The following is a 170,746-nucleotide window of genomic DNA, read 5'->3' as shown; positions in this document are numbered from 1 at the left end:
TTCGCCGGGGTGGGCGCAGGCCTGGCGCTCGGCCGGTCCGAGCGGGTGTTCGCCTACCTCGACCCGGCCTTCCAGTTCGCGCGGGCGATCCCGCCGCCGACGCTGGTCCCGGTGTTCATCGTCTTGTTCAAGCTGGGCACGCAGATGCAGCTCGCCTCGATCGTCTTCAGCGCGATCTGGCCCATCCTGCTGAACGCCGTGGACGGCGCGCGCTCGGTCGACCCGCTCCAGATGGAGACCGCGCGGGTGTACAAGCTGACCGCGGCCGACCGGGTGCGGAAGATCATTTTTCCCTCGGCACTGCCCAAGATCTTCGCCGGCGTACGGCTCAGCCTGTCGCTGTCGCTCATCCTCATGGTCTTCTCCGAGCTGCTGCCCGGGACGGCCAACGGCATCGGCTTCGAGCTCACCGACGCGCAGAGCCGGTCGGACCTGCCGACCATGTGGGCGACGATCGTCCTGCTGGGCGTCCTCGGGTACGTGCTCAACGTCCTCCTGCTCGCGGTGGAGGGGCGGGTGCTCGCCTGGCACCGCGGGGCCCGTGCCACGGACGCCTGAGAAGGCCCGTTCCGGGCGGTCCCGAAGAGCGGAACAGCTTTCTGGAGGCCGGGGCCCGGCGCGGCTAGTGTTCCGCTCGATCGCGCCGGAACCCGCGAGAACCAGGTCGCGCCGCCGGCGCGCCCTCCCGCGCAGACCCTCGGGGATGAGAGTCCTTGACCGACGAATTCAAGCCCAAGACCACCGCGGAACACCTCCTCTGGCTGCTCAACGAGCACGGCGTGGAGCACCTGTTCCTCAACCCCGGCACCGACTCCGCACCGGTGCAGGAGGCCGTGGCCGCCCTCACCGAGGCGGGGGTGCCGATCCCGCGGATCGTCCCGTCCACCTTCGAGTCGGTGGCGCTGGCGGCGGCCCACGGGTACTGGCAGGTCAGCGGACGTCCGCAGTGCGTCTTCGTCCACGTCGACGTCGGCACCCAGAACCTCGGCGCGATGATGCACAACGCCTTCCGCGACCACGCCGGCGTCATCGTGATCGCCGGCCGGACCCCGTACGGGGAGGACCCCGAGTCGGCGGGCGGGCGCTCCCACGTCATCCACTGGCAGCAGGACGTCCCCGACCAGCCCGGCATCGTGCGCGGCTACACCAAGCTGGCCATCGAGATCACCCGCTCCGAGACGCTCGCGCGCGGCGTCGGCCGCGCCGTGCAGGTCGCCCGCGGAGGCCGCCCCGGGCCCGCATACCTCATGATCTCCCGTGACGTCCTGATGGACCCGCCCGCCGGGGCACCGGGGCGTACCTCCGGATACGCGGTGCCCGCGTCGCCGAGGGCCGGCCGGGAGACCGCGCTCAGGATCGCCGGCCTGCTCGCCGAGGCCCGGCGCCCACTGCTCATCACCGCCAAGACCGGGCGGCGCGCGGGAGGGTTCGAGGCGGTCACGCGCCTGGCCGACCGTACGGGCATCCGGGTGGTCGAACTGCTCGAGAGCGGATGCCTCAACATCTCCACGGCCCATCCGATGCGCGTACGAACCCACGAGGCCGGCCGGCGTCACGTCGCCGAGGCGGACCTGCTCATCGTGGCCGACTGCGACGTGCCGTGGATCCCGAAGTTCGTCCACCCGCACGAGGACGCCGTCGTCGTGCAGATCGACGCCGACCCGCTGCGGACCGACATGCCGCTGTGGTCCTTCCCGGCCGACGTGTCCGTGACCGGCGACGGCGCGGCGATCCTGGACGAGGTGACGGCGCTGCTGCCCGACCTGGACCCGGCGGCGGCGTGGCGGGGGCACGCCCGGGACGACGCCGCTCCCCCGGCCGTGACCGAGGGTCCCATCACGGCGCGCGAGGTGGCCGAGGCGCTGAACGCCGTCCTGCGAGAGGAGGACATCCTCGTCGCGGAGGCGGTCACGAACGCCGGGACGCTGCGGGAGTTCGTCCACCGGACCCGGCCGGGGACGCTCGCCGGCACCGGCAGCCCCGGGCTGGGCTGGGCGCTCGGCGGGGCGGTCGGCGTCAAGCTCGCCGCCCCGGACCGGCGGGTGGTCGCGGTCGTCGGCGACGGCAGCTTCATGTTCTCCGTGCCGACCGCGGCGCTGTGCCTGTCCGCCGAGGCCGACGCGCCCTTCCTGACCGTCGTGCTCAACAACGACGGCTACCGCGCCAGCAGGCGGCCGGTCTTCGAGCTGTTCCCCGACGGCGTCTCGGCCGGGCGGGGCGAGGCGGTCGGCACGCGATTCCGGTATCCGCCGGATCTGGCCGCGCTCGCCCGCGCGTGTCATGCTCACGGTGAGTCAGTGGACGACCGTGCCGAGCTGATACCGGCTCTGCGGCGCGGGCTCGCCGCGGTCGGGACGGGACGATCCGCCGTCGTCGACGTGCGGATCGAGCGATACTGAGTGAGACCGGAACGGACCTTACTGTCGTCGTAAAGTCATTGGTCGATTCCATATTGTTACATTGATGCTACTTTTACCGCAATCTGCACCACCCATGTCGCGTCTGCCGGTGCTGGGTTATTATCGGTGCTTTCCGATCCGCGGAGCTGTGGGGTTCTTAATCGTGCTTGAAGTGCTGAAACTCACTCACATGTACGGCGAACAGACGGCTCTCGACGACGTTTCGTTCGAGGTCGGCGGAAATGAGCTCGTGAGCATCGTCGGCAAGTCCGGCTGCGGAAAGTCGACACTGCTGCGTGCCATCGCCGGGTTGGTCGCACCGACCACCGGCGAGATCCGGCTCTCCGGCCGGACCGTCGACGGCGTCCCCGACGATCTCGCCGTCGTCTTCCAGGACTACTCCCGGTCACTGCTGCCCTGGATGTCGGTCCGCGACAACGTGAAGTTCCCGCTGAAGCGTCGCGGGCTCGACAAGGCCGCCCGGCAGAAGGCCGCCGAGACCGCTCTGGAGGCGGTCGGGCTCTCGGGCGCCGCGGGCAAGTTCCCCTGGCAGTTGTCCGGTGGCATGCAGCAGCGGGTGGCGATCGCCCGCGCGCTGGCGTACCGGCCGACACTGCTGCTCATGGACGAGCCCTTCGGGTCGGTCGACGCGCAGACGCGCGAGGACCTGGAGGACCTCCTGCTGCGGGTCCGCGCGACCAGCGACATGATGATCCTGCTCGTCACCCACGACATCGACGAGAGCGTCTACGTCAGCGACCGCATCCTGGTGATGGGCCGCTCGCCCGGCCGGGTGCTCGCCGACCTGAATGTGGGCCTGCCCTCCCAGCGCGACCGGATCGAGACCCGCGAGCTGCCCGCGTTCGTCCACCTGCGCTCGGAGGTCGGCCGTCTCGTACGGGACAACGCCGAGGTCCCGGCCTTCTAGATCGGACGGATGACAGCGGTGAAGGTCCTCGTCGTAGGCGCGGGCGTCGGCGGTCTCACCACGGCATTAAGCCTGCACGCCGCGGGTGCCGAGGTGGTCGTCGTCGACGCCGCGCGGACGCTGCTTCCGCTCGGCGTCGGCATCAACCTGCAGCCGCACGCCGTACGCGAGCTCACCGAGCTCGGCCTCGGCGACGCGCTGGAGGCCACCGGCGTCCAGACCCGGGAGATGCTCCGGCTCGACCGCCACGCGAACCACATCATCGGCCACGACCGGGGACTGTTCGCCGGCTACTCCTGGCCGCAGTACTCCATCCACCGGGGCGAGCTGCAGATGCTGCTCCTGGACGCGGTGGTCGAGCGCCTCGGGCCCGAGGCCGTACGCACCGGGCTGATCTTCGAGTCCTACGCCGAGGACGAGGAGGGGGTGGAGGTCGCCCTGCACGCCCGTACGGGCGGGGCGCCGGTCCGAATGCGCGCCGACGTGCTCGTCGGCGCGGACGGCATCTCCTCGGCCGTACGCCGTCAGCTGCATCCGGGCGAGGGCGCCCCGCTGTGGAACGGCATCCGGATGTGGCGCGGAATCGCCGAGACCGATCCGTTTCTCACCGGCCGTTCGATGATCGTCGCCGGCTCCCACGCGCACGGCCGTCTCGTGTTCTACCCGATCTCCAAGACCGCCGAGAGCCGCAGCCGCGCCCTGGTCAACTGGGTGGCCGAGGTGCGGGTGACACCGGAGACACGGCTGGAGACCGAGACCGCCGACTGGACGCGCGAGGGCCGGCTGGAGGACGTGCTGCCGTACTACGCCGACTGGGACTTCGGGTGGATGGACGTGCCGCGGCTCATCGCGGACTCGCCGCAGATCCTGGAGTACCCCATGGTGGACCGGGACCCGCTGCCGTACTGGAGTCGCGGGCGGGTGACGCTGGTCGGCGACGCGGCCCACCCGATGTACCCGATCGGCGCGAACGGCGGGTCGCTGGCCATCATCGACGCGCGGGTGCTGGCGTGGGAGCTGTCGCGCACGGACGACCCGGTCGACGCGCTCAAGGCGTACGAGGCGGCCCGGCTCGACGAGGCGAACGCCGTGGTGCTGGCCTGCCGTGACATGGCCGCGGACCGGTTGCTGGACACGGTCGCCGAACGCGCCCCGGACGGTTTCGCCGCCATCTCCGACGTCCTGACCGCCGCCGAACTCACCGACATGAACGACGCCTGGCGCCGTACGACGGACATGGACACCGAATCCCTGAACTCCCGCCCGTCGTGGACCCCTCGCCGCTGAGTCATTTCGCGTCGGCGTAGCAGGCGACGGCGGTGGTCTCCATGGGAAAGCGGACCGGGGTGTCGCCGAAGATCAGGCGGCGGGCCTCGGCGGCGGAGTCCTTGATCGCCTCGGAGACCGCCCCGGCGAGCGCCTCGGGCGCGTGGACGATCACTTCGTCGTGCTGGAAGAAGACGAGCCTCGGCGGGTGTTCCTCGGACCTGCCCAGCGCCGCGAGGCGGAGGCGCAGCGTCGCGAGCAGGGCCGTCGCCCAGTCGGCCGCGCTTGCCTGGACGACGAAGTTGCGGGTGAACCGGCCCCGGCTGCGTACGGCCGAGCCGCCGCCGTCCTGGACGGCGAGCGCGCGCCACGCCTCCGACGGCGGCGGGCAGGTGCGGCCCAGGACCGAGCGGACCAGCCGGCCGGCCTCGCCCGTACGGGCCGCGGCCTCGACGTATTCGTAGGCGACCGGGAAGCGGCGGCGCATGACGGCCAGCAGCTGCGGCGCTTCTCCGCTCATGCCGCCGTACATCGCGGACAGCAGTGCGATCTTGGCCTTGTCGCGCACGCCGCCGAACGCGCCGGACAGCGCGGAGTAGAGGTCGGTCTCGCCCGCCGCGGCGGCGAAGGCACGGTCACCGGCGAGCGCCGCGAGGACGCGCGGCTCGAGCTGGGCGGCGTCGGCGACCACGAGGGTCCAGCCGGGGTCGGCGACGACCGCGCGGCGCAGGACCTTGGGGATCTGCAGGGCGCCGCCGCCGTTGGTGGCCCAGCGGCCGGAGACCACGCCGCCGACGACGTACTCCGGGCGGAAGCGCCCGTCGCGTACCCAGGAGTCGAGCCAGGACCAGCCGTGCGCGCCGTGGAGGCGGGCGAGCTCCTTGTACGCGAGGAGCAGCGGCGCGGCCGGGTGGTCGACCTCCTTCAGCACCCGTGACCGGGTGGAGGAGACGGTGATGCCCGCCGCCGCGAACGCCTTGATCACCTGGGCCGGGGAGTCGGGGTTGATGCGGTGGCCGAACGCCTCGCCGATCTGGTCGGCCAGCTCCTGCAGCCGCCGGGGCCGCATCCCGGGCGCCGGGCGCGGGCCCATGAGCTCGCTCAGCAGGGAGTCGTGCACGTCGGGCCGCCACGGAAGGCCGTCGTGGCCCATCTCGGCCGCCGCGAGCCCGGCCGCCGACTCGGCCGCGACGAGCAGCCGCAGCCCGGCGTCGGCGGCGCGGCGCTGCTGGTCCTCGTGGACGGCGGCGACGGAGCCGATGTCGTCGGCGGGCCGGTCGTCGAAGAGCGTGGGCGGCCCGTCACCGGCGACGACGTCGTCGGGAACGTCGAGCCCGTTGAGCCGCGCGTGGGCCGCCTGGAGGGAGCGCGGCTCGCCGTAGCGGCCGGCGTGGTTGAGCAGGAGGGTCTCGGCGAGCCCGATGTCGTGACAGCGCGAGAGCCGTACGCCGGTCTGGAGGAGTCTGGGGTAGACGCGCGAGGTCGCTCCCCAGACCCAGCGGACGTCGTCGCGTTCGGATTCGCGGGCGGCGATCGCGGCAACGAGATCGGGGACGGGCCGGGCGGATTCGAGGGGCTTTCCGTCGTCGGCGACGGGCAGCAGGACTCCCCCGCCATCCGATGCCTGGGCCACCACGATCCGCACGCTCCGATTGTGCCCGCCACGTCTGACAACGCGCGTACGGGCCTCCCGGTCGGATCACGCCGAGCCGGGCCGGTAGGGGGAAGGCGCGGTTTCGTTCGCGGACCGGTCGGTGGCGTCACTTCGCCGCCCGCGCCGGTGGCCGACGACGAGGCGTCGGTGGAGGCAGGGAGCGGTGGACGGCTGCCGTACCCCGGCGCGAAGGCCCGCGCGGGCGGGCCGGTGCGGGGACGGCCGGGCTACGCCGATGGCCGGGGAGCGATCCTCATTTCAACGGCCGTTCGCTGGCGGGGAGGGCCGGTGCGGGGGACCGGCCTCTGCCGAGGCCGGTCGCCGGCTCTCGTCTCCGTCAGGCGGCGAGGGGGACCTGGGTCCCGGCGGGCGTGTCGCCGTACTGCTTGACGACCTTGTTCAGCTCCACCTGGTAGTACAGGACGCCGAAGCCGAGGATCCCGAGAAGGAAGCCCAGGCCACCGCTGCACGAAGGCTGCAGGCCTGCGACTCGCTGGGCCTCGCGGATGTGGCCCGCGAGCTTGACCCACATGATGAGCGGCCAGATGCCCAGGGTGATCCAGCCGAACAGCATCGAGCACAGGGCCATGCCCGCGCTGACCGGGCGGCGGCGGTCGAAGGCCGCCAGCTCGCTGTGGACCAGGTAGTACCAGACGAGTCCGTAGATGCCGAGCGTGATGATCGGCAGGCCCAGCCAGGCGCCGACCGGGTTGCGGCGCTTCATCTGGGCGCCCATCGGCGCACCTGGAGCGGCGGTGGGCCGAGCGGCTTCCTGCGGATAGGACTGACTCACAGATGTCTCCAGAAATTTAGGGGCGGTCGGGTCGGCCTGGATGGCCGAACATGAGCGCCAATCCTGGAGGGACATCAACCCATAAATACGGAATACCTACTGATTGTTATCAGGTAAACGAAATCGTTACCTCGTCCTCGATCGGCGGGGCGATCTCGTGCTCCAGGCAGCCGGACGCGGCGAAACAGCGGATCCGCAGGCCCGCCGGCGTCACGTCGACGCGCATGAAGCTCTTGAACAGCGGCGGCGTGTACGAGGCGGAGGCCGGCGACAGGAATCTCTGGTAGACCCGCCGTACCGGCAGCCGGAAGCGCGAGCCGCCGTGCGGGCGGCCCGGGACGCCCAGCAGCGACGCCACCAGCCGCGTACGGAAGGTCACGGCCGCGTTCGTCCCCCGTTTCGGCGGGACGCCGAGGCGCTTGGAGATCACCGCGGCCGCCTGGTCCTCGGTCAGCTCGAACAGCCGGCGCATTCGCAGCCGGCGGCCGTACAGCCGGCCGTAGAACGCCAGGCAGTCGCCGCGCAGCGGATAGCACCGGAACGACTCCTCGTCGACGCCGCCGACGTCCACGCGCGGGATCGTGTGCGTGGCGTGCATGAACGCGCCGCCGCCTCCAGAGACGATGTACTCGATGGTCCGGTCGCCGACTCGTACGGGATAGTGCTGGTAGTTGTGGATGTCGCCGCCGACCGCGGCCACGTAGTTGCACGCCGGATCCCGGACGATCTCATCGACCGTGCCGCCGCCCTCGATCGCGCCGGGGTGGTACGCGCCGTCGACGTAGATCGGCTTCCCGGTCACGAGGATCTTCGGCTTGGGCCCCTGGGAGACGCGGCGCAGCCACTCCCCCTGGTCCCGGTCGATATCGCCGACGATGCCCGTGTCGATGCCGACGATCCGTATCGGGCCCGCGTCGATCGCCCAGTACGGTCCCGGCTGCGCCGCCCGCTGCGCGGGCCGCGACCGCAGGCTCTCGGCCTCCGCGAGACGGCGCTCGTCGGGCACGTCGGGGTTCTTCCAGAACAGCCGCCGCAGCCAGGCGCCGGACAGCGGCGACGGGCGGCCCTCGGCCGGGAGCTCCGGCGCGCCGCAGAAGACGCGCATGAAACCGCCGAGGCCGTCGTACCAGTCGTGGTTGCCCGGTACGGCGTAGATCGGCGCGTCATAGTCCTTGTACGGCCGGAAGAACTTGGTGCCGTACTCGTTGACGCTGCCGGTCGGGTAGATCACGTCGCTCGCGATGACCGCGAAGCGCGTCCCCTCGCTCATCCTCAGGAAGCCCGGCACCACCGCGTACTGCGGCGCGTCTCCCTCGCCGGTGTCGCCCATGAGCATGAACGAGAACGACGGCGGGTCCTCGCGCGCGATGGTGAAGTCGGGCGACGCGCCCGCGCCGAGCTGGCGGGCCACCCAGCGCCGCCGCTCGTCGTCGGTCGGGTCGCCGAACCACCGGGCCAGTACGTCGTTGCGGGACCGCCAGAGGACGGCCGGGTTCAGCCACGAGAGGTTCTGGACCTGCTCGGGCATCAGGTCGGTGTAGGTCCCCGGCTGCGAGCACCGCCAACCGGCACCGGCGGACGACTCGCGGGAGGACGCAGCTGGTGTGGGGGCCACGGGCGCACGGTAACAGCCGCAATGGCGGCGACGCACCGTGTTCGCCCCATTCCACCCGAAGAGGCCGTCTTCGGCCGTCTAGGGCTGGGTGTGATACTCGCCCGTACGGAAGATCTCCGGGCGGGTCACCGGCGCGGCGTGCGGTGGTGAGGTGCTGAGGAACGCCTCGACGAACGCCGACGCCTGTTCGCCCGGCAGCTGGAAGGTGGCCTGGCAGACGCCGCCGCTCCAGATGCTCAGCACGACGACGCCGGCGTCCGAGTGGCGGCTGAGCCGCAGCGAGCGGTCCGGTCGGGTGTGGTCGAAGAACACATCGCCCTGCTTGGGCAACGGCGTGGCCCCTGGCATGGGGGCAATCTTGGCCCGGACACCGCCCGCTGTCGAGCCCGGCGGAAAGAGATGTAGATCTCCGGTCAGGCCAGGTGGAACGCTCGCGGGTCCTCGGAGGGGACGATCTCCACGCCCAGCGGCCGCAGCGAGATCGGGATCAGCTTGAAGTTGGCCAGCCCCAGCGGGATGCCGATGATCGTGATGCAGAGCGCGATGCCGCTGACCAGGTGCCCGATGGCGAGCCAGATCCCCGCGACGACGAGCCAGATCACGTTGGCGATCAGGGTCAGCGCCCCGGCGTCGTCACGCCGTACGGCGGTCTGGCCGAACGGCCACAGCGCGTAGACGCCGATGCGGAACGCCGCGATGCCGAACGGGATCGTGACGATGAGCACGCAGCAGATGATCCCGGCGAGAAAGTAGCCGAGGGCGAGCCAGAACCCGGCGAAGATCAGCCAGATGAGGTTGAGCAGCGTACGCATGCTCCCTGCCTTCCCGTGTCGTGGTCGTCACCAAGTGAGACGAGGCACGGGGGTCCTTCGGTTCCGTACTTACCGGACGCGTGTGGCGGTCCGGGCAGCGTTCTCCGGTGTGCGCGGGACGCGGGCGCCGGCGATGGAGGCGATGCGGCTGCGCGCGACCAGGTCGCCGTGGGCCGTGCGCCGGACCCGTACGGCGAACCGGGCGGTGGCGGACCGGCCCGGCTGGAGCCGCGGCAGAACGAGCGTGGTGTCCCGGCCGTCCGCGTACCCGCCGGCGCCGCCCGGCAGCGACGTGGCGGTCCGCTCGACGCCCGGCGGCAGCGTGTTGCGTACGGTGATCTCGCCCGGCGTGCCCGGCCCCCGGTTGGCGAGCCTGATCCGGTAGGTGTAGGTGCCGCCCGGGCGCACGGTGCGCGGGGCGTCGATGGAGACGCGCAGCCCGGTGGCGGGCGGGGCGTGCCGCAGCGCGCGCGGAGGCGGCTGTGGCGGGCCCACGTGACGCGCCGGCGGCGACGGCGTGGAGAGCGGCGTGGAGACCAGCAGGTGCGTCCGCTCGACCGTCGTGGGCTTGGGCGCGCTCACCGGCGTCCTGATCGCCGCGTACCCGGTGTGGAGGTGGTGCTGCGCCCACGGCACGTACCGGTCGGGCAGGCCGCCCGCGGTGTGCCCGTTCGCCGACGCGAGTGCCGCCATCACCGGCAGGCCGACGGCGATGCCGGCCAGCACGGCGAGCGCGTGTTTCACAGTGGACGCCCCCGAATCACCGATCACTCGCAACGTACCCGGCGGCGTCCCAGCGACAGGCAAAGCACCGGGCAAGCTTCAGGACGCGATCACCCGGAGGGCGCCGGGCAGTACCCGGAGCGTGGCCGGCAGCGTGCCGAGCAGCTCGCCGTCGCCGCCGAACGGCAGCTCGCGGTCCGCCTCGATCCGCACCTCGCGCCCGCGGAGCACCTCGATCTCCGGCCGGCGTACGTGCGTGCCGTGCGGGAGCTCGCGCATGACGGAGAAGAACAACCGCTTGGGCGCGTGCCGGATGATGACGACGTCGAGCAGCCCGTCGTCGACCTCGGCGTCCGGCGCGACGTGCAGCCCGTAGCCGTAGTAGCCGGAGTTGGCCGCGACGACGGTGTAGCCGCGCTCCTCGCGCGTCTCGCCGTCGACGGTGATGGTGTACGCCACCGGCCGCCAGGTCGCGATGGCGCGCAGCGGGCCGAGGTAGTACGCGAGCGAGCCGGGCAGCCGGGTCAGCCGGTTGATGTGCACGTTGGCCACCGAGTCGACGCCGCCGTACACGCTGCCGACCACGATGTGCCTGCCGTCTCCGGCGTCGACCTCGATCGCGTCGATCGCCCGCGGCTCGGCGGACAGCAGCAGGTCGGCCAGGCGCTCCGGGTCGTCGGGGAGGGCGAGCTGGCGGGCGAAGTCGTTGCCGCGCCCGGCCGGCAGGATGCCGAGCACGCCGTCGGTGCCCGCGAGCGCGCCGGCGAGGCCGCCGACCATGCCGTCGCCGCCCGCGGCGATGACGACGTGGCCCTTCTTCGCGGCGTCGCGGGCCAGGTCTCCGGCGTGTTCGAGGCTGCGGCTGTACTCCACGGCGACCTCGGCGCCGGCCTCGCGCAGCCGTCGCGCGACCGGGATCAGACGGGCGGCCGGGTCACTGCCGGCGGCCGGGTTCACCACGGCGGTGAACGATCGCATGTTGAGCTCCTGTCCGGGGCCCGCGCCCCTCTGCGCGGGATCGTACGGGGTCCGGCTCTACGCCGGGGGAATCAGGATGCCCGGATTCATGACGCCCGCGGGGTCGAGGCGGTCCTTGACCGCGCGCAGGGCGGCGACGCCGAGCGGGCCGGCCTCGCGGGCGTACTGGTCGCGGTGGTCGACGCCGACGCCGTGGTGGTGGGTGATGGTGCCGCCCGCCTCGACGATCGCGTCGCCGACCGCCGTCTTCGCGCGGCCCCAGCTCTCCAGGGGTTCCTCGCCCTGGGCGGTGACGACGGTGAAGTACAGCGAGGCGCCCGCCGGATAGACGTGGGACACGTGGCACATGACCACCGACGAGGACAGCTCGCGGGAGAGCGTGAGCCGTACCGCGTCGTACAGGCGGGACAGGTTCGACCAGAATGCGGCCGTCTCCAGCGTCTCGGCGAGCACGCCGGCGTCGAGCAGGGCGTCGCGAAGGTACGGCGCGGCGAACCGGCCCCGCGCCCAGCTCTCCCCCGGCTCCTCCCCCTGGTACTCCCCGCCGAGCGACTCCAGCCGGGTGCGGACCCTGGCGCGCCGCTCGGCGACCTCGGCGGCCGTGCCGTCGTAGCCGCAGACCGCGAGGCAGCCGCCCGTCCCGCCGCTTTGGCCGAGCTCCTCGGGACGGGCCAGCCCGATCATGGTCTCGGTCTCGTCGGACAGCCGCAGCACGGTGGGCAGCGGGCCGTCCTGGGCGAGCGCGCGCAGGGCCGTGACGCCCTCGGACAGCGACCGGAACAGCCAGCCCTCGTACGCCTGCGTCTCCGGCAGCGGGCGGATCCGTACGGTCACCTCGGTGATCACGCCGAACGCGCCCTCGGAGCCGAGGACGAGCTGGCGCAGGTCCGGCCCTGCCGCCGACCGCGGCGAGCGGCCGGCCTCGATGGTGCCGCTCGGCGTGGCCAGGGTGAGGGCGAGGACCATCTCGTCGAACCGGCCGTACCCGGCCGACGCCTGCCCTGAGGACCGGGCGGCGGCGAACCCGCCGATGCTCGCCCACTCGAAGGACTGCGGGAAGTGGCCGAGGGTGTACCCCTGCTCGTTCAGCAGCTCCTCGGCGCGCGGCGCCCGCAGACCCGGCTGCAGTGTGGCCGTACGGGAGACCGTGTCGACGCCGACGAGCCGGTCGAGGCGGCGCAGGTCGAGCGCGACCACCCCGGCGAAGGCGCCCGCCTCCGGGGTGAGCCCGCCGACGACCGAGGTGCCTCCGCCGAACGGCACGACGGCGATCCGGTTCTCCGCGCACCGGGCCAGGACCGCGGCGACCTCGTCGTGGGAGCCGGGCAGCACGACCGCGTCGGGCGCGGTGCGCACGTCGCCGGCCCGGATGCGCAGCAGGTCGGCCGTCGACTTGCCGCGGGTGTGCCGGACGCGCGTCTCGTCGTCGGTGCGCACGTTCTCCTCGCCCACGATGTCGGCGAGCGGAACCGGCCGGGCGGCGGGCGGCTCGATCTCGGCGAGCTTCACCGGCTGGGCCGGCTCGTCGTGCACGCCGAGCAGCTCGCGCAGCAGCCCGGTCACCGACTCCGGCAGGCGCTCGGCGCGCTCCGGATCACCCCAGCCACTCCACAACATGTCCACGATCGGCATGGCTACCCCCTCCTGACCCAGTTACACTGTGACATATGGCGTCGATTCGTCACAAGAAGGATGCGGTCCTCGACGCGACGCGCGACTGCGTGCTCGCGGTCGGCGTCCGGCGTACGACGCTGACCGACGTGGCACGCCGCGCCGGAGTATCCCGGATGACCATCTACCGGCGGTGGCCCGACGTGCAGACGCTGGTCGCCGACCTGATGACGCGCGAGTGGGCCGAGGTCGTCTCCCGCGTCGTCCCGCCCTCCGACGGCTCGTCCGTACGACCCCAGGCCGTGTCCGCGCTGGTCGCCGGGGTCGCCGCGCTCCGTGCGCACCCGCTCTTCCACAAGATCCTTGAGGTCGATCCCGAGGTCCTGCTCCCCTACATGCTCGAACGGCGGGGTACGAGCCAGGACGCCATGCTGCGCGCCTTCGAGGCCACCCTCCGGGCCGGCCACCGCGACAGCAGCGTACGCGCGGGCCATCCGGCACGGCAGGCCCGCGCGGTGCTGCTCGTCCTCCAGTCCTTCGCCATGTCCGGCCACATCATGACCGGCGACGGCCCGGCACTGTCGGCGGCCGCGTTCGACGACGAGCTGCGGCAGATTCTCGAGAGGTACCTCGCCCCATGAACTCCTCCCTCAACGCCGCGCGGCGCGCCCGCGAGCTGGCCGACCTTTCCAGCGGAACCTCGGTCGACGTCCTGGTGGTCGGGCTCGGCGCGACCGGCGCCGGCGTCGCCCTGGACGCCGCGACGCGCGGCCTGTCCGTGGCCGCGATCGACGCCCACGACCTCGCCTTCGGCACGTCCCGGTGGAGCTCCAAGCTGATCCACGGCGGGCTGCGCTACCTCGCGTCCGGGCAGTTCGGCATCGCGTACGAGAGCGCGGTCGAGCGCGGTGTCCTCATGGAGCACACCGCGCCGCACCTCGTACGGGCACTGCCGTTCATATTGCCGCTGAACGACCAGGTCACCGGCTCGGGCGTGGCGCTCGCGCGGGCCGGGATCCGGGCCGGCGACATGCTGCGGATGTCCGCGCGCACCCACCGGGCGGCGCTGCCCCGCCCGCGCCGCCTCACCGCGGTGGAGACCCTGCGGCTGGCGCCCGCGCTGCGCTCGTACGGGCTGCGGGGCGGGCTGCTGTCCTGGGACGGCCAGCTCGTGGACGACGCGCGCCTGGTGACCGCGATCGCGCGTACGGCGGCGGCGCACGGGGCGCGCGTCCTGACCCGCTGCCGCGCGCTGGCGCTGACCGGCGACGGGGCGGAGGTGCGCGACGAGCTGACGGGGGCCTCCTTCTCCATCCGGGCCCGCGCGGTGGTCAACGCGACCGGGGTGTGGGCGGGCGGCCTCGCCGAGGGCGTACGGCTGCGGCCCTCGCGCGGCACGCACCTCGTCCTGCGCGCCTCCAGCCTCGCCGGGCTGTCGAGCGGGCTGCACCTGCCGGTCCCCGGCTCGCCGGGCCACTTCGCGCTCGTGCTGCCGCAGGAGGACGGCCGGATCTACGTCGGGCTGACCGATGAGCCCGCCGACGGCCCGATCCCGGACGTGCCCGAGCCGTCGGAGGCCGAGATCGGCTTCCTCCTGGACCTGCTGGACTCCGCCCTCGACGTGCCCGTACGCCGCACGGACGTGGCCGGGGCGTACGCGGGGCTGCGGCCGCTGCTGGACGGGGCGGGGGGCGCCACGGCCGACCTGTCGCGGCGGCACGCGGTGCTCACGGCGCCGAACGGTGTGGTGACGATCGTGGGCGGGAAGCTGACGACCTACCGGCGCATGGCCCAGGACGCGGTCGACGCGGTGGTCGAGGGCCGGGGGCTGACGGCGGGCCGGTGCCGCACGTCACGGCTGCCGCTCGTGGGCGCGGGCCCCGTGCAGGAGCTGGCCCGGCTGGTCGCGCCGGCGCACCTCGTCCGCCGGTACGGCGCGGAGGCGCGCGAGGTGCTGGCCTTGGCGGCGGGTGACCCGGCGCTGCTGGAACCGGTGGCACCGGGCTCGGCCACGATCGGCGCAGAACTGGCCTGGGCGGTACGCCACGAGGGCGCCCTGGACGAGGGCGACCTGCTCGACCGCCGCACCCGCGTCGGCCTGATCCCCGAAGACCGCGAAGCCGCCCTCCCCGCCGCCCACCGGGCCCTCGCCCCGGCCGCCTCCACCCTCTGACGCTCACGGGATCCAGGTTCCGTCGAGGGCGACACCGGCGTCCGTGGCGATGCGGGCCCGGGAGCTCAGAGCGCGTTCTCGCAGGTGGTCGAGGTCGACGCCGACCAGGGCTCCGCCGCGTTTGACGACCCTTCCGGCGACGAGCACGGTGTCCACGAGGCCCGGGTGCGCGGCGGACACGAGCGCGCCCACCGGGTGGTTGGCGGGGAACAGCGTCAGGTCGTCGGCGCGCAGCAGCACCAGGTCGGCCTGCTTGCCCGGCGTGATGCTGCCGATCCGGTCGCCGAGGCCCAGGGCGCGGGCGCCGTCGATGGTCGCGAACTCCAGCACGTCACGGCTCGTCAGTGCGGGAGACCTGCCCTGCGCGGTGTCCAGGCCGCGTTGCACGCTCAGCGTCGTGCGCATGGTCGAGAACATGTCGCCGCCGGCCGTCGGACAGTCGTCGATGGACAGGGTCGGCCGGATGCCCGCGGCGAGCATGCGTCCCGTCTCCGGCCAGCCGAATCCCATCTTCAGCTCCACGTCGGGGCTGATCGACACCGAACAGCCCGCGTCGGCCAGCATCGTGAGCTCGTCGTCGTCCAGGCGTCGGGGGTGCCGATGCCCGCGCCGTAACAGAAGACGCTCCGCCCGGGTGCCTCGCGGAGGGCGTCGAGCGCCGCGTCGCCGTGTTCGATGGTGTCGGTGCAGTGACACCAGTCCAGCAGCGTGGTGACGCCCGAGTGGAGGGCCTCGATCCGGCCGAGCAGCGTCCCGACGTGCACGTCCTCCGGCCGGTACCGCGGGCGCACGGTGCCGTGCATCGCGTCGCGGTACTGGGCGAACGTCCAGTCCGCCCCGATCCCGCGGAACACCGCCTGCCAGGTGTGCCGGTGGGTGTCGACCAAGCCGGGCAGTACCAGCGTTCCCGCCGCGTCGAGCACCTCCGCGCCGGGCGCGTCGATCCGTTCCGCGACCGCGCCGATCCGGCCGTCCTCGATCAGCACGTCACCGCGCGGCAGGTCGGCGATCTCCGGGTCAACGCTGATCACCGTGCCGCCGCGTACCAGAGTCCTCACGGCTGACCAGTCCCTTCCTAAGTTGATCCATCAACTCTACACATCAGGAGTTGACGGATCAACTTCGCGGTCCGGCGATAGGATCCCCGGCATGGCGCCTGCGTTGACACCCGAGGAATGGGAGCTCTGGGACGTCTGGATGCGGGCGCAGCGCGTGCTCGCCCAGGAGGTCGACCGCGGCCTGCAGCGCGACCACGGCATCTCGAAGGCCGAGTTCAGCGTGCTCGTGACGCTGCGGGACGCCCCCGGCCGGCAGATGCGCGTCGGTGACCTCGCCGAGTCGCTCGCCTGGGAGAAGAGCCGCGTCTCACACCAGCTGACCCGCATGGAGAACCGCGGATTCGTCGAACGGACCGAGAGCGGGGCCAGCGGCCGCCGTACGGGCATCGGCCTGACCGCGAAGGGACACCACGCCGCGGAGGAGGCCATCCGCGGGCACGCCCGCAACATCCGCCGCCTTTTCCTGGATCCGCTGACGCCCGAGCAGACCGAGGCCATCCGCGCCTGGAGCGAGCAGATGGTCGGCCGCACCGAACCACCCGACGGCGACGCCTAGCCCGCAGGGCTCTCGCTTCGCCGAGCCGCCTGCGTGATCTGGTGCCAGGCGGCGGGGGTGAGGGAGTAGGCCTCGACGCTGCCGGAGGTGAAGTGCCGCCACGCGCCCGGGTGGACGAGGGTCGCCAGTGCCGCGGCCGCGACGGGGACGGCGGTGCGGGCGTCGTGGCGCAGCGGCGTCAGTTCTCAGGTACGGGCGGAGCCGCCGGTCAGGGCGGTCAGCAGCTCCCGGGCGATCGCACGGCGGCGGCCGTCGTGCTCGGCCGCGCCGAGAATCGCCAGCGGCAGCTGGTGGCACCCGTACGCCGTGGCACCATTCACCGCGACCGCCCGAGCAGCCCCCGAGATACCGCCGTTCTCCCGATCCGGTGCCTCGAAGAACCTCGCCTTCAGGACCTCAAAATCCATGATCCCCGCAACTCCCTGAAGATCAAGGCGTTGCGGGGATCATCAGAACCCGCCGAACGGGCGGGGCCATCGTCACGTACGGAGGGTCAGGACGCGGGCGCCCCGGTCTTCGGGTCGAGGATCAGTTGACGTGCCTTCGGGCGGTGGAAGTCGAGCAGCCCGCCGACTCCGCCCGCGCGGGTGTCCATGGACGTGTCGCCGATGCGGCCCGCCCGCCAGTTGTCCTCGATGAACCGCAGCACCGAGGTCTGCTCGGCGTACGCGTGGTCGACGTGGTTCACCTTGGAGTACGGGGAGATCGCCAGCAGCGGCAGCCGCTGGCTCGGGCCGCAGCGGTCCTGGTAGCCGCCGGCCGCGTGCACCTTGGTGCAGAGCGGCGTGTCCTGCGCGGCGTCCGACGAGCCGTTGGTGACCTTCGGCGGGACGTGGTCGTACCAGCCGTCGGAGTCGTCGTAGGCGATGAAGACCGCGGTGGACCGCCACTCGGGCGACTGCTGGATCTTGTTGATCGTGCTGACCAGGAACTGCTGCTCGTCCAGCGGGTCGGAGTAGCCGGCGTGGCCGTCCTGGCTCATCGGCGCCTTCAGGAAGCTCACCGCGGGCATGCTGCCCGCCTTGAGCGACGCGTCGAAGTCGGTCAGGTCGTAGTTGTGGTTGGCCTGGTCCGTACGGCCGATCGCGGCGACCGAGGACGGCGGCAGGTGCTTGGGGTTGGCCGTCGACTCGTAGTACTGGAACGGCTCGTGGTGCGGGCTGTAGTCCGGGGTCGCGATGCCACCGACGTTCGGGTGGGTCGCGCCGCAGACGGCGTACCCGTTCGCCGAGCCGGTCGGCTTGAAGCCGCCCTCGAACCAGCCCCAGGTGACCCTGCGGGCGTTCAGCAGGTCGCCGATGTTCTTACCGGTCATCACGCCCAGGTTGTTCTTGGACGTGTGGTTGTTGTCCGAGCAGTCGTCGTACGCCGGATCCGGGTCGTTGATCATCGTGCCGACGCCGTTCGCGTCCGGGGACTGGACGACGGCGGGGTCGGTGACCTTCTCGTGCGTGACGGGGTCGACGGCGTAGATGCCGTGGGTGTTGCCCGAGATGAGGTCGATCGCGCCCGGAGTGGACGGGCCGAAGACCGTGTCCCAGTTGTTGTCGCTCATCGCGTAGTTCTGGGCGTAGTTCCACAGGCCCGTGACGGTGTTGCCGTCGTAGTAGTCCATGACCAGGCCGGGCTCACCGAACAGGATCGGCTGGCCGGTGCACGTGTCCTTCTCGGTGTTCTCGACGAACTTGTCCATCTTGCCGCCGTTGACGGCCAGTTGCTCCTTCCCGTACGTGTGGTCCTGGTCGCAGGTCAGCGCCTGCTCGTGGGTCAGCCGTACAGGGTCGTACTGGTTCGGGTTGTCCGTGAGCAGCTTCTTGGTCAGCCCGTTCACGCGCGGCGTGTGCCGCTTGGCCTTGAACTTCGTCCCGTCGGTGTTCGCCGCCTTCGGGTACGTGCCGAAGTAGTGGTCGAAGGAGATGTTCTCGTCGAACAGCACCACGACGTGCTGGATCGGCGTCGCCGTGCGGACCGGCGAGTCGGCGGCGGTGAGCGCGGTCGCTCCCGTCCCCCCGCTCCCGCAGCTCGCCAGGGTGAGCGACCCGGCCGCCACGACCGAGGCCGCCATCGCCGTAGTGCGCCGTCTCTTCCACTTGCGGGGACCCATCGCGCCTCCAGGTGAATACGAAGCGACGATCATGTTGCCGGAAGTCGACCCCCGCGTAAACAGCCTGTGGAATAAGAAAGGCGCCCCCGCCCGGCCGAAGCCGGACGGAGGCGCCCCGATGGCGTTCGCTCAGCCGTACTGGCGGGCGCCGGTCTTCGGGTTGAGGAAGAGCGACCCCGCCTTCGGGCGGCGGAAGTCGAACATGTGGTCCAGGTCGCCCGCACGGGCGTCGAACGACGCGTCGCCGATCTGGCCGACGCCCCAGTTCTCCTCGACGAACTTCGTGATCGAGGCCTGCTCGGTGTAGTGGTGGTCGACGTAGTTGACCTTGGAGTACGGCGAGATGACCAGCAGCGGCAGCCGCTGGCTCGGGCCGCAGCGGTCCTGGTAGCCACCGGCCGCCTTGGCCTTGCCGCACAGCGCGGAGTCGTCGGCCGCCGCGTCGGAGGAGCCGTTGGTGATCTTCGGCGCGACGTGGTCGTACCACCCGTCGGAGTCGTCGTAGGCGACGACGACCGCGGTGGACTTCCAGTCCGGGGACTTCTGCAGCTTGTTGATGGTGTTCACGACGAACTGCTGCTCATCCAGCGGGTCGGAGTAGGCCGCGTGGCCGTCCTGGTACTCCGCCGCCTTCAGGAAGCTCACGGCCGGCAGGTCGCCCGCCTTGAGCGCCTTGTCGAAGTCGGTCAGGTCGTAGTTGTGGTTGGCCTGGTCGGTGTGGCCGATCGCGGCGACCGAGGACGGCGGCAGGTGCTTGGGGTTGGAGGTCGACTGGTAGTACTGGAACGGCGAGTGGTGCGGGCTGTAGTCCACCGCCGAGACGCCGCCGACGTTGGCGTGCGAGGCGCCGCAGACCGCGTAGCCGTTCGCCGACCCGGTCGGCTTGAAGCCGCCCTGGAACCAGCCCCAGGTGACCTTCTTCTTGTTGAGCAGGTCGCCGATGTTCTTGCCCGTCATCACGGCCAGGTTGTTCTTGGACGTGTGGTTGTTGTCCGAGCAGTCGTCGTAGGCCGGGTCCGGGTCGTTGATGACCGTGCCGACGCCCTTGGCGTCCGGGGAGGACACGACGTAGGAGTCGCTGACCTTCGCGTGCGTCACCGGGTCGACGGCGTAGCCGCCGTGCGTCTGGCCGGAGACCAGGTCGAGCGCGCCCGGGGTGGACGGGCCGAAGACCGTGTCCCAGGAGTTGTCGCTCATCGCGTAGTTCTGCGCGTAGTTCCACAGACCCGTGACGGTGTTGCCGTCGTAGTAGTCCATGACCAGGCCCGGCTCACCGAACAGGGGCGGCATGCCCGTGCAGGTGTCGTGACCGGTGTTCTCCACGAACTTGTCGACCTTGCCCGCGTCGACGGCCTTCTCCTCGTGGCCGTAGCCGTGGTCCTGGTCGCAGGTCAGCGCCTCGTCGTGGGTGAGGCGGGTGGGGTTGTACTCATTCGGGTTCTTGGTGAGCAGCTTCTTGCTCAGCCCGTTCGCCTTGGGCGTGTGCCGCTTGGCGGTGAACTTCGTCCCGTCGGTGTTCGCGGCCTTGGGGTACGTGCCGAAGTAGTGGTCGAAGGAGATGTTCTCGTCGAACAGCACCACTATGTGCTTGATCGGGGTTGTCGTGCGGACGGGAGACTCCGCCGCGGTGAGGGACGTCGCCCCGCCTCCGCCGGTCCCGCAGGCCGCCAGGGCCAGCGACCCGGCGGCCACCAGCGAGGCGGCGATCACCACCGGTCTCCGTCTCTTCCACTTACCGGGACCCATCTTTGCCTCCTGCAGGGATATGAAGCTCCGGGTCCTGAAGGTGCAAGATCCCGGGGGGCCACGTCGGTCCAGCGGGGATCACATCGAACCGGGACGACGAGCCCGGTGATGGGAGATGACGTACGGGTGAACAAGGCCCCATGTGGGATTAAAGGATCTTTACCCGGCTTTCACGGCGCCGTTGTTCACCCGCCGTCCACCTAGGCGAGCAGTGCCCGGCCCAGAAAATCCTTCGAGTCGCGTACGCCGGGCAGCGCGAAGAAGTAGCCGCCGCCGAAGGGCGTGATGTAGTCCACGAGCGGCTCGTCCGCCAGCCGCGTCTGGACGGCCTCGAACTGGCGCTTCAGGTCCTGCTGGAAACAGGTGAAGAGGAGGCCCATGTCGAGGTCGCCGACCTCGTCCACGCCGCGGTCGTAGTTGAAGCTGCGGCGCAGGATCCGGCTGTCCTGGGTCTGCGGGGTCCGCGGGTTGGCCACCCGGATGTGGCTCGTCAGCGGGATGACCTTGCCGATCGGGTCCTGGGCGTACTTGGGCTCGTCGAGCTCGTGCGCGCCGTCGAGCGGCGCGCCCGTGTCGCGGTTGCGGCCGAACATCTGCTCCTGCTCGTTGATCCCCACCCGGTCCCAGAACTCCACGAGCATGCGGATCAGCCGGATCACGACGTACGAGCCGCCGGCCGCCCAGGCGGGCTCGGAGCGTGCCGCCCAGACCAGGCGGTCCATGTCCGCGGCGCTCGTGATGTCCGGGTTGGCGATGCCGTCCTTGAAGCCCATGAGGTTGCGGGGTGTGCCGCTCGGCCGGGGCGGGCTGGTGAAGCCGTTCATCCGCCAGCGGATCTGCGCCGCGCCGCGCGTGTGCCGGGCGATGTCGCGCAGCGCGTGCACGACCGTGTCGTCGTCGTCGGCCGACAGCTGCAGGCTGAGGTCCCCGTGGCACCAGGCCGGGTCGAGGTCGTCGTTCGGGAACGTCCGCATCGGCCGCAGGCCGGCCGGCTTGCGGCTCGCCAGTCCGTACCGGTCATCGAACAGGGACGCGCCGACGCCGACCGTGACCGTCAGGCCGCCGGCGGGCATGCCGGGCCCCAGCACGCCGGAGTCGGACGGCGGCGCGCTGATGCCGCTGCCGGCCGGGGCGACCCCGGCGGTCAGCGCGCGCGCCCGGTCGGTGAGCGTACGGAAGAACTCGGTCAGCTCACTGCGGTTCGCCGCGACGGCGTCGAGGGAGACGGCGATGGTCCGCTGCCGCGGCGCGTCCAGGACGCCCGCCTGGTGCGCGCCGTGGAAGGGCGGCGCGGGCGCGGGCGTGCTCGCCACGGGCGCCCCGCCGGCCGAGCTCGCGGAGGCGCCGGCCAGCGAACCGGCGACCCCGGCCACCAGCGCGCCGCGCAGGAACGACCGGCGATCTCCGCCGTGCTCACTTCGCTCGCTCATGAGGCCTCTTTCGGGGCACCGCGCTTGCCGACTCGTTCGCTCATGAGGTCCGCCTCGGCTCGCCGATGGTGGCGACCGGCGCGAGGAGCTCCAGGAGCTGCCCGGCGGCGCCGTTCAGGCCCTCGCGCTCGGTGGTGGACAGCTTCTCGACCGACGAACGGCCCTTGAGCAGGCCGTCCATCCGGTCCAGCCACGTGTCGATCTCGGGGAGCCGTGCGTAGCGCGGGCGGATGACCGGGCGGAGCACGCCCAGGACCTCACGGGTGCCCTCGATGTTGGCGGCGGCCGTCTTCAGCGTGGTGCCGCTGCCCTGGTCGGCATGGCCGGTGAGCTGGAACTGCAGGGTGTTCTCCAAGATCTCGTGGGCTCGCAGCGGCAGGTCGGCGGGGTCCATGCGCTCCTTGGGGAAGTCGTCCTTGAGCGCGTGGACGTCGTGGTCGAGCCGGTCCGCCACCGGGCGCAGGGAAGAGGCGGACTGCCCGTGCCACAGGCCGTACTCCAGGCGGTGGAAACCGGTGAAGTCAGGGTCGTGCACGCCCTTGGGCAGGCCGGCGGGCCCGCCGTTGATGGCGCCGTCGAAGTCGCCGAACGTGCCGTACGCCGCCCCGAGCCGCTCGTAGGACACGTGCGCCGGGGTCCAGGCGGACCGCGCGGCGTCCAGGTCGCCGCCGTCGACGGCCTTCCGCAGCGTCTTGGTCCTGGCGATGAGGCGGTCGAGGCCCGCGGAGACGTACGTGGTGTAGGACTTCGCGGGCGCGTACAGGTCCTCGCTGGTCACGGGTACGACCCCCGCGCTGCCGCCGGGCGGGCCGCTGATCCGTGTCGGCGGCCCGGTCACCGGGTCGCCGCCGCCGTCGTCGCCGCAGCGGAAGACGTAGGTGCCGCCGCCGAGGGCGAGCCGCGCCTGGCGTGTGACGCCCGGGCCCATCCCCTCGAACTCGGCGAACACCGCGCCCGTCGCGGGATCGATCAGCATCACGTCGGCGGCGGTCGCGCCGTCGTTGCGCAGTGACAGGACCTGCGTGCCCGCGTGGGGGTGGCTCCAGCCGGTGCCGCAGCCCGTGACGGACGCCTCGATGGCGGCCGGCAGCGACGCGCCGGCGGTCTTCGGGCGCGCGTCACCCGCGGCGGCCAGCAGCAACGCCGCACCGATGATCAGGAACGGCGCGCGCATGAGGCTCCCGTTTTGGACCGGTTTCGACCTGAGGGGGACCAGGACACTCTAGAACGTGCCATCCCGCCGGTGTCGACGCCTTCGTACAACTCTGAGCCTGCTGTTCATGGCGCGTTCACCAGGGTCCCTTGATTTCCCGTACGGCGACTATTGGTTAGGTTAGTCTTACCTAATTCTCTGATGAGGGGGGATCGTTGCCGGACAAGAGCTGCACGCACTGCTCCGGGTGTCACACGGGGCGGCGTCCGTGCCTGGCCAGCGCGACCGCGGGTTCGCGCGGGTGGCTGCTCATCGAGCATCCCGGCCCGTGGGACGAGGAGATCGACGCGATGGTGCTGCCCGAGCCCATCGCCGACGCGATCGCCCGCGCCCGGCGGCACGGCGTACGGCCGCAGCTCATCCGCGCCCCGCGCCGGCGGCGGGCCACCCCTCCCCTACGGGTGTACACCGGCTTCTCCGGGCCGGGCGCGTGGCTGGAGGGCCGCGAGATCGAGGACACCGACGAACTGGCCGGCCTCGACCTCGCTTCCGTGGCGGCCGGACGGCGCCCGAACTTCGGCGTCCCGGTCACCGGCCCGGTCCTGCTCGTGTGCACGCACGGCAAGCACAACGCGTGCTGCGCGCGGTTCGGGGCACCGCTGGCGCGTTTCCTTCACGAGCGGTTCGGCGACGTGTGGGAGACCACTCACGTGGGCGGCGACCGGTACGCCGCGAACCTCGTCTGCCTGCCGCACGGTCTTTACTACGGCGACCTCGACGAACAGCGGGCGATGACGGCCGCGGAGGAGTACCGTCGCGGACGAGTCGTTCTGGCGGGCTATCGCGGCCGGGTCGGCTTGCCGGAGCCGGTTCAGGCGGCCGAGCATTTCGTACGCTCCCGCAGCGGGGTGCTCGACGTCGAGGAGGTCACGGTCGAATCCATGGTCGGTGACACCGCGATCGTGCGCGCCCGCCAGGCGCGATACCGAGTTCGGGTGACGCAGGAGTCCTTGGGCGCCTGTGGTCCCGGATGCGGCGAGAACATCGGAACCTATATTGAACGGGACCTGACTCTTCTCAACGAGACGGCCCTCGTGTAATCTCTCCGAGGCCCTGTACGCCGTTTCCGAGAGACTCGGCGGTTCTCCGGGGAACATCACGGCGCTTCACGACGTTGCAAGTTTTTGGCGCGTACTCACCGTTGCGGCGTCCGTGACCGAAATTTTCTGCTCACCAGCAAGCTACGAGGTGGTAGTTCTATGGCTCAGGTACGTCGGCAGGCAAACCTCCCCCGTCCCAGCTGGGGCTGGCAGGACGCTGCCGAGTGCCGGGGGGAGGACCTCATCCTGTTCTTCGGCCCGGACGGTGAACGTCAGCCGGAGCGGGAGATCCGCGAGCGCAAGGCCAAGTCGGTCTGCATGCGCTGCCCCGTGCGAGGAGAATGCCTTGACTACGCCGTGTCCCGGCCGGAGAAGTACGGCACGTGGGGCGGCCTGAACGAAGACGAGCGTGCCTCCGAGCGCCGTCGCCGCATGCGTCGCGCCAACGCCGCCTGAGCGGCTGCGCAGCATGCGGCCCCGCAGTCGCGGGGCCGTTTCCATAGAGCCGGACCGTCAGGTGTACGGGCCCGGCTCTTGTCCTTCTGAAGGACCACCCATGAGGTCACGGATCCGGCCGTCACGGCCGGATCCGTGGATGCGACCCTCCTCACAGGAGGGCGAGGACGTCGGCGTCGGAGAGCTGCTCGAAGTGCTGGTACCACTGCCCCACCGCGCGGAACACCGCCGGTGCGGCGAGCACGACCACGTCGTCGGCGTCACCGGAAAGCTCCAGAACGGTCTGCGCCGCGCCCACGGGCACGGCGAGCACGACGCGTGAGGCGCCCTCGGCTCGCACCGCGGCCAGCGCCGCGCGTGCGGTGCCTCCGGTCGCCAGTCCGTCGTCGACCACGACGACGTCACGACCCTTGATCGCCGGAAGCGCGCGGTCGCCGCGATAGGCGGCGACGCGGCGGGCCAGCTCGGCCCGCTCGCGGCGGGTGGTGGGGTGCAGGTCGCGTTCGGTCAGGGCGAGCCGCCGCAGCAGCTCCGCGTCGAAGACCGGTTCGCCGCCCTCGGCGATCGCTCCGACGCCGAGCTCGGGCTGGCCCGGGCAGCCGATCTTGCGGGTCACCAGCACGTCGAACGGCACCTGCAGGCGCCGCGCGACCTCGTCCGCCACGGGCACCCCGCCGCGCGGAAGCGCCAGCACGAGCGGATCGATGAGTCCCAGGGCCGCCACCCGCCCGGCGAGCACACGCCCGGCCTCGGCCCGGTCGGTGAACGGCAGACGTACGCCATGACCGCTCGAACCCACGGTGACCACCTCGAAAAGCCGGTTGACGATGCACCTACCCACCGGCGGCGTCTCCGAACAGGTCCTGCCTGGGAGCCGTCCGGGGACACCTGGCGACGGGTGCGATCCCCGGGCGGACTCTCGATCAGGCGACGAAGACCTGCGAGGCGATTTCCCCGCACCGGTATTACCCGGAACAGGTTGATCGAGCTCGCCGTGCGTTCCGGCTCCCTCGCTCGTCTCGCAGGCCTGATTTCAGCCTCGCACCGTTCCTGCCGCAGGCCAGGGCCGAAGGTCCCGTCGTCGCGGGACCTTCGGCGGGCCGGGCCGGCGCGCTGACCTTCGCCCGGTGAGCGGGGACCAATGGACGTACTCCGTGCCGGCCCGCGGCCACCAGAGTGAAGGCGGAACCCATGTCGAGGAGGCGGCGATGAAGCAGAGTCTCCGGCTGGGCCGTGTCGCGGGCATCCCGGTGGGGGTCAACTGGTCGGTACTCGTGATCCTCGTGCTGATCACCGACATCGTCGCCGGGAACGTGCTGCCGCGCGCCGACGCCGGCCGGTCCGCGAGCGTTTACTGGGCCATCGCGATCCCGACCGCCGTGCTCTTCCTCGCCTCGCTGCTGGCCCACGAGGGCGCGCACGCCGCCGTCGCGCGCCGGAAGGGCCTCGGGGTGCGCTCGATCACGCTGTGGATGCTGGGCGGCGTGGCCCAGCTCGACGGCGAGCCGTCGAACGCCCGCGCGGACCTGGCCATCTCCGCGGCCGGGCCGGTGACGAGCCTGGCCATCGGCGTGGTGCTGTTCGCCTGCGCGGAGGCCTCCGCGCTGTTCGGCGCGCCGGCCACGGTCGTGGCCGCGCTGGCCTGGACCGGGGCGACCAACGCGTTCCTGGCCGTCTTCAACCTGCTGCCCGGCGCCCCGCTCGACGGCGGCCGGATCCTGCGGGCGCTGGTGTGGATGCGGTCCGGCGACCGGTCCCGCGGCGACCGCGTCGCGACCGGCGCGGGCCAGATCATGGGCGCGGGCCTGGCCGGGGCGGGCGTCGCCCAGCTCATCTTCCTCGGGCAGTCGGGCGGGCTGTGGCTGATGCTCATCGGCTGGTTCCTCGTGTGGGCGGCCGGCGCGGAGGCCAAGGCGCGGGCCGTACGGGAGGCCGCCTCGGACGTGCACATACGGGAGCTGATGGTGCCCGAGCCCGAGTGCGCCGCCGCCTGGCGCCCGGTCGGCGAGTTCATCGCGTCGGTCGCGGCGCACTCCCGGCGGTCCGTGTTCCCGGTGACCGGGTTCGACGGGCGGCCGTGCGGCGTCGTCACCCTCGCCCGCCTGTCCCGCGTACCGGCCACACGGGCCGCGGAACGCGTCGACTCGGTGGCCGTCGCCCTCCCTCCGGACTACACGGCCGGTCCGGACGACCCGGTCTCCTCGCTGGTCGGCCGGGCGCCGCTGGCGAACGCGCTGCTCGCGGTCGTGGTCGCGGACGGCCGGGTGGTCGGCATGGTCACCACCGAGGACGTCGACCGGCTGGTGCAGCAGAGCATGCTGCGCGCGGGCGGGCCGCCACTGGCCGAGCCGCGGCGTCCTACGGCCGGTGGGGCTTCCCGTTGACGGACGGCTCGGCGAGCTTGGGCGGCGTCAGGCGGGTGAGCAGCTTCAGGACCTGCTCGCCGACCTCGCGCGGGCGTTCGAGGACCAGCAGGTGCCCGGCGCCCGGAACCCGCACCAGCTCGGCGCACGGGATGGCCACCACGAGCGCCTCGGCGTGCGCGATGGGCGTGATGAGATCGCGGTCGCCGACCATGACCAGCACCGGGATCCGGCCGAGCGCCGGCAGGACGGCGTGCAGGTCGTACCGTACGAGCTCGGCGTAGAACTCCGCGATCACCTGGATGGGCACGGAGGCCATCAGTTGCGTGGTGAGCCGGGCCACCGGGCGCGACACCCGCGAGCCGTACAGGTAGGGCCAGGTGATGAGGTACGTCGCGCCGCCCGCCGACCGGCGTGCGCCGTCGACGATGCGCGCGTGCCGGCCCAGCCGGGTGAGGGTGGCCGGCACCAGGCGGTGGACGAACCGCGCGGTGATCGCGGGCAGGCCGGCGGTGATCGAGGACAGGCCGCCTGCGGAGGTGGAGCAGAGCACGGCGCCGGCGATCCGGCCGCCGAACATCTCCGGATGCGACTGCGCGAGCGCGAGGACGGCCATGCCGCCCATCGAGTGGCCGACCAGGACGATGCGCCCGCGGGGCGCGGCCGCCCGGATGACCGCGAACAGGTCGCGGCCCACCTGGTCGATGGTGGCGTTCGGCGGGGTGCCCCAGCCGGACCGGCCGTGGCCGCGGTGGTCCCACAAGACGACGCGCGCCCGGCCGGCCAGCATGGTCCGCTGGACGTCCCAGCTCGCGGAGTTCAGCAGATAGCCGTGGCAGAAGACGACGGTCAGGGAGGTGCCGGGGGCGTCCTGCACCTCGACGTGCAGTTCGACGCCGTCGTCGGCGGTGACGGTCATCGGCCGGGACGCCGGGAGGTCCTCGTGCGCTTCGTGGGCGACGCCGGACAGGGGTAGCAGGCGCCCGCTCTGATGCGCCAGCGTACTGGCGAGGCTCGAGAACGACATGACCACCTCCGCCGGGCGATGCCGCTCTGCCTCAGGCAGGCCGCCACCGTCACACTCACCATTGAGTCTTCCGGCCGAGGTTCGGAGTGCCCCGGCCCGTTCCCAACGTGCGGCCGAACCCCCCTTCCTCTCGGTTACACCGTGCGCCACAGAGACCACCCTCATCAAGAGGCGAAGGTCCTGAAGCGTGTGGCAGGGAGCTCACGCCGGCCACAGCGCCGGTAGATCTTCTTCACGTGTGACGGCTACCGATGCGCATACTTCGCAAGTTAGGCATTTTCAGTGTATGCCGCATGTGCGACGAACTGGATTGATGGGTATCGAGCCGAATAGGTTCACATAAGCCCCCTTCGTTATTGATCCCCCATCGATCGGGCAGCTCGGCGCTGCGGACAGAGGGGGACGGATTGGCCACACGGAGAGGGCTCGGCGACGGCCCGCGATCAGGTGGGGTGGCCGAACGCGGCGGGATCACACAGGGGCTGGCCGACGTCCTGGTGCACCGGCTGTTCGCGGTCGGGCTCGACCTGCACGCCGCGCTCACCTACATCGAGGCGAACATCGCCGGCGACGTGACGGTCGAGAAGATCCACAAGGCCATCGGCGGGCTGGACGGCGCGATCCGGGACTTCCGCGGCGCGGTCTTCGACCTGCACCCAGAGGGCTCGGCGACGCACCCCGGCCTGCGTTCCCTGATCGTGGAAGCGGTCGAGCGGGCCTGCGAGCCGGGCCGCGGCTGCCCCGTCCTCACCCTCGGCCACGGGATGGAGCGCGTCATCGAGCGGCCCGCGTGGCAGCAGGTGGCCCGGCTGGTGCACCGCACGCTCACGCTGGTGCCCGGCGAGCACCTGTGCGACACCCACGTGGTCGTCACCGCCGACCCCCGGCCGCCGACGCGGCTGGTCATGCACATCGATGGGCCCGTGGGCGACCTGGCCGGGCGGCTCCGCGCCGTGGACGGACGGGTCTCCCGTCAGGATGACGCGCACTGGCACGACTTCTCCTGCCAGGAACTGCCAAGATGCCCCGAACGCTCCCGCATCCGCCTCGAATGGAGCATGGCACCCCGCTGATCGGCGCTTTCGCGTGGCGCTCCCGCCGAGAGCGGGCGGCCCGGCCTACCGTGAACTGTGATCACCACGGATCCCGTTCGCGCATGGTGCCTGGTCAACGGCGAATGGGTGGAACGCGAGGACCCGGTGATGGCGGCCTGCGACCCGTACGGCGGCGACGTACGCGCGGCGATGGCCGGCCTGGGCTTCGAGGCGTGGTGCCAGATCGGGGTGGGCGACCTGCCGCCGGTACCGGTGTCGCTGGCGCTGTACTCCCGCGAGGCGCCTCCGCTGCAGTTCCTGCTCCAGCTGGAGGGCAACGCCGGGGACGTCGTGGAACACGTTTTCGCCGAGACCCTGCCGGACGCGATGGACCTCCTGGCCCGCTGGTCCCCGATCGCCCGCGCCGGCGTACCCGCCCCGCGGAACAGGGCCGACGGCCTGCCGGGAGACGACTCTCTCGCGGGCCGCCTGAGAGAAAGCCGCACCGACCGGCGCGGGCCGCCGTTGCCGTTCCCCACCGGCCCGGCGCTCCGCCGCTCCCCGAACGCCTGACCGGCCCGGGCCCGGCCTGCTCAACCCGCCACGCACCCCGCCCTCGGCCCCTGCCGCTCGGCGCGGCGGGTCTCGCGACGACATTGGCCCCTGCGGGGATCGCCGGGCGGACCGGTGCGGGGCGTAGGGCGGCTGAGCGGGCCGTTTGCTCAATGGGAGCGGTCGCGGCGGGCCTGGCGGTGGATGAGTTTGCGTTCGCGCAGGCGTTCGGACCGTAGTCGCGCGTCGGTCCTGGAGGCGATCCACTCGGCCTCGCGGCGTAGTCTGCGCCAGCCTGTCAGGCGGCGTTCCGGAAGGTCGCCGGACTCGACCGCCAGCAGGACGGCGCAGCCCGGTTCGGTCTCGTGGGCGCAGTCGGAGAACCGGCACTCCGCGGCCAGGTCCTCGACGTCGGAGAACGCCTGGGCCAGGCCCTCGTCCACGTCGTACAGGCCGACCCGCCGTACGCCGGGTGTGTCTATGATCAGTCCGCCCGGTACGGCCACGAGCTCGCGATGCGTCGTCGTGTGCCGGCCGCGGCCGTCGGAGGCGCGGATCTCCTGCGTGCGCATGACCTGCTGCCCCGCGAGCGCGTTGACCAGCGTGGACTTGCCCGCTCCGGACGGCCCGAGCAGGACCGAGGTGCCCGTCGCCAGCGCGCGTACGGCGTCGAGGCCGTCCCCGGTCATGGCGGAGACGGCGTGAACGTCGACGCCGGGTGCCGCCGCCTTGACCGCCTCGATCAGGTAGGGCAGGTCGTTGGCGAGGTCCGCCTTGGTGATGACGACGTACGGCGTCGCGCCGCTCTGCCAGGCCAGGGCGAGCAGCCGCTCGATCCGGCCTTGGCTGGCGTCGGGGACGGCGGGCTCGACGATGAAGGCCACGTCGACGTTGGCGGCGAGTACCTGGCTCTGGGAGTCGCCGGACAGCCCTCCCCGCGACTGTCGCGCGACGCCACCGCGGACGAAGGAGGTACGACGGGGCAGGATCGCCCCGACCCGGCCGCCGCGAAGCGCCACCCAGTCGCCGGCGCAGGGCGGGTCGCCGCGCCAGGCGGCCTGGACCTCTCCGTGCCGGGTGAGGACGTCGCAGCGCCCCCGGTCGACGCGGGCCACCCGGCCCGGGACCATTCCGTCGTACGGCGCGAACGCCTCGGCCCAGGAGTCGTCCCAGCCGAGGGAGGAAAGAGATGGAGAAGACAACGCGAGCACCCTTCAGGTGCGGATGCCGCGCGGCTCAGGCGGGCACCCGGAGGAACAGGGACGAGGGCAGGGCGAAGACGAAGACGGCCATGCTCGGCTCACCCCTTCCAGTGCTCCTCCGGCCGCGACGAGTCTCGCGACGGGCCGATCATAAGCTCGGCCCCCCGCGCCCCGGCAACCGGTTTTCCCGTCCCCACGCCCGCCGTGTACGGCAGCCGAGGCAGGCAGAGGGTAGGCAGGCCAGAGCACGTGGGCCGGACCCCGCAGGCGTGGCAGGCGGGGTACGCGTGGCAGAAGGGTCCTTGTGCGAAGCGCTGGTGGGGAGGGCGGCAGGACGGGCGGTCAGAACGTGAAGACGTTCCCTGGGCCGTCGGTGGGACGGGGCTACGCGCTGCGGGTCTCGGCTTCGGTCTCGTCCTCGTCCTCGGCGGCGGGCTCGGCCTCGGACGATTCCTCTTCCCGCTCCTCCGAGGCGGCGGCCTCCGCCGCCTCGGCGCGTTCGGCCGCCGCGTGGAGGTGTTTCTCCGCCGCCTTGGCCTGGGCCTCCGCGGCCTCGGCGCGGGCGCGGGCGGTGTATTCGCCCGGCCACAGCTTGTCGATCTCGGCGTTCAACGCGGCGCCGATCAGGACCGCGAGCGCCGTCACGTACAGCCAGGCCAGGACCGCGATCGCGGCGCCCAGTGAGCCGTACACCGTCACGCCCGAAGCGGAGCCGTCGAGGTACAGCCGCAGGATGAGGCTGCCCAGCGCCCAGATGGCGAGGGCCACCCCGCCGCCGGGTACGCCGCGCCACCACGCCGTACGGACCGGGACGCTCAAGTAATAAAGGAGCGCGAGGAAGACCACCGAGACGACGATCAGCACCGGCCAGTAGAGCAGGTGCAGCACCCGGGCGCCCTCGGGCAGCCAGTGGAGGACCAGCGTCGGGCCGGCGACCAGCACCGGGATGATGACCAGGCCTACGCCGAGTCCCCCGACGTAGAGAAAGAACGCGCGCAGCCGGGTGCGGACCACTCCGCGGACGCCCGACAGGCCGTACGCGATCGTGATCGTGTCCACGTAGACGTTCAGCGCCCGGGAGCCGGCCCACAGGGAGACCAGGAAGCTCAGCGAGACGAGCTCCACCCGGCCACCCCGGAGCACGTCGTCCAGCAGCGGCTTCACGACGGTGTCCACCGACTGCTGCGTGAGGACCGTCTGCGCCTTCTCGATCACCCACGTGCGGATGTCGGCCACCGTGTCGGCGCCGAGCATCGAGCGGAAGTGCCCGAGCGTGCCGATCAGGCCCAGGACCAGCGGCGGCAGCGACAGCAGCGTGAAGAAGGCCGCCTCGGCGGCCAGCCCGGTCACCCGGTAGCGGAACGCCGACAGGCTCGTGCCGCGGACGACCTGCCAGAGGGCGGCACGGAACCGCGCGCGGGCCGACACCTCGGCGACGCCCGCCGAAGCATCGGAGAGGGTGGTCACGAGCGACTACCGTAGCCGCGACACGTCCGGTACGTGCAGCAACGACCACTTCGTGGCTCGTTGCCTACCGGCCGTGACGAAGATCGGGAGGATTCTCGGCAGTCCGTTTCCCGACGTAACGGTGCGCCGGAGACACTCCGCGCGAGTTCCGCCCATATACCAACCTTCTTCCGTCGCCGCGCCGGTCAGGCGAACTGACCGGGCCGGCGTCCGACGCCGGGCGGGCCCGCGAAGGCCTGGGCGATCCCGATCCATTCTCTCGCCACTGGGCCCGACACCGCCAGGTTCACGTCCGCCGGATGCCGCCGCTGCGTCACGACCAGGCAGAAATCCAGCGCCGGACCGCGTACGACGTCGGCCGCGTCCTCCGGCCCGGCGGCCCACCGCTCACCGCCCGGCAGGCTCAGCTCGACCCGTACGGGCTCCTCCGGCACCGGGCGACCGTGCACCGTGAAACTCCACGGCCGCGCCCGTACGCCGATCTCGGCCACGTGCCTCAGCCGCGCGGTCGGCTCGCGCACCGCACTCAGCCCGTCGACGACGTCCTGGCCGTGCGCCCACGTCTCCATGAGCCGCGCCGTGGTGAAGGACACCATGCCCATGTCGGGGCCGTACCAGGGGACGCGGACCTTCGGGTCGGCGGCGGCCAGGACCTCGGCCAGCCGGCGGCGCGCCCCGTGGAACCACGCTCCGGCCTCCTCCCCCGGGATGGACCGCCGGCTCTCCACGAGCGCGTCCGGGTCCACGCCCCGCGTGCTCCGCACCTCCTCGCGGAACTCCTCCGGGGTGGTCACGGCGCGTACCGCCGCGTCGTCGAACCAGGCCAGGTGGACGATCTGGTCCCGTACGGTCCAGCCCTCCGCCGGGGTCGGCGCGTCCCAGACACCCGGGTCGAGGAACCGTTCGAGGTCGGCGGTCTCGTCACGCAGGTCGCTGATCAGTACATCCATCGCCACAGCCACAGCAGACAGCGTACAGAACGGTATTCGGTGCGCTTCGAGGTAAAACTTTCGGCTCACGAACGACGCATAGGGGGACAATGAGGACATGATCTGCGAGGCCTGCCGGGACCGCCGGCACGGCGACTGCCGCGGCGGCACGTGGTGCGACTGCCAGCACAGACCGCCCGAGTGCGAGGACCCGCCGGAGGGCGCGCGAGAAGAACCCGAGCCGAAGGTCAACTGGCTCCGGCAGGGCTGACCCGCCCGCCGATCCACGGCAAGACGCCGCTAGCCTGGTCGAACGCCGACTGGCGGGACAGAAGTCCGCATACCGGACAAGGTTGGACACCCATCGAACGACGTGTCATCATCGGTGTATGGCTGCTGCGAATCCGTTGCTGGTAATGCGCCGGCACGTTGACTTTCTCCGTGTGGGCAGCGCCATCTGTCGTTGACACTGATCAACCGCCACTGCCTCATGGGCGCGCGGTATGTCGGTGTCAGTTCCATCGCTCAGCGTTGAGCCAGCAGTGCGATCTGCCGGCGTGCCGCACGTCCCCATCCACAACGGAGGACGCGCAAAATGCCACCCCGTCAGCGGAGGCGAGGCGAGGGTCAGTGGGCCCTCGGCTATCGCGAACCGCTCAACAAGAACGAAGAGAACAAGAAGAACGATGACGGGCTGAACGTCCGTGATCGGATCGTCGACGTCTACTCCAAGGCCGGCTTCGACTCGATCGACCCCGCAGACCTCCGGGGCCGTTTCCGCTGGTACGGCCTGTACACGCAGCGTCGTCCCGGCATCGACGGCGGCAAGACCGCGATCCTCGAGGACGAGGACCTGGACGACCGCTACTTCATGCTGCGCGTCCGCATCGACGGCGGCCAGCTCGACCCGGACCAGCTCCGCGCGATCGCCGACGTGTCCACCAAGTACGCGCGCGGCACCGCCGACCTCACCGACCGGCAGAACATCCAGCTGCACTGGATCGAGATCGAGTCGGTGCCGGCGATCTGGGAGACCCTCGAGGCGGTCGGGCTGTCCACGACCGAGGCCTGCGGCGACACCCCACGTGTCATCCTCGGCTGCCCGCTCGCCGGGATCGACGCCGACGAAGTGATCGACGCCACACCGCAGATCAACGACATCAACGAGCGCTACATCGGCAGCCCGGAGTTCTCCAACCTGCCGCGCAAGTTCAAGTCGGCTCTGTCCGGCTGCACGGCGCAGTGCACGGTCCACGAGATCAACGACATCGCGTTCGTCGGCGTCGTGAACGACGCGGGCGAGGCGGGCTACGACATCTGGGTCGGCGGAGGGCTGTCCACCAACCCGATGTTCGCCAAGCGGCTCGGGGCGTTCGTCCGGCCGGACCAGGCCCACGAGGTGTGGGCCGGGGTCGCCGGGATCTTCCGCGACTACGGCTACCGGCGGCTGCGGCACCGCGCCCGCATCAAGTTCCTGATGAACGACTGGGGACCCGAGCGCTTCCGCGAGGTGCTGGAGAAGGACTACCTCGGCTACACCCTGGCCGACGGCCCGGAGCCCGGCGCGCCCGCGGGCGCCCGCCGCGACCACGTCGGCATCCGGCCGCAGCGTGACGGCAACTACTACGTCGGGTTCGCGCCCAAGGTCGGCCGGGTCAACGGCGACCTGCTGCACGTGATCGCCGACCTGGCCGAGGAGTACGGTTCGGGCCGCGTCCGCACCACCACCGAGCAGAAGATGGTCATCCTCGACGTCCCGCAGGACCGTACCGAGGCCCTCGCCGCCGAGCTGGAGGCCAACGACCTGCGCGTACGGCCCTCGACGTTCCGGCGGCAGACGATGGCCTGCACCGGCATCGAATACTGCAAGCTGGCGATCGTCGAGACCAAGCAGCGCGGCATGGACCTGATCGCCGAGCTGGAGGAGCGCCTCCCGGACTTCGAGGAGCCGCTGACGATCAACATCAACGGCTGCCCGAACTCCTGCGCGCGCATCCAGGTCGCCGACATCGGGCTGAAGGGCCAGCTCGTCACGGACGCCGACGGCAACCAGGTGGAGGGCTTCCAGATCCACCTCGGCGGCTCGATCGGCGGCGCCTTCGGCAAGAAGGTCCGCGGGTTGAAGACCACCGCCGACGACCTGCCCGACTATGTCGAGCGGGTGCTGCGGAGGTTCCAGAAGCAGAAGAATGACGATGAGTCCTTCGCCGGCTGGGTGCAGCGCGCCGAGCAGGAGGACCTCACGTGAGCGAGCGAGCCGTCCCCTTCTACTGCCCGTACTGCGGGGACGAGGACCTTGAGCCGTACGAGACCGACGGCGGATGGCACTGCCGCGCCTGTACCCGGGCCTTCCGGCTCCGGTACGTCGGGATGGGCGCGCTGAGCGCGGCCGCCGATCCCGGCCCGCCTCCCGCCGCGCGGAAGGAGTCCTCGAGATGACCCTCGTCTTCGAACGTGAGACCGCCGCGCTCGACCTCACCGACATCGTCGAATCGGCCGCCGACGCCCTTGAGGAGGCACCGGCCGAGGAGATCATCCGCTGGGCCATCGCGACCTTCGGCGACCGCATCTGCGTGACGTCCTCGATGAAGGACGCCGTGCTGGTCGACATCGCCGCCAAGATCCGGCCCGGCATCGACGTGCTCTTCGTCGACACCGGCTACCACTTCGCCGAGACCATCGGCACGCGCGACGCGGTCGAGACCGTCTACCCGATCAACGTCGTGAACGTCACGGCCTCGCGTACGGTCGCCGAGCAGGAGCGCGACCTGGGGCCCCGGCTCAACGGCCGTAACCCGGACCTCTGCTGCTACCTGCGCAAGGTCGAGCCGCTGAACCGCGCACTCGGGCCGTACCTCGCGTGGATCACCGGCATCCGGCGTGAGGAGACCTCACACCGGCGCGGCGCGCGGGTCGTGGAGTGGAACGCCGCTCGCGGAAAGGTCAAGGTCAACCCGCTGGCCCGGTGGACCCACGAGCAGCTCCTGACCTACATCGAGGACAACGGCATCCTCGTGAACCCGCTGCAGTACGACGGGTACCCCTCGATCGGCTGCGAGCCGTGCACTCAGCGGGTCGCGCCCGGCGAGGACCCTCGCAGCGGGCGGTGGGCCGGCACTGGAAAGTCCGAATGCGGCATCAACATCTGACCGGCGTCCCGCTGGTCGCGGTGGCGCACGGCAGCCGGGACCCCCGCGCGGCGGCGACGGTCGAGGACCTTCTCGACCTCGTACGCCGCCGGTCCGGGCTGCGGGTCGTGACGTCCTACCTCGACCACGCCGCGCCGACGCCCGCCCAGGCGTTCGGCGCGCTCACCGGTGAGGAGATCACGTCCGCGGTCGTCCTCCCCCTCCTGCTCACCGCGGCGTACCACAGCAAGACCGACATCCCCGGCGCGCTCGCCGACGCGCGCCGGGCGCACCCCCGGCTGCGGCTGCGATACGGCGCCACGCTCGGCCCGCACCCGCTGATGACGGCGGCGCTGGAGCGCCGGCTGGCCGAGGCGGGCGTGACGCCCGACCCGGACACCGCCGTCGTGCTGGCCGCGGCCGGCTCCAGCGACCCCGCCGCGAACGCGACGATCAGCGCCATGGCGCGGCGCTGGCGCGGCTGGCGGCGCGTCGTCCCCGCCTACGCCTCCGCGGCGCGGCCCACCCCGGCCGAGGCCGTACGCGCGCTGCGCGCGGCCGGGGCGCCGAGGGTCGCGGTCGCCTCCTACTTCCTCGCGCCGGGGTACTTCGCCGACAAGGTCCGCGAGGAGTCGCTCGCGGCGGGCGCCGTGGCCGTCTCGCCGGCGCTGGGCGCCGCACCCGAGCTGGCGGAGATCATCACGGAGCGTTACACCGAGATCATCACGCTCGGTGATCAAGCCCAGGTCGGCTGAAACCCCTTTACCCGCCGGGGATTCCACCACTCGGACGCCGCACGGGCGATCTTCTTGCAGGTCAGAGGCGGTGCATGTCCGAATTCAGGCTTTACGACCGGATATATGTTTGCTATGTTCGGTTGACCGGCGGCGCCCCCCATGCGCCGACCTTCATCCGCCGGCCAGGGCCTGCCCACCAGCACGCGAGACGTGCGGCACGCGACGAAGCGTGACAAGGGCCCCCCTTTTCGGGCCGCGACGGTTCATAACCAAGGCAAGCGCCGCTCCCGCGCATCTCTTGGGATCCCCCCTGAAGGATCGCATCCGATGCCGGGGTGGCACGCCGAACCCGTCCGACGCGACGGGACCGGGACCCTCCTGTGTCTCCTGAGGTGAATCGGCACGCCCCCAGCGTGCCCGTAGGGCGATTTTCCCGCCCGAACCCGCCAGCCGTCCCGGTAGGCGCCTGAATCCAGGGAGTGCAACCAGACCAGTCCGGATTTCCCCTAGACCTGAATAACGGCCGCCACGTGCGGCCCACCATCCCCCCTGTCTCTTAGAGCCGTCCGAGTCCCGGACGGCTCCCGCTGAATCCGCGTCATCGCGGAACCGGGGACCCACCGCACCACTGGGGTGAATCGACGTATCCCCAAATGCGTCGTAGGGCAGCTTCCACGCCCGAACCCGTCAGCTAACCCGGTAAGCGGCATGGAAGCGAAGGAGTATCGATCGTGTCAGGTCGACACACGAAGACATGCCGAGTTCTTCACAGTGCGAAGCTCGGCGGCGCCCTCGCCGGCGTCGCGGTGGCCGGAGCGACCGCGGTCAGCCTGATCGCAGCCGGTCCCGCCAGCTCGTCCCAGAAGGTCAACGCCATTTCGGCCGGAGCACTCGCCGCGGCGCCCCGCGCGGCGGCAGTGCAGAAGGAAGCGGCTCACCCTCTCGCCGCGATACCTCTGCCCGGTAAGGGTATTGCGGACGCCAACAAGAACAGCCGTACCTGGCTGCCCACCGCGAGCGACGCTCTCAAGCTCGCCGAAGCCCAGGTGGGCGTCACCGAGGACTCCGCCGGCGGCGGCACCAAATTCCAGAAGTGGTTCGTCTCCTCCCCCTGGGCCGAGCGCGGCGTCCAGCGCGACGGCGGTTCGGTCTCGGACTACGCCAACGCCAACTGGTGCGACATGTTCGTGTCCTGGGTCGGCGCCCAGCTGGGCGTCAAGGGCATGGGAGCGGACGCCTTCACCCGTACACACGCCGAGTGGTTCAAGGACCAGGGCCGCTGGGGCGACACCCCTAAGCCCGGCGCCGTCGTCTTCTACTCCTGGAGCGGGAGCAAGTCGATCGGCGACATCGACCACGTCGGCATGGTCATCAAGGACAACCACAACGGCACCATCCAGACCATTGAGGGCAACACGGATAACGCCGTCAAGGTCCGCACGCGGGATGTTTCGTCGGTGGTCGGCTACGGCTACCCCGAGTACGGCCCCGACACCGCCTGACCTCCGCCTCCCCATGGCCCCATCAGCGGCCGCGGCGGTCAACCCTGCGTGCTTTTCCCTTCCCCTGTGCTGAGAGGCATTCCCCCGCATGATCCGATTTCGCAGTGACTACCTTGACCGGTTCTCCACGAAGGCGATTCTCACGGGTGTCGCCGTAGTGGGAGCCGGATTCACGGTCGCCCTCGCCCATGTCGAGGCACCCCAGGCCGGAGCGGCCCGCGACACCACCGTGCAGGTCGCCCAGCAAGAGTCCGGCATGGCGCCGGGCGAAGAGGCGCACGCGGCCAAGCTGCCGCAGCGTATGCAGGCCGCGGAGAAGAAGGCCGTCCTGCCGGGCGGCGTCTCCACCGGAACCTCGTTCTGGGACGCGCAGACCGCGTCCGGCAAGCCGATGTCGTACCACACGCTGGCCAGCCCGTACTGGCCGCTGGGCACCAAGGTCAAGGTCACGATCGGCAAGAAGAGCGCCGTCGGCGTGGTCGAGGACTTCGGCCCGGCCGAGTGGGCGGTCGCACAGCACAACCCGCCGGCGATCATCGACCTCTCCGAGGAGATGATGCAGTACCTCACCGGCACCCGGTCCAACTCGGTGCCGATCAAATTCCAGGTGCTCCAGATGGGTCACGGCCCGGTGTACCGCCACGACGGCACCGGCTATGACATGGCCACCGGAGCCTCTGAGAAGTAGACCCGAGAAGTAGTCCCCCGGCCTTACCTCCGCCCCCCTTCCCCCCTGGGGGGCGTTCGGGGCCCCTCGCTCGCCGAGGGGCCCCGAACCATGTCCGGGGTTGCGCGCAAGAAGTGAACTGAGGTTCAATTCTTGTGTGCCGTACCGCCGTACGCCCCGGGTCGAGGCGCGTCTCAGCGCCTCGCGGGAGCGCATCCTGTCCGCCGCGCTGGCGATCGTCGCCGAGCACGGCTACGCGGGCTGCTCCGTGGCCGCCGTCGCCCGGCGGGCCGGAGTCGCCACCGGCAGCGTCTACCGCCATTTCCCGGCAAAGGCCGACCTGGTCGCCGAGGTGTTCCGTACGGCCTCACAGCGCGAGGTGGACGCCGTGGCGCGAGCGGCCTCCCTGGAGCTGACGCCGGCCGAGGCGGTCGCCGCGGTGATCGAGACGTTCACGGGCCGCGCGCTGCGCTCGCCCCGGATGGCGTACGCGCTGCTCGCCGAGCCGGTCGACCCGGCCGTCGACGCCGAACGCCTGGTCTTCCGCCGCGCGTACGCCGAGGCCATCGCGGGCCTCGTCAGGCGGGGCATCGCCACCGGCGAGCTGCCCGACCAAAACGTCGAGGTCAGCGCCGCCGCTCTCGTCGGGGCCATCGGCGAGGCCCTGGTCGGGCAGCTCGCCGACGGCACGGCACACGACGCCACCCCCGACCTCATCACCTTCGCCCAGCGCAGCATCGGAGCGGTCACATGACGACGCATGACGTGTTCAACCAGGTCCCCCCGCTCGTCGGCCACGACACGGCCGACGACCCGGCGCTGCTGGACGGCCTGTTCCGCGAGGGCGGCGGCTGGGCGGCCGAGGAGATCCACGAGCTCGGCCGGATGAGCGGCTCGGAGGAGGCGCAGGAGTGGGGCCGGCTCGCCAACGAGAACCGCCCGGTGCTGCGCACCCACGACCGGTACGGCCACCGCGTCGACGAGGTGGAGTTCCACCCGGCGTGGCACGACCTGATGCGCGTCGCCGTGGGCCACGGCCTGCACGCCCGCGCGTGGACCGAGCGGACGGGCACACACGTGGCCCGCGCCGCCAAGTTCTACGTCTGGCGGCCCGACGCCGGGCACGGCTGCCCGATCTCGATGACGTACGCGGCCGTGCCGGCGCTGCGGCACGCCCCCGACCTGGCCCGGCAGTATGAACCACTGCTGACCTCCGACACGTACGACTTCGGTCTCCGCCCGCCGCTGTCCAAGGGCGGCATCCTGGCCGGCATGTCGATGACGGAGAAGCAGGGCGGCTCCGACGTCCGCGCCAACACGACGCGCGCCGTGCCGCGGCCCGACGGGACGTACCTGCTGACCGGGCACAAGTGGTTCACCAGCGCGCCGATGTGCGACGTCTTCCTGGTGCTGGCCCAGGCGCCGGAGGGCCTGACCTGCTTCCTGCTCCCCCGCGTCCTGCCGGACGGCACGCTGAACGCCATGCGCCTGCAGCGTCTGAAGGACAAGCTCGGCAACCACTCCAACGCCTCGGCCGAGGTGGAGTACGAGCAGGCGGTGGCCTGGCGCGTCGGCGACGAGGGCCGCGGCGTCCGTACGATCATCGAGATGGTCAACATGACGCGGCTGGACTGCGTCATCGGCGGCGCCGCGGGCATGCGCCAGGGCCTCATCCAGGCGGCCCACCACGCCGCCCACCGGCAGGCGTTCGGCACGTACCTCATCGACCAGCCCCTGATGCGCAACGTGCTGGCGGACCTGGCCGTCGAGTCGGAGGCCGCGACGGTACTGATGCTGCGCCTGGCCGGCGCGACGGACCGGGGCGAGACCGCCTTCAAGCGGCTCGGCCTGGCGGTCAGCAAGTACTGGGTGTCCAAGCGCTGGCCGTCGCACAGCGCCGAGGCCCTCGAATGCCTGGGCGGCAACGGATACGTGGAGGAGTCGGGCATGCCCCGGCTGTTCCGGGAGTCCCCGCTGAACTCGATCTGGGAGGGCTCGGGAAACGTCGCCGCGCTCGACGTGCTGCGCGCCATGCTGAAGGAGCCGGAGACCCTGGAGGTGTTCTTCGCCGAGGTGGAGTCGGCCTCGGGCGCGGACACCCGGCTGGACGCGGCCGTCCAGCAGGTCAAGGACTCACTCGCCGACACCGCGACGATCGAACTCCGCGCCCGCCGGATCGTGGAGCGGCTCGCGCTCGTACTCCAGGGATCCTTGCTGGTCAGGTACGGTCATCCGGCCGTCGCGGACGCCTTCTGCGCCTCACGTCTGGACCGCGACTGGGGCCAGGCCTTCGGCACGCTGCCGTCGGGCGTGGACTTCGGCTCCATCATTTCTCGCGCGACGCCGAAGACCGACTAGACCGCCTGGCCGCTCCACGTAGTGGTGGAGCGGCCACGCGAACCGCTCAGCGTTCGTGCGCGAGGAGTTTCGTGTACAGGTCGTCGTTCAGGACGTCCTGGTCGCCGGGGAACACGCCGGTGTCGGACCACTGCCAGATGGCGTACGTGCGCCAGCCCGCCGGCATCGGGCCGGGTGTGTCGCCGTGGTTGTTGATCCACAGCGGGTGGTGGGCGGCGAACTCGGTGGAGCCGCCGGTGCAGTCGTTCCACCATTGGGTGAAGGTGTTGATGACCGCGTTCCAGCCCGTACGCGCGTGGTACTCGCTGAGGAAGTCGCTGATCCAGTTCACCATCTGGGCGGGCGCGAGGCCGTAGCACTCGTCCGTGCCGTCGGTCGCCGTGTAGGGGTCGTCTTCGATGTCGAGGACGCCGGGCAGCGTCTGGCCGTCGCCGGTCTGCCCGCCACCGTTGTCGACGAAGTAGTCGGCCTGGGCGGCGCCGCTCGCCTTGTTGGGGACGGCGTAGTGGTAGGCGCCGCGCACGATGCCCACGTCGTGGGCTCCGTTGAACTGCTGGGGGAAGAACGAGCTGTGGTACGTCGTGCTCTCGGTCGCCTTCACGTAGGCGAACTTCGCGCCGTCGGCCTTGACCGAGTCCCAGTCGACGTCGCCCTGCCAACCGCTGACATCCAGGCCCTGGATCCCGGCCGGGGCGGACGCCGGACGGGCCGGCTCCGTGCGCCGCGCGGCCGCCGACCCGGCGTGGTCCTGGTCTGGGTGGGTGAGACCGCCGCCGGGCGTGGGGGTGGCCGCCGAGGCCGCACCCGCGGTCAGGGCACCGCACGCGAGCGAGGTCGCGGCGGCGAGGGTGATGACGAAACGGCGGGTTCGCCGAGATGAACGCACAGAAGAGCTCCTTGTCGAATAGATCATCGTCATGCCTGCCGCCGGCTGCCTCAGCCGGAAAGGGGGCTGAGGCGGCCGGAGGGTCTCAATCGGGGCGGTGGTTCACCGTTGGCCTGGCTTGTCGACGACCTTGGCGACGACGTAGGTGAGGGTGTCGGCGAAGACGCCCTTGTCAACGTTGAACCTTGGGTCCATTCCCTTGGTCTTCGAGATCGGCGCATTGTGGCGGTCGTACATTCCTCGCTGCGCGACCATCTGGTAGGTGGCCGGGGTGATGAGGAATTGATCGCCGAAACCACCCCAGTGCACCGCGATGGCGGGACGGCCGAGACCGTCCTTGGCGTTCTGGTCAACGGCGATGTGGGGAATCGTGGCCAGCGCGCGGTACAAGGTGGCCTGCAACGTGGGCGGAATGGTGACGGGGTTGCTCCACATCCACTCCACGATCGTGTGGAACGCCTGGGATTCGCGGGTACGGCCCTCCCAGTCACTGCGCGGCTCAGCATCAATGATCTTGTAAACCTGCGTTCGCACGGACTGAGGGTCCCGCGGCAGTGAAAGGATCGCCTTGGTGACCTTCTGGCCTCCGCGGCCCCCATCCGGGCTACGGCGGATCATCAGCTTCCCGTTCTGAAACCAGGCGTCCTGCGACCTGTCGACGCGAATCCAGGACTCATCCGAGGTGGGACGGCCGCCCGCGGCACCATCGCCGACCGCCTTCGTGTACACCCACTGGTTCGGGCGGGGTTCGGTCCACCGGCGCGAGGCCGTGGCCTGCGCGGCCTTGTTCAGTACTTCCGCCGCACTCACCAGGCGCACGACGGGCGGCCGCGACGTGACCGCACCGCCACCCACGGTGATCACACTCGCGGTGACGGCGGCCGCGGCGACCGCGGCGACCGCCGAAGCGGCGCCCACGCGATTACGCAAGCGCCGCCGGCGTCCCCGCGCGATGCCTCCGCTCACCAACTCGGTGACCCGAGGCTCGATCGTTCCGGCCGTACGGCGCATCGCCTCAGCCAGCTGGTCTTCCACGCTCATCGTCGCCTTCCCTCGGTTTCGTGTCACGGGATCAGGGCCTGGAGCTCGTCACCGAGCGCTTCGCGGAGCCGGCCCAAAGCGCGCATGCTCCGGTTACGCACCGCTCCGCGGCTCAGCCGCAAAGCCGCAGCGACGTCCTCGACGCTTTGGTCCTCCCAGTACCGCAGGACCAACACGGCACGGTCCTGGGCGGACAGTTCCGCCAAGGCGTTCAACAACGTCATCCGAAGTGCCTGATCGGACTCGTCGGCCGCGGTCTCCGGCAGTTCCCCTCTGGACGACTCTCCGCTGCTGTGTTTCCGCACGTGGGACAGGTACGTCCGCATCAGCACGGTGCGGGCGTACGCTCCCGGGTTGTCCGCCCGCTGGACCCGCCGCCAGGACACGTACAACTTGCCCAGCGTCGTCTGCACCAGGTCCTCGGCCAGATGCCAGTCGTCGCACAACAGGCGGGCGGTGCGAAACAACGAGGCGCTGCGCGCGGCAGCGAACTCCTGAAACCCATTCGGATCTTTGGCCATCGGGCCTTCCCAGCGTCGTCCGGCGGTCTTCTCTACTCCCCAGACGCCGCGACGACCCCGTTACGTCACGACCGCACTGACCTGAACCGCCATAGCGGCCAGATCGTCCACCAGCCGCCACGGTGGCCCCTCGGGCGGCAGGTCCACCGTGCCCAGCCCCACACCCGAGATCTCTTCCGCCCGCGCCGTCTCCAGATTCCGCCCCGAAGGCACCGACGGGCCCACACCGTGAACTCGGCCTCCGCCTCGGAAGACTCCCGAAGACCGACGGGATAACGGCGCGATCAGGTCACTGACAATCGCTCGGCCGGCTTGTCGGTTGTGCGAAGGCCCGCGCGATCGCCGCGCGGGTCCTCGACTTCCGCGTGATCTCCGTCCGCGGCTGCGGTGGCGACTCAGCCGACGAGCAGGTACATGGTGGCGACGCCGCTGGTGGTGCAGGCGTTGATGTCGTCCGCCGGGGCCCTGAGGTGGAACATCGTGGCGACACCGCTCTTGGCGCAGGCGGACGTGACGGTGACGTCGTCGTAGGTGAAACCGGCCGGCCTGGTGCAGGCGTTGAGGTTGTCCACGGGCAGCCGCAGGTGATACTGCGTGCCGACGCCGCTGGTGGCGCAGGCGGAGCTGGTGGTGACGGCGTCGAAGGTGTAGCCGGCCGGCACCGAGCAGGCCCAGGTACCGTCCAGAGACGTCGGCGGGCCACCGCCGCCGAGGAGAGGCCTCCGATGGCGAGAACCAGTCCGACGGCTGATGCGGTTCCCTGTCAGGCGCAGGCCGCCGGTCAGCGTCGCACGCTCGACGCGGTCAGGCGGGCAGGTGCTCCTGCGCCCATTCGCCGAAGGTCGTGAGGGGGATGCCGAGAGCTCGTGCGTACTCCGGGCGGGCCGGTTGGGCGACCGCGTTCAGCCACTCGTGGGAGGCGCCCATCGGCGGCATTCCGGCCGCCAGGGCCTCCTCCACCGTCATGTCCGGGGCGGGTAGCCGTACGCCCAAAGCCTGGGAGAGGACCTCGGCGATCTCCGTCATCGACAGGTGGTCGCTCGCCAGTTCCAGCTCGACCCCGTCGAACCGCTCGGGGTCGGCGATGGCGGCGGCGGCCGCCCGGCCGATGTCCTCGACCGCGACCAGAGAGAGCCGGGTCCCGGGATTCAGGACGCTCACCAGGCCGCCCTCCACGCCGCGCGGGAACAGGAACGCCATGGACGGGAGGAAGTTCTCCATGAAGAAGCCCGGCTTGAGGATCGTCCAGCGCTCGAAGCCTGCCTCGCGTACCCGGTCCTGAATCTCGCTCTTCGCGCCCAGAGTCGGCTCCATCGAGGCCCAGCGGCCCTCGGACCAGCCAGGAGCCTCGGTGTGCTCGCCCGCGCCGGTGACCGAGGTGTGCACGAACTGCGGCACTCCGGCGGCCCTCGCGCCCTCGACGAGGTTGGTGCCCTGGGTCACCTCGCCCGCGAAGTCGAAGGTGTCCCCCTTCAGGGCCGGCATCTGCACGGAGAACACCGCGCGGGCGCCCTCGGCGGCCCGGGTCACGGAGTCGCGGTCGAGTAGGTCGCCGGCCACGATCTCGGCTCCTAGCGCCTCGACCGCCTTGGCCCTGTCCGGGTCGCGTACCAGGACGCGTACGGGGACGCCCGCCGCGAGCAGGGCTCGGGCGGTGGCGCCGCCCTGCCTGCCGGTGGCGCCGGTGACCAGGACGGGCGCGGGCTCTGTGGGCATGGTGCTCCTCCAGGACAATAAACGGCGGGGCCCGCCGCTTTCTCCGCGATACGATACGGCGGGGCCCGCCACTTAACAACCTCGGAGATGACCGCCATGCCCGACCACCGCCGCGCGGACGCCCGGCGCAACTACGCGCGCATCCTGGCCGTGGCCGAGGAGGAGGTCGCCGCGCACGGCGCCGACGCCTCCCTGGAACAGATCGCCCGCGTCACGGGGGTCGGCTCGGCGACCGTACGCCGGCACTTCCCCACCCGCCGCGCCCTGCTGGAGGCGGTGTCCCACAAGCGGATCGCGGCCCTGCGCGCCCGGGCCGAAGAGCTGACCGGCGAGGGCGCGCTGCTGGAGTGGCTGGACGACGTCGTCGCCTACTGCGCCTCCGCCCGGGGCCTGGCCGCCGCGCTGGTCTACGACGGGGCCGAACCCGACCCGGTGCACGACAACAGCTGCGCGGCACTGCTGGAAGAGGCGGGAGACCCGCTGCTGCACCGCGCCGTACGGGACGGCACGGTGGCCGAAGGCGTCACCATGATCGACCTGATCACCCTGATCGTCGGCATCGTCCTCGCGACGGAACACCACCCGGACCCGGCCGCCGCGTCGGCCCACCTGTTCCGCCTGGCCGTTACTGGACTGAGCCCGCAGCACTGAACCCGGCCATGTTAGTCTCACTCTGGATATATCCACTGTGAGACTAAAAGCGACGAGATGACTGCCGACACCGAGCACCCGCTGACTCCCGCGGTCTTCGCGTTGCTCCTCGCGCTGCACGCCGGGGAGCGGCACGGCTACGCCCTGATGGGCGACGTCAGCGAGCTGACCGGGGGGTCCATCGTCCTCGGGCCCGCGACGCTCTACCGCTCCCTGCAGCGCATGCGCGTCGACGGGCTCGTCGAGGAGCTGGACGACGGCAGGGCCGAGGCCGCCCGTGCCGATCGGCGGGCGGAGCGGCGCCGGTCCTACCGGATCACTCCGGCGGGCCGGGCCTCCGCGCGGGCCGAGGCCCGGCGGCTGGCCCGGCTGGTCGAGGCGGCGGCCGGCCTCGGCGTGCTCAACGAACGAGAGGGATGAGACCGTGACCGATTTGCCGACCGAGTTTCCCGGCCCTACACCGCAGATCGTCGTGCACGACGCGGATGCGGCCGTCCGTTTCTACGACACGGCCTTCGCCGCCGACGAGCTCGTGCGCAACCACGCGCCCGACGGCCGGGTCATGCATTGTGAGCTGCTGATGTTCGGCGGACGCATCCTCGTCGTCGACGACTTCGACGACGATCCCATCCGCTCGCCCCAGGCGCTGGGCGGCAGCACCGTACGGCTGCACCTCTACGTTCCCGACGTCGACGCCGTGCACGAACGGGCGACCGGCGCCGGCGCGACCTCCCTCATGGCGCCGCACGACGCCTTCTGGGGTGACCGCTACGCGATCGTGCGCGACCCGTACGGCCACCACTGGTCGATCGCCACGCCGAAGGACGACCTCTCCGTCTCCGAACTCCAAGAGCGCGGCGACGCCTGGGCCAAGGAGCGAACCTGAGCCCCGCCGTGGACGCGTCGCCGCCGACGCCGACTAGACGAACCCACCGATCTGGAGGAAGCGACGTGTTCGGGTACGAGATACCGAAGGCCGGCCGGCCGACCCCGGCCCGTGCGGGGGCCGTGGGGGGCGGAGCCGCCCACATCGGGGGGCTCGGGGGGTCGTCTCCCCGATGAGCACTGGCATGACGCGGGCCTGGTGGTGGCACCGGCAGGGGCTGGACGGGACGCTGGACGGCGCCGATCCGGCGGCGGTGCTGGCCACGGCCGGATGGGCGCGTTCGGTCGGTGGCGCGAACCCCTACCTGACGCTGTTCTCCCGGGCCGGCACCACGCGGGCGGTGGCCGACGCGGCGGTGGCCGGGCTGGAGATCTGCGAGCTGCCCGCCGCACGCGGCTGCACCTACGTCGTTCCGGCGGCCGACTTCGCGCTCGCGCTGCAGGTCGGGCGGCATGCCGCGGAGGCCGAGGCGGCCACCGCGCACCGGCTCGGCGTGCCCCGCCAGGAGATCGACGACCTCTGCGACGCGGTCCTGGGCGCGCTCGACGGCGGGCCGCTGGACCCGGCCGGGCTCAAGGCCCGGCTCGGCCCGGCCGTGCGCAACCTCGGCGAGGCGGGCCGCAAGAAAGGCCTGACGACGACCCTGCCGGTCGCGCTCGGGCTGTTGCAGGGCGCCGGCGAGATACGCCGGATCCCGGCGAACGGGCGGCTGGACCAGCAGCGCTTCGCCTACGCCCGCTGGACACCGCCGCGCACCCGGCTGACGGACGACGAGGCCCGCGCCGAGCTGGCCCGGCGCTACTTCGGCTGGACCGGCGGTGCGTCACTCGCCGAGCTGCGGTGGTTCACCGCGTTCTCCGCGCGGGACGCCAAGGCCGCCGTCGCCGGGCTCGACCTGACCGAGATCGGCGGCGGGCGGCTGGCGCTGCGGCCGGACGCCGAAGCCCTGGCCGGCTACGAGCCGCCCGCCGCGCCCGCGTACGCCCTGCTCGCCGGGATCGACGCGCTCGTCCTCCTACGGCGCGACGTGCCGAGCCTGCTCACCGGCGCCGATCCGAGCCGTCCCGTACCCGGCCACCGGGCCGGAAAGAACCTCGCCGACCTTCCCGACCTGCCCGGCCACGCGATCGTCGATCGCGGCCGGCTGATCGGGCTGTGGGAGTACGACGTGGAGACCGAGCGGATCGTGTGGTGGGTCTTCGACGCCGGCGCCGCGGCCGACCCAGGCCTGCGGTCCGCGGTCGAGCGCACCGAGACCTTCGTACGGGACCAGCTCGGCGACGCCCGCGCCATGAGCCTCGACTCCCCCAAGTCCCGCAGGCCCAGGATCGCCGCGCTGCGCGCCGCCACTCAGGAGGACTTCACCTAGGTTTACCGATTCCGACGGATACTGTTAATACACCTGGATAGCGCATTTAAGTCTTTTGGAACCCTTCGCGCCAATTTGGTACCTTCTGCCATGAATATTGGCACTGAGGGGAAATTAATGGCTGATTGGCGAAGGCGCGGAACCGTACTAATGGCCACTACCAGCCTGCTCGGCGCGGGAGTCGGCCATCTGGGCACCGGCGAGGCCAGTGCGGCGTTCGCGCCCCGGTCAGGGCCGCTTTTCAACGACCCCGAGAGCACCCACAGCCGCCAGTACGCGATCGTGCAGCAGATCGAGGACAACATCGCCGCCGCGCCCAAGGGGTCGGTGATCCGCGTCGCGGTCTACAGCATGGACCTGGACGCCGTCGCCGACGCGCTGATCGCCGCCCACCGGCGCGGGGTGTACGTCAAGGTGCTGATGGACCAGCATGCCGAGAACGACCTGTGGCACCGCCTGGTGGCCGAACTCGGTGGCAAGGTCAGCACCAAGAGCGCGAGCAGCTACGCCGTCCTGTGTTACGGCGGATGCGTGGCCCACCACTACTCCGGCGGCGCGCCGGCGGCGTGGCTGCACGCGAAGTACTACCTCTTCTCCGGCGGCGGAAAGCCGACGGTGACCCTGACCAGCGCCAATCCCACCGCCGTCCAGGCCGAGGTGACCTGGAACAACAGCTACACCGTCGTCGGCAACAGCGGCCTGTACAACGCGTACGTGAAGCACTTCACCGACATGTCCAAGGGCGCGGCCGGCACGCACAAGGCCGGTTACTACTGGACGTACGGGTCGAACCCGAAGGCGTACTACTGGCCGAAGGCCTCGGGCGCGAGCGACACGATCGACGGCATGCTGAAGCTGATCACCTGCTCGACGGCCTATCCGACCCAGGTGCGCATCGCGATGTACCAGTGGAGCGACAACCGGCTCACGCTCGCCAAGCGGCTCAAGACCATGGCCTCCAAAGGGTGCAAGATCACGGTGATCTACACCAAGGACGAGGTCTCCTCGGGCGTGCGGACGACGCTGGCCGGCTCGAAGATCGACGTCCGCGACTCGACCCACGGGACGACCGCCGACGGGTACGCGGCGTACTACACGCACGACAAATATCTGCTCATCAACGGCCGGTACAACGGCGCGAGCGGCCAGAAGATCGTGATGACCGGCTCGGCGAATTACACCGCCAACGCGCTTTACCACAATGACGAGACGGACATGAAGCTCACCGGTTCGAGCGCCTACGACGCCTACCTGGCGAACTTCGACGACCAGCTCGCCACCGCCTCGGCCGCCACGGCGAAAGAACGTGCCCTGGACCACCTGCCGACCATTCCGATCGACCCCGAACAGGCCGAGGACAGCTGACGCGTTCTAGCCTTCGCCTGGTTTTCCGCCCTTCACCGGGTCCGTGGGCGTCGGGGTGGGCTTCCGCAGGGCGGCGCGGCGTGTGGGCTTCGGCGAGTTCGTCACCGACGGTTCCTTCACCGGGATCGGCGGGGCCGAAGGGGGAACGGCGGGCGACTCCGCGGGCGGGGTCGGGGCGAAGTCCTTCACCGCGCCGGCCAGGACCGGCGCCGGGAACGGTTCGGGTGGCCGGCCCGACTCGGCGCTCGTCATGAACTCCCGCCACACGGCGGCCGGTACGGCCGCGCTCTTCTTGTGCGGGGCGTCCCCGATGTTGACCAGCGGCCGGTTGCTCGGCCGGTACACCACGACCGCCGTGGCGAGCGACGGCGTGTAGCCGCTGAACCAGCCCGCCTCGTTGTGCCCCGTGGTGCCGATCTTGCCCGCCGCAGGCCGGTCCGGGAGGGCGGCGCGCCGGCCGGCTCCTCTCCTCATCGCGCCCTGGAGCGCGAAGGTGACGTCCGCCCGTACCGCCGGGGAGAACGCGTCGCGGGTCTTGGGCCGGGCGGTGTACAGCACGTTGCCCGACCGGTCCGTCACCTTGGCGAGGATGTGCGGCGCCGCGTACCTGCCGTCGGCGAGGGCCGCGTACGCCGCCGCCTCGTCGACCACCCGTACGTTCTTCGGCGGAAGTCCTCCGGGAAGGCCCGCTCGCGAGGCCGCGGACGCGCCGACCTTCGCGCCGAGCCGCGCGAACACCGTGTTGTACGAGCTGGCGGTCGCGGTGAACAGGTCGGATGAGGCGGCCTCGGCGTCGTCGTCGTTGACCACCTTGCCGAACGGCGACGCGTCGAAGGTGCTCCGCAGCCCGATCCCGTCGCGCAGCGCCGTGGCCAGCACGAACGGGTCGAAAGACGAGCCCGGCGGCAGCGCCGCGAGGAGGGCGTTGTCGTACTGGTGGGTCAGGTAGTTCCTGCCCCCGTACGAGGCGAGGATCTCACCGGTGCCGGGCCGTACGGCGGCCAGGCCGGCCTCGATGTCCTTGTCGTGGCCGGTCGCGTGCCGTACCGCCTCCGGCGCCGCCGCCTGCATCCGCGGGTCGATCGTGCTGGTCACCCGCAGGCCGCGCCGGTAGATCTGGTCGTCGTCGAACCCGTGGGCGTGCAGTTCGGCGGTGACGCGCTCGATGAGGTAGCCCCGCTGCCCGGCGTACGTCGGCTCGGTGTGGGCGGGCGCGACCGCGGGGAACTCCGGGAGCGCTCCCCCGCCCAGCGCGCCGGTGCTCCTCATCCCGTTGATCACGTACGTCCAGCGGGCCCGGGTCTGCGCGGTGTGGCCCATCGCGGGGTCGAGGTAGGAGGGCGCCTGGATCACCCCGGCCAGCAGCGCGCCCTCCGACGGGGTGAGCGCGCCGACGTCCTTACGGAAGTACGCCTGCGCCGCGGCCTGGATGCCGTACGCGCCGCGGCCGAAGTAGACGGTGTTGAGGTACTGCTCGAAGATCCAGTCCTTGGGGCGCGAACGGCTCAGCTTGACCGCGATGAACAGCTCCTTGACCTTGCGGGACATGGTCTGCTCGGGGCTGAGGTAGGCGACCTTGACGTACTGCTGGGCGATGCCCGAGCCGCCCTGGCGGGCTCCCCCGGACACCGCGGCCCAGCTCGCGCGCGCCAGCCCGGCCGGCGAGACCACGGGGTCGTGGTAGAACCCCCGGTCCTCGGCGGCGAGCACCGCTCCGCGTACCGGCGCGGGCACGTCTCCCAGCCGTACGGCGACGCGGTTCAGCCGCCCGACCTGGGCCAGCGTGCTGCCGTCGCGGTAGGTGAACGTGCTCGCCTGGGCCCGCGCGGCGGCGTTGACCGGCGGCACCTCGGTCCGCTCGTACATGACGCCCACCGCGACGCACAGGCCCACGACGGCGATGCCGAGGCCGTACAGCACGCGCCGGATGATCCGCCATCGCCTCTTCCGGTGTCCGTCCATGTCGGTCAAGCCTCGGCGGGGCAGGTTCCGCTGGCGTCGGGACCGCGTCACACTTCGCGGAAAATGTCCGGGTTCTGTAACGGAGATCCCGGAGCGCAGGCGACCGCTCGATAATGGGGCGATGGTCGCGATTCTGCTCGTCGAGGACGATCCCTCTGTCCGTACGGGCCTGGACCTCGCGCTCACCCGCCAGGGACACTCCGTCACCGCGTGCGCGACCGGCGAGGACGGGCTGGAGCACGTACGCAGCCGGCGGCCGGAGATCGTCATCCTGGACGTGATGCTGCCCGGCATCGACGGGTTCGAGGTCTGCCGTCGCGTCCGGCGGACCGACCAGATGCCGATCATCCTGCTGACCGCTCGCAGCGAGAACCTGGACGTGGTCATCGGCCTGGAGGCCGGCGCGGACGACTATGTGATTAAACCGGTCGAACCGGCCGTCCTGGACGCCCGGATCCGCGCGGTGCTGCGCCGGGTCGACAAGGGCCAGGCGAACCGCTCGACCTACGGCGACCTCGTCATCGACCGCGGCGCGCTGCGCGTCATCAGGGCCGGCACCGACGTCCACCTGACCCCGACCGAGCTGCGGCTGCTGCTGGAGCTCACCCGCCATCCCGGGCAGGTGCTCAGCCGCAGCCACCTGCTGCGCGCGGTCTGGGACCACGGCTACGCCGGCGACTCCCGGCTGGTCGACGCCTCGGTGCAGCGGCTGCGGGCCAAGGTCGAGCCGGACGCCTCGGCGCCCACGCTGATCCAGACCGTACGCGGCTTCGGCTACCGTTTCGCGGCCCCGTGATCGGGCTGCGCGGGCGGATGTTCGCCTCGTTCATCGTCGCGTGTCTCGCCTCGACCGCCCTGGTGGCCGGCATCGGATACGTCCTGGTACGCCGGGCCGTCCTTCAGCGCGCCCAGGACTCGGTGCTCGTCGAGACCCGGGACACGCTGGCCCGCGTCGTGCCCGGCACACTGAGCGGGCCCGTGCCCGAGTCGACCCTGAACGACGTGGCGCGCTCGCTCGCCCGGCCCGACCGCGTCGTGGTGGTCACGGACGGGACCACCACGGTCAGCACCGGCGGCTTCGGGATCTCCGACGTGCCGACCGGGCTGGCCGCCCGCGCGCCGGACGGGCTGTTCTTCCAGCGCGTCGTCCTGAACGGCGAGCCGTGGCTGGTGGCGGCCACCCGCGTGAGTACCGGCGAGGAGGAGACGTCGCTGAGCGTGTACGTGTTCGCCTCGCTGGCGAAGGAGCGCACCGACCTCGACGGCATCGAGCGCGCGCTCGTCCGCGCGGGCGGCCTGACGCTCCTGCTGGCCTTCGTCCTCGCGTTCCTCCTGGGGCGCAGCGTGCTCCGGCCGCTGCGCCGCCTCGGCCGGGCCGCCCGCTCACTCGGCGCCGGCGACCTCGGCGCGCGGGTCGACGTCCGCGGCCGGGACGAGCTCGCCGACGTCGCCCGCGCGTTCAACGAGAGCGCCGCCTCCCTGGAGTACACCGTGCGCGAGCTGCGCCGGATGGAGGCCAACGCGCGGCGGTTCGCCGCCGACGTGTCGCACGAGCTGCGCACCCCGATCGCGGCGATGACCGCCGTCACGGACGTGCTGGAGGAGGACTCCGCCGGGCTGCCGGCCGACACAGGGACGGCCGCGCGGCTCATCGCCGGCCAGACGCGGCGGCTGAACACCCTGGTCGAGGACCTGCTGGAGATCAGCCGGATGGACGCCGGAACCGCCGATCTCATCCTGGACGAGGTGCCGCTCGCCGACCTCGTACGAGAGTGCGTGACGACGCGCGGCTGGGCGGACCACGTCGTCGTCGAGGTGCCGCCGGGCCTGCGGGTCCGGCTGGACCCGCGGCGGTTCGACCTCATCATCGCCAACCTGGTGGGCAACGCGCTGCTCCACGGCGCGCCGCCGGTCCGGGTCACGGGCCGGCCGGGACTGGAGGTACGCGTGATCGACCAGGGGCCGGGGATCCCGGACGAGCTGCTGCCACAGGTGTTCGACCGGTTCTTCAAGGCCGATCCCTCCCGCCCGGCGGGGCAGGGCAGCGGCCTCGGGCTCGCCATCGCCCAGGCCAACGCGGAGCTGCACGGCGGCCGGATCTCGGTCGCCAACGCTCCCGGCGGCGGGGCCGTCTTCACCGTACGGATCCCCGCGTGATCCGCGCCGTCGCGCTCGTACTCGCGCTCCTGCTGCTCTGCGGGTGCGGGGTCCGCCCGACCGGCGTGGTGTACGCGGGCGACCCTCCGGTCGCGACCGCCACGGCGTCGCCGCAGTCTCAGGTGTTCTTCCTGCTGAACGGGGTGCCGACACCCGTGCAGCGCACCGCGGGACCGGCCGACCCGCAGCTGGTGTTCGACGCGCTGCTGGACGGCCCGACGCGGGAGGAGCGCGCCAAGGGGCTGACCACGGAGCTGGGCGAGATCCAATACATCACGGTCCACGAGCTCGACGGACGGGCACTCCTCATCGAGACCTCTCCCCCGGCCCCGAAGCTGCTCCCGGAGGCGTTCGCGCAGATCTACTGCACCGGCCTCCTGCTGTCCGGCCAGACCGCGCTGAAGATCTCCTATCTGGACACCGGCACACCCGCGTACGCCCCGGCCGACTGCACGGGCACGAAACCGATCGTGCCTCCCAGCGAGGCCGTACCCACGGCCACCCCGGCGCGCGGCAAGCCCGGGGGACCTCTCAGGAGCCCCTGACGTGCTGCCACTCGACAAGCAGGGCAAATACCGCAAGCCTGGCGGGGTGTCCGACGTACTGAGGGCGGTCTCGCTCGGCCTGCGATCGCACGTGTTCCCGGCACGGGGCGTACGACCTGCGTGGATGCCCGTGTGGTCGGCCGCGGCCGCCTTCCGGGCCGTGCGGACGACGCTGGTCGTCCCCGGGCTGTTCGCGCTCACCTACAAGGTGATCGGCGACCTGCAGATGGCGACGTTCGCCGCCTTCGGGGGGTTCGCCACGCTCGTCATGGCCGCGTTCGGCGGGACGCGGCGCGACAAGCTGGTCGCCCATCTCGGGCTGGCGGTCGCCGGCAGCGTCCTGCTCACGCTCGGGACCGCCGTCAGCTCGTCCGCCGTGCTCACCGTGATCGTCACCCTGCCGGCGGTCTTCGCGGTGATCTTCGCCGGGGTCGCCGGGCCGAACGCCGCGTCGGGGACCACCGCCGCGCTACTGGCGTACGTGCTGCCCGCGGCGACGCCCGGCACGATCGACATGATCCCCTCCCGGCTGGCCGGCTGGTGGCTGGCCTCCGCCGTCGGCACCGCCGCCGTGCTCCTGCTGTCGCCCCGCCCGCCGGGCGACCGGCTCCGCGCCGCCGCCGCGACCTGCGGGGACGCGCTCGCGGACCAGCTCGACGCGGCGTTGCACGGCGAGCTCACCCCGGCGTACGGCGAGGCGTCGGTCCGGGCGAAGCGGGACCTGCTCTCGGAGTTCACCTCCACCCCCTACCGCCCCACCGGCCTCGCGACGAACGACCAGGCGCTCGACAACCTGGTCGGGCTGCTGGAGTGGTGCACCGCGGTGGTCTGCGAGAGCCTCGCGGAGTACCGCGACCTGAGCACGATCCCGCAGGTCGAGCGCGACCTGCTCACCGCCACCGCCCGCACGCTGCGGGCGCTCGCCGCCGTACTGGCCGGGGAGAAGGCCGCTCCGGACCTAAAGGATCTCCGGTGCCGCCTCGGCGACAGCGTCGCGCACCTGCGCGGACTGGGCGTGGTCGAGGACCGGTACCGCGACGCCGTCCACCTGTCCTTCCACGCCCGTACGCTCGCGCTCGCGACGCACCAGGCCGCGGAGGACGCGCTGATCGCGATGCGGCGGGCCGATCCGGACGTGATCGTGGGACGGCGCCGGCGGTGGTACGGGCTGGGCGGTGACCCGTCGCCGACCGAGCCGCGCACGGCCGCCCTGACCGCCGCGGCCAAGGTCACGCTGCGGCACGTCAGCGTGCGGTCGGCGTCGTTCCTCGGCAGCGTACGCGGGGCGGTCGCCCTCGCCGCGGCGATCGCGGTGGCCGACGTGACGGGTGTGCAGCACGGGTTCTGGGTCGTGCTCGGGACGCTGTCGGTGCTCCGTACGAGCGCGGCCTCGACCGGCGCGACGGCGCTGCGAGCGCTGGCCGGCACGGTCGCCGGGTTCGTGATCGGCGCGCTGCTCCTGCTGACGATCGGCACCGGCCCGGCGGCGCTGTGGGTCGCACTGCCCGTCGCCGTCCTCGTGGCGTCGTACGCGCCGGGGACGGCACCGTTCGCGGTCGGGCAGGCGGCGTTCACCGTCACGGTGTCGGTGCTGTACAACCTGCTCGCGCCCGCCGGCTGGCGGGTCGGCGCGGTGCGCATCGAGGACGTGGCGATCGGCTGCGCGGTGAGCCTGGTGGTCGGCGTCCTGCTGTGGCCGCGCGGCGCCAGCGCGGTGGTCGGCGACGCGCTCGCGGACGCGTTCCGGCGGGGCGGCGCCTACCTGGGCCAGTCGGTCGCCTGGGCGCTCGGCGTACGCGACTCCCCGCCGGACGCGGCGCCGGCCGCCACGGCAGGGCTGCGGCTGGACGACGCGCTGCGCGGGTTCCTGGCCGAACAGGGCACCAAGTCGGTCCCGAAGGAGGACCTGTGGCGGCTGGTCGCGGGGACGATCCGTCTGCGTCTGACCGGCGTCTCCCTCGCGGGGCTGCCCAGCCCCGATGCCGAGCCCGATCCGGCCAGCCGGGCGCTCAGCGCCCAGGCCGAACGGCTGACCGGCTGGTTCGACGAGGTCGCGGACCACGTGGGGCCGCCGGACGGCACGGCGTTCACCCCGCTCCACGCCCCCTCGCCGCAGTCCCTCGAACTGGCCAGGTCCGCGCTCGACGCCTCCAGCGAGAATCTCGCCTGCACGCTGTGGGTCGAACAGCATCTCGGGCACATCGTGCCGTACATGGACGGTCTGGCCGGGCCCGCCGATCTGATCGCCCAACGCCGCCGTACGCGTTGGTGGCACTGATCTCACGTTGATTTTTGCCGGAGTGTCACCGTTCGGTCGCTAAGATCACCAGAACGCGTCAGGAAGGGGTGTGCATGGCCGACCATCCAGATGAGCGTCCCAGCGCCGTCGACCTGAGCGTGCCCAACATCGCGCGCATGAACGACTACCTCCTCGGCGGCAAGGACAACTTCGCCGCCGACCGTGAGGCCGCCGAGGCGCTGCTCGCCATCGCGCCCGAGGTCAAGAAGATGGCCGTGGAGAACCGCGGCTTCCTTGGCCGCGTGGTGCGCTACCTGGGCGAACAGGGCGTCCGTCAGTTCATCGACGTCGCCGCCGGGCTGCCGACCCAGCGCAACACCCACGAGGTCGCCCGCTCCCAGGTCGCCGACGCCCACGTCGTCTACGTCGACAGCGACCCCGTCGTGCTGTCACACGCGCGGGCCATCCTCGTCGACAGCCCGGCGACGGCCGTGCTCGACGGCGACATCCTGCATCCCGAGCACATCGTCGAGGAGTGCAAGGCGAACGGCTGGCTCGACTTCGACCGCCCGATCGCCGTCGTGATCTTCGCGGCGCTGCAGTTCATCCCGCACTCCGACGACCCTTTCAAGAGCATCGCCTGCCTGCGGGACGCCCTGCCGAGCGGCAGTTACCTCGGGCTGTCCCACGTCGTCTTCGACGACCGCCCCGACACCATCGACCCGATCGAGGACATCTACCGGGCGATGCTCGACCGCCCCGGCGAACACGCCGCGCGGACGCGCGACCAGGTGCTCCCCTTCTTCGACGGCTTCGAGCTCGTCGAGCCGGGGCTGGTGCACATCCGCGACTGGCGTCCGGACGGGCCGATCGGCACGCGCGCACGGGACGGGATCTGGATGGCGGGCGGCGTCGGCCGCAAGCCGTGACCCGCTCAGCGCAGCGGGCGTAGTTTCGCCGCCACGGCGGACCGCTGCTTGACGCCGAATTTCGCGAGGATTCGTGAGACGTGCGTCTTCACCGTCAATTCGGTGATGTGCAGCTGACCGGCGATCTCGGTGTTGCTCATTCCCTCTGCCATGAGCAGGGCGATCTCCCGTTCGCGATGCGTGAGTTTGCGCAGCAGGTCGTTGCCGTCCACGGCCGGTCGGGTCAGCATTTCCATGACCTCCGTCTGGATCTCCTCACACTCGTGCTCGAGCAGCGCCATGCGTTCCTCGGCCGCGGTGGCCTCCTCCGGCATCACCTCTCTGACCGCGTCGATGCCCTTCTTCAACGACCTCAGCCGCATCGAAATGGTGTCGATCATCTCGGCGATCGTCGCGGGCGTTTCCAGATTTCCGTCCAGGTTTCCTCCGAGGCCCTCGCGGTTGGCGTCGTCCTCGTACTCACGGGCCAGCACGGTCGCGATCGACCTGGCGGTCCACTCGAAGGCCCGTACGTGCTCGTCCTGGTAGGTGCCGGCCGCGTAGCTCTGGATGGACGCGAGCCCGACGACCTCGCCGTCCTGCAGGATCGGCACCGCGACGCTGTCGGCGGAGATGCTGGTCTCGTCCCCGTACGACACGCCCCGGTGGAGGAGCTCGCCCTGGTCGTCGGCGTACCGGTAGGGGCGTTTCTGGGTGAGGATGTAGGTGGCGAGGGTGTTCTCACCGTAGGTGTGCATGTCCGGATAGACGTATTCGTGGCCGTCGAAGTTGTACGGGAAGACGATCGTGCGATTCTCCTTGTAGAAGCCGACATAAAAGGAGTCGACCGGGCAGATCTTGGCCATCGTCACGCGCCAGTAGCTGTACAGCGCGTGGTGGCTGCCCCCGACACGGGCTCTGATCTTCCGGTCGGCATCCCGCAGGACGGCCGCGGTCTTAGCCGAAAATACGAATTCGGACATCATCACTCTCGGTAAAGCCATTCCTGGCCGGGGCGGCGGTGGGGAGTCGTGTCAATGATCCCGACTCAGCCCTTGACCGACAAGCGATTCCGTTGAACCACGTACTACTTTGTTGTACGCCGAGGCCACCAAAGATCGATCGATCGACGGACGCCCCTGGCAGGGCATCGCCGATAGCGTCACGAATGGGGCATTGACCAAGAGGGGGGGCCAATGCCCCAACAACGATTTCCGGCGGGAAACGGGCACTTCGGGGGTGCTGTGCCCGTCCAGCCGGACGAAGAGGCCGCAGAGCATGGACGTCGCCGTCGCCGACGGGGTGATCGGCTGCGACGGCGTCCACTCGGTGGTCCCACCTCGTCCTCGGACGGACCGCGCCACTCCGGCGCCGGCCTGTGGCGCGGCAAGCGCCGGCTCACCTTGTCGCGACGAGTCGGAATACTCACCTCGGGCCTCGTACCGGGTGGCAGGGCCCGTTCGAGATCGATCAGCACGCCTACATCCGGAAGCGGCGCGTCGGGAGTGATGATCAATGACAGTTCGCGCTCGGCCGCGGTCAGTCCGGACGTCCGCGTTAGTCGTATGCGCGGACGTCCGGGGCCTCTCTGGGCTCAGTCCTCCCGGGCTGCGCGGTGGCGGTCCTCGCCGCCGTCGTAGTCCGTGTAGGTGTAGGGGTTCGGGATGCGCTCGGCCGGGGGGAGTTCCGGGGTCATGCCCTCGCGCCAGGCCTCCTCGCCCATCGTCGTCCGGGCGTAGTCGACCGTGCGGCCCACGGCCGCCTTCGCCGCCGCCAGGTCGACGCCGGTCAGGCGGTGGTCGTGTTTGGCCACGCGGCCGTTGACCAGCACCGTGTGCACGTCGGCCCGGCCCGCCTGGTAGACCACGCTGCCGTACGGATGCAGCAGCGGGTACATCGCCGGGGACTCCTCGTTCTTGATGAGGACGAGGTCGGCCTTCTTCCCCGGCGTCAGGCTGCCGGTCACCGCGTCCAGACCCAGCGCCGTGGCACCGCCGATCGTGGCCCAGCGGACCACGTCCTCGGCGCGGAGCCGGTTGTGCACGACGGTCTCGCCGCGGACGTGGGCCTCCAGATGCTCGCGGGAGCGGTCGGCGGACAACGTCGCGCGCATCGCCGAGAACAGGTCCGCGCTCCACCACACGCTGGTGTCCATCGACAGGGACACCGGGATGCCGTGCCGGCGAAGTTCCCAGGTGGGCGGGTAGCCCTGGCCGGCACTCTGCTCGCTCTCGGTCGAGACCGACGCCGTGCCGCCGCTGGCCGCGATGCGCTGGTAGGAGTCCTCGCTCAGGGTGGCCGCGTGGACGTAGGTGACGTCCGGCGTCATGAAGCCGTTGTCCCACATCAGCGCGATGCTCTGATCGTTCGTCGCGCCCCACACGCCGGCGTGGGTGGTGACCCGCAGGCCGAGGTCACGTGCGGCCTCGAAGGCCGCGCGCTCCGGGAACTCCGGGTCGCCGGTGACGTCGAAGGCGAGCTGCAGGCCGAGCATGTCGTCGGACGCGCCGAAGCGCTCGACGAAGGCGCGGAACTCCGGGGTGGCCGTCCACTCCCACGGGCCGGCGAAGATGTTGCCGTACGCGAGGACGAAGCGGCCGGGCGACGAGCGCAGCGCGTCGAGGGCGGCGTCGCCGTGCTCGACGGTGCGCAGGCCGTGCGACCAGTCGAGCGTCGTGGTGACACCGGCGTCGACCGCCTCGATGGCGGACAGCACGTTGCCGGCGTGGACGTCCTCCGGGCGGAAGATCTTTCCCCAGTTCAGGTAGTAGAAGACGAAGTACTGGGTGAGCGTCCAGTCCGCGCCGTACCCGCGCAGCGCCGTCTGCCACATGTGCCGGTGGGTGTCGACCATGCCGGGCATCAGGATGCCGCCGGACGCGTCGACCTCCACGGCGTCGTCCGGTACGGCCAGGCCGCGTCCGACCTCGGCGATGGTGTCGCCGATGACGAGCACGTCGCCGCCGTCGATGACGCCGGCGTCGTCCATGGTGACCAAGGTGGCGCCGCGGAACACGACGGGCCGGCCGCCGTCGACCTCGGCGATCTGGTCGCCGTTCACGTCGTGATGTCCGGGTAGGGCAGGCTCATATGCGCGAGCTTGGCGGCGTAGTCGAGTTGCATGCCGAGGGGTTCGGTGAAGTCACGTTCGAACATCGCGATCCAGAGGGTCAGGGTGAGGAAGCAGTGCGCGCCCATCGCGAACAGCGCGACGTGGTCGTGCGTGCGGAGCGCCTCCCGCTCCTCATCGGTGAAGGACAGCCAGGTGGTGTGCTCGCCGCTCGGCAGGTTGAGGATCTCCCCTGCCTTTTCGGCCTCCCACCAGGCGACGGTGCCGGCCGGGTCCTCCCGGTAGCGCTCGACGAGGGCGGGATCGCGGTCGATCGTGTAGAGAAACTTGTTGATCAGATACTTGCTCACGCGTCCACCCCGTTCGGGTACCAGGTGAAGTACGCCTCCATGGTGTGGAACAGGTCCAGGTTGTCGGCGTAGTCGGCCTTCTGCCCGCCGGCCAGGCCCATCATCAGCATGAAGTCCATGAAGCCGTGCGTGGCGTTGCCGGGCGCGTGCAGGCTGTCGAGCGTCACCTCCGAGAGGCAGCCCTCGATGTCGCCCGAGGCGATCCACTCGACCGCCTTCGCGTCGAACTCCGGGTCGGGACCGTGCGGCCCGAACTGCCGGGGGCCGCCGAGCTCCAGCGACAGGTGCCCGGTGCCGATCACCGCGACGCGCAGGTCGCTGGGCCACGACTCGACCAGGTCCCGGATCGTACGGCCGAGCTGGACGAACCGCTCCGGGCGCGGCAGCGGCGGCGCGAAGATGTTGGTGTAGATCGGCACGATCGGCAGGTCGTTGTCCGGCCGTACGGTGAAGATCGGGCACGTGATGGAGTGGTCCACCCGCAGCTCGTTGCTGAACGCCAGGTCGAAGCCGGCGTCGATGCCCTCGCGCAGGATGTACGCCGACAGCTCCTCGTGCCCCTTGAGCAGCAGTTTCGGCAGGCCGAACTCTCGCTCCTCGTTGTAGTAGTTCGCGTCGTAGAACGGCGCCTTGCCCACCAGGAACTGCGGCATGTTGTCCAGCCAGAGCTGGTGGAAGTGGTCCGACCCGACCATGACCAGGACGTCCGGCCGGGCCCGCGTCAGCGTCTCCCGGTAGGCCGCGACCTTGCGTATCCACTCCGCGGCGAACGGCGGCGCCTCTTCGGCGGGCAGCTTGCTCGTGCGGTAGTAGAACGGATGATGCGTCGTAGCCAGAATCGCGACGAGCTTCGCCATCGTGACGATCCCTTCTTCTCGCCCAGTGCGGACATCTGTCCGCTAGGCGGCGCTTATCGGAAAGATGTCGTCTATATTGGGCCTCTGTCAAGGGCTCGGGCCGATGTTCTCAACGGCGGCGCGGGCGGTCAGCCGCCGGCCGCTCCACAGGAGGTGTGCGATGGCTGGGCGGGGTACCGGTCCCGACTTCGTGGAGGCACTCGCGCGCGGGCTGGACGTCCTGTCCTGCTTCGACGAGAGGCGCCGCAGGATGACGCTGACCGAGGTCGCCGCGGCGGCGGGCCTGGCCCGCCCGACCGCGCGCCGGCTCCTGCTCACCCTGCAGGAGCTGGGCTACATACGCGCCGACGACGGCCTGTTCGCGCTCACGCCCCAGGTGCTCCGCCTGGGCATGTCCTACGTCGGCGCGCTCGGGCTGTGGGACATCGCCCGGCCGCACCTGGAGGACCTGGTCGCGCGGACCGGCGAGTCCTCCTCGATGTCGCAGCTCGACGGCTCCGACATCGTCTACGTGGCCCGCGTCTCGGTGCCGAAGATCATCACGCTGCGGGTGGAGATCGGCACGCGGTTCCCGGCGCTGCCCACCTCACAGGGCAAGGTCCTGCTGGGCGCGCTCGACCCCGAGTCGCTGCGCCGCGTGCTCGCCGAGCCGAGCCGCTCGGGACTGCCGCCGTTCCTGCCCCGCGACCACGCGCGGGTCGAGGAGGAGCTGCTCGCCGTACGGGCGCGGGGGTGGGCCCTCGCGGACGAGGAGCTGGCGCCGGGCATCCGCTCGGTCGCGGCCCCCGTACGCGACGGGTCCGGCGCGGTCCGCGCGGCGATGAACGTCACCGTGCACGCGGCCGAGACCAGCGTCGACGTCCTCCTCGGCGAGCACCTGCCGCGGCTTCTGCGCACCGCCGGGGAGGTCTCGGCGGAGTGGGCGCTGTGGCAGTCGCGCCCGCACGCCGAGGTCGCCGTGGACCGGGGCGCCTCGGCGGGCGAGGTTTGACAGAAGGCGCCCGGCGCGGCGACAGTTACGGACAGTCGTCCGTATAGCGGTTGGAAGGTCATGCCAGCACTAGACTCAGCGAACTCCGGGCCACTGTCGGGCATTGTGGTGGCCGACTTCTCCCGCGTGCTCGCCGGCCCGTACTGCACGATGCTGCTCGCCGATCTGGGCGCCGAGGTGATCAAGGTCGAGGGCCCGGCCGGCGACGACACGCGGCACTGGGTGCCGCCCCGGCGCGACGGCGTGGGCACCTACTACCTCGCGGTCAACCGCAACAAGCGCTCCATCGTGCTCGACCTGGCCGACCCCTCCGACGCCGAGGTCGCGCACGCCCTGTCCGCGCGGGCCGACGTGTTCATCCACAACTTCAAGCCGGGCGGGCTCAGCAGGTTCGGCCTCGACCACGACGCGGTCTCCGCCCGCAACCCGCACGTCATCTACTGCTCGATCAGCGGCTTCGGCTCCGACTCGAAGCTGCCCGGCTACGACCTGCTCGTCCAGGGCATGTCCGGGCTGATGAGCCTGACCGGCGGCCCGGACGGCCCGCCGTACCGCTCGGGCATCTCGGTCTTCGACGTCATGACCGGCCTGCACTCCGCGATCGGCGTCCTCGCCGCCCTGCACCACCGCGATGTCACCGGCGAGGGCCAGCACATCGAGACGAACCTGCTGTCCACGGCGCTGTCGACCATGGTCAACCAGGTGTCGGCCTACGTCGCCGGCGACGTCGTGCCCCGGCGGATGGGCAACGCGCACCTCAGCCTCTTCCCGTACGAGCCGCTGGCCACCGGCGACGGTGAGCTGATCGTGGTGGCGGGCAACGACGGGCAGTTCCGGCGGCTCTGCGCCGCCCTGGAGATCCCCGGCGTGGCCGATGACGAACGGTTCGCGACCGTCGGCGCCCGCAACGACAACCGCGAGGAGCTGCGCCCGCTGCTGCTCGAACGGCTGGCCACCCGGTCGGCGCAGGAGTGGTTCGGCGTGCTGTCCGCCGCGGGCATCCCGTGCGGGCCGATCAACGACGTGCGCGGCGGGGTCGAGCTCGCCGGCGAACTCGGCCTGGAGCCGGTCGTACGGGCCGGAGACGTCCCGACCGTACGCAACCCGATCCGCATGTCCGCCACTCCCCCGCGCTACGACCTCGCCCCGCCGGCCCTCGACGCCGACGGTGACGACGTACGCGCCTGGCTCGGCCTGTCTCCCCGTACGGAAGGACCCTCCGCGTGACCGCTTTCCCGACCTCGATCGGCACCTCGGACCCGGACGCCATCTCCCTGCTCGGCCACGACCTCGCCGGCGAGCTGATGGGCCGGGTGGGCTTCGGCGAGCTGGCGTACTGGCTGCTCACCCAGCGCCGGCCGACTCCGCAGGAGTCGCGGATGTTCGAGACGGTGCTGCTCGCCCTGGCCGACCACGGCTTCACGCCGACCGCGATCGCCGCGCGCCTGACGTACCTCAGCGCCCCCGACGCCATCCAGGGCGCGCTGGCCGCGGGGCTGCTGGGCGGCGGGTCCCGCTACCTGGGCGTCACCGAGGACACGGGCCGTTTCCTCGCGGACGTCCTGGCCGGAGTGGACGAGACGCCGGACGACGAGGCGGGCTGGGACGCGCTGGCCGAGAGCGCGGTCGCGCGCCAGAAGGACGCGGGCCGGTTCGTCCCCGGCCTGGGCCACCCGGTGCACAAGACCGGCGATCCGCGTACGCCGGTCATCGTCCGCATCGCCCATGAGGAGGGCGTGTACGGCCCGCACCTCGCGCTGTTCGAGGCGATCGGCCGCGTCCACCCGCGCGTCCTCGGCCGGACGCTGCCCCTCAACGGCGCCGGCGTCAGCGGCGCCGCCCTCGCCGACCTCGGCCTGCCGGTCGAGCTGCTCCGCGGCGTGGCCCTCCTCGCCCGCTGCGCCGGTCTGCTCGGCCACATCGCCGAAGAGGTACGCCGCCCGGTGGCCGGCGCGATCTACGAGGCCGTCGACCGCAACGCCGAATACGTCCCTTTTGACGGTCCAGAGGGTCCGGCGTCCTGATTCGTCCGTACTCCGATGTCATCGCGCCGAACGTGATTCGGCCGAGAGGAACGGGCGTCGGCGGGTCCGGAACGCGACACGTCGGTTCTTTCGACGGGCATTGGTGATCTGCACGTAAGGCGGGAGTTTGACCGCTACTCTTCGACCCCAGGAGAGCGCTTACAGACTCTCCTGGAGAGGTGACAGCAAAATGTCGGACGCTCGTGCCTCTGCGGAATTCCACCCGCAGACACCGAATGAGGCGCGCGTGCTCGACTATCTGCTGGGCGGCAAGGACAACTTCGCCGCCGACCGCCAGGCCGCCGAGGAGGCCATCGCCGTCGCCCCCGAGCTGCCGATGATGGCCATCGAGGGCCGCAAGTTCCTCGGCCGGGCCGTGCGCTTCCTGATCGACCAGGGCATCCGGCAGTTCATCGACATCGGGTGCGGCCTGCCGACCCAGAACAACGCGCACGAGGTCGCCCAGGCCGCGGCGGAGGACGCGCGCGTGCTCTACGTCGACTACGACCCGGTCGTGGTCACCCACGCCCGCGCGATCCTGGCCGAGCGCGCCCGTACGGGAGTGATCCAGGCCGACATGCGCGAGCCCGAGGTGATCCTCGCCCACCCCGACCTGCGCCGGCTCATCGACCTCGACCAGCCCGTCGCGGTCCTGCTGATGTCGGCGTTCAGCGCCATCCCCGAGGACGAGGTGGCGCAGGACATCGTCGACCGGCTGCGCGAGGCCATCGTCCCGGGCAGCTGGATGGCGATCTCCCACCCGATCTCCGACGACCGCGCCGCGGCCACCGAGAAGCTCGCCTCGCTGTTCCAGGACACGCAGATCGTCACCGGCTCACGGCGGCGGAACGACATCCGCCGGCGTGCCGACGTCGAGCCGTACTTCGAGGGGCTGGAGCTGGCCGAGCCGGGTGTCGTACGCCTGCCGGCGTGGCGGCCGGACCCGGGCGAGCCGAGCGTCGACCCGGAGTCGGTCTGGGTGATCGCGGGCGTCGGCCGCAAGGCCGTGTCGTAGGGTTTTTCGATGACGTTCACCGTGCGCATCGTCGTCCGTGGTTACGAGCTCGACGTCCAGGGCCACCTCAACTCCGCCGTCTACCATCAGTACGGCGAGCACGCCCGGTGGGAGTGCCTGCGCGCGGCCGGCATCCCGACGGACAAGCTGCTGGCGGCCGGCACGGGCCCGGTGCAGCTCGAGGCGACGATCAAGTTCTTCCACGAGCTGCGCGGAGGCGACGAGGTCGACGTGTCGTGCGCGTTCGTGTGGGGGCCGGGAAAGACGTTCCGCATCAACCAGGAGTACGTACGCTCGGACGGCACGGTCTGCGCGTCGCTGACCGGGGTCGGCGGCATGCTCGACCTGGAAAAACGCCGCATGATCCCGGACCCGGGCGGCCACCTGCGCAGCCTCGCCGACGACCCGTCGATCTTGAATCTCTAGGGCCCGTACCGCTGGAGCAGGGCGCCGAGCTGACGGTCCGTACGGGACCGTGCGAGTGACCACAGGCCCGGGCAGCCCCGGAGGGCGCCGTGGTGGGCGCAGAGCAGGACGTCGGCGGCGGAGACCGCCTCGGCGAGCCGCCGGCGGGTGATCGCCTCGCGGTCGCCGCGGTGCCAGAGGAGCTGCCCGACGATCCGGCCGAACAGCGCCGCGCCGGGCACCGGCACCCCGGCGCCGGTCGCGGCGCCCTGGACGGCGAGGTCGACGAGCGGGCTGAGCGCGTCGCCGTCGTGCAGCCCGGCGAGCACGTGCCCGAACCGGTGGACGTAGGTGGCGTCGTCGCTGTCGGGCTGGAGCCTGCTCCACAGCAGCGCCATCCCGTCGCCCGTGGGCTCGGCGGCCACGACATCGCGCACGCCCTCGTACGCCCGCAGGCCGCGGTCCTCGATCAGCGACCAGGACGGCGTCTCCCACCCCAGGGCGCGCGCCCGCCCGGTCCACATGTTCTCGACGATGACCTCGTGCGGGGATCGGCCGAGGCCGAGGACGCCGAGCTCGCGGGCCTCCAGCAGCAGCTCGCGGAGCCTGGGGGTGTTCGACCAGGTCAGCTCCTCGGGCGAACCGGCGGCACCCTGGCCCGTGTGTCTCTCGTGCGTTCCCGCCGACTCCAGCGGGAACACCACGCGTACGCCGAAGGACGCCGGGACGCCCGCCGGGGCGGCGTCGTCCTCGGCCGACACGCCGTCGCCCTGCCCGCGCGAGACGTTCTCGTCCTCGGCGAAGAGCTCCGCGAGGCCGCTCGCCGGCGGTAGCCGCCCGGCCGGCAGGCCGTCGGGCCCGGGGCCGTTCTCCATCGCGCCGTCGCCGGCTCGGTCGGGGGAGCCTCCCACTCCGTCAAACGCGCCCATGGCCCGAGCATGCGCGCGGAGAAGGCCGGATGCAACGGTCAGATAGCTCCATAGGTCACCTATATAGGCATGTGATATTTTTCCCGTCATGAGTGATGACGACACGAGGTCGACGGTGGCGGCCGCGCTGGACGAGCTCACCCGGCTCGGCATGCGGCGGGGCGGGGCCCCGCGGGACATCAGCTTCACCACCGCCTCCACGCTCTCCCGCCTCCACCACGAAGGACCCCGCCGGCTCACCTCACTCGCCGCCGACGAGGGCGTCGCCCAGCCCTCGATGACCCAGCTCGTACAGCGCCTGGAACGGCAGGGGTACGTCGAGCGCGAGCGCGACCCCGGCGACAAGCGCGTGGTCTGGGTCGGGATCACCGAGGCCGGCCGGCTGCTGCTCGCCGAACGCCGGGCGCGCCGCGCTCAGGAGATGGCAGACCTGCTCGCCGCCCTTCCCCCCGACGAGGAGGCGGCGCTCGCCGCGGCCGTACTCGCCGCCCTCCCCGTCATCCGCCGGCTCACCGACACCGCACCACAGCCCATCGCTTCAGGACAGGACCGCTGAGCACCGTGAACGATCCCTCCATGTCGGCCAGGACGACGAATCCGTTCCGGCAGCCCCGCGCCGTATGGGCCGTGGCGTTCGCCTGCGTCATCTCCTTCATGGGGATCGGGCTGGTCGACCCGATCCTGCCCGCGCTGTCCACGAAGCTGCACGCCGGCCCGAGTCAGGTCGAGCTCCTCTTCACCAGCTACCTGGTCGTCACCGCGGTCGCCATGCTCGTCACCGGTTTCGTCTCCAGCCGCATCGGCGCCAAGCGCACCCTCGTCGCCGGGCTGATCCTGATCGTCGTGTTCAGCGCGCTGGCGGGCTCGGCCGGCTCGATCTCGGGCATCGTCGGGTTCCGCGCCGGCTGGGGGCTGGGCAACGCGCTGTTCATCGCCACGTCCCTGGCGGTGATCGTCAGCTCGGCCAGTCCATCGCGGCCCCGATCAAGGCCCTGCGCCACCGCGGCCTGCTCACGATGGGCCTCACCGCCCTCTGCTACAACTGGGGCTTCTTCACGGTCCTCGGGTACGCGCCGTTCCCGATGAAACTGGGCGCGCACGAGCTCGGCTACGTCTTCACCGGCTGGGGCGTGCTCGTCGCGGTCTTCGCCATCTTCGGGGCGCCCCGGCTGCAGGCCCGCCTCGGCATCGCCCGCGCCCTGTACCTCAACCTCGCCCTGTTCGCCGTGGACGTCCTCGCCATCGCGATCTTCACCGACTCGCGTACGGTCCTGATCGTCGCGGTCATCGTGGCCGGGATCTTCATCGGCGTGAACAACACCATCACGACCCAGGCCGTCATGACCGTCTCCCCGGTCGAACGCCCGGTGGCCTCGGCGTCGTACGGCTTCGTCCGCTTCATCGGCGGCGGCCTGGCGCCGTTCGCGGCCGGCAAGATCGCCGAACACTCGAACGTGCACGTGCCGTTCTACATCGGATCCGCGGCGATCGCGCTCGGCATCGTCGTCCTGGCGACGGGCCACGGCCTGTTGAACGACGCCGAACGCGCCCAGGCGGCCGAGAACGCCGAGGAGCATGAGGAAGAAGAGGCCGTGGCGGAGGAACTCGGCTCCTCGACCTGAGCTGTGCCTGCCCGGGGGCGCCCCCCACGGGCCGGGGTCTGCAGGGGGGCGTTCGGGTTCGTCTCATAGGCCTCGGTTTGGCAGATGCCACCGATCAAGAGCGACTCGAAGTTGTAGATCTTTGAGGACTCAGCGGCCTGACAGAGGAGCCGTCGACCTGACCAGGCGGGCTCAGGCGCGGTGGGCGGTGACGATCCAGGCGCGGGAGTCGAACCGGACGCCGTCGTCGGTCAGGTGCTCGGCGAGCTCCTGGCGTAGCCGCTCCTCCGCGCGGGACGCGTCGGCCGGGGTCAGGCTGCCCAGGACCTCGCGGGTGCGGGTGAAGCCGCGGACCCACTCAAGGGCGGCGGCCACGTCCGGGCCGTAGTGGACCGGTTCGTCGACGTCGGTGAAGGCGACGCCGGCGAAGCCCGCGGCCCGCAGGATCTCCCGCACGGCCGGCGGGTCGGCGAGCGAGAACGGATCCGGTCCCCCGGGAGCACCCGCCGCACCCAGGGCTCGGCGGACGGCGACGTCCCACTCGTTGTGCTCGGGGGCCTGCCAGACCATCATCACCAGGCGCCCGCCCGGGCGGAGCGACCGCCCGATGTTGGCGAACGCCGCGACGGGGTCGGCGAAGAACATCGTGCCGAACCGGCTCAGCGCCAGGTCGAAGCGCTCCGGCGGAAAGGGGTGGACCTGCGCGTCGGCGTGCTCGAAGGCGACGTTGCCGGGGCCTTCCGCACGGGCCAGCTCGCGGGCGCGTTCGATCGCGGGTGCCGACACGTCGATCCCGAGTGCGCCGCCCTCCCGTGCCGTGCGCGCGGCGTGCCGGGTCGTCTGCCCGGCACCACAGCCGATGTCGAGGACGTGGTCGTGCGGCCCGACGGCGGCCGCGCGGCGCAGCACCTCGTCGTGCCGCCGGAGCTCGGCGTCGTAGCCGCCGGTCCGCTCGGCGGCGTAGGTCTCCAGGCGGTCGGCCAGCTCGCGCGGGTGGCTCAGCGCCAGGGTGTGCCCGCCGTCCATCTCATCGGGGGTGACGCCCAGGCGCTCCCGGGCGACGCGGCGGAGGAAAGCGGCGGGGAGCAGGCGGTCGTCGCGGCCGATCAGCACCCGCGTGGGGACGTCGGGCCAGGCCTTGAGCGGCGAGGGCTCCTCCATCCGGGCCTCGGACTGAGGGCGCCCCCGCTTCAGCGCCTCGGCGGCCAGCTCCGGCGGGACGTCCTGGTAGAACAGGGCGGTCACGTCGTCGTAGTCGCCACGCTCCTCGTCGAAGTAGCGCGTATGGGACCAGTGGTCGGCGGGCGCCTCGCCCGGCGCGGGGATCAGGGGCGCGACCAGGACGAGCAGTTTCACCGCCACCCGGTCGCAGACGAGCGGGGCGGTGAAGCCCCCCGACGACTGCGCGACGACGACGAGGTCGGTACGGTCGCCGATCGCGTCGACCACGGTGTCCGCGTACTCGGGCAGGCCCGCGGCGTCGTCCTCGCAGGGAAGGTCCGGCGCGACGGTGTCATGGCCGCGCGCACGGAGCTCGGCCTCCACCAGGTGCCAGTACCAGCCGACGTCGCCCGCACCGTGGATCAGAACGAATGTGGCCACCTCTGCCCCTTCCGGTTCGTGCCGAGGCTAGGCGACGGTGCCGACATTCCCGGGCGCGAAGGTGCTCAGCCCATCGGTGATGAGCCGCGCGGCGCGGTGGACGTCCGCGGTCACCTCCCGGTGGACCCGGGCGTGGTCGGCGGTGCCGGACAGGGACTTCGACAGGGCACGGGCCTGTACGCGCCACAGGCCGAGCAGCGCGGTGGCGGCGATCTGCGGCTCCGGGTCGTCCGGGGTCATCCCGGCGCGCGCGGCCAGGATCGTGGCCGCCACCGTGGTGAACCGGTCCATCATCTGGCTCTGGTACGCCCGCAGGGAGGGCGTGTCGTCGATCAGCTCGCCGAAGCGCCGGCTCGCGGCGGCCGCCGCGGCCGGATCGTCCTGGGCGCCGAGCCAGGACGTCAGGGCGTTCAGCTCGTCGTCCAGGATCCGCAGGGCGGCCTCCACCGGCGGCGGTTCCGGAGCGGCCAGGCCCGTACGCAGCGCGGCGATCGTGGACTCCAGCCGGTCCAGGATCAGCGGCTCCTTGGCCGGGAAATAGTTGAAGACCGTCTTCTCCGACACTCCGCACGCCTCGGCGATCTCCGCCACGCGTACGGCGTCGAAGCCGCGATCCATGAACATCTGCGTCGCCGTGTCGGTCAGCCGCTGACGCGTCAGGCGCTTCTTGCGCTCACGCAGCCCTTCGGTCTCCGGCGGGCGCGGACGACCTTGACGACGACGGCGGACTCCGCTCCGCGAATGCCCTCCAAGGGCCTTGACAGCGCCTGCACAAAAACGCAAGATCCGGTCAGACATCGGATCTATCGACGATGAATGGCGGGCCACATCGGACCGATCCGCCATTCGTCGCACCTCATGGTCGGATGTCTTTGCGTCCGCACCAGCTGGAGGTCCCATGCGAAGGCGCGTGAGCCGGCTCATCCTGGCCGTCGTTCTCCTCTGCGGCCCGGCCGTCCCCGCGACGGCCGCCGCGGCCACCCCGGCCCCATCCGGCACCGCTCCCGTCCCCGTACCCCTGACCGGCCTGGTGAACGACGACGGCATCGGCGGGAGTCCCGGCCAGGCCGACTTCGACGGGAGCCACTACTCCTACCCCGCCGACCAGGTGCCCGCCGCCGGCGCGGTGACGCTGGGCGGCGTGCCGTACGCCTTCCCTGGCGCGGACGGCGACGACAACGTGGTCGCACTCGGCCAGGACGTCGCGCTTCCCCGCGGCCACTACGTCACGGCGTACGTGCTGGGTTCCTCCAGCTACGGCCAGACCGGCGGGACGGCGACCGTGCACTACGCCGACGGCGGCACGACGCAGGCGGCGCTGAGCGCGCCGGACTGGTACTCCGGGGGCACCGGCGCGGTCAATGCCGCCTACCGGTACAGCCCGACCGACACCGACGCCCACCCGGTCGCGATCTTCCCGCTCTCGGTGTGGCTCGACCCGGCCCGCGAGGCGACCTCGATCACCCTGCCCACGACGGCGAGCCCGGCCGCCGGAACCTCCAGCCTGCACGTCTTCGCACTGTCCCTCCAGCCGGCCGTGCACGGCTATGCCGTACGGGTGGGGGACGCGGCCTCGACCACGAAGACGACGGCCGCTGGGCGGCAGATCGTGGAGGCCACGGTGGCCAACCTCGGCGACCAGTGGCTCAGCCCGGACCACCGCGCGACGGTCACCGTGACCGCCCCGGGCGTCCAGACCACGGCCCCGGCGACGGTCGACCGGCTCGCCCCCGGCGACTCGCAGCGGGTCGAGGTGGCGATCGCGCCGACGCGTCCGACGGCCGCCGGCACCGCCGTACCCGGGCAGGTCACGGCACGCGTCGCCGGCGGCCCGTCCGCCGCCCAGGACCTCACCCTGCACGTGGGCGTCCCGGCGTACGAGGCCAGCGACGCCTCGCTCGGCACGCACCAGGCGCCGGACTGGTTCTCCGACGCGAAGTTCGGGATCTTCATCCACTGGGGCGTGTACTCCGTGCCCGCGTGGGCGCCGGTCGGCCAGGAGTACGCCGAGTGGTACTGGCAGCACATGAACGACCCGAACGACCCGACGTACGCCCACCACGCGGAGACGTACGGCAAGGACTTCTCCTACGACTCGTTCATCCCGCGGTTCACGGCCGCGAAGTTCGACCCGCAGGCGTGGGTGCGGCTGTTCCAGGACGCGGGGGCGAAGTACTTCGTGCTGACCTCCAAGCACCACGAGGGATTCTCGCTGTTCGACACGGCGGTGAGCGACCGGAACTCGGTGAAGATGGGCCCGCACAAGGACCTGGTCGGCTCGCTGTTCGCGGCGGCGCGTAAGTACACGCCCGGCGTCCATCCCGGGGTCTACTACTCACTGCCCGAGTGGTACGACCCCGCGCTTCCCTGGCAGGGCCACGGCCCGCAGAACCCCTACACCGGGGAGCCGGAGCCGTACACGGGCTACAAGCCGGTGCAGGACTACGTCGCCGACCTCCAGGCGCCGCAGATGGAGGAGCTGATCCACAAGTACAGCCCGGACGTCATGTGGTGCGACATCGGCACGCCGGCCGCCCCGCGCTCGGTCTTCGCGGACTACCTCAACCACGCGGCGTCGGAGGGCCACCAGGTGACCTACGACGACCGGTGCGGCATACCGACGCACGACTACACGACGCCGGAGTACGCCAAGTACGGCGACACGGTCGTGGCCAAGTGGGAGGCGAGCCGCGGCCTGGACCCGTTCTCGTACGGCTACAACGCCGCGACGCCCGACAGCGCGTACATGACCGCCGAGGACGCGGTCCAGGACCTGGTCGACATCGTCAGCAAGAACGGCAACTTCCTGCTCGACATCGGCCCGCGCGCCGACGGCACGATCCCGCAGGTGATGCAGGACCGGCTGCGCGCCATCGGCGCGTGGCTGAAGGTCAACGGGGAGTCGGTGTACGGGACGAGCTACTGGTCGCGTGAGGCGTCGGCCGGCGACGACATCCGCTTCACGGTCGCGCCGAACAAGGCGTTCTACATCACGTCGTTCGCCCGCCCCGGCGGCCAGGTGACGGTGAACGCGCCGGTGCCCGTACGCGCGGGCCAGCGGATCACGCTGCTCGGGTCCGACGGCAAGCCGCTGAAGTGGACCGCGAGCAACGGCACGCTGACCATCGACGTCCCGCCTGCCGCCCGGCGGACCGGTCAGTACGCCTGGGTGTTCAAGGTCGACTGGTCCTGAGGGCCCTTGGTCCGCCCTCTCACGTGGTCACGAGGGGGCGGACCCGGGTCAGGAGGGCGCTCGACCGGATCGGCGAGCCCCGCGAGTGACGCGCGTCAGGCGGGACGGTCGTCTCCGGCGGCGGACTTCAGGGCGCCGAGGATGCCGGACAGCTCGGCGAGAAGGCCCGCGACCGTCGTCGCGTTGTTGCCGCCGATCGTGACCGACCGCAGCTCGTCGGGCTTGGGCAGGCGTTCGACGATCTCCGGCAGGGAGGTGACCAGCTGGGCCTGGATGCTGGCCGGGGTCTGCTCGTTCGTCATCGCCGCGCGGAGCCGTTCCCTCTCCAGCTCCAGCAGGTCCAGGTCGTGCTTGGACCGTCCTTCGGCGGCGGCCAGCGCGAGTTCGCCGTCGGCCTTCAGCCGCGTCAGCTCCTGCTCCGTACCGATCCGCAGCCGGCCGGTCTCCGCCTCCTCGGCGTTGCGCTCGCGCTCCAGGCGGAGGGCGTGCAGCGTGGTCTCCTTCTCCAGCTCGGCCAGGTCGCGGGCGTCATCGTGCTCGCGCTTCGTACGCCGGAGCCGTTCGGTCGTCTCGGCGTCGAACCGGCGGGCCTCGTTGCGGGCGCGGAGTTCGGCGAGTTCCTCCTCGTTCTCGATGCGCCGGGTCTCCTTCTGCCGGGCCGCCGCCATCTCGCGCTCGGAGATCGCCTCCTCCGTCTGCAGCTCGGCCAGGCGGGCGATCCGGGACTGCTCGGAGCGGTACGGCTTCTGGAGGTTCTCCCACAGCCGTGACGAGCTGACCACGGCCTCCTTGATCTGCACGGTCACGATGCGCAGCCCGAGCCCCTGGTCGCTGTTGTCCTCGCCCTCGGCGACCGCCCGCAGCCGGGCCGTCAGCTCCTCGATGATCGGCTGCTTGTCGCTCAGCACGTCCCGTACGGCCATGGTGGACACCTTGTCCTTGATGGCCGCCTCGGCCTGCTCCTTGAGCTGGAGGTTGACCAGCCGCATCGGGTCCTCGAGGTCGCTGAAGTCCAGCTTGCGGTACGCGGTGCCGAAATCCTGGATGATCCACTGGACATAGCCCTGGACGAGCACGCCCTGCAGTTCCTGGCAGATGCAGTACGCGTTGATCAGGATCGTCTGGGTCGCGCCGGGCACCACGAGGAACGAGTCGGTGGCCGGGTTGTAGCGGAACGAGACGCCCAGCCCGACGTGCAACGGCTCCGACCTGCCCCGCCGGGTGTGGACCACGAAGGCGTTCGGCGGCACGATGACGGTCTTCCACCGCCACATCCCGCTGATCCGTACGTCGACCGGACCGGTCGCCGGGGCCGCGGGGGCGGCGCCGCCACCTCGTGCGGCGCGTTCCCGCTTGGCGAGCGGGGACGCCGCGGCCGCGGGCGCCGGAGCGCTGGGCGCGGCGGGCGCACGCCTCGACCGCAGATCGCCCTCGAGCATCGCCTGCTGTGCGACGACCTGGTCGAGATAGGTGTTGCCGCCGTCCTCACCCGCAGAAGCCATGAAAGTCTCCAATTTCCCACGATCTCGCCCCATCGTCGCAGGGGGGTCAGCCGTACGACGCGGATCTTGTACGCCTGGTTCCGGCGTCACATGCCTTGGCTACTCTGGCGGACCATGTACGAGATCACCCGGATCGCCGGGTTCTTCGCCGCCCACGGCATCTGGAGTGTCGCCGACGGCGAGACCCTGATCCCCCTGCTGGGCTACGAGCGTCCGGACGGCAGCCACGGCATGGACCGTCTCATGTACGACGACTTCGCCGAGGCCGCCAGAGCCGGGCGGGAGGCGCTGGAGACGGGCTGGGAGGACCGGGTCCGCGCGGTGCTCGTCGCCGACGCGTACCTCCAGCTCGAGTCGGGACGGGTCGACGCGCTGGTCATCGACGCCGCCGAGTACGTCCCGGTCCGGCGGTCGGTCAAGATAGCGGTGCCCTACCGGCCGGGATCGAGCCCGCAGGGCTTCGCCGTGTACCGGCCCAAGTTCATCGAGGAGACCGGCATCGACGAGCCGGACTACCCCGCGATGGCCGACTCCTTCTTCGCCGGGGTCGACTCCCACGAGCAGGCGGCGGCCGTCTGGAACGCGCACCTGCTCGACGAGTCGGCCTGACAGACCTGCCGGCCTGACGCGTCCGCTGCCGTCACCGGTTCGCCCGGTGACGGCAGCGGCCGGGCCTACCTGTCCAGCAGGCGGAGGCGATGCACCCCGCCCTGCTCGGTACCGGCGTACAGCCACCCGCCGTCGGGGCTGACGGCCAGGCCGAGCACGGCGGTGTTCTGCAGCCCCGCGGAGACGTTCTGCCAGGTGAGCCCCCCGTCGGCCGAGCGCAGCACGCCCCGGCCGCCGGCGAGCAGCCCGTTCTGGGAGTACGACGCGGTGCCCGCGTACAGCACGTCCGGGTCGCGCGGCGACATCACCAGGGACGACACCCGCATCGCCAGCGGACCCGCGTCTCCGGTACGGAAGGTGCGGCCGCCGTCGGTGCTCACCCGCAGTGCGGCACCGCCGGCGACGATCCGCTGCGGCCTCCTGCGGTCGACGCCGATCGCCGACACCGCACCGTCGGCGGCCTTGGTGACGTGCGCGCCGCCGTCATCGGAGCGGTAGAGGCCGTCGGGCGTGCCGATCCACAGCCGGCCGGGGGTGACCGGGTCACCGGCCACCGCGTCGACCCGGTGTCCCAGGACGTACTTGCGCCAGGTCTCCCCGCCGTCGCGGGTGACGTAGAGACCGTCGCCGGCCAGGCTGGTGAAGCCGACCGCGACCTCACGGGAGTCGGCCGGGTGGACCAGCAGGGCGGTCGGCGTCTCACCCTGGTGGGTGACGTCGGACCAGGTCACGCCGCCGTCGGCGGAACGCGACAGCCAGAAGCCGCGGAACGCGTCGGTGCGTACCTTCCAGAGCACGCGAGGGTCCGACGGTGAGGCGGCGAGCTGGCCGATCGTCGTGCCGACGGTCCCTTCCTCGCCGTTGGCGCCCCACTCGGGGTTCACGCGCCGGCCGGTCGGCAGCGCGGCGGCGGTGGTCCCGGTGTCGGTGCCGGCGACGAGCGCGGTCGTGCCGTCGGTCCGCTCGCCGAGCGCCAGCGCGTGCACCGAGGTGCCCTGCACGCCGATCCGGGTGTAGTGGCCGCCGCCGTCACCCGTGGAGTACAGGCCGCCGCTCTCGGCCGACACCAGCGTGTCGTTCCCGAGCGTGCCGAAGTCGCCGTCGACCGGGCCTCTCGCGGGCTTGGGCGACGCCTTCCAGATGGCGCCGTGGTCGCGGCCGGCGAAGTCCTGCTCGGTGTCGCCGACGTACACGGTCCCGCCGACCATCCGCACCGAGACGGCGTACCCGCCGTCCGGCCCGGTGTCGTGGAGCACGCTCCACGTACGGCCGCCGTCACGTGAGCCGCGGACCACGCCGTCCGCGGTCGCGGTGACGACAAGTCGCGCGTCCGCCGCGACGCCGACCGGAGTGGCCCCGCCGGTGGTCGTGAGGACCTGCCGCGCGGGGGCGAGATCGTCCCCCACCGCGTCGCGTACGGCCCAGACCCCGCCGCTCGCGCTCACGTACAGGTCGCCGCCGGTCAGGGCCGCACCCCGGACACCGGCGGGGAGCGTCGTCGCGTGCGTGGTCCAGTGCGCTCCCCCATCGTCGCTGCTGACGATGCCGTCCGCCGTCACCGCGACCAGCGTCCGGTCCTCCGACAGCAGCGCGTTCACGTGGGTGTCGGGGAAGGCGAGGGTCTGCCAGGTCCGCCCGGCGTCGCCGGTGGACAGCACCTTTCCCTCGTACGTCGGGTCGAAGGCGACGACGGAGTCGGCGTCGGCCCGGCCGTTCACCGCGTACCACATCCGTTTCGGGTCCTTCGGGTCGACCACGACGGTGCCGGTGCCGCCGGCCACCGGCAGCCGGTCGAGCTGCCGCCACTTCCGGCCGCGGTCGGTGGTGAGCCAGAGCCCCGCCTTGCCGGGCTGGGCGAGGACGAGCTGGCCGGGGGCCGCGGGTGAGGTCGCCAGCCGCCCGGCCTGGCCGTTCGGCCCGATCGGCTCCCAGCGGTGGTCGCCGGTCGCGGCCGCGACCACCTCGAACGTGCCCTGGCCCCACAGCACCTGGCCGCCGGCCGTGGTGGCCCGTGCCTCCAGCGTGTACGTGCCGGCCTTCGGCCCGGTCACCGGGGCGCGGTACCAGCGGTCGTGGTCGAGGGTGGTGGTCACGTCCGTGCGCTTCCCGTCCGGGGCCGTCACCGTCACCACCGGGGGCGTGGCCAGGTCCGCCGGGGCGTAGGCGAACACCTCCGAGTGCCCGTCGCTCGGGTCGGGCGTGGTCCTCAGCAGCAGCGGCCGCAGCGCGAGCAGGTACGGCACGCGGAGCCGGTCCCCCACCGTCACCCAGCCGCTCACGTCGGTGTCGGTGGCGGCGCGGTCCGCGGTGGCGCCGACGGTGACCGTGACACTCCGGCCGGCCGGGATCGTCACGCTCGACGGGGTGACCTGGACCCGGCCCGCGCTGCCCGGGGCCGCGGAGACGCCGAGACGCGTCCTGACGGTGGAACGTCCCTCATTGGTGAGCGTGACCGTGGCCCTGGCCTTCGTCGTACGGTCACGCAGATCGGCCAGGCCGAACGAGACGGCCGGAGGCTGAGCGGTGACGGTCGCGTCCGCCGCGGCGGCGACGTCGAGCCGGCCGCTGCCCTGGGTCGTCGGACCGGTGCCGGCCAGCGGCTTCGCGGCACCGATGAGCGTGGCGGCGACGTGCGGGGTGCCGAGCTGGGACAGCAGTGCGGCGGCGCCCGCCACGTGCGGGGACGCCATGCTGGTGCCGGACATGCGGTACTCCCCGGAGGGCCACAGGTCCTTCGGCACGCTCGACCGGATCTCGACGCCCGGTGCGACCAGATCCGGCTTGAGCGTGTAGCGGGTGGTCGGGCCGCGTGAGCTGAAGTCGGCGATCTGGTCGGTGACGTCCTCACCGCTGATCGTGATCTGGACCTTGCCCCGCGCGCTCAGCCGGCCCAGCTCGGCCCACTGGGTCTCGTCCACGCCCATCACGACGATCTTGTCCATGCGCAGGTCGTCGCCCGATGCAAGGGTGTGAGGCGTGGCCGGTCGCACGCCGGTGCGCTGCGGGCCGGCGTCCCCGCCGGAGTACAGGAGAGCGGCGATCGCGCCGCGGTCCTCGGCCTCCCGGGCGAGGTCGGTGGTGCCGGCCTGTGCGGAGTAGGCGACGATCTTGCCGTGGAGGTCACCGGCCCTGGCGAAGTCGGCGGGCTCTCCCTGACCGAGGTCGACGAGGGTGCCGGTGACGGGCTTGACCGGTGGGTTGGCCGAGTATCCGGCGCGGGTCGTCTGCAGCTCCTCGCCGGTCCGGGTCAGCCGGGCGGCGGGCATCCGCACTCCGCTGAACGAGGCCCCGACGGCCACCACCCCGTCCGCGGCGGCGGGCGTGCCGATGGTCGACGCCCCCGGGCCGTCGTTGCCGGCCGCCGCGACGACGACCACGCCGGACCGCGCGGCATGGGTGGCGGCCTGCCCGAGCGGGTCGGTGCCGTCGCCCGGGCCGCCGAGGCTCATGTTGACGACCTGGGCGCGGTGCGGGTTGGCCGGGTCGACGGCGGCCTCCAGGCCCGCGATGATGTCCGACTCGTAGCCGGCGCCGTCGGCGTTGAGCACCTTGTAGGCGGTCAGCGAGACGCCGGGCGCGGTCTGCGCGATGATGCCGGCGACGTGGGTACCGTGCGCGTTGTCGTCGGCGGGATCGTCGTCGTCGTTGACGAAGTCGTGCCCTCCGACGACCTTCCCCGCCAGGTCGGGGTGGGTGGCGTCGACACCGCTGTCGATGACCGCGACGGTGACGCCGGAACCGGTGACGTGACGGCCCGTCCGGTCCTCGCGCTTCCAGAGATCGGGCGCGCCGATGAGACCGATGTTCGCGTCGGCGGCGGCCTTCATCGGCAGGTCCGGATAGACGGCCTTCACACCGGGCAGTGCCCGTACGGCGCCCAGCCGATCGGCGGGGACGGTCGCAGCGACCGCGTTGACGAGCCGGGAGAACTCCCGCGAGGGACGCAGGGTGACACCGGCCCGGCCGGCCTGGTCACGCAGGCTCTCCTGCCGCGCTCCGGGCGCGGTGTCGAGCTGGATGATGACCCGCTCGCTCGCCCCTGTCTCGGCGCCGGCGGTTCCGCCGCCGGCTGCGGCGGGGATGACCGTGGCCAGCAGGGCCACGGCCAGGACGGGCCGCAGCCCTGGTTTCTTGATCACCGGCCCACAATGACCTTTTGGTACAAGGCCGGACAATTGTTATGTGTGGCTCATTGCGGACGTTGGCACATACCGGACACGATGCGGACATGCTTCAGGACGGCCGGATTCTGGCTCCGCTCGACGTGACCGCCTTCGACGAGAAGGTGTACCGGGAGTTGCTGTCCGTCTCGGAGGCCACCGCGCGAGAGCTGGCGTCCCGCCTCGGCTGCGGGCTGGCCCGGCTGGTCGGGGCGCTGGACCGGTTGCGCGCCCGCGGTCTGGTGAGCCGGCTCTCCGGCCGGCCGAGGCGTTACGCCGCCGCCGAGCCGGACGTCGCGCTGGAGACCCTGATCCGGGACCGGGAGCAGGGGCTGGCCCGGCTGCGTACCGCGGCGGCCGAGATGACAGTGCTGTTCCGCAGCGAACGCGCCGGCCAGGCGGGCGCGGTCGAGATCGTCACGGGACGGGACGAGGTCGCCCGCCGGTTCCTCCGCCTGCAGCACGCGGTACGGGAGGACATGCGGATGCTGGACCGCCCGCCCTACGTCCTGGCCGCCACCAACCCGGTCGAGCCCGGCGCGCTCCAGCGCGGCGTACGGTGGCGTGCCGTCTACGCGCCCGAGGCACTCGAACAGCCCGGCGCGCTGGACGACATCCACAAGATGGCCGCGCTGGGAGAACAGGCACGGGTGACCGGCGGCATCCCGGTCAAACTGGCCATCGCCGACCACGACGCCGCCCTGGTGTCCGTGCACCTGGAGCAGGCCACCACGGAGGCCGCGCTCGTCTACTCCTCGGCGTTGCTGGACGCCCTCATCCAGTTCTTCGAGTTCACGTGGGAACAGGCCTCTCCCCTCGGCGCGGACCCGCAGTCGCCGCTCGCCGAGGAGGACCGCAGGCTGCTCACTCTGCTGCTCGCCGGCCTCAAGGACGACGCGATCGCCCGCCAGCTCGGCTTGAGCACCCGCACCATGCGGCGGCGGATGAAGCACCTGATGGACCTGCTCGGAGCCGACAACCGTTTCCAGGCCGGCGCCCAGGCCACCCGCCGTGGCTGGATCTAGCGGTCGTGATGGGCCGTCGCCGTTCGTCGTACCGCTGGACGCTCTCATCAAGGAGGAGACGTGAAGTATCTGATGCTCGTCTGCGTCGACGAGGACGTGGAACCGAACGACGACCCCACGCCCTGGGTCGAGGAGATGGAAGGCCGCGGTGTCCGGCGTACGGGCAACCGGCTGCGCCCGGTCCGCGACTCGACGACGGTACGGGTCAGGGACGGCGAGGTGCTCGTCGCGGACGGGCCGTTCGCCGAGACCAAGGAGCAGGTCGGCGGCTTCGACATCCTGGAGTGCGCCGACCTCGACGAGGCGATCGAGGTGGCGTCGAAGCACCCGGCTGCGGCCTTCGGGACCTTGGAGCTCCGCCCGTTCTGGTGAGGCTCCGGTGTCGTGGAGCGCCGGTCCGCGTTCGTCGTCTTCACGGGTTCGTACGGACGACGACGGAGGGCGCACACCATGGAGATCCAGAACCGGACGACGACCGCTCGGCCGGCGACGCGTGAGGGCCGTGGCCGGTGGCCCGCCACGGCCGTCTTCTTCCTCAACGGGCTCACACTGTCGACGTACATCGTGCGGCTGCCGTCGCTGAAGGCCGAGTACGGTCTGACGGACGGCCGGCTCGGCCTCGTCGGAGTGTTCTTCGGCCTGGCGGCGCTCGCGTCCATGCAGTTCGTCGGGCCGCTGGTCGCCCGGGTCGGGAGCCGGCCCGTCCTTCGCGCCTCGCTCGTGACCATGCCGTTCCTGCTGGCGTTGCTGGGCGTGGGCGGTGGTCCGGTCGAGTTCGCCCTGGTCGCGACGGCGCTCGGTGCCGTGCACGGCGCCACCGACGCCGCCATGAACGCCTACGCGGTCACGGTCGAGCGGCTCATCGGGCGTCCGATCCTCAACGGGTGCCATGCCGCCTGGAGCGTCAGCGCGGTCGTCGCCTCCCTGGCGGCGGCCGCCCTGGCCCACGCCGGTGTGGGTTCCACCGCGCATCTCGTGGCCGCCGCGGCCGTACTCCTCGCCGGCGGGCTCCTGATCGGACCGCTGCTGCCGTCCACCCCACCGGACGCCGCCGTACGCGAGCGCCGCGGGTGGCGAGGCGGCTGGACCCGTACGATCATCGCCCTGGGCCTGACCGGCACTGCCCTGATGGTCTGCGAGGGCGCCGCCCTGAGCTGGAGCGCGATCTTCCTGCACGAGAGCAGGGGCGCGTCGCTCGGCCTGGCCGCGACCGCGGTCACGGCCTACACGGCCGGCCAGACCGGCGGGCGGCTGGCCGGCGACCGCCTGACCCTGCGGTTCGGCGCCTCACCGGTCTTCCGCACGGGCGGCCTGGTGGCGGCCTGCGGCCTCGCGATGGCCGTGCTCATCCCCCAGCCGTCGACGGCGGTCACCGGCTTCGCCGTGATGGGCCTCGGCACGTCGGTCCTGCTCCCGCTGACCTTCAGCGCGGCCGGCCGGGCGGGCGGGGACGCGGCGGTGCTCGTGTCCCGGTTCACGACGTTCACGTACGCGGGCATCCTGCTCGGCCCCGCGGTGATCGGCTGGACCGCCGAACTCGCGGGCCTGGCCTGGACGCTGTCCGCGCTGATCCCCGTGCTCCTCGCCGTCACCGTTCTGAGCCGCCTCCCGGACTCGGCGGGTGTCCGCCGAGGGTGACAGGTGCGGGTATCGCACGCGAGGATGGTGCTTCCAGGCTTGAAGTACCGCCCGAGAACAGGAAGAGGTTTGGTGACCGGCCAACCGCCTCCCGGCTGGTATCCGGACCCGCGCGAGCGGGCGTTCCAGCGTTACTGGGACGGCCGCGCGTGGACCGCCGCCACCCGCGGCGCGTCCCAGACCCCCTCCGCGCCGGGTCCGGCGCGGACCGGCCTGGCGTCGCTTCCCGCCGGCCGCACCGCGCGCGGACCCCTGTCGCCACCGCCGGCCGTGCCGGCGCGGCATGCGTCCTCGCCCGTACCCCACGCCGCGGCGACGCCGCTCGACGGAACGCCCATAACCGGCCCCCCCTTGGCCGGGCCAGGGCTCGGCTCGACCATCGTCGCCCTGACGACGCTGATCCCGGCGGCGATCGGCGCGCTGACCATCGTGGCGCCGATCGCCTACGGACTGCACCTGGTCTGGCCGCTGTGGGGCGCCGCCGTGCCGATCGTGGTCTGGGCGGCCGGGGCGGTGCTGGCGTCCTGGCGGGCCACGTTCCTCCAGAAGGCGTACGGCTACCGTGACCCGACCACGGAGGAGCTGCGCCGCCTCAAGGAGCCGGCCCGCCGCGCGCTGGACCGCGTCGGACTGTCCGCCGGGCGGGTCCGGCTGATGATCGTGAAATCACGCGAGCTGAACGCTCCCGCGACGACCGGACAGCTCGTCGTCCTCACCTCGTACGCGACCGAGTCGCTGCCACCGGACCAGCTCGAAGCGGTGCTGGCCCACGAGCTGAGCCACCACGTCGGCCTGAACGCCGTGCCGGTGTTCTGCTACACGCAGCTGACGTTGCCGATCCGGGCGCTGTGGTGGCTGCTCACCCGCATCTGGCATCCCGTACGGCGCATGTGGCGGGTGGCCGTGCGGTGGCATACTCCGTTCGGGTTCCTGGTGACGTTCCTGCTCGCCATCGCGGTGGCCATCGTTTTCGCGGTCCTGGTGATCCCGGTCGGCGTCGCCGTCGTCGGCGCGGCCCTGTCCCGGTTCTCCACCGACCGGACCGAGTTCAATGCCGACCACGCAGTGGCTGGCCTCGGCTTGGGCCCGCAACTACTCTCAGCCTTGGAAATCACCATTGAGGCAGGCATCATCGGCACTGACCGCACCGGCCGTCTGCTCGCCCTCCCGCCCCTTGACGTACGCCGTGCCCAGCGTCTGCGCAGAAAATTCGTACAGTAGTCGTTGGCAAAAACAGCCGTCTGCACAGACGGCCATAAAGGACAGACGCTAACCGGTCGGTGTGTCAGCCCGGTAGATCACCTAAGGTCATCTGATCGGCCAATGAGCGTACCTGGGCGAGGAAATCATCAAGCCCTGCATCATCGAACCCTGCATCGGCCACTATCTCGCCAAGCAGAAGAATCTGTGCGCGGGCTCTGGACTTCTCGTCCAGCTCGGTTGCGATGCCACCACCGAGTGCTCGCCTAACCAAGATCTCCGCAGTGAGAGGATCAACCTCTGCGCCATCCTCAAGCAGCTCAGCGCGCTTAGCGGCCACGAACCGGATGACGTCAGCGACCGTCCATGTCGGGGAGAACCGGCGACGAACCGCGCTGACGAAGGCGGCATATACCAACTCGCCGTACCCCTCCACACGACCGGACTCGACAAGTTGCTCGGTCAACCGTCCAGCCTGGTCGGGGTCAAGTGCCAGGAAGGCACGCAGCGCCGCCACCTGCTCGCCGCTCACCAGCATGCCGCGCTCCGCCGATCGCGTCAGCTGGTCCATTCGTCGGCCAGCTTGCTGGCTTCGACCAAGAATCCATCGAGTTGAGCATCGTCGAGTCGCGCATCGACGATCAGCGCGTACAAGAGGATGATTTGGGTGCTGACCTTGGTCTCAGTGTCAATATCGTCGACTTCTTCATCGGTGAAGATGGCGAGAATGAGACGTTCGGCAGCACGTGGGTCGATCTCATCGGCGTCCGTGAGGTGACGGGTCCGTACGTCGGCGACGAACTCGACCACGTCGGCGGTTTTGCCGTCCGGCGCGAATCTACGATCAACCGCTTCGAAGAACGCGGCGGTAAGAAGCGCCGTGTAACCGGTCTGGGCAGCGGTCCGGTCGAGCTGTCCAAATAGCCGCTTGTGGCTATCAAAGTCCCCCGTCAGGTAAGCCTTCAGGGCCGCTACCTGATTAGCAGTCACCGGCATCGTCAAACACCTTTCTTTTGTTTCAGCCTCTCACGGCCTCTGCGGTAGACCTCGCCGACTACGACACCCGCCGCGATCAGCGCGGTTACAGTATCCGCTGCGTTGATCCCATCATGCGGTGCTGGGACCGCTTCCGGGCCTGTTCTCGTCTCTGGATGGCCGGCCGGCGGACGCTGGAAGATCTGGTCGATCCGATTGACGACCTTCCCTACGTCGTCGAGGACCTCTTCGCCGGATTCATACATCTTCCGACGGGCTCTCTCCGCCCGGGACTGCTTGTCGTTTTCCATCTTGACCAGCTCTTCGCCGGTCGGCAGGATTCCTGCGATATCCAGTCCACCGGTGGCCCAAGTTGGTTCGGTCCGTTCGCTCGTTGAATCACCTTGGAGGGTGAGCTCAGTCCCCTCGTCGGTGGTGCCCTTCACGTCCGCACTACGCTCGTCGGTCGCTCCGGGGTCTGCTTCATCGAGTGATTCGAATCGTCGGGCTAGCGTCTTCGCACCGCTGCTAGAGGCATCGTCGGTGTCGGCAGCAGCTTCCTCGTCCGCGAGTGCCTCAACGGAGCGATCTGTCATCCGAGTCGAGTCGTCGTCGGCGAGTGGCTTCCCTGTGTCCTCGTCTTCAGGTCGTTCGGTCGCGATCGCGGATACGGGCTGTTTATCCGTCTCGGGCGAGGTGGTGCCGTCGTCCGGAGCGCTCTGACCATCGGGTAGCTGTTCGCGCCGATCGGTCTCCTTCGTCGAACCGATGACGCCGTCCGAGGGCGGTGCCGTGTCGGACCGGGCCTCAGTGTTTTCCTGCGAGGGACCGTAGTCGTCCCGCTTGCCGGCACCGTCGTTGCCGGTTCCCTCGTTGGACTCCGGTGTGCCGGGCGGCTCAGGCTTCTCGGTGGCATTGGAGCCTTGTTCGCCGGAGGTCTCCTGCGATGCGTGCGAGGTGTCCGCTTTGTCGTCGGCCGGTTTCTCGGTGTTCTGGGTGCTGGTCTCGTTGGCGGCGGCTGCTCGGTCGCGGCTTTCGGCGCGGGAAGGGTAGCCGTCGGTTCCGGGCCGGTCCGCCGGTGGTGGCGGGCGGCGGTCGGGTTGGGCCTCTGTGGTCTCGGCGTTCGTGTCGGTGCCGTCGCTCGCGCGGTCAGTGGCCATCGGGGTTCTCCCCTGCGGCTCTGGCGTGGCGGTTGAGGAGGCGGGTGCTTTCGGCGTACTTGTGGCGTAGGCGCCTCGCGGTCGGCTCGTCCAGGAGGGCCAGGCGGGCCGGGTCGCTGTTGTCCGCGATGTCGGCGCGTTTGACGGCGCGGGCGATCGGGTTCTCAGCGGCGCGCGCCATGCTGTCCTCGAGTGGCTCGCCGGGGTTCTTGGTCAGGGCTCGTACGGCCGCTATGACCGGTTCTGGGCAGCCGGCCGTACGCAGGTCCTCGGCGGTGGTCGGGGTGTCCTCCAGGACGTCGTGCAGGATGGCGGCCATCCGCTCGTGTTCGCCGGTAAGGCGGTGCATGACGCGGAGCGGATGGTCGATATAAGGGCGGCCGGCCTTGTCGGTCTGGCCGGCATGTGCCTTCCGGGCCAGTGCGATGGCCTCTTCCACGGCGAACATCGGGTTCACCGGTTTCCGTCGCGGCCGAACAGCGGCGGTGGTCCCGGCGAGTCGTCGTCTCGTGGCGCGCGGCGCGGCGGCGGGGTGGTGCCGGGTGGGGTACGGGGCCAGGTCCTCCCGGCCTTGGGCTGCGGTGGCGCTGGGCGGGGGCCGGCCTGGTGTCCCGATGGCGGGCCGGGCGCGTACGGCAACTGCGTGCGCGGTGGTTCGACCGGTGGTGGTGCGGCCCATCGCGGCGCGTACGTTACCGGCGGGGGCTGCGTGGCCCGGTGCCGCGGCGGGTCCGGTAGCGGGGTGGTCGCGACGCGGTCCAAGGTCACGATGGCCGGGTCGCACTCGACGGGGGTGAGTCTCCGGCCGCCTTCCGGGCGGGTCTCGACGAGCAGGAGGGCGTGGTCGGGGAGGTGCTGCAGCGTGACCGGTTCGACGGCGTACTCATAGACGCGCTGACTGGTGTCGGCGTCGCTCCAGTTCGTTCCTTCGGCGTACGAGTAGGCACTCGACCAGTTTCTCGACACCGATCGACTCTCGCCGGTGGTGTCCGTCTCGCTCGTCCCTCCGCCCCGGGTACGGGAGTCACCGGTGTTGGTGGAGCGGTCGGTGAAGAACCCGGCAGGGCCTCCTCCGGAGCGGGTCACGCCCGAGGAGCGGGTGTCGCCCCAGTTCGTCGACGTGCCGAGCGAACGTGACGTGCTGATCGTGTCCGAATCGCCGGCGCCTTCGGTGTCGGAGTCGGTGTGGGATTCGTTGCCGCCGACGTTCTTGGTGATCTGGGACAGCACGAACTTGTGGTCCCGGCCGATGAAGTCCGCGGCCTTGGCCGCGTCCTCGTGGCCGCCCAGCCGCATGAACGCGACCGCGCCTCCGCCGAGCATCTCCCCGCCGGTCTCCCGCAACCGCCGGAACAACAGCGTCAGCGGTACGCCCCGGCGTTCACAGGCGTCGGCGAGGCGTTCGAGGTGACGGCGAGCGAGCTCGTTCGCGCCGGCGACGACCACGGACGGGCGGGGGTCGGCAGAGGCCGTGACCCGATGGGTGACCCACTGCACGATCAGGTCGGTCAACAGCTCCGACCGTACGTTGCGGGCCTCGCTGTCCAGCGCGATACACGTCAGGAACCCCGGAGTACGGTCCTCGGGTTCGGCGCCGAGACCCTCGATGGGGTGGATGTAGGACTCGATCCGGGAGATGTTCGCGTGCGCCTGGCGCCGGTACTCCACGCTGAACAGCTCGTTCCCGATACGACGGCGCTCGTCGCGCTCCAGGACCGGTGAGTCATCCGGTTCGCCCATGAGAGCGCGCAGCGCCGCGCCGATCCGTGCCAGGGAGACGTGCTCACCGAGCGCGTCGCAGACCTTGGTCAAGATCCGGTCGTCCATGCTGCGTTCGGCCCGCGCGGCCTCGGCCGAGCCGCCGTACATCGACTCCACGATCGCGTCCACCAGCTCCCGGGCGCCCAGCCCGGACAGCAGGGTGGACGCGGCGAGCCGGGCCGGCAGGAGCTGGGTGTCGACCTCGATGTTCGCGGCCCGGGCCAGCGACGCCAGCTCCCCGCACACCAGCTCCCGCGACAGGTCGATGACCAGCAGCGGCCCGGTGATCAAGGCCGAGGATCCATAGGTGCTCAGCAGCGCTTCCCAGCCGAAGAGCGTGCCGCCGAACACGTCCAGGCGCCGCTTGGCGAGGGGACGCGGAACCGTACCCCACTCCGGGCGCGCGCTCGCCGCGCCGCGTTCGTTCGCCTCGTGGTGGTGCCGGCGCGCCTGCCAGTTTCTCAGCTCGGCCTCGTACGCCTGCTCGGCCTGGCGACGCGCGAGCTCGTACGCCGCGCGGGCGTTACGCCGCATGCGGAGCGCGATCCCGGTCAGCACGGCGCCCGGCGCCAGACAGATCAACGCCAAAAGGATCGACCCGACCGGCACCGATGCCTTTGCGAGCGAATGGTCGCCGACCGCGTACGCCGAGAACGCCGCCAGGACCGCGAATGCGGTAAGACTCAACGGAAAAGTTCGGGTCAGGCGCCGCCGCGCCACCTGTTCGGTCTGGACGACCTGCCGGTGCAGGTATTCCGGCAGCCGCCGAGGCTGCGGCCGAGGATCGGTGAACGGCGTGTAGAACGCCCAGCGATCACGGAAGACCCAGCCCAGCCGCGGATCCGGGGAGAACAGCAGAGACCGCCGTTCCAGCAGCGACTGACGACTGACCGGTTCGACGGTCATGATTCCGAAACCCCCGTACCCCCACCGCGCACGTACTTGACAATCACCTTTGACCATCCCCGGTTAACAACCCAAGCAGAGCCATAGCGGACTTGTCACTACTTCTGTATGGGGCGAACGCTTCCAATCGGGCGACCCGCTCAATAACCTGGCCCCTCGGCCGCAGACGCGTCACAAGGCCGCACACACGGGGAGGAAGCGGATTGTGAGGTACACATTCACCTCACCGGGCGCCCACTTCCTCGATCTTCAGGCGGGCCTTGGTCGTGACCGCTGACCGCACGACCATCGGCGACACCGACGCCGAGGTGACAGAGGAACCTGCCGCCCCCGAGCGCCGTACTCCAGCCGATGCCCCTGGCGCGGATGGCGCGCCATCCCGGGCGGACAGCCGCGCGGGCGCGGCCGCCGCCAACGACACCACGAGCAGCCGCACAGATCAGGAGCCGGGCGAAGACAAGCCGGAAGCCGCCCAGCAGGACGTGGGATCCACCACCGAGCCAGAACCAGCCGGTTCGGTGGCCGCGCCCGAAAGCGCTGCCGCCGTCGGCACGGGCACGGACGACAGTGCGCCGTCCGTCGAGGGCACGCGTAAGGATCGCAGTGCGTTCCCCGATGAAGTGGTCGGCGAGGAGCAGGAACGACCCGAGGCCGAAGAGTCGGGTGCGCGCGCGGACGTCACCGACGGGATCGCGGCAGAGATCCGTCCGTCGGTCATCTGGGGATCCCAGGACACCCGGCCATCCACAGAGGCGGCATTCCGGAAATCCGCCGCCCAGAGCACCGACTCGCCCTCCACGGCCGAGGTCACGGGGCCCCTCGAACGGCGGGATCGACCGGACGCGGCCGCGGAACGACCCATGTATCCGGAGGTCACCGACCGGTCGGACTACGCGTTCACTGATCGCGAGTACGCCTTCGCCGGAATCTCCCCACAGCAGGCTTGGGACATGCACGAGCGTCGCACACCTCTCGGGACACAGCCCGAACAATGGGCCATGTGCACGGGGGAACTGCACGAGGCGCTCGCCACCGAGGGCATCACTGACGCCGACGTACGCCTCAAGGGCTCCGCGGCCCGGTTCTGCTCGGAGAACCCGAAAAAGTCGTTCCCGCAGACTGAGGACGAACTACGCGCCAAGGTCACCGACCATTACCGCAACGCACCACCGGAGGAACGGACGCGGCGGACGGACAACGCCGTCGCGACGTATCGAGAGGCGGGCTTCGCTGAGGATGGAGGTAAACCCGCCGCGCCGTTCTTCGACAGCATGTACGAACTCGACGCGACCAACGAGCCGAGCGACTACGACTTTCAAGTGGCCAGCGACGGCCTGGCCGACCGGTTCCAGCAGTTCGAGAAGGCCGATCCGAAGACCGGGTGGCGGTCCGAACACGGCGGCCACTACAAACACCGGCATCTGGAACGTGTCGCCCCGGCGCTCCATGACTGGGCCGGACGCTGGGAGGGCATTCTCGGACGGGACGTCACGATCGCCACGTTCGATCACCGAGGACCGGCCACGGGACTGCACGACAGCGACTGGAAAGTGATCGAACTTGAGGAGCAGACCAATCGATGAGCATCAAGACGTTGTTCGACTTCCATTTCACCGCCGACCTCGACGGCTACCACAGCCGGCTCCTGAGCGAGGCGACCGGGATGCGGATCGGTGACACCGACGATCTCTCCAAAGACACGCCCGGCAAGGGACAGATAGCACCAGGCGTCAACATCCACCTGTGGCGTCCGGGCAACGAGCCGAACGACTGGCAGCTCGATGCGACCACCCGCGAAGCCGACTACGACCATGCAGCGGTGGCCGCGTGCCGAGAACGGCTCTTTCACGTGCTCCCGCAGATCTCCCAGGCATGGGAAGAGAAGAATCCGCCCGAGTGAGGGCACGAGCCGACATGCCCGTCATGAGTATCGGAAGGACACCCATGGCCAGGCGTGAGGTGTACGTGTCGGTGGACGTGGAGGCGGACGGGCCGATTCCCGGCCCGTACTCCCTGCTCAGCCTCGGTATGGCGGCCTGCGGCACCGCCGACGGCGCCGGTTTCACGGCGAGCGATCCGGCCGCGCGGACGTTCTACGCGGAGCTGAAGCCGATCAGCGACACGTTCGTACCCGATGCGCTGGCGGTCAGCGGCCTGGACCGGGAGCGGCTCGCGGTCGAGGGCCGGGATCCGGGCGAGGCGATGAGCGCCGCGTCCGCGTGGGTGGCGGAGATCGCGGCCGGCGCGACGCCGGTCTTCGTCGCCTATCCACTCGGTTATGACTGGATGTGGGCCTATTGGTACTTCGTGCGGTTCGCGGAGAGGGGGTCCCCGTTCGGTCACTCCCGGCATGTGGACATGAAGACGCTGTACGCGGCCAAGGCCGGGACGCTCATCTCCCGTTCGACGAAGAGCCAGATGCCCGCGGACCTGCTGTCCCGGCGTCCGCACACGCACAACGCGCTGGATGACGCGGTCGAGCAGGCGGAGCTGTTCCAGAACCTGATGGCGCGGAAGGGCTGAGCGGTGACCGAATCGGTGTGGGACCTGGTCCGCGACGTCCCGGCGTGCCGGTTGACGGAGGTGCCGCGGCGCCGGCTCACCGATGAGGGCGAGGCCGGTGGCCGGGATGAGTCGCGAGATCAGCGGCTCGCCGCGCTGGTGTCGGCGTACCACGGTGACGGGCCGGTGCTGGTGGGGTGGCGGCGGACGCTGGCCGCCGGGCCGGTGGAGGTGTTCGTCGGCGGCCAGGGACTGATCACCGAAGGCGACGCCGGCGCGGCGGCGTTGAGCCTGCCGGCGGGCGGGCGCGGCCGGCTGCTGCGTCCGGGCGCGGTGGCGGACGCGATGGGTGATCTGCCGTGCTGGACGCGGATCGGCGGGATCACCGACGGTCTCCTCGTCGACGAACGGACCGACCCCGGGCAGCAGATGGTGCGGCCCTCGCTGGAGGACTGCCTGTTGTCGGTGTGGACGCAGCCGTTCGCGTGGCTGCTCCTCGCCGAACCCATCGATCCCGGCGAGAGCGGCCGGCTCGCCGACGAGGTCGCCGACCGCGCGTACACCGCCCAGTCGATGGCCGAACGCTCCCCGGAGAACGCGGTGCGGGCGCTGCGGCTGGAACGCCGGCACCGGGAGCTGCGCCAGGGCGGTTCGAGCGGCCTGTGGCGGGTGCGCCTGCTGGCCGGCGGCATGAGCGAGCAGGCCGCGGCCCGGGTCGCGGCGCTGGTGTGCGCCTCGGCGGATCTGGACGGGGTGCCGTACGCGCTGGCGCCGCTGCCCGGCACCGGCGAGCCCGTCGTCTCGGGGCCCGGCTGGCCGTTCGAGGCCGGGTCCCGGATGGTCGCCGCGCTCGCCCGGCCCCCGGTACGCGAGGTGCCCGGGGTGCGGTTCGCCGTCCGCCCCGAGTTCGACGTCACCCCCGAGACCACCCCGGGTGCGGGCGGAGTGCCGCTCGGGCAGGTCCTGGACCGCAACCGTACCGACGTCGGAGTCCTGTCCGTCCCGCTGGACAGCCTCAACCGGCACACCTTCGTCTGCGGGGCGACCGGTGCCGGCAAGTCCCAGACGGTACGCGGGCTGCTGGCGTCCGCGACCGCCGCCGGGCTGCCGTGGCTGGTGGTCGAGCCGGCCAAGGCCGAATACCGGCTGATGGCCGCCCGCCTGCCCGACGCCGAAGTCGTCGCGATCCGCCCCGGCGACGTCGAAGCCATCGCGGCGGGCATCAACCCCCTCGAACCCGCCAAGGACGCCGACGGGCGGGCGTTCCCGCTGCAGACCCACGCGGACCTGGTGCGGGCGCTGTTCCTGGCCGCGTTCGAGTCCGACGAGCCCTTCCCCCAGGTCCTGGCCGCGGCGCTGACCCGCTGCTACGAACAGCTCGGCTGGGACCTGGCCCTCGGCGAACCCCGTACTCCCGGCACCGCTCCCCGCTACCCGACCCTGGCCGATCTGCAGGCCGCGGCGGAGGAGGTCGTGACGGAGATCGGGTACGGCAAGGAGATCACCGACAACGTTCGCGGATTCATCCGCGTGCGGCTGTCCAGCCTCCGCCTCGGCACGACGGGCCGGTTCTTCGAGGGCGGCCACCCCATCGACTTCGGACGCCTGCTGGCACGCAACGTGGTGTTCGAGATCGAGGACGTCGGCGACGACCGCGACAAGGCGTTCTTGATGGGCACCGTCCTGGTCCGCCTGGTGGAGCATCTGCGGATGCGCCAGCGCGCCGAGGGCGGCGCCCCGGCCGGCCTGCGGCATCTCAGCGTCTTCGAGGAAGCCCACCGGCTGCTGCGCAAGAGCGATGACACCGGGCCGGCCGCGCACGCCGTCGAGATGTTCGCCGGGCTGCTCGCCGAGATCCGCGCGTACGGAGAGGGCCTGATCGTCGCCGAGCAGATCCCCTCCAAGCTCGTGCCCGACGTCATCAAGAACACCGCCGTCAAGATCGTGCACCGGCTGCCCGCCAAGGACGACCGGGACGCCGTCGGCGCGACCATGAACATCACCGACGCCCAGTCCCAGTTCCTCGTCACCCTGCGCCCCGGCGAGGGCGCCGTCTTCACCGACGGCATGGACTACCCTCACCTGGCCCGCATGCCCGATGGCACCGCCGCCGAGGCCCGGCCCGTACGGCTCGCCTCACCCGGCGTGCTCGTCGGCTCCCGCAGCAGCACGTGCGGCACCGACTGCCACACCTCGCCGTGCACGCTGCGGGACATGCGCACCGCGCAGCGCGTCCTCACCGACCACCCGGCCGTCGTGCTGTGGGTCGAGCTCACCACCGCGGCGCACCTGTCCGGCTGGGGCGCGCCGGTTCCCGGCCCGGCGATCCTGGACACGCTGCGCGCGCTCCCGGACCGGCTCCTCGACTGCGCCCTGTCCCACGCCGTCGACGCCGCCGTCGACGCCCGCGCGTCGGTGATCACCGCCCGGACCGACCCAGGCCGGCTCGCCGACCACCTCGCCGGAGCCCTCCGCGGCCGTCTCGGCGGAGGCGGCGTCTGCACGGGCGAGGAGCCCGAGTGGTTCACCGTCCCGTACGAGTGGTGCCTGGTCCTGGAAGAGCTCCAGGCCGCCCACCGCCGCGACCCGGCCGCCGGCCGCCATCCCGACAGCCCGACCTGGGAGCGCCGGTACGGGCGCCCCATTCCCGGGAACGACCTCGCCGGGCAACTGGAGCACGTGACCCGGTGGTGGGACCGCGGCCAGCGCGACGAGGCCGCCCGTCACGCCACGCTGTGGGGCACCGCGGCGCGCTCGGCCATCGAAACCGCCGTCGCCGCGGACCGCGACGACGGCGACTGGCCACGGCTGCTCACCGAGGCCACCACGGAGCTGACCAACATCGGCGGCCTGCTCCGCTTCTACCAGCCCGTCGAGTGACGTCGCCCCGCCGATTACTTCGCGTCCTGCTCCTCGGGGGCGAGGGTCAGGGACACCGAGTTGATGCAGTAGCGCTGGTCGGTCGGGGTGGGGTAGCCCTCACCCTCGAAGACGTGGCCCAGGTGGGAGCCGCAGCTCTTGCAGCGGACCTCCGTACGGACCATTCCGAGTGAGCTGTCGTCCAGCAGCGTCACCGCGTCGGACTCGCTCGGCTGGTAGAAGCTCGGCCAGCCGCAGTGGGAGTCGAACTTGGTGTCCGAGCGGAACAGCTCGGCGCCGCACGCGCGGCAGTTGTAGACGCCCACCGTCTTGGTGGAGACGTACTCCCCGGTCCACGGGGCCTCGGTGCCGGCCTCGCGGAGGACGTGGTACTCCTCGGGCGAAAGCTCGGCCTTCCACTCGTCGTCGCTCTTGCGTATCACTGTCACGCCCTTGTCAACCGTCGCCGTACGGCCGCCATTCCGCTGGCCTGTCGCCCCGGCGGGGTAACGTGCCGCCTATGGCGTCCCCTTACGTGGAGATCCAGGTCGGAGACCGCGTCGTTAAGGTCACCAACCCGGACAAGGTGTACTTCCCCGCTCGGCAGGAGACCAAGCTGGATCTGGTCAACTACTACCTGTCGGTGGGCGACGGGATCCTGCGCGCGCTCCGCGAGCGGCCGACGACCCTCGAGCGCTGGCCCGGTGGGGTGTTCGAGGGCGCGAAGCTGTCCACCCGCGCCGACAACCGGGGGGACGCGTTCTTCCAGAAGCGCATCCCCAAGAACACCCCCGACTGGATCGAGACCGCGCGGATCGCCTTCCCCAGCGGACGGCATGCCGACGAGCTGTGTCCCGTCGAGCTCGCCGACGTCGCGTGGGCCGCCAACCTCGGCACGGTGACCTTCCACCCCTGGCCCGTACGCCGCGGCGACGTCGATCACCCCGACGAGCTGCGCATCGACCTCGACCCGCAGCCCGGCACCGACTTCGCCGACGCCAAGAAGGTCGCGCTCGGGCCCGTACGGGAGATGCTCGCCGAGCTCGGCTTCACCGGCCACCCCAAGACCTCCGGCAACCGCGGCGTGCACGTCTACCTGCGGATCGAGCCGCGCTGGACCTTCACCGAGGTACGCCGGTCGGCGCTGGCCTTCGCCCGCGAGATCGAGCGGCGGATGCCGGACCTGGTCACCACGGCCTGGTGGAAGGAGGAGCGCGGCGAGAAGGTCTTCATTGACTTCAACCAGAACGCCCGCGACCGGACGATCGCCTCGGCCTACAGCGTGCGGCCCAAGCCGTACGCGCCCGTTTCCGCGCCGGTGACCTGGGACGAGCTGCCCGACGTGGAGACCGACGACTTCACCATCGCCACGATGCCGGCGCGGTTCGCCGAGATCGGCGACCCGCACGCGGACATCGACGACGCGGCGTTCACGCTCGAACCCCTGCTGGAGTGGGCCGACCGGGACGAGAAGGACCACGGGCTGGGCGACATGCCGTACCCGCCCAACTATCCGAAGATGGAGGGCGAGCCCAAGCGCGTCCAGCCGAGCAAGGCGCGCAAGGACTAGATCAGCCGAGGATGTCGTCCAGGTCGTACGCCACAGGCACCTCGAGCTGGTCATAGCCACACGACTCGGGCGTACGGTCCGTGCGCCAGCGGCGGAACCTCGCCGTGTGCCGGAAGCGCGTGCCCTCCATCTGGTCGTAGGCGACCTCGCAGACCAGCTCCGGGCGCAGGGCGACCCACGACAGGTCCTTCTTGGCGTTCCAGCGGGTGACCGCCCCGGGCATGCGGTCGGGGGTGGCGTCGGTCTGCCGGGCCCACTCGGCCCACGGGTGGCCGTCCAGCTCTTCCATCCGGTACGGCGCGAGCTCGTCCACCAGCTCGGCGCGGCGCGCCATCGGGAACGAGGCCGAGACGCCCACGTGCTGCAGCCGGTCGCCGTCGTAGAGGCCCAGCAGCAGCGAGCCGACGATCGGCCCGGACTTGTGCCAGCGGAACCCGGCCACCACGCAGTCGGCGGTGCGCTCGGGCTTGACCTTGAACATCGCCCGCTTGTCGGGTTCGTACGGGCCGTCCAGCGGTTTGGCGATCACGCCGTCGAGCCCCGCGCCCTCGAATTCGGAGAACCAGCGCTGACCCACGTCGTAGTCGTCGGTCGCCGGGGTGACGTGGACGGGCGCCTTGGCGTTCGCGAGCGCCTCGGTGAGCTTGGCCCGGCGCTCGCCGAAGGGCGTCTCCATCAGCGACTCGTCGCCGAGCGCGAGGAGGTCGAAGGCGACGAAGGAGGCCGGGGTCTGCTCGGCCAGCAGCTTGACGCGGGATGCGGCCGGGTGGATGCGCTGCTGGAGCACCTCGAACTCCAGCACCTGGCCCTGGCGCAGGATGATCTCGCCGTCGAGCACGCAGCGCGCGGGCAGCTCGCGGGCGAACCCCTCGACCAGCTCGGGGAAGTAGCGGCCGAGCGGTTTGCCGTTGCGGCCCCGGATGTCCACCTCGTCGCCGTCGCGGAACACGACGGCGCGGAAGCCGTCCCACTTGGGCTCGTACAGCAGGTCGCCGCGCGGCAGCGCCTTGACCGCCTTGGCGAGCATCGGCGCCACGGGTGGGCTCACGGGCAGGTCCACGAGCTCATCTCCTTACGTGTCGGAGGCGGAACGCGGGCCGCGTTCCAGGGCGGTGAGCTGCGGGCTCATCGTAAGGCAGAGCCCGCCGGGACACCCGGCACCGGCGAGGTCATCTCCGCACGTAGCGGAGGAAGACGAAGTCGTCCTCCTCCAGAACGTGGCCGAGCCGCAACGACGTCGGCGGCTCCAGCGCCGGGCCGTTCACCACGCGGGCCGCGTTCCCCGCGGTGAGCCGCGGGCTCATCGTGAGGCAGAGCTCGTCGAGGCGCCCGGCGGCCGCGATCTGGGCGAGCAGGTGGGGGCCGCCCTCGGTGAGCTGGCGGACCAGGCCGCGCCCGGCGAGGGCGTCCAGCGCGGCCCCGGCGTCCACCTGGTCGCCGTCCAGAGTGATCACCTCGGCGCGCTTCTCGCAGGCGCGCAGGCGCTCCACGGGCGCGGACGGACAGGTGATCACGATCGTGGGGGTGAGGGCCTCGGTGAACATCGGGGAGTCGAGGTCGAAGTCGAGGCTGCGCGAGATGACCGCCAGCGGCGGCGCGGGCGTACGGCCCTCGCGCAGGTCGCCCCACCAGTCGCGGGGGCGTACCGGACCGTACGTCTCGGCGCGGACCGTGCCGGCGCCCACGACCACCACGTCGGACAGGGCCCGCAGGACGGACAGGAGCCGGCGGTCGGCGGGGCCACCGAGCCCCTCGGTCAGGCCGCTGTGGGTCGCGGCGCCGTCCGCGGAGGCCACCATGTTGGCCCGCAGCCAGGGTCCGTCTCCGGGATAGGCGTACGCCTCGGCGAGATCCGCGGCGCCGGCCGGTTCGAAGATGCGCATGGCAACCAGAGTGGCATAAGGCGCCGTCACATCTTGCGACTGGCTGGCTGCGTTCGGCTTATCAAATCGCCGTTTTCCAGGAAGACTTGGGGAGGGCAGCCGAGTGCGGAGGGGGAGACACGTTGGAGATCGCCGCGTTAGTGATGTGGGTGCTGACCGCCGGTGCGGGCCTGCGCCTCCTCGTACGCTGGCTGGCCGAGGGCGGGCCGCGCCGCCAGGGCACCAAGGTCACCCGCTATCCCGCCATACTCGTCCTCGGCCACCCCACGCTCGCCGTGCTGGCCCTGGCGGTCTGGGTGATGTTCCTGCTCACCGAGCGCTCGGTGTACGCCTGGAGCGCCTTCGGCGCGCTCGTGCTCGTAACGCTGCTGGGGTTCGTGATGTTCACCCGGTGGCTGACCGGTGAGGGCGGCAAGCACGCGCGCGGCGCCGAGCAGGGCTTTCCCGCCGTGGCGGTGGTCGCCCACGGCGCGGTGGCCACGCTGACGTTCGTCCTCGTGCTCCTCACCGCCATCACGGCGAGTCGCTGAGCCTCCGCAGCAGGACGAGCCCGCGGTCGACCACCTCGACCTCGTCGTGCGCCTTGACCGGCTCGCCGCCGGCCGGCGCCTCGGCGACGGCCGTGTCGAGGGCGACCTCCCAGCGCTCGCCGTAGATCACGTCCGGCAGGCGGAACGTGATGCTCTCGGAGTGGGCGTTGAGGAGCAGCAGGAAGGAGTCGTCGCGTACGCGCTGGCCGCGGGTGTCCGGCTCGGTGATCGCGTCGCCGTTGAGGTAGACCGCGACGGCCTTGGCATAACCGGTGTGCCAGTCCGACTCCGTCATCTCCGTGCCCGTCGGTGTCAGCCAGACGATGTCGCGCGTGCCGTCGAGCGGCCCGCCGTGCGTACGGCCCTCGAAGAACCGGCGGCGGCGGAAGACCGGGTGGTCACCGCGCAGCTCCGAGACCCGGCGGACGAAGGCGGTGAGGTCGCCGTCGTCGCCCCAGGACATCCAGGCCAGCTCGCCGTCCTGGCAGTAGGCGTTGTTGTTGCCCCGCTGGGTGCGGCTGAGCTCGTCGCCGTGCGACAGCATCGGCACGCCCTGGGACAGGAACAGCGTGGCGATGAAGTTGCGCATCTGCCGTACGCGCAGCCCCTGGATCGCCGGGTCGTCGGTCTCGCCCTCGGCGCCGTGGTTCCAGGAGCGGTTGTCGTCGGTTCCGTCGCGGTTGTTCTCGCCGTTGGCCTCGTTGTGCTTGTGGTCGTAGGAGACGAGGTCGTGCAGGCTGAAGCCGTCGTGGCAGGTCACGAAGTTGATCGAGGCGAGCGGACGCCGGCCGTCGTCGGCGTACAGGTCGCTGGAGCCGGTCAGGCGCGAGGCGAACTCCGGCAGGACCGGCTCCCCGCGCCAGAAGTCGCGGATCGAGTCGCGGTACTTGCCGTTCCACTCGGTCCACAGGGGCGGGAAGTTGCCGACCTGGTAGCCGCCCTCCCCTACGTCCCACGGCTCGGCGATCAGCTTGACCTGCGACACGACCGGGTCCTGCTGCACCAGGTCGAAGAAGGTGGCGAGGCGGTCCACGTCGTGGAACTCCCGCGCGAGCGCGGACGCCAGGTCGAACCGGAACCCGTCCACGTGCATCTCGATCACCCAGTAGCGCAGCGAGTCCATGATCAGCTGCAGGGAGTGCGGGTGCCGGACGTTGAGGCTGTTGCCGCAGCCGGTGTAGTCGAGGTTGTAGCGCTTGTCGCTGTCGCTGAGCCGGTAGTACGCGGCGTTGTCGATGCCGCGGAAGCTGAGCGTCGGCCCGAGGTGGTCGCCCTCGGCGGTGTGGTTGTAGACCACGTCGAGGATGACCTCGATGCCCGCCTCGTGCATCGTCCGGACCATCGCCTTGAACTCCAGGACCTGCTCGCCGAGCTGCCCGGAGGAGGAGTAGGCGTTGTGCGGGGCGAAGAAGCCGACCGTGTTGTAGCCCCAGTAGTTCGTCAGCCCGCGCGCGACGAGCGCATGCTCGGAGACGTACTGGTGCACGGGCATCAGCTCGATCGCGGTCACGCCCAGATCGAGCAGGTGGTCCACGGTCGCGGGGTGGGACAGCCCGGCGTACGTGCCGCGCTGGCGCTTGGGGATCTTCGGGTGCAGCCGGGTGAGGCCCTTGACGTGCGCCTCGTAGATCACCGTCTCGTTGTACGGCGTGCGCGGCGCGCGGTCGTCGCCCCAGTCGAAGAACGGGTTGATCACGACGTTCTTCGGCATGTACGGGGCGCTGTCCTCGGTGTTCATCTCCGACGGCGCGGCGAAGTGGTAGGAGAAGACCGACTCGTGCCAGCGGAGGTCGCCGTCGAGCGCCTTGCCGTACGGGTCGAGCAGCAGCTTGGCCGGGTTGCACCGGTCGCCGGACTTCGGGTCGTACGGGCCGTGCACGCGGTAGCCGTACCGCTGCCCGGGGCCGACCCCCAGCACGTAGCCGTGCCAGACGAAGCCGTCGACCTCGGGCAGGACGTAGCGCGTCTCCCGGCCCCGGTCGTCGAACAGGCACAGCTCGACCCGGTGCGCCACTTCGGAGAACAGCGCGAAGTTCGTACCGGTCCCGTCCCAGCTGGCGCCCAGCGGGTACGGCGTTCCGGGCCACACTTCGTGCATCGCTCTCCTCGGGCGCCAACGGACACGATCCCGTTGATTGTTGCCGCACCCGGAGAAATATGCGAACGGCCGGGCCGAGCCGGTGTTCGGATCGTTACGCTCCGCCTCCGGTACGGGCCACGGAGGAGGTCAGGTCTTCTCCGGAACCCGCACCGGATCCTGGCCGAACTCCACGCTGTGGGCCTCCCGGCCGAACGCCGTGAGCAGCACCACGGCCACCAGAGTCGGCATCACCACGACCATGAACGCGAACGGATAGCCGTGCGCGTCGGCGAGGCGTTCCTGCAGCGGCAGGTTGATCGCGGCGAGCAGGTTGCCGAGCTGGTACGTCACGCCGGGGTAGAACCCGCGGATGGCGTCCGGCGACATCTCGGTGAGGTGGGCCGGGATGACGCCCCAGGCACCCTGGACGAAGAACTGCATGAGGAACGCGCTGACCGCGAGCAGCGCCGTCGCCTGGGAGTAGGCGAACAGCGGCACGACGAGCAGCCCGAGCAGGGCCGAGCCGACGATGGCCCGGCGGCGGCCGAACCGCTGCGACAGCGCGCCGACGAACACGCCGCCGATGATCGCGCCGATGTTGTAGATGATCGCGATGTAGACGGCGTAGTGCGGTGAGTGGCCCAGGCCCTTCTTGAGGAAGGTCGGGTACACGTCCTGCGTGCCGTGGCTCATGAAGTTGAACGCGGTCATGAGCAGCACGAGGTAGAAGAACCGCACGAGGACTTTCCGGTCCAGGAAGACCTTGCGCAGCGGCGTACGGGTGATCTGCAGGCGTTCGTTGGTGCGTTCCCACGCCTCCGACTCTCCGACGCGGTAACGGATGTAGAGCGCGATCAGCCCCGGCACGGCGCCGAAGAAGAACAGGCCGCGCCAGCCGAAGATCGGGGTGATCACGAAGTACGCGACGGCCGCGATGAGGTAGCCGAGTGAGTAGCCGACCTGGAGCAGCCCGGAGTAGAACCCGCGTTTGGCGACCGGGATCTTCTCCATGGCCAGCGACGCGCCGAGGCCCCACTCGCCGCCCATGCCCAGGCCGTACAGGAAGCGCAGCACCAGCAGCATGGTCAGCGAGGTGGAGAAGCCGGAGACGAACTCCACGGCCGAGTAGAACAGCACGTCGACCATCAGCGGGATGCGCCGGCCGACCTTGTCGGCCCAGATCCCGAAGACGTACGCGCCGAGCGGCCGGGCGATCAGCGTCAGCGTCGTGGCGACGGTGACCTTCTCGGCCGACGTGCCGAACTCCTTGGCCACCTCCGTGATCACGAAGATCAGGAGGAAGTAGTCGAAGGCGTCCATCGTCCAGCCGAGCAGGGCGGCGAGGAACGCGTTGCGTTGGTCGCGGTCGAGGCCGGAGGCCTGGTCGCGGATGTCGCCGAGCAGGGGGAGGCTCATATCCGATTCCTTCGTCCGAATCAGTGCTCCCCTAGTGATCCACTACCTTATTCCGGAAGTCAAGGTTCCTTACTTCCCCGTCAGCCCCCGCTGGGCGAAGACGCCGATGCCGTTGGCGACCGGGCGCTCGACCCCGTTGGGCGGAAAGTTGCGCACGGACGCGACGGGCTCGCCGGGCCCGCGCAGCACCAGAGTGGTCGAGCCGCCGCCGTCGAGGTCCATCGCGTCGTCCGCGCCCATCTCGCGCAGCAGGGCGGCGAGCCCGGCGAGGGTCAGGCCGGTGCTCGCGGGCGAACTCGCGTCCGCGACGACGAGGTACAGGTGCCGTCCGTTCCGGCTCACCCCGGCGGCGGTACGGGCGGCGAGGGTGACGGCGTCGAGGTCCGGCGGCGCCGCCCCGTCGCGGAGGATCCCGAAGCCGCCCACGGCGAACCTCAGGTGGCCCGGCCCGCTCAGGTGGTACGCGATCCGCACCCGGTCGCCGGGGCGCAGCCGCCGCAGCGCGTCGGCCCCGGCCTCCCGCCCGACCAGCACCGTCGTGTCCGGCGGGATCGCCCCCGCGCCGATCGCGGTGCCGGCGTGGGTCACGGTACCGCGCCGTACCGTCACCTCTTCGGTGTTGACGCTGCACGCGGCGGCGCGCGAGGTGTCGGTGCCGCAGACCGACCGCAGCCGCGACACCGGGCCCCACGCGCTCGTGAACGCGCCCACTCCCCCGACCTGCAGCGCGTACTGGTTGAGGCCGCCGACCTCGATCCGCGGTCCCGGCCCGTCGGCGGTCCCGGTCAGGTGCAGGGCGGAGATCCTGGCCGTACGGTCGGCGCCGACGCCGATGACGTCCTCGGTCGTGGCCCCCTCCGGCGGCATGGGGCCGAAACGCTGCCCGAACGGCACGGCGGCCTTGAGGGCACGGCCGCCGGCGACCTCGGGGCCGACGGCGGAGCCGGTCGCCGGCACCCCGGCGTGAGTCTCGCTGATGTTGAAGAAGTCGCCGTTCACCCCGGCCACCGCGTGCTGGGCGTCGGCCATGGCCGAGACGGTCTCGCGCGCCGCCACGGCGGGCGGGTGGAGGAGGCCGACGGCGACCCGGGGGTTCCTCAGGTCGACGTCGAGCAGGTCGCCGAGGACCGGGCCCTTGGGGCCGGTCGTCTCGTACGTGCGGAAGACGACACCGGGCCAGACGTGCCGGGTGCCGAGGTACTTGACGGTTCGCGTAGGGGCCGTGGCGGCCGTGGCCGGGAGTGCGACGGCGCACGCGGCGACCGGCGCCAGCAGCACGGACAGCGTCTTCGTCCAGCGTTTCAGCACGACGCGGGGTGCCCTTCACTCGGAGGCGAAACCCGTTGATCATGCCCGAGCCCGGGTGGCCGTGGTGCGACGTCCGGAAAAGGTGTTTCCAACGGTTCCGGGAACAGCGCGGCTCTCTCTCCGGCTCTCCGGCTCAGGGCACGCGGCCGAGGCGGCAGTCGTCGCTCGCGTCCATCTTGTTGGCCAGGACCGGGTAACCGGCCGCCTTGTCGGCGTGCACGAAGACGACGGGGATGTGGTCACGCTGGGTGAGGTACTTCGCGGCCGTCTCGCACAGGGCGATGGCCGTCTTGGAGTCGGCGTCGGCGGCGGGCAGGTCCGTGTAGACGCGGAGCATCGGGCCGGTCCAGACGACCTCGGTGACGTGTCTCGCGCGGAGCGGGTCGTGGGCCGTGTAGAAGGCCCGCGCGGCCTGGTCGCCGCGCTCCGCGGGGCGTACGGGGCCCATGGGGCGTACGGGCTCGGCATGGGCGGGCATCGCCTGGCCGCCGAGGACGTTCACCGTAGCCGCCCGGGGCGCCGCGCCGCCGGACCCGCCCGGGATGAGCGCCGCGACCGCCAGCAGCACCGTCGCCAGCGTGAGGCCGAGCCCGGCCGCACCGACCAGCGCCAGCGAAGGCCGCCGCCCCGCGGCCATCGTCGCGGCCCCGGCGAGAGCCCGCGCATGCCGTCCCTTCACACGCCGTGCTCCGCGCACCATGCTCCTTATGCCAGGTTCCGAAGAAAGGCCGTGCTCCCGGCGGCGGTCGCCGCCTCCGGGATACTCGTGCACTCCCAGGGGACGCCGCGACGGCGATGGAGAACTTTTTACCGCCGATGAGCCGAACGGCCACCCACCGCCGACGGACGGTCAGGACAGGCCGGTCCGGGCGCGCAGCGGCGATATCCGGGCGGAGAGGGCAGGGCGGCCACTGACGGGCCGAGGGGTCAGGGCAGGGCGGCCACTGACGGGCCGAGGGGTCAGGGCAGGGCGGCCACTGACGGGCCGAGGGGTCAGGGCAGGGCGGCGACCAGTTCGGTGACCGGTTTGCGGGAGCCGGTGTAGAACGGGATCTCCTCGCGGACGTGGCGCCGGGTCTCCGAGCCGCGCAGGTGGCGCATGAGGTCGACGATCCGGTGGAGCTCGTCGCCCTCGAAGGCGAGGATCCACTCGTAGTCGCCCAGGGCGAACGAGGACACCGTGTTGGCCCGTACGTCCGGGTACTCCCGGGCCATCCGGCCGTGTTCGGCGAGCATCACGCGGCGCTCGTCGTCGGCCAGGAGGTACCACTCGTAGGAGCGCACGAACGGATAGACGCAGACGTACGCCCGTGACTCCTCCTCGGCGAGGAACGCCGGGATGTGGCTCTTGTTGAACTCCGCCGGCCGGTGCAGCGCCATCACCGACCAGACCGGCTCGGACGCGCGGCCCAGCGCCGTACGGCGGAAGCGGCCGTAGATCTCCTGGAGGTCGTCGGAACTCGGCGCGTGCCACCAGAACATGTAGTCGGCGTCCGCGCGCAGGCCGGCGACGTCGTACGCGCCCCGGGTGACGACGTCTTTGGCGGCGGCCTGTTCGAGCAGGTCCTCGACCTCGCGGGCGACGGCGTCGCGGTCGGCGTCGGCGAGGCCGCGTACGCGGAAGACCGACCACATGGTGTAGCGGATCACCTGGTTGAGGTCGCGCGCCTTCGGCTTGTCGCCACTCACTGTGTGGTCCCCCAGTCGCTCGCCGGTCGGTCTTGTGCCGGATCTGATTGTGCCCGGTCCTCCAGGCTACCCAGCACCCGGGCCGCCGCCGCGCGGGCCGAGGCGACGCAGGCCGGGATCCCCACGCCGTCGTAGGCCGCGCCGCAGACCGCCAGGCCGGGCGCGCCCGCGACGGCGGCGCGGATGCGCGCGACCCGGTCGAGGTGGCCCACGGAGTACTGCGGGAGCGCGCCGCCCCAGCGGGTGACGCGGACGTCGACGGGGAGCTCGATCACGCCGGTCGTACGGGCCAGCTCGGTCATGGCGATGGCCTTGAGCTCGTCGTCCGGGCGCTGGAGGGTCTCCTCCTCGCCGTACCGGCCGATGGAACAGCGGATCACCACCATGCCGGGGGCGCCGTCGATGAGGTGCGGCCACTTGGTCGTGCTGAAGGTGACCGCCTTGACCCCGCTCGACTCGACGGCGGGCACGAGGTAGCCGCTCCTGGTGGGCTGCGTGGGGAAGGCGCTGCCGGAGTAGGCCAGGGTGACGATCGCCATGCTGGCGTACTCGATCCGGGCCAGCTCGGCCGCCGCCACCGGCGCCTCCTCGCCCAGCAGGCGCCGCGCGGGGCGGGCGGGTACGGCGAGGATGACCGCGTCGGCGTCGAGGGGCTCCGGCTCACGCGTGGGGCCGAGCGTGAGCCGCCAGCCCTCCGGGGTGCGCCGCAGCTCGCGCACCATCGTCGCGGTGCGTACGGTCACGTCGAGTTCGACGAGCCGCGCGGTGAGCGCCTGGGCCAGCCCGCCCAGGCCGCCGGTGAGGGTGGCGAACACCGGCCCGGACGCCTGCGGCGCCGCCTCGCGTACGGCGCGGGCGGCGGTGATCAGGGAGCGGCGGGTCCGCGAGGCGTCGGCCAGGCCAGGCATCGTCGCCTCGAAGGACAGGTCGTCGGCGCGCCCGGCGTACACCCCGCCAAGGAGGGGCTCGACCAGCCGGTCCACCACCTCCGAGCCGACGCGCGCGCCGATCAGCTCGGCCACGGACACGTCCTCGCCGCGCGGGGTCGCGGGCCGCACGAGGTCGAGGGGCACGCGGGCCAGGCCCGCCGCCGAGAGCACGCGCGAACGGGCCAGGGCGCCCAGGTCGGCGGGCACGCCCATGATGTGGCCGGCGGGCATGGCGTGAAGCGCGCCACGGCTCCAGATCGCCGCGGAGGTCGTGCCGGGGTAGGCGAGACGGTCACCGAGGCCCAGCTCGCGGACGAGCTCCAGGGCCTCGGGGCGGCGCGCGAGCATCGCCTCGGCGCCCTCGTCCACGGCCAGGCCGGCGATCTCGCTCACGCGCAGCTTGCCGCCGACGTCCGGGGAGCCCTCGAGAAGAGTCACCCGGGCGCCGCCCAGCGCGGCGTGGTAGGCGGCGGTCAGCCCGGCGATCCCGCCGCCGACGACGGCGACGTGGGCGCGCGAGGGCGCATCGGTGTCGCTCCACTCGGTCATGTGTCCCACGATCCCAGAGGTTTCGGCGGGCCCTGACACGGCCTTACGGCTGTGTCCGTGATCGGCGCGCGTCGCCATCGTGACCCGTTCGCGACGGCCGGTCGTGAACGACGGCGAACGCCGCAGCGTCTCAACCCTATGAGACCGCTGATCGTCGTCCTGGCCGCCACGCTGGTGCTCGCGGGCTGCTCCGGGAACAACGCAGGATCATCCTCATCCGCGGGCCGCGCCGACAGCGGGGCCCGCGCACCCAAGGCGGACGCCGCCGGAACGGCCCAGCAGGTACGCCTGGCGCCCGCGCAGGCGATCGTCTATACCGCCGACCTGACCGTACGGGCCGGTGACGTGCCCGGCGCGGCGGGCGAGGCGAAGCGGATCGTCACCGCCGCGGCCGGCTACGTCGGCGACGAGAGCGCCGCCGACGATCCCGGCTCACGCCCTTCGGCCACCATCACCTTCAAGATCCCCTCGGCGCGTTACCAGGACGTCCTGGACCAGCTCGGCTCGTCCCGCATCGGCCGCCGCGTCTCGCTACGGCAGCAGGCCCAGAACGTGACGGAGGAGGTCGCGGACGTCGCCAGCCGCGTCAAGTCGGCCAAGGCGACGCTGGCCGCGTTCCGCGCGCTGCTCGACCGCGCGCACAGCGTGGACGACGTCGTACGGCTGGAGCAGGAGATCTCCACCCGCGAGGCGGACCTGGAGTCGTTGCAGGCCCGCCAGAAGTCGCTGAGCGCCCAGACGAGCTACGCGACGGTGACGCTGCGGCTGCAGGGCACCGCCGTGGCGCGGCGTGAACACCACAGGCGGACCGGTTTCGCGGGAGGCGTGTCGTCGGGCTGGCGGGCGTTCACGGCGTTCGTGACGGGGCTGTCCCTCGTGGTCGGCTGGCTGCTGCCGTTCCTCGGCCTCGCCGCACTGCTCGGCCTGCCCGCCTGGTGGCTGTGGCGCCGCCGTCGCTCGGCCGAGAGCTGAGGTCAGCGGGTGGACTCGGCGTGGACCAGGTCCGCCAGCCGGGCCAGGACGCCGGGGTCGGTGTTGGGCAGGACGCCGTGGCCGAGGTTGAAGACGTGGCCCTCGGCCGTACGGCCCTGGGCCAGGATCTCGCGGGCGCGTGCCTCGACGACCTCCCACGGGGCCAGCAGGATCGCCGGGTCCAGGTTGCCCTGGAGCGCCTTGCCGGCCTCGACGCGGTGCACGGCGTCGTCGAGCGGCACGCGCCAGTCGACGCCGACCACGTCCGCGCCCGCCTCGCCCATCAGGCCGAGGAGCTCGCCCGTGCCCACGCCGAAGTGGATCCGGGGCACGTCGTACTCCTCCATGGCGGTGAAGATCTTCTTGCTGTGCGGCAGCACCGACGCGCGGTAGTCGGCCGGGGAGACGCCGCCGACCCAGGAGTCGAAGACCTGGATCGCGCGGGCGCCGGCCTCGACCTGCACCTTGAGGTAGGCGATCGCGATGTCGGAGAGCCGGTCGAGCAGGCGCGCCCACAGCTCCGGCTCGCCGTACATCATCGCCTTGGTGCGCTCGTGGTTCTTCGACGGGCCGCCCTCGATGAGGTAGGAGGCGAGCGTGAACGGAGCGCCCGCGAAGCCGATGAGCGGGATGTCGCCCAGCTCGCCGGTGAGCGAGCGCACGGCCTCGGCGGCGTACGGCACGTCGCCGGGCTCCAGCGGGCGCAGCCGGTCGACCGCCGCGGCGTCGCGGATCGGGTCGGCGATCACCGGGCCGACGCCCGGTTTGATGTCGAGGTCGACGCCGACCGCCTTGAGCGGGACGACGATGTCGCTGAAGAAGATCGCCGCGTCCACGGCGTAGCGGCGCACCGGCTGCATCGTGATCTCCACGATGAGGTCCGGTATCGTGCACGCCTCCAGTATCGGGATGCCGCCCCGCGCCTCGCGGTACTCCGGCAGCGACCGGCCCGCCTGCCGCATGAACCACACCGGCGTGTGCGGCACCGGGCGGCGGCGGCACGCGTCGAGGAACGAGCTGTCCCGGCGGGCGGTGGGGAGGATCCGCTTGGCGTTCTCGTCACGCGAGTATCGCTCGGGCACCCGGTTCTTCGGTCGGTTCACAACGTCAGCCACCCTTGGATCGTCCCATGGACGGCCGGAGGCCGGGGTCGCACCCTCGAAGTCGCCCGGCGACAAGGGCCGCACGTCCGTTATGAGAATCTTCGGGACACGCCGAGCGACGTCCCGCGATCGCGTCGGGCGTCATGCGAGCGTGTGAACGCTCCACCCCACGCCGAACCGAGGGAGGTCACCAGCGGATGACCCTCATACGTCATTGTTCCGTCTGTGACGACGAGCGGAGCTTCGATCAGCCGCCCTGCGCCGACGGTCACGGCGAGGAGTGCCCCGAGTTCGCCTGCGTCGAGTGCGGCATGGCCCTCGTGATCGGCGACGCACCTCAGCCTCCGGTGATCATTCGGTCCTGGGCCGCCTGAGCGGCCCTGCGACATGCGTCCCCATCTCCCCACCGAGGGCGTGCGTCCGGCAGATCGCCCGGTGGATCGATGACCCCCCGGGACGCCCGTCCGCCGGAGCCGTTCCAGCGAGCCGTCGAGACCATGCGCGGCTTCGTCGACGCCGAGCCCTCCCGCTCCGAGCTCGTCATCGAGGACATGCCCGCGCCGCAACGGCTGGCGCCGTACGCTTCGGCGATCATGGCCACCGTCTACCGCGAGGACGACAGCGAGCTCGGCGTCGGCCGGCTCATCCTCCTGTACGACCCCGAGGGCCAGCGCGGCTGGCACGGCGACTTCCGCGTGGTGGCCTACGTCCGCGCCGACCTCGAGCCCGAGATCGCGGCCGACCCGCTGATCGGCCCGGTCGGCTGGAGCTGGCTGACGGAGGCCCTCGACCAGCGCCGGGCGGGCTACCGCGCGGCCTCCGGGACGATCACCCGCGCGGTCTCAGAAAGCTTCGGAGACAAGAACGAGGATCCTGAGACGACGGAGCTGGAGCTCCGGGCGTCCTGGTCACCGACGGACGGCAACATGTCAGGGCATATCAACGCCTGGTGTGATGTTCTCTGTCTAGCGGCTGGATTGCCGCCCGCCGGGGTCACCTCCCTGCCGGGCTCAGGAGTTTAACGACGTACGGTAGGCGCGTGGGATTGTCCGAAGCAGAAGTGGTACCACTACTCGAACCGAGGGATGGGATTCCCCCGGTCGTGGCGAGTCCCGAGGCACTCGCGGACGCGGTCGAGAGACTCGCGGACGGCGAGGGGCCGGTGGCGGTCGACGCCGAGCGCGCCTCCGGATACCGGTACGGCCAGCGTGCCTACCTCGTCCAGCTCCGCCGTAAGGGCTCCGGCAGCTTCCTGATCGACCCCGTGCCCTGCGCCGACCTGTCCGGGCTGTGCGCCGCGCTCGCGGGTACCGAGATGGTGCTCCACGCCGCCACCCAGGACCTGCCCTGCCTGGCCGAGCTGGGCCTGGTGCCGGACCTGCTGTTCGACACCGAGCTGGCCGGCCGGCTCCTCGGCTACCCCCGCGTGGGCCTGGGCACCATGGTCGAGACCGTCCTGGGCTTCACCCTGGAGAAGGGGCACTCGGCCGCCGACTGGTCCACCCGCCCGCTGCCCGCCGACTGGCTGCGCTACGCCGCACTCGACGTCGAGCTCCTGGTCGAGCTGCGCGACGCGCTGCGCGCCGAACTGGACGAGGCGGGCAAGCTGTCCTGGGCGGAGGAGGAGTTCGCCGCGATCCTGTCCGCGCCGCCGAAGGAGCCACGCCAGGACCCCTGGCGCCGCACGTCCGGCATCCACCGGCTGCGCACCCGCCGCAGCCTCGCGGTCGTCCGCGAGCTGTGGACGGCACGCGACCGGATCGCCCGCGAGCGTGACCTGTCCCCCGGCCGCGTACTGCCCGACGCCGCCATCGTGGAGGCCGCGCTCCAGCTTCCGCGCACGCCCGACGACCTGACCGCCCTGGCGACCTTCCGCGGGCGCAACCCCCGGCGTCACGCCACCGCGTGGTTCCGCGCCGTACAGCGGGGCCGTACGCTGCCGGACGTCTCACTGCCCGAGCACAGCCTGCCCGGCGAGGGGCCCCCGCCCGCGCACCGCTGGGCCGAGCGCGACCCGGCCGCCGCCGAGCGGCTGACCGCCACCCGCGCCGTGGTCGCGGCCCTGGCCGACGAGCACACCATGCCCACCGAGAACCTCCTGCAGCCCGACACCGTACGCCGGCTGGCCTGGAGCCCCCCGGAGACGGTCACCGAGGAGACGGTCGGGCTCGTGCTGACCGCGCTCGGGTCCCGGTCGTGGCAGGTGGAGCTCACCGCCACGCCTCTGGCCAAGGCCCTGGTCAGGCTGGCGACCAAGAGTGAGACCTGACGCGATCGTCACCGAGCGCCTCGTACTGAGGCCGCTCGGCCCCGGCCCGGCCCAGGCGCTCGCGGACGGCGACTACTCCGGCCTCACGGCGGGCAGCACGTGGCCGACCGCTGCGACCCCGATCGTCGCGATGCGCGCCGCCGCCGATCCGGGCGCGCTGACCTGGCTGATCGTGCTGGACGGCCTCGTGATCGGCGAGTGCGGCATGAAGCACGCGCCGGGCCCGGACGGCTCGGCCGAGATCGGGTACGGCATGGGGGCCGCCTGGCGCGCGCACGGCTATGGCACCGAGGCCGTACGGGGGCTGGTGGGGTGGATGGGCAACCTCCCGGACTGCCGGCGGGTGACCGCCGAGGTGCACGAGAGCAACCTCGCCTCGCGCCGGCTGCTCGAACGCCTCGGCTTCACCGTCGACCACCTGGACCCGCCGTACGTCTGGTACGCCCGCGCCGTCCGGCGCGATCACCGGGGCTGACCGCCCACGCTGTCCTCGGCCGTACGTCGCCGGGTGACCGCGCCTGAAGCGGGACGGGGACGCCCAGGCCGAGGAAGTCCCGCGGTCCTGCTTCGGGACAGCCCATCGCACCGACGAACCCGCCGCGGGTCAGAGCGGGACGAACGTCAGGCCGCGTTTCTTCAGCTCGGGGATGACCTTTCGCAGCGCCTTGATCGTCTCCGAGCGGTCACCGCCGCCGTCGTGGCAGAGCAGGATGTCGCCGCCCTTGGCCTTCAGCATCGCGCGTTTGATGTGCCTGGTACCCGGGCGGGCCCAGTCGCGGGGGTCGATGTCCCAGTCGATCGGCACCATGCCGTGCCGGGCGGCCGAGTGGAACACCGCGTGGGACCAGGCGCCGCCGGGTGAGCGGAAGAACTTCGGTGCGACGCCGGTCGCGTGGCCGATGCGGTCGTGCGCCTCGGTGATCTCGGCGTCGACCCTCTTCCGCGACATCGACGCGATGCCGAGCGGGTGGGTCATCGTGTGGTTGCAGAGCTGATGGCCCGCCCGCACGATCCGGTCGGCCAGCTTCGGGAACTGCTTCACCTGGATGCCGATCAGCGAGAACGTCGCCTTCACGTCGAACTCCGCCAGCAGGTCGAGCATCTTCGGCGTCCACTCGGGCTGCGGGCCGTCGTCGATGGTCAGCGCGATGGTCTCGGGCGGCACCGTCGGGAACAGGTCGGGCAGCCGGTGGACCGCGTCGGTACGCGCGGGCAGCGGCGGCAGGCGAGCGGGCATCGCGCCGGGACGGGGCAGGTGCGGCCCGTGCCCTGGATGGATCACGGCGCGGCCACGCGCTAACGGCCGCGTGATGGTGGCCATCTCCGGGCCACCGTCGCCCACGGCGAGGGCACCGAGGCCGGCGGCGCCCAGGGCGAGCATCCGACGGCGGGTCATCACGTCCTGAAGCTCCACATGTCAAACGCTATGCCCTCTAGGGGCCAGTGGGATACGTGTGCCCGAATCCAGACCGTGCAACAGATCACTAAAGGGAGCATCAGCGCCGATCGACGGCCGATCAGTGACAAATCTCCCTCGTCACGGGGTTGCGTGGACCCCTCATCGGCAACAGAATCACGCTTAGGTTAGCTTTACCTAAGGTCAGTTCGGTCTCCGATCCCCCGGCGGCCCTGAGACGAGGAGCACCCCCCTTGTTGCTCGGCAACTACCTCATCGGCCTACGCGAAGGGCTCGAAGCCTCACTCGTCGTCAGCATCCTGATCGCGTATCTGGTGAAGTCAGGCAACCGGCAGGCGCTGAAACCCGTGTGGGGCGGCGTGGGGACGGCCATCGTGCTCGCCGTCGCGTTCGGCGTCGCGCTGAGCGTCGCCTCCGGGGAGATGCAGTTCAAGACGCAGGAGGCGTTCGGCGGCTTCCTGTCGATCATCGCCGTGGGCCTGGTGACCTGGATGGTCTTCTGGATGCGCCGTACCGCGCGGTTCATGAAGGCCGAGCTGGAGGGCAGACTGCAGGGCGCGCTGTCGATGGGCACCGGGGCGCTGTTCTTCGTGGCGTTCCTCGCCGTCGGCCGTGAGGGCCTGGAGACGGCCCTGTTCCTGTGGACCAACATCAGCAACGCCGACAACTCGACCGAGCCGATCATCGGCGCGGTGCTCGGGCTGATCACCGCGGCACTGCTGGGTTACCTGCTCTACCGGGGCGGGCTGAAGCTCAACCTCAAGAGGTTCTTCACGATCACGGGCGTGGCGCTCATCGTGGTCGCGGCCGGGGTGTTCGGGTACGGCTTCCACGACCTGCAGGAGGCCTCGATCCTGCCGGGTCTGAGCACGCTGGCCTTCGAGCCGAGCGGATGGTTCGGCGGCCTGGGGCAGGTCGGCCGCTGGCTCCAGACGGCCCTGCAGGGCGTCTTCAACCTTACCCCGCAGGTCACCCTCGCCCAGGCGATCGCCTGGACGGTGTACCTCGTGCCGGTCATGCTGCTGTTCCTGCGCCCGGCCAAGCCCGTGGTCCCTGCGGCCCCACGCGAACAGACCGCCGACGCCGGCCGCTGACCACCCGCCGCCGCGCCGGGTCGCCGGCCGGCGGTGACCTCGTGGCCGACGACTCGCCGATCAGTGCGTGGCCGAGGCCGGTGCCGGGCGTCGGCGCGTACCAGGTGGTCCTCGAGACCGTGTGCGACCGCCTCGCCCCGAACGGCGAACGAGGGCCCTACGGCGCCGCGGCCTCGCGGAGCTGGTGGGGGACGACCTTGCCCATCGCGTTGCGGGGCAGGTGGGAGCGGAAGTGCACGTCGCGTGGCACGGCGAAGCGGGCCAGCTCTCCCCGTACGTGGCCGCGCACCGTGTCGGCGTCGAGGCGCTCGCCCGGCGCGGTCACGATGTAGGCGGCCAGGCGCTCGCCGTACTCCGGGTCCGGCACGCTCGTCACCGCCACCTCGCGCACCTGCGGCAGGCGGGAGATCACGTCCTCGGCCGCGCCCGGGAAGACGTTCTCGCCGCCGGAGACGATCATCTCGTCCGCGCGGCCGTCGATGTAGAGCAGGCCGTCCTGGTCGAAGTGACCGACGTCGCCCAGGAACAGCATGCCGTCGCGGGTCTCCATGGGCACGCCGCCGGTGTAGCCCTCGAAGTGCATGCCGTTGGCGGCGAAGATGCGCCCGGTGCCGCCCGCCGGCACCGGGTCGCCGTGCTCGTCCAGGATGGCCACCACGGCGCCGGTCACCGGCCGGCCCGCGGTGTCCGGGTGGGCCCGCAGCTCGCCGGCGGTGGCGATGGTCACCCACCCCGCCTCCGTCGACCCGTACACGTTGACCAGCTCGACCGGATAGGCGTCCATGACGGCGGTGGCCAGGTCGCCCGGCAGCCGGGAGCCGCTGACCGCGATCACGCGCAGGGACGAGGTGTCGTACGCCTCGCGTACGGAGCGGGGCAGGGCCAGGATGCGCTGCAGCATGATCGGCACGGTGAACAACGTGGTGCAGGAGCGTTCCTGGATCGTGCGCAGCGTGAGCTCGGGGTCGAAGCGCCGGCCGATGACGACCGTCGCGCGCATCGCGAGGGCGAGCTGGAACGAGGAGTAACCCCAGGCGTGGAACAGCGGCGCCTCGATGAGCATGCGGTCGCCCACGCGCAGCGGGGTCCGCTCCAGCATCGCGGCGAGCGGCACGAACCCGGGGCGCGGCGGCCTGCGGGCGCCCTTCGGGCGGCCCGACGTGCCCGAGCTGAGGAAGACGATGCGCCCCTGGGTCGAGGGCGGCTCCAGGACGGGCGCCGGGGTGCGCTCGATCAGCTCGTCGAGGGTCGGGCCGACTCCCCGCAGGTGGTCGCGCCCTTGCGGGCCGGAGCCCCAGCCGGTCACCTTGGTGATCGGGCGGCCGCCGAGCGGCAGCAGGTCGGCGAACTCCGCGTCGGCGACGATGATGTCGGCCCACAGCTCGCGCATCACGGCGTTGAGCTGCCCGGCGCCGAGCCCGGTGTTGAGGAGCACGACCTCCGCGCCGCACTTGCTGCAGGCGACCAGCGCCTCGACCAGGCCGCGGTGGTTGCGGCAGAGCACGCCGACGCGGCGGCGCCGTCCGCCCCGGTCGGGGATCAGGGCGGCGGCCAGCCGGTCCGTACGGTCGTGCAGCTCGGCGTAGGTCAGGACGCCGCGCTCGTCGACCAGGGCGGGCCGGTCGGGGTCGCGGACGGCCGCCGAGACCAGGCCGCCGGCCAATGTGGTGCCCCAGTGAAGGAGCGCGGTGAGCTGGCGGGTGGCGCGCAGAGGGCGCCAGGGCCACAGCAGGCCACGCCTGGCGATGGTCAGCGGCACGTTGATGGCCCGGCCGGCCCTGCGTCCGGCTCCGGAGCGATGCTCCGGCCTGGCGTGCACCACTGCCCGTCACTCCCCGCGATCCTGTGATTCCGGTCAGGTTACGGGTGGGTGAACCTTCCCAGCAAGAGCCTGCTTGCACGTCAGTGGTTACTGACGAGTAACCTATGGGGACATAACGAACATCAGTCGCACCGTGAGAAAGGGAGGACCCGACCGTGCCTCGTACCGCGCGTGACGTGGTCTTCGTCGACGGCGTACGCACGCCGTTCGGCAAGGCCGGCCCCAAGGGGCTGTACGCCGAGACCCGTGCCGACGACCTCGTCGTCCGGGTGATCCGTGAACTGCGGCGGCGCAACCCCTCGCTGCCCGCCGAGCGCATCGACGAGGTCGCCATCGCGGCGACCACCCAGATCGGCGACCAGGGCCTGACCATCGGCCGGTCCGCCGCCGTGCTGGCCGGGCTGCCCAAGAGCGTTCCGGGCTACGCCATCGACCGGATGTGCGCCGGCGCGATGACCGCGGTGACCAACGTCGCCGGCGGCATCGCCTTCGGCGCGTACGACGTCGCCATCGCCGGTGGCGTCGAGCACATGGGCCGCCACCCGATGGGCGAGGGCGTCGACCCCAACCCCAGGTTCCTGTCGGAGAAGCTCGTCGACGGTTCCGCGCTGGTCATGGGGATGACCGCGGAGAATCTGCACGATCGGTACCCGCAGATCACCAAGGAGCGCGCCGACGCGTACGCCGTGCGCAGCCAGCAGAAGGTGGCCGACGCGTACGAGGCCGGGCGGTTCCAGCAGGACCTGGTGCCGATGGCGACGCGGTCGGCCGAGAAGGGGTACGGCCTCGCGACGAGCGACGAGCCGCCGCGTCCCGGCACGACGATGGAGAACCTCGCCGGATTGAAGACGCCGTTCCGCCCGCACGGCAACGTGACGGCGGGCAACGCCGCGGGCCTCAACGACGGCGCGACCGGCTGCATCGTCGCGGCCGAGGACGTCGCCGCCGAGCTGAGCCTGCCGGCCCGGATGCGGCTGGTCGACTACTCCTTCGCGGGCGTCGAGCCCGAGGTGATGGGCATCGGGCCGGTGCCGGCCACCGAGCGGCTCCTCGCGCGCAACTCGCTGACCATGGACGACATCGGGCTGATCGAGATCAACGAGGCGTTCGCCGTGCAGGTGCTGGCGTTCCTCGACCACTTCAAGATCGCCGACGACGACGCCCGGGTGAACCCCTGGGGCGGCGCGATCGCCATCGGCCACCCCCTGGCCTCCTCGGGCGTACGGCTGATGACGCAGCTCGCGCGCCAGTTCGCCGAGCGGCCGGACGTCCGCTTCGGCCTCACGACGATGTGCGTGGGGATGGGAATGGGCGGAACCGTTCTGTGGGAGCGAGTGTGACGAAGACCTATGAGCAGGGAGCGAGTGTGACGAGCGAGCGGAGTGGTCGCGTGAGGAACGCGAGCGACTCTTCGATACGGAGGCAGTGCGATGGCCATCACTGAGGTCTTTTCCGACGAGGTCGTGACGCAGGCGCACGCACGGGACGTCGAGCTGCCGTACGGCGCGGGCACCATGGCGCTGATCACGCTCGACAACGGCTTCGACCACACCAAGCCGAACACCTTCGGTCCCGGCGGGCTGACGGCTCTGAACACCGCCATGGACTCGATCGCGGCGCGCGACGACCTCGTCGCGGTGGGCGTGACCGGCAAGCCGTTCATCTTCGCGGTCGGCGCCGACCTGAACGGCGTACCGCTGATCACCGACCGCGAGCAGGGCCTGGAGATCGCACGGCTGGGGCACGACGTGTTCCGCCGGCTGGGCGAGCTGCCGGTCCCCTCGTTCGCGTTCGTGAACGGCGCGGCGATGGGCGGCGGGGTCGAGGTGGCGCTGCACTGCGCGTACCGGACGATCTCCTCGGGCGTGCCCGCGGTGGCGCTGCCGGAGTGCTTCCTGGGGCTGGTGCCGGGCTGGGGCGGCACTTACCTGCTGCCACGCCTGATCGGCGCCGAGAAGGCCCTCAAGGTCATCGTCGAGAACCCGCTGAACCAGAACAAGATGCTGCGCGGGCCGCAGGCGTATGAGCTGGGCATCGCGGACGCGATGTTCGAGCCGGCCGACTTCCTGGAGGAGTCGCTGCGCTGGGCCGCACGCGTGCTGACCGGCGCGGAGACCGTGGACCGTACGCCGGTGGACACGGGCGCGGCCTGGGACGAGGCGGTCGGGCGGGCCCGGTGGCTCGCCGAGGGCAAGCTGCACGGCGCGGCGCCCGCTCCTCTCCGTGCCCTTGACCTGGTCGCGGCGGCGAAGGACCGCACGCGCGACGAGGGTTTCGCGGCCGAGGACGAGGCGCTCGCCGACCTGATCATGAGCGAGGAGCTGCGGTCGGGGCTGTACGCCTTCGACCTGGTGCAGAAGCGCGCCAAGCGGCCGGCCGGGGCGCCGGACACGTCGCTGGCCCGGCCCATCACGAAGGTCGGCGTGGTCGGGGCGGGCCTGATGGCCTCCCAGCTCGGCCTGCTGTTCGCCCGCCGCCTCGGCGTACCCGTCGTGCTGACCGACCTGGACCAGGCGCGCCTGGACAAGGGCGTGGCGTACGTGCACGCCGAGGTCGGCAAGCTGCTGAGCAAGGGCCGCGTCTCACCCGACGAGGCGTCGCGGCTGAAGACCCTCGTCACCGGGTCGCTGACGAAGGAGGCGTTCGCGGACGCGGACTTCGTCATCGAGGCCGTGTTCGAGGAGATGGGCGTCAAGCAGCAGGTCTTCGCCGAGGTGGAGGAGGTGGTCTCGCCGACCTGCGTGCTGGCGACCAACACCTCGTCGCTGTCGGTGTCGGAGATGGCGGCCAAGCTGCGCCACCCCGAGCGGGTGGTGGGCTTCCACTTCTTCAACCCGGTCGCGGTGCTGCCGCTGCTGGAGATCGTACGAGGCGAGCGGACCGACGACGCGACCCTGGCCACGGCGTTCGCCACGGGCAAGGCGCTCAAGAAGTCGTGCGTACTGGTCAAGGACGCCCCGGCGTTCGTGGTCAACCGGGTGCTGCTGCGGATGCTCGGCGAGATCGTCCAGACGGTCGAGGAGGGCACCCCGATCGAGGTGGCCGAACGCGCCGTCGCGCCACTGGGCCTGCCGATGCCGCCGTTCGTGCTGATGGGCCTGGTCGGCCCGGCGATCGCGCTGCACGTGGGCGAGACGCTGCACGAGGCGTTCCCGGACCGCTTCCCGCTGTCGGGCAGGCTGGCGAAACTGGTCGCGGCCGGCAAGCCGGGCGTCTACCTGCCGGACTTCACCTTCGACCCTGAGGCCGTGGAGATCTTCTCCGGCGGCACGTCGCCGTCCGCCGAGGAGGAGGTCCTGACGCGGGCGCTCGACGCCCTCGCCCAGGAGATCCGGCTGATGCTCGACGAGGGCGTCGTGGCGGCCCCGGAGGACATCGACCTGTGCATGATCCTGGGTGCGGGCTGGCCGTTCCACCTGGGCGGCGTGACGCCGTACCTGGACCGTACGGGCGTCGCGGAGCGCGTGACCGGCTCCCGCTTCCTCGACCGCGGAGCCGCCTCACCGGCGTGACGGCTGATCGCTCCCCGGTGGCCTGCGCCGGGGAGCGGTCAGCCCTCGTGGCCGTAGGCGCGGCGGAGGGCCTCCCAGCCGGCCAGTTTGACGCGTTCGCCGCGGCCCAGGGAGCGGGCGAGTTCGGCCTCGCCCGCGTCGATGCCGAGCCAGTCGTCGTACGTCACGACTCGTACGCCACGGGACTCCAGCAGCGTCTCGATCGACGGGCGTTCCTCGGCGCGGCCGGTCAGGTCGGCGAGCAGCGCGCGGACCGTCTCGGCCGCGTCGGCCTTGTTCGTGCCGATCACGCCCGTCGGGCCCCGCTTGATCCAGCCCGCGACGTACTCCCCCGGCAGTGCCCCGCCGTCCTCGTCCAGCACCCGGCCGCCCGCGTTCGGGACGACGTACGCCCCCGGGTCGAACGGCACTCCCGGCAACGGCACGCTCTGGTATCCCACCGACCTCAGCACCATGCGTACGGGCAGCGTCTCGTACTCGCCCGTGCCCACGACGCGGCCCTCGTCGTTCAGCGCGGTGTGCTCCAGCCGCAGGCCCTCGACCCGGCCGGTGCCCAGGATCTCCACCGGGCGCAGCCAGAAACGCACGTCGAGACGGCGCGGCAGGTCGCCGGCCGGGCGCGCGGCCCAGTCGTTCATGACCTTGACGTTCGCGCGTACGTGGCGGTCGGTCTCGGCCAGCGCGGCGCTGGCGGGGTCGAGGCGCATGTCCTCGGTGCGTACGTGCACCTCGGCGCCCGGCAGCGCGCCCAGCTCGCGCAGCTCCTTCGTCGTGAACTTGGCCTGGGCCGGGCCGCGCCGCCCGATCATGTGGATGCGGCGCACGCCGCTGCCGCCGAGCAGGGTCAGGACCTCGTCCGGCACGTCCGTGGCGCGTAGTTCCTCGGCGGTCTTGGCGAGGACGCGCACGACGTCGACGGCGACGTTGCCGACCCCGATCACGGCCACGGCGTCCGCCGACAGGTCGACGTCGAGGCCGTGCGCGTCGGGGTGGCCGCAGTACCAGTTGACGAAGTCGGTCGCGGCGACGCTGCCGACGAGGTCCTCCCCCGGGATGCCCAGGCGCCGGTCGACCATCGCCCCGGTGGCGTAGATCACCGCGTCGTAGCACTCCAGCAGCGTCTCGCGGGTGACGTCCTTGCCGAAATCCACGCCGCCGAGGAAGCGCACGTCCGGGTGCTCCAGCACGCGCTGGAGGTAACCCGCGATCGACTTGATCGACGTGTGATCGGGTGCGACGCCGTACCGGACCAGGCCGTACGGCGTCGGCAGCCGGTCGAAGATGTCGACCCGCGCCGCGCCCCCGGCCTGCTTGACCAGGGCCTCGGCGGCGTAGATGCCCGCCGGGCCTGAGCCGATGACCGCCACGCGAAGAGCAGATGCGTCCGCCACGCCGTCATTGTGCCCAGAACCCGGCCCGTTTTCCCATGCCCGATGGTGGTCAGTCCACGGACTTGCCGACCTTGCTGTTGCGGCGGCCGTAAAGGAAGTAGACGACGAAGCCGATGAGCATCCAGATGACGAACCGCAGCCAGGTCTCGACCGGCAGGTTGAGCATCAGGTAGCCGCACGCCAGCACCGCGAGGATCGGCACCACGGGCGAGGCGGGCACCCGGAACGAGCGCGGCAGGTCCGGGTGGGTGCGGCGCAGGATCATGACGCCGACCGAGACGACGATGAACGCGAAGAGCGTGCCGATGTTGACGAGCTCGGCGAGCGCCGACAGCGGGACGAGCCCGGCGATGAGGGCGACGACGACGCCGATGATGATCGTCACGCGGTACGGGGTGCCGTACTTCGGATGCACCTGCGCCAGCCAGGACGGCAGCAGCCCGTCACGGCTCATCGCGAAGAAGACCCGGCTCTGGCCGAGCATCAAGATGAGGACGACCGTGGTCAGGCCGGCCAGCGCGCCGACGCTGATGATCGTGGCGAAGGCCGGATGGCCGACCGACTTGAACGCCTCGGCCAGCGGCGCGTCCGTGCTCAGGTGCTTGTAGTTCTGCATACCCGTGACGACGAGGGAGACCGCGACGTAGAGGACGGTGCAGACCAGCAGCGAGGCGATGATGCCGATGGGCAGGTCACGCTTGGGCTTCTTGGTCTCCTCCGCGGCGGTGGCCACGACGTCGAAGCCGATGAAGGCGAAGAAGACGATCGCGGCGCCGGCGATGATGCCGCCCCAGCCGAACGTCGACGGGGTGTAGCCGAAGAGCACCTGGATGAGCGGGGCCTCTCCGCCGTGCGAGTCCGGAGTGGGGGTCGCCTTCGGGACGAACGGGTGGTAGTTCCCGCCCTTGATGAAGAACAGCCCGGCGATGATGACGAGCAGGACCACCGCGATCTTGATGGCGACGATCACGGCGTTCACGCGCGAGGAGACCTTCACGCCGAACACCAGCAGCGCGGTGACGGCCAGGACGACCAGCATCGCGGGCACGTTGAACGTGGCGTCCTCCCCCGCGATCGAGGACGGCAGATGTATGCCCATGTCATCGAGCAGGATCTTCGCGTAGCCCGACCAGCCGACCGCGACCGTCGCGGCGCCGAGGGCCAGCTCCAGCATGAGGTCCCAGCCGATGATCCAGGCCGGGAGCTCGCCGATCGTGGCGTAGGAGAAGGTGTACGCCGAGCCGGCCACCGGAACCGTGGAGGCGAACTCGGCGTAACAGAGCGCGGCGAGCGCGCACGCGATGCCGGCGGCCACGAACGACAGCGCCACCGCCGGCCCGGCGTTCTCCTTGGCCACGTTGCCCGTGAGCACGAAGATGCCGGTGCCGACGATGACGCCGACGCCGAAGACGGTCAGATCGAGTGCGCTGAGGTCGCGGCGCAGCTTGTTGTCTGGATCGTCGGTCTCGCGAATCGACCTCTCGACCGACTTGGTGCGGAAGATGCTCATCGTGATCCTCGTTCGGTGTGTGACCAGAGGATCACCACGAGAAGGCAAACAAAACGTAATGCTCGCCTTTTTTCACCGGCCGCCGCCTTACTCGGGTCTACTGCTCAGAGGGCTCCAGCACCGAGTCGCGGGCGATGACCGCCGTGATGTCGCGGGCCAGCCCCTGCGGCGTCAGCCCGATGTCGGCCAGGATCTGCGCGCGCTTGGCGTGGTCGAGGAACGCCTGCGGGATGCCGAACGTGCGGACCGGCACGTCGACGTCGCCGTCGCGCAGCAGCCGGGCCACCGCGTCGCCCACGCCGCCGACCCTGCTGTTGTCCTCCACCACCGCGACGAGGCGGTGCTCGGCGGCCAGGCCGACGAGCTTCTCGTCGAGCGGCTTGATCCAGCGCGGGTCGACCACGGTGACGCCGATGCCGTGCGCGCCGATGAGCTTGGCGGCCTCGACGGCCGTGCCCGCCATCGAACCGGCGGCGACGAGCAGCACGTCGTTGTCCTCGGAGCGCAGCAGGATGTCGACGCCGCCGACGCGCTCGACCGCCTCGATGTCGTCGCCCACCGGGCCCTTGGGGAACCGCACGACCGTCGGGCCGTCGGTGACCGCGACGGCCTCGCGGAGCTGCTCCTTGAGCTGGGAGCCGTCACGCGGCGCGGCGGCCCGCAGCCCCGGGATGACCTGCAGGATCGACAGGTCCCACATGCCGTTGTGGCTCGCGCCGTCGTCGCCGGTGACACCCGCGCGGTCGAGCACGACGGTGACGGGCAGCTTGTGCAGCGCGACGTCCATCAGCAGCTGGTCGAAGGCGCGGTTGAGGAAGGTGGCGTACACGGCCACGACCGGGTGCATGCCGCCGATGGCCAGGCCCGCCGCGGAGGTCAGGGCGTGCTGTTCGGCGATGCCGACGTCGTAGGTCCGCTCGGGGTACACCTCGGCGAAGGAGGCGAGCCCGGTCGGGTGCAGCATCGCGGCGGTGATGGCCACGATGTCGGGGCGCTCGGCGCCGAGGCGTACGAGCTCGTCGCTGAAGGTCTTGGTCCAGCTCGGGCCGCCCGCCTTGGCGATCTTGCGGCCGGTGGCCGGATCGAACAGGCCCGGGGAGTGGAAGGCCTCCTCCTCGTCGTTCTCGGCCGGAGGGTAGCCGTACCCCTTCTTGGTCATGCAGTGCACGATGACCGGGCCGCCGAACGCCCTGGCCTTGCGGAGCGCGTGCTCCACGGCCGCCTCGTCGTGGCCGTCGATCGGGCCCATGTACTTCAGGCCGAGGTCCTCGAACATCGCCTGCGGCTGCAGGATGTCCTTGATGCCCTTCTTGATGCCGTGCAGCGCGTCATAGGCCATCCCGCCCACGACCGGCGCCCGCGGCACCGTGCGCTTGATCAGGTCGAGCGCGTGCTCGTACCCGCGGGTCATGCGCAGGTCCGCGAGGTGGCTGGCCAGGCCCCCGATCGTCGGGGAGTAGGACCGGCCGTTGTCGTTGACGACGATGACCACACGACGGTCCTTGCCGGCGGCGATGTTGTTCAGCGCCTCCCAGGCCATGCCGCCGGTGAGCGCGCCGTCGCCGATGAACGGCACGACGAACCGCTCGCCCTCGCCGCGCAGCTGGAACGCCTTGGCGAGCCCGTCGGCGTACGACAGGGCGGTGGAGGCGTGGGAGTTCTCGATCACGTCGTGCTCGGACTCGGCCTGGCTCGGGTAGCCGGACAGGCCGCCCCGCTGGCGCAGCATGCCGAAGTCGTGCCGCCCGGTGAGCAGCTTGTGGACGTACGCCTGGTGGCCGGTGTCGAAGAGGATCCGGTCCCGCGGCGAGTCGAAGACCCGGTGCATGGCGATCGTGAGCTCCACCGCGCCGAGGTTGGGCCCGAGGTGACCGCCGTTCTTCGACACGACCGCGACGAGGAAGTCGCGGATCTCGCCGGCGAGCTGGGTCAGTTGCCCCTGATCCAGGCTCGTGAGGTCATCAGGCCGTTTAATCGACTCAAGTAGGGTCACTCGGGTCATCTCCTCGTCTTCTACGGATGCCGATTTTAAGTGGTGCTCGTGACCAGTGGGACGCGGCCCGTCATGGTGAAAGTTCGTGTGGCGCGGTGTGACGACCCGCTATAAAGGCTGGAATGAGTGAACAGAGAGTGATGAACCAGGAACTCATCGTGCTGCTCGACGAGGGCGGGCGGGCGATCGGCACGGCGCCCAAGGCTCCTAGTCACCACGGTGACACCCCTCTCCACCTGGCCTTCTCGTGCTATCTCACGGACGAGTCCGGCCGGGTCCTGATCACGCAGCGGGCACACGGCAAGGCGTCGTTCCCGTCGGTGTGGACCAACAGCTGCTGCGGTCACCCGGCGCCCGGGGAGGGCCTGCGGGAGGCCGTACGGCGCCGTGTGCCGGACGAGGTGGGCCTCCGGGCGGAGGAGCCGACACTCGTACTGCCGGAGTTCCGCTATCGCGCCACGGCGGCCAACGGGGTCGTGGAGTACGAGCTGTGCCCGGTGGTCCGCGCCACCGCGCGCGGCGAGCTGCGGCTCGACCCGGAGGAGGTGGCGGCGGCCGAGTGGCGCGAGTGGGACGACTGCGTCGCGTTGACCGCTCACCCGTCCGCCTCCCCGTGGTTCCGCTCCCAGATGGAGCAGCTCGCGCCGCTGGGCCACCCGGCCGACTGGCCGGCCGCCGCGCCCGGCCTGCTGCCGCCCGCCATCACGTGGTGACCTCGGCGGACGCCGTACGCACCGCGGCGAACTCCTCGGCGAGGGTCTCCGCGGTGTAGTGGGCGTTCAGCCCCGAGGGGTTGGGCAGGATCCACAGCCGGGCCCCGCCCAGGCCGGCCTCCTGCGGGCCGATCCGCGCCTTCGGCCGGCCGAAGGCCGTGCGGTAGGCGGTCACGCCGAGGACCGCGACCACACGCGGGGCGTGGCGCTCGACGAACGCCTCCAGCAGCGCGCCGCCCTCGGCCAGCTCCCCGGCGGTCAGCTCTGCCGCCTGCGCGGTGGCGCGAGCGGCGAGGTTGGTGATGCCGAGCCCGAAGGAGGGCAGCAGGTCCTGCTCGGAGGGGTGGAGGCGCCGGTCGGTGAAGCCGGACCGGTGCAGCACCGGCCAGAACCGGTTGCCCGGCCGCGCGAAGTGCCAGCCGGTCGCCGCGGAGTAGAGGCCGGGATTGATGCCGCAGAGCAGCACACCGCCGTGTGGAGGCACGACGTCGGGGATCGTACGGTCCTTCGCGGCCGCGATCTCGGCTGCCGTGGGTCGTGACGCCATACGGCACGGTATCTCGTGAGCCTTGGGCTTCGATGAACCGGGCATGGCCCGCATATTACTATTGGTCGTCGTCACATTACTCTGGGCGATGGCCGGGGTCGCCTCCCGGGGGTGGGAGGCGACCCCGCTACCGCTACTTCTTCAGCAGGGAGCGCAGGACGTACTGCATGATGCCGCCGTGGCGGTAGTAGTCGCCCTCGCCCGGGGTGTCGATGCGGACGATCGCCCGGAACTCCTTGTCGTCGGCCCGGACCGTGACCTCGGCGGGGACGTCGCCGTCGTTCATGGCCTCGACGCCGACGATGTCGAACGTCTCCTGGCCGGTCAGCCCGAGCGACTCGGCCGACTCGCCCGCCTTGAACTGCAGTGGCAGGACGCCCATGCCGATGAGGTTCGAGCGGTGGATGCGCTCGAACGACTCGACCAGCACGGCGCGTACGCCCAGCAGGCTGGTGCCCTTGGCGGCCCAGTCGCGCGACGAACCCGAGCCGTACTCCTTGCCGCCCAGCACGATCAGCGGGGTGTTCTCGGCCGCGTACGCCTCCGCGGCGTCGTAGATGGACAGCTCCTCGCCGTCCTTGACCGTGACTCCGCCCTCGGTGCCGGGGGCCAGCAGGTTGCGCAGCCGGATGTTGGCGAACGTGCCGCGGATCATCACCTCGTGGTTGCCCCGCCGGGAACCGTAGGAGTTGAAGTCGCGGCGCTCGACGCCGTGCTCGGTGAGGTAGCGCCCGGCCGGGCTGTCGGCCTTGATCGCGCCGGCGGGTGAGATGTGGTCGGTGGTGACCGAGTCGCCCAGCAGCGCGAGGACCCTGGCGCCGCTGATGTCGGTGACCGGCTCCGGCCGCTCGCCCATGCCCTCGAAGTACGGTGCCTTGCGGACGTACGTCGAGTCGTCGCCCCATTCGAAGGTGTTGCCGCTCGGCACCGGCAGAGCCTGCCAGCGCTGCTCGCCGGCGAACACGTCGGCGTAGTCGCGGGTGAACATCTCCTGCGCGATCGCGAACTCGACGACCTCCTCGACCTCCTGCGGCGACGGCCAGATGTCGGCGAGGTAGACCGGCTCACCGTCGGACCCGGTGCCCAGCGGGCCGCCCGCCACGTCGACGTCCATCGAGCCCGCCAGGGCGTACGCGACGACGAGCGGCGGCGATGCCAGGTAGTTCATCTTGATGTCGGGGTTGATCCGGCCCTCGAAGTTGCGGTTGCCGGACAGCACCGCGGCGACGGCCAGGTTATTCGCACTGATCGCCTCGCTTATTTCTTCGTGGAGCGGGCCGGAGTTGCCGATGCAGGTCGTGCAGCCGTAGCCGACGAGGTTGAAGCCGAGCTTCTCCAGGTACGGCGTGAGGCCCGCGCGGTCGTAGTAGTCCATGACGACCTTGGAGCCCGGGGCCAGGGAGGTCTTCACCCACGGCTTGCGGGTCAGGCCGCGCTCGACCGCCTTCTTGGCGAGCAGCGCCGCGGCGATCATGACCGAGGGGTTGGAGGTGTTGGTGCAGGAGGTGATCGCGGCGATCACCACGGCGCCGTGGTCCAGCTCGAACTCGGCGCCGTCCAGGCTGACGGTGACCGGGTTGCTGGGCCGGCCGGTGGCGGGCGAGGTCGCGGGTTCGGCCGGCTTGTCACCGTTGCCGTTGTGGCCGACGGCCGGGGAGTCCGAGGCCGGGAAGGACTCGGCGGTGGCCTCGTCCAGCGGGCCGCGCACGCTGTCGTCGGCGACGTAGTCGCGGACCGCGGTGCGCCAGGCCGGCTTGGCGTCCGACAGCGCGATGCGGTCCTGCGGGCGCTTGGGACCGGCGATCGAGGGCACCACGGTGGACAGGTCGAGCTCGATGTACTCGGAGTACTCCGCCTCGTGGGCCGGGTCGTGCCACAGGCCCTGCTCCTTGGCGTACGCCTCGACCAGCGCGACCTGCTCGGCCGGGCGGCCGGTGAGCTCGAGGTACTTCACGGTCTCGCCGTCGATCGGGAAGATCGCGCAGGTGGAGCCGAACTCCGGGCTCATGTTGCCGATGGTGGCGCGGTTGGCCAGCGGCACCGCGCCGACGCCCTCGCCGTAGAACTCCACGAACTTGCCGACGACGCCGTGCTCGCGCAGCATCTCGGTGATGGTGAGCACGAGGTCGGTGGCGGTGGTGCCGGCCGGCAGCTCGCCGGTCAGCCGGAAGCCGACGACGCGCGGGATGAGCATCGAGATCGGCTGGCCGAGCATGGCGGCCTCGGCCTCGATGCCGCCGACGCCCCAGCCCAGCACGCCCAGGCCGTTCTGCATGGTGGTGTGGGAGTCGGTGCCGACGCAGGTGTCGGGGTAGGCGATGGACTCGTTGGCGCCGTCCTTACCGAAGACCACGCGGGCCAGGTGCTCGATGTTCACCTGGTGCACGATGCCGGTGCCGGGCGGCACGACCTTGAAGTTGTCGAAGCCCTGCTGGCCCCACTTGAGGAACTGGTAGCGCTCGCGGTTGCGGCCGTACTCGAACTCCACGTTGCGCTCGAAGGCGTCCTCGCGGCCGAAGACGTCCACCTGCACGGAGTGGTCGATGACCATCTCGGCAGGGTTGAGCGGGTTGACCCTCTCCGGGTCGCCGCCGAGGTCGCGGACGGCCTCACGCATCGTGGCGAGGTCCACGACGCAGGGCACGCCGGTGAAGTCCTGCATGATCACGCGGGCGGGCGTGAACTGGATCTCCTGGGCGGGCTGCGCCTGGGAGTCCCAGCCGGCCAGCGCGCGGATGTGGTCGGCGGTGATGTTGGCGCCGTCCTCCGTACGCAGGAGGTTCTCCAGCAGGACCTTGAGGCTGTACGGGAGGCGTGCCGAACCCTCGACGGCGTCCAGCCGGAAGATCTCATAGGCCGCGTCGCCGACGCGTAGCGTCTGTCGGCTTCCGAAGCTGTCCAAGTCGTCTCCTCCTCATACGCGCTCGACGAGCGCGGTCCCCTCAGTAAGCCGGGCGCGGGGGTCTGATGGTTTTACGTCCGAATTCTGCCCCTAGGGGGCTCGGCCGCGAGCACTGAGGCTCACCTAACTTCCCCGCCGATTTGTCTCGACATCAAGGTACCACGAGTTATCTCGACATCAAGCTACTTTCCCTAGCCTTGACAACGAACGCTTCCGATATATCGTTGGTGTATCGCAACTGATCTGAGAGCGATCTCAGAAGGGAGAAAGAACATGCGTACGAATTTCGACGCACCAGGGCGGCCGCGCGGCGGCCGCAGAGGCGGTCACGGCCGCCGCGGGGGCCCGTGGGGCTTCCCCGGCGTCCCCGGCTTCGGCCCTTTCGGCGGTCCACCGCCGTGGGTGGCCGGCCGTTCCAAGGCCCGCCGCGGAGACGTACGGGCGGCGATCCTCGCGCTGCTCACCGACGAACCGCGCAACGGCTACCAGCTGATCCAGGAGATCGAGGAACGCAGCGGAGGCGAGTGGCGGCCGAGTCCCGGAGCCGTGTACCCGGCGCTGCAGCAGCTCACCGACGAGGGCCTCATCGAGGCCGAGGAGAACGAGGGTCGCCGTACCTTCCGGCTTTCGGAGTCCGGCCGTGCCTACGTGGACGCGCACCAGGACGAGGTGAACGCCCCGTGGGAGGCGATGACCTCGGACGTACGCGACGACGTGCGCGAGCTGTTCGGAACCGCCGGCCGTACCGGGGCGGCGGTCATGCAGATCGTCCAGACCGGCAGCGAGGAACAGGTCGCCCAGGCCAAGGAGATCCTGTCGGAGACGCGGCGGCGGCTGTACCAGCTGCTCGCCGAGGACGAGTAGAACCCGGGAGTCGTTGAGCGATGAACACCGAGCAGCTCCGCGTCGGCGACGCGGAACGCGACGAGGTGACGACGGCCCTGCACGAGCACTTCGTGCAGGGCCGGCTCACCCGCGACGAGCTGGACGAACGCCTGACGGCGACGTTGTCGGCGCGAACCGCCGGCGACCTGCGGGAGGTGACGCGCGACCTGCCCGGTCCCGCCCTGGAACGGCCGGCCGGCGGGGGGCGGGATCCGTGGGAGCTCGGGGCGGCCCACTGGGGGCGGGGTCCGCGGGGCGCCGCTCACCTGGGCCGGGGCCGGTGGGAGATGGACGCGGCCGGCCGGGGCCCGTCGCCCTGGCCGCACGGCCACTGGGGTCCGCCTCGGTGGCGCTTCGGACCGCTCCTGCTGGTCGCGCTGGTCCTCGCGGCGTTCACCGGCTGGTGGATGATCTTCCCGCTGCTCGCCGTCGTGTGGTTCACGGCCGCCTTCACCGGCGTGCGCCGCCTACGCCGCCACCACGCGTCCCTCGCCGCCCGCCGATAGGCCGGGGGCCACAGGGTCGTGATCACGCGGAAGCCGGTCACGCGCGGCGCGGTGGTCAGGCGGCGCGGCGGGTCAGGGTGCCGATCGGGTCTTCGAGCAGCGGCTCGAAGGCCAGTTCGGCGGCGCCGACGATCTGGGCGTCCGGGCCCAGGGCCGAGGCGGCCAGGCGTACCTGTTCGCGTGGGGCCACCAGGGACGACTGCGCGGCGGCCTCTTCCACGATGTCCTTCGTCGCCAGGTACAGCTCGCCCAGCGGGCCGCCGAGGATGACGATGTCCGGGTTGAAGGTGTTCACCAGGATGCCGACTCCGACGCCCAGCCAGCGGGCGACCTGGGCGGCCGCGGCGATCGAGTCCTCGTCCCCCGCCGCCACCTGGGACAGGACGTCACGGTAGGCGTCCATGCCGCTGCCCTGCGGCCGGCCGGCCGCGCGCAGCAGGGCGTCCGCGCCGATCTCGGTCTCCAGGCAGCCGGACGAGCCGCAGAGGCAGGGCCGCCCGTCCGGGTTCACCCGCAGATGGCCGATCTCACCCGCGTACCCGCCCCGGCCACGCAGCGGACGGCCGCCGACCAGGATCCCGCCGCCGATGCCGATCTCGCCCGAGACCACGACGACGTGTTCGTATCCGACCGCGACGCCGCGCCAGTGTTCGGCGAGCGCGCCCAGGTCGGCGTCGTTGGCGATCACCGCCGGCAGGTCGAGCCGTTCGCTCAGCCGGGCGCCGAGCGGCAGGTCGATCCAGCCGAGGTTCGGGGCGAACCGCAGGAGGCCGTCCTCGTGCCGTACGACGCCCGGTACCGAAAGGCCCACGCCGACGCAGCGTGAGCCGTCCGGCGCGGCCAGGCGCAGCCGCCGGCACGTGTCGGCGATCGCCTCGACGGTGATGTCCAGGTCGCTCCAGTCGCGCCCGGACTCCACGTCGACGCGGTCGAGCACGTCGCCGCCGAGCCCGACGCGCGCCACCGCCAGGTGGCGCACGCCGAGGTCGACGGCGAGCACGTACGCGCCCTCGGGAACCGGGACCACCTCGAGCGACGGGCGGCCGGCCCGTCCCTGGGCGCTCGCCGAGCGCTGCAGGACGAGCCCGGCCTCCGTCAGCTCGGCGACCAGGTCGCCGATGGTGCTGCGGTTCAGCCCCATCTCCGCGGTGAGCAGGGCCCGTGAGCGGTAGCCGTGCCGGTGCACCTCGGTCAGGATCGTCCCGAGGTTGTGCCGGCGAACGTCGTCCTGAGTCGACCCGCGGATGCGCCGACGCGTCACGAGAACGCCCTCGGCGTTCAGCGGCCGGTCGCGGAGCGGCGACGCCGGGCCAGCGCGTCGATGCTCGCGGCGAGCAGCAGAAAGCCTCCGGTGATCAGGTAGTTGAGGTATGCCTTGGCACCGAGCAGACCCAGGCCGTTGTCGATGATCGCGATGACGAGACCACCGAGGATCGCGTCTCGTGCCTTGCCCTTGCCGCCGAACAGGCTCGTACCGCCGATGACCGCGGCGCCGACCGCGTACAGCAGCGTGTTGCCCGCGCCCGCGTCCGGCGTCACCGAGTTGAGGCGGGAGGCGGCGACGATGCCGCTGACCGCCGCCAGCACGGAGCAGATCATGAACACGGACATGCGGAGCCGGGTCACGTTGATGCCGGCCCGGCGAGCGGCCTCGGCGTTGCCACCGACGGCGTACAGGTGCCGTCCGTAGCTCGTGCGGCCCAGCACGAACGTGCAGATGATCAGCAGTACCGCGACGAGCGGCACGCCCCAGGGCACACCGCCGAAGAACGGCGCGAGCGGCGTGCGTGCCCGGTTGAGGTTCAGCACGTACGCGCCGCCGAGGAGGGCGACGGCGACGAGCGCGACCTGGACCATGACCAGGGCGAGCGGACGGCGGGACAGGCCCTTGGCGTTCTGCCGCTGCCAGCGGAGGAGCTGGATGCCCGCGTAGAGGAGCGCGACGGCGACCGCGAGGGTCCAGCCCAGCCAGACCGGCATGTACTTGTTGGCCAGCGCGTAGATGACCTTGTCGTGGATCGGGACGGTGCCGCCCTCGCCGATCAGCTTCAGCGCGATGCCCTGCAGGCCGAGGAACAACGCCAGTGTCACGACGAACGATGGAATGCGGACGATGGCGACGAGCGCGCCGATCAGCAGGCCGATGAGCAGGCCGGTCGCGGCGGCCGCGAGCACGGCGAGCACCCAGTTCACGCCGCTGTCGACCATGAGCTTGGCCATCACCGCGGCACAGGCGCCGCTCGCGACGCCGGCGGACAGGTCGATCTCGCCGAGCAGCAGCACGAACACCAGGCCCATGGCGAGGATGGTGACCGGCAGCGCCTGCACGAGCAGGTTGGCGAGGTTGAACTTGGAGAGGAAGGTCTCCGGGCGCAGCCCGTAGAACAAGATGATCAGGACGACGAGCCCGAAGATCGCGGGCAGCGCGCCGAGGTCGCCGGAGCGCAGCTTGACGACGTAGCCGTCGATCGCCGTCGACACCGTCTGCGTACGCGTGTCGGTGGAGAAGTCGGAGCCGGCCATGCTCTGCGCCGCGGGGGCTGAGTCGGTGACCGTCTCGTCGGCCGTACCGGCTGCGTCGCCCGTGTCGGCCGTGTCGGTCGGCCGGGGGGTTTCGGTGGACATTCGGGGAACCTCAGATGCTTTCGGCGGCGGTCGAGGGCGCGAGGCCGAGATCACCGGAACGGCCCATGGTCATGAGCTCGACCACCTGGCTGTGGGTGACGTCGGAACGCTTGACGTCGGCGGCCACACGGCCGAGGTACAGGGTGGTGATCCGGTCCGCGACCTCGAACACGTCGTTCATGTTGTGCGATACCAGTACGACGCCGTGGCCGGTCTCGGCGAGGCGCCGGACGAGGTCCAGGACCTGCCGGGTCTGGGCGACGCCCAGCGCGGCGGTCGGCTCGTCGAGCACGACCACCTTCGACTCCCACAGCACGGCCTTGGCGATCGCCACCGTCTGCCGCTGGCCACCGGACAGGCTCGCGACGAGCTGGCGGACCGAGCTGACCGTGCGCACCGAGAGCCGCGCGAGAGTGTCGCGTGCGGCTTGTTCCATGGACGCCTCGTCCAGGACGATGCCCCTCTTGCGCTCACGGCCGAGGAACATGTTCTGCGCGATGTCGAGGTTGTCGGCGAGGGCGAGATCCTGGTAAACGATCTCGATGCCGAGGTCGGCGGCGTCTTTCGGGCTGCCGATGTGGACTTCGTTGCCCTCGAAGAGGATGCGGCCGGAGTCCACCGGGTAGATCCCGGCGATGCTTTTGATGAGCGTCGACTTGCCCGCGCCGTTGTCGCCGATCAGCGCGGTCACCTGACCGGGATAGACGGCCAGATCGACGTCGTGGAGCACGTGAACGGCTCCGAAGCTCTTGTTGATACCCACCAGCTCGAGGGCGGGGGTTCCGTTCTCAGACAACGCTTGCAACTCCCTCAAACGACTCCAGCCAAGCGAACGGGGTGCCCGGGCACATTGGCCCGGGCACCCCACTCACGTCACTTGATTCCGGCTGCCGTGCACTTGGCGGCGTAGGAACCCTTGCAGACGTCGGAGGCCTTCACGCCACCGTCGGTGATGACGTCCTTGACGTTGTCCTTGAAGATGCCGATCGGCTTGAGCAGGATCGAGGGCACGTTCCGCTTTCCGACCGGGTCGTTGGCGGTCGCGGTCGTCTGCGGCTTCTGGCCCTTGGCCAGCGCGGTCACGACGCTGACGAGGCTGTCGGCCTCCTGCTTGTTCGGCTTGTAGACCGTCATGCACTGGGTGCCGTCGAGGATGTTCTGCAGACCCTGCGGCGTGGCGTCCTGGCCGGTGACCGGGATCTTGTCGTTGTTCTTCTTCAGGATCGAGATCGCGGCCTGGCCCAGGCCGTCATTGGCGGCGAGGACGCCGTCGATCTTGCCCTTCTGCTGGGTGTAGATCTGCTCGAAGGTCGTCGCGGCCTTCTGGTTGTCCCAGTCGGGGATGGCCTGCTCGGCGACCTTCTTGTAGTTGGTCACCTTGTCGAGGACCTCGTGCGCGCCCTGCTTGAACAGGGTGGCGTTGTTGTCCGTCGGCGAGCCGTCGAGGTAGACGATGTTCGAGGCCTTGTCGCCGAGGCACTTCTGCAGGCCGGCGCCCTGCGTACGGCCGACCTCGACACCGTCGAAGGACACGTAGTAGTCGGCGGAGCCGCCGAGGGTGAGACGGTCGTAGTCGATCGTCTGGACACCCTGCTGCTTGGCCTTGCTCTCGATGGCCGCGCCGGAGTTGGAGTCGAGGTTGACGATCGCCAGGATGGTCACGCCGTTCGTGATCATCTGGTCGGCGATGGTCTGCATGCGCTGCTTGTCACCCTCGGCGTTCTGGATGTCGGCAGGGATGCCGGCCTGCTTGAACGCCGCGGTCAGGACCGGACGGTCGAAGCTCTCCCAGCGAACGGAGGACTTGGTGTCGGGAAGGATGACCCCGACCTTGCCCTTGATCTTTGCCGCGCCGGTGGAACCGCCGCCCTTGCTGCTGTCGTCGTCGCCACTGCCACAGGCCGCCAGACCCGTCGTCGCCATGGCCGCGATCGCCGCGATACACGCCGTGCGCTTCAATCTCACGTCGACACCTTCTCCAAGCTCCCCAGGAAACAGTTTTGTTTGGGCGCACAACGTATTCCTCGCGAGCTGCCGCGTATAGGGCCCCAAAGGGGGAGACATGGGACGGTTACGACATCGAAATCTGATCGTCACATAACGCAACGGAGCGTCCCGGCGACCCGAAGTGACCACCGCCTGAAAGGAGGTCGTCCGGGTGTTTCCGCAGGCCGTACCTATGACAACGTGAGTCAGAACAGTCATCGGAACGGACCCCAGCGAGGGCCGTACGCCCGTGCAGGCCGCGACCCTCAACGCCCTCCCCCGGCGGCGGTCAGAGTCAGGGCGTAGAGACCGAGCGCGGTGAAGTCGTCGGCCGGTTCGGAGGTCTGCCACGAGCGCACGTCGTCGACGTACCGGCTGCCGTGTCCGGTGAACCGGGCGTTCGCGTCCACGCCGTCCGGCGGGCAGTGGTTCATGCCGTCCAGGTAGTCGTCGAGGCCGTCCTCGAACACCGGCGTGCCGTTGGGCCCGTTGACGACCGCGCCGTTCGCGAGACCGCTCAGGTTGGCGACGACGTGCTGCGGGCAGCGCTCGAACTCCGTGCCCTCCCCCACCATGAAGGACGTGCCCCAGGCGTTCGCACCGAGGACCCAGCCGCGCTGCGCGGTCGCGAAGGCGTCATAGCGCCGGTCGCCGGACACGGCGCCGTACAGGCGTGCCGTGGCGACGAGCCCGAAGGCGTGCGGCACCGAGTCGAAGTCGGTGTAGACCGCTCCGGCGTGGAACGGGTCGGCGGCGGCCTTGTTCGCTCCGGCGTTCAGCTGGGCGCGCAGGTCCGCGATCAGCTTCCCGGTGTTCAGCCGTCCGCGGCCGGCGCGTACGAGGTCGGCGTGGGCGAGGGCGCTCACGTCGTAGAGGTTGAAGGTGTCCTTGCCGGAGTCGTGGGCGATGTACTGCCCGGCCCACTTCGCCGCCTGGTCCAGCCAGGTCGCGGCCCGCGGGTCGCCGAGGCGCCGCGCGGCCAGGGCGAGCTCGGCGCCGCCCAGCTCCATGTCGTCGTGCCAGGCGTCCTCGGGGTAGAAGGCGTGCGGCAGGCCGGTGTCGAGCCGCCCGACGTGGGTGGTCTTCGCCATCGCGTAGATCCGCGCGGCGGTGGCCAGGTCCGTACGGGCCCGGCGCGGGTCCTCCACCTGGGCGGCGAGCGCGAACGCCGCGCTCACCCGGCCCGCGAGGTTGGGGCTGATCGGCTTGCCGGGGGCGTTGGCGCGGAAGACGGGCCGGCTGCGGAGGTACTCATGTCCTTTGGCCCGGTCGGCGTCGTCCCGCTCGGGGAGCCGCCAGGTGTCGTGGTCGCCGACGAACGTCCCCTTGGCGTTGCCGGAGCCGATGCCCACCTGGAGGTAGAGCGTCTTCCCGTCCCACATCTTGGTGAGCCAGTCCCGGCCGTGCCGCGCCTCGGCCTCGACGCGCGGGTCGGGACCGCCGTCGCGGCGCGCGGCCCACAGGAGCGTGTCGGCGAAGGCCGCGGTGTGGGTGAACTTCAGGAAATCGCCGGCGTCGAACCAGCCGCCCTCGACGTCGACCGGACCGCCGATCTTGGTGAGGCTCCCGGCGATCTCGTCGGTGTCGGACCCGGTGAAGGCCGGGCGGGCGTAGACCTTCGCCGTACGGTCATTGAGGTGTGAGGGCCTGCGGCGCGGCTCGCCGGGGATCACGTCCGCGCCGTCACGCTGGGTGCCGAAGAAGGCGGCCGCGTCGTCGGCGGGCCTGCGGAACATCGCCGTACCGCCGACGCGGAACGGGGGCGAGACGTCGCCCGCGGCGCGGACGCGGTACGTGCCGGGGCGGCGCAGGCGGGTGAGGTCGAGGGCGTAGACGTCGGGGTAGGCGGAGTTCCACGAGCCGAGGCGCGGGCCGGCGGTCTTTTCGAGCACGGTACGCCCGCTGCGCGCGTCGGTGACCGTGAACCGGGCGCCGGCGGCGGGGGCGGTCGTCATGAGGTAGGCCTGCTTGGTCTCGGTCGCGGCGTAGCCGACCTGGTCGACGCGGATGAAGCCGGCGATCTTGGCGGTGCTCTGGGAGGCGGCGTCCCGGCCGTCACCGCAGGCGGCCCCTGCGGTGGAGATGAGAAGGATCACGGCGGCTGCTGCGAGTCGCATGGCGGTACCCCGTCTGTCGGCCCCGAGCCAAGTTAGGAAAGCTTCCTAACCAGTGAAAAAGTAGTGAAGCCGCTCCGAGCGGTCAAGGTCTCATCTCCTCACGACGTGCGGCACACCGCCAGAGCGGAACGGCGAACGTGACCAGGCCGATGCCGGCCAGACCCGTGATGGCGAACGACCGGCGGACGCCCCACCCGTCGACGCGGAAGCCCGTGACAGAGGCGGAGACGGCCGTCAGGGCGGTGCTGTGCAGGCCGACGGCCTCCTCGCGTGCGCCCCGGCTCGGCGAGCGCCGCGAGGACGAAGACGCCGTTGGTGCCGCTCACGGCGATCGGGCTTGATCCGTCCGTGGCCCGCCGCCGGTACCGGTGGCAGACGTTGTGGTTCGGCCGCCGGAGGCTCTTGAGGGTCGACCTGAAGGACGGCCGGACCGTCTACGTGCCGCTCATGCGTGACCAGGTCGTCGACGCCCTGACGTCACTGAGCACGCTCAAGCCCGTCTGGCGCGAGGGACGGGTCGTGGTGTTCCGGTCACCGGCGCGGGCCGTACGGTCTGGCCCAGCGGCCCAGGCGGCTCCTGCCCGTGGGCGCCATCACCGGGCGCGTCCTGCTGGTGGGCGGGCCACCGCTGCCGACCCTGGCCGTGCAGGTGTTCACGGCGCCGATCATGCCTTGCTGAGCGCACGGCCAGGGATCGCGTCAGTCGGCCGAGACCTCGCTGCCGTCCTCCGACCACAGGGTGTGGAAGGCGCCGTCGCGGTCGACGCGGCGGTAGGTGTGCGCGCCGAAGTAGTCGCGCAGGCCCTGGATCAGCGACGCCGGGCCGCGCTCGCGGCGGAAGCCGTCGTAGTAGGCCAGGGACGCCGAGAAGGCCGGCGTCGGGACGCCCAGGTCGACGGCGGTGCGGACGACCTTGCGCCAGGCGCCCTGGGCGTTCGCGACCGCGTCGCTGAAGTAGTCGTCCAGCAGGAGGTTCGGCAGCTCGGGGCTGCGCTCGTACGCCTCCTTGATGCGGTCGAGGAACCGCGCCCGGATGATGCAGCCGCCGCGCCAGATGGTGGCGAGGGTGCCCGGGTCGACGTTCCAGTCGTACTCCTCCGAGGCCGCGCGCATCTGCTCGAACCCCTGCGCGTACGCGACCACCTTGGAGGCGTACAGCGCGTCGCGCACCGCGTCGACGAAGCCCTCCGGCGCCGTGCCGGCGGCGGGGCCCGGCAGGATCTTGGAGGCGCGGACCCGCTGGTCCTTGCGAGAGGACAGCGCGCGGGCGTAGACCGCCTCGGTGATCGCCGTGACCGGTACGCCCAGCTCAAGGGCCGACTGCGCGGTCCAGCGGCCGGTGCCCTTCTGCTCGGCCTGGTCGAGGATCACATCGACCAGCGGCTTGCCCGTGGCGGCGTCGGTGTGGCCGAGGACCTTCGAGGTGATCTCGATGAGGAACGACTCCAGGTCGCCCTCGTTCCACTGCTCGAAGGTCTGCGCGATCTCCGGCGCGGACAGCCCGGCCGCGCTCGTGAGCAGGTCGTACGCCTCCGCGATGAGCTGCATGTCGGCGTACTCGATGCCGTTGTGCGCCATCTTGACGTAGTGTCCGGCGCCGTCCGGGCCGATGTGCGCGCAGCACGGCGTGCCGTCCACCTGCGCCGCGATCGTCGTCAGGATGGCCTCGACCGGCTCGTACGCGTCCTTGGGCCCGCCGGGCATGATGCTCGGCCCGAGCAGCGCGCCCTCCTCGCCGCCGGAGACGCCGGTGCCGAGGAAGTGCAGGCCGTGCTCGGCGAGCTCCGCTCCGCGCCGGCGGGTGTCCTCGAAGTAGGAGTTGCCGCCGTCGATGATGATGTCGCCCTTGTCGAGCAGCGGCACCAGCTCGCCGATCACCGCGTCGACGGGCTTGCCCGCCTTGACCATGACCACGATGCGGCGCGGCCGGTCGAGCGCGGCGACGAACTCCTCGATGGTGGTCGCGGGCGTGAAGTCGCCCTCGTCCCCATGTTGTTCGATCAGATGTTTCGTACGGCTCTCGCTCCGGTTGTGCACCGCCACAGGAAAACCGCGGCGCGCGATGTTGCGCGCGAGGTTCTGGCCCATGACGGCGAGTCCGGTAACGCCGATTTCGCTTCCCACGTCATCACCCCGGTGTCCAGGCTAGTCCTGCTCGTCACCGGAGGGTCCCAGGGTGTGCCGCGCCGCGCGACACACTCAGTAAAAGTCGCGACATTTGCCGATTAGCGTTGGAGTCGACGGTGATCTCCGACAGTCTCTCCTCCGTGGACGATCTTTCGCTGGTGCGCGACCACACGGTGCTGTCCGTGGTGGTCGGCTCCCGCGCGTACGGTCTGGCCACGGAGGCCAGCGACACCGACCGGCGCGGGGTGTTCGTGGCGCCGACGCCACTGTTCTGGAGGTTCGCCAAGCCCCCGACGCATGTCGACGAGCGCGAGGCCGAGCGCTTCTCCTGGGAGCTGGAACGCTTCCTCGGGCTCGCGCTGGACGCCAACCCGACCGTCCTGGAGTGCCTATGGTCGCCGATGGTCGAGCACGTCACCGGCAGCGGCGAGGAGCTCCTGGCACTGCGCGGCGCGTTCCTGTCCCGGCACGCGCACCGGACGTTCCTGCGCTACGCGGACAGCCAGTTCCGCAAGCTCTCCGGCGACCTGCGCACGCGCGGCGAGCCGCGGTGGAAGCACGTCATGCACCTGCTCCGTCTGCTGATCAGCGGCCGGCACCTGCTCGACCACGGCGAACCCCTGGTCGACGTGGCCGGTCACCGGGACCGGCTTCTCACCGTACGGCGGGGTGAGGTGCCGTGGCCGGAGGTCGACGCGTGGCGCGCGTCGCTGACCCGCGACATGGACGCCGCGCTCGCCACCAGCGGGCTGCCCGAGGAGCCGGACCGTACGCGGGTCGAGGAGTTCCTGGTGTCGGTACGGCGGCAGGGCGTCCGGTGACGCGCGAACTGCCGTCCTGGCTCGCCGAGGTGACCGGCGACGTCGTGTTCGCCACCGTCAGCGGTGCCGACCTGTACGGCTTCCCCTCCGCCGACTCCGACGTCGACCTGCGCGGCGTGCACCTCATGCCGCTGGAGGACGTCGTCGGCCTGCGCACGGGCGTGGAGACCGTGGATCGCACCTGGACGCGGGACGGCGTGGAGGTCGACCTCGTCACCCACGACCTCGCCAAGTTCGCCCGGCTGCTGCTGCGCCGCAACGGCTATGTGCTGGAACAGCTCCTGTCGCCCCTGGTCGTGGCCTCGTCGCCGCTGCACGAGGAGCTCGCCGCGCTCGCGCCGGCCTGCCTGACGCGTCACCACGCCCACCACTATCTCGGCTTCGCGCGTACGCAGTGGGGCTTGTTCGAACGGACCGGTGAGCTCAAGCCGTTGCTCTACACCTTCCGGGTGCTGTCCACCGGCGTCCACCTCATGCGTACGGGCGAGGTGGTGGCCGACCTCACCCGGCTCGGCGACGGCCCGGCGTACCTGCCGGAGCTGGTCGAGGCCAAGCGCGCGGCCGAGCACGGGGCGCTGCCGTCCGGCGCCCCCGAACGCGCGCGTCTCGCGGCCGACGTCGCCGCCATGACGGCCCTCCTGGAGCGCGAACGCGACCGTTCGCCGCTGCCGGAGCGTCCCTCCGCCGAGCCGGCCCTGCACGACCTCGTCGTACGGGCCCGGCTCGATCCGCATGTTAACTCTCGGTGGCAAGGGTAAATCGGTACGTCGTGGACACCCCTCGTCTGCTCAAGGATCGCTATCGGCTCGGCACGGTCATCGGCCGTGGTGGCATGGGTGTCGTCTGGCTCGCCACCGACGAGGTGCTCGACCGCAGCGTCGCGGTGAAGGAGGTCTCCTTCCCGCCCGGCCTGCCGCACGAGGAGCAGGAGAAACTTCGCCGCCGTACGCTCCGCGAGGCGCGTACCACCGCCCGCCTCAACCACCCGAACGTCGTCGGCGTGTACGACATCGTCGAGGACGAGGACCGGCCATGGATCGTGATGGAGTTCGTGCCGTCGCAGTCGCTCGCCGAGGTGCTGCGCGCGGACGGACCCCTCACCCCGCAGCGCACCGCCGAGATCGGCACGCAACTTCTCCGCGGTCTTCGCGCGGCCCATCTCGCGGGCGTCCTGCACCGTGACGTGAAGCCGAGCAACGTCCTTCTCGCCGAGGACGGGCGGGTCGTGCTGGGCGACTTCGGCATCGCGACGGCGAAGGGCGGCTCGACGGTCACCTCCTCCGGCGTGCTGATCGGCTCGCCGTCGTACATGGCACCCGAACGGGCCCGGGGCAGCGACGTCGGCCCCGAGTCGGACCTGTGGTCCCTGGGGGCGACGCTCTACACGGCGGTGGAGGGCCGCCCGCCGTTCGGCCGGGACAGCGCGGTGGCCACGCTCGCGGCCCTGGTCATGGACGACCCGGACGCCCCCGAGCGCGCCGGGCCGCTCTGGCCGCTGATCCGCGGCCTGCTGGAACGTGACCCGGCGAGGCGCCCTCAGGTGGAGGCCGTGGCGAGCATCCTGGACGCGATCGCCGCCGGCGACGAGCCGCCCGCGGTCGAGCCCGCCCACGAGCCCGCCGCCGAACCGGTCGCCTACGAGCCCGACGTCGGGCTCGCCGAACCGGCGCCGCCGTCCGTGCCGCGGCCCCGCGCGCCGCTCGACGACGCACCGCCGGAACCGGCGCCGGCCGGGCCGGAGACGGGCGCGGTCGAGGAGATGACCACCGCCTCACCGTCCTACGGCGAGGCCACCGGAACCGTCAGCACGACGCGCACGGACCCGCGACGCGTCATGGTCGCCGTACTGGCCGTCGTAGGAGTCCTGGCCGTCGTGCTCCTGGGCTGGGCCGCCACGACCCTGGTCGGCGACGACGACCACGACAAGCGCTCCGCCGAGCACCCGGGCACGACGCCGAGCGCGTCGCACGCGTCCACCACGCCGTCCGTGAGCCAGACGCCGTCGTCGCCGCCGGCCTCACCGCCCGCGTCGCCGACGAAGCCCGTGCTCCCGTCGGGCTACCACTGGCACCACGACAGCACGCACTTCTCCATCGCCGTACCGGACGGCTGGTCGGCCTCCCACCACGGCCACTACCTGTACGTGGAGGACCCCAAGAGCTCCCGCCTCCTCATCGTCGACCAGTCGGACACCCCGAAGTCCGACCCGCTGGCCGACTGGAAGGAACAGGAGTCGGCGCGGAAGGGCGGCTTCTCCGGCTACCACAAGGTCCGGCTGGAGTCGGTGGACTATCCGCAGGCGAAGAAGGCCGCCGACTGGGAGTTCACGTACAACGGCTCCCACGGCCGCACGCACGTTCTCAACCGCAACATCCTGGCCAACAAGAAGCACGCCTACGCGCTGTACTGGGAGGTCCCGGACAGCCGCTGGAAGTCGAGCAAGACCATCTTCGACAACTTCGCGAAGACCTTCCAGCCCGCCAAGGCCTGACCGCTCTCGCCTCGTCGGACGCGTTCGGTCTTCGTGCCCGCGTTCACAGGCGGGGGTCGACCGGTTCGGATTCCAGGGCCAGGACGCCGAAGACCGGCTGGTGCACTCGCCACAGCGGCTCACCCGCCACCAGGCGGTCCAGGGCCTCCAGGCCGAGGGCGTACTCCCGCATCGCCAGGGACCTCTTGCGGCCCAGCGAGCGTCGCCGCAGCCGCTCCAGGTGGTCCGGCTCGGTGTAGTCCGGGCCGTAGATGATCCGCAGGTACTCCCGGCCCCGGCACTTCAGGCCCGGCTGGACGAGGCGGCCCTCGACCGGCGGGCCCAGTGGCTTGACCACCATGCCCTCGCCGCCCGCCCCGGTCAGGTCCTCCCACCAGGTGACGGCCTCCGTCTCGTCTCCGGTCAGCGGCACCACGCGGGACCGCGTCGGCGCGAACAGCTCTCCGTCCGCCGCGGCCAGGCGGTCCGCGAGCTCCAGGTGCCACAGGTGGTCGCGCGTCGCGTAGGAGTCCCGCTCCCCCGCCAGCACCTGGAACGGCGCCAGCCGAAGGCCCTGCAGGCCGTCCACCGGCCAGCAGTACCGGGCGTACGCGTCGCGGAAGCGGTTCGCGTTCTCGGCCCGGCGGCTGACACGCTCCCTCAGGTCCCCGACGTCCAGCCCGCGGGCCGCGGCCGTGGCGAGCACGTCGGCGGCGGCGGGCAGGGCGGCGCCCGCCGCCGCGCCGGTCGCGGCGTACTGACGGCGCAGCAGTTCCAGGGCCTTGGCCGACCACGGCATCAGCTCGCAGTCCAGCACCAGCCAGCCGGTGTCCAGCTCCTCGAACAGGAACCCGGCCGCCGCGCGCACCCGTGCGAGGAACTCCTCCGTCCGCGGCGGCTCGGCGAAGAACGCCCGGCCCGTACGGGTGAAGACGGCGCCCGTCGTCCCGTCGTCCACACCGAACCGTGACGCGGCGACGCCGGCGTCCCTGGTCACCACCACGACGGCCCGCGAGCCCATGTGCTTCTCCTCGCACACGACCCGGTCGACACCGGCGGCCCGGTACGCGGCGAACGCCTCGGCGGGGTGCTCCAGGAGACCCTCCAGCGGCGAGGTCCCGGCGGGCGCCATCGTCGGTGGCAGGTACACCAGCCAGCGCGGGTCGACGGCGAAGCGGCTCATGACCTCCAGCGCCGGCCAGACGTTCTCCTCGTGCACGTTGATCCGGCCCATCAGCCGGGTCTCCACGGCCTCCCGCACGTCGCCGATCCGCAGCACGCCGGACTCGCGGCGCGTCCCCGCCGCGGGCTCCAGCGGGCGGACCGGCTCGTACCAGACCTTCCGCGCCGGAACCGAGACGAGCGCCTTCTCCGGGTACCGCAGCGCGGTGAGCCGGCCGCCGAAGACGCACCCGGTGTCGACGCACAGCGTGTTGTTGACCCATTCGGGCTCGACGACCGGGGTGTGGCCGTAGACGACCATGGCGCTGCCCCGGTAGTCGTCCGCCCACGGATAACGCACCGGCAGTCCGTACTCGTCGGTCTCGCCGGTGGTCTCGCCGTACAGCGCGAAGGACCGTACGCGGCCCGACGCGCGGCCGTGGAAGGCCTCCTTCAGGCCCGCGTGCGCGACGACGAGCCGGCCGCCGTCCAGGACGAGGTGGCTGACCAGGCCGTCCATGAACTCCAGCACCTCGGTGCGGAACTCCTCCGGCTCGGCCGCGAGCTGCTCCAGCGACTCGGCGAGCCCGTGGCTGACCGTGACGCGCCGCCCCTTCATCGCACGCGTCAGCTTGTTCTCGTGGTTGCCGGGGACGCACAGGGCCGTGCCCGCCCGCACCATGCCCATGGCGAGCCGGAGCACGCCCGGGGTGTCCGGGCCGCGGTCGACCAGGTCGCCGAGGAACACGGCCGTACGGCCGCCGGGGTGCGCGGCGCCGACGGCCCGGCCGAGCGCGTCGCGTTCGACGACGTAGCCAAGCCCGGCGAGCAGGTCCTCCAGTTCGGCGCGGCAGCCGTGCACGTCGCCGATCAGGTCGAACGGGCCGGTCAGGTCGCGCCGGTCCGGCCACGCCTTCTCGTACGTGACGGTCGCCTCGTCGATGTCCGCGCCGCTCAGCACGTACGCGCGCTTGAAGACCCGGTGCAGGTCGCGCATGCCGCGGCGCAGTTCGCGGCGCTGACGCGGCACGACGTGGCCGGGCAGGTCGCGGTCGGCCCGCTCGGCGTTGCGCGCCATCGCCACGGACTCGGGCACGTCGAGCACGATCGCGACGCACAGCACGTCCTGGTCCTTGGCGAGCCGTACGAGCTGCTCGCGCGACCGCGGCTGCACGTTGGTGGCGTCCACGACCGTCAGCAGGCCGCGCCGCAGCCGCGTACGCACGATGTGATGCAGCAGCTCGAAGGCGTCGGCGGTGGCCGACTGGTCGTTCTCGTCGTCGGCGACCACCGCTCGGCAGTAGTCGGAGGAGACCACCTGCGTCGGCCGGAAGTGACGGCGCGCGAAGTGTGACTTGCCCGATCCGGACACGCCGACCAGGACGACGAGTCCCGACTCGGGGATCCTCAGCTCGGTCATCGGGTGAACACCCCCATCTGGGTCGGGGCGCCGACCTCGGGGTCGTCGTCGCCGACCGGAACGTGCCGGACCCGGTAGCCGTAGGCGTCCGCGACCCGGGCGGTCCAGGCGCCGAACTCCTCGCGGGTCCACTCGAACCGGTGGTCGGGGTGACGGTGCCCGGTGAGGCCCTCGTAGCGCACGTTGTACTCGGCGTTCGGCGTGGTCACGATGACGACGCGGGGCACGGCGTCGCCGAAGACGACGTGTTCGACGGCCGGCAGCCGCGGCACGTCGACGTGCTCGATGACCTCCATCAGCACGGCGGCGTCGTAGCCGCGGAAGCGTTCGTCCGCGTACGTCAGCGCGGCGCCGAACAGGTCGATCCGGTCCCGTACGGCGAGCGGGAGCCGCAGCGGGTCGAGCCGCCGCCGCGCCGCGGCCATCGCGCGGGCGGACACGTCGGTCCCGGCGACGGACCGTACGTGCGGCTCCTGCAGCAGCCGCGACAGGAGCCGGCCCGAGCCGCAGCCGAGGTCGATCACCGTGGCCGCCTGCTCGGCCCGCAGCGCGTCGAGGACGGCCTCGACGCGGCGCTCGGCGAGCGGGACCGGCGGTGCGGCGGCCTCCCCGGGCGCGCCCGGCTCGGCGGCGGACGGCTCCTCGTCGATGGGGTGGGGGTCCAGCGCGTCGTCGGAGGAGCCGTCGGCGTCGGCGAGCCGGGTCAGGGCCGTACGGACCAGGCCGCGGCGGTTGGCGAGATAGCGGCGGGTGATGCGCTCCCGTGCGGGATGCGCGGCCAGCCAGCCCTCGCCGGCGCGGATCAGCTTGTCGACCTCGTCGGCGGCGATCCAGTAGTGCTTGGAGTCGTCCAGGACCGGCAGCAGGACGTACACCTGGTTCAGCGCGGCGGACAGCGTCAGCTCCCCCTCGAGCGTGAGGGTGACATAGCGCGAGTCGCCCCACGCGGGGAACCGCTCGTCGAGCGGGACCGGCCGCGCGTCCACGCTCCAGCCGAGCGGCTCGAACAGCCCGGCGGCCACCTCCGGGCCGCCCCGGCACGGCAGCGCCGGCAGCGTGATCCGCAACGGGATCGGGGTCGCGGCGAGCTCCGGACGACCGGCGCTGTGCCCGCGCATCGCCGTGCGGAAGACGTCGGCCATCGCCGAGGCGAGCAGGGAGGACGCGGCGTACGCGCGGTCGTTGACGTACTGGCCGAGGGAGATGTCGGGCGTCTTGCGGGTCTTGGCCAGCTTGATCGGGTCGACGTCGAGCAGCAGCGCCGCCGTGCAGCGGTCCTCTCCCGCCTCGGGGTAGAAGACGTGCGCGGTGCCGAACGACTGCTCGAACGCCTGAACCCGCCCGGGATGCTTGACCAGCAGATAGCCGAGGTCGGTGGCCGGACGCGCGGTCGTGGTGATCGTCAGGAGCACAGGGAGAGTGTGGCGGACCGGGGCGAACCCGGCCTACCGATTTACTCCGCGTACGAGGCGAGGCCGCGGACCATGAGTTCCAGGCCGAAGCGCAGCCGTTCGTCGCCGGTGCCGCCCACCAGCGTGCCGACCATCGAGGTGATGACCGGGAAGCGGTCCGGCGGCAGGCTCTGGAAGTAGTCGCGGATCTGCTGGAGGTACTCCTGCGCGTCCTCCTCGCTCGTCCGCCCGCGCTCGTGGTGGAGCGACTCCTCGAACGCGTCCGCCAGGAGGTACAGGGACACCCGGTCGATGAACCAGCCCGCCTGCCGGTCGGGCACTCCCCCGGCGCGCAGGATGGCCAGCATGCCCTCGGCGTAGCGCAGGGAGTTGGGGCCGACCGGGATGTTCGCCAGTGCCGCGCGGGCGATTCCGGGGTGTTCGGTCCATACCCGGTGGGCCGCCAGGCCCGCCTCGACGATCTGTTCCTGCCAGCGGGCCGGGTCGGGTGCGGGGACCTCCAGCTCGGCGACCACCCGGTCGACCATCAGCTCCAGGAGTTCGTCCTTGTTGGCGACGTGCGCGTACAGGGACGCGGGGCCGGTGCGCAGGTCGACCGCCACGCGGCGCATGCTCAGCGCGTCGATGCCCTCGGCGTCGAGGATGCCCATCGCGGTGTCGACGATGAGCTCCTGGCTCAGCGGCCGGCGCTGGCGCGTGTTCTTCTTGGGGCGCCGCCACGGCGGAGGCGGGATCTCGGTCGTCTCTGTCACGGCACACTCCTTCTTGCGAACAGCGTACCTGTTACGAACGGCGTTCCGCAGGGGCGCTTCGTGATCACGCCGGAGAGCACCGTCCCCGGCGTGATCACCTGGGTCAGACCTGGGGAAGGACGTCGCTCGCGATCAGCGCGAGGTGGTCGAGATCCTGCAGGTCGAGCACCTGGAGGTAGATCCGCTCGGCGCCGAGCTCCCCGAAGCGGCCGATCCGCTCGACCACCTCCGCCGGGGTTCCTGCGACGCCGTTCTCGCGCAGGTCCTCGACGGAGCGGCCGATGGCGTCCGCCCGCCGGGCGAGCTCGGCCTCGTCGCGGCCGCAGCAGACGACCTGCGCGGCCGACAGGGTGATCGAGGAGCTCTCGCGGCCGCCGTTCTCGCAGGCGGCCGTCACCCGCTCGAACACCGTCCCGGTCTTCTCGACGGGATGGAACGGCACGTTGAACTCGTCGGCGTAGCGGGCGGCGAGATGAGGCGTGCGCTTGGCGCCGGTGCCCCCGATGATGATCGGCGGCCGAGGCTGCTGGGCCGGCTTGGGAAGCCCCGGAGAGCCCGCGAGCCGGTAGTGGGCGCCCTCGAAGTCGAACGTCTTGCCGGCGGGTGTGTCCCAGAGTCCCGTGATGATCGCCAGTTGCTCTTCGAGGCGGTCGAACCGCTCGCCGAGACCGGGGAACGGGATCCCGTACGCCGTGTGCTCGTCGTCGTACCAGCCGGTACCGAGGCCGAGTTCGACGCGTCCTCCGCTCATGTCATCGACATTGGCCACGGAGATGGCGAGCGGGCCGGGAAGCCGGAACGTCGCCGCGGTCACCAGGGTCCCGAGCCGGACGCGCCGGGTCTCCCTGGCCAGCGCGGCCAGCGTGACCCAGGCGTCCGACGGACCCGGCAGGCCGCTGACGTCCCCCATCTTCAGGTAGTGGTCAGAGCGGAAGAACGCGTCGAAGCCGTACTCCTCGGTGGCCTGGGCGACGCGGAGCAGGGTGGCGTAGTCGGCCCCCTGCTGGGGCTCGGTGAAGATCCGCAGCAACATGGCCTCCATCCTGCTCCCTCGTCGCCCTGGTCCGCACTATCGGGTGATCTTTCAGCCCTCTCCGCCGCGACGCGTGCGGCTGAGCCGGTAGAGGACCACGCCCGCGCCGGCGAGGCCGAGCCCCGACAGAGCGAGCAGCGCCGACGAACCGCCGGTCACCGGCAGCTCACGGCGGACCGGCATCGGCCGCGCCGCGATCGGATGGGCCGTGCGGGTGTGACAGGCCGCCGCGCCCGGACCGCAGTGGAGCCCGTGCGGGTGACTCGGCCTCGCCAGGTTGACCACGTGCGGACGGTGACGCGGCGCGGAGCCGAGCGGGCAGACGAAGCCCGAGCCCTGCCGGACACAGTCACGATGCGCGTGGCCCCGGCCCCGCGGGAGGCCGGCGTGGTCGCCCGTCCCGCCCAGCGGGTCGAGCGAGGCCTTGCCCGGCCCGGTCAGCGGCGACGTCGGCGCGATCGAGTCCGGCGCGGCGGCGAGATCCTCGTGTACGGCGGCCGGAGCCGCCGCGGCGTCCGCGGCCGCCCCGCAGGACGGCCCCGCCGGCGGCGCCTCGGCGGCGCTGCCGTCGACGGCCATCGGCTTGTCCGCGGCCGCCGTGCAGGGCGCGGCCTCCCCGGCACCCGGCGTCACCGGGAGACCCGGGAAGCCCGGAATGATCGAGCCCGACGGGCCCACCGGCGCGGTGACGGGCGCCAGCGAGGCGTTCGCCCCGCTGAGGCAGCCGCAGGCGGCCGGCCGGCCCTGCGCGCACGGCGGGATCGCCGGCGCCTCCGGCACGATCACCGGACGGCCCGGGACGACGACCGGGCTCGTGGCCGCCGCGCCGCACGGGGCGGCGATGGGCACACCGGCGTGGTTCGCCTCGGCCTTGTCTGCCGCGGCCTGCTCGGCCGCAGCCTGTTCGGCGGCCACCTTGTCGGCCCTGGCCTTCTCCTCCGCGGCCTTCTCCTTTGCCGCCTGCTCGGCGGCTGCCTGCTCGGCGGCCTCCTTCGCGGCGGCGGCCTTCTCCGCGGCCTCCTTCGCTGCGGCAGCACACGGAGTGTCCGGCACCGCGACCGGAGGTACGGGCGCCGGCAGGATGACCGGCCGCCCCTCGTCCGCGTCGCACGGCCTGGCCACCGGCACGCCGGCCGCGCCACCGTCGTGGACGCACGGCGGCGTCACCACGGGCCGGTCCGCCACCGCACCGCAGGGTGCGAGCACGGGCCGGTCCGGCACGTCGACAGCGCCGCCGCCGTGGACGCACGGCGGGGTCGCCACGGGACGGGCCGCCACCGCACCGCACGGCGCGAGCACGGGCCCGTCCGGCACGGCGTAGCCGGCCGGGACGTCGGCGACGGGCCGGCCGTGCGGGACGCCGCACGCGCACGCCGCGAGGTCGTCCGGCTCGGCACCGCAGGAGCCGAGGGCCGGCTTGATCGGCATCGACTTGCCCGCGATCGTGGACGGCGCGACGCCGACCGCGCACGGGCCGTTCGGCGCGGGCAGCCCGATCGGGCTGCGTACGACGACGGATTCGGCGGTCCCCGGGGCGTGCTCGGTCACCATCACGGGGTACGGGACCTTCGCCTCACGCGCCGCCGGGGCGCCGGTGCCCGGAGAGACCACGACCGGCGGGAACGCGCCGGTCCGGCGTTCCGGCCGCGGAGCGTTGCGCCACGACACCTGGACGGGGTTGCTCAGCGGCCGTCCGCCGCGCGTCCTCGGGACGACCGTCGCGGTGATGATGCCACGCCTGGTCTTTCCCTGCGGGAGCAGGCCGATCTTGCAGACGAGCGGTCCGGTCTTGTGCCACCGGCACTTCGGCGGCGCGGCGAGGACTTTGAGGCTCTTGTCGGGTGTGGCCGTGAGGGCGACGTCGCGTGCCGGGACGGAGCCCCGGTTGGTCACCTCGAACGGCCATTTGTACGTCCTGCCCGGGACGATCGCCCCGCGAGGCCCGCGGGTGTCGACCACGAGGTTGGCGTGCCCGCGTTCGCGGTCACCCCCCTCACGGCCGTTGTGGTCCCGGTGCGGAGTCGTGTGGTCGTGCCCCCGCGCGGCCTTACCACCGGCATGCGTGGAGGCGTTACTGGCGACCTGCGGCATGACGGCGAAGCATGAAGCCGTCGCCACCGCCGTAATACTCCGGATTCCGGCACGCACGGCGCGGCCAGAAATGTCGATCATCGTTGTCCCCCGTGACCTGCTCAGACGCTGTTTACAACGCCCCGTTCTAATCGCCCGGAGGGTGATGTCATAGCAGCGCGTCGGCGTGTCGTCACAAAGAGTGATGGTAAAAACTCGTCGTGACAACGATCGCCCGTATCATTCACGGTGAATGGCGGTAGTTTCCTTTGACGGTTTTTACGACAAAAGGAAGAGACCCGTGCCCGAGAAAAAGGTCACCGCCGCCGCACTCGCCGGCGCCATCTCCACGATCCTCGTCTGGGTCCTGCACCTGGCCGGCGTCGATATGCCCGCCGGAGTGGCGTCCGCGATCACCACGGTCCTCGCCGCGGTGGCCGGTTACATGGCCCCCCACACGCACCGCCCGGACCTCGCCGAGCCCGCCGAGAAGAAGCCCGCCACCACCTGACCGGCCGGAAGTCAGAAACCGAGGCTGTCGCCGCAGTCGACGGTCGCGGAGTCCCCCGAACTGGTGGCGCTCTTCACCAGGTCACCGTCCACCTTGAGTGTGCAGGTCAGCTCCCCCGAGCCCGTACTGTGCGCGGTCACGTCGACGCTCTGCCCGTCGTTGACGCTGAACGTCCTGCTCCAGGGCGGTGAGACGACGAGGTGCCGCTTGCGCCCGTCCGGAGTCGTATAAGTGATCGAACTGCGCCGGACGCTGCCGCGAATGGCGAACGTCACCCGGTGTGCCTCCGGCCGTGCCGGCGCCGCGTCATCAGGCGGCGGCACGGCCGGAAAAGGACTCACCGATGGGGAAGTGATCACCGGTGCAGGCCTCTGACCACCGGAATTACCTTTTGAGCGCCCATCAGAATGGCCACCCGGGGAACACGCTCCGAGCATGAGGGCCAGAACTACGTAGCCGATTCGCATCATCATCTCCAAAACGCACACGTTGTCGCAGTGGAGGGGCTACAGAGTGTAACAATCAGCTGGTCCGGCGTCCGAGCACGATGCCCGTGGCCGTGACGAACACCAGCAGCAGGACGCCGGACACGTACGCGACCGCGGCCAGGCCCGGGACGAGCAGCAGGTAGCCGACGCCGGAGACGACGATGGCGACGGCGAGTGCGGCGGCGGCGTACCGCAGCCACCGCGGCAGGACGCCGGAGACCGCGGCGGCCACGGCGAGCACCGCGAGGGCGAACATCTTGACCCCGTCCAGCCGGTTCACCGCGTCGTACAGCACGTGCGCCGTACCGGAGGCCGTCGCCCCGGCGAGCACGATCCCGAGGCCGCACTGGACGAGCGACACGGTCGCGGCCACCACGCCGGCGGTACGGACGACCGCGGCCACGCCGGGCCCGCGGGCGGCACGGGCCAGCACGAGCGCGATGATCACCAGGCCTGCCGCGGGCAGGCCCTCGGTGCAGAGGAACTGGACGACCACCACGGACCGGTGCCCCTCGAACGCGGTGACGACCTCGGCCCCGGAGGCGTTCACCGCGACGCCGGGCGCCCCGACGGACAGCCCGGCGATCCAGGACAGCGTGTAGAGGATCCCGGTGATCGCGGTGGCGGTGAGAAACCGGCGCGGCCCGGCGACTGTCTCCATCGTGAACTCCCTGCACTAAAACGAGAGCAGCGCTCTCTATCACGAGCAGTGTGAGGCCCGGAGATCACAGCCGTCAAGAGCAGTGCTCTCGAAAACGTTCAGCGATCCAAAAGGAGAACGGGTGGCCCCCCTCTGAGGAGACCACCCGTACGGTGGAAATCGAGGTCAGCGCGCGGACAGCAACTCGCCCAGCTCGTCCTCGACGTCCTGGTTGGCGACGAACATCAGCTCATCGCCGCCCTCCAGAGTGTCGTCGTCGCTCGGCACGAGCACCCGGCCCTCCCGCAGGATCGCGACCAGGGCCGTGTCCTGCGGCCAGGCCACCGAGCCGACCAGCTGGCCCGCCAGCGGGGCGTCCTCGGGCAGCGTCAGCTCGACCAGGTTGGCCTCGCCCTGGCGGAACGTCATCAGCCGTACGAGGTCGCCGACGCTGACGGCCTCCTCGACGAGCGCCGACAGCAGGCGGGGTGTCGAGACCGCGACGTCCACCCCCCAGGACTCGTTGAAGAGCCACTCGTTCTTGGGGTGGTTGATCCGCGCCACCACGCGCGGCACGCCGTACTCGGTCTTGGCCAGCAGCGAGACCACGAGGTTGACCTTGTCATCGCCGCTCGCGGCCACGACGACGTGGCAGCGCTCCAGGCCGGCGTCGTCGAGCGAGGCGATCTCGCACGCGTCGGCGAGGAGCCACTCCGCCTGCGCCACCGCCTCGACCTTGATCGACCTGGGGTTCTTGTCGATGAGCAGGACCTCGTGACCGTTCTCGAGGAGCTCCTGGGCGATGGAGCGGCCGACCGCTCCGGCGCCGGCAATGGCGACCCGCATTACTCCGCCTTCTCCTCGGGCCGCTTCGACACGGCGTCGTTGATGCGTTCCATCTCGGTCGCGACGGCCATGACATGCACCACGTCGCCGTCCTGGATGACGGTCTCGGAGTCGGGGACCACGGCCTCTCCCATGCGGTTGAGGAACGTCACGCGCGTACGCGCGGCGCCCTCCATCTCCGAGACCTTCGCGCCGACCCACTTGGAGTCCATCTGTACCTCCGCGAGCACGACCTCGCCGGTCGGGTCGCGCCACAGCGGCGCGGGCCCTTCGGGAAGCAGGCGGCGCAGCATCTGGTCGGCGGTCCAGCGTACGGTCGCCACGGTCGGGATGCCGAGCCGCTGGTACACCTCGGCCCTGCGGGGGTCATAGATCCGGGCGACGACGTTCTCGACGCCGAAGGTCTCCCGTGCCACGCGAGCAGAGATGATGTTGGAGTTGTCACCGCTGCTCACAGCCACGAACGCGGACGCCTGTTCGATCCCGGCGTCGACGAGCACGTCACGGTCGAAACCGAACCCGGTGATCCGACGGCCCTTGAAACCACCGCGCAACCGGCGGAACGCCTCAGGGCTTTGATCGATGATGGCCACACTGTGGCCTTTATCCTCAAGAATGTGGGCGAGTGTCGATCCGACCCGCCCGCACCCCATGATCACGATGTGCACGGTCGTCCTTCCCGGCGCCGTTCGGTCCGCTTGGCTCCGTCTTGACCTGAGAAACCTACACATGGCCGGGCGCGGGAAAGAACTCCTTGACCCGTCCGATGGGTCGTACTTCTTACATCCCCATACCGCAGTGGGTATTCACGGTCCCGTTACCGACTAGCATCACCGGGGTGTCGAAGGCTCCCGACCTCGTCAAGAGGCTCCTGCTCGGCCGAGCGCTGCGCAGCGCTCAGCAGAACGAGCAAACCCTCCCCAAGACGATCGCTCTCCCGGTCTTCGCCAGCGACGCGCTGTCGTCGGTGGCGTACGCCCCACAGGAGATCTTGATCGCCCTCGGCCTGGCCGGCCTGGCGACTTACCACTTCACCCCCTGGGTGGCCGGTGCCGTCATCGTGATCCTCCTCACGGTCGTGGCGTCGTACCGCCAGAACGTCCGCGCCTACACCAGTGGCGGCGGCGACTTCGAGGTGGCCACCACCAACCTCGGCAGCAACTCGGGCATCGTCGTGGCGAGCGCCCTGCTCGTCGACTACGTGATGACCGTGGCGGTGTCGGTCTCCTCCGGCGTCGAGAACCTCGGCGCCCTCATCCACTTCATCCAGCCGCACAAGGTTCTCGTGGCGATCGCGATCGTGGCGATCCTGACGATCTTGAACCTGCGAGGGCTACGGGAGTCGGGCATCGCGTTCGCGATCCCCACCTACCTGTTCATGTTCGGCGTCTTCCTGATGCTGCTCTGGGGATTCACCCGCCTCTCGTTCGGCGCCCACCTCCACGCCGAGACCGCCGACCTGACGGTCCAGGGCCACGAGGTCGGCGTCGGCGGTTTCGCCCTGGTGTTCCTGCTGCTGCGCGCGTTCTCCTCCGGCTGCGCCGCACTGACGGGCGTCGAGGCGATCAGCAACGGCGTGCCGGCCTTCCGCAAGCCCAAGGGCAAGAACGCCGCGACCACGCTGCTGCTGCTCGGGGTGGTCGCCGCCTCGATGTTCGGCGGCATCGTCGCGCTCGCCTACACCACCAAGGCGAAGTTCGCCGACCCGTCGCTGGGCACCCACCTCATCAACAGCGCGGGCAAGGACGTCTCGGACCAGGATCCCATCGTCGCGCAGGTCGCCCACACGGTGTTCAGCAACTTCACGCCGGGCTTCGCCTACATCACGGTGATGACGGCGCTGATCCTGACCCTCGCGGCCAACACCGCCTTCAACGGCTTCCCCGTACTCGGCTCCGTGCTCGCCCAGAACCGCTACCTGCCCCGCCAGCTCCACACGCGCGGCGACCGGCTGGCGTTCAGCAACGGCATCATCATCCTCGGCGCCATGGCCGGGCTGCTGATCTACGCGTACGGCGCCTCGGTGACCGCGCTGATCCAGCTCTACATCGTCGGCGTCTTCGTGTCCTTCACCGTCAGCCAGACCGGTATGGTCCGCCACTGGAACCGCCTGCTGCGGACCGAGACCGACGGCAAGGCGCGCCGCCGGATGATGACGTCACGGGCGATCAACGCGTTCGGCGCGGTCGTCACCGGCATCGTGCTCGTCGTGGTGCTCATCACGAAGTTCCTGCTCGGCGCCTGGATCGCGTGCGTGGCCATGGCGGTGCTCTTCCTGATGATGCGGGGCATCCGCCGGCACTACGACCGCATCGCCAGCGAGCTCGTCGTCACCGGCGAGGACATCGCGCTGCCCCCGCGCAACCACGCCATCGTCCTCGTCTCCAAGATCCACAAGCCGACGCTGCGCGCCCTCTCGTACGCGAGGGCCACCCGTCCCTCGACGATCGAGGCGGTGACCGTCGCAGTCGACCCGGAAGAGTCCGGCGAGCTGCAGGAGGCCTGGGACGCGCACGAGCTGCCCGTCCCGCTCAAGATCCTCGACTCGCCGTACCGCGAGATCACCCGGCCGATCCTGGAGTACGTCAAGCACGTACGGCGGCGCAGCCCCCGTGACGTCGTCACCGTGTTCCTGCCCGAATATGTCGTGGGACACTGGTGGGAGCACCTGCTGCACAACCAGAGCGCGTTGCGGCTCAAGACGCGCCTGCTGTTCGTGCCCGGTGTGATGGTGACGAGCGTTCCCTGGCAGCTCGCCTCCTCCGACCGTCTCAAGGGGCGCCCGGAGCGGGCCGCGCCAGGCTCCGTACGCCGTCCGTACGCCGAAGAGGACGCTGAGTCGAAGGGGTCTCGTGCCGCCGGTGGAATCATCTGAACTGATCGAGCTCGAGGTCGGCGCGGTCGCCAACGGCGGCTCGTGCGTGGCCCGGCACGACGGCCGCGTGGTGTTCGTCCGGCACACGCTGCCGGGAGAGCGCGTACGGGCCCGGGTGACCCAGGAGACGAAGAACTTCCTGCGGGCCGACGCGGTGGAGATCCTGGAGGCCTCACCGGACCGGGTGCAGGCCCCGTGCCCGTTCTCCGGCCCGGGCCGGTGCGGCGGCTGCGACTGGCAGCACGTCTCGCTGCCCGCCCAGCGGCTGTTGAAGGCCGCCGTGGTCGAGGAGCAGCTCCGCCGTGTCGCGGGGATCGAGCGCGAGGTCATCGTCGAGGAGATCCCCGGCGCCCCGGACGGCCTCGGCTGGCGCACCCGCATGCAGTTCGCCGTACGCCGCGACGGCGCGGTCGGCCTCCGCCGGCACCGCTCGCACGCGATCGAGCCCATCGACGAGTGCCTGATCGCCCACCCGCAGGTCGAGGTCCTGGGCATCGAGCGCAAGCGCTGGCCCGGAGCGGCCGGCGTCGAGGCGATCGCCTCGGCCGGTACGGGCGACCGCCTGGCGGTCCTGTCCTCACGTGGCCGCGCGCGCGTCCCGCGCATGGACGCGCCGGTCCGGCTGGTCAGCGGCAAGCCGGACAAGCCCCCGTTCGTCCGCGAGGACGTGGCCGAGCGGCTGTGGCAGGTGAGCGGCAGCGGCTTCTGGCAGGTCCACCCGGGCGCCGCCCAGACGCTCGCGGACGCGGTCCTCGACGCGCTGGAGCCGCGCCGCGGCGAGGTGGCCGTGGACCTCTACTGCGGCGCGGGCCTGTTCGCCGGCGTGCTGGGCGAGCGCATCGGCCCGGACGGCCTGGTCGTGGGTGTCGAGACGGACGCCCAGGCGGTCCGCGACGCCCGCTTCAACCTGCGCGACCTGCCGCACGTGTCGGTGGAGCGGGGCGAGGTGGAGACCGTGCTGGAGGAGCTCCGCTTCGGCCGGGGAAAGAGCAAGCTGACCCGCGCCGACCTCGTCGTCCTGGACCCCCCGCGCACCGGGGCGGGCCGCGAGGTGGTCAAGCGCGTCGCCGAGTTCGCCGACCGCCGCATCGCGTACGTCTCCTGCGACCCGGCGACGCTGTCGCGCGACCTGGGGTTCTTCTCCGAACAGGGCTGGACCCTGTCGGCCCTGCGCGCCTTCGACGCGTTCCCGATGACCCAGCACGTAGAGCTTCTGGCGACGCTTGTCAGAGGGTAGCTCTGTCGAGGTGCCGCACGGGCTGAGCCAGCTCACGAACTAGTAGGTCGGCTGAAGGTCGCCGCCGCGCCCGTACGCTCTCGCAGCCATACGGGTGCGGACGTGTGCAGACGTCTGAACGTAGCGCCACGATCGTCCTACGGTCAGCGACGCGGCCCGGCTGCGTGCGCGGGCGCGCTCCCGGGTCGCGCACTGGCAGGCTCTATAGGGCGAGCGTGGGCGTACCATCGAGAACGTGTAGTGGGTAAACAACGCAGGAAGCCCTCCAAGCCGATACGGCTCAGGGGGCTTCTTCGCGTTCGGGGTCAGCCCTCGTCGACGGCCACCTCGACGCAGGCGCCCTGCTGGTCAGAACGGGCGCTCTTGCGCCAGTCCAGGGCGCGCGAAAGCTCATCACGTGTCGTGCTCATGGGTACACATCTCTCGTCGTAGGTGGGTTAGCTACGCATCATCTCGTCAAGCATCTCGATCGTAGCTTCGGGCGACAGAGCCTTGGCGTTCAGTCTTCGGAAGACCGACTGGTACTGATCGACGCCACCGCTCTGAATGAACAGCTCGCCTGCAATCGTCTCGATATAGACCGCGCCTGGCGGCCCCGGGAACCTCAGGATCGTGAACCGGCCGCCTGTCCCAGGGTGCGGCCCGGCCGCGAACGGCAGCACCTGAAGCGTGACCTTCGGATGTGCCGCCATCTGGACCAAGTGCTGCAACTGCGCGCGCATCACCTCCGGTCCGCCGACGGGCCGCCGCAGCGCGGCCTCGTCGATCACAGCGAAGAGCCGGACCGGATCCGGGCGCTCCAGGACACGACGACGCTCGCCCCGGATCTTCACGCGCTGCTCGATCTCGTCCGCGTCCAGCTCGGCCGGGCCGGCGCCCGTGAGCGCGCGGGTGTACTCCTCGGTCTGAAGCAGGCCCGGAATGATGGAGAGCTCGAACATGAGGAGCTCTTCGGCCTCGCCTTCGTAGGCGATGTACGTGGTGTATTCCTCGCTCAGCATGGCCTTGTAGGGGTGCCACCAGTCCTGTTGGCCGCTGTCGCGAGCGAGCTGGATCAAGTAGTTTCGCAGACGCTCGTCGGTGACGCCGTACCTGTCCAGCAGGTCCCGTACGTCCCGCCATCGCGGCCTGTTCCACTCGGCCCGCTCGATCCAATGGATCTTGTCGGTGGAGCATCCGAGTGCTTCGGCGGCTGTCGCGACGTCCACTTTCGCCTTCTCGCGCAACTCTTTCAATCGTGCCGAAAGCTCGCGGCGGCGGAGGGTTGGGCTGGTCCACGGCATGCCGCCGATCGTAGAGGACGACGCCGGAGCGGACCGAGGACCAGACATTACAGCACATAATTCTTCGTGCTTAAATCTTCCACTTGAAGATTACGGCTTGGTAAGTGCATAGTGAAGTCGTACCCACTCATCAATGCCGGGTCTTCCGGCCATCAGGAGGGGAGCGGATGCCGTCATGGTCGTCCCCCCAAGTCCTCTCGTACCGGCCGGCCGATCCCCCGCAACGATCGAGCCGCCATGGATCACGATCCGCGCACTACCCGAGAGCGTCGGTGTCGCCCGCAGGTACGCCCGAGCGCGACTGCGCGCATTCGCCGAGGAGTGGGTCGACACGATCACGCTCATCACCTCGGAACTGGTGACGAACGCGTACGAAGCCGTCGACAGCGCCAAGCTCGACGAGGCCGAGCAGGTCATCCGATTCGGCATGTTCTGCACGCCCCGATGGACGCACCTGTACGTACGGGACTCCGCTCCGGCACAACCCTGCCAGCGAGACGCCGCCGAGACCGACGTGCACGGGCGCGGCCTGGGCATCGTGGAGAGCCTCGCCTTCTGGTGGGTCCAGCGAGACGGCCCCGGCAAGACCGTGCACGCCCTCGTCGCCGCCCCGGACGTCGTTCTCACCCAGGCGGACATCGACCGGCTGGCGGTGAACCTGTGAACGTCAGCAGGCCGACTCTGACCCCCGGCGGCCGCAGACCACTACCACCCCCATATGCAGGAGCCTTGGGCATGAGCTTCAGTGACGACGACCTCCTGAAGCCGCGCGAAGTCGCCGAGTTCTTCGGCGTACGCCCGACGACGATCGCCCGCTGGGCGCGCGAAGGGAAACTCACTCCGCTGTACACGCCCGGCGGCCACCGCCGCTACCACCGGGCGACACTCCTCGCGATCCTCGCCCCGGAGACCCCAGAACAGCCGATGGCCGAGGACGCCGCACGCCTGTACGACCAGGGCTCGACCATCCGCCAGGTCGCGCAGAAGTTCGGGACCAGCTACGGCGTCATGCGCCGGCTCCTTCACGAGAACACGACTTTGCGCCGTCGCGGCGGACTACCGTCACACCGCTCATGACACTCCCGCGCCACCCGGGGGGCGCCTGTTCTTCATGCTCGCCGTTGCCGCATGTGGCCAAACGGCTACGTAACGCTCACAGGCCGCCATCCTTTCTCTTCGTATTCGCGTCATCACAGAGCGACGAAAGGACACGCCATGGCGACCCAGTACCAGCCGCCCGCCTACCAGCCGGCCCCCCGCAGGAGGCGGACCGGTCTCATCATCTTCCTGGTCATCCTCGGCCTCTTCGTTCTCCTGTTCGCCGGCTGCGCCGCGCTGTTCGTCTCCGGCGCCAAGGAGGTCGGCAAGAACCCCGAGGTGAACGCGCCGAAGAAGGCGTACGCGATGAACCAGCCCGCCGGGGACGGCCGGTTCACGTTCGTCGTCACGAAGATGCGGCGGACCGGGCACGTCGGCGACTCGTCGATCACCCGGACCGACGCGCAGGGCGAGTTCGTCGTGCTGACGGTCACCGTGACGAACCACGGCAAGACCGCCCAGCTGCTCGACGCGTCGAACCAGAAGCTGCTGGCGGGTGGGAAGACCTATGACGCCGACACCAACGTCTTCGCCGACTCCAAGGCGTTCCTGAACAACATCAACCCCGGGAACAGCGTGACGGCGTCGATCGCGTTCGACGTGCCGAAGGGCACCCGGCCGACACAGGTCGTCCTGCACGACTCGGCGTTCTCCAACGGCGTCCGCGTCGCCCTGGCCTAGGCACCGACCACCGCGCACCGGACGAACGGAACGCAAGCCATGCACGCCTGCCCCGTACCGCCCCCGACCTACGCCACGCCCCTCCGGCGACGGCGCAGGACGGCGATCCCCGTGATCGTGCTCGTGATCCTCGCGGGCGCCGGCGCCGCCTTCTACTGGGCCGGCCGGCCCAGCCCCGTGACCGTCTCCGGGACGATGACGATCGTCGGGGACGTCGCCGGCGGCAGGGCGTGCACGGGCGACGGGGGCTTCGAGGACCTCCAGGACGGTACGTCCGTCGTCGTCCACGACGCCGCGGGAAAGGTCATCGGCACCGGGCGCCTCGGCGAAGGCGCCGGCGAGCAGCTGGTCGCCGACACCGCCCTGCGGTGCCGGTTCGCGTTCCGCGTGCCGGACGTGCCGCGGCAGAGGTTCTACGGGATCGAGGTGAGCCATCGCGGAATCGTGCAGTTCACCGCCGCGGAGGTGGACCGGGAGGACGTCGAGCTCTCCCTCGGGCCGTGACCCGCGCGGTCAGCGTTTGCTGATCACGCCGCAGGCGATCCGGGCACCCGAGTCGCCGGTCCTGAGGGTTTCCGCGTCCGGCTTGCCGTAGCGCTTCGGGACGTTGGCCTGGTTGTCCGGCAGCGCGTGGATGATGATCGCGCTGCCGTCGCCGTCGAGCAGTTGCCGCAGGCGGAAGCGCTCGGTGACGATCGTCGTGCGGCCGGTGCCGTCCGCGGAGATCAGCAGGGGCGGCAGGTCGCCCGAGTGGTTCGGATGGGGGTGCGCGCCGAGGTCGAAGTGCGGGCCGGCACTGAAGAACGGGCTGCCCGTCTTCGGGTCGATCGACGTGGCGTCACAGACGCCCTTCTTGTGGATGTGGAAGCCGTGGTAGCCGGGCGGCAGGCCCTTCGCCGTCACGGTGATCTTGGACTTGCGCCGGCCCTGGTCCTCGACGCGCAGGGAGCCGACCGTTCTGCCCTCGACGTCCTTGATGACGGCACCGGCGGGGAGGCCGGGCTGGCCGAGGATCTTGTCGGACGCGGCGGCGCCGAGGGCGGTCACGCCGGCGCCCAGGCCGATGATCGCGAACAGGTGGTACTTGCCAGGCATGAGAAGGTCCCCGATGAGCGAACATGTCCGGACCGTTCTCATACCCCCGAATAATGACGGACAGTCACCTGAGTGCTACACCGGGCGGTCCATGGGCGTACGGCCGCGGGCCAGCAGCCAGACCATCGCGGCCAGGGCGGCGACCTGCAGCGGCCAGCCCATGACGACCTTCGCCGCGCCGAGCCACGCCACGTGGCCCGCGAGGTAGAGGGGGTACTGCACGGCGACGCGGATCAGGCACGGGATCAGCAGCAGCCACGTCAGCCGCGAGCACAGGCGTACGATCTCGCGGTCGCGGTGCCAGGCGGTCGGGTCGCCGGTGACCGAGCCGATGATGAAGCCGACCAGCGGCCAGCGGACCACGATCGACAACAGCATCGCGGCGGCGTACCCCGCGTTGTAGAGGATGCCGGGCAGGAAGGCGTCCTCGGCCTTGCCCGAGCGCAGCGCGAACAGGGCCGCGATGCCGATGCCGAAGATGCTGTTGAGCACGAACTGGACGGTGGACCGCTGCGCCAGGCGCACGGCCAGCAGGACCACCGCGAGCCCCGCGCCGATGCCCAGCGACAGCCGCAGCTCCTTGGTCACGATCCACGAGACGGTGAAGCCGATCGTCGGGATGGCCGCCTCGACCACGCCGCGCGCGCCGCCCAGCGCCTTGGTGAGCTGGACGCGGACCGCCTCCTCGACGGTGTCGTACGCGGCCTTCTCCGGGACCTCGCCGTCTTCCGCGGGCGCCTCGGCGCTCGCGGAGTCGGGCCCGGTCGGGTCGTTCACCTGGCCTCCTCGCGGGCGCCCGGGACATCGATCACGAGCTGCCCCGCAGCTCGTATCGCGGGTTGAACATGACCTTGCGGCCGTCCTGAACGCTGACGAGACCCTCCGCCCGCATGAGACGGCCGGGCTCGATGCCGGCGATCCGCCGTCGGCCGAGCCAGACGAGATCGATCACGTCGGACCCGTCGTACAGCTCCGCCTCGAGCGCGGGCGCGCCGCCCCGCGGTCGCAGTGTCACAGTGCGTAGCGTACCCGCTACACAGGCGCGGCGCCGCGCGGTGCAGCGCTTGATCGGAGTGGCGCCCTCCGAGTCGCTGGTCCTCTGGAGTTCCTGGGCCTCGAGCTCTGCCTTGGTCGACGTCAGCCTGCGAATGAACCCGCGCAGGCCTCGTGATCCCGAACCGTCGTCAGGCACGTCATCCATGATTGGCAAGACTAGGCCATCCCTCTAAGAAACAAACCGGCAGGAATAGTTACATCATGCTGCTCCCGACCGCACCTGCTTGCGAACGGCAAAACCGGCATCCTCCTGGCGTCGCGCGAGGGCCGCCTCGGCCGAGCCGAGCTGCCACGGGACACTCGTCACCATGACTCCGGGACGGAACAGCAGACGCGCCTTCAGCCGGAACGCGCTCTGGTTGTGCAGCAGGTGCTCCCACCATCGCCCCACGACGTACTCGGGGATGAAGACGCACACCACGTCGCGCGGGCTCCTCATCCGCATGCGTCCGACGTAGTCGAGCACGGGGCCGGTGATGTCGCGGTACGGGGAGTCGAGGATCTTCAGCGACACCGGGATGTCGCGCTCGCCCCACTCCCGCTGGAGCCGCGCCGCCTCCTCCTCGCTGGTCGCGACCGACAGCGCGGTCAGAGTGCTCGGCCGCGTGGCGCGCGCGAACGCCAGCGCGCGCAGCGTCGGCGTGTGCAGCCTGGAGACGAGAACGATGGCGTGGATGCGGCTGGGCAGCGCGACGCCCTCCTCGCCCGGTTGCAGCTCGGCGGCGACCCGCCGGTAGTGGCGCTGGATCGCCTTCATCATGAGGAACACCAGTGGCATCGTGACGACGACGATCCACGCGCCGTGCGTGAACTTGGTGAGCAGCACGATGACCAGGACGAGGCCGGTGAGAACGGCGCCGACGAGGTTGATCGCGCGGGAACGGTGGATCTGGCGCCGCCGTCCCGGGTCGAGGACACCGCGTAGCTCGTCGCCCCAGTGCCGCACCATCCCGGTCTGGCTGAGGGTGAACGAGACGAACACTCCGATGATGTACAGCTGGATGAGCCGGGTGGTGCTGGCGTCGAACGCCCAGACCAGCGCGCCGGCCAGCAGCGACAGGATCACGATGCCGTTGCTGAAGACGAGCCGGTCGCCCCTGCGGGCGAACTGCCGCGGCAGGTACCCGTCGCCGCCCAGGATCGAGGCGAGGATCGGGAAGCCGTTGAACGCCGTGTTGGCCGCCAGCACGAGGATCGCCGCGGTGAACGCCTGGATCAGGAAGAACAGGATCGACCCGTGCCCGAACACCGCGCCGCCGAGCTGGGCGATCACGGTCTTCTGCTCGTAGCCGCGCGGCGCGCCGCCGAGCCGGCCCGGGGAGCCGGCGATGTGGACGTGCGCGATCGCGGCGAGCGCGGTGATGCCGGCGAACATCGTCACCGCCAGCAGGCCCATGACCGTCAGCGTGGTCGCGGCGTTCCGGCTCTTGGGCCGCTTGAAGTTGGGGACGCCGTTGCTGACCGCCTCCACGCCGGTCAGCGCCGTACAGCCCTGCGCGAAGGCGCGCAGGGCGAGCAGCAGCACCGCGGCGCCGGCCGTCCCGTGCGTGCCGTGGACGGTCAGCGACGCCGACTCCGCCGTCGGCGCGTGCCCGGACAGCGTGCGCCACAGCCCGACGCCCACCATGAGGAAGACACTCACCACGAAGCCGTACGTGGGGATCGCGAACGCGCGGCCGGACTCCTTCACGCCGCGCAGGTTCGTCACCGCGATCCCCGTGATCGCCGCGATCGAGAGCCCGACCGCGTGCGGCCCGAGCGCCGGGACGGCCGAGACGATGTTGGCGACGCCGGCCGCGACCGAGACCGCCACCGTCATCACGTAGTCGATGAGCAGCGCGCTCGCCGCGATCAGTGAGGCGTTCTCCCCGAGGTTGGCCCGGCTGACCGCGTACGCGCCGCCGCCGTTCGGATAGGCGTGACAGGTCTGCCGGTACGACGCGGTCACCACGAGCAGCAGGAACACGACGCCCGCGCCGACCCACCACGAGAGGTAGAACATCGCCAGCCCGCCGAGGCTGAGCGCGAGCAGGATCTCCTCGGTCGCGTACGCCACGGAGGACAATGGGTCGCTGCAGAAGACCGGCAGCGCCAGCCTCTTCGGCAGCAGCGTCTCCCCCATCTGCCCGGTCCGCAACGGACGGCCGACGAGGAATCGCTTGGGGAGCTTCAGGGCGTCTTGTCTCACAATCGCCAGCAAATAACCCGAAGGCCCCCTGAACAGGCATCCCTAACGCCCTCTTAACGCCCCCGCTTCCCTTATTAACGCCTCCCTAACGCACGCGTTCTTAACGCTCGAAGCGGTAGCCCATGCCCGGCTCGGTGATCAAGTGCGTGGGGCGGGACGGGTCGGCCTCCAGCTTGCGGCGGAGCTGGGCGAGGTAGACGCGCAGGTAGCCGGTCTCGTTCGCGTACGACGGGCCCCACACCTCGCGGAGCAACTGCTGCTGGCTGACCAGCCGTCCCGCGTTGCGGACCAGGACCTCCAGGACGTGCCACTCGGTCGGGGTCAGGCGTACGTCGGCGCCGTCGCGGGTGGCCTTCTTGGCGGCCAGATCCACGGTGAAGTCGGCCGTGGCGATCACGGCGTCCTCCTCCGGCGGCGCGGCACGGCGGACCGCGGCGCGCAGGCGGGCCAGGAGCTCGTCCATGCCGAACGGCTTGGTCACGTAGTCGTCGGCGCCCACGTCGAGCGTGTCGACCTTCTCCTCCGAGGCGTGCCGGGCGGTCAGCACGATGATCGGCACGCTCGTCCAGCCGCGCAGGCCCTTGATCACCTCCGCGCCCTCCATGTCGGGCAGGCCGAGGTCCAGCACGATCACGTCCGGGTGGCGGCGGGCGGCAAGGTCCAGGGCGGTACGGCCGTCCGGCGCGGCGTCCACCTCATAGCCGCGGGCACGCAGGTTGATGCGGAGCGCGCGGACGATCTGCGGTTCGTCGTCGACCACGAGTACGCGCGTCATCGGGGATCCACCGGCAACGTGAAGATCATCGTCAGGCCACCTCCGGGAGTGTCCTCGGCGTGCAGGTCGCCGCCGACCGCCTCGGCGAAGCCGCGGGCGACCGCGAGGCCGAGGCCCACGCCGTCGCCGCGCGGGCGGTCGCCGAGCCGCTGGAACGGCTCGAACATCTGGCTCTTGGCGGAGTCCGGCACGCCCGGGCCGCGATCGGTGACGCGCAGCTCGACGGCCCCGCCGACCTCGCGCGCCGAGATGCGGACCGGTTCGGCGCCCCCGTGCCGTACGGCGTTCTCCACCACGTTGGCCAGCGACCGCTCCAGGAGCCCCGGGTCGGCCACGACGGGCGGGAGGTTGTCCGGTACCTCGATCTTGACCTGGTCTCCGGGCACGTTCACCAGCGACGGCTGGAGGACCTCATCGATCGAGACCGGCCGGGCGAGCGGGGTGACGACACCGGTCTGCAGACGGCTCATGTCGAGCAGGTTGGCGACGAGGCGGTCCAGCCGGTCGGCCGACTCCTCGATCGTGGCGAGCAGTTCGGCCTCGTCCGCGGGGTCCCACTGGACGTCGTCGGACCGCAGGCTGCTGACGCTCGCCTTGATCGAGGCCAGCGGGGTGCGCAGGTCGTGGGAGACGGCGGCGAGCAGAGCCGTACGGATCTTGTTGCCTTCGGCCAGCCGCCCGGCCTGCCGAGCCTGTTCGGCGAGCCGCTGGCGGTCCAGCGCCGCGGCGGCCTGGTAGGCGAAGGCGGCGAGCACGCGCTGGTCGGCGGCGGGCAACACCCGGCCGCGCAGGGCGAGGATCAGCACGTCGCTGACCTGGACCCGTACGTCGGCCTCGCCCGGCCGGTCGCAGGGGCCCACGCCCGCCGAGGCGACCCCGGTCCAGCCGTCGCCGGCGCGTTCCAGCAGTGCCACGGAGTCCAGGCCGAACGTCTCCCGTACGCGTTCGAGCAGCTCCGGCAGGGCGTCCTCGCCGCGCAGCACGCTCGTGGCGAGCATACTCAGCGTCGTCGCCTCCGAGCGGGCCCGCGCCGCCTGGGAGCTGCGCCGGGCGGCGAGGTCGACCACGGTGGCCACCGCGACCGCCACCGCGACGAAGACGAGCAGCGCGAAGGCGTTCTCCAGCTCGGCCACCGTCAGTGTGTGCAGCGGCGGGGTGAAGAACCAGTTGGCCAGCAGGAACCCGGCGACGGCCGCCACGACGGCGGGCCACAGGCCGCCGACCAGCGCCACGGCGACGGTCAGGGCGAGGTAGAACAGCAGCTCGGTCGGGAGCCCGAGCCTCTCACCCCGGATCGAGAGCAGACCGGTGAGCGCCGGTGGCGCGAACACGGCGAACAACCAGCCGGCCGTCAGGCGCCGCCGGCCCAGCGAGTTGCGGCCCACGACGGCCGGCGCGCGGCCCTTACCGGCGTAGTCGTGGGTGACGATGTGCACGTCGACGTCGCCGGAGCGGCCCGCCACGGTCGCGCCGACCCCGGGGCCTGAGACGTACTGCCACCGGCTGCGGCGGCTCGATCCGAGCACGATCTGCGTGGCGTTCACGCCCTGCGCGAACTCGATCAGCGCGTCCGGCACGTCGTCGCCGGTCACCTGGTGGTACGAGCCGCCCATGCCCTCGACCAGCGCCCGCTGGCGCGCCAGGGCCTCCGGCGAACCGTCGGCGAGCCCCTCGGCACGGGCCACGTGCACGGCCACCAGGTCGCCGCGCCCGGCTCGCGCCGCGATCCGGGCGGCCCGCCGGATGAGCGTGTCGCCCTCCGGTCCGCCGGTCAGCGCCACGACGATGCGCTCACGGGCCTCCCAGGTCCGCTTGATGCCTTTTTCGTCCCGGTAGCGCGCGAGGGCGTCGTCCACGCGGTCGGCGACCCACAGGAGGGCCAGTTCACGCAGGGCGGTGAGGTTGCCGACGCGGAAGTAGTCCGACAGCTCGGCGTCGGAGCGTTCGGGCGGGTAGACGTCGCCGTGCGCGAGGCGGCGGCGCAGCGACTCCGGGGACATGTCGACCAGCTCGATCTGGTCGGCCCGCCGTACGACCTCGTCGGGCACCGTCTCGCCGCGCCGTACGCCCGTGATGCGCTCGACCACGTCGGCGAGCGACTCCAGGTGCTGGACGTTGACGGTGGAGACCACGTCTACGCCGGCGGCGAGCAGTTCCTCGACGTCCTGCCAGCGCTTCTCGTTGCGGGTCCCGGGCGCGTTGGTGTGCGCCAGCTCGTCGACGAAGGCGACCTGGGGCGCGCGGGCGATCACCGCGTCGACGTCCACCTCCGCGTGCCGCAGGGGCACGACCTCCAGACCGTCCAGGAGCGCGGCGGTACGGGGCCGGCCGTAGGTCTCGGCGAAGCCCACGACCAAGCGGGTACCCCGCTCCTGACGCCGGAGGGCCTCGCTCAGCATCGCGTACGTCTTGCCGACCCCCGGCGCCGAACCGAAGTAGATCTTTAGTCTGCCGCGCTCGACGATCGCGTTCACCCCCCACTACGCATTGTGTCCCGCCTGGCGGCCGGACACCTCATCGAGGCGGAAGCGCAGCCGGCAGACGACCGCGTCGGTGTCGCGGCGCAGGGCGTGGGCGAGCACCGCCCCGCGCTGGTTCTGCAGGACGCGCTGCCAGACATGGGCCGGTTCGACCTCGGGGATGAGCACGAAGACGTGCGCCTCGCCGACGCCGCGGACGTAGTTCACGATCGGGTCCACGAGCCGCCGATGCCCGTCGCTGACCAGTGCGAGGTTGATGTCCGGCGCCCAGCGCTCCCACGCGTCGATGAACTCCGCGGTCTCCTCGGGCTCGTCGGGATGGGTCACCCGCACCGCGACGACCCGGTCGCCGAGCGAGAGTGCGGCCGAGATCGCCTCCTCGGTCAGCCGGTTCACGCCGCCGACCGGCACGATCGCCAGGGACCGGCGAGGGCGGGGCCGCGCCGGGGTCCGGCCCAGCTCCAGCCGCTCCCCGATCCGCCCGTACGCCCGGTGGACGCCGGACATCAGCCAGACGATGAGCGGCATGGTCACGGCGATCAGCCAGCCGCCCTCGGGGAACTTCGTGACCGTGACGACGACCGCGGCCAGCCCGGTCAGCAGCGCGCCGACGCCGTTGAGTGCCGCGCGCGGGCGCCAGCCGTACGGACGGTCGGTCCACCAGTGCCGCACCATGCCGGCCTGGGAGAGGGTGAAGCCGACGAACACGCCGATGGCGAACAGCGGCACGAGGGTGTTCATGTCGCCACCGGTGCCGATGAGCAGCAGGCCACCGGTGACGGCGAGGAAGAGGATGCCGTACCGGTGCACCTGGCGTTCGGCCCGCAGCGCGAACAGGTGTGGCAGGTTGTTGTCCCTGGCCAGCAGCCGTGCCAGCACGGGCATGCCGCCGAAGGAGGTGTTGGCGGCCAGGGCCAGCAGCACGACGGTGGCGAACTGCACGACGTAGTAGCCGACCCCGCGGCCCAGCGACCCCTCCGTCACCTGGGACAGCACGGTGATCCCGGCCACCGGGCGTACGTGGAAGCGGACGATCAGCGCCGAGACGCCGATCAGCATGACGCCGAGCAGCGCCCCGAGCGCGACCTCCGCACGCTGCGCCCGCCGCACCCGCGGTCGCCGGAAGGACGGCACCGCGTTCGCGATCGCCTCGACCCCGGTCAGCGCCGCGCACCCGTTGGCGAACGCCCGCAGCAGGAGGAACAGGCCGACCGTCTGAAGCCCGCGCGCCTGCGCCACCGGCGACTCGGCCACGACGGGCCGGTCGCGGAACAGGCCGACGACGATCACGGCGAGGATCACCAGCACGAAGATCGCGGTCGGCACGATGAACAGCCGCGCGCTGTGCGCGATTCCGCGCAGGTTGACGGCGGTGACCAGGACGAGGACGGCAAGGCACAGCCAGACGGTGTACGGCAGCAGCGCGGGCGCCGCCGAGGTGAGCGCGGCCACCCCGGCGGCGATCGACACCGCGACGTTCAGCACGTAGTCGACGACGAGGGAGGCCGCGGCGACCAGGGAGGCGCGCCGGCCGAGGTAGGTCCTGGCCACGCCGTACGCCCCGCCGCCCTGGGGGAACGCGGCGATCACCTGGCGGTAGGACAGGGTCAGGACGCCGAGCAGCGCGGCGATGGCCAGCGTGACGGGGAGCGTGTAGCCGAGCGCCGCTCCCCCGCCGGCGACCAGCACGATGACGATGGCCTCCGGGCCGTACGCCACCGAGGCCATGGCGTCCAGAGACAGCGCGGCGAGGCCGCCGGGCACGGACAGGCGGTCGCGTTCGGCCGCGTCGTCGCGGTCCGTGCTCCGCCGTGCGGAGATCACACTCATCGGACGCCGACCTTCCTACGGCTGGAACCGGTGGCCCATGCCGGGCACGGTCAGCAGATGGCGGGGACGGCCCGGGTCGCGCTCCAGCTTGCGGCGCAACTGGGCCATGTACTGACGCAGGTAGTGCGTACGGCGCACGTACGACGGGCCCCAGACCTCGGTGAGCAGGTGCCGCTGGCTGACGAGCCGGCCCGGGTTGGCCAGCAGGATCTCCAGCAGCCGCCACTGGGTGGGCGTCAGGTGCACCGGCGGGATGACCGTCTTGGCCTCCAGGTCGATGAGGTGGTCGCCGAGCCGGACCACCGGCGGCGGATCGGGCGGGCCTGCGCGGCGGCCGATGGCGCGGATGCGGGCGAGCAGTTCGCCGAGGCCGAACGGCTTGGTCACGTAGTCGTCGGCACCGGCGTCCAGCGCCGCGATCTTGTCCGCCGAGCCGGTACGGCCGGACAGCACGATGATCGGCACGCGGCTCCAGCCACGCAGTCCGCGGATCACCTCGACGCCGTCGACGTCCGGCAGGCCGAGGTCCAGCACGACGAGGTCCGGATGCCAGTCGGCGGCCTGCCTCAGGGCCTCTGCTCCGTCGCGCGCGACGGAGACCTCGTACCGGCGCGCCCGCAGGTTGAGGTCCAGCGTCCGGGCGGTGAGGGGCTCGTCGTCGACGACCAGCACGCGGATCACCGCCCCCGCCTTTCCTGTACGGAGTCAAGGTGGGACATCAAGGACGGCTCAGGGATGTACGCCGGCAGAGTGACGAGCATGGTCAGCCCGCCGCCGGGTGTGTCCTCGGGGTCCAGGGCGCCTCCCATGGCCTCAACGAGCCCGCGTGACAGGGCCAGGCCGAGTCCGACGCCGGTGTCGTTGTCGCGGTCGCCGAGCCGCTGGAAGGGCAGGAAGACATGGTCGCGCTCGACCTCGGGGATGCCCGGCCCGCGGTCCACGACCCGCAGCTCGACCCGGTCCGCGTGCACGCTGGCCGTGATGAGGACCGGCTGCTCGGCCGAGCCGTACCGGACCGCGTTGGAGATCAGGTTGACGAGCACCCGTTCGAGCAGCGCCGGATCGGCGAGCACGTCGGGCAGTCCGGCGGGAAGCCGGACGCGGACGCCGGCGCCGGTCTCGGAAAGGTCGTCGATCGCGTGGGGGACCAGCTCGGCGACGGCGACCGGCTCGGCCGTGACGCCGAGCAGGCCGGCCTGCAGGCGGCTCATGTCGAGCAGGTTGGCGACCAGCCTGGCGAGGCGGTCCAGCGACTCGTCGGCGGTGGCGAGCAGTTCGTCGCGTTCGCCCTCGGTCCAGGTGACCTCGGCGGTGCGCAGGCTCTCCACCGCGGCCTTGGCCGAGGCCAGAGGCGAGCGCAGCTCGTGGCTCACGGCGGCGAGAAGGGCGGTGCGCATCCGGTCCGCGGCGGCGAGCGGGCGCACCTGCTCGGCCTCTTCGGCCAGGCGGTGCTGCCGCAGCGCCAAGGCGGCCTGGGCGGCGAACGCCTCCAGGACGCGCTGGTCCGCGGCGGAGGGGGTACGGCCGCGCAGCGCGAGCGTGAGGTCGTCGTCGACGGCGACCTCGGCGGCCCCTTCGTCGGGACTGCAGCAGGGCGCGCCGCCGACGGTGGCCACGATCCGCCAGCAGCCCGGATCGCCTTGGCGGCCCGGAGTCATCGGGGCGCCAGGGCGCCGTTCGAGCAGCGTCACCGAGTCCAGCCCGAATGCCGTCCGCAGGCGTTCGAGCAGGTCGCCGGGGGTGCTCTCGCCACGCAGCACGCTGCCCGCCAGGTTGGAGACCATCTCTGCGTCCGCGCTGGCTCGGGCGGCCTCCCGTGTACGCCGGGCGGCGAGGTCGACCACCACGCTCACCGCTATCGCGACCACGACGAACGCGCCCAGCGCGAGGGCGTTCTCCCACTCGCTGATGGTGAACTCATGGATCGGCGGGGTGAAGTAGTAGTTGAGCAGGAGCGAGCCGGCGACGGCCGCGAACAGCGCCGCGTACAGGCCGCCGGTCAGCGCCACCGCGACGACCGCCACGAGGAACAGCAGGATCTGGCTCGCCAGGGAGAGCTGCCCGCGCAGGTTCGCGAGGAGCAGGGTGAGCAGCGGCAACCCGACGATGGCCAGGCCGAAGGCGATGCCTTTGCGGGTCCCGGTCAGGCCGCCGGCGCGCACCGAGCGCCGGCGCCCCTGGCTGACCTCCTCGTGCGTGACCATGTGAACGTCGATCGCGCCGGACAGCGCGGTGGTGGTCACGCCGACGCCGCGGGAGAAGAGCTGGGCGAAACGTCCGCGACGCGAGGCGCCGAGCACGAGCTGGGTCGCGTTGACGCCGCGCGCGAAGTCGAGGAGGGCCTGGGGGATGTCGTCACCGACCACCTGATGGTAGGTGCCGCCGAGACTCTCGACGAGGGCGCGCTGGCGGGCGAGATCGGCGGGGCTGGCGCCGGTGAGGCCGTCGCCGACGGTGACGTGCACGGCGAACAGGTCTGAGCCTTTGGCGCGGTCGGCGATGCGTGCGGCCCGGCGGATGAGGGTGTCGCCCTCGGGGCCGCCGGTGAGTGCGACGACGACGCGTTCGCGTGCCTCCCAGGTCTTGTCGATGCGATGGTCGGCGCGGTACCGGTCGAGTTGATCGTCGACCTTGTCGGCGAGCCAGAGGAGGGCGAGTTCGCGCAGGGCGGTGAGGTTCCCGACGCGGAAGTAGTTGGACAGGGCCGCGTCGATCTTCTCGGCCTGGTAAACGTTGCCGTGCGCCATCCGGCGGCGCAGTGCCTCGGGGGTCATGTCGACGAGCTCGACCTGGTCGGCTCGCCGTACGACCTCATCCGGCACGGTCTCGCGTTGCGGCACGCCGGTGATCTGCTCGACGACGTCGTTGACGGAGTCGAGGTGCTGGACGTTCATGGTCGTGATGACGTCGACGCCGGCCGCGAGGACCTCTTCGATGTCCTGCCAGCGCTTGGCGTTCCGCGACCCCGGGACGTTGGT

The 170,746-nt window shown here is 71.3% G+C and carries 153 protein-coding genes, 1 pseudogene and 2 riboswitches (1 of these 156 cut by a window edge); of the genes and pseudogenes, 71 read left to right on the top strand and 83 right to left on the bottom strand.

Going from position 1 to position 170,746, the window contains the following annotated elements; genetic code table 11:
• From QWU11_RS21600 to QWU11_RS21585, 4 genes are all read left to right on the top strand, one after another.
• Positions 1–558, top strand: a 558-nt coding sequence (locus tag QWU11_RS21600; protein WP_290115931.1) for an ABC transporter permease subunit, incomplete at its 5' end; no start/stop codon positions are given.
• A 155-nt stretch (positions 559–713) separates the two neighbouring features.
• The gene (locus QWU11_RS21595; protein ID WP_290115927.1) at positions 714–2,399 is read left to right on the top strand and encodes a thiamine pyrophosphate-requiring protein; all 1,686 of its coding nucleotides are present in this window, start codon (positions 714–716) and stop codon (positions 2,397–2,399) included.
• 172 nt (positions 2,400–2,571) lie between these two features.
• Complete coding sequence (locus QWU11_RS21590) at positions 2,572–3,327, top strand: ABC transporter ATP-binding protein (protein WP_354670875.1); 756 nt, start codon at positions 2,572–2,574, stop codon at positions 3,325–3,327.
• 9 nt (positions 3,328–3,336) lie between these two features.
• Complete coding sequence (locus QWU11_RS21585; RefSeq protein WP_290115924.1) at positions 3,337–4,614, top strand: flavin-dependent oxidoreductase; 1,278 nt, start codon at positions 3,337–3,339, stop codon at positions 4,612–4,614.
• A 1-nt stretch (position 4,615) separates the two neighbouring features.
• Here QWU11_RS21585 and QWU11_RS21580 read toward each other — a convergent pair whose 3' ends face one another.
• The 8 genes from QWU11_RS21580 to QWU11_RS21545 form a co-directional block, all read right to left on the bottom strand.
• Complete coding sequence (locus QWU11_RS21580) at positions 4,616–6,238, bottom strand: bifunctional 3'-5' exonuclease/DNA polymerase (protein ID WP_354670874.1); 1,623 nt, start codon at positions 6,236–6,238, stop codon at positions 4,616–4,618.
• 346 nt (positions 6,239–6,584) lie between these two features.
• Positions 6,585–6,983: a DUF4234 domain-containing protein gene (locus QWU11_RS21575; RefSeq protein WP_290115923.1), complete on the bottom strand. Its 399-nt coding sequence runs from the start codon at positions 6,981–6,983 to the stop codon at positions 6,585–6,587.
• A gap of 166 nt (positions 6,984–7,149) precedes the next feature.
• Positions 7,150–8,568: a metallophosphoesterase gene (locus tag QWU11_RS21570; RefSeq protein WP_290115921.1), complete on the bottom strand. Its 1,419-nt coding sequence runs from the start codon at positions 8,566–8,568 to the stop codon at positions 7,150–7,152.
• A 165-nt stretch (positions 8,569–8,733) separates the two neighbouring features.
• The gene (locus QWU11_RS21565) at positions 8,734–9,003 is read right to left on the bottom strand and encodes a hypothetical protein (protein WP_290115920.1); all 270 of its coding nucleotides are present in this window, start codon (positions 9,001–9,003) and stop codon (positions 8,734–8,736) included.
• Positions 9,004–9,068: 65 nt separating this feature from the next.
• Positions 9,069–9,467, bottom strand: coding sequence for a YccF domain-containing protein (locus QWU11_RS21560; protein WP_290115919.1), 399 nt, complete (start codon positions 9,465–9,467; stop codon positions 9,069–9,071).
• A 69-nt stretch (positions 9,468–9,536) separates the two neighbouring features.
• Complete coding sequence (locus QWU11_RS21555; RefSeq protein ID WP_290115917.1) at positions 9,537–10,211, bottom strand: hypothetical protein; 675 nt, start codon at positions 10,209–10,211, stop codon at positions 9,537–9,539.
• Positions 10,212–10,289: 78 nt separating this feature from the next.
• Positions 10,290–11,168, bottom strand: coding sequence for a YegS/Rv2252/BmrU family lipid kinase (locus tag QWU11_RS21550; protein WP_290115907.1), 879 nt, complete (start codon positions 11,166–11,168; stop codon positions 10,290–10,292).
• Positions 11,169–11,225: 57 nt separating this feature from the next.
• The gene (locus QWU11_RS21545) at positions 11,226–12,800 is read right to left on the bottom strand and encodes an FAD-binding oxidoreductase (RefSeq protein WP_290115906.1); all 1,575 of its coding nucleotides are present in this window, start codon (positions 12,798–12,800) and stop codon (positions 11,226–11,228) included.
• 35 nt (positions 12,801–12,835) lie between these two features.
• Between QWU11_RS21545 and QWU11_RS21540 the strand changes: the two genes are divergently transcribed.
• Together QWU11_RS21540 and QWU11_RS21535 are read left to right on the top strand one after the other, a co-directional pair.
• Entirely contained in the window at positions 12,836–13,420 is a 585-nt protein-coding gene (locus QWU11_RS21540) for a TetR/AcrR family transcriptional regulator (protein ID WP_290115905.1), read from the top strand.
• Positions 13,417–14,952, top strand: coding sequence for a glycerol-3-phosphate dehydrogenase/oxidase (locus tag QWU11_RS21535; RefSeq protein ID WP_290115903.1), 1,536 nt, complete (start codon positions 13,417–13,419; stop codon positions 14,950–14,952). The genes QWU11_RS21540 and QWU11_RS21535 overlap by 4 nt, the downstream gene beginning before the upstream one ends.
• Positions 14,953–14,955: 3 nt before the next feature.
• Here QWU11_RS21535 and QWU11_RS21530 read toward each other — a convergent pair whose 3' ends face one another.
• Together QWU11_RS21530 and QWU11_RS21525 are read right to left on the bottom strand one after the other, a co-directional pair.
• Positions 14,956–15,516: an amidohydrolase family protein gene (locus QWU11_RS21530; RefSeq protein ID WP_290115901.1), complete on the bottom strand. Its 561-nt coding sequence runs from the start codon at positions 15,514–15,516 to the stop codon at positions 14,956–14,958.
• Positions 15,465–16,010, bottom strand: coding sequence for an amidohydrolase family protein (locus QWU11_RS21525; RefSeq protein WP_290115894.1), 546 nt, complete (start codon positions 16,008–16,010; stop codon positions 15,465–15,467). Before QWU11_RS21525 ends, QWU11_RS21530 begins: the two co-directional genes overlap by 52 nt.
• Before the next feature lie 91 nt (positions 16,011–16,101).
• Between QWU11_RS21525 and QWU11_RS21520 the strand changes: the two genes are divergently transcribed.
• Positions 16,102–16,566, top strand: a complete 465-nt coding sequence (locus QWU11_RS21520; RefSeq protein WP_290115893.1) for a MarR family transcriptional regulator — start codon at positions 16,102–16,104, stop codon at positions 16,564–16,566.
• A gap of 185 nt (positions 16,567–16,751) precedes the next feature.
• Here the strand turns inward: QWU11_RS21520 and QWU11_RS21515 are convergent, their stop codons facing one another.
• The 5 genes from QWU11_RS21515 to QWU11_RS21495 all read right to left on the bottom strand — a co-directional run bounded on the left by QWU11_RS21515 (position 16,752) and on the right by QWU11_RS21495 (position 23,020).
• Positions 16,752–16,973 carry a hypothetical protein gene (locus QWU11_RS21515; protein ID WP_290115891.1) on the bottom strand — a complete coding sequence of 74 codons (222 nt, stop codon included), beginning with the start codon at positions 16,971–16,973 and terminating at the stop codon, positions 16,752–16,754.
• Positions 16,974–17,059: 86 nt separating this feature from the next.
• The gene (locus QWU11_RS21510; protein WP_290115890.1) at positions 17,060–18,670 is read right to left on the bottom strand and encodes an alkaline phosphatase family protein; all 1,611 of its coding nucleotides are present in this window, start codon (positions 18,668–18,670) and stop codon (positions 17,060–17,062) included.
• Positions 18,671–18,799: 129 nt separating this feature from the next.
• Positions 18,800–20,416 (bottom strand): alkaline phosphatase family protein, encoded by a 1,617-nt coding sequence (locus QWU11_RS21505; protein ID WP_290115889.1) that lies wholly within the window; start codon positions 20,414–20,416, stop codon positions 18,800–18,802.
• 200 nt (positions 20,417–20,616) lie between these two features.
• Complete coding sequence (efeB, locus tag QWU11_RS21500) at positions 20,617–21,846, bottom strand: iron uptake transporter deferrochelatase/peroxidase subunit (protein ID WP_290115888.1); 1,230 nt, start codon at positions 21,844–21,846, stop codon at positions 20,617–20,619.
• Between the two features lie 40 nt (positions 21,847–21,886).
• Complete coding sequence (locus QWU11_RS21495; RefSeq protein WP_290115886.1) at positions 21,887–23,020, bottom strand: EfeM/EfeO family lipoprotein; 1,134 nt, start codon at positions 23,018–23,020, stop codon at positions 21,887–21,889.
• Positions 23,021–23,214: 194 nt separating this feature from the next.
• Between QWU11_RS21495 and QWU11_RS21490 the strand changes: the two genes are divergently transcribed.
• On the top strand, positions 23,215–24,099 hold the full coding sequence (locus tag QWU11_RS21490) for a sucrase ferredoxin (RefSeq protein ID WP_290115884.1): 885 nt from the start codon (positions 23,215–23,217) through the stop codon (positions 24,097–24,099).
• Between the two features lie 159 nt (positions 24,100–24,258).
• Complete coding sequence (locus QWU11_RS21485) at positions 24,259–24,555, top strand: WhiB family transcriptional regulator (protein WP_141959187.1); 297 nt, start codon at positions 24,259–24,261, stop codon at positions 24,553–24,555.
• Between the two features lie 151 nt (positions 24,556–24,706).
• On the opposite strand, the gene QWU11_RS21480 is transcribed toward QWU11_RS21485, so the two are convergent.
• Positions 24,707–25,354 (bottom strand): phosphoribosyltransferase family protein, encoded by a 648-nt coding sequence (locus tag QWU11_RS21480; RefSeq protein ID WP_290115881.1) that lies wholly within the window; start codon positions 25,352–25,354, stop codon positions 24,707–24,709.
• Between the two features lie 409 nt (positions 25,355–25,763).
• On the opposite strand from QWU11_RS21480, the gene QWU11_RS21475 reads away from it, so the two are divergent.
• Positions 25,764–26,939 carry a site-2 protease family protein gene (locus QWU11_RS21475; RefSeq protein WP_290115880.1) on the top strand — a complete coding sequence of 392 codons (1,176 nt, stop codon included), beginning with the start codon at positions 25,764–25,766 and terminating at the stop codon, positions 26,937–26,939.
• Here the strand turns inward: QWU11_RS21475 and QWU11_RS21470 are convergent.
• Complete coding sequence (locus QWU11_RS21470; RefSeq protein WP_290115879.1) at positions 26,914–27,945, bottom strand: alpha/beta hydrolase; 1,032 nt, start codon at positions 27,943–27,945, stop codon at positions 26,914–26,916. The two genes, QWU11_RS21475 and QWU11_RS21470, sit on opposite strands and share 26 nt — an antisense overlap.
• A 407-nt stretch (positions 27,946–28,352) precedes the next feature.
• On the opposite strand from QWU11_RS21470, the gene QWU11_RS21465 reads away from it, so the two are divergent.
• Together QWU11_RS21465 and QWU11_RS21460 are read left to right on the top strand one after the other, a co-directional pair.
• Positions 28,353–29,018: a hypothetical protein gene (locus QWU11_RS21465; RefSeq protein WP_290115878.1), complete on the top strand. Its 666-nt coding sequence runs from the start codon at positions 28,353–28,355 to the stop codon at positions 29,016–29,018.
• A 108-nt stretch (positions 29,019–29,126) separates the two neighbouring features.
• A complete protein-coding gene (locus QWU11_RS21460; RefSeq protein ID WP_290115877.1) occupies positions 29,127–29,552 on the top strand; it encodes a hypothetical protein in 426 nt (141 codons plus the stop codon).
• Positions 29,553–29,701: 149 nt separating this feature from the next.
• On the opposite strand, the gene rsgA is transcribed toward QWU11_RS21460, so the two are convergent.
• From rsgA to QWU11_RS21445, 3 genes are all read right to left on the bottom strand, one after another.
• Complete coding sequence (gene rsgA, locus QWU11_RS21455) at positions 29,702–30,733, bottom strand: ribosome small subunit-dependent GTPase A (RefSeq protein WP_290115876.1); 1,032 nt, start codon at positions 30,731–30,733, stop codon at positions 29,702–29,704.
• Between the two features lie 384 nt (positions 30,734–31,117).
• Positions 31,118–32,200 carry a YihY/virulence factor BrkB family protein gene (locus QWU11_RS21450; RefSeq protein ID WP_290115875.1) on the bottom strand — a complete coding sequence of 361 codons (1,083 nt, stop codon included), beginning with the start codon at positions 32,198–32,200 and terminating at the stop codon, positions 31,118–31,120.
• A gap of 185 nt (positions 32,201–32,385) precedes the next feature.
• Positions 32,386–33,162 (bottom strand): TIGR03084 family metal-binding protein, encoded by a 777-nt coding sequence (locus QWU11_RS21445; protein WP_290115874.1) that lies wholly within the window; start codon positions 33,160–33,162, stop codon positions 32,386–32,388.
• Between the two features lie 85 nt (positions 33,163–33,247).
• On the opposite strand from QWU11_RS21445, the gene QWU11_RS21440 reads away from it, so the two are divergent.
• From QWU11_RS21440 to QWU11_RS21400, 9 genes are all read left to right on the top strand, one after another.
• Positions 33,248–33,400, top strand: a complete 153-nt coding sequence (locus QWU11_RS21440; protein WP_290115873.1) for a hypothetical protein — start codon at positions 33,248–33,250, stop codon at positions 33,398–33,400.
• A 324-nt stretch (positions 33,401–33,724) separates the two neighbouring features.
• On the top strand, positions 33,725–35,377 hold the full coding sequence (locus tag QWU11_RS21435) for a nitrite/sulfite reductase (protein ID WP_290115872.1): 1,653 nt from the start codon (positions 33,725–33,727) through the stop codon (positions 35,375–35,377).
• Positions 35,374–35,568 (top strand): Insertion element protein, encoded by a 195-nt coding sequence (locus tag QWU11_RS21430; RefSeq protein WP_290115871.1) that lies wholly within the window; start codon positions 35,374–35,376, stop codon positions 35,566–35,568. The genes QWU11_RS21435 and QWU11_RS21430 overlap by 4 nt, the downstream gene beginning before the upstream one ends.
• Positions 35,565–36,278, top strand: a complete 714-nt coding sequence (locus tag QWU11_RS21425) for a phosphoadenylyl-sulfate reductase (RefSeq protein WP_290115870.1) — start codon at positions 35,565–35,567, stop codon at positions 36,276–36,278. Before QWU11_RS21430 ends, QWU11_RS21425 begins: the two co-directional genes overlap by 4 nt.
• Positions 36,260–37,012 carry a sirohydrochlorin chelatase gene (locus QWU11_RS21420; protein WP_290115869.1) on the top strand — a complete coding sequence of 251 codons (753 nt, stop codon included), beginning with the start codon at positions 36,260–36,262 and terminating at the stop codon, positions 37,010–37,012. Before QWU11_RS21425 ends, QWU11_RS21420 begins: the two co-directional genes overlap by 19 nt.
• 313 nt (positions 37,013–37,325) lie before the next feature.
• Positions 37,326–37,475: riboswitch (cyclic di-AMP (ydaO/yuaA leader) on the top strand.
• A 94-nt stretch (positions 37,476–37,569) separates the two neighbouring features.
• Positions 37,570–37,715: riboswitch (cyclic di-AMP (ydaO/yuaA leader) on the top strand.
• Between the two features lie 10 nt (positions 37,716–37,725).
• Positions 37,726–38,496, top strand: a complete 771-nt coding sequence (locus QWU11_RS21415) for a CHAP domain-containing protein (RefSeq protein ID WP_290115868.1) — start codon at positions 37,726–37,728, stop codon at positions 38,494–38,496.
• Between the two features lie 88 nt (positions 38,497–38,584).
• Positions 38,585–39,184, top strand: coding sequence for a hypothetical protein (locus tag QWU11_RS21410; protein ID WP_290115867.1), 600 nt, complete (start codon positions 38,585–38,587; stop codon positions 39,182–39,184).
• A 136-nt stretch (positions 39,185–39,320) separates the two neighbouring features.
• Positions 39,321–39,917: a TetR/AcrR family transcriptional regulator gene (locus tag QWU11_RS21405; RefSeq protein WP_290115866.1), complete on the top strand. Its 597-nt coding sequence runs from the start codon at positions 39,321–39,323 to the stop codon at positions 39,915–39,917.
• Entirely contained in the window at positions 39,914–41,521 is a 1,608-nt protein-coding gene (locus QWU11_RS21400; protein WP_290115865.1) for an acyl-CoA dehydrogenase family protein, read from the top strand. Before QWU11_RS21405 ends, QWU11_RS21400 begins: the two co-directional genes overlap by 4 nt.
• A 46-nt stretch (positions 41,522–41,567) precedes the next feature.
• On the opposite strand, the gene QWU11_RS21395 is transcribed toward QWU11_RS21400, so the two are convergent.
• From QWU11_RS21395 to QWU11_RS21375, 5 genes are all read right to left on the bottom strand, one after another.
• Positions 41,568–42,407: a GH25 family lysozyme gene (locus QWU11_RS21395; protein WP_290115864.1), complete on the bottom strand. Its 840-nt coding sequence runs from the start codon at positions 42,405–42,407 to the stop codon at positions 41,568–41,570.
• Between the two features lie 102 nt (positions 42,408–42,509).
• Positions 42,510–43,448, bottom strand: a complete 939-nt coding sequence (locus QWU11_RS21390) for a CU044_5270 family protein (RefSeq protein ID WP_290115861.1) — start codon at positions 43,446–43,448, stop codon at positions 42,510–42,512.
• Positions 43,449–43,471: 23 nt separating this feature from the next.
• Positions 43,472–43,969 (bottom strand): SigE family RNA polymerase sigma factor, encoded by a 498-nt coding sequence (locus QWU11_RS21385; protein ID WP_290115860.1) that lies wholly within the window; start codon positions 43,967–43,969, stop codon positions 43,472–43,474.
• Positions 43,970–44,364: 395 nt separating this feature from the next.
• Complete coding sequence (locus QWU11_RS21380) at positions 44,365–44,631, bottom strand: hypothetical protein (protein WP_290115859.1); 267 nt, start codon at positions 44,629–44,631, stop codon at positions 44,365–44,367.
• Between the two features lie 142 nt (positions 44,632–44,773).
• Positions 44,774–45,685, bottom strand: a complete 912-nt coding sequence (locus QWU11_RS21375; protein ID WP_290115858.1) for an NmrA/HSCARG family protein — start codon at positions 45,683–45,685, stop codon at positions 44,774–44,776.
• A gap of 87 nt (positions 45,686–45,772) precedes the next feature.
• Between QWU11_RS21375 and QWU11_RS21370 the strand changes: the two genes are divergently transcribed.
• From QWU11_RS21370 to QWU11_RS21350, 5 genes are all read left to right on the top strand, one after another.
• Positions 45,773–46,336 (top strand): TetR/AcrR family transcriptional regulator, encoded by a 564-nt coding sequence (locus tag QWU11_RS21370; RefSeq protein ID WP_290115856.1) that lies wholly within the window; start codon positions 45,773–45,775, stop codon positions 46,334–46,336.
• Between the two features lie 57 nt (positions 46,337–46,393).
• Positions 46,394–46,756 (top strand): PadR family transcriptional regulator, encoded by a 363-nt coding sequence (locus tag QWU11_RS21365; protein ID WP_290115855.1) that lies wholly within the window; start codon positions 46,394–46,396, stop codon positions 46,754–46,756.
• 4 nt (positions 46,757–46,760) lie between these two features.
• Entirely contained in the window at positions 46,761–47,222 is a 462-nt protein-coding gene (locus QWU11_RS21360; RefSeq protein WP_290115854.1) for a VOC family protein, read from the top strand.
• A 172-nt stretch (positions 47,223–47,394) separates the two neighbouring features.
• Positions 47,395–48,591, top strand: coding sequence for a crosslink repair DNA glycosylase YcaQ family protein (locus QWU11_RS21355; RefSeq protein ID WP_290115853.1), 1,197 nt, complete (start codon positions 47,395–47,397; stop codon positions 48,589–48,591).
• Between the two features lie 150 nt (positions 48,592–48,741).
• On the top strand, positions 48,742–49,956 hold the full coding sequence (locus tag QWU11_RS21350) for a phospholipase D-like domain-containing protein (RefSeq protein WP_290115852.1): 1,215 nt from the start codon (positions 48,742–48,744) through the stop codon (positions 49,954–49,956).
• Between the two features lie 6 nt (positions 49,957–49,962).
• Here QWU11_RS21350 and QWU11_RS21345 read toward each other — a convergent pair whose 3' ends face one another.
• Entirely contained in the window at positions 49,963–51,918 is a 1,956-nt protein-coding gene (locus tag QWU11_RS21345) for a transglycosylase domain-containing protein (RefSeq protein WP_290115849.1), read from the bottom strand.
• A gap of 121 nt (positions 51,919–52,039) precedes the next feature.
• Here QWU11_RS21345 and QWU11_RS21340 point away from each other — a divergent pair, with 121 nt between their 5' ends.
• The 5 genes from QWU11_RS21340 (at position 52,040) to QWU11_RS21320 (ending at position 57,788) form a co-directional block, all read left to right on the top strand.
• Positions 52,040–52,714, top strand: coding sequence for a response regulator transcription factor (locus QWU11_RS21340; protein WP_290115848.1), 675 nt, complete (start codon positions 52,040–52,042; stop codon positions 52,712–52,714).
• Positions 52,711–54,075 carry a HAMP domain-containing sensor histidine kinase gene (locus QWU11_RS21335; protein WP_290115846.1) on the top strand — a complete coding sequence of 455 codons (1,365 nt, stop codon included), beginning with the start codon at positions 52,711–52,713 and terminating at the stop codon, positions 54,073–54,075. Before QWU11_RS21340 ends, QWU11_RS21335 begins: the two co-directional genes overlap by 4 nt.
• Positions 54,072–54,620: a hypothetical protein gene (locus tag QWU11_RS21330; protein ID WP_290115845.1), complete on the top strand. Its 549-nt coding sequence runs from the start codon at positions 54,072–54,074 to the stop codon at positions 54,618–54,620. Before QWU11_RS21335 ends, QWU11_RS21330 begins: the two co-directional genes overlap by 4 nt.
• 1 nt (position 54,621) lies before the next feature.
• Positions 54,622–56,898 (top strand): FUSC family protein, encoded by a 2,277-nt coding sequence (locus QWU11_RS21325; protein ID WP_290115843.1) that lies wholly within the window; start codon positions 54,622–54,624, stop codon positions 56,896–56,898.
• A gap of 74 nt (positions 56,899–56,972) precedes the next feature.
• Positions 56,973–57,788, top strand: coding sequence for an SAM-dependent methyltransferase (locus QWU11_RS21320; protein ID WP_290115842.1), 816 nt, complete (start codon positions 56,973–56,975; stop codon positions 57,786–57,788).
• A gap of 5 nt (positions 57,789–57,793) precedes the next feature.
• On the opposite strand, the gene QWU11_RS21315 is transcribed toward QWU11_RS21320, so the two are convergent.
• The 4 genes from QWU11_RS21315 to QWU11_RS21300 all read right to left on the bottom strand — a co-directional run bounded on the left by QWU11_RS21315 (position 57,794) and on the right by QWU11_RS21300 (position 62,044).
• Positions 57,794–58,750, bottom strand: coding sequence for a LuxR C-terminal-related transcriptional regulator (locus tag QWU11_RS21315; RefSeq protein ID WP_290115841.1), 957 nt, complete (start codon positions 58,748–58,750; stop codon positions 57,794–57,796).
• A 611-nt stretch (positions 58,751–59,361) separates the two neighbouring features.
• On the bottom strand, positions 59,362–60,828 hold the full coding sequence (locus QWU11_RS21310) for an amidohydrolase family protein (protein ID WP_290115840.1): 1,467 nt from the start codon (positions 60,826–60,828) through the stop codon (positions 59,362–59,364).
• Positions 60,825–61,187, bottom strand: coding sequence for a hypothetical protein (locus QWU11_RS21305; RefSeq protein WP_290115837.1), 363 nt, complete (start codon positions 61,185–61,187; stop codon positions 60,825–60,827). The genes QWU11_RS21310 and QWU11_RS21305 overlap by 4 nt, the downstream gene beginning before the upstream one ends.
• On the bottom strand, positions 61,184–62,044 hold the full coding sequence (locus QWU11_RS21300; RefSeq protein ID WP_290115824.1) for an extradiol ring-cleavage dioxygenase: 861 nt from the start codon (positions 62,042–62,044) through the stop codon (positions 61,184–61,186). The genes QWU11_RS21305 and QWU11_RS21300 overlap by 4 nt, the downstream gene beginning before the upstream one ends.
• A 160-nt stretch (positions 62,045–62,204) precedes the next feature.
• Here QWU11_RS21300 and QWU11_RS21295 point away from each other — a divergent pair, with 160 nt between their 5' ends.
• The 5 genes from QWU11_RS21295 to QWU11_RS21275 all read left to right on the top strand — a co-directional run bounded on the left by QWU11_RS21295 (position 62,205) and on the right by QWU11_RS21275 (position 66,500).
• Positions 62,205–63,035 carry an IclR family transcriptional regulator C-terminal domain-containing protein gene (locus QWU11_RS21295; RefSeq protein ID WP_290115823.1) on the top strand — a complete coding sequence of 277 codons (831 nt, stop codon included), beginning with the start codon at positions 62,205–62,207 and terminating at the stop codon, positions 63,033–63,035.
• Between the two features lie 105 nt (positions 63,036–63,140).
• Positions 63,141–64,262 carry a CoA transferase gene (locus QWU11_RS21290; RefSeq protein WP_290115822.1) on the top strand — a complete coding sequence of 374 codons (1,122 nt, stop codon included), beginning with the start codon at positions 63,141–63,143 and terminating at the stop codon, positions 64,260–64,262.
• Positions 64,259–65,059 carry a citryl-CoA lyase gene (locus QWU11_RS21285; protein ID WP_290115821.1) on the top strand — a complete coding sequence of 267 codons (801 nt, stop codon included), beginning with the start codon at positions 64,259–64,261 and terminating at the stop codon, positions 65,057–65,059. Before QWU11_RS21290 ends, QWU11_RS21285 begins: the two co-directional genes overlap by 4 nt.
• Before the next feature lie 190 nt (positions 65,060–65,249).
• Positions 65,250–66,074, top strand: a complete 825-nt coding sequence (locus QWU11_RS21280; protein ID WP_290115820.1) for an SAM-dependent methyltransferase — start codon at positions 65,250–65,252, stop codon at positions 66,072–66,074.
• A 9-nt stretch (positions 66,075–66,083) separates the two neighbouring features.
• Complete coding sequence (locus QWU11_RS21275; protein WP_290115819.1) at positions 66,084–66,500, top strand: acyl-CoA thioesterase; 417 nt, start codon at positions 66,084–66,086, stop codon at positions 66,498–66,500.
• On the opposite strand, the gene QWU11_RS21270 is transcribed toward QWU11_RS21275, so the two are convergent.
• Complete coding sequence (locus tag QWU11_RS21270) at positions 66,497–67,408, bottom strand: hypothetical protein (protein ID WP_290115818.1); 912 nt, start codon at positions 67,406–67,408, stop codon at positions 66,497–66,499. The two genes, QWU11_RS21275 and QWU11_RS21270, sit on opposite strands and share 4 nt — an antisense overlap.
• Positions 67,409–67,496: 88 nt before the next feature.
• Here QWU11_RS21270 and QWU11_RS21265 point away from each other — a divergent pair, with 88 nt between their 5' ends.
• Genes QWU11_RS21265 through QWU11_RS21255 form a run of 3 tightly spaced genes read left to right on the top strand, consistent with a single transcriptional unit; the run spans position 67,497 to position 69,030 of the window.
• The gene (locus tag QWU11_RS21265) at positions 67,497–67,964 is read left to right on the top strand and encodes a MarR family transcriptional regulator (RefSeq protein ID WP_290115817.1); all 468 of its coding nucleotides are present in this window, start codon (positions 67,497–67,499) and stop codon (positions 67,962–67,964) included.
• A 20-nt stretch (positions 67,965–67,984) separates the two neighbouring features.
• A complete protein-coding gene (locus QWU11_RS21260; protein WP_290115816.1) occupies positions 67,985–68,494 on the top strand; it encodes an MFS transporter in 510 nt (169 codons plus the stop codon).
• The gene (locus tag QWU11_RS21255) at positions 68,425–69,030 is read left to right on the top strand and encodes an MFS transporter (protein ID WP_290115815.1); all 606 of its coding nucleotides are present in this window, start codon (positions 68,425–68,427) and stop codon (positions 69,028–69,030) included. The genes QWU11_RS21260 and QWU11_RS21255 overlap by 70 nt, the downstream gene beginning before the upstream one ends.
• Before the next feature lie 171 nt (positions 69,031–69,201).
• On the opposite strand, the gene QWU11_RS21250 is transcribed toward QWU11_RS21255, so the two are convergent.
• On the bottom strand, positions 69,202–70,611 hold the full coding sequence (locus tag QWU11_RS21250) for an alpha/beta fold hydrolase (RefSeq protein ID WP_290115814.1): 1,410 nt from the start codon (positions 70,609–70,611) through the stop codon (positions 69,202–69,204).
• A 27-nt stretch (positions 70,612–70,638) separates the two neighbouring features.
• Positions 70,639–71,256: a TetR family transcriptional regulator gene (locus tag QWU11_RS21245; protein ID WP_290115945.1), complete on the bottom strand. Its 618-nt coding sequence runs from the start codon at positions 71,254–71,256 to the stop codon at positions 70,639–70,641.
• Positions 71,257–71,509: 253 nt separating this feature from the next.
• Between QWU11_RS21245 and QWU11_RS21240 the strand changes: the two genes are divergently transcribed.
• Complete coding sequence (locus QWU11_RS21240; protein ID WP_290115813.1) at positions 71,510–73,804, top strand: alpha-L-fucosidase; 2,295 nt, start codon at positions 71,510–71,512, stop codon at positions 73,802–73,804.
• 95 nt (positions 73,805–73,899) lie between these two features.
• Here the strand turns inward: QWU11_RS21240 and QWU11_RS21235 are convergent, their stop codons facing one another.
• Positions 73,900–75,306, bottom strand: coding sequence for an SPFH domain-containing protein (locus QWU11_RS21235; protein WP_290115812.1), 1,407 nt, complete (start codon positions 75,304–75,306; stop codon positions 73,900–73,902).
• A 114-nt stretch (positions 75,307–75,420) separates the two neighbouring features.
• Between QWU11_RS21235 and QWU11_RS21230 the strand changes: the two genes are divergently transcribed.
• The gene (locus tag QWU11_RS21230) at positions 75,421–75,915 is read left to right on the top strand and encodes a hypothetical protein (RefSeq protein WP_290115811.1); all 495 of its coding nucleotides are present in this window, start codon (positions 75,421–75,423) and stop codon (positions 75,913–75,915) included.
• A 65-nt stretch (positions 75,916–75,980) separates the two neighbouring features.
• On the opposite strand, the gene QWU11_RS21225 is transcribed toward QWU11_RS21230, so the two are convergent.
• Complete coding sequence (locus QWU11_RS21225) at positions 75,981–80,054, bottom strand: S8 family serine peptidase (protein ID WP_290115810.1); 4,074 nt, start codon at positions 80,052–80,054, stop codon at positions 75,981–75,983.
• An 89-nt stretch (positions 80,055–80,143) separates the two neighbouring features.
• Between QWU11_RS21225 and QWU11_RS21220 the strand changes: the two genes are divergently transcribed.
• The 4 genes from QWU11_RS21220 to QWU11_RS21205 all read left to right on the top strand — a co-directional run bounded on the left by QWU11_RS21220 (position 80,144) and on the right by QWU11_RS21205 (position 83,959).
• Positions 80,144–81,100, top strand: coding sequence for a helix-turn-helix domain-containing protein (locus QWU11_RS21220; protein WP_290115809.1), 957 nt, complete (start codon positions 80,144–80,146; stop codon positions 81,098–81,100).
• Between the two features lie 60 nt (positions 81,101–81,160).
• Positions 81,161–81,472, top strand: a complete 312-nt coding sequence (locus QWU11_RS21215; RefSeq protein ID WP_290115808.1) for a YciI family protein — start codon at positions 81,161–81,163, stop codon at positions 81,470–81,472.
• Positions 81,473–81,550: 78 nt separating this feature from the next.
• Positions 81,551–82,738: an MFS transporter gene (locus QWU11_RS21210; RefSeq protein ID WP_290115807.1), complete on the top strand. Its 1,188-nt coding sequence runs from the start codon at positions 81,551–81,553 to the stop codon at positions 82,736–82,738.
• A gap of 72 nt (positions 82,739–82,810) precedes the next feature.
• Positions 82,811–83,959 (top strand): M48 family metalloprotease, encoded by a 1,149-nt coding sequence (locus tag QWU11_RS21205; RefSeq protein ID WP_290115806.1) that lies wholly within the window; start codon positions 82,811–82,813, stop codon positions 83,957–83,959.
• A gap of 64 nt (positions 83,960–84,023) precedes the next feature.
• Here QWU11_RS21205 and QWU11_RS21200 read toward each other — a convergent pair whose 3' ends face one another.
• Genes QWU11_RS21200 through QWU11_RS21180 form a run of 5 tightly spaced genes read right to left on the bottom strand, consistent with a single transcriptional unit; the run spans position 84,024 to position 88,740 of the window.
• Positions 84,024–84,509, bottom strand: a complete 486-nt coding sequence (locus tag QWU11_RS21200) for a hypothetical protein (RefSeq protein ID WP_290115805.1) — start codon at positions 84,507–84,509, stop codon at positions 84,024–84,026.
• Positions 84,497–84,934, bottom strand: a complete 438-nt coding sequence (locus tag QWU11_RS21195) for a hypothetical protein (RefSeq protein WP_290115804.1) — start codon at positions 84,932–84,934, stop codon at positions 84,497–84,499. The genes QWU11_RS21200 and QWU11_RS21195 overlap by 13 nt, the downstream gene beginning before the upstream one ends.
• A 2-nt stretch (positions 84,935–84,936) precedes the next feature.
• Positions 84,937–86,073, bottom strand: coding sequence for a hypothetical protein (locus tag QWU11_RS21190; RefSeq protein WP_290115803.1), 1,137 nt, complete (start codon positions 86,071–86,073; stop codon positions 84,937–84,939).
• Positions 86,063–86,521 carry an HD domain-containing protein gene (locus QWU11_RS21185; protein WP_290115802.1) on the bottom strand — a complete coding sequence of 153 codons (459 nt, stop codon included), beginning with the start codon at positions 86,519–86,521 and terminating at the stop codon, positions 86,063–86,065. The genes QWU11_RS21190 and QWU11_RS21185 overlap by 11 nt, the downstream gene beginning before the upstream one ends.
• Before the next feature lie 5 nt (positions 86,522–86,526).
• On the bottom strand, positions 86,527–88,740 hold the full coding sequence (locus tag QWU11_RS21180) for a hypothetical protein (RefSeq protein ID WP_290115801.1): 2,214 nt from the start codon (positions 88,738–88,740) through the stop codon (positions 86,527–86,529).
• Positions 88,741–89,006: 266 nt separating this feature from the next.
• Here QWU11_RS21180 and QWU11_RS21175 point away from each other — a divergent pair, with 266 nt between their 5' ends.
• Genes QWU11_RS21175 through QWU11_RS21160 form a run of 4 tightly spaced genes read left to right on the top strand, consistent with a single transcriptional unit; the run spans position 89,007 to position 94,122 of the window.
• A complete protein-coding gene (locus QWU11_RS21175) occupies positions 89,007–90,323 on the top strand; it encodes a hypothetical protein (RefSeq protein WP_290115800.1) in 1,317 nt (438 codons plus the stop codon).
• Positions 90,320–90,640, top strand: coding sequence for a hypothetical protein (locus tag QWU11_RS21170; protein ID WP_290115799.1), 321 nt, complete (start codon positions 90,320–90,322; stop codon positions 90,638–90,640). The genes QWU11_RS21175 and QWU11_RS21170 overlap by 4 nt, the downstream gene beginning before the upstream one ends.
• A 44-nt stretch (positions 90,641–90,684) precedes the next feature.
• On the top strand, positions 90,685–91,263 hold the full coding sequence (locus QWU11_RS21165; RefSeq protein WP_290115798.1) for an exonuclease: 579 nt from the start codon (positions 90,685–90,687) through the stop codon (positions 91,261–91,263).
• Positions 91,264–91,266: 3 nt separating this feature from the next.
• Positions 91,267–94,122 (top strand): ATP-binding protein, encoded by a 2,856-nt coding sequence (locus QWU11_RS21160; protein ID WP_290115797.1) that lies wholly within the window; start codon positions 91,267–91,269, stop codon positions 94,120–94,122.
• A 14-nt stretch (positions 94,123–94,136) separates the two neighbouring features.
• On the opposite strand, the gene msrB is transcribed toward QWU11_RS21160, so the two are convergent.
• Positions 94,137–94,550 carry a peptide-methionine (R)-S-oxide reductase MsrB gene (gene msrB, locus QWU11_RS21155; RefSeq protein WP_290115796.1) on the bottom strand — a complete coding sequence of 138 codons (414 nt, stop codon included), beginning with the start codon at positions 94,548–94,550 and terminating at the stop codon, positions 94,137–94,139.
• Between the two features lie 71 nt (positions 94,551–94,621).
• Here msrB and QWU11_RS21150 point away from each other — a divergent pair, with 71 nt between their 5' ends.
• Positions 94,622–95,671: a DNA polymerase domain-containing protein gene (locus QWU11_RS21150; protein WP_290115795.1), complete on the top strand. Its 1,050-nt coding sequence runs from the start codon at positions 94,622–94,624 to the stop codon at positions 95,669–95,671.
• Between the two features lies 1 nt (position 95,672).
• On the opposite strand, the gene QWU11_RS21145 is transcribed toward QWU11_RS21150, so the two are convergent.
• Together QWU11_RS21145 and QWU11_RS21140 are read right to left on the bottom strand one after the other, a co-directional pair.
• Positions 95,673–96,731: an ATP-dependent DNA ligase gene (locus tag QWU11_RS21145; protein WP_290115794.1), complete on the bottom strand. Its 1,059-nt coding sequence runs from the start codon at positions 96,729–96,731 to the stop codon at positions 95,673–95,675.
• 109 nt (positions 96,732–96,840) lie between these two features.
• Positions 96,841–97,554: a pyrimidine reductase family protein gene (locus tag QWU11_RS21140; RefSeq protein ID WP_290115793.1), complete on the bottom strand. Its 714-nt coding sequence runs from the start codon at positions 97,552–97,554 to the stop codon at positions 96,841–96,843.
• A gap of 122 nt (positions 97,555–97,676) precedes the next feature.
• On the opposite strand from QWU11_RS21140, the gene QWU11_RS21135 reads away from it, so the two are divergent.
• Positions 97,677–98,084 (top strand): hypothetical protein, encoded by a 408-nt coding sequence (locus tag QWU11_RS21135; protein WP_290115792.1) that lies wholly within the window; start codon positions 97,677–97,679, stop codon positions 98,082–98,084.
• Here the strand turns inward: QWU11_RS21135 and glgX are convergent.
• The 6 genes from glgX to hemG all read right to left on the bottom strand — a co-directional run bounded on the left by glgX (position 98,068) and on the right by hemG (position 106,055).
• Positions 98,068–100,182, bottom strand: coding sequence for a glycogen debranching protein GlgX (glgX, locus tag QWU11_RS21130; RefSeq protein ID WP_290115791.1), 2,115 nt, complete (start codon positions 100,180–100,182; stop codon positions 98,068–98,070). The genes QWU11_RS21135 and glgX overlap by 17 nt on opposite strands.
• Before the next feature lie 129 nt (positions 100,183–100,311).
• Positions 100,312–101,580: an MFS transporter gene (locus QWU11_RS21125; protein WP_290115790.1), complete on the bottom strand. Its 1,269-nt coding sequence runs from the start codon at positions 101,578–101,580 to the stop codon at positions 100,312–100,314.
• A gap of 69 nt (positions 101,581–101,649) precedes the next feature.
• Complete coding sequence (locus tag QWU11_RS21120) at positions 101,650–102,888, bottom strand: phosphodiester glycosidase family protein (protein WP_290115789.1); 1,239 nt, start codon at positions 102,886–102,888, stop codon at positions 101,650–101,652.
• Between the two features lie 133 nt (positions 102,889–103,021).
• Positions 103,022–103,567 (bottom strand): hypothetical protein, encoded by a 546-nt coding sequence (locus QWU11_RS21115; protein ID WP_290115788.1) that lies wholly within the window; start codon positions 103,565–103,567, stop codon positions 103,022–103,024.
• A gap of 314 nt (positions 103,568–103,881) precedes the next feature.
• The gene (gene hemQ / locus QWU11_RS21110; RefSeq protein ID WP_290115944.1) at positions 103,882–104,523 is read right to left on the bottom strand and encodes a hydrogen peroxide-dependent heme synthase; all 642 of its coding nucleotides are present in this window, start codon (positions 104,521–104,523) and stop codon (positions 103,882–103,884) included.
• A 50-nt stretch (positions 104,524–104,573) separates the two neighbouring features.
• Positions 104,574–106,055: a protoporphyrinogen oxidase gene (hemG, locus tag QWU11_RS21105; RefSeq protein WP_290115787.1), complete on the bottom strand. Its 1,482-nt coding sequence runs from the start codon at positions 106,053–106,055 to the stop codon at positions 104,574–104,576.
• A 138-nt stretch (positions 106,056–106,193) separates the two neighbouring features.
• On the opposite strand from hemG, the gene QWU11_RS21100 reads away from it, so the two are divergent.
• Entirely contained in the window at positions 106,194–107,027 is an 834-nt protein-coding gene (locus QWU11_RS21100) for a DUF4349 domain-containing protein (RefSeq protein WP_290115786.1), read from the top strand.
• A 2-nt stretch (positions 107,028–107,029) separates the two neighbouring features.
• Here the strand turns inward: QWU11_RS21100 and hemE are convergent, their stop codons facing one another.
• The gene (gene hemE, locus QWU11_RS21095; RefSeq protein ID WP_290115943.1) at positions 107,030–108,070 is read right to left on the bottom strand and encodes a uroporphyrinogen decarboxylase; all 1,041 of its coding nucleotides are present in this window, start codon (positions 108,068–108,070) and stop codon (positions 107,030–107,032) included.
• 503 nt (positions 108,071–108,573) lie between these two features.
• Here hemE and QWU11_RS21090 point away from each other — a divergent pair.
• Genes QWU11_RS21090 through QWU11_RS21080 form a run of 3 tightly spaced genes read left to right on the top strand, consistent with a single transcriptional unit; the run spans position 108,574 to position 110,874 of the window.
• Positions 108,574–109,152 (top strand): DUF3000 domain-containing protein, encoded by a 579-nt coding sequence (locus QWU11_RS21090; protein WP_290115785.1) that lies wholly within the window; start codon positions 108,574–108,576, stop codon positions 109,150–109,152.
• 23 nt (positions 109,153–109,175) lie between these two features.
• Positions 109,176–110,399 (top strand): ribonuclease D, encoded by a 1,224-nt coding sequence (locus tag QWU11_RS21085; protein ID WP_290115942.1) that lies wholly within the window; start codon positions 109,176–109,178, stop codon positions 110,397–110,399.
• Positions 110,389–110,874: a GNAT family N-acetyltransferase gene (locus QWU11_RS21080; RefSeq protein WP_290115784.1), complete on the top strand. Its 486-nt coding sequence runs from the start codon at positions 110,389–110,391 to the stop codon at positions 110,872–110,874. Before QWU11_RS21085 ends, QWU11_RS21080 begins: the two co-directional genes overlap by 11 nt.
• Before the next feature lie 129 nt (positions 110,875–111,003).
• Here the strand turns inward: QWU11_RS21080 and QWU11_RS21075 are convergent, their stop codons facing one another.
• On the bottom strand, positions 111,004–111,813 hold the full coding sequence (locus tag QWU11_RS21075; RefSeq protein ID WP_290115783.1) for a polysaccharide deacetylase family protein: 810 nt from the start codon (positions 111,811–111,813) through the stop codon (positions 111,004–111,006).
• Between the two features lie 236 nt (positions 111,814–112,049).
• Here QWU11_RS21075 and efeU point away from each other — a divergent pair, with 236 nt between their 5' ends.
• Positions 112,050–112,910 carry an iron uptake transporter permease EfeU gene (efeU, locus tag QWU11_RS21070; RefSeq protein WP_290115782.1) on the top strand — a complete coding sequence of 287 codons (861 nt, stop codon included), beginning with the start codon at positions 112,050–112,052 and terminating at the stop codon, positions 112,908–112,910.
• A 157-nt stretch (positions 112,911–113,067) separates the two neighbouring features.
• Here efeU and QWU11_RS21065 read toward each other — a convergent pair whose 3' ends face one another.
• Entirely contained in the window at positions 113,068–114,729 is a 1,662-nt protein-coding gene (locus QWU11_RS21065) for an AMP-binding protein (protein WP_290115781.1), read from the bottom strand.
• A gap of 158 nt (positions 114,730–114,887) precedes the next feature.
• On the opposite strand from QWU11_RS21065, the gene QWU11_RS21060 reads away from it, so the two are divergent.
• Both QWU11_RS21060 and QWU11_RS21055 read left to right on the top strand, forming a co-directional pair.
• Complete coding sequence (locus QWU11_RS21060) at positions 114,888–116,072, top strand: thiolase family protein (protein ID WP_290115780.1); 1,185 nt, start codon at positions 114,888–114,890, stop codon at positions 116,070–116,072.
• A gap of 90 nt (positions 116,073–116,162) precedes the next feature.
• Positions 116,163–118,244, top strand: coding sequence for a 3-hydroxyacyl-CoA dehydrogenase NAD-binding domain-containing protein (locus QWU11_RS21055; protein ID WP_290115779.1), 2,082 nt, complete (start codon positions 116,163–116,165; stop codon positions 118,242–118,244).
• A 38-nt stretch (positions 118,245–118,282) separates the two neighbouring features.
• Here QWU11_RS21055 and QWU11_RS21050 read toward each other — a convergent pair whose 3' ends face one another.
• From QWU11_RS21050 to dxs, 3 genes are all read right to left on the bottom strand, one after another.
• Entirely contained in the window at positions 118,283–119,635 is a 1,353-nt protein-coding gene (locus tag QWU11_RS21050) for an FAD-dependent oxidoreductase (RefSeq protein ID WP_290115778.1), read from the bottom strand.
• A 49-nt stretch (positions 119,636–119,684) separates the two neighbouring features.
• A complete protein-coding gene (locus QWU11_RS21045; protein ID WP_290115777.1) occupies positions 119,685–121,145 on the bottom strand; it encodes an amino acid permease in 1,461 nt (486 codons plus the stop codon).
• 97 nt (positions 121,146–121,242) lie between these two features.
• Entirely contained in the window at positions 121,243–123,138 is a 1,896-nt protein-coding gene (dxs, locus tag QWU11_RS21040) for a 1-deoxy-D-xylulose-5-phosphate synthase (RefSeq protein WP_290115776.1), read from the bottom strand.
• A gap of 122 nt (positions 123,139–123,260) precedes the next feature.
• On the opposite strand from dxs, the gene idi reads away from it, so the two are divergent.
• Complete coding sequence (gene idi / locus QWU11_RS21035) at positions 123,261–123,851, top strand: isopentenyl-diphosphate Delta-isomerase (RefSeq protein WP_290115775.1); 591 nt, start codon at positions 123,261–123,263, stop codon at positions 123,849–123,851.
• Here the strand turns inward: idi and mug are convergent.
• Together mug and QWU11_RS21025 are read right to left on the bottom strand one after the other, a co-directional pair.
• A complete protein-coding gene (gene mug / locus QWU11_RS21030) occupies positions 123,841–124,398 on the bottom strand; it encodes a G/U mismatch-specific DNA glycosylase (RefSeq protein ID WP_290115774.1) in 558 nt (185 codons plus the stop codon). The two genes, idi and mug, sit on opposite strands and share 11 nt — an antisense overlap.
• 133 nt (positions 124,399–124,531) lie before the next feature.
• Entirely contained in the window at positions 124,532–127,300 is a 2,769-nt protein-coding gene (locus tag QWU11_RS21025) for an aconitate hydratase (protein WP_290115773.1), read from the bottom strand.
• A gap of 273 nt (positions 127,301–127,573) precedes the next feature.
• Between QWU11_RS21025 and QWU11_RS21020 the strand changes: the two genes are divergently transcribed.
• Both QWU11_RS21020 and QWU11_RS21015 read left to right on the top strand, forming a co-directional pair.
• Positions 127,574–128,164, top strand: coding sequence for a PadR family transcriptional regulator (locus QWU11_RS21020; protein WP_290115772.1), 591 nt, complete (start codon positions 127,574–127,576; stop codon positions 128,162–128,164).
• Positions 128,165–128,184: 20 nt separating this feature from the next.
• Complete coding sequence (locus tag QWU11_RS21015) at positions 128,185–128,691, top strand: DUF1707 domain-containing protein (protein ID WP_290115771.1); 507 nt, start codon at positions 128,185–128,187, stop codon at positions 128,689–128,691.
• Between the two features lie 55 nt (positions 128,692–128,746).
• On the opposite strand, the gene QWU11_RS21010 is transcribed toward QWU11_RS21015, so the two are convergent.
• The 6 genes from QWU11_RS21010 to gndA form a co-directional block, all read right to left on the bottom strand.
• On the bottom strand, positions 128,747–129,952 hold the full coding sequence (locus tag QWU11_RS21010) for an ROK family transcriptional regulator (RefSeq protein ID WP_290115770.1): 1,206 nt from the start codon (positions 129,950–129,952) through the stop codon (positions 128,747–128,749).
• A gap of 17 nt (positions 129,953–129,969) precedes the next feature.
• Complete coding sequence (locus tag QWU11_RS21005) at positions 129,970–131,316, bottom strand: ABC transporter permease (protein WP_290115769.1); 1,347 nt, start codon at positions 131,314–131,316, stop codon at positions 129,970–129,972.
• Between the two features lie 10 nt (positions 131,317–131,326).
• Positions 131,327–132,112 (bottom strand): ATP-binding cassette domain-containing protein, encoded by a 786-nt coding sequence (locus tag QWU11_RS21000; protein WP_290115768.1) that lies wholly within the window; start codon positions 132,110–132,112, stop codon positions 131,327–131,329.
• A 77-nt stretch (positions 132,113–132,189) separates the two neighbouring features.
• Positions 132,190–133,281 carry a substrate-binding domain-containing protein gene (locus QWU11_RS20995; protein WP_290115767.1) on the bottom strand — a complete coding sequence of 364 codons (1,092 nt, stop codon included), beginning with the start codon at positions 133,279–133,281 and terminating at the stop codon, positions 132,190–132,192.
• A gap of 287 nt (positions 133,282–133,568) precedes the next feature.
• On the bottom strand, positions 133,569–135,419 hold the full coding sequence (locus QWU11_RS20990; RefSeq protein WP_290115766.1) for a glycoside hydrolase family 9 protein: 1,851 nt from the start codon (positions 135,417–135,419) through the stop codon (positions 133,569–133,571).
• Positions 135,420–136,118: 699 nt separating this feature from the next.
• Positions 136,119–137,543, bottom strand: a complete 1,425-nt coding sequence (gene gndA / locus QWU11_RS20985) for an NADP-dependent phosphogluconate dehydrogenase (RefSeq protein ID WP_290115765.1) — start codon at positions 137,541–137,543, stop codon at positions 136,119–136,121.
• A gap of 119 nt (positions 137,544–137,662) precedes the next feature.
• Between gndA and QWU11_RS20980 the strand changes: the two genes are divergently transcribed.
• From QWU11_RS20980 to QWU11_RS20970, 3 genes are read left to right on the top strand one after another with little or no spacing between them, the layout of a single operon-like run.
• Complete coding sequence (locus QWU11_RS20980) at positions 137,663–138,367, top strand: nucleotidyltransferase domain-containing protein (protein ID WP_290115764.1); 705 nt, start codon at positions 137,663–137,665, stop codon at positions 138,365–138,367.
• Complete coding sequence (locus QWU11_RS20975) at positions 138,364–139,125, top strand: nucleotidyltransferase domain-containing protein (RefSeq protein WP_290115763.1); 762 nt, start codon at positions 138,364–138,366, stop codon at positions 139,123–139,125. The genes QWU11_RS20980 and QWU11_RS20975 overlap by 4 nt, the downstream gene beginning before the upstream one ends.
• A gap of 11 nt (positions 139,126–139,136) precedes the next feature.
• On the top strand, positions 139,137–140,858 hold the full coding sequence (locus QWU11_RS20970; RefSeq protein ID WP_290115762.1) for a serine/threonine-protein kinase: 1,722 nt from the start codon (positions 139,137–139,139) through the stop codon (positions 140,856–140,858).
• Between the two features lie 43 nt (positions 140,859–140,901).
• On the opposite strand, the gene QWU11_RS20965 is transcribed toward QWU11_RS20970, so the two are convergent.
• The 5 genes from QWU11_RS20965 to QWU11_RS20945 form a co-directional block, all read right to left on the bottom strand.
• Complete coding sequence (locus QWU11_RS20965; RefSeq protein WP_290115761.1) at positions 140,902–143,418, bottom strand: polynucleotide kinase-phosphatase; 2,517 nt, start codon at positions 143,416–143,418, stop codon at positions 140,902–140,904.
• Positions 143,415–144,830 carry a 3' terminal RNA ribose 2'-O-methyltransferase Hen1 gene (locus QWU11_RS20960; RefSeq protein WP_290115760.1) on the bottom strand — a complete coding sequence of 472 codons (1,416 nt, stop codon included), beginning with the start codon at positions 144,828–144,830 and terminating at the stop codon, positions 143,415–143,417. The genes QWU11_RS20965 and QWU11_RS20960 overlap by 4 nt, the downstream gene beginning before the upstream one ends.
• A gap of 41 nt (positions 144,831–144,871) precedes the next feature.
• Entirely contained in the window at positions 144,872–145,582 is a 711-nt protein-coding gene (locus QWU11_RS20955; protein ID WP_290115759.1) for a TetR/AcrR family transcriptional regulator, read from the bottom strand.
• Between the two features lie 103 nt (positions 145,583–145,685).
• Positions 145,686–146,615 carry an LLM class F420-dependent oxidoreductase gene (locus QWU11_RS20950; protein ID WP_290115941.1) on the bottom strand — a complete coding sequence of 310 codons (930 nt, stop codon included), beginning with the start codon at positions 146,613–146,615 and terminating at the stop codon, positions 145,686–145,688.
• Positions 146,616–146,666: 51 nt separating this feature from the next.
• On the bottom strand, positions 146,667–148,733 hold the full coding sequence (locus tag QWU11_RS20945) for a hypothetical protein (protein ID WP_290115758.1): 2,067 nt from the start codon (positions 148,731–148,733) through the stop codon (positions 146,667–146,669).
• A gap of 253 nt (positions 148,734–148,986) precedes the next feature.
• On the opposite strand from QWU11_RS20945, the gene QWU11_RS20940 reads away from it, so the two are divergent.
• A complete protein-coding gene (locus QWU11_RS20940; RefSeq protein ID WP_290115757.1) occupies positions 148,987–149,196 on the top strand; it encodes a hypothetical protein in 210 nt (69 codons plus the stop codon).
• A gap of 11 nt (positions 149,197–149,207) precedes the next feature.
• On the opposite strand, the gene QWU11_RS20935 is transcribed toward QWU11_RS20940, so the two are convergent.
• The 4 genes from QWU11_RS20935 to QWU11_RS20920 form a co-directional block, all read right to left on the bottom strand.
• On the bottom strand, positions 149,208–149,471 hold the full coding sequence (locus tag QWU11_RS20935) for a hypothetical protein (protein WP_290115756.1): 264 nt from the start codon (positions 149,469–149,471) through the stop codon (positions 149,208–149,210).
• Positions 149,472–149,718: 247 nt separating this feature from the next.
• Entirely contained in the window at positions 149,719–150,345 is a 627-nt protein-coding gene (locus QWU11_RS20930) for a hypothetical protein (RefSeq protein ID WP_290115755.1), read from the bottom strand.
• Between the two features lie 165 nt (positions 150,346–150,510).
• A complete protein-coding gene (locus QWU11_RS20925; RefSeq protein WP_290115754.1) occupies positions 150,511–151,170 on the bottom strand; it encodes a TrkA family potassium uptake protein in 660 nt (219 codons plus the stop codon).
• Positions 151,170–151,838 carry a TrkA family potassium uptake protein gene (locus QWU11_RS20920; protein WP_290115753.1) on the bottom strand — a complete coding sequence of 223 codons (669 nt, stop codon included), beginning with the start codon at positions 151,836–151,838 and terminating at the stop codon, positions 151,170–151,172. Before QWU11_RS20920 ends, QWU11_RS20925 begins: the two co-directional genes overlap by 1 nt.
• Positions 151,839–152,008: 170 nt before the next feature.
• Here QWU11_RS20920 and QWU11_RS20915 point away from each other — a divergent pair, with 170 nt between their 5' ends.
• Together QWU11_RS20915 and QWU11_RS20910 are read left to right on the top strand one after the other, a co-directional pair.
• The gene (locus QWU11_RS20915; protein ID WP_290115752.1) at positions 152,009–154,045 is read left to right on the top strand and encodes an APC family permease; all 2,037 of its coding nucleotides are present in this window, start codon (positions 152,009–152,011) and stop codon (positions 154,043–154,045) included.
• Positions 154,032–155,282, top strand: a complete 1,251-nt coding sequence (locus tag QWU11_RS20910; RefSeq protein WP_290115751.1) for a class I SAM-dependent RNA methyltransferase — start codon at positions 154,032–154,034, stop codon at positions 155,280–155,282. The genes QWU11_RS20915 and QWU11_RS20910 overlap by 14 nt, the downstream gene beginning before the upstream one ends.
• 305 nt (positions 155,283–155,587) lie before the next feature.
• On the opposite strand, the gene QWU11_RS20905 is transcribed toward QWU11_RS20910, so the two are convergent.
• Positions 155,588–155,692 carry a DUF397 domain-containing protein gene (locus tag QWU11_RS20905; protein ID WP_290115750.1) on the bottom strand — a complete coding sequence of 35 codons (105 nt, stop codon included), beginning with the start codon at positions 155,690–155,692 and terminating at the stop codon, positions 155,588–155,590.
• A gap of 27 nt (positions 155,693–155,719) precedes the next feature.
• Positions 155,720–156,565, bottom strand: coding sequence for a helix-turn-helix transcriptional regulator (locus QWU11_RS20900; RefSeq protein ID WP_290115749.1), 846 nt, complete (start codon positions 156,563–156,565; stop codon positions 155,720–155,722).
• A 175-nt stretch (positions 156,566–156,740) separates the two neighbouring features.
• Between QWU11_RS20900 and QWU11_RS20895 the strand changes: the two genes are divergently transcribed.
• The 4 genes and pseudogenes from QWU11_RS20895 (at position 156,741) to QWU11_RS20880 (ending at position 158,848) form a co-directional block, all read left to right on the top strand.
• Entirely contained in the window at positions 156,741–157,229 is a 489-nt protein-coding gene (locus tag QWU11_RS20895; RefSeq protein ID WP_290115748.1) for an ATP-binding protein, read from the top strand.
• Positions 157,230–157,300: 71 nt separating this feature from the next.
• Positions 157,301–157,465 (top strand): annotated as a pseudogene (locus QWU11_RS20890) (helix-turn-helix domain-containing protein); the annotation flags it as partial.
• Positions 157,466–157,780: 315 nt separating this feature from the next.
• A complete protein-coding gene (locus QWU11_RS20885; RefSeq protein WP_290115747.1) occupies positions 157,781–158,344 on the top strand; it encodes a DUF4352 domain-containing protein in 564 nt (187 codons plus the stop codon).
• Positions 158,345–158,383: 39 nt separating this feature from the next.
• The gene (locus QWU11_RS20880) at positions 158,384–158,848 is read left to right on the top strand and encodes a hypothetical protein (protein WP_290115746.1); all 465 of its coding nucleotides are present in this window, start codon (positions 158,384–158,386) and stop codon (positions 158,846–158,848) included.
• Positions 158,849–158,857: 9 nt separating this feature from the next.
• On the opposite strand, the gene QWU11_RS20875 is transcribed toward QWU11_RS20880, so the two are convergent.
• The 9 genes from QWU11_RS20875 to QWU11_RS20835 all read right to left on the bottom strand — a co-directional run.
• Positions 158,858–159,439, bottom strand: coding sequence for a superoxide dismutase family protein (locus tag QWU11_RS20875; RefSeq protein ID WP_290115745.1), 582 nt, complete (start codon positions 159,437–159,439; stop codon positions 158,858–158,860).
• Between the two features lie 75 nt (positions 159,440–159,514).
• On the bottom strand, positions 159,515–160,216 hold the full coding sequence (locus QWU11_RS20870) for a DUF3159 domain-containing protein (protein ID WP_290115744.1): 702 nt from the start codon (positions 160,214–160,216) through the stop codon (positions 159,515–159,517).
• Between the two features lie 31 nt (positions 160,217–160,247).
• A complete protein-coding gene (locus QWU11_RS47360; RefSeq protein WP_354670873.1) occupies positions 160,248–160,640 on the bottom strand; it encodes an OB-fold nucleic acid binding domain-containing protein in 393 nt (130 codons plus the stop codon).
• Positions 160,641–160,694: 54 nt separating this feature from the next.
• Entirely contained in the window at positions 160,695–162,683 is a 1,989-nt protein-coding gene (locus tag QWU11_RS20860) for an APC family permease (RefSeq protein WP_290115742.1), read from the bottom strand.
• Positions 162,684–162,783: 100 nt separating this feature from the next.
• Positions 162,784–163,458, bottom strand: a complete 675-nt coding sequence (locus QWU11_RS20855; RefSeq protein ID WP_290115741.1) for a response regulator — start codon at positions 163,456–163,458, stop codon at positions 162,784–162,786.
• Positions 163,455–165,932: an ATP-binding protein gene (locus tag QWU11_RS20850; protein WP_290115740.1), complete on the bottom strand. Its 2,478-nt coding sequence runs from the start codon at positions 165,930–165,932 to the stop codon at positions 163,455–163,457. The genes QWU11_RS20855 and QWU11_RS20850 overlap by 4 nt, the downstream gene beginning before the upstream one ends.
• A gap of 6 nt (positions 165,933–165,938) precedes the next feature.
• A complete protein-coding gene (locus QWU11_RS20845) occupies positions 165,939–167,768 on the bottom strand; it encodes an APC family permease (RefSeq protein WP_290115739.1) in 1,830 nt (609 codons plus the stop codon).
• 15 nt (positions 167,769–167,783) lie between these two features.
• Entirely contained in the window at positions 167,784–168,446 is a 663-nt protein-coding gene (locus tag QWU11_RS20840) for a response regulator (protein ID WP_290115940.1), read from the bottom strand.
• Positions 168,446–170,746, bottom strand: the 3' portion of a protein-coding gene (locus QWU11_RS20835; RefSeq protein WP_290115939.1) for a DUF4118 domain-containing protein. 282 nt of this gene lie beyond the right edge of the window; 2,301 of the gene's 2,583 nt are visible here — the last part of the coding sequence; its start codon lies off the right edge, out of view; the stop codon is at positions 168,446–168,448. Before QWU11_RS20835 ends, QWU11_RS20840 begins: the two co-directional genes overlap by 1 nt.

The organism is Actinomadura sp. DC4 (assembly GCF_030406325.1).
In the GTDB taxonomy this organism is placed as follows: Bacteria; Actinomycetota; Actinomycetes; order Streptosporangiales; family Streptosporangiaceae; genus Actinoallomurus.
This window is presented reverse-complemented; position numbering and strand designations above follow the sequence as displayed.

What these genes read in the sequence shown, in the direction of transcription:
- QWU11_RS21315 (WP_290115841.1), bottom strand. Translation starts at nt 58,750, where the DNA reads ATGTCCGAATTCGTATTTTCGGCTAAGACCGCGGCCGTCCTGCGGGAT.
- QWU11_RS21265 (WP_290115817.1), top strand. Translation starts at nt 67,497, where the DNA reads ATGAGTGATGACGACACGAGGTCGACGGTGGCGGCCGCGCTGGACGAG.
- QWU11_RS21495 (WP_290115886.1), bottom strand. Translation starts at nt 23,020, where the DNA reads ATGCGCGCGCCGTTCCTGATCATCGGTGCGGCGTTGCTGCTGGCCGCC.
- QWU11_RS21045 (WP_290115777.1), bottom strand. Translation starts at nt 121,145, where the DNA reads ATGAGCATCTTCCGCACCAAGTCGGTCGAGAGGTCGATTCGCGAGACC.
- QWU11_RS20990 (WP_290115766.1), bottom strand. Translation starts at nt 135,419, where the DNA reads ATGCGACTCGCAGCAGCCGCCGTGATCCTTCTCATCTCCACCGCAGGG.
- QWU11_RS21125 (WP_290115790.1), bottom strand. Translation starts at nt 101,580, where the DNA reads ATGAGCCTCCCCCTGCTCGGCGACATCCGCGACCAGGCCTCCGGCCTC.
- QWU11_RS21090 (WP_290115785.1), top strand. Translation starts at nt 108,574, where the DNA reads ATGACCCCCCGGGACGCCCGTCCGCCGGAGCCGTTCCAGCGAGCCGTC.
- QWU11_RS21210 (WP_290115807.1), top strand. Translation starts at nt 81,551, where the DNA reads ATGGAGATCCAGAACCGGACGACGACCGCTCGGCCGGCGACGCGTGAG.
- QWU11_RS21505 (WP_290115889.1), bottom strand. Translation starts at nt 20,416, where the DNA reads ATGGGTCCCGGTAAGTGGAAGAGACGGAGACCGGTGGTGATCGCCGCC.
- hemG (WP_290115787.1), bottom strand. Translation starts at nt 106,055, where the DNA reads ATGACCGAGTGGAGCGACACCGATGCGCCCTCGCGCGCCCACGTCGCC.
- QWU11_RS21470 (WP_290115879.1), bottom strand. Translation starts at nt 27,945, where the DNA reads ATGTCGTTCTCGAGCCTCGCCAGTACGCTGGCGCATCAGAGCGGGCGC.
- QWU11_RS21275 (WP_290115819.1), top strand. Translation starts at nt 66,084, where the DNA reads ATGACGTTCACCGTGCGCATCGTCGTCCGTGGTTACGAGCTCGACGTC.
- QWU11_RS21420 (WP_290115869.1), top strand. Translation starts at nt 36,260, where the DNA reads ATGCGGCATCAACATCTGACCGGCGTCCCGCTGGTCGCGGTGGCGCAC.
- QWU11_RS21520 (WP_290115893.1), top strand. Translation starts at nt 16,102, where the DNA reads ATGGCGCCTGCGTTGACACCCGAGGAATGGGAGCTCTGGGACGTCTGG.
- QWU11_RS21150 (WP_290115795.1), top strand. Translation starts at nt 94,622, where the DNA reads ATGGCGTCCCCTTACGTGGAGATCCAGGTCGGAGACCGCGTCGTTAAG.
- QWU11_RS21015 (WP_290115771.1), top strand. Translation starts at nt 128,185, where the DNA reads ATGAACACCGAGCAGCTCCGCGTCGGCGACGCGGAACGCGACGAGGTG.
- QWU11_RS21510 (WP_290115890.1), bottom strand. Translation starts at nt 18,670, where the DNA reads ATGGGTCCCCGCAAGTGGAAGAGACGGCGCACTACGGCGATGGCGGCC.
- QWU11_RS21350 (WP_290115852.1), top strand. Translation starts at nt 48,742, where the DNA reads ATGGCCACTACCAGCCTGCTCGGCGCGGGAGTCGGCCATCTGGGCACC.
- QWU11_RS21560 (WP_290115919.1), bottom strand. Translation starts at nt 9,467, where the DNA reads ATGCGTACGCTGCTCAACCTCATCTGGCTGATCTTCGCCGGGTTCTGG.
- QWU11_RS21170 (WP_290115799.1), top strand. Translation starts at nt 90,320, where the DNA reads ATGAGCATCAAGACGTTGTTCGACTTCCATTTCACCGCCGACCTCGAC.
- QWU11_RS21260 (WP_290115816.1), top strand. Translation starts at nt 67,985, where the DNA reads ATGTCGGCCAGGACGACGAATCCGTTCCGGCAGCCCCGCGCCGTATGG.
- QWU11_RS20845 (WP_290115739.1), bottom strand. Translation starts at nt 167,768, where the DNA reads ATGAGTGTGATCTCCGCACGGCGGAGCACGGACCGCGACGACGCGGCC.
- QWU11_RS21140 (WP_290115793.1), bottom strand. Translation starts at nt 97,554, where the DNA reads ATGCGCATCTTCGAACCGGCCGGCGCCGCGGATCTCGCCGAGGCGTAC.
- QWU11_RS20900 (WP_290115749.1), bottom strand. Translation starts at nt 156,565, where the DNA reads ATGCCGTGGACCAGCCCAACCCTCCGCCGCCGCGAGCTTTCGGCACGA.
- QWU11_RS20925 (WP_290115754.1), bottom strand. Translation starts at nt 151,170, where the DNA reads ATGCGGGTCGCCATTGCCGGCGCCGGAGCGGTCGGCCGCTCCATCGCC.
- QWU11_RS21565 (WP_290115920.1), bottom strand. Translation starts at nt 9,003, where the DNA reads ATGCCAGGGGCCACGCCGTTGCCCAAGCAGGGCGATGTGTTCTTCGAC.
- QWU11_RS20965 (WP_290115761.1), bottom strand. Translation starts at nt 143,418, where the DNA reads ATGACCGAGCTGAGGATCCCCGAGTCGGGACTCGTCGTCCTGGTCGGC.
- QWU11_RS20885 (WP_290115747.1), top strand. Translation starts at nt 157,781, where the DNA reads ATGGCGACCCAGTACCAGCCGCCCGCCTACCAGCCGGCCCCCCGCAGG.
- QWU11_RS21180 (WP_290115801.1), bottom strand. Translation starts at nt 88,740, where the DNA reads ATGACCGTCGAACCGGTCAGTCGTCAGTCGCTGCTGGAACGGCGGTCT.
- QWU11_RS20905 (WP_290115750.1), bottom strand. Translation starts at nt 155,692, where the DNA reads ATGAGCACGACACGTGATGAGCTTTCGCGCGCCCTGGACTGGCGCAAG.
- QWU11_RS21255 (WP_290115815.1), top strand. Translation starts at nt 68,425, where the DNA reads ATGGGCCTCACCGCCCTCTGCTACAACTGGGGCTTCTTCACGGTCCTC.
- QWU11_RS21485 (WP_141959187.1), top strand. Translation starts at nt 24,259, where the DNA reads ATGGCTCAGGTACGTCGGCAGGCAAACCTCCCCCGTCCCAGCTGGGGC.
- QWU11_RS21540 (WP_290115905.1), top strand. Translation starts at nt 12,836, where the DNA reads ATGGCGTCGATTCGTCACAAGAAGGATGCGGTCCTCGACGCGACGCGC.
- QWU11_RS21515 (WP_290115891.1), bottom strand. Translation starts at nt 16,973, where the DNA reads ATGGATTTTGAGGTCCTGAAGGCGAGGTTCTTCGAGGCACCGGATCGG.
- QWU11_RS21390 (WP_290115861.1), bottom strand. Translation starts at nt 43,448, where the DNA reads ATGAGCGTGGAAGACCAGCTGGCTGAGGCGATGCGCCGTACGGCCGGA.
- QWU11_RS21575 (WP_290115923.1), bottom strand. Translation starts at nt 6,983, where the DNA reads ATGGGCGCCCAGATGAAGCGCCGCAACCCGGTCGGCGCCTGGCTGGGC.
- QWU11_RS21270 (WP_290115818.1), bottom strand. Translation starts at nt 67,408, where the DNA reads ATGGGCGCGTTTGACGGAGTGGGAGGCTCCCCCGACCGAGCCGGCGAC.
- QWU11_RS20880 (WP_290115746.1), top strand. Translation starts at nt 158,384, where the DNA reads ATGCACGCCTGCCCCGTACCGCCCCCGACCTACGCCACGCCCCTCCGG.
- QWU11_RS21545 (WP_290115906.1), bottom strand. Translation starts at nt 12,800, where the DNA reads ATGCCGATCGTGGACATGTTGTGGAGTGGCTGGGGTGATCCGGAGCGC.
- QWU11_RS21190 (WP_290115803.1), bottom strand. Translation starts at nt 86,073, where the DNA reads ATGGCCACTGACCGCGCGAGCGACGGCACCGACACGAACGCCGAGACC.
- QWU11_RS21005 (WP_290115769.1), bottom strand. Translation starts at nt 131,316, where the DNA reads ATGTCCACCGAAACCCCCCGGCCGACCGACACGGCCGACACGGGCGAC.
- QWU11_RS21055 (WP_290115779.1), top strand. Translation starts at nt 116,163, where the DNA reads ATGGCCATCACTGAGGTCTTTTCCGACGAGGTCGTGACGCAGGCGCAC.
- QWU11_RS21220 (WP_290115809.1), top strand. Translation starts at nt 80,144, where the DNA reads ATGCTTCAGGACGGCCGGATTCTGGCTCCGCTCGACGTGACCGCCTTC.
- QWU11_RS21165 (WP_290115798.1), top strand. Translation starts at nt 90,685, where the DNA reads ATGGCCAGGCGTGAGGTGTACGTGTCGGTGGACGTGGAGGCGGACGGG.
- QWU11_RS20895 (WP_290115748.1), top strand. Translation starts at nt 156,741, where the DNA reads ATGGTCGTCCCCCCAAGTCCTCTCGTACCGGCCGGCCGATCCCCCGCA.
- QWU11_RS20855 (WP_290115741.1), bottom strand. Translation starts at nt 163,458, where the DNA reads ATGACGCGCGTACTCGTGGTCGACGACGAACCGCAGATCGTCCGCGCG.
- QWU11_RS21345 (WP_290115849.1), bottom strand. Translation starts at nt 51,918, where the DNA reads ATGGACGGACACCGGAAGAGGCGATGGCGGATCATCCGGCGCGTGCTG.
- QWU11_RS21535 (WP_290115903.1), top strand. Translation starts at nt 13,417, where the DNA reads ATGAACTCCTCCCTCAACGCCGCGCGGCGCGCCCGCGAGCTGGCCGAC.
- QWU11_RS21230 (WP_290115811.1), top strand. Translation starts at nt 75,421, where the DNA reads ATGTACGAGATCACCCGGATCGCCGGGTTCTTCGCCGCCCACGGCATC.
- QWU11_RS21185 (WP_290115802.1), bottom strand. Translation starts at nt 86,521, where the DNA reads ATGTTCGCCGTGGAAGAGGCCATCGCACTGGCCCGGAAGGCACATGCC.
- QWU11_RS21385 (WP_290115860.1), bottom strand. Translation starts at nt 43,969, where the DNA reads ATGGCCAAAGATCCGAATGGGTTTCAGGAGTTCGCTGCCGCGCGCAGC.
- QWU11_RS21550 (WP_290115907.1), bottom strand. Translation starts at nt 11,168, where the DNA reads ATGCGATCGTTCACCGCCGTGGTGAACCCGGCCGCCGGCAGTGACCCG.
- QWU11_RS21320 (WP_290115842.1), top strand. Translation starts at nt 56,973, where the DNA reads ATGGCCGACCATCCAGATGAGCGTCCCAGCGCCGTCGACCTGAGCGTG.
- QWU11_RS21280 (WP_290115820.1), top strand. Translation starts at nt 65,250, where the DNA reads ATGTCGGACGCTCGTGCCTCTGCGGAATTCCACCCGCAGACACCGAAT.
- QWU11_RS21425 (WP_290115870.1), top strand. Translation starts at nt 35,565, where the DNA reads ATGACCCTCGTCTTCGAACGTGAGACCGCCGCGCTCGACCTCACCGAC.
- QWU11_RS21475 (WP_290115880.1), top strand. Translation starts at nt 25,764, where the DNA reads ATGAAGCAGAGTCTCCGGCTGGGCCGTGTCGCGGGCATCCCGGTGGGG.
- QWU11_RS21355 (WP_290115853.1), top strand. Translation starts at nt 47,395, where the DNA reads ATGAGCACTGGCATGACGCGGGCCTGGTGGTGGCACCGGCAGGGGCTG.
- efeB (WP_290115888.1), bottom strand. Translation starts at nt 21,846, where the DNA reads ATGAGCGAGCGAAGTGAGCACGGCGGAGATCGCCGGTCGTTCCTGCGC.
- idi (WP_290115775.1), top strand. Translation starts at nt 123,261, where the DNA reads ATGAGTGAACAGAGAGTGATGAACCAGGAACTCATCGTGCTGCTCGAC.
- QWU11_RS21195 (WP_290115804.1), bottom strand. Translation starts at nt 84,934, where the DNA reads ATGCCGGTGACTGCTAATCAGGTAGCGGCCCTGAAGGCTTACCTGACG.
- QWU11_RS21530 (WP_290115901.1), bottom strand. Translation starts at nt 15,516, where the DNA reads ATGCTGGCCGACGCGGGCTGTTCGGTGTCGATCAGCCCCGACGTGGAG.
- QWU11_RS20875 (WP_290115745.1), bottom strand. Translation starts at nt 159,439, where the DNA reads ATGCCTGGCAAGTACCACCTGTTCGCGATCATCGGCCTGGGCGCCGGC.
- mug (WP_290115774.1), bottom strand. Translation starts at nt 124,398, where the DNA reads ATGGCGTCACGACCCACGGCAGCCGAGATCGCGGCCGCGAAGGACCGT.
- QWU11_RS21365 (WP_290115855.1), top strand. Translation starts at nt 46,394, where the DNA reads ATGACTGCCGACACCGAGCACCCGCTGACTCCCGCGGTCTTCGCGTTG.
- QWU11_RS21020 (WP_290115772.1), top strand. Translation starts at nt 127,574, where the DNA reads ATGCGTACGAATTTCGACGCACCAGGGCGGCCGCGCGGCGGCCGCAGA.
- QWU11_RS21200 (WP_290115805.1), bottom strand. Translation starts at nt 84,509, where the DNA reads ATGGACCAGCTGACGCGATCGGCGGAGCGCGGCATGCTGGTGAGCGGC.
- QWU11_RS20930 (WP_290115755.1), bottom strand. Translation starts at nt 150,345, where the DNA reads ATGGAGACAGTCGCCGGGCCGCGCCGGTTTCTCACCGCCACCGCGATC.
- QWU11_RS21375 (WP_290115858.1), bottom strand. Translation starts at nt 45,685, where the DNA reads ATGCCCACAGAGCCCGCGCCCGTCCTGGTCACCGGCGCCACCGGCAGG.
- QWU11_RS21300 (WP_290115824.1), bottom strand. Translation starts at nt 62,044, where the DNA reads ATGGCGAAGCTCGTCGCGATTCTGGCTACGACGCATCATCCGTTCTAC.
- QWU11_RS21585 (WP_290115924.1), top strand. Translation starts at nt 3,337, where the DNA reads ATGACAGCGGTGAAGGTCCTCGTCGTAGGCGCGGGCGTCGGCGGTCTC.
- QWU11_RS21340 (WP_290115848.1), top strand. Translation starts at nt 52,040, where the DNA reads ATGGTCGCGATTCTGCTCGTCGAGGACGATCCCTCTGTCCGTACGGGC.
- QWU11_RS21240 (WP_290115813.1), top strand. Translation starts at nt 71,510, where the DNA reads ATGCGAAGGCGCGTGAGCCGGCTCATCCTGGCCGTCGTTCTCCTCTGC.
- QWU11_RS20950 (WP_290115941.1), bottom strand. Translation starts at nt 146,615, where the DNA reads ATGTTGCTGCGGATCTTCACCGAGCCCCAGCAGGGGGCCGACTACGCC.
- QWU11_RS21100 (WP_290115786.1), top strand. Translation starts at nt 106,194, where the DNA reads ATGAGACCGCTGATCGTCGTCCTGGCCGCCACGCTGGTGCTCGCGGGC.
- QWU11_RS21295 (WP_290115823.1), top strand. Translation starts at nt 62,205, where the DNA reads ATGGCTGGGCGGGGTACCGGTCCCGACTTCGTGGAGGCACTCGCGCGC.
- hemQ (WP_290115944.1), bottom strand. Translation starts at nt 104,523, where the DNA reads ATGTGGTCGGTCTTCCGCGTACGCGGCCTCGCCGACGCCGACCGCGAC.
- QWU11_RS21570 (WP_290115921.1), bottom strand. Translation starts at nt 8,568, where the DNA reads ATGCCCGAGCAGGTCCAGAACCTCTCGTGGCTGAACCCGGCCGTCCTC.
- glgX (WP_290115791.1), bottom strand. Translation starts at nt 100,182, where the DNA reads ATGCACGAAGTGTGGCCCGGAACGCCGTACCCGCTGGGCGCCAGCTGG.
- QWU11_RS21235 (WP_290115812.1), bottom strand. Translation starts at nt 75,306, where the DNA reads ATGGCTTCTGCGGGTGAGGACGGCGGCAACACCTATCTCGACCAGGTC.
- QWU11_RS21370 (WP_290115856.1), top strand. Translation starts at nt 45,773, where the DNA reads ATGACCGCCATGCCCGACCACCGCCGCGCGGACGCCCGGCGCAACTAC.
- QWU11_RS47360 (WP_354670873.1), bottom strand. Translation starts at nt 160,640, where the DNA reads ATGGATGACGTGCCTGACGACGGTTCGGGATCACGAGGCCTGCGCGGG.
- QWU11_RS21400 (WP_290115865.1), top strand. Translation starts at nt 39,914, where the DNA reads ATGACGACGCATGACGTGTTCAACCAGGTCCCCCCGCTCGTCGGCCAC.
- QWU11_RS21435 (WP_290115872.1), top strand. Translation starts at nt 33,725, where the DNA reads ATGCCACCCCGTCAGCGGAGGCGAGGCGAGGGTCAGTGGGCCCTCGGC.
- QWU11_RS21440 (WP_290115873.1), top strand. Translation starts at nt 33,248, where the DNA reads ATGATCTGCGAGGCCTGCCGGGACCGCCGGCACGGCGACTGCCGCGGC.
- QWU11_RS21410 (WP_290115867.1), top strand. Translation starts at nt 38,585, where the DNA reads ATGATCCGATTTCGCAGTGACTACCTTGACCGGTTCTCCACGAAGGCG.